We start from the raw sequence: 230,686 nt of genomic DNA on the forward strand, positions 1-230,686 counted from the left end.
GTTGCATAAAAAAGCGACTGATAAACAAACGACAAGCTATTTGGACGATTTTAAACAGGGTTTAAGCTATATTAAAAACCACAGCTTTCTCAAAACTTTTTTCATTTTTTTCGCCTTTTTCTTCGTATTGATGGCACCGGCTGCATTTTTAACACCGCTACAAGTGACACGCAGCTTCGGAGATGATTATTGGCGATTAACAGCCATTGAAATTGCTTTTTCTATCGGTATGATGGCTGGCGGAGCAATTATTGCTTCATGGGGCGGCTTTCGAAACAAAGTATATACAATGACTTTTGCTAGCTTAATTATGGGTGTATGTACGTTCGCTTTGGGTATTGTACCTGTTTTTTGGATCTACTTGGTTATGATGGCTATTTTCGGCGTAGCTATGCCCGTCTTTAATACACCGACAACCGTAATGCTACAAGAGAAGGTAGATCCGGATTACTTGGGACGCATATTCGGAGTCTTTGGTATGATATCGACTTCCATGATGCCAATTGGAATGCTGATATTCGGTCCGCTCGCGGATGTAATTGAGATTGAATGGCTCCTTGTTGGAACAGGGGTGTTAACTGTAATACTGTCCATTATCTTCATTCGAAACAAACGTTTAGTTGAAGCTGGGATGCCTTTAATACAGGAAGCATCACAAGAGTAGAATTTTGCTAGAAGCGAGAACTTGAAACCCTTGTGTAGATAAAAAAAACTCTCCTAAAGTTCGATTGAACTTTATGGAAGGCTTTTCTTAATTAGAAAAAAGGAGACCGATAATGACTTATTCACAGATGTGGAACAACGCAGGAAATGAAGCTGAAATTCTCTATTTGGAACAGCAGATTATGGCCATCAAAAAAGAAATAAAACGAGCAAAAACCGGAGAACAACAGGAGATATTGGATCAAGCGAATCGCAAGCTGGTTGAATTGGAAGCGAAGTTGGATGAGCTAGAGGAGTAGGGGCTAATCGCCCCATCGTTGCATCAATATTTTGACAGCTTGAATATCGGCCTCGCAACCGTGCGAAGCCAATAAGCAAATACGGTCGTTCCGGTCCATGAGGTTCGCTTACTCTGTAGGTATTGATCGTTGATAATATAAGTCCGGGTGGAAGCAGGGCTTTTCAGACCGAACTTTTCCCACTCTGCCGGATCATTTGAACCTCCGAGCTTTTCAAGCATATTTTCTGACGCGATATTTATTTTAGAAGGAATTTGCTCGTAGGCTTCAGTGATTTGAGCATGAAATTCGTCGATTGGATTGCGGCTGGCAAGGCTCTCTAAGTGAATGCCTTCACGAAGGTAAGAAACGTATGCAAGATGGTCAGCCCAGAATTCGTCGATATAAAAAAGCCGTACCCGCTGCTCCGCTGGGCTCAACGGCTGCTCGCCTTTCAAAATTCGCAGTCGCTCCGCGTATAGAATTCGCCTCTGATCCTCCACCATATCCGAATAACAGTTCAGTTCCTTGTGGATATCAAAGTTTTGACCCATAACAATCCGCTGAATACTTGTGATCTTGCTGCTGAGCCCCGTCTCTTCAAGAGCCTCTTCCTGCCTGGGAGCGCGAACTGCATTATGGATGCCGAAGCGAAGCAGTAACTCGTCCTCCAAGCTTACATAAAAAACGGAAGCCCCCGGGTCGCCTTGGCGACCGGAACGCCCGCGCAACTGGTCGTCGATCCGCACGCTTTCGTTCACATGGGTGGCAATTACGTACAACCCGCCCAGCTTGGCGATTACCTCTGCTTGCGCAGGGTCGCCGCCGCCGAGCCGGATGTCGACCCCGCGTCCCGCCATATTTGTAGACACAGTCACTGCACCGATTTCTCCCGCTTTGGCGATGATGTCGGCTTCTTCTGCGTCGTTTTTCGCATTTAGAACATGGCAAGATACGCCCGAAACCGCTAGCGCCTCTGCCAGCATGGCAGACTCCTCGACGCTTGACGTACCAATGAGAATTGGACGTCCCGTCCTATGGACGGATGAGATTTCTTGTACGAGTGCCTTAAGCTTGGCTTCTTTATGGGTATAAATCCGGTGCAGATGGTCGATTCGAATGTTTGGCCGGTTCGGTGGAATTTGCAGCACCTGGAGCGCATAAATATCTTCGAAGTCCATCGCGGAAGCATGAGCGGTAGCCGTCATTCCGCAAATCTGCGGATACAGGCTAATGAAGTGTTGAATGGTGATCGTCCCGAGAATTTTCCCGCCGGCTATGGAGTACTGCCCTTCTTTTGCCGTAAGCGCGGCTTGCAGCCCGTCCGGCAAATACCGGTTCTCCGCCACTCGGCCGGTATATTCTTCGATCAGCTCGATTTTTCCGTCCCGGACGATGTAATCTATGTCTTTCTTTAATAACGATTCCGCATGCAGCGCGCAATTTAAAGAAGTCAGCAAGTGACTGTTATGGCTATCGTATAAATTGCCGCATCCCAGCAGCGATTCCGCTTGCGCAGCGCCTGTTTCATTTAAGTAAACGTTCCGCTGGAACTCGTCGAAATCGTAATGCTCATCTCGTTTGAGCTGCCGAGCTACTTCTGCGAAACGAAAGCCGTCGCTCCTGGAAGAGGGAGAATCACCGCTTATGACTAGCGGCACCCGAGCTTCGTCGAGAAGCAGCGAATCCGCTTCGTCGACGATGACGTAGTGGAAAGGACGATGCACGGTATCGGCTTCGTTTAGTGCAATTGTATCGCGCAAGTAATCGAATCCCGCTTCTTTGGCCGTAACATAGGTTATATCCTTGGCGTATGCTTCCTGTTTCTCGGACAGGCTCATGCCCGCTTGAACCGAGTTTACCGTTAATCCGAGAAAACGATAGATCGGGCCCATCCATTCCGCATCCCGTTTGGCTAAATAATCGTTAAAAGTCAGCACATGAATGCCTTTGCCAGTCAGTGCATTTAGATATGCAGGCATAACAGCAGAAAGTGTTTTTCCTTCACCGGTATGCTGCTCGATCAAGAATCTCTCGTGCAGAGCGATGGCAGCCATGATCTGGACATCGTAAGGATTTAATCCAAGCTTTCTCTTCGCTGCCTCGCATACTAACGCATAAGCAGCGATAAGCAGCTCATCCAAAGGTGTACCTGATTTTGCTTCCTTTTGTAGCCGGAGGGATTCCGCTTGAAGCTGCCCATCGTCCCATGCTTCCAAATTCCGTTTTCTGATGAGCTCCACTTTGTCCTGATAAAGTTTCAGCTTATTCTGGGTATCGCGGTCTTTGAATTTTTGCATCAATTTGACGGCTATATTCATAGAAATCTGATCTCCCCTCGGTAGAAATACGCTTAGTTTTGAACAATATTTGCGCTGATCAGTCGGTTAACAAGTTCCTGGATTCAATCTACCAAAATATTCTATTAAATGCAATTTGGACAAAGGATAGAGACTATTAAAGCGTGGATGCCTCTAGGTACACTACAACTATCATCTTCGACTTCTTGTTTGCAGATTGTTTGCAAAAGAACCCAAAAAGGACTGAACAGGGATCTTACTCATCACCTAGTTCAGTCCACAAACCACTTATCCAAATGCCTCGCAATTCTTACTCTTACTCAGTAGCCTCCTTAACTTTTTCAAGAACTGGTTATACCGATTTGAAATACAATTTCCCCTTTGTTCATCCTTAGTATCGCTATTTAGCAGCTACTGCTTCTTCATAGATGAGGCACCGAAGAGTCTGATCTGGGTAGCGTAACTCTGCAGTATAACTGCTGCCGTCTTCGAGCAACATTTTGACCGCTACCATACCGCGCTTATTATTTACGTCAGTGTCTGTAAGGGAAGCCGTGGCGATTCTCCGGGTTTCTCCTTGTCTGTCTGTAACTATTTTTATAGCCTCGTTAATCCAGGTTGCATCCTTTTGGATAGCGATGGCAGCTTCAGCATTGATTGGGGTTCTTGTGAGTGAAAAATTAGATGCGGTCGTATCTACTACCGTGCGGGTGGAGGGATCAATAATTACGGTATATTGCCAAAATTCCTTACCTTGTCCTCTTAAGGTGTTGGTTTTATAAGGGGTGAATATTACCATCCAGGTCTTTTTCTTTGATAGCATGGATTCTCCTTGGCTTGCTTTTACTTCAAGCTTGGAGACGTCAGCTCCGAATATTTTTCGCACACTTGAAGCGGCCATGGCAATGGCGTCGGTCTGGCTCAAATTCCCTGTGTCTGGAGGGGTTACAATATTCCGCTTGGACAAGGCATATGCCTCCCGGTAGAACCAGTCAATATATTGTAACAGTTCCTCGTCAGTCAATGTCCGATTCGGATACTTGAGCGTGTTTTTTTCCAAGTCAAAATAAAACTCCGCTTGTCCCGATTTTAACGGGAACAGTTGCTTGGGACGAAGGCCGTCATACACATACTGGTCTTCCAATATCAGCCTCCGGTTTATTTCATCCTCGGTCATCTCCCTTCCGATGGTGATAATTTCGTTATTGGGTTTGTCCGCAAAATCATAAATTTGCTGCATTTCTTCTTGGGTCATCAGCTGCTCTAGATCTCTGTTCACAGTAGATACAGGAGCTTCTGCTTCTACTTTTAGTACGGGTGCCTTGCTGCTGTTCAAGGTTAGATTGCCCGAGTCTTGTACTGCAGAAATGCTCTTGGCAGCGGTGGTGTTCACAAATCCTGGGACAATCATTGCGCTCACCGCCAGCACGCTTCCAGAGAACAAGAGTACAGCGAGTGTAGCGGAAATCTTGTTATTCTTCATTTAACTTAACCTCCATTGGGATCGGATGATGATGAATCTTCCTAACCTTAATCCAAAGATGTTATAGAGTAGGAGGGCAGTTGTTATAGAGTTGTAAAAAGAGTCTGATGCTAGTTCCCTCGCCGAGGACAGAGTTTAAGGATAGTCTGGCCTTATGCGCTTCAGCAATTTGCCGACATAAGGATAATCCTAGGCCAGCGCCGCCATATTCACGTGAACGAGCCTGGTCTCCCCGATAGAAAGGTTCAAACACACGTTTAGCCATCTCTGCGGTGATTCCGGTTCCCGTATCACGGATTTCTAGCACGGCTTCTCCATCCAGCTCATAGGCCAGCATGTGGATTTCGCTGCCTTGCTTGGAGGCATGAATCGCATTCTCAACCAGATTTACCAATAATGAAGCTAGTAAATCGGGATCTCCCCAGACATTTGAAATCGTATGTTGGACATGAAATCTTATGCCAGCAACCGTCAATTTTGGGCGCTCCGTCTGTAGGATAGCTTGAAATAGTTCCGAAATATCCACCTGCTGAAGTGCCAACGGCTGATGCCGGAGGACAGACAAATCCAGCAACTTGAAGGCCAGATTCTTGAGACGAAGGGTTTCACTAAGAATATAGCCGCCTGCAGTTTGCTGTTCTTCCTGTCCAATATTGGCCGTGGTCAGAAACTCGGCGAACCCCTGCATGCTGGTCAAAGGCGTGCGCAACTCGTGGGCCAAATTATCCACCATCCTTTGTTTTTCTTCAGCCATGTCTGAGAGTTCGGTAACCCTCTGCTCCACGGCCTCCGCCATCCGGTTGAAGTTCAAGGCCAGTTCGCCAAATTCATCTTTGCTGCGCAGCTGCACCCGTTTCGTATAGTCGCCTTCGGCGATCGTTTTGCTGGTCTCTGACAGGAGCTTTAACGGCTTGCTTAGATGCCGGATTAGAAGATAAAGAAGTAGCAGCAGAATGGGTCCCACGATCCAGTTAATCATTACAAAAAAGCGGTTCAGTTCCTGTTGCTTGTTGAAGAGCTCACTGATATCACGCTGATAGACAAGCAGCAAATGCTGGTAAGGAGCAGGAAGCTGAGTGGAGAGCTGAATAGAGCGTTCGTCTGAGGATACAGGCTGATCGCCTTTTCCTAAATTAGATTTCCCGAATTGTCCTTTTTGGGGAGGGTAAATCATTCGGTCGTTCTCCCATAGCTGTAAATAGATTCCCTGCTTACGGTAGTAATCTCCATAGGACTCAGAGACGCTGGCCAGTAGAATAGGGGTCAATGCCGTTCCCCGTGCTTGAATAGAATTAAGGTTCTCATAAATATTGTTGGCGATTAACAATTGCTCACTGGAGGCTCTCTGCATTTCACTGTCCATGTTTAGCTGCCAGCTTTTTTTCATCACCATAATGACACTTACATCCAGAGCAGCAATAAAGAGAGCGAGTACCGACAGCAGAATCTTATGCCAGAATCTCATGATTAGCTCTGAACTTCCAGGCGGTAGCCTAGCTTGAAAATGGTTTTGATCCGTTCTTCCCAGCCCAACTTTTTACGTAGCTGACGGATGTGGACATCCACGGTGCGGGTGTCGCCCTCAAAATCATAGCCCCATGCCAATTCCAGCAGCTTTTCCCTCGACAATGCAATATTCCGGTTACGAATTAATACCTCAAGCAGCTCGAATTCCCTAACGGTCAAATCAACCGGTGTCTGATCTACTAAAACTTGCCGTTCCAGGTAACGCACCTCAACATTATCGCAAATGAAGCTGGAGGTACCTTTTTCACCCCTGCGCAGGACTACATTGATTCTTGCCAGCAATTCAAGGATTTCAAAGGGTTTAATGATATAATCATCCGCGCCCAGCTCGAAGCCTTTAATGCGGTCAGCCAAAGAATTCTTGGCGGTGATCAAAATCACTGGAACCTGCAAATGTGCAATCCGCTGCATCACCTCAAAACCATCCAATTCCGGAAGCATAACATCCAGCAGAATCAAATCAGTCTTTTCACGCTCCAGAATTTCGAAAACCTCCGGTCCACGGTAAGCCTTGCTATATGTATGTCCAACCAGCTTGAGATTCATTGTAATTAAATCATTAATCGCTCGTTCATCTTCTACTACCAATATATTTGCCATTTCGTATTTCTCCTCCTGGTACCTTGCTCACTAAGTGCCACTTTCGTTATACACTATATACAACTAGAGGAAGGATTGTCCAGAAGGTTGGTAGTTTCATCAAGCGTTAATACCTAATAGGATAGAAAATTATGTGCTGAGCTGTTACCTTAACAGTAGAAACTGTTGTATTGGTCTTCCATCTATCATGAAAATATTTACAAATATAAATTGTTGATTTCGAATACATCTGAGAAACTCCAGTGTGAGGTATACGGGCCACCTCCAGCACCGCCAGCACATACTGGCAGTCGTGACGCACAGGAGTTAGCTCTGTACTCTAATTTATACTTGGCACAGAAAAGGTTAACGTCATATAGCGATATCCTTAGGTTGCTGGATTATATGAACGTCTGGATTTTAGAGCGTTTGCTTCGGAGGCCGGCAGCGAATTGATTGTACGTAAAAAGCTGCCCAAACTTCCCGGGCAGCCTCTCATATTCTTACGCGTACGTCTTCTGAGATCAAGCCGTTTGCGCCTCATGTTTGCGAGCTGTTACAGTGTCTTCTTTTTCCGTGGATCCGTTGTCCTGACGCTTAACTGCTTCCTCGTCTCGTACCCCATTCAATTCATGTTCGTTTTGATGAAATTCCTTGAGTATATTCTGGTAAATATGAGCCTCTTGAAGGTTCAGTCCGTCGCGATTTTCTTTCAAAACCCAGTTCTCTACCGTTTTCTTCAAGATTTCGCTCTTCCGTTCCAGCAGTTCCGTATAACTCAATTTACTTCATCCTTTCCGGTTCGTGGTTTAAAACGCCGGATGGACTTTGTTTACTTGTCATTTCGTGCGTTTAACATCACATCCGACGTAACGTTTACCATTATACAGAAAATCCTGGTCGAACCCAACGCGGACCAACCGTCCTCAGATAGGGTGAGCACTACTCAGAATGGAACGGGAGTCCTCAGCGGACCGTTTCGCAGAAGTGCGGCCGGATACTCCGGTATGCTGATAGTTGCTTCTCTTTCATATAATCGTTTAACCAGATATCAAGCACGCGCTTTTAACTTTAATCTTCCTCAAAAGCAACCGTAATCCCCATACGAAACCCAATCACTCTAACTTACTGCATACCTTTATATATTCGTATATCCGGCCTTCTCCGGCGATAATACCCCCAGGCGGGCAGTTGATTAAAATGGAAAGTAAACCCAAAATTGAAAAGATAAAATATGCCATATGAAAATGTATTAATAGTGAAAATATTAAAAGAAAAGAGGATATAAATATAAAAATAAATGGAATAGAGGGTGATAGAATTTTTGGGGGATTTTACTGGGCTTATTTATTTTGAATGATCCTGCCGATTTCCTATTGTGCATTCTAATGATAATGTGGCACACTATGTATAGATAAAACCAAACGAGGCAAAGAATGCCCCGTCTCCTTTCCTTTTGGAATAGAGGCGGGGTTTTGTATGATTAAAAACATATTTCGTTGCAGAGCGAGGGGATAGGTAATGGGTTTCGAGAGGGAGCATAATGAATGGTTATGTAATCATCTTAAACAAAGGAAGGGAGAGCGGCTCGATGCACTTAAACGCGGTCATGGTTACGGAAACCGCTTGTTTGTCGAGCGGGTGTGGTGGCCTCTAGCCGGACATTTTCACGGATTACACCCAGAATATGAAGTTAAGGACTGGCGCGGCAGATCCTATTTTGTGGATATTTTGTGGGAGATCGGAGCCTCGCGTATTGCATTTGAGATCATGGACTATGGCTCACATGGAACGGAGCGAAGCAAATACCGGATGGACTTGAACCGCGGGCTTTTTCTACAGTCTCAAGACTGCACGGTGCTCTATATCTCGCTGGATGAGCTAAAAGAAAATCCATCCTTCATTCTCTCCGCGCTGCGGAACATTCTCTTTTCTTATTTGTTAGCAGAAAAGTCTGCGAAGACAACCGTTGAGAGAGCCTATTCCAGAATCGAGCGCGATCTGATGCGGGCAGCCATCCGGCACCATCGAGTCCTTCGCCCGGCTGATGCCGCGAGAGAACTGGAATTGCACACGATGACGATCATTAAATACTGCCGTCAGCTGGTGGATAAAGGTAAATTTCGCCCGGTGGCAAGAGGTTCATCTCAGCGGATCATTTACTATGAATATATTGGTACGCTACAAAGTCCAGATTTGGTTTGAAGATGAAGTCCGTCGAGAGAATGTGAATGGAAATTCGAATACAATTTGCCGTCGGTAACGTAAATGGGCAAATGTATGCGAAAAATCGAATACAATGTGCCACCGGTAAGCTGAACGAGCCAAATGTATGCGAAAAACCGAACACAATGTGCCGCTGGCAAGCTGAACGAGCCAAATACACACGAAAAATCGAATACAATGTGCCTCCGACAAGTTGAACGAGCCAAATGTATGCGAAAAACCGGACACAATGTGCCGATGGTAGGTAAACGAGCCAAATGTATGCGAAAAACCGAATACATTGTGCCACTGGCAAGCTGAACGAGCCAAATATATGCGAAAAATCGAATACAATATGCCACCGGCAAGCTGAACGAGCCAAATATATGCGAAAAATCGAATACAATATGCCACCGGCAAGCTGAAGGAGCCAAATGTATGCGAAAAACCGAATACAATGTGCCACCGGCAAGCTAAACGAGCCAAATGTATGCGAAAAATCGCATACATGTGCCACCGAACCATGAACGAGCCAAATATACACGAAAAATCGAATACGATATTTTTCCAGTCGGGTAAATCAGGCCTCTGATTTCCAGGGAATCACAAGAATCCGCGCCGCAGGTTCTTTATTCTATTCTTCTCCTATCGCCACCGGATTCTTCTCATACGAAATCCAATCACTCCAACTACCCGCATACAATTTCACATTCCTATACCCAGCTTTTCCGAGCGCGAGCACATTCGGGCAGGCACTTACACCTGAACCGCAGTACACGATAATCTCTTGCTCAGGATCAATTCCCTCATAATGCTCTTTCAGCACCTCAGTTGATTTCCAGCGTCCTTGCTCATCCAGTACTTCTTTCCAGAACTTATTGATCGCCCCAGGAATATGACCTGCCTTCGGATCAATCGGTTCTTCCAGCCCTTCATAGCGACGGGACTCGCGGGAATCAATCAATAGTGCGCCACCGTCGTTAACTACATTTTGCACATCTTCCATGCTAGCAAGCATCTTCTTCTGAACATCTGCTTCATACTGGCTAGGAATTCTAACCGCTTGATGATCACTTACGGGGAAGGATGCTTTTTTCCAAGCAGAGTAACCTTCATCCATTACAAACACACGTTCATGTCTCAAATATTTAAGCATCCACCACAGACGGGAAGCGTAGGCACCACCCTGATCATCATAAGCAACGACAATACTATCTCTGTTAATGCCAACCTTGCTAAGAACGGTGGTTAGCTTCGAGATTTCTGGTAGGGGGTGGCGCCCCCCGTGTGCGCTTACTGGAGCGGAGAGTTGTTCTTCTAGATGAAAATAGATTGCGCCCGGAATATGATCTTCCGTATAGGCTTTACGCCCAGCTTCCGGATCTGTGAGCAAAAAACGGCAATCGACTATAACCAGTTCAGGTTCGTATAACCGAGCAAGCAGCCAACGGGTAGAAACGATTGGTTCCATAAAGATACCTTCTTTCTATTAATATGTATGGAGTCATTATAGCGGAAAATAAATGAGGACGCACCTTAAGCTTATAGCTTAAACTGCGTCCTCAGGTGATTAGATCAAACGATATCCTGAAGGCAAGCTACCAGTGCGCTGTATGGCGCGAACCTGCGCCGGAGTCAGCCGCTGATTGGCTTGAAATGAGCGATTCGACATCTCCTCTACGGAGAAAGTCATCCAGTTCGCGAATGCTGCGGTTACCACGCAGAATTACGAAATTGTCACGGAAGCGAGAACGATCGAACAACACAAGCGTAGCGTTCGGATTCGTGGAGAAAAAGCGTAAGCTTTCTATTCCAGTAAGGACTGCATCAATATCTGCAATGCCTAGGTTGCCGCGATAGGTTCTGCGGAGCCCACGAAAGTTCTCCTCACTATATACTCTTAATCTGGGATAGATTACGGATGCTGCTTTTATAGTTACCATATTTCATCTCTCCTTGTTGGATTGACTTAGCAGGTAAATCTAATAACTATTTGACCTCAGATGATAAGTTAGGAAAAAGGAGTAACCTGGGCTCTTGCTCCAGATTACTCCTTTCTTGTTGAATGGAAATGTTAGATCAAGCGATATCCCGCAGGCAAAGTGCCGCTGCTGCGGATATTGCGAATCTGTTCGAGAGTTAATCTCTGATTGGTTGAAATAATGGATTCCACATCATTGCCGGATATGAAATCGTCCAAATCACGGATGCTGCGGTTACCACGGAGTACGCGGAAGTTCCCTCTAAACCTAGTTCTTGTGAACAGTACCAGTGTTGCATTGCTGCTGGTAGAGAAGAAACGAAGACTCTCAATACCATCGAGGATGTTGTCCGTATTACGAATGCCTAGGTTGCCAGTATAGATTCTACTGTTACCCCTAAAGTTTTCTTCATCGTAAACAGTTAAGCGTGGGTTAGTCTGTGATACATGAACTTCTTTTTTCATTTGTCATTCCTCCTTTGTAATCTAATCTATGTTCATTTCAATTTTTGGTTTGGCTGATAGTCTAATAGAAAGCCCTTATTTTGCGTAATTCATAATTTCGGGCTTTACACCAACAATATATTAGTGTACTATTCAACTATAACACCGACACATTAAAACAAACTCATCAATAATACAAAAGATGGCAGGGAGGATTACCATGAAGCAGGGAAGTGATGAACGCATGCAGGATTCAATCGTGCTGCAAATGAATGGGGTAAGCAAGATCATTAAAGGGAAATCCATTGTGGATAAGCTAACATTTGATATTCGTAAGGGAGAAATTGTTGGGCTATTGGGACCCAATGGTGCAGGGAAGACAACAACGATCCGGATGATGACGGGTCTTATACGGATGAGTGAAGGCGATGTGATCGTTCAAGGTCACAGTGTTAAGAATGATTTTAATAAAGCTATTGGACATATTGGAGCGATTATTGAAAATCCAGAGTTCTATCCATATATGACAGGGCTTGATAATCTAAAGCAATACCAGAGAATGACTGATAATATTGAGGCTGGCAGAATTGATGAGGTTGTTGAATTGGTAGGACTTCAGGAAGCAATGAATAAGAAAGTGAAGGCCTATTCGCTAGGTATGCGTCAACGTCTTGGGATTGCTCAGGCATTACTGAACCGACCAAAGTTATTGATTCTAGATGAACCTACGAACGGCCTTGACCCAGCGGGAATACGAGAAATGCGTGATTATATGCGTAGGATTGCTGAGGTTGAAGGGATTTCTATTCTAATATCCAGCCACTTACTGACTGAAATTGAACAAATTTGTCACCGGGCCATCGTGATTCAGAACGGCAAATTGGTGACCGTTACAGCGATAGGTGGGGAGCAGGAGACAGTTGCAGATGTGAAACTAACCATTCGTGTAGGCTCAGTAGAATCAGCAATTAACATCTTGGAAGGGCTAGAATACGCAGAGTTATTGTCTATGGATAGTGCTCGTTCTGAGGTGACGATAAATCTGCATGACAGTAAAGTACCGGAACTAGTGTCGACTTTTAGTAATAAAGGGGTAGGTATTTACCGGATTGCAGAGAATAAACAAAGCTTAGAGGAAGATTTCTTGAAATGGACAGGAGGGAACCGAATTGCGTAGCTTTAATAATTTGGTTGTTAATGAATGGCTCAAGCTCTCGAAGAAACGTACGTTTTTTGTACCTTACCTGATATTAATTCTATTATCTTTGCTATTAGGTTACATTGTTCATTCTGCCTCACCTGATATGTTTGGATCAGCTTATGATTTTTCAGCAATGATGCTGCTTTCACAAGGGATTGGGCAAGTGATTACCATTCTCGCAATCATCGGAACAGCGGGTATTGTCTCAAAAGAATATAGTCAGGGCACCATCAAATTCCTTCTAATCCGTGCGAGAAGTCGTACAGCAATACTTGCGTCCAAATATGCTGTTGTGTTGATTTACGCGTTCTCAGTGGCAGTTGTCGGCATGTTGGCGGTTTTTGCATCAGGAGCTTTATGGTTTGGCTTGAGTGGTGGTGAGGCTGGTATTCGTGAAATGTTAACCAGTTTAATGTATAACTCAGTTAGTACGGTTGTATATTCAACACTTGCTTTTATGATCGGGATTTTGACAACATCTACGGGTGTTACAATTGGTGCTACAATGTTTATGCTGATGATAGACAAATTGGTTATTTTTCGTGAATTTTATAAATATGTATTATTCCCCAACCTAAATTTAGCTGCTTATGAAGGTGGAGGAGCACCTATGCCTGGAATGACGCTGACCTTTTCCATAGTAATGCTAGTTTTATACACAGCTGTCTTTCTACTCATAGGCTTCTCCGTCTTTAGACGAAGGGATGTTGCTTAATCATGACAATCGAATTCGATAACAACCTGCCGATTTATATTCAGATCATGAATTACATCAAAGGAGAAATCGTCACAGGTAAGTTAAAACCAGGAGATAAAATTCTCTCGGTACGAGAGCTTGCCAATGAACTGCAGATTAATCCGAATACAGTACAAAGAACCTTTCAGGAACTGGAGCGTGAAGAAATCGTGGAGACCCGGCGTGGAATGGGAAGATACGTCACTAGTAATGAAGGTACTATTTTGACCATCAAAAAAGAAATGGCAAAGGATGTACTGGATCGTTTCATTCGTGGCATGCAGGACCTTGGTTTTCAAGGTGAAGATATTTTAGCGGCAGTTGCAGAGAGTATCCGAAACAAGGATGGAGAATAGGGGGGGGAAGCAAGTTGGAAAATATACTTGAGGTTCATGACGTTACAAAAAAATATAGATCCAAGCACGCCCTCCGCGGAGTATCCTTTAATCTGAGTGCGGGTAAAATCACGGGACTGCTGGGCAGTAACGGCAGCGGTAAAAGTACACTTATGAAAATCATCGCCGGGCTGACACAGCCTACTTCCGGTCGTGTATCCATTATTGGAGGGGCTGTAGGCATAGATAGTAAAGCAGTAGTGTCATTTATGCCCGATAAGCCGCTTACAGAATCCTGGATGAATGTTAAGGATGCTCTGAAGTTCCAAAGTGATTTCTATCCGGATTTTGATCAGACTAAGGCTTCTCGAATGTTGGAGTTTATGAAGCTAAGAGCTCAAGATAAGGTTAAGGATTTGTCCAAAGGGATGAATGAACGTCTACAGCTTACACTTGCTTTATCGCGCCGAGCTAGCCTGTATTTACTGGATGAGCCAATCGGTGGTGTTGATCCAGTAGCAAGAACTAAAATTCTTAACGCGTTAGTAGAGTTTTATGAAGAGGATAGCACCATTCTCATATCAACCCATTTAGTATCGGATATTGAGCGGATCTTTGATGATGTGATTTTTATAAAAGAGGGAGAAATTGTGATGCATACGGCGGTAGAGGATATCCGGCTGCGCCAAGGCAAAAGCATAGATGAATTGTTCAGAGAGGTGTACGCGGAATGCTAAAGTTAGTGAAGTATGATTTTAGACGAGATAGGGATAAGTTTCTTGCTGTTTTTGTAATTACCGTCATTTTGCAGTTTGTGATAGGATTTACAATTAATTCAGATCAGGACATGTTTATGATGAACATCATTACCTATGTCGTAGCAGGAGTAGTGCTTCTTTTTCTTACATTACGTACCTTTAATCAGAACTTGAGTTTATACAATCGGAGACTTGTACCTGTACCAGTTCTGTATATGGCTCTATCACCGGTGCTACTATTTCTAGGGTTGTTGCTCGGATTATTTATAATCGCTTATATTCATTTAGGCGTATATATAATGATGTTTTCAACTTCATTTTTACCGGTTAAATTCTGGGAGGTTTCTTTGTATGCAGTGCTAATAATCTTTTGGACATCCGTCTTCACCATGCTGCTCGTGATGTTCTCCATCACTGTTGCACGGAGTGTGAGAGTGAAAGGGAAAGTATGGATAGGGTTAGTAACTTTTTTTATAGTTCAGTATATAATTTCATTTTTAGAGACTTGGATGTTCGATCATAAGTATATCCCTATGAAAAGTGAATTCCGGTTTGAAGTGACTGATGGTGCAGCTAATTTAAATGAAATTGAAATCCCTCAGTATTTCTTTGGTTTACTTCCAATCTTGTTCGAAGCAACCATTGCAGCATTACTAATATTTGTGATTATCAAACTTATTACGAGAAGAGTAGAGTCCTAACCACAATAGTACGAAGGCAGAGCTAATTAGCTCTGCCTTCGTTTTTATGCAAAAAAAAGACGCCTTTCCATGAGGAGGGCATCTGTTATGTAGAATTCTACAGGCCCTCTACATTTAGAGAGGCTGTCCATATATCGAGTTCTCTATGTAGCTGTTCTTCTTCGTCCTCGTTCAATTTAAGTTTAACTCCATATTGGTATTGGCCGAGTCCGAACATCCAGCCCCAGCGGACGCTGCCCACGAGTTGAAGCTTTTCTTCGTTTAATTGAAGATGAATCACTAGCTTTGTATCGCCCGCCGTGAATCGAAGATTCAGGGGGGTGCGCACTTTGCAGCCAGATCGGCTAAGATCGAGCAACACAGCTTCTGTTAGCTTTCCGGCACCCGGACCGCTACTACTTATTGGAACTTCAATCCAGCATTCAAGCGGCTGGTTCATTACATAGCGAAATGGTTCTTTCCTGCTGGACACATCCATAATTTCCCTCCATATCGTTTATTTGCAATTATATCGAAAGAGATTGTTGAGAACAATCTACTAAAGTGCTATTTTTAATAAGAATAAATTTATTTAATCCTAATGAAGGTGATGAGACTTAACATGTACCAATACCTTAATGAAACGTTCCAAAAACACAATTTTGACCAAGGAAGTCTACAGGACGGGGAACTAAATAACTGTACATTTGAGCAGTGTTCCTTCAAGGGAAGCTCTATGGAAGAGATGACTTCCATCGGCTGCCGATTTATAGATTGCGATTTTACTGGAGCCATGCTCAATGCATCACATCATAAAGGCTCGGCTTTTACTAACTGTAAGTTCACGGGTGCGAATCTGTTCGTATCGAAATTTGAAGATTGTAAAATGGTAGGATCTGATTTCTCAAATGCTTATTTGGACGGGATCACACTTATCGGCGGGGACTGGTCTTACACGAACCTGAGACATACCAATCTTAGCAGACAGGATCTGCGCGGGATTCGATTTACTGAGGCCGATCTCATGGGTTGTAATTTGCAAAAAAGTGATCTTCGAGGGGCTGATCTGAGCCGTGTACAGCTGTCTCAATGCAAGCTTAAGGGGGCTGACCTACGGGATGCTATTGTTGAAGGAATTGATTTGAAAAGTTTGGATCTGCAAGGTGTTCGTATGGATATAGATCAGGCTGTACTGTTAGCACGCTCTTTTGGGGCTAAGGTAGGAAACTAGGAATAGGGGCATCAGCTGTTAATGTTGTAGCGGTTGATGCCCCTTTAGATTTCTATCAAGAAATACATATGCACATTGTATGAAACTTCTTATGTATATTTGCTTGCTTAACGGCTAACGCAGTCTTTTTCTGGGTTTGGCCCACCATTTAATCCAAAGGAAACCTTCGTCATCACGGAAAAATTTAATTCCTACCCAGCGTAAGGGTGTCCATAGTTCTCTAAAGTAATATGAAGGCATAGTCTATTAGACCCTCCTATATAGTCAATTAATACTATATGTTACGCTAGTTTTAATGAAACTTCAAGACAATTTTACTTATAATTACATATTATGAATCTACGAGAAGTAAAATGCTCATGTGAGCAGGACTAATAGCCCTATGTGGGTTGCATGCTTCATTTTATTCTTTTCAGCTGCTTATGTCACATCTGAATTATCCAATACTAACACGCGCTCTTTGGGCGCGTGTTTTGACGTTTATTTTGAATGGAATCTAGCAATGACGCTCTATTAGTAGGGATATGCACAAGCATTTCATTATGCTCAGCATTTAATAAAAGGAGAGGAAGTGATGAAATGACGGAGACTGAGTTTATTGCGAAGATCGCAAATTTTGCTGTGAAGGACATGCAGATCAGCAAGGTTCCGGCATCGCTAACGATAGCTCAAGCGGCGCTGGAATCGGGCTTTGGCAGCAGCGGATTGACTGTTAAGGCCAACAATTTGTTTGGGATTAAAGGTAGCGGACCAGCCGGTAGTATTACTGTGCAAACTACTGAATATGTTAATGGTAAAGCTGTTAAAGTAGAAGCTCTTTTTCGGGCCTATAACAACTGGGGAGAATCTGTTGCGGATCATTCCGCGTTGATTGTGAATGGTGTTTCGTGGAATCGTTATCTTTACAGCAAGGTGCTTGGTGCTAGTGGCAAGGTAGCCGCACAAGAGATTGCTGCCGCTGGTTATGCTACCGACCCAAACTATGCAGCAAAGCTAATCCAAATCATGGATACTTATAATCTGTATAAATATGATGATGAAGCCAAGGAAGGTGATGACGAAATGTCGGCAGAGGATAAACAAAGGCTGGCTAGTCTCGAAACGGAAATAAAGGAATTGCGTGCTCTTATTGTGAGCCTTACGGATAGCAAGGATACGCTAAAAACAGGTATGCAGGAACAAGGCCAGTCGATTACTAAGCTTTCAGATCGTGTGACTTTAATCGAAGGCCGTGCAGTGATGAATGTACCTCCATGGGCTGAAGCGGCAGTAAAAGCAGCGAGTGCTGCAGGGCTGCTGGATACACCGTCAGGTGGCAGTTATGACTTCTATCGCATAATAACAGTGCTGAACCGTGCAGGCTTACTTGTTTCTGGTAGTGGAAAATGAAATAAGGAGGATTAAACACCATGTATAATGATGCTCTCAACAGTGTGCTTGCCTTTGCTTCCGTGCTGGCTGTTTTTGTAATGGCACTTGTACAACTTGTGAAGAATAGCGTGCAACTTCCGCGGAATATTGTACCGGTTGTTGGATTAGCTATTGGCTTGCTGGTTGGAGCAGTGGCCTATCCGTTCACTGATATGAATCTGATCCTACGGCTTTGGGCTGGAGGGCTAGCAGGACTTTCGGCGACGGGGTTATTTGAGCTTGCTTTTAACAAAAGGGAAGGAACCAAAACAGATGATAAATAGACTCGGTCTATCAGGTATATAAAACAATCGTTTTATACAGGTATTGTGACTATGCAATCTATCGAGAACCCTAATATATTATCTTATGTCAATTATAAAGGGGGTGCAACGATGGGAACTTATCTTGATGGAAGAACGTCACAAAATGCCAGCCTCGCCAATTCTATATCTATTCCTATAACCGTTCTAAATACTCCACAGTTGTTTGGACAGATTGGGTTGTTGACTGCTGGAGTGACAACAAATCCGCGTGTGCTGCTTAAAGGAACGATCTCTGTAACGCTTCCTTTAGCTTTAGTAGGAATCACAATTACGATTGTAAGAGGAACCTTGCCAACCGATCCGCTTATATATTCTGCTACTTCAACTTTTGGTCTAAGTATTGTGGCTCCGCAAGTCATAACCTTTTCAGCAGACGATTTCTTACCTGCAATCACACCTCAACTCACGTATACAGCATTTGTTTCTTCTAATCTTCTCGGCACAGTTCGTGTGGGTCCAGAAAGCTTTGACGGTATTTTAGTTTCTGATTAAACATTTTTACACTAACCTCGCGCAGTTGGCGGGGTTTTATTTTTAACTGTTCGCCCAATCTTCTTGGGGGGTTAATACATATCCTGTGATGTATTCTAAAATACGGAGGAGGTCTTCACATGGGTACTCATGTTGGTGGTGCTTTTACTTCTACAAGTGCAATCTTAGTTTTGTTCATCTTGCTGGTAATTATTTCCTGCGCTTGTATGTTCTAAATCCAATTATATTAAAAAGGGCCTGCTACTAGCATTAGTGCTAGTAGTGGGCTTTTTATACTTTGTTACATCGAATCATGCTACAGATGGAACGGTACGAGTAGGTCCAGGAAGCTTCAACGGCATTTTAGTTTCTGACTAAGCTTAGAGCCATTAACCTGGTTGGTTGCCCAGTGGGTTCTTTTTTAACCGTTTGCCCAATCTTTCGGAAGGGTTAATACATATCCTGTGATGTATTCTAAACTATGGAGGAGGTCTTCACATGGGTACTCATGTTGGTGGTGCTTTTACTTCTACAAGTGCAATCTTAGTTTTGTTCATCTTGCTGGTAATTATTTCCTGCGCTTGTATGTTCTAAATCCAATTATATTAAAAAGGGTCTGCTACTAGCATTAGTGCTAGTAGTGGGCTTTTTTTACTTTGTTACATCGATTCGTGTTACAGATAAATAACAGCCAAAAGTAATCCGTAGAATAAAACATGAGTTACAAAAGGTGGGAGATAGAATTCCGATGATGGGATACATCTTAAAGGATATTATCTAGTGGTATTGATAATTTATTTTCCCTTTAGCAAACTTAGTGTGCGAGTTTGCTTATTATTCACAAATAAATGTAATATATAAATTGCATTTTGTAATAAATATATTATAATTTGAAGTACATGGAGGGATTCAATGAAAAACAAGCGAATGAAAATTGCCCGAATTAGGTGCCATATGAAACAAGAAGATTTGGCAAACATTGTTAGGGTGACAAGACAAACAATTGGACTTATTGAAGCTGGTAATTAATAATTATAATCCATCACTAAATATATGCGTTGCAATTTGCCAAGCACTCTGTAAAACTTTAAACGATTTATTTTGGGAGGGAAAATAATGAGAAACAGCAGAGACAATGATGAGCGCATTGTGTCTCAAAGAAGAAAAATTCAAAGTGATGCTTATCAAATATTAGTATATTGTTTGCTGGTATCAATTCTGATTCAACAATTCATAATGAATGCTCCGTTTACGCAATTTGCAGTCGAGGTTTTCTGTTTGATTGGTATTGGAATATATGTAACAATACGGCACTTGTCTGTTGGTGTTGATATTTGGGATTCCCAAAGAAACACATATAAAAAGCTACTCATAAACAGCATTATTTCAGGCGGAATTTGTGTTTCGTTGCTTATAGTTTTGGCGGGAGAAAGAAATGTATGGAGCATTATTTTAATCTTTGTATCTTTTATAATTGTTTATTTTCTTACACACCTAGTGTTACGGAATATAAACAAAAAAAGACAACAGCAAATCGATGATGAATTAGGTAGTGATGATACAGTTGAATGAAATATGCGGATTTTTCATCCTCATCTATCTTGCCACGCTCATATAACCGTAGGTCGTTTTCCATATCCAATTCAATATGAATGAGCTTAAATTTTATCGGAGGGAGTTGAATACGCTGCTGAAAATATGGCACGTCGCAGATCTCCGAAAGGATAAGCACGAGAGCCCATATTTCCCTATGACCGTGATCTTTGAGCCAAGAGGCAATTGCAGAAATTTGGGGTATTCCTAAGGCGGCAGCATTCGCAAGCCACTGTGTGTGTTCTTCTTTCTCATTGTCCGATACTAGTAATTTTGTATTGGTTATTCCATATATAATAATAACTTTTAATGTCTTTACACATAAATTCGGGGCCCTATCTCTAGGGCCCCTTTCATGGGAGAGGAGAAACCGGACGAAGAGCTTATGGGGAAACGTAAGCCTGCTTCGCGGTTGTCTACGACATTTGTGGTGTCGATAATTACATGATGTCCCTGGAAGCCCAGTCTTATACATAAGGAAGACTTATTTATCGGAATAGTCTTGATCTTTCCATTTTTCATATCTAGACAAATTTTTTATTTCATCGCGCAAATGTGTTACGATAGGCGTGGACTTATGCCCTTTTGGGTATAACAAACAGAGACATAGAGCGGGTGATTGACGGTGAGAGTGGTATCGGGAAGTGCAAAAGGAAGACCACTAAAAAGTGTGCCGGGAAGTGGAACAAGACCTACAACCGATAAGGTGAAGGAAGCTGTATTCAGTATGATCGGTCCATATTTTGAAGGTGGAGCGGTACTGGACTTGTTCGCAGGTACAGGTGGTTTGGGTATCGAAGCTTTAAGCAGAGGGATGGAAAGTGCCGTATTTGTAGATATGGATCCCAAGAGTATTGACACCATTCGTGCCAATTTGAAGGCGACTAATCTTGAAGCGAGTGCGCAAGTGTACCGAAATGAAGCAGGAAGAGCACTCAGTGCATTAGAGAAGCGGGGACGTGTTTTTGATTTAGTCTTTCTAGATCCTCCCTACCGATTGAAGCACGGAGATGAGCTGATGCTATCTATGGTAGAAAAAGGAATGCTGCAAGAGGACGCAATCATTGTTCTGGAGCATGAATCAAGTTATGCCTATCCTGAGGATATCCCAGGATTTTATAGGCTGCGTCAGGCCGTATACGGAGAAACGACAATTTCTATTTATCAGTATGAAGCTAATCCTTCTGTGGAAAGCGAGACTGGTGAGGAGGTAGAGAATGAGTCAGCAAATTAGAAAAGAACGTGTTGCCATCTATCCAGGCACCTTTGATCCCGTGACTATGGGACATATGGATATTATTCGGCGCGCATCCAAGCAATTCGACCGTTTAATCGTAACGGTGCTTAATAATTTGAGTAAGAACCCGCTGTTTACTGTAGAAGAGCGGACAGAGCTTTTAAGACAGGCAACAGCTGATATTCCCAATGTGGAAATCGACAGCTTTAGGGATCTATTAGTCAATTATGTTCGTCAAAAAGATGCTCAAGTCATTGTACGTGGTATTCGTACCGTAACTGACTTTGAATATGAACTGCAAAATGCATCCATCAACCATAGTCTGGATCCGGATGCGGAAACGATCTTTATGATGACTAATCCGAAATATTCCTATTTAAGCTCCAGCGTTGTAAAAGAAATTGCCCATTTTGGTGGGAATGTGTCTGACTTCGTGACACCTGAGGTGGAACAGGCGATGAAGCTTAAATTTAATCGAGCCGATGGCGAAAAGCGCTAACGAGATATATCGTTGCGGATAATGCCAGGAGGATGATTAGCAGAAGCGATTGCAAACTAAGCAACTGTGGAAAAGAGCTCCATATGGCAGTTACATTAATGGTTCTGTTTGGTATGGATTGTGAATCAGCGAGCGCAGGCAAAGCAGCTTCACTTATTACTAAAAGTGGTTTCCATAGTAGCAGTGTTAATAAAAAAGCATAAATGCCATGAATCAGGCGAACTGCAGCATAGGGGAGGAATCTGACATTTGCTTGTTTAAGCAACGTCAGCACCTGTAGCTGCGCGCAGAGCCCGCTCCAGCCTAGTGCAGCAGAGAGTAAGGCCAAGCCTAGTACACCTGATGCTCCGGCTCCGATGCTCGAGAGCCCTTTGCTTATAGCGTCGGCTCCTAAATGAATCTCAAGCAAGCTCGCTGGCAGAGCGGCTGGCAATGCAGGAAGTACCGTAGTAATGATATTGATGACCACGGCGAACATAATCATGTAACCGCCCACAACCATCAAATTTTGTACCGCTGTAGCTACTGACTCCCCAAGAAGTCTGCCGAAGCTTCGGCCATCTCTTGATCTGGCTTCAGTGGCTGCAAGTTGGACACGACTATATAAAGAAGGTCGTTTGGTATTCGTGCTTTCTTTTACAGAAGGCTGCGGATTGTCTAGCCGGCCATTTAAAAGAGCGTCTGTATAACTGGCCAAAAGTCCTGAAACCCAGTGGATAGCAAGTAGAAAGTAACCTGCTGTAGGACTATGTAGGAAAGCTACACCAATCACAATGAGCAGGGTTACTGGACTGGCGAAATGCGTAAGTGAAGCAAGACGAGCGGCTTCCTTGTCCGAAATGCTGCCCTGCTTATGAAGCTGCATTACACCTCCAGCCCCGCCGGGGAATCCAGCAGTGATTCCAAGCGCCAAAGTCCAACCACTCGCGCCAGGCAGTCGAAAGACCTTTTTCATCAATGGTTCCAGGAGCACTCCGAAACCATGCACGAAGCCCGAAGCGGTTAGCATCTCAGACAGCATCAAGAAGGGTAGAAGTGCAGGGAATACGAGTGTCCACCAGAGCTTTAACCCTTGGAGAGAAGCCTCGAAAGAGCTTTCTGGTGAGATGATGATGGCAATGGCTAACAGGATTGCGATCACCCCAGATAAAAAAGGGGTGGAGCGACTAGCTAGCCGGCGTATTTTAATATTGTTCATTTCTAGAATCACCTCTTCATAACTTAAGGCATAGCGGATGTGTTATCAATTTATGCAGAGTAGACAACCATCATGCCAAACCACTAGTCGAAGCGGTAATGAAGTTCAAACATTCATATCCTAAATGTGCCGTGGGAAAGAAGGGAAGAGTAGTGAAGCAGTTGAAGCATCGGCCGGGATTCCGTGCCACAGCTTACCTCTTTACGTTTGTAGTTATCGTGTATGTATTTGTATTTATGAACACCCCGTACATTGTATATCAACCGGGTAGTGCCTCTGAAGTTGCCCCTATGATTAAAGTGGAAAATGCTGATCCAGCTGAAGAAGGAACCTTCATGATGACTACAGTATCTGCTAGTTACGCTAATGTGGCGTTGCTTGTCGCCTCTGTTTTTAACTCAAATTCAGAGGTTGTGCGGAAAGAAACACGGTTAGGAGATAAGTCTGAAGATGAGTATGCTGCGGAGCAGGTTTTTTATATGAACAGCTCGCAATCTTACTCCGTTCAGGCGGCCTATCATGCTGCAGGAATTCCCTATGAGGATGTTGTGGATTATTTGTATGTTTTTTCAGTTCCGGTTGCCAGTAATAAAGGACAATTCCAGCCGGGTGACAGAATCATAAGTGTAGAAGGCCAGAAGGTACCCGATCCAGAAGCACTTTCTGCTTTACTTTCAACAAAAAAAATCGGTGATCAGGTCGCTGTTGTTTTACAAAGAAACGGTAAGGAAGTAAAGGAACAAGTGACACTTGTCGAGATCAAAGATAAAGAAGGTACTGCAGTTCGGCCTGGTTTTGGAGTCACTATAGCTGCGGTTCAAAAGGTAAAACCTAAAGAACAAGGCAAAGCGGTCAGCTTTGTGGATACGAATGTTGGCGGACCTTCTGCAGGACTGATGTTCACTATGGAGATTTACAACCGGCTTACGCCTGGTGATTTAACCAAAGGTCATAGGGTTGCAGGAACGGGCACGATCGACGCTGAGGGTGTGGTAGGTGCTATCGGTGGAGTGAAGCATAAGATTGTTGCTGCGGATCGAGAAGGGGCGGAGATTTTTTTCGTTCCTGTTAAGAATTACGACGAAGCCAAAACGAAAGCTGATAAAATCGGCACATCTATGAAGTTGGTACCCGTATCGACACTGGATGAAGCACTGAAGTATATGGAGGAACTACCGGTCAAACCATGACCGGAGGTTCCAAATAATCGCGATACATATCGGTTCTGTGAGGTTCTCGAAAAGCTCCTGCGAAAGCAGACGCGGCTTGAAGGTCTCGTTCAAGTTGTGGATGGGAGCACAGTGACGGCCGCATGACGATGGGTAAGGTTGCTTTTTGTTTCATCTCTTTAAGGAGAGCTCGTCCACTTTCTCTAAAACCAAGGATTCGAATATATCCGGGCCCCTCCGCTAGTACAGAAGGGGTCATTTCTTCCTTTGTATGATTTAGCAAAATATGTAGTAGTAGACGTTGCAGTCGTGTATGCGTATAACGCTTGCTCTTAAGGGCTTGAAGCAAACCCGAGACAGAGAATTGCTCAAGATCGGGCATAAGACGAAGGATTCTATTCTCCAAGCCTTCATTCATGTCTTGGATGGTTCGTAGCTCGGCAGCGGTACGTGTAGAGAGCAGGTGACGGAGGGGACCTCGGAAATGCTCCAATTCCAGAGGACCTCTACCTGCTGCATGCTCTCTTTCTAATATGGACACGCTATATTCCGGCATGTATGCTGCTGGAGAGCCGCCTTCTTGCAGCAGCTTGCGAATAGCAGTGGCGCTTGCGATCGATGAGCCAACTTGCAAAGGATCATGGAATCCGGCTGCCGTTCGCGGAACGGTTAGCGGCTCGATCTTGCTATTTAGCCGCTGCAAGGCGATGAGATAATGCAAGCCAAGGCTGTTATTCGGCTGGCGCAGCAGCTCGCCAGCATCGCCGGGACTCTCCTCTTCATGGAGAGTCCCATCAAAGGCCACCGCCGCCGCTGCGCTGTACGCGGCGGGGAAGCTCGCTCCGAGCGCCATGCGGCGGCGGATCTCGCTCTGAAGTTCGCTGCTTTCCTCTGCCAAATACTTGGCCAGAGGAAGCAGCGAACCCAAAGTGCCGGCTTCGGAGCCGAAGCACAAGCTGTCCACGACTCCGGTCGCTTCCAGCAGTGCAACTGCTCCGAAGGCGAACCATTCTGCCGGCTGTACAGCATAGGCCACCGGCAGCTCAATGACGAGGTCGGCGCCCATTCGTAGCGCCATCTCTGTCCGGGCTTGCTTGCTTACCACCGCCGGCTCGCCGCGCTGAGTAAAGGGACCGCTCATGACGACAATGGCGCGCTCAGCGCCAGATAGTCTTTTGGCTTCGGTGAAGTGATGGACATGTCCGTTATGTAATGGATTGTATTCTGCTATTATTCCAACTGTTGTCACTGCTGCTTCCCTCCGTATGTGACCATTATTTTAAATATAAGAAGGTATAAGATATGCACCTACCCTTTATGTCTTATATTTTACGCTTTAACGCTTATCGTCCTTATGAAGATGCTGTAGTCTTTTATGCTTGTAGAGATTAGTAGGATTAATATTTAGAAACTCAGTTCGCATATGCTGTCATTTTGATTTACACTAATAGTTATATCATAATTCTCTCCAATTCCTGAAACAATATAAAGGGAAAATGGTTGACAAAGGTATATAATACTAGGTATAATAAATTTTGTTTGTTTGGGAGTGATAAGTTATGCAGATTCACTTTCGCAAATTAGCGAATGCCGACGAACCGTTACATATTCACGATGTTGTGGATGTCAGCGAGGTAGTCAAAGGGCGCAAGGATATTCTAGCTGTTGCTCCGCTCTCAGTGGACCTTAAAGCGCTGCCCGCGGGAACCGATTGTGTGAACGTGGTGGGAAAACTGAGTGGAGATGTGGACATGTTATGTTCACGTTGTCTCACGGAGGTCAAAAGTGATTTGAACATTCCTTTTGCTGAGACTTTCAAGTGGCTTAAGCAGCCAGTTCTTCCAGATGATGACGAAGATGAGGAACTCATTTACGTCAAGGATGAGGTTGTGGATCTTATTCCTTATGTGGAAGAAAATTTCGTACTGCACTTACCGGATTCGGTATTGTGCAAGGCAGACTGTCTTGGTCTTTGTCAGAAATGCGGACAGAACTTGAACGAAGGCACCTGCAGTTGCGACAACACAGTGATCGATCCTCGACTCGCTGGGTTGAAAGACTTTTTCAAATGAAACATTACAACAAAACACATTCTGCTCTGAGGAGCAGGCTGACAGAAATATCACAAGGAGGTGGAACACATGGCAGTACCACAACGTAGAACGTCTAAAACACGCCGTGACAAACGTCGCACCCACTTTAAGTTGGTTGTGCCGGGCATGGTGAAATGCGAACAATGCGGAGAGTTGAAATTGGCTCACCACGTATGTAAAGTTTGCGGAACTTACAAAGCAAGAGAAATCATCAAACAATAGTTTCGGAATAAATAGTACTTCACTATCGGTGAAGTACTATTTTTTTTGAAATATAAGAATATATAAGTTTTACGCTATACATTATCCTTATATTTTTTGCATAAACGCTTACCGTCTATTAGGGACGCTGAGGCGTTTATGCTTATCCAAACATAAGCCGCCCAGAAGTCAATGCTTTATTTTTGGTGCGGCATGCTTTATACTACATATTAGTACCTGGTTCTAAATAATGTTTAAGGTTATTTGACCTAATATAACAGCGGCCATTCAAGCGGCCGAATGCTTTCTTTAAAATATAAGAAAGTATAAGTTATGCACCTATACTTGATGTCTTATATTTCTCGCTTAAACGCTTATCGTCCATAAGGACGCCGAAGGCGTTTATGCTTGGCACGTGCCAGGAGGTGAGCCGCAATCGAGCGGATGTCCAAGAAAGAACGTCAGCAACAGCTGCTACATATAATCGCAGGTAATCCTTTTGTAACGGATCGGGAGTTGACTCGTCAGCTAAAAGTTAGCATTCAGACGATTCGGTTAGACCGAATGGAGCTGGGGATACCGGAACTGCGTGAACGAATGAAGCAAATGGCAGAGCACTCCTATGATCAGGTGCGCTCTTTGCCTGCGGATGAAGTCATCGGAGACATTGTGGATTTACAATTGGACAAGAGTGGGATTTCGATATTTGAGATTCGCGAAGACCATGTGTTCTCTAGAAATGGGATCGCTCGTGGTCACTATGTATTTGCTCAAGCGAACTCGCTTGCGGTTGCCGTAATCAACGATGAAATTGCTCTGACCGCTTCAGCCGATATACGTTTTGTACGCACAGTTCAGCTAGGTGAGAAGTGTATTGCAAAAGCACAGGTGCGGTCACTCGCCGGTAGGGGTGGCAAAGCAGAGGTGGACGTATTCACCTATGTCGGAGAAGAACTAGTGTTTCAGGGCCATTTTATAGTGTATCGGTCCGCAAATGATGAACACAGTGAAGGGGGTAACCATAGTGCTGATCGCCATTGATGCCATGGGCGGGGACAACGCTCCTGAATGTAATGTCGAGGGGGCGTTGTCCGCGGCCGCGGAATGGAAAGATACGCAGATTGTGCTTGTTGGTGACGAAGCCAGATTAGAGCCACTACTCAAAGACAAGCCATCTAATCTGACAATACGTCATGCAGGAGACGTCATTGGTTCTGATGAAGAGCCGGTTAAGGCAGTTCGTCGTAAAAAAGACTCATCCATGGTTGTAGCTGGACGAATGGTGCGTGAAGGTGAAGCAGATGCTATGATTTCGTCGGGTAACACGGGTGCGCTAATGACCACAGGACTCCTCGTAGTTGGCCGGATGCAGGGAATTGAACGTCCTGCACTGGCGCCTATGATTCCAACGCTTGACGATGTTGGCGTACTGGCTCTTGATCTTGGTGCTAACATGGATGCGAAGCCTGAACATCTGGTACAATATGCGCTGATGGGCAGCATTTACCGGAGCAAGGTTCATGGTATTGCTAAGCCGCGTGTGGGACTTCTGAATGTAGGGACGGAGCCTGGAAAGGGTAACGAACTGACGAAAGAAGCTTATCCGCTGCTTGAGAACTTGCCAGGCATTCATTTTATCGGTAATGTTGAGGCACGTGACGTACTGACAGGGAATTGCGATGTGCTTGTCTGCGATGGATTTGCCGGTAATATTTTGCTAAAGTCTCTTGAGGGTACGGCGGGTGCTTTGTTCTCTTTGCTCAAGGAGCAATTTAGTCGTTCTCTGAAGACTAAGCTTGGCGCGGCTATGCTGATGCCGGAGCTTAGAGCTTTAAAGGGTAAAATGGATTACAAAGAGCACGGTGGTGCACCACTACTCGGTCTTAGCGGATTGGTAGTTAAGGGCCACGGATCTTCTGACGGAAATGCAGTTAAGAATGCGGTAAGACAAGCGCGGATTGCTCTACAAGCCGATCTTGTGCCAAGTATATCCAAGGAAATTAGCGGGAAGTGAGTGACGACATGAGACAGTTGCGACCGGTTGGAATTATAGGAACTGGGAAATATGTACCTGAGAAAATATTGACAAATAGCGATCTGGAAAAAATAGTGGAGACTAACGATGAGTGGATCGTCAGTCGGACAGGCATCCGCGAGAGACATATTGCTGCGCCTCACGAGGCAACTTCTGATCTAGCGTATGAAGCAGCACTCAAGGCACTTGATTCCGCTGGAATGAAAGCCGAAGATTTGGATCTTATTATTATTGCAACAGTAACACCTGATAGTGCTTTCCCTTCTACAGCCTGTATTTTACAGGATAAACTGGGTGCTAAAGGCGCTGCGGCTTTTGACTTGTCAGCAGCCTGCTCTGGTTTTGTATACAGCTTAGCTACTGCGGTTGGCTTTATTCAGAACGGAATGTACAACAATGCACTTATTATAGGTGCGGATACTTTATCCCGCATCACAGATTATACAGATCGCAATACTTGTGTCTTGTTTGGTGATGGAGCAGGTGCAGTTATCATTGGTGAGGTTCCGGAAGGTCGTGGTTTCCAATCCTTTGATCTGGGTGCTGAAGGCTCTGGAGGGAACTTGCTTAAGCTAGAAGCCGGCGGTTCGCGCTTGCCTGCCTCTCAGCAAACCGTTGAAGATAAGAAGCATTTCATTTATATGAATGGCCGTGAAGTCTTTAAATTTGCTGTTCGTGTAATGGGCTCAGCTACAGAACGTGTGCTTACTAAAGCTGGTCTGGGTAAGGAAGATATCGATTTGTTTGTACCTCACCAAGCGAATATTCGTATCATTCAATCCGCTATGCAACGTCTTGATTTGCCACCAGAGAAATGTGTAATCAATGTTGATAAATATGCCAATACTTCGGCTGCCTCCATTCCACTAGCGCTTGTTGAAGCGGCGGAAGAAGGACGTATGAAAGAAGGCGACACCGTCCTGATGGTTGGATTCGGCGGTGGCTTGACTTGGGGCGCATCTGTATTGATCTGGTAATAAGCTAAGACCGTTATACGGGAAGGAGTTCATACTTATGAGTAAAATTGCATTCGTCTTTCCCGGTCAGGGAGCACAAGCAGTTGGAATGGGCAAGGATGTTTATGATGCTCTTCCAAACAGCCGTGCAGTGTTCGAGAAAGGGGATGAAGTTCTCGGATTTCCACTAAGTAAGCTGATTTTTGAAGGACCGGACAGTGAGTTGAAGCAAACGGTAAACACGCAACCAGCGCTTCTTACAGCAAGCGTAGCCTATCTTGAAGCTCTACGTGAACAAGGTTTGAAGCCGGATTATGTTGCTGGTCATAGCCTTGGTGAATACAGTGCACTAGTAGCTGCGGGTGTGTTGTCATATGAGGATGCTGTAACACTTGTACGCTTGAGAGGCCGTTTCATGGAAGAAGCTGTTCCAGGAGGACAAGGTGCAATGGCTGCAGTGCTTGGCGCAGAACGTGAAGCGCTGGCAGCATTATGCCAAACTATCTCTGAAGAGAATGGTGTTGTAGAACTGGCTAACGTTAACTGTCCAGGTCAGATCGTTGTTTCCGGATCTCAGGAAGGCGTTAATGGTGTTGTGCAGCGTGTTAAAGAAGCTGGTGGCAAGCGGGCAATTCCGCTAGAAGTAAGTGGACCATTTCACTCTTCTATGATGAGAGCTGCTGCAGATCGTTTGGCAGAAGAGTTGAAGAAAGTAACCTTCAACACTCCAAATGTACCTGTCATCGTTAACGTCACTGCATCACCGGTAACAGATCCCGAAGAAATTCGCGAACTGCTTGTTCGTCAGGTGTATTCTCCTGTGCTTTGGCAAGACAGTATTGAATGGTTGATTGCGGATGGTGTTAACACTTTTGTTGAGATTGGTTCTGGCAGTGTTCTGGCAGGTCTGATCCGCAAAATAGATAAAACAGTCAAAGTAATCAACATTAATACACTTGAAAGTGTCCAAACTGTTTTGTAAGAAATGGTTTAACATTTTGACAACAGCATCATGATTGAAAGGGGATTAGACTATGTTCTCAGCATTGCGGGGCCAAACGGCCCTTGTAACTGGCGGCTCACGTGGCATTGGTCGTAGTATCGCGCTTGCTCTTGCAGAACACGGTGTAAAGGTGGCCGTGAACTTTGCAGGAAGTGAAGCGGCGGCACAGGAGACTGTGGCCCGTATTGTCGAGCTTGGCTCGGAGGGTATTGCACTCCGTGGAGATGTCGGCAATAGTGAACAGGCCGAGAGCCTTGTGAAAGAGGTTCTTAATACCTGGGGACGTATTGACATTGTTGTCAATAATGCCGGCATTACTAGGGATAACCTGATTATGCGCATGAAAGAGGAAGAGTTCGATCAAGTGATCGAGACGAATCTGAAAGGTGTGTTTAATTGCCTTAAGGCAGCAACACGTCCGATGATGAAACAGCGCTATGGTCGAATCATTAATATTTCCTCGGTTGTGGGCGTGACAGGGAACCCTGGTCAGGCTAATTACTCTGCAGCTAAGGCTGGTGTCATCGGTTTAACGAAGGCATCGGCTCGTGAGCTTTCTTCGCGGGGCATCACCGTCAACTGTATCGCTCCTGGGTTTATTGATACAGATATGACGCGTGAGCTCTCTGAAGAGGTTCGCAGTGAGCTAGAGAAGGGCATTCCACTAGCTCGCCTTGGGCGTCCGGAAGAAGTAGCTATGACAGTTGTTTTCTTAGCTTCTGAAGGCGCCGCTTATATGACCGGCCAGACACTACACGTGGATGGCGGGATGTATATGTAATTCTCCTTTGAAAATATAAGAAAGTATAAGTTTCACACTATACTTTATCTTTATATTTCTTGCATAAACACTTACCGTCCTTATAAGGACGCCGAAAGCGTTTATGCTTGGGAGAAATTACACTGTTTTAAAGATGAAATGTGAGGGATCAGGAAAGCGTTTTTTGCGGTCTATGGTATTTTGACCTCATATCTCGTATAATACCAAAAGAGGAGGTGAACCGGATGTCCGATGTATTAGAGCGTGTAAAACGCATTGTCATCGACCGCTTAGGTGCCGATGAAGCTGAGGTAACATTAGAAGCGTCTTTCAAAGATGATTTAGGTGCTGATTCTCTTGATGTAGTAGAATTGGTTATGGAATTGGAAGATGAATTCGACATGGAAATCTCTGATGAAGATGCAGAGACGATTACGACCGTGGGTGAAGTTGTGAAGTACATACAATCTCATACCTAGAGTCATATGATTGAGAGTCCCGTTCCAACTTGGGCGGGGCTTCTCCTCATTTATACAGCATTAAAGATGTATTACAGGTTGCCATGTGCAGCTTCATAGGGATTATAACAGAACCGCGGAAGCTTTAATGATGCGGTGATCGCTGTTCATATAGTAATAATTTGCAGTATATAAGTACTGAATATAATGTATACAGCCTATAGATGGGGTGATTGTGTTTGAGTCATAGAGTGGTTGTAACCGGGATGGGCGTAATTACGTCACTGGGGAAAGACTTGGAGACGTTCTGGGATAATCTGATGAGCGGTAAATCAGGTGTATCGATGGTTGAAGCGTTTGATGTCAGTGAATACACTACGCAAATTGCTTCATCAGTTAAAGACTTTGATCCGGAGGCGCTTTTTGGCCGCAAGGAAGCCCGAAAAATGGACCGTTTTGTACAATTTGCAGTGGCTGCTGGTGAAGATGCATTGAGAGACAGTGGACTTAAGATCGGTGAAGATATCGATGCTGAACGGATCGGTGTATCTGTTGGTTCGGGTATCGGTGGTCTTGGTACTTGGGAAGACAATCATAATCTGTTGCTTGAAAAAGGGCCAAAACGGGTTAGCCCGTTCTTTATCCCGATGATGATCGCTAACATGGGTTCTGGGCAGCTGTCCATTAACCTCGGTGCAAAGGGACCAAATACGACTACAGTGACGGCCTGTGCTACAGGAAGTCATTCCATTGGGGAATCATTCCGTCTGATTCAACGTGGAGACGCGGATGCTATGATCTGCGGTGGTTCGGAAGCGACCATTCGTCCAACAGGAATGGCAGGATTCTGTGCAATGAGAGCGATGTCCACTCGTAATGATGAGCCGGAGAAGGCTAGTCGGCCATTTGATGTAGATCGCGATGGTTTCGTTATGGGAGAGGGCGCTGGGATCTTGATTCTGGAATCCCTTGAACATGCTGAGAAACGTGGAGCGAAGATTTATGCTGAGGTAATCGGCTATGGTCTAAGCGCTGATGCTCACCATATGACTGAACCGGATCCAGATGGTGCAGCACGCTGCATGAAGATGGCAATCCGTGATGCTGGTATCTCTCCTGAAGATATTGATTACATCAACGCACATGGTACTTCAACGCCTGTAGGAGATCGATCAGAAACGGCTGCTGTTAAGAAAGCATTAGGTGAACATGCCTATAAAGTAGCTATTAGCTCAACGAAATCCATGACAGGTCATCTTCTAGGTGCAGCTGGTGGAGTAGAAGCTATTATCTGCGGACTCTCTTTGCAAAAAGGCATGATTGCTCCAACGATTAATTTGGACAACCAGGACCCGGAATGTGATTTGGATTATGTACCAAATGTTCCACGTAAAGCGGATCTTGATATTGTAATGTCTAATTCGTTTGGATTCGGGGGACATAACGCAACAGTTATTCTAAAAAAATATAATCAGTAAGGGGACAGCGCGGTGAAAGGAGAACTGAAGCAGTTACAACAGCAACTTCAAATCCAATTTCACGATTCTGTGCTTCTGAAGCAGGCTTTTACCCATGCATCTTATGTGAATGAACACCGTTTCAATCAGCATCAGGACAATGAGCGTCTCGAATTTCTAGGGGATGCTGTACTGGAGCTGACGGTTTCTGAATATTTGTACAATCTGTTGCCAGATCGACCTGAAGGGGAACTGACCAAGCTACGTGCCGCTATCGTATGCGAGCCTTCGCTGGTTAAGTTCGCTGAGAGTTTAGGTTTTGGCCGTTATGTACTGCTGGGAAAAGGGGAAGAACTTACGGGCGGACGTACTCGCCCGGCCCTGCTGGCTGATGTGTTCGAATCCTTCGTGGGAGCGCTTTATCTTGACCAAGGGCTGGAAACTGTACGGTCTTTTCTTGATAATCACGTATTTCCACTTGTGGAGACGGATGGGAAACTGCAAATGCAGATGACTGATTATAAGACGGAACTGCAAGAGCTAATTCAGCAGCACAATATGGGTACGTTGGAATATCGGATCATTGAAGAACGGGGACCCGCGCATGAGCGTGAATTCGTCTCTGAAGTGTTAATGACTAACCGTTCACTTGGTAAAGGGAGCGGCCGCTCGAAGAAGGAAGCAGAGCAGCAGGCTGCAGCAGCTGCACTGTTGCATCTGAAAGAAGATGGTGCCTGAATTTTGCATCATGTGGACAAGCGGAGGAGAGCAGCAAAGGTCTGAATACCGGCGTTTAGGCGGAGCTCAGACCGTTGCTGCTCTTTTTCGAAAGAATAGCCAAGCTTCATTTTGAAGCTATTTTAGGCGAATAAACGCTATGGTATAATGGGTCAGAGGTGATAGGCAAGTATGTTTTTGAAACGGATAGAATTAGCTGGTTTTAAATCATTTGCCGACAAAACAGAAATGGAATTTGTGCGCGGAATAACGGCTGTAGTGGGTCCGAACGGAAGCGGCAAGAGCAATATTTCTGACGGCATACGCTGGGTGCTCGGCGAACAGAGTGCTAAATCACTGCGTGGCGGCAAGATGGAAGATATTATTTTTGCCGGTAGTGACGCGCGTAAAGCTGTGAATTATGGTGAAGTATCACTTACGCTCGATAATGAGGATCACACGCTTCCACTGGATTTCAGCGAAGTTACAGTGACTCGGCGTGTTCACCGTAGTGGTGAAAGTGAATATTTAATTAATAAGCAATCCTGCAGACTGAAGGATATCACAGAGCTGTTCATGGATACCGGTATCGGGCGTGAGGCTTATTCGATTATCGGACAGGGTCGGATTGAAGAGATTCTGAGTACTCGTTCCGAGGATCGGCGAGGCATATTCGAAGAGGCATCGGGTATTGTAAAATATAAATCGCGCAAAAAAGATGCAAGTCGAAAGCTTGACGACACGGAGCAAAACTTGCTTCGTATTCACGATTTGATTAGTGAGCTTGAGGATCAGATTGGTCCCCTTAAGGATCAATCGGAGAAGGCTATTCGCTTTAAAGAGCTTCGAGAACAACTGAAGCATCAGGAAATTTCAGTCTATGTGCATCAGATTGAAGGTATTCATACAGCTTGGCAGGAAGGTAACGCTAAGCTCGAAACTTTAAAGGATGAGCAACTAGAGCTATCTACAGTTGTCTCTGCTCATGATGCGAAGCTGGAAAGCGGACGTGCTGAACTGCGCGCGTTAGAAGAACAGATTGAGAAGCAGCAAGAGCAATTGCTCCGTTATAGTGAGGCTTATGAGAAGAGCGAAGGTTACGGGGAAGTGTTGAAGGAACGCAAGCGTAATCTTGAGAGCAACCGTGAACAGTTAATGCTCACATTAGGTTCTGTAGGTGAGCGTTCTGCGGACCGACAGCGAGAGCTTGGAGATTTAGAAGCTAAGCTCGAAGCGTCCCGGCTTAAGCTTGTTGAGCTTCGGAAACAGATCGAAGCGGAAGAGGCAAGACTCGAAGGTGTCGCTGACGGTATTAGTCAGAGCCAGGAGGAGAAGCTGAAAAGTGCTCTCCTGGAGTTAATGAACCTTATGGCGAATGCACGTAACGAAATTCGTTACGCGGATCAACAGAAGGAGAACCTGGAGCGTCGTATGAGCCGCAGTGAAGAAGAAAGCGGCAAATGGACTGCACGGCATGATGAGCTGTCTGCTAACCAGAAAGGGCTAAAAGACAAGATTGCCCAGCTTGGAAAAGAACTAAGCAATCTTCGTGGTGCTTATATTACTGAAAGTGAACAACTTAGTAAACGTCAGAAGCTGATTGAAGAGACGCAATCAGGTCTGAGAAAGTGGGAACAGAAGCGGGAAGCACAAGTCTCCCGTCACGAGACCATGAAAGAAATGCAGGATGATTTCGATGGCTTTATGCTTGGGGTTAAAGAAGTTCTCAAAGGAGCTCGTAAAGGACAGCTTAACGGTGTGCATGGTGCGGTTGCTGAACTCATCTCCGTTCCGGAGAAGCTGGAAATGGCTGTTGAGACTGCGCTGGGAGCATCGCTGCAACACGTGGTTATGGATAATGAGAGCGTGTCTCGTCAAGCCATATCTTTCCTAAAGCAACGTCAATTGGGACGAGCTACTTTTCTACCACTCGATGTTATCCGGCCACGCCAAATTTCCGGTAGCGACCGAGGAATGGTGGAAGATGCTGAAGGTTTTGTTGGAATTGGTTCCGAACTCGTTGGATACGATGATAAGTATGCAAGTATTGTTGGCAGTTTGCTTGGCAATGTAGTTATTGCTGAGAGCCTGGAGCAGGCCAACCGCATCGCCGCAAGATGCCAGTATCGTTATCGTGTGGTTACGCTAGAGGGTGATGTAGTCAATGCCGGGGGCTCCATGACTGGTGGTAGCCAACATAAGAAGAACAATAGCTTACTTAGTCGTAAACGCCAGCTGGATCAGCTGAGCAGTGAGATCGAAGAGAGCGAGCGTCAAATTGTTAAGCTGAAACAAGGCATAGCCAGACTTCGTGAAGAGCAGGAGAACGCTAGCGTGAAGCTAGAGGACCTGCGCCGTGATGGTGATGAGAAGAGACTGGAAGAGCAACGTGTTTCTGGCGATTTGAAGCAGCTTGAACAAGAGCTTCGGCATGTACAGGAACAAGTGGAGAGCACAGGCGCGGAACGTAGTGGCTTTGAGAGTGAGGTCCGCACGCTTGAAGAAACTCGGAAACAAGCCTCTGCTGAGCTTGAACGTCTCGAGAAGGAAGAGAAGGAAGCTCATGAGGGTATCCGTAATGCCGAATCGGCGCGTAAAGCGAATGAATCGGCTAAGGAAGAGCTTCAAGGCAAGCTGACCAGCATGAAAGTATCAGAAGGCAAGCTCGATCAGGAGATCTTTTCCTTGGAGGAACAATTACGCCGTCTAAGACAAGATGCGGGTTCACAGGATAAAGAGCTACGCCAAAATCGAAACCTGCTACATACGATCGAACAGGATTTGGCTAGTAATGCTTTGGAAACCGTGAAACAGAAAGAAGATTTGAATAGTTATCGTCTGAAGAAGGAAGAGACAGCCGGTACTTTGGATCTAGCTCGGGCGGAACGTTCAGCGTTAACCCGTAAGCTTGAGCTAGAGGAGGGCAAGACCAAGGATCAGCGTCAGGCACTTAGAGTCGTGGAGGACAAGCTGCGTTCTACTGAAGTTTCTGTGGGTCGTCTCGATGTTGAACTTGATAATATTCTTCGTAAGCTGAGTGATGATTACGAGCTAAGCTATGAACTAGCGAAGCAACGTTATCCTGTGCCCGAAGATGTGCCTGCCGCACAAGCGGATGTACAGCGTCTGAAACGCAGTATTTCTGCATTGGGCGAAGTGAACTTAGGTGCGATTGAAGAATATCAGCGTGTTCATGAGCGTTATACCTTCCTCAGTGGACAAAAAGATGACCTGGTCGAAGCCAAAACTACCCTGTATCAAGTTATCCGTGAGATGGAAGATGAAATGTCCAAACGCTTCAAACAGACCTTTGATGCGATCCGTAAACAATTCGGCACGGTATTCTCGAAGCTGTTCGGAGGCGGTCGAGCTGATCTCATGCTGCTGGATCCAGAACATATGCTTGAAACAGGTATAGATATCGTAGCCCAACCACCGGGTAAAAAGCTTCAAAACCTGCAGCTCCTATCTGGTGGGGAACGCGCCTTAACTGCGATGGCCCTCTTGTTTGCCATCCTGCAAGTGAAACCAGTTCCGTTCTGCGTACTGGATGAGGTAGAGGCTGCGCTAGATGAAGCGAATGTCGTGCGTTTTGCACAGTATTTGCGTGAGTTCTCGGAACAAACGCAATTTATCGTCGTTACACACCGCAAAGGAACGATGGAAGAGGCGGATGTGCTCTACGGAGTAACGATGGAAGAAGGCGGAGTATCAAAGCTTGTCTCTGTACGTTTAGAGGATGAGGAAGCAGAGATCGCTTAACGGCTTGCCGAAATGATGAGCTTTTTAAGTATCAGCTTCTAAAGTGAGCTTTGTACGAAGTTGTTCGATGTAGTGATCCTATACAAAACTATTAGGAGGAAACAAATGAGCTTTTTCAGGAAGTTAAAAGAAAGCATTTCCGGCAAAACGGAAAGTGTAACCAAACAATTCCGCGACGGATTAGAGAAAACCCGTAAAGGCTTTGTCGAAAAGGTAGCAGACCTGATTATCCGCCGTAAAAAAATAGATGAAGAGTTCTACGAAGAGCTGGAAGAAATCTTGATTGGTGCGGACGTAGGTGTTAATACAGTAATGACACTTGTCGAGGATCTGCGCGCCGAAGTGAAACAAAAACGAATTGAAGATGCAGCTGAGCTGCAACCCATTTTGTCCCGTAAGCTCATGGAATTGTTGCGCGGCGATGACGATAACAGCCTGAAGGAAAATCCGGATGGCATTACAGTTATCTTGTTCGTTGGGGTAAATGGAGTAGGCAAGACGACTACGATCGGTAAATTAGCACATCGTTACAAACAAGAGGGTAAAAAAGTTCTTTTGGCCGCAGGGGATACGTTCCGTGCCGGAGCGATTGAACAGCTCGAAGTTTGGGGTCAACGTGCTGGCGTAGACGTAATTAAGCAACAAGCTGGCTCTGACCCAGCCGCTGTTATGTTCGATGCTGTTCAAGCGGCTAAGCAGCGGAATGTAGATATCTTGATTTGCGATACGGCAGGCAGACTTCAGAATAAGAGCAATCTGATGGAAGAGCTCAACAAGATTTTCCGCGTTATTCAAAGAGAAATTCCTAGTGCTCCGCATGAAGTACTGATGGTGCTAGATGCGACCACAGGTCAAAATGCGCTTACTCAAGCCAAGCTATTTGGTGAAAAGAGTGGGGTAACAGGGCTCGTCTTGACGAAGCTGGATGGTACAGCTAAAGGCGGAATTGTAGTCGCCATTCGTCAGGAAATGAACTTACCAGTGAAGCTCGTAGGGCTCGGAGAAAAGATGGAAGACTTGCAGCCATTTGATTCTCAGCAGTTCGTGCATGCTCTTTTTGCCGGATTAATTGCTGAGGAAGAGTCAGAAGAATCGGAAGAGTAAGTGTAATCCATCCCTACACATAATCATAAAGAAGTCATATTTACAAGGAATGTCCTCGAAGCTATTTTTAGTTTATGAGGGCATTCCTTTTTTATAAAATGTTTGTTAGTTGTTAATGTAGCGACCTCTAAGGAATTCTTAAAAAGTACAAATGCATCGCGTAGGGTATCCCTTTAAATAACAGCTTTCCCTCACTAATAAGCCTCCAGAAGCGATATTCTATAAATGAGGTACTGATAAATAAATTCCACTGTCCTATAATTGCACCTACAATAAGTCCTGAATTTACGAAATGATCTCCCTGTTCATTCTTTTGCAGTTGCAGAATTAAGGATAGAATGTCTTCGTCATAGTATGTTTCGGGTACATTCGTTAGCTGACCTTTGGACCATACTCGAAGCATATCCTCAGTGTTGCTGATTTCATGCCACTCCTGTTCATACTGTTTTCTCTTCGCGGAGGTAAGGGGTTGCGTATTTTCGGTGTTTTTGATGATAGTTTGCACAGCTTCGTTTGGGAGCTGACCCAAAGACTGGGGAGATAAGCCCATGCTAAATTGTTCAGCAATCCCGGGAAGCTCCTCATAAGCTTCGATTGTATTTATAACATGAATAGGTTGCTTCCTCTCACTAAGAACAGAAAGTGCAAATCGTAAACCTGTCTGATCATGGGAGTTGTCCCCGCACCAAATAGTGATTTTTTTGTCCTCGGGAATTTCTTTTAAGGTCTGAATCATGGCTCCCAGTTTATGCTGGGGATTGAGATGATAACCCTGATCCGGAAATCGTTCCTGAAACCATAACTCACGGGCTTGACACCCTTCATCATTATGTAATTTGCACAGCGGTCCAGCAGAGAACGTCTCATTAAATGAAAGTACTCTTATTAAATGACGACTGCCTACACGACTAAGTGCTACCTTCATCGAACCAGCTTCTGACAAGCCAAATAAAAGATAAATATGATTCCGCCTAGCCTCTTCCTGCTCCATGGTCATAGTATATTTGTGATCCATTTGTTCACTCTCCTAACGCTCCAAATTATACCATATAACTGAAATCACTTTCCCAGACAACTATATAAAAAAACCAACATATGAAAAATTCATAATAGTAATGCTTGTCACTACTCCTGCATACAATTCAATGAAGAAACTACATTTCAGCACCGGCAACCTATATAAGAGAGAAAGGAAGCGATTCCAAAACGAGGAAATATTCAGAGATCACATTTCTCTGTTATATATATTGACATCGGCAATAGATTTTACGTATTATGGGAATACAAAACAATGTTTTCATGGATATTTTCAGAAATTAAAGTATAGGTTGTTAGTAAAGATAACATTTATCGAAAGGAGTCGGGCTCATGTCCAAATTAGATCCTCTGCCAGGTCTGTCTCCGTATCCGCTGCAACATTTTTTCGATGAAATGTATGCAGATAAGAGAAATGTCCGGCCGCATTACAGACATGTGAATCGCATGTTTTCCGGAATGAGCTCCGAAGAGCTGCAGGGTAAGCAGAATTTGATGCAGCGCAGGATGATGGAGGAAGGAATTACTTTTACGCTATACAATCCGGCTCAGGATCATCCCATGGAGCGTACGATTCCCTTCGATATGATTCCACGCATTATTCCTAAGAATGAATGGGAGAGGCTTGAGGCTGGAATTATTCAGCGTATCACGGCTTTGAATCTGTTCATTCATGATATCTACCATGAGCAGTACATCGTAAAGGATGGAATAGTCCCAAGGCGTATGATCATCTCCAACTGTTATTTCCGGCCAGAAATGGCTGGTCTAAGGGTGCCTGGTGGAGCCTACATTACTACCTCGGGAATCGATCTGATCCGCCATCATGATGGGCAATATTATGTGCTTGAGGATAATCTACGAACGCCTTCAGGTTTTTCATATCTTTTTAAAGGCAGAACCCTTATGAATCAGTTGTTTCCTGAATTGTCCTTTGCCAGCTCCATCCGAGATGTTGATCATAGCTTGAATCGGTTCTTATCCGTTCTTCGCAGTCTATCACCCTCACGAAAGTCAGATCCGGTTATAGCACTCCTTACACCTGGGGAATACAATTCTGCTTATTATGAGCATGCTTTTCTAGCACAACAGATGGGTATACATTTGGTTGAAGGACGAGATTTGGTTGCAAAGGATCACAAAATATATTTGAAGGAAATGAACGGACTTCGCCGCGTAGATGTACTATATCGCCGTTTGGATGATGATTTCATCGATCCGTTAGCTTTTCAGCCGGATTCACTTCTAGGGGTGGCGGGTCTGATGAATGCGTATCGGGCAGGGAATGTAGCGATTGCTAATGCCCCGGGGACAGGTGTTGCGGATGATAAAGCGATGTATGTATATGTACCGGATATGATTCGTTATTATCTGAATGAAGAACCGATTCTTGGAAATGTCCCTACCTATTTGCTAGGCAGGCCTGATGAACGTTTATATGTCCTTGAGAACCTATCTGAAATGGTTGTTAAGGAAACCTCTTTATCCGGGGGATATGGAATGTTGATCGGAAGCGAAGCTACGAAAGAAGAACTCGCTGAATTTCGAATGAAGATTATCGCCGACCCGGAACGTTATATTGCGCAGCCGATCATGTCTCTATCTAGAGCACCGGTATTGTCAGGAGGAACAATGGCACCGAGACATATCGACCTTCGAGCTTTTGTATTAATGGGTGCTGACCGTAAGCCACATGTTATACCTGGGGGATTGACACGGGTGGCTATGAAAGAAGGGTCGTTGGTCGTAAACTCCTCGCAAGGTGGTGGCGTAAAAGATACTTGGGTCATGGCTTGATACAACCTAGTGAGGCTTGTTGATGATTAACAAAATGCAGCATCAATTTGTTAAATAAGGGAGTGGCTGGAGATGCTGAATCGAAATGCTGAAGCTTTGTTCTGGATCGGCAGATATATTGAAAGGGCAGAGAATCATGCGCGGCTAATCAATGTTCATTATCATATCCAGCAGGAAGAGGATTTTCATGAAGAAGGACATAAATGGTCAAGGTTAATCGATGCGCTAGGCGTTCGAGGTGAATATATGCAGCAGTTCGAAACCTTTTCCGAGCAGGATGTCCTATCTTTCATCACACTTGATTTAGGCAATTCTAATTCATTATTCTCTTGTGTACATCATGCCAGAAATAATCTGCGAACACTCCGTCAGCAGCTTCCAAGTGAATTATGGGATGTTGTCAACAGCTTCAACCTATGGCTTGGTGAGCGGTCTGTTGCAGATATTATGAGCGGCCCACATCAGTTCTATCAGCAGGTTAAGGAGCGTACAGCCATGTTTCTCGGAGCAGAGCAGTCGGTAATGCTTAGAGGGAATGAGTGGCATTTCATTGAAAGCGGACGGTTTCTAGAGCGGGCAGAGAATACAACTCGTATCTTGCAGGCGGTCATTGCCTCATGCCGATTTAAGGAGCTTGACGCGGTTTATACTCAGTTGCAGGCGGTGCTTAAATCCGTTAGTGGGTACCAGGCGTTTCGCCGTTATTATGCAGATGCTATGTCCCCGGAGAGCATTTTAGATTTCTTGATTGCGAATCCCAAATTTCCGCGTTCCATTCGTTTTTCTTTTCATCAGCTGGAAGAGCATTTAGCAAAGCTTGAACTAGATCCCTCAGAGAAAGGTTCAGGTCATGAGAAGGTTATCCGGCAAGCGGGTAAGCTAAAAGCAGAGCTGGATTATATGGAAAAGGAAGAAATGTCCGGCGAGCTAGTGGAAGATGTGCTTAAATCGCTGGTGATATCCTGTCAAAAACTTGGTAAAACAATGGAGGGCGCCTTTTTTCGGCGAGAAGGAGTGTCTGTATGAAGATTCAAATCAATCATACCACCACATACAGCTATCCAGAGCCGGTTACGGACAGTGTCAATGAGCTCAGACTCACGCCACGCACGAATTATCGCCAATCCTGTTATCACCATGAAGTGGATATTTACCCGCCAGCCAATCTATTAACCTATGAGGATTTCTTCGGGAATCGGGTCCATGCCTATTCGGTTAATAAACCGCATACGGAGATGGTCATCCACACTAAAGCTACTGTAGTTACACTGGATAAAGCTCAGGGGACAGATCTCCCGAGAACATCTCTTGAAGAACAAATTAGATTGTTAAATGACGAGGGATTTCAGAACCGTTATATTGAGTTTATATTGCCGACTCGTTATACCGAGGTGACGCCTGAATTAGTGGAGTTTGCCTCACAGTACCCTTTTAATGAAGCAGAGGATATGTATGAATGGATTCTTAAATTATCGGCGACGATTTATGAACAGTTCACCTATGACCCTGAGGCTACAAGTGTAAATACTACGGTAAAAAAAGCACTGAAGCTTAAACGCGGTGTATGTCAGGATTATGCTCATCTAATGATTGCTGTCTGCCGTAGTGTCGGTCTGCCGTCCAGATATGTAAGTGGATATCATTTTGTTGGTGATTTGCAAGGGAGTAATGCTAATTTTGAGCAAGCCTCACATGCTTGGGTGGAGACTCACATTCCGGGTACAGGTTGGCTTGGTTTCGATCCGACGAATAATGTTGAGGTCAATTGGCGTTACATTAAGTTAGGTCACGGACGGGACTACAAAGATATTGTACCTGTAAAAGGTGTATATCGTGGTGGAGCAGGCACTCTGACCGTGAAAGTGGATGTGCGGAAGCTGGACAATTAGATGTATAGATCTAGATGAAACTCTCAGTTCAAGCTTTTGAACGGGGAGTTTTTTTGTGAAGATGATTCCAGTGTACATGTATTTGGGTAATCTTGATCCATAGTACATCACTAAGAGATCTTAAGGGAGAGATTACATATGAGTCCAAACATAGCTAAGAAACAAAGATTTATTGGAAAAACTGCAATTATAACAGGAGCGGGTTCAGGAATTGGTCGGGCTACCGCTATTAAGCTGGCGAGGGAAGGTGCTAATGTAGCGCTTTTTGATTTGAATCTTGAACGCACCTCATCTTTGGCGGATAAGCTAAACAAGTTTCGCAAAGATTGTGCATTGGCTATAGAGGTAGACACTTCGGATGAAAAAGGGATGGAGGAAGCCGTGCGCAGGACAGTCGAACAATTCGGCGGCTTAGATGTAGTATTCGCTAACGCGGGAATCAATGGTGCGGTGGGACCTATAGAGGAACTGAGCCTGAGTGATTGGGAGCGCACGATGTCGGTGAACTTGACGGGGACCTTTTTGACATTAAAATATACGATCCCTCATCTGAAGGATAAAGGGAAAGGTAGCATTATCATCACTAGCTCCATCAATGGGAATACTAGATTTGCCAGCTTTGGGTGGTCTACGTATAGTACTACCAAAGCTGGACAGGTAGCTTTTGCCAAAATGGCTGCACTTGAGCTAGCTAAGTTTAAAATTCGAGTGAATGTGATCTGCCCCGGGGCGATTGCTACCAATATAGATGAAACCACTGAAATGAACGAAGAAGTAGAAGCGATCGTCATTCCGATTGAATTTCCCGATGGTGCGCAGCCGCTGGCGGATGGGCCGGGTAAACCGGATAATGTTGCCGATCTAGTTTCTTTTTTGGCTTCCGATGAATCCATTCATATTACAGGTGCGCAAATTGTGATTGATGGAGCAGAATCCTTATTGTCCTAATTTAGAGATCGCTTCTCGGTATCGTTCATACCAAACGTTCCATTCAGCTTTTCGTGACTCCAGCGTCGTACCATCCAGAAGATGCTGGATCACGTCCAGACATACATGCCAGCCAGCTAAATCTCGGGGTGTGTGTGGCGTGAGCGTTCGGATCGTTTCATTCAAGACGAGAAGGCAGCCTTCTGAATTAGGATATAGCTCAAAGCGAACGGAATCTTCAGCCCACGTAAATTCAAGAACAGATTCATGTTGCAAGGCGGTAATCGTCATTTCCTCAAAGGTTCCGTCTTGCATATCAAACTTGATTAATCCACCTTCACGTAGGTCTTCAACACGTAATTCAGTGAACCATAAAGCAAGCTTCTCATTCTCTGTCAGAAAGGACCAGATTTTTGATGCGGGATGTTTTAATTGACGTTCGAAACGAGCGACATAATGATCATCAGCTTTTTTGAGGTTAGCTATCATGTTATATTTCTCCTTTGGACTACTGCTGTAGTCCTTTTTTTATTGTTTAGGAAATTATACAATACAAAAAAAATGTGGATAACTCCGAAGAAAGAGGAAGGAGGGGTGAACGTGAAGAAGCAGGAGACATGAAATAAACGAGGAGTCATCCGTCAGATTCTAAAAACCGAGCGGACCTTGTATCCTCCGAAATGCATGTTTTAGTCGAGCCTACGGACAAATGTATGCGAAAAACCGAATACAAATGTGCCGCCAGTAACGTAAATGAGCCAAATGTATGCGAAAAATCGAATACAATGTGCCGACGGTAACATAAACGAGCCAAATGTATGCGAAAAATCGAATACAATGTGCCGACGGTAACGTAAACGAGCCAAATGTATGCGAAAAACCGAATACAATGTGCCGCCGGTAACGTAAATGAGCCAGCGCTGTTATTCGCCCCAGATCACCCGGGAAGGGGCTTGTTATTAGGGAATAAGTGCAATACGGTCCGTCCCTAATATATGTGCTCATTTCATCGAAATAAGCCATTCGGTCCGTAAGCGGAACCTCACTACGAAGGTGTATATGGATACGAGTATGGAATTACGGATGTACTCAGCTTGTAACTCCACCTCCAAGGACGACGTCAGGCGTTTTTCTTGTTGAGTTGAGGCTTATTAGAACGAGTATAACAATTGTTCGCATGAAAAAAAACTATTGTACGGTTTGATTAGGCGTCTGTAATATGTTGCGGACAGGGAGCAGAGAATGATGGTGTAGCAGAATGAATTGAATTTGCGGAATGGGGACTCTTGAGTCCTGAGCGATCTGCGGAGGCGAATATGAGGATGCGCAGACTTTTCGGACTGCATTGCAGCTATTTGAGCTTTTTAGTGCTTATTTTAGCGGTATCGGACTGCATAGCTCTTATTTCCACAATTTCTATTAAAAATAGGGTGTATTTGCGTGAATAGGTGCAACTGAGTCCGATAGTGTAGCAAAATAGCCTGAAATTGCGAAATAAGGGCTCCTTAGTCCGAACGATCTGCGATGACGAGGAAGATTCATAGAACGGAGAAGGATCGCCTTTTATAAGAATGCATTGCGGCAGTTTGATGTAAATCTACAGTTATTTATGCTAAAATAGACGCAATTCTGCTTACCATACTTTTGCTTAGGCGGGATAGATCATAGTAGTGGTATTGGTGAAGGAGGCTGCGTATATGGGGATGATGTCCTGGCTGGTTGAGCAGCGGATTCAGGAATCTATGCGTAATGGGGAATTTGGAGATTTACCTGGGCATGGCAAGCCACTGGAGCTTGAGGATTTATCGGGCGTGCCAGAAGAATTACGCATGTCTTTCAAAATTATGAAGAATTCCGGGCTGGTGCCCGAGGAAGTATCTTTGCGTGCAGAATGTGTTACCCTCGAAGGGCTGCTTGCTGCCTGCCACAATAGCGGAGGCACTGAAACTAGTGAAGGCAAGGCAATCCGGGCAAAATTGTCTTTGAAAAGGCTGCGTCTGCAAGAGCTTCTGCGTGAACGAGGCTTAGATAGTAATCCTGCTTTTATGCAATACAGTGTTCAAATACATGAACAGATAATTAGGGAAGAAGAATAACGCTTATTAGGGTCCTGTTGTATGGACATGAGGATAAATAGTGTGAAATAAAAGCAGCTCTTAGTCCATAAAGAGACGAAAGAGCTGCCTTTTTGCGTGCTTCGTTTCACAAGTGTCATTTTACTTGCTTGAAATATACCCATTCTGGATCACCATCGTCTAAATTCTCAATGATTCCGCTTCTTACAAATCCTAGAGAAAGACACACTTGCTGCATGATCGTATTGGATTCATTGGTGGAAGTAAACAGCTTGGGGGTTGGAGAGTGTTCTTCAATGTAACGAATAAGTGCACCGGCAATGCCAAGACGTCTGAAATTGGGATTCACAATTACGAGCTGAATAAAACAGCATTCGAAAAAAGTGGTATCGTAACAAGCAAAACCGACAGGCTCACTGTTAATCGATGCTACAACACATTGCTCATTTAGAATATATTGTTCGATTTTAGGTTTGCGAATTTCGCTGCCAATGACCATGCTATCGATCTTGCTGAGTATAGATAAATCTGAAATAGTGGCTTTAGTTACGAGCATTTTAGAAAGTCTCCTTTTTTATAATATAAGAAAGTTATACTTGAAATGGTAAGTACAGATTTTCTTGATCTTTGAAGTTTTTTCGCACATGATGAATAGGGTTTAGACCACATCAAAGGAAATCATAACATATTATTACAAACGATGGAGAGATATAATGAAACAGCTTCCAATTATACAGGTGCTTCCAGACCTGAAACACATACTTCGCTCAACACGGGCAGCTGTTCTGATCGCAGAACCCGGTGCGGGCAAAACAACTGGAACGCCTCCGGCATTTCTGGACGAGCCATGGATGGCTGGTAAAAGCATTCTTATGCTTGAGCCTAGAAGACTTGCCGCTAGATCAGCTGCAACTTACATGGCGTCCAATCTTGGAGAAAGTGTTGGACAGACGGTAGGTTATCGGATGCGGAACGACACTAAGGTAGGCAAGAATACACGAATTGTTGTAGTGACTGAAGGTGTCTTAACGAGGATGCTTCAGAGTGATCCATCGCTAGGGGATGTGGGGCTGATTATTTTTGATGAGTTCCATGAGCGTAGTCTACATGCGGATCTGGGACTTGCTCTGGCGCTGGAAGCGCAGGCTGTGCTGCGTGATGATCTTCGGATTCTGATTATGTCAGCAACATTGGATAGTGAACGGGTCTCGGTTATGCTGGGCGATGCGCCAGTGATTGATTGTCCGGGACGAACCTATCCGGTGGAAACTATCTATACCCCAACTACAGGAAATCTTCCGATTGAAAAATCGGCCACAGCCGCAGTGAGACGTGCGCTTGCTGAACAGCCGGGAGATGTACTTGTATTCTTGCCGGGTGAACGGGAGATTCGCAGAACCCAAAATGAGTTGGAACATGGTAAACTGCCTGACGGGGTAGTGCTTCGTCCTTTATACGGACAATTACCACAGGCTTTGCAGGATGCTGCAGTGGCTCCATCCATAAACGGCGAACGTAAAGTCGTACTAGCGACCTCCATTGCGGAGACAAGCTTGACGATAGAAGGTGTGCGAACGGTAATTGATACAGGGTTGCGTCGTACGCAGATTTTTTCTCCGCGTACGGGAATGCCAAGTCTTACGACGGTTCCGGTATCGAAAGCCTCTGCCGATCAGCGGCGTGGACGGGCCGGGCGGACAGCTCCGGGCGTATGCTACAGGCTGTGGAGTCAGGAGGAGCATAATCGCCTTCCGGATGACAATGTGCCGGAGATTATGGAGACGGATCTTGCGCAGCTCGCTTTGGAGCTGGCGCTGTGGGGCGTGCGCGATCCTGCCGCGCTAGCTTGGCTTGACGCGCCGCCCGCTGCGCCCTATGCGCAGGGCACCGCGCTGCTGCGCCAGCTCGGCGCGCTGGACGCCGGCGGCGCCATCACGCAGCACGGCCGCAGCATGGCCGCGCTTGGCGCGCACCCGCGAGCCGCGCATATGCTGCTGCGCGCGGCAGAGCTTGACGCAGCACCGCTCGCCTGCCGGCTGGCGGCGCTGCTGCAAGAGCGGGACCTGTTCAAGGGTCCCGCGGCACTAGATTGCGACCTCACGCTCCGCGTAGAGGCGCTGCTCCGGTTCGAACGCTCCGCCGATACGGGCGGAGCGGACCCTGCGGCTCTGCGCGCGGTGGTGCGCGAGAGCCGCAATTTCCTGGCGCAGCTGCAAGCAGCGCCGGGCGGGACCGTGAACGACATCAGCCTCTGCGGGCTGCTTCTGTCGTTCGCCTATCCTGACCGTATCGGGCAGAAACGCGGTGATGGCGCGTTTCTGCTCTCTGCCGGTCGTGGCGTGGCCATGCGGGAAGGGCAACCGCTGGCCCGATCCGCTTATATTGTGGCTGCGTCTGTTGACGATCGAGCCACACAAGGTGCAATCTTGCTGGCAGCTGAGCTAGAAGAAGGACAACTGCTTAAATATCATATAGATCACATCACAGAGGATTCTGACGTGCATTGGGATAAAGAAAGTGGAAGTGTGAAGAAACGCCGCCGAACGATGCTTGGCGCTCTTGTCTTAAAAGAAACGTCACATGAAAGACCCTCCGCAGAAGAAACAGCGAAAGTACTGCTAAGTGTAATCGCAGAGGATGGGATTGATATCTTACCGTGGGAAAAGGGATCTCTGCAACTTCGTGAGCGGCTAATGTTTATGCACGCCTTACGTTCAGATTGGCCGGATGTCTCTGATGAAGCATTGATTGAGACGCTTGATGAATGGCTATTACCTTACATTCACGGTATGCGTAACTTACGCGACCTTCAGCGAATCCCGTTATCCCGTGCGCTTGAGGGGTTGCTGGACTGGAATCAGCGACAGCTTCTTGAACAGGAAGCGCCGACACATATAACAGTTCCTAGTGGTTCGCGTGTGCCCGTGGACTATGCTAATCCAGCTACTCCCGTACTGGCGGTACGATTACAAGAGATGTTTGGACAGATAGACACCCCTAGAATTGGTGGGGGAAAGGTACCTGTCTTGCTTCATCTTTTGTCACCGGCAAGAAGACCGATGCAGGTGACTTCTGATCTTGCAAGCTTTTGGCGTGGTACTTATTTTGAGGTTAAAAAGGATCTAAAAGGACGTTATCCGAAGCACTATTGGCCAGACGACCCCTTACAAGCAATTCCGACCAATCGAACACGTCCCAAGAAATAATAGGCTCCTTCGTGCACTTGAAATTTTAATTAGATGTTTTGTCTTCAGCTTACAGGGTAATTAACTAGCGAAGACAATTACTAAGGAGGGCTTCAAGTGACTAAAAAAATCGTAGGTATCTTTGATACAGAACAAGAAGCAACCAGAGCAATTGAAGGACTTCACAATCAAGGGTTTAGTAATGATGAAATATCAGTAATCACACGTGATCGCGATGAGCTAAGACATATTTCGGATGATACAGGCACAAAAGCTCCCGAGGGTGTTGCAACAGGTGCAGCTACAGGCGGCGTATTGGGTGGTGTTACCGGACTGCTAGCAGGTATCGGAGCGCTCGCAATTCCGGGGATTGGTCCTATTCTGGCAGCGGGACCTATTGTGGCAACGTTAACAGGTGTAGCCGTGGGTGCAGGTGCAGGTGGCTTAGTTGGTGGCTTGATCGGTCTTGGCATTCCTGAGGATGAGGCAAAAGAGTACGAAGGATACGTTGAAAGTGGCAAGATCCTTGTGCTTGTTGAGGATAATGGACGAGGGTATCAAGCGCATGATGTGTTCCGAGACAATCGCTCACTAAATGCTCAGCGTTACGAAGGCGTCTATAACGAAGACACTCGACTAGGTAATTCGATGGCTAACAGAGCAGACCGAACGGCTGAAGTTTACAACCGCGATAAAATCTAAAATGTTAATCGACCTACTTTTACTATAAACAATCCATTAAAGACTGCACCTCCTAGCGATAAGCTGTGAGGTGCAGTCTTTATTATACATGTGGTATGATATGGATAATAATCCAAATTATTAATAGGCATTTTAGAGATAACGGAAAAGGAACAAAGTAGATACCGGCAGTTATTTCTGATACACATAGCAATGTTTATGCTTTAGGAGCTGTTCTAAAGGAGGGCTTAAATGAAGATATTTGTAGCTGGTGCAGCGGGCGTGATTGGACGGCTATTGCTACCTAAGTTATTAGAAGCGGGGCATGAGGTTGTCGGAATGACCCATAAGGAAGAAAATAGAGCATTTATTGAGAAGTGTGGAGCACAGGCGGTAATCGCGGATGTCTTCGATCGAGAGGCCATATTTGCGTCCATTCACAAAGCACAGCCAGAAGTGGTTATCCATCAGCTAACTTCACTAAGTCAGCGGAATTTCTCAGATAATTCCAGGATAAGAATAGAAGGAACACGAAATATTGTGGATGCATCCCTTGCAGCTGGCGTGGAGCAAATCATTGCACAAAGTATTTCATGGGCTTATGAAGCTGGAGAGGAGCCAGCTACGGAGGAAACTCCTTTAGATCTTAAGGCTTTAGAGCCTCGGAGAAGAACGATTGAGGGATATACTCACTAGAGAAAGCAGTTGCCGAGATCCCCAATCATGTGATCTTGCGGTATGGAATGTTGTACGGCCAAGGAACATGGTATGACACTAATGGCTATATGGCAGAGGAAATTCGTCAAGAACGAATGACAGCGACAGATGCAGTTGTATCATTCCTACATGTGGAGGATGCAGCTAACGCAGCGGTGCTTGCTCTGAACTGGCCTTCAGGCCCTGTGAACATCGTAGACGACGAGCCTGTTAAAGGATTGGATTGGTTATCAGCTTATTTAGATGCCATAGGTGCTCCTGCTCCTAATGTTCAAGAAGGCAGAGAAGGATGGGAACGCGGAGCCTCCAATACGAAAGCTCGAATGGATTACGAATGGAGTCCACTGTATCCGTCATGGAGGTCAGGATTTGCTCGAAGCTTGAATCTCCAGAGTGAATGAATTCAGCTACTGAAAGGAAGTGCAGTATGAGTTTACTTCTTGTGATTTTGTTCTTTATTGGTTTAATCATGATGATTAGCAATCAATATGCGATGATCAAGAAAATGGACGAAATGAATGAGTCACTAAATGAAATTAATAATAAAATTGGTTAGCTAAAGTTGAAAAGGAGTGATGACGTGGGGGTAATAAAAAATTTCTCTCTAGTGGTCGTGAATTTAATCGCGGATCTATGGTTTGGAATCGTACGAAAACCTGAATTTTATGATAATCACACGGTTACTAGAACAAAGAGAGGGTATGTCCTATTTGTAACGTTATCAGGTATTATCGCTGTGGGAACCGCCATTTGGCTATGCTCTAGAATTTATTAAGGAAAAGACTGCCAATAGGCAGTTTTTTTATATTATAAGGTTTCTTCTTATATATTGGACTTCCAGATGCAATTACACTTGCTGTAGTTTAGTAAATAATCATTATAAGTGTTTATTACCAATCATTTACTTTAAGAAGTGATACTATAGAAAATAGAAGGTAAAGTAGCAGCGAGGAGGAATTGTACATGCAATTAATCGGATGGTCTGAGGATGAAATATCTTATGAGTTAAGTAATGATTATTCAATTCATAGGGCTGAATCGGAAGAGTGGGGAGTGTATTGCTCCATTTATTATAATATTCAATATATTGGCTTTTTTAGAGAAGATGGGTTCAATTCTGCCCAAAAGAATGCTTTTTGGATCTATAAAGGGGAGACTAAAATAGGTGGAGTAAGGATGTCACCTAATCGGATCTATCATTTATTTGTTATTCCACCGTTTAACGATACATTTGTGGTGCTTAAACTTCTAAAAAAGCTTTTGATATATTGGTCTGATCGAACGGAGCCTATAAAAACCTTCGAGGTTCTACCGGATCAAGTTCATTTATTTGCGCGGGCAGGATTTTGGCCTGATGAGTTCAGATGTCGCTGGATGCAGCGTCCTACAGATCATTTTGAGGTGGAATGGAACGAAGAATTTAGAATTGAAAGTCCACAGATCGAAGAGGATGGAAAAGGAGCTAAACGCTTTATTCTTGAAGATCAGATCGCCGAATGCAGCTACGCTAGCTTTGCCGGAAGTCTCGAAGCGACTAGAAGAAAGCAATTTTCCTATGAAGATTTTATTCCAAGTGAAGAACCGAATTATACGAATGAATCATTACTTACCGCGTCAACGCTTGTGTATGATAGGAAATCGGGACAGTTAATTGCGAATTGTCTCTTGGGCTTACAAGGAGATTACGCAGCAGTTTATAGTATTGGTGTAATGCCCGGTTATAGAGGCAAAGGGATAGCGACACTGATGTTGAAAAGAGGACTAAGTCTTCTTAAAGATAAGTATCCTTTCCTTAGATTATATGTCATGGAAGGTAATCATGCGGAGTCTGTTTATACCAATCTAGGATTTGTTCCAGGAGTACAAGAGATACAGAGCATGTATATTCCTGGAATGGATTAGCGAACAAATCATAATGGTTACTTAGACACTTGCCTAGAACTTAAAATGTGATTTCTTAATAGAATGTTGTGAAGTCCATGTTTATAGGGAGGTTCACAACAGATGGTAAAGAAAAAAGCTACTCTTAAGAAGAAAACATTATATTCTCAATATGCGCAGAGACATGTACATGAATTTGAAGGTAGTACGAAATTGGCTGAAGAAGGTGCAGATCGACATAACCATCGCTTTGCAGGTGTTACTGGGCAGGCGATTAGAGTAGGTAATAGCCATATTCATGAAATTGATCTTAGTAGAACTGATTTCGTTAACCATTTTCATAATCTTAAAAAGATAAGAACAGGCCCGGCTATTTCAGTAGGAAATGGCAAGCACGTACATTTTGTATCTGGCCAAACTACATTAAATGATGGTCATGTCCATCGATTCAATTTCGCAACATTGATTCAAGCTCCACTTGTTTAATGAATAAATCTGGTATGAAATGAAGCTCTCAAGGAATGAAAGAGCAAATAAAAAAAGGCTGCCGGATGGCAGCCTTTTTCATCTCATCTAGGCATGTGAGGTTATGGGGAACATGAAATGTTTAGGTAGTTCTTTTAAAAGTGGACGCACAAATAACACATCCTCACTCTGGGAAATTAATGCTGACTCTATATGATCTATGGGATAATCAGGTGTGAAATAAAAATGAATAACCTCCGTTTCAGGTGAAATAATGCTATTCAATATCACGCTGATATCTATGTGTGAAGTACTGATAATATCAAAAATACGAAGCTGATGCTCCTCATGTCTAAAGATCACTACGACGTCAGCTTCTTCAATATAGTAAAAAGAATCATGGAAAGGAAGGATAAAATAAAACAGCAGCTGATGTTCATTGTTTACAACGCTGAGTATAGAGGACACCGGAACTTTTTCTTCAGCGAATTTTTTTATCATGCTGAAATCAACGGAGTTATTCATAGATAAGGGCCGAACAGAGTGGGTTTTAGACGTTTGATTTCTAAGATGAGAAGCGTTAATAGAAAAGCTGCTTTCTTGCATACGCTCAAACCCGAATTTAGGATAAAAGTCCAAAGCACTGTCATTTGCAAATAAGTAGATGAAGTCATATTCATGTTCGTACTTCGCGATAATATGATCTATTAATTTCCTGGATAATCCTTGAATGCGATAATCAGGATGTGTCATTACAGTGCCAATTTGAATGGCGTTATACTCTTTTTGATTTATAAGAATCGTCATTTTGTTTATGGACGCATTTGCGATCACATGGTCCCCATCGATATAGGAATAACAAATATATTTGTCACTCCAGCCTCCTTGTTCATACCATGGCGAGAAATCAATCCCGAAGATCGATTTAGCTAAGGCATTAAAGCTTTCTTTATATTTTTCGATATGCTTATAATCACTGATCAATTGGTAATGGATCATAAGTATGCCTCTTTTCCAAAGTGTTTTTCATAGTCACGTTTAATGGTTATATTTTACTACAACGTTCTAAAGTAATGTTTATTATAAAAAAACAATCCCGAAATTATTTGGAGGCTAGAAAATGAGAGAGATAGATTATAGTAATTATTATTGGAAAGACGAGAAAATAAGATTACGATCAATACAAGAAGGGGATTGGGAAGGCTATTATACGAATCGTTTTGATACCCCAGCACGACGACTCTTACAATGTGCAGTTGAACTACCACCCACCATTGCCGAAGCTAAAAATTTTGCGGAGACTTACGCTGAATTCTCATCGAATAGACTAATGTTTACGATCGAAGATTTGCATGGTGAAAATGTTGGAGGCGTAAATCTCAATAGCATTGACGAGAAAAATGGTACGTTCAGCATTGGTGTGCAGGTGGATAAAGATCATCGAGGTAAAGGGTATGGAACGAGAGCTATAACCATCCTCTTAAAATATGCTTTTTTCGAGCGACGGCTAAATAAATTCAATGAATGTGCGCTTGAAGGTAATGAAGGTTCTATAGGGATGTTAAAGAAAGTCGGCTGCGTGCAAGAGGGTGTGCGACGGAAAGTCATTTACACGAACGGACGATATTATGATTTGATATTGTTTGGATTGACGAAGGAAGAATTTATGGAGAAAAACAGAGATGAACAATCATGAGCGCAATCGCTCGATCAAGGGATTTTCGAGTGGTATAGTCCGTTCTACAAAATCCTGAATCCGTAACGCTCCCATTATATGGGGGTTTTTTTGTGGTTTTTATTGTACTAGACATATAAATTGTAAGTTTATAGTCAATTATTTGATTTGTATTTCTAATTGTAGATAAATGGAAAGCGTTTTCGTATTGAATGATATCCGGTATTATAAGAGGGTAACTAAAAATATGAAAGTTCAGTGTAAAATAGCATCTAAGGAAAAGAGGGCTACGTATGAATATTTTAATTATTGAAGACGATCCCAGCATTCAAATGCTGCTAAAATTGAGCTTAGAGGTGGAAGGGTATCAGACGAAAGCTGTAGGAACGGTGACTAAGGCGTGGGATGAACTTGGAACATGGTCTGCCGATTTAATACTGTTAGATCTTATGTTACCTGACCGTTCCGGGTTCGAGCTTCTTCAAATGCTTCAACAACAGTATAAGTCAGTCCCGGTAATCGTGCTCACCGCTAAGAATGAAATGAATGATAAAATCCTTGGCTTTCAGTTGGGAGCAGATGATTATCTAACGAAACCTTTTGAGACAAGGGAACTTATCGAACGCATTAAGGCAGTTATGAGACGAATGAAGATGGTAGCGCCTCCTGAAGTGATCAAGATTGGACCAATTGAAATTGATAAGAATGGACGTACCTGTAAGATAGGGGAACAATGGCTTAAGACAACTAGTAAAGAGTTTGACTTCATGTGGCTCTTATGTGCTCATCCTAAGAAGGTTTTCACTCGCGAAGACTTGCTTGATCAGGTCTGGGGTTACGATTATTATGGGCATACAAGATCCGTGGACATGGTGGTAAACCGTCTTAGGGAGAAAATGAAACCCAACGAGCACCTGATCGCCACTATACATGGGACAGGCTATAAGCTGGAGGTATAGAAGATGGGGCTGCGAAATAAAATGTTTATTCAGCATGCCGTTACGATTGTTATGCTGCTCACAGCGATGTTTTTTATCGTTAATTATACGCTTAACCAAAGTATGATTAAACGGGATACTCAGACGTTAAGTCAGTATTTTGGCTTGCATCGTATTGAGGCATTGAAGATTGTCAGTGATCAGAAAATTAATATAGAACAATTATTTTCAGGTAAGTACGCCCCCTTTATTGCGTCACATTTGGCGTCAAACAGCAATTTTCAAGTACAACTATTCGCACTAGATGAGACGATTGTTGGGAGCAGCAGTGATAAAGAAAACTTACTTAAACGTAACGATATTAAGAAAGCGCTTACTGGGAATGCCGCAACGGTCATAACTGCAGGTGAAGGTACACAATATCTAATCTACTCAGTTCCCTTCTGGTATGAAGGAGAAATTGTGGGTGGATTTCGATATTTATTGGACCTCCATGAGAATTTACAGACATTAAACCAGATGCGCACATGGTTCATCGCTGCAGCTGTAGGATGTTTAATTTTTTCGCTTATGGTCAGCTATTCATTCTCATCTTTGTTGGTAAGGCCTCTACATGCCTTGCAGCAGGCGCTTAAGCTTGTATCAATTGGCGATTTTAGCAGAAAGATACAGGCGAGTAGTCAGGATGAGGTAGGAGAATTAGCCAAGGATTTCAATCATATGTCGGATGCGCTGCAACATCATATCAAAATGTTAAAGTATGAACAGGGAAAGCAGAAAGCTTTCTACGACAACATAACTCATGAATTAAAAACACCATTAACTTCGATTATCGGGTTTTCGGATTTAATTGAGAGAATGAATAAGAAGGATGATATACAGGAATGTAATACCTATATCCGTAAAGAGAGTACTCGGTTGTTAAATATGGTTGAGGATTTGTTACAGACCTCCCTGATTGGTGATGAGGCTTGGCGTATCAAGCTGGAGTGTACTGATTTAGGGGCTGTCATTATGGATAGTCTACGTATCTTAGAGCCGACCCTTCAAAAATCCGCGATTGTTACCACGCTAAAGATCTCATCTTGTGAAGTGAATTTAGATCCCAAGAGAACTCAGCAAGTTCTATTTAACGTGATTGATAACGCCATTAAGCATAGCGAATGCACAAATCTCTATATCGAGTTAACGGAGCATGAGGGCTTTGGGCTGGTTCGTATCATAGATAACGGGAGAGGGATATCGCAACAATTACAAAGTATATTATTTCTTCCCTCGGCAGAGAAACAGGATCGTATTATTTCAAACGAATCACATGGGTTAGGATTACCTCTATGTAAACAGTTTATGGAACTTCAAGGAGGGAGTATCGTCATTACTAGCTCGGAGAAGAAGGGGACAGAGATTCAGCTGAGATTCCCCTTAACATAACAAATGTAAGCGCTGTTACAAAACTGATACAAATTTAAAATTTTTCTGATATATGAGGAGGTTAAAGTAAGTGCCAGAGGATAAGAAAGGGCTTTCATGGTTTCGCCTCATCTTGTTACAAGTCATCATAGGCAGTCTGCTAATCGGCATGTGCGCTTACACTTTTCGAATACCTCTTGATGAAGTGCATGTTGTACCTCGACAGGAGGATCAGCTTGACCGGATTGCTGGTGTTCCGATGCGCGTGGATATTACGTATCCAGGCCTAGGGACGATATCCATTGAGGATCCGAAGGAATTGCTGAAATTGAGATCTACTTTTTCTGGGTTGTTATCATCAGGAATGCAGCGTCCACAACAGTTGGTTCCGAGACTTCTGTTGACGGGAACGATGGCCTATCTGGATCAAGAAGATATTCCTTTTCAAGTGGAAACGAATGCGTTTCACTTCGGTGCGGAGTCAGTTAATTCGCTTAATGTAAGTGCTACTATCCGCAAGCTGCAAAGTACACTCATCGATAAGATGTTAACAACGTCGAGTATTGGATCTGCTGTAGAAAACGAGATTAATGATGTGTTCACGCTACAGCAGGGAGTACTTACGGCTCTCACTCAGGTTGAGAGGAAGGCGTTGATATCTCAGATTCGTGCAGCAGAGCGTATTATCGATTTCAGCCATTTTGATGACTTGCAACGTACACCCGATGCTCACTTTGTCATTCAGCTCACGAATGATTATCGAGTGAAAAAGCACTGGATCCATGTGGATCGCTATAACGGCGCTTACTTCGTGGTCTATGACCTTCTGGATGAGACCAATCAAAGAGTCTATTTCAAACTAAATAATGCCTCATACTGATCTTGAAGGGATGGTTTAGTCTATGGCGAGAAAGAAAAAAAACAGTAAGTCAGTCATTTTATTGTCAGTCATAGTAGTTGTGTTGGTAGCGGGGTTCTTCATGTATAAATCAGGAGTATTTGGCGGTAAAGAAATCAAAAAAATTACCGTATATTCCATTTTTCAAGAGGAAGAGGCTCGTAAAATTCTGGATAAATTCAAAGCTGAAACCGGAATTGACTATGACATCCTACGTTTACCAAGTGGAGAAGCGGTATCCCGTGTACAGAATGAAATGTCGAATCCACAAGCCGACTTTCTGATGGGAGGGCCAGCAGATTCGCACCAAGTACTGAAAGAGGCAGGTTCATTGGAAGCTTACGCTTCTCCGAATGCTTCTGACATCGCTGACAATATGAAAGACAAAGATGGCTTCTGGACAGGGTTTTATCTAAATCCAATCGCTATAGGTATTAATGAAGAACGTTGGAAAGAGAAATATGGTAGTGATCCATACCCTGAAACTTTTAAGGATTTGCTCGATCCTAAATTCAAAGGTGAAATCGGTATGTCTGATCCAGCAACATCGGGTACAGCATATACAGCAGTAGCTTCTTTAGCCCAAGTATGGGGTGATGATGAGATGTTGAACTATATCAAACAGTTGCTTCCTAACCTTAAGGAAAGACCTAAGTCTGGCATTGAGCCAATTCAGAAAGCTGCTAAAGGAGAGTATACAATTGGCGTGACTTTCCTAGGCGATCAATTGAAGATTAAATACCAAGGCAACCCAATTGTTAGTGTTGTTCCAGAAGCAGCAGGTTATGAAGTTGGAGCTTTATCCATTGTTAAGGGTGGACCTAATACAGAGGCTGCGAAGAAGCTTATGGACTATATGCTTACTAATGAACCGGGTGAGTTGTATACGCAATCTGCATACGCAGTATCCGTTAAAGCATCAGTACCGATTCCTAAAGGTGGCATTGATATTAAAAAAACGAAATACAACGATGCTTATGATTTGTTAAAAGCAGCATCGCAGCGTAAAGAGTTGCAAAATGCATTAAAAGATTTGAAATAAAAGAGCCAATAGGGGTATTGCATGGCTGTACCATATATGGTGACTGTAATGCCCCTCAAATTGGATGGCAGAAAGGTGGGAGTCGCCCCCTATGAAAGAAAAAAAAGGCATTGGGGAGTCGATCAACAGGCTCTTTAAAGATCCATCGTCACTCGTACTTGTACTGACTAGCTTTGCATTTCTCATTCTATTTGTTATTTATCCGCTGGTAGTCGTTGTGTTTACATCTGGATTTGATAATTGGGCAACGTTTTTTAGTAAACCCCGTTATGGAAAAGCGCTATTAAATACGGTAGTTAGCTCATCATTATCCGCTTTTACAGCAACAGTGTTTGGATTTATTTATGCGTATGCGATTCACTACAGTAACATCAGAGGAAAGAAGTTCTTTCGATTTATAGCCTTTATTCCATTATTAGCTCCTTCGGTTATGAGTGGTTTAGCATTCCTATTGCTTTTTGGACGTGGGGGAATGATCTCACAATGGTTAAATACCAACTTTAATTTTGAGCTTGATTTGTATGGATTACCGGGGCTGTGGATTGTTCAGACGATATCCTATTTTCCACTTGCCTACATGACTATAACGGGTGTGCTCCGCGCTATATCACCGAATCTGGAGATAGCAGCACAGAATCTTGGAGCTAGAGGATTTAAATTATTCAGGACGATTACGCTGAAACTTGCACTCCCAGGTGTTATTAACGCATTCTTGCTGGTAGCGATTAACTGCTTCGCTGACTTCGGGAATCCAAAGCTAATTGGTGGGAACTATTCACTTTTAGCAGTTGAAATTTACGGAGAAATTATTAATAACGAGGCAGGACTAGCTTCGGTCATGGGGATTATCTTAGTAATTCCTGCACTGATTGTATTCTGGGTTCAGAATAAGATTTTATCTAAAGGCTCCTACTCAACGATAACTGGTAAGCCGGTATCTGGTTTGAAACGGATCACTACATCTAAGAGGACAGATGCATTACTTTTCTCTTTTAACAGTTTAATCTCATTGTTCATTATTTCGATGTTTGCGATCACCATTCTTTTCGCCTTTACGAAAAACTTTGGTCGAGATAATACGTTCACACTGGATCATATTATGAAAGTTGTCTTTAGTTCATCTAGTCCAGCCGTTTTGAACAGCTTAGTGTTATCGCTAATTAGTGCGTTGCTGGCGGTGGCTCTTGCATTAGTGCTCGCCTATATAGTAGTTCGCAAACCTTTTCCAGGTAAAAAATTACTAGATTTCAGCGCGGTTCTTCCAATTGCGCTTCCAGGAACATTCGTTGGTCTTGCACTGATTGTTGCGTTTAGTAAAGGTCCGATTGTTTTGCAGGGATCTGCAGCATTGATTGTCATTGCGATGTTACTTAAACAGATGCCTGTAGGTTATCGGGGCTTGACTGCGTCTTTTAAACAAGTGGATAAATCGATCGAAGAAGCAGCCACCAATCTGGGTGCGAGTAGCCGTAAGACGCTAACAACGATTGTATTTCCAATGTTGCAAAAAACCGTCGTAGCGAACTTTGTCTATGCGTTTATGAAAAATATGAATACTTTGAGTACGATAATCTTCCTAATTACCCCTAAATGGGTTGTTGCAGCAGTATCGATCTTTAACTATGCCGAAACGGGAACCTATTATTGGGCAGCCGCTGTGGCAGTGGGTTTGATGGGTGCAACGCTTGGAACACTGGGAGTGATCAAGCTGATCTTCCGTTCCAAAGTGAAAATATTTGATTTCTAATGATTTTGAAGGGAGTGGGCACGATGGAATCCAACATACTACTAGATTTGAAAAATGTGAATAAAGTGTTCGGCAATAACCATGTCTTGAAAAATATCAACTTAAAGATTGAACGGGGGAAGTTCATCACCTTCCTTGGTCCGAGTGGTTGTGGGAAGACGACTTTATTACGTTCCATCGCGGGTTTCTATACCATCGATGATGGTGAGGTGTGGATTGACGGGAATTTGGTTAATGAATTACCTCCATATAAAAGGGGCACTCCAATGGTGTTCCAGGAATATGCCTTGTTCCCGCATATGACGGTATTTGATAATATTGCTTATGGACTAGATATTAAGAAAAGACCTGAAGCAGAAGTACAGGAACGGGTAATGGCTGTTATGGCCCAGGTCAAATTATCCGGACTTGAAGAACGATATCCCCATGAAATGTCTGGTGGACAACAGCAACGTGTAGCTATGGCTCGTGCCTTAGTGATGAATTCGCCGATTATTCTCCTGGATGAGCCACTAAGTAATCTAGATGCTAAATTACGTGAAGAGGTACGCGTTGAACTGCGAACAATTCAACAGGAACTTGGACTAACCGTAATATATGTAACGCATGATCAATTGGAAGCTTTGTCGATGTCAGATCAGATCGTTGTTTTTAATAAAGGAGCTATTGATCAGTACGGTACGCCGCATGAAATATATTATAAACCTCGTACACAATATGTAGCTGATTTTATTGGTTCTACCAATTTTATTGAGGCAGTAGTCATGCAAAGTAAAGAGGGTACGGCAACAGTTAGCTACGGCTTTGGAGGGGATAACGTTACTATTACTACAGATGAAAAGCTGACAGAGGGTGAGGAAGTTCTTCTGAGTGTCCGCCCCGAATCATTGCGACTAAATCATCCGGACATTAGTGGATTTAACATCATGGGAGTAGTCCAATCCTCGATGTTTCTAGGAGAAAAGGAAAGATATTTCCTTGCAGATCAATGGGGCAAAGAATGGATTGTCGATGCTTATGATATTGGTCAAAAGACTTTCGATGGTCAAGTTCGGATGAGTGCGGCAATAGACAAAATTCATATTATTAAAAAGGTTAGTCCGTAAACTGAAGTAGATGTTCCAAAAAAGGAAAACAGTCGTTTTCCTTTTTTGGCGTATCGTTTTTTTATAGAACGGCGGCTATAGGCTAGTTTAGCGGGAGGAGACGTTCTAATTGAGAACAAAGGTAATTATCCTGTCATTGGTTGCGGTAACAATACTTCTTCTAATATATTTCTATCCTGGCCAGAAAAGCAATCAGCCTCTCAAAGTATATGTAATTTTTCAAGAGGATGAAGCGCGTATTCTGTTGGAGAAATATAAGAAGAAGACGGGACAGTCTTATGAGCTTATTCGCATGTCTGGCGGTGAGGCAAGCTACCATTTGATGTCGATCAATAAGACAGGCATTGATGTTGTTCTCGGTGGGCCTGCTGATCTTCATGAGCAGCTCAAGAACAAAGGGAAATTAATTCGCTATTCATCACATGTTGCTGATGAGATCCCCGACATCTATAAAGATAAAATGGGCTATTGGACAGGTATATACATGGGTGCATTGGCTATTGGTGTAAATGAGCAGGTCTGGAATCAAGATCCTCAGCTTGTAGCTTTACCTCTTCCGGAACGCTACGAAGACTTATTACGTCCCGAGCTCAAGGGGAAAATTGAAATTCCGGACCCAGAAACCTCAGGTACAGGATACACATTGCTAGCCTCTCTTGCACAAGAACGCGGGGAGGAGCAAGCTCTAGCATTGGTGAGTGCTCTTAAGAAGCAGAGTTCATCAACTACATTCTCAGGAATTAGTTCTGCCCAGCGGCTTGCAGTAGGTGAAGTTGCTGCTGTTATCAGCTTTATGGGCGACCAGCTTCGATTTAAGAATTCGGGATATGCTATACAATCTTCTATTCCTCCACAAGCTGGATGGGAGATAGGTGCAGTGTCGATCTTGAAAGGTGGGAACAACGTGACTGCTGCTAAGCAGCTGGTAGATTTTGTACTGTCAACAGATGCTCAGACCGATTATATGAATTCCGCATTTTCCTTTCCTGTGATGCCGAATATTAAGATCCATCCGCTATTGTCTTCTGTTAAGCTGGAAAAATTAATGATTACGTATCGATTCGATATCGCTGCTGCGAACCGAGAGGAATTACTCGCTAAATGGCACGAGGCCAATAAACGCTAAGGTATTGTTCACTCATTATTCAACGGCAATCGAGAACTTTATGGTTAAGTTCTCGATTGCCGTTATTTATTACTCAAGAAAATCAACTTTCATCATATGAAAAATTCACAATAGAAAATCACAAAATAAACAACTCTATCTAGTTACTTTCAATAAAATCATCATCTATCCCTATTAAATTTCTATACAAATCGGAAAAAGTGAACCCACTACCACATTTCAGGTTGTGAAAGTTGGAAAATAGTGCTTATACTAGAGTTATAGAAGGTAAGATTAACCAAAAAAACACAACATGAGGAGGGTTTATATGGCGTTTATGATTGCTCAACGGGCTTTTATCAAGGTGTATCTTATAACAATGGTAGAACAACATCGCGGGTATGGATACCAAATGCTTGAGGATTTACGTCGAGATTTCAAGGCACATGGATATTCCCCTCCACAGAGCGAAATTTATCGCGCGCTGCATGAGCTGGTACAGCAAGGGATTTTATATCGTACTAAACAGCTAAAAGGGAATGACCCGAAGGTGGATTTTCAAGAAATCGTCTTATACCATTTCACAACTGATGGAGAAGAGAAAGCGAAGCTATATAAGAAGCAGGTGAAGACGGATCTTGATCGCTGCTTAGGTATTTTGAACAAGGCGGTTGCGGATAACTTCTAGAACTGGAACTATAGTTATATTTTCAGGATGCTCTCACCCTGTTATAATGGTTACTGCCGGATAATTGCAGTATATACTTGGAGGTAACAAATGATGGATGAACATATGAAACGTCGATTGGACAAACAACGTAAGCTATTCAGCCAACTTGGCATCACTCTAGATGCTCTAACCATACATGAAAAAGAATTCAGTATGAAGCTTCGTGGTTACGATGCGGAGGAAGTGGACACATTTTTAGATAGCGTAATCAAGGATTATGAGCGTTTTTATGCGACAATTGCTGATCTGATGGATAAATGGCAAGAACAGCAGCTGGAGATGCGAGAATTAAAATCAGAAACAAAAGCCACTGAGGTTATTCAGGTCCCAGTACTTAGAGGTATCGACCCAAAAGAATTAGAAGAGGTCATTCTAAAACTGGAGACCAATGTCCGTCAGCTTAAAGAAAAGCTTCCCCAAATTGAAAGCTATTTATAACTCATGAATTTTTGAGTTCAGGAGCTGCGCTTGACATTTATAAATTTACCATTGACGAGTTAGCGGTTCATGATTTATGATATGTTCATAAATGATCATTTATATTTTAGTGGCGTGTTACCGTTAAGGGCATGAGCCAAGGATTGTCTTCATCTCGATGAGACATTTCTTGGCTTTTTTTGTTCCTAATTGACGATAATATGGGAAAGGAGTGATGAGCTTGTCGCGGGAGATCGAGCAATTTCAAGTACAGCGTGTGATTGGGAACAACGTTGTAATGGTTCAGGGAAGCAAGAACGGCAAGGAATATGTCATCATCGGTAAAGGCATTGGTTTTGCTGTGAAAGGTTCAGGTGTGATTGAAGGAAACGATCCTCGTATTGAGAAATTGTTTCGTCTAGAAGACCGCGAATCCTGGAGTCAGTATCAAATATTGCTGGAAGACATAGATCCCAAAGTGATGAGAATAACTGATGAAATAATTGCTGATATCCAAAGTCAATTTCCTGACAAATTAAACGACAAGATTTATTTGGCACTCCCGAGCCACATTCAGTTCACCATTTACCGTCTGCGCAACGGGATGGATATCATTAATCCTTTTTTACAAGAAACTAAGATGTCTTTTCCGAAGGAATTTGATATCGCTTACAAGGCATCAGAGAAGATCAATGCTGAATTTCAGGTGCAAATTCCCGAAGACGAGGTTGGATTTCTAACTTATCATGTGTACTCCGCAGTTAACAATGTATCGGTGGGTCAGTTAGTAAAAGCATCTAATATCGTGAGTGAACTTCTAGACATGATTCAGCAAGAACGGAATATAACTTTTGAGCATGGCAGTATGAATCATATTCGATTAATGATCCACTTACGGTTTTCGCTGGAACGTATTTTGAAAGGATCACTAATAGATAATCCTTTTGTGAAACATATTAAGAAGGAATACAAAGAGGAATACAAGTTATCTCAAAAGCTCGGTAAAGTGATGCAAAAATCTCTTGGTGTAGATATCCCGGAGGAAGAGCTGTGTTTCCTGGCGATGCACTTACACCGATTATTTCAGACTTTAGTGAAACACAACTAACATCTTTAGAGGAGTGGAGCATATGTTTTCCAAATGGAAATCAAAAAAAGAAGAGAAACATACTGGACATACAATCGATATCATGGCACCAATCAGCGGAGAGGCAGTTTCATTAACAGAGGTTCCGGATGAAACCTTTGCTGGTGGTCATATGGGTAGCGGAGTTGCAATCAGACCTTCTGAGGGGATCCTAAAGGCTCCTTTTGATGGCACGGTTGCTCATATCGTGAAATCGAGTCATGCCGTTATTCTGGAACATTCCTCCGGTGTGCAATTGCTGTTACATATCGGAATCGATACTGTCAGTCTTAAGGGCAACGGATTTGTCAGTCATATTGCCTCTGGAGATCAAGTGAAGGCAGGTCAAACCTTAATCGAATTTGATCTGGACGTTATTCGCGCAGCAGGCTGTGACACAATTTCACCTGTAATCGTGACTAGTACAGAGGAAACACCACCTCAAGTGAACGGACATTATGGTCAGGTTACAGCAGGACAGGATCTGATTCTTACCGTGGCTTCAAAGTAATAAGCTAATACAGCATTACTACTATTGAATCGAAAGGATGATATTGTTATGTTGGCTTTTCTACAAAAATTAGGTAAGTCGCTTATGCTTCCAGTTGCTACTATGCCAGCGGCAGCTATTCTTCAAGGGTTTGGATTGCTTGACTATGAAAAAGATTTGCATTTAGGATCAGTAGTCGGAGGGTTCCTGAACCAATATTTTGCTCCATTTCTAAACGCTGGTGCGGGTGCTATCTTCGGAAACCTTGCCTTGATCTTCGCTGTTGGGGTTGCCATTGGATTTGCCAAGGACGCTGTAGCAGCCTTGTCAGCAGTAATTGCATATATGGTACTGACTAAGATACTAGCTGTCGTACCACTTCAATTCTCCTTCATCAATGATGATGTAGTGTTGAATATGGGTGTGCTCGGAGGTATATTTGCCGGTGCTTGGGCAGCATTCCTATATAAGAGATATCACAGTATAAAGATGCCAGATTGGCTCGGGTTCTTTGCTGGTAAACGTTTTGTTCCAATTATTACCGCAGCATCCACGATGGTTCTTGCCGTATTAATTGGGATGATCTGGAGTCCTATACAAGATGTTATTAGTGATTTCGGAAACTGGGTAGTGTCACTTGGCGCAGTTGGAGCGTTCATCTTTGGTACAGCTAACCGCTTGTTGATTCCGATTGGACTTCACCACGTACTTAATACGATTGCTTGGTTCCAAATTGGTGACTTTACGAATGCAGCTGGTGAATTGGTACACGGTGACTTGTATCGCTTCTTCGCTGGAGACAAAACAGCTGGGATGTTTATGACAGGCTTCTTCCCAATCATGATGTTTGCGCTTCCAGGTGCAGCTCTTGCATTTATTCATACAGCTAAACCCGAAAAACGTAAAATGGTTGCTTCCATCTTTATCGGTTCTGCTATCGCTTCCTTCTTAACAGGGATCACAGAACCCCTTGAATTCTCCTTTATGTTCTTGGCACCAGTACTGTACTTAGTGCATGCTTTACTTACTGGTTTCTCTATGGCGTTAATGTACATTCTAGATGTTAAGCTTGGGTTCGGCTTCTCCGCTGGTTTGATTGACTACCTGGTAAACATGAAACTATCCACTAATGCATGGATTCTTATCCCTGTAGGTCTGTGCTTCTTCGTTCTGTACTATGTGTTGTTCCGCTTTATCATCACGAAGTTCAAGCTTAAGACCCCTGGTCGCGAAGATGATGATGATGCGCTTGTAGCACCAACTGGAGGTGACGGAACAGGTTCAGCTGTTTCTTCCAAGGCTGCTCAAATTCTTGAGCACATCGGCGGACCTTCAAACATCGAAAATATCGATGCTTGTATTACACGCCTTCGTCTGATCGTTAAAGACGAAAAAGCCGTTAAAGATTCCGCTCTGAAACAACTCGGTGCTTCCGGTGTGATGAGACTTGGTCAAGGTGCTGTACAAATCGTATTTGGTCCGAAATCGGAGCAATACAAAGAGGAAATCGAGAAGTTACTATAACTTAACGTACTCCGTTTAAATTTATTAGCAAGGGCTAGTCCGCATACTAGCCCTTGTTTTTTTGTATACTTACAGGGATAAAGTGTTGCAATATACACAATACCTAGTATAATACTTGGTATAACCATACAAAGGAGTCGGTACATATGTCAGTCGACGATTATCTGGACCTTCTAAATTATGCCAAAGCAATTAACGATGGACAGTGGCAGGCTGACATCATAGAGAGCTTAAAGAATCTTAACACAGTATCGAAAGAACCTCAGGTTCAAGAAGAAAGTGTGATAGAATTATGGTCACGGTTTGATTCCGTTAACATATTGATCATGAAGTTGTTTGAGAAGCTGCGTAAGAATGAAGAATCAGATGAAGTGTTACATTGGAAAGAACAACTGCTGGAGCTTAAGCTGGAGCGGAGTATTTTGTCCAAGAAGATTCTTAACCGATATATTCGAATTCGATAATTGGAATCAAAACAGATAGGTAAGACCAATAATGAAGACAGTTACCTTATTAATTAGGGGCTGTCTTTTTGTATGTTTTATAATGGATTATGATAATTATGAAGAATTCTGATACAAAAATGTACTGACAGTCGTCTTACTTATAGCTGCAGCTGATAAGGAGGATTTACACGATGGAAATTCCGGAATCTGAAATTTTTAAAACAATATTTTATGAACATTACCCTGTTGTCCGCCGTAAGCTTGCCGCTTTGGTACGTGATGAATCGGCGGCTGATGATTTAGCTCAAGAAGTTTTTCTGAGATTGTACCGTAATCCACCAGATGATCCAGCAGCGCTGGGTGCCTGGCTTCATAGAGTCCTAACTCGTATTGGATATGATTATTTGGACAAAAAAGCAAGGGAGCGGCGACTGCAGAATAAACAAGAGCAGCTTTATGATGCTAGTGAATCTCCCCCTTCAGGTGAAGAAGTCATAATTAGTAAGCTAGATCAGGAAGATGTACACATCTGGCTGAATGAATTGCCTGAAAGAGACAGACAAGCGCTTCTTCTTCGCTACTCGGGGTATAGTTATGTGGAAATCGCGGGAGAGCTTGGAGTAAGACCTCCAGTAGTAGGGACCCTGCTTCACCGAGCGACAGAGAAACTAAGACAGAATGCAACGAAGGCGATACCCCAGACGAAGTAGACTTCTTTTGAGGAGAAGTTACGAAGTAATCTTTAAAATCAGGAGGTACAATAATGAATAACTATTCAGGAAAGCAAGATAAAGATAAGCAAAGTACAGACAAAGCCTGGGCCAAGCTGCAGAGTAAGTTAGAGAATGAGCCTTATAATCCTCAATGGGCAAAATGGAGTCAAAATACGGAAGCCCAAACTGAGGATTCTGTTAACTTAAGTCAGCCAGAAAATCTAGAGAAACTTGAATCAGAGTCAACTCCAACGGTAGTACAGGACATACTTGTAACTACCCATGATAAGAAAGTACAACGTCCGCGTCGACTGCGTATGAACCGTCGTCGGAAACTAGGAGTTGTAGCTGCAAGTGTAGCTGTTTTTGCAGTCATACTCGCGACCCCAATAGGAAACACAGCAATGGCATCCATTTTGAATCAGTTCCGGATGGAACAGGTTACGGTTGTTCATGAGAGTGATCTGCGTAATATTTTCACACAGGTGGCTGAAGACGGTGAACTTAATCGATCAATTAATCAATTCGGTGAGTTTACAAACGCTAGCGGGGCTTACATTGGTGAGTTGCCTGCGGATCAACTGAAGGCTACCCTAGGCTATCCAGCGAAAACCGCTGCTTTAGTGGAAGGGCATAATTCAGTTACGGTGGGTGCTTCACAAGATATCACGCTTAATCTGAAAGTGGACGAAGTGAACAAAGCCCTGAAAAAAATTGGAGCAGAACATCTGCTGCCCGAATCGATTGACGGTAAACCAATTACACTTCATATCCCGGAATTTGTGAATTACAATCTCTCATCTGACGAAACGCACTGGGCAAGTCTGTCGCAGATGAATGCACCTGTACTTAACGTTGATCCTTCTATTAAAGTGGAAGAGGCTTTGGAAGCTGTAATGAATTTCCCACTGCTCCCAGATTACTTGAAGACTAGCTTAATGCAAAGCAGGGTCTTATCCGGAGAAATCCCAATGCCGTTAATCGCTGGTGAAAATACGGAGCAAATAACTGTGGGTGACACTTTAGTTATAGTTGACAATTATGAATACAGCCGCGGTCCTGTATATCAAGCTACATGGATTCAGGATGGACAGCTATTCAATTTGTCAGGTGAGCTCTATTCGAGTAAAGAGAAGCTTATGACCAAGGTTCAGGAGCTGATTGAATCATGAGTACTGCAGCAATTGAAGCCAAGTCCCTAACTAAAGAATATGATAACGGACGCGGTTGTCGAAATGTAAGTATTACTGTAGGGAAAGGGGAAGCCTTTGGCTTCCTCGGCCCTAACGGTGCAGGTAAAAGCACCTTTGTAAAAATGCTTGTAGGTCTTATTCATCCATCAAGTGGCAGTGGAACTCTGTTCGGGCATAAGATTGGTTCGCTAGAAGCTAAATCACTAATCGGTTATTTACCCGAATTGTATCGTTATCAGGAATGGCTAACGGGTGAGGAGGTTGTGAGGCTGCATGCAAGACTATGCGGAATGCAGCGGTCTGTAGCAGATAAGAGAATTCCACAACTTCTTGATGAGGTTGGAATTGGTAAGCGTGGACGTGACCGAGTGAAGCATTACTCTAAGGGAATGCAGCAAAGACTGGGTTTAGCTTGTGCACTTGTTAATGAGCCGGCTATCGTTTTTTTGGATGAGCCCTCATCGGCACTAGATCCAATCGGACGTCAGGAAGTCCGGCGTATATTACAGAATCTAAAAGAAAAAGGGGTTACGATATTTCTAAACTCTCATCTGTTAGAGGATGTTGAAGTACTTTGCGACCGAATGGCGCTACTGAATAACGGAGTTATTCTCCGGCATGGTAAAGTGTCCGAGGTGTTAAACAAGCGTATGAGCTGGCGATTTAAAGTAGGCGGCTATGCGCCTATTTTATTGTCGTGGCTAAAAGATCAGACAGGCTTGCAGATCCGGGTGTCTTCCCATACCGAAGAATCCATAGACAGTAGTAGGGTTTGGTTGGAAGCAGAGCTGGAAAGTGAAGAGCAGGTGGGTTGGCTGAATACACTGATTATAGAACAAGGGATGACCTTATATGAAGTTTCACATCAGCAAGAACGTCTAGAAGAGTGGTTTATGAATGCTGTATCAGGACTAAGCCACAGAGGTGAACACGAATGAGAATTATAATGGGTATGACCTGGAAAGAACTGATGCGCAAAAGAGTAATGGTGCTGACATTAATTATGACCGTGGTCTTTCTTATTGGGTTTTGGTTTATTGCGGGTACGATCGGGCAAAGTTCTATGTCTCACGGATCGAGTTTTCCTAGCGGAGAAGAACTCCTTATTCGTTTTACAAATGGTTTATTTATTTTATCGTTTGGATTTTTCTTCGGAGCATTTGTAATTGCTTTTTTAGCTATTTTTAGTTCGTTTTCCGCCATTTCAGGTGAAGCAGAGCAGGGAGTGATGCAAGCCTTGCTTCCAAGACCAATTCCACGCTGGAAATGGTACGCAGGTCGCTGGCTTGGTTATGTAACACTAGGAATAGGTTATGCACTTATTTTATTTGTTTCTATATTGCTAATTACGCAAGCCCATACCGCAATTCCAAGAGATGGATTAGCGTTATTCAAATCATTTTTGCTCTTTTCTTCCATCGTACCGTTGCTAATAACTGTTTCTATGCTGGGTTCAGGATTCTTCTCAGCCCTTGGAAATGGAGTCTTTATGACGATGCTTTATGGAGCAGGATGGCTAGGAGGAATGATTGACAAGGTAAGTAGTTCTTTATTATCTAAGCCCGAAGCACTTAGCACTCTAAATAATATGACGGGTATAATGTCCTTACTTATGCCTGTAGATGGGTTACAGCGCAGAATGACTGCTGAACTGTTTAGTATTAACGAAATGAACGGGATGTTTAACGCTTCCAATAGTCTATTTGGGTTAGATAACTTCACCTCAGTCCCATCTAATACATTTATCGTCTATGCGATCTTCTATACACTAATCGCTTTCTTAATCGGATTGTATCGTTTTCAACGGAAAGATCTATAGCAGTTTAACAATATTTCGAAGAACTTAAAATGCCCTTTTTGTTGCCGGATTTACGGAACAAAAAGGGCTCTTCAAGTTAGTATAAGTCGGATTAATTTGTAACACCAAGCTCAATCCAGTCCGTAGACCAATTTCCAATTTCACCAAGTATAGGAGCCAACGCGGTTCCTTTTGGAGTAAGGGAGTACTCAATGCGTACTGGCATTTCTGGATATACGGTTCGCTCAATAATACCTTCGATTTCCATTTCTTTTAATCGGTCAGATAACACTTTACCACTTAGATTGGACAGACAGGTTTCTATTTCGCCAAAACGACGTGGACCTGGCATAAGCACGAAAACGATCAGCGCGACCCAACGTTTACTTAGCAAGTCTACCGCTTTTTCAAAGCGAGGACACATGTTGAAATCATTCATAATATCACCTCGACATTCATTATATCATAAACTTACATAAAGTAATTATAAATATTTAAAGATATATTATAACTTGACGAAGTTATATTACAATGATAAACTTACTTACAAATAGTTACTTATATTTTAACTAATATTCGATCCTTAAGTTTAGCTACTGCTAAGCATCGATGGACATTGAGGAAGGTGTACCCATGATTAAACCAGATATTATTTCTATCCTACAAAATAAAATTACTCGAATTCCTTTAGAAAACAGTACAAATATATTAGTTGGACCGATTACTTTACCCGTGAATTTAGACGGAGAGACTGTTACTTTTAAATGGTACAACTGGCTGAACACTACGGATGCAGAGCTTCTTGGTGATAATAGTGAAGCAACAGCCGCTTTGATTTCAAAGTTACCATCCATGAGCCTCGCAGATGGTCAGCAATCCAGTGTTTTAGTATATGGTGATTTCGAAGGCTCAGATGAAGCTTTGATTCGGATGCACAGCATTTGTCATACCGGCGATATTTTTGGCAGCAAACGTTGTGATTGTGGCTTCCAACTGCATCAGTCCATGAAAATGATCGTCGAGCACGGTTCAGGTGCGTTATTCTATCTTGCTAACCATGAAGGTAGAGGCATTGGACTGTTTAGCAAATCTTTAGCGTATCTTTTACAAGAAGAAGGATACGATACAGTTGAGGCTAATTTAGAGCTCGGTTTTTCTGATGATTCAAGAAATTATGAAGAAGCGATTAGCGTTCTACAACATCTACGTCATAAACCAGTCACGTTAATTACGAACAATCCGAAGAAACTGGAAGCTCTCAAGACTGCAGGTATGAATGCTGTGAAAAGAGTACCGCTGTGGGGAGATGTATCTTCTTTTAACGAGAAATACTTACGCACCAAAGTGGCTCGTTCAGGACATTTAGAGGCAGTGAAAGAAGCGAATCCAATTGTAGGAAGACTGGCTAAGTAAAAATTGAGGTAGTGCTTTTGCACTTCTTCAATTATAATGGGTTACTGGAACCCAACTTTAAGCTTAGTGAGGTACAATATGACTGCTATTCAAGTACAAGACTTACGCAAAACATTCAAAGTACAAAAAAACCGCGAAGGTCTCAAAGGGGCCTTCGCTGATTTGTTTAAAAGGGAGTATACGGAAGTAACTGCTGTAAAGGATATTTCCTTTTCCATTCCCGAAGGTGAGATTTGTGGTTATATCGGCGAGAACGGTGCTGGGAAATCAACCACGATCAAAATGCTCACGGGCATTCTCGTACCCACTTCAGGAAATCTTACGGTGGGTGGTTATGTTCCTTATTTGGAGCGCGAAAAATTCGTGAAGAATATCGGTGTGGTGTTCGGGCAACGCAGCCAGCTATGGTGGGACATTGGGGTCATTGAATCCTTCCAGCTGCTGCGCAAGGTATACCGGGTATCTGAACAAGACTTCAAGAAACGGCTGGATGAATTGGTCGAAAGATTGCAGTTGCAAGAACTACTGAATCGTCCTGTTCGTAAGCTCAGTCTCGGTCAGCGGATGCGTTGTGAATTAGTCGCAGCATTACTTCATAACCCTTCGATTGTATTTCTGGACGAGCCAACCATTGGTTTAGATATTGTGGTGAAGTCAGAGATCCGTGAATTCCTTAAAGATATGAACCGTGAGCATGGAACAACCATACTGTTGACTACACATGACCTGCAAGATATTGAAGCCCTTTGCTCGCGGGTGATTATGCTTGATGATGGTCGAATTATTTATGACGGTGGACTAGAAGATCTGAAACAGCGCTGGGGAACCGGACGTGAAGTTCAATTTCAATTCGGAAATGCAACGAAACGGCAATTGCTTGAGCTTTGGACTGAAGGGATGCCGGTTACTTGGTCTGCAGACAACGATCTTGGAGCATCAGTTTGGATACCGCTGGATATTAATGTATCCGATGTTTTGGGACGGGTAGTAGGGAAAGCCGACATTACTGATATCAAAATCATTGAGACGAATACGGACGATATTGTTCGCAGTATTTATCAATCCGGGTCTGCGGATAAACCAGAGAAACAAGCTGCCGCTCTGAAGGATGAAAGAGAGGCTTTACATGTCTGATAAGCTTAATGCTGCAACAGCTATGTCTTCGTCCTCAGGAGGTTCGTCTTCAGGTGGTCCTCCAGAGAATAGTCGTAGATTGCTATTTGGGGCGTACTTAGATTTTATACGAATCCGGTTCCTTACCATGCTTGCTTATCGGATTAACTACTACTCAGGTATTCTTATCTATTCACTGAATATCGGGGTTAACTATTTCACGTGGATGGCCATCTATGGTAATGGGGATTCACTTGGTGGCTTTACCGCAACGCAAATGACGTCTTATGTCGCTGTTTCTTGGATGGCTCGTGCGTTTTATTTTAATAATCTAGATCGTGAGATCTCTACGGATATACGAGACGGAAGTATCGCTATCCAGTTTATAAGGCCTTATAACTATGTCTTAGTCAAAATGATGCAAGGACTCGGAGAGGGAATGTTCCGCTTTCTCTTGTTTATGATTCCGGGTATGGCTATAGCGATGTTGTTGTTCCCGGTTCAATTACCGACAGCACCATCTGCTTGGGCGGGGTTTCTTGTAATGCTCTTTTTCAGCTTTTTGATTAATTCACAGATCAATATTATTACTGGGCTCTCAGCTTTCTTTGTTGAGAATAATGAGGGCATGATGCGTATGAAGCGGGTAATTGTTGATCTGTTCTCTGGTCTGATCGTGCCGATCAGTCTGTTTCCTGACTGGCTATCTTCTATACTTAAGGTGCTGCCGTTTCAGGCGATTACTTACTTGCCGGGTTCTGTATTTACAGGACGGGTGCAAGGGGTTGGGATTTGGAATGTACTGGGGATACAGATCGTTTGGTTCCTGGCCTTACTGATTCCAATTGTCTGGTTATATCATGCGGCGCGGCAGCGTCTCTTCGTGCAGGGAGGTTGAGGAAACGTGTATTACCTTGGATTATTAATTGAATACATTAAGAACTATATGAAGTCCCGGCTCACCTATCGCGCCGATTTTTGGGTAGAGGTCATATCAGATTTGCTCTTTCAGGCTACGAATTTTATCTTTATACTAGTAATCTTCATGCATACGGATAGCCTTGGCGGCTGGAATCAGAACGAAGTAGTGTTCGTTTATGGGTTCTTTATGGTGCCTTTTGGGGTGTTTAGTTGTTTTGTGAATCTATGGGGATTCAGTGAGCGTTACATTGTCAAAGGTGAGATGGACCGTATTTTGACACGTCCGGCGCATAATCTGTTCCAGATCTTTTTGGAAAATGTTGATCCACCAGCACTAATGGGCTCTTTCATAGGTATTATTATTATGGCCATCAGTGGTAGTAATCTGGGTCTTCCCTTTGAATGGTGGACGATACCGGCTCTGATCATTCTTACGTTAAGTGCCGTCGCCATCTATACTGGGATTTATACAACATTGACTTCATTGTCTTTCTATTCGGATGCTCCTACTGGCATTCTTCCGTTAATGTACAACATTCAGACTTATGGCCGTTATCCGGTAACGATTTACAATCGTGCTATTCAGGTACTTCTAACTTGGATTATCCCGTTTGCATTCGTCGGGGTATATCCAGCAGCGCTCTTCCTGCAGCGTGAAGAAATGACGAGCCTGGCGCTGATGACACCTGTTGTAGGTGCGATATTCCTTGGGATTGGTCTGTTAGCTTGGAGTTATGGGGTTAGAAGATATAAGGGCGCGGGATCTTAAGCTAAGCTATTGTCTTGTTAAGTTGGAAAGGCTACCTTCGGGTAGTCTTTTTTTTCACTCCTAATTCATCAATATGCTAAAATCATTAATAACTAGAATGGGGAGGAATCATAGATGAATGTGTTAGATATTTTACCAGCACCCGAAAACTTAAAAAAACTCATGAAAATACTTGCTTCTCTAAATATTGTCCTATGTTCAGAGGAATGGCTTCGCTATCATAGTTTTGATTCTAAATTTGATAAGAATGTTTCTCTAGCATCGATCGATAATGGCTCAGGTGATAATTTGTTTATTATTTTTGCACCTCAAGGAACGATAATTAAAGGTTTTGATCATGAATCCGAAGTAAGTCCATATGCGCGCGACGAACATGAAGTTTGGCCAGGAATCTATGAAGAAGTCCCCACCTCACTATTGTCTATTCTTGAAGAAGAGGCGATAGCTAAGGATGATGTTACTTTTTGTTTTTGGCGTGAAAATAATGACTTGACGTGGAAAAAGGGGAAGGTAGAGATTCCAGCGGGGACAGAAGATGGTTCGGACTTTTTGCTAGGGACTATTTTCCGCACAGCTGAGGATTTTGTGGAATTTGCCGAAGGTTATTTTGAACTCACACTCCCCTTAGAGGTTGTTGCACAAGTTTATGAAGGTGCAGCTATTACAAAAGAGATGATCAAAGCGTTAAATCCTGATGGTGATATTGAGAAAATCCTTCAGGAGTTAGCAGAGCTAGACTCTTAGGTAATTATCGATTTTGAAAACAAAGGGGGATGCGAAATAAATGAAGGGCTGCCGATAGGCAGTCCTTTATTAATTGATCGGAAGTATTTCATAATGAGGAGCGAAAATAGGAAATAAAAACAGAATACTTTCTCTTTATCAAAGTTTTATTTACATATATCATTTTACTAAAGATACAAGTGAGAGGGATAAAACTTTACATAATTCAATCGATCTTAATAACTCTCAAAATAATTTAGTGAGTGTGAGTTAGGTTCCAGAGTAGAGTATTTGGAGTGGAAGTGTTAAAATATTGTTTTTCAAAGAGGGGGCAGTTTGTTATATGTTTGGAATTATGGCTATTTCCGGCCTGTCTTTTCTCCTAGTGGCGATATTTACGCCGTTGTTGATCTGGACACTGCACAGGCTGAGGCTAACGCAGCCAATTCGCTCCGAGTTACCAGCGGATCATCAGGCCAAACGTGGAACACCGCTTATGGCAGGGTTGGTCCTGCTTATCGGGATAGCGATCTCGTTACAGTTTCATCCCGGACCTCTAATGTTACTCTTATGCGTCACGTTTTTGTTGTTCAGCTCAGTCGGATTTCTCGATGATTTCAAAAAGGCTTTTTGGCAAAATCCGTCCGGCATCACCGGTCGCTCAAAGCTAGTGTTACAATTTATTTTTACTGGAACCATTTTGTATGTGTTGTTCCATTCGTTCGGCCTGACGAGCGATATTAGGTTATTTCAAGGGCACTATTTGCAATTACCTTTGTACCTTTATGTCGGAATCATTTTGCTGTTTGTGGTGGGCTCCGCAAATGCCATCAATTTTACGGACGGTCTTGATGGGCTACTGATCAATGTAGCCATTCCGACGTATTTTTTCTTTTTTATGATTTCGGACAAACCTGAAGTGCAGACATTTTCCCTTGTCATGATCGGCTGTCTGCTTGGGCTTTTCCTTTATAATATTTATCCGGCAAGAGCTTTTATGGGCGATACAGGATCGCTGGCGATCGGTGGCTCCCTTTCCATTTTGGCTGTCATTGAGAAGGTCGAGCTTTTGATTCCGATTTTGTTTTTCGTCTATTTTGCGGAGCAGTTGTCGGTCATATTACAAGTTTGGTACTATAAACGAACTAAGCTGCGGCTGTTCCGAATGGCTCCGATTCATTACCATTTCAGCTTAAAATACGGATGGAGCGAAAATAAAATCGTAATGATTTTCGGTTTCATTTCGTGGGTATCCGTACTGATTTGCTGGTTAATTTGGAAATATCTCATGCACTAAATAAATTTTATATTTACAAATCTATAAAAGTAGATATAATAAAATGCATGGAACCTTTAGTGATATTTAAAGCTTTGTCTAACGAGACACGTAGTCAAATTATGATGTGGTTAAAAACTCCGGAGGAATTCTTTGATGAAAAGCCTTATTTACAACAAGGCCTAAGTTTTCGAATTGGTATATGCGTGGGAGATATTCAAGCTAAAGCGGGACTTGCACAGTCTGTTATCTCGAGCTATTTATTGACTATGCAAAAAGCTGGTTTGTTGGAATCTGAGCGAATTGGGAAGTGGACGTACTATCGTCGGAACGAGAAGACAATTCAGGAATTTTCCGAGTATATTAAACAAAAACTATAAACGAGAGGAGGTAAGACTTTTTTTTGATAATTCATATCTACAAATCTATATATGTAAATATAAATGGAGGATTATTTTAAAAATGAAAAAGATTAACCCGTTGCTTATCATTATTCTGGCTTTAGGTGTATTTGGTATTATCACTACGGAAATGGGGATTATAGGTGTTCTACCGCAGATAACTCAAAAATTTAATATATCAACTTCACAGACTGGATGGCTTGTAAGTATATTTGCTTTAGTCGTTGCTATTTCTGGTCCATTTCTAACATTACTGGCTTCTGGTATTAATCGTAAAGTTATTCTATTAACGGCTGTACTTATTTTTGCAATTTCAAATGTTGTGTACGCTTATACAACAATGTTTGAAGTAATGCTGATTTTTCGTATTATCCCTGCTATTTTTCATCCTGTCTTTTTTTCAGTTGCTCTTGTGACCGCTGCTCAACTTGTCCCACCAGAAAAGAGTACTAAAGCAGTTACAAAGGTTTTCGCCGGAATCACAGTCGGGTTTGCTTTTGGTGTGCCTTTGACTTCTTATCTCGCGGACAAAATATCATTAGAAGTTGCTTTCCTGTTTGGTGCTGTTGTAAGTATAATTGCCTTTTTAGGGATACTCGCTTGGCTTCCTTCCATGCCTGTTAAAGAAAAAATGTCTTATGGCAAGCAGCTTGGTATACTACGCAAACCCCTATTATGGTTAAATATTGTGACTGTTATTTTTATTTTTGCAGCTATGTTTTCTGTATATAGTTACTTCGCTGAGTATCTTGGACAAGTAACACATATGAATGGATCATGGATTAGTATCATGTTGATGGCCTTTGGTATAGTCATGATTTTTGGGAATTTTTTATTTGGGGGCCTTTTGCATAAAAGCATTCCAAAGACCGTCATCATGTTTCCTCTGCTATATGCGGTAACTTACCTCTTCGTTTATTATCTAGGATCTTATTTCATTCCGATGGTTATTATCATAATCATTTGGGGGGCAGTGCATTCCGGCGGACTCATTGTCAGTCAAGCATGGTTAACGACCGAGGCAAAAGAAGCTCCCGAATTCGGTAACAGCTTGTTTATTTCATTTTCCAACCTTGGAATTACTATAGGGACTGCTATCGGTGGTTGGTTTATTTCTCGCTCAGGTATACATGAACTCATTTGGATTGGAATTATGTTTTCTCTGCTTGCTTTCTTAATGATCATAGTCAAAATAAAAATCTCTAAATTAAACGTTGCAGATGCTAAGCTGAATGGTTAACGGATATTGAATTTATTAAAATAGCGATAGCCAAGTATCTATTTCTCCGGTACAAAGCTGTCGCTTTTTCTATTATTGAGGACTACAGACTTGTGTTATTAAGCGTTTTGATTTATTTTAATTAGACCCCATGAAGCTATTACATAGGTATAAGAAAGAGGTTTATCCATGAATGAAAAGTATCTATTAAAAATCTGCTTAGCTATCATCCTTCTACTAGGAACAGCTACCGGCTGCACCATTGCCGAGCAGTCTGCTCCAGATCAAGTTCCATCAATAACAACGAGTCCTACCCCTAAATCTGATGCAAACACAAAGAATACAGAAGAGGACAACAGAAGATTATTAGATGCTAAGGTAACACGGGTAGTTGATGGAGACACCATGAAGCTGACTATCGACGGTAAAAAAGAAACTGTTCGTTTGTTACTAGTTGATACTCCTGAATCCGTTAATCCGAACATTCCTGAGCCACAGCCATTTTCGATAGAAGCCTCTAATTATGCCAAAAAGATGCTTACAGATAAAGATGTGCAAATTGAACTAGATGTATCAGAGCGGGATAAATATGGTCGTCTACTCTGTTATCTCTATATCGATGGCAAAATGTTTAATGAGCTACTGCTAGAGCAGGGTTATGCACGTGTGGCATATGTATTTGCACCTAATACGAAATACGTAGATCAATTTAGAGCTATTCAGGATAAAGCAAGAGAGCAAGGAATCGGCATTTGGAGTATTGAAAATTACGCGCAAAATAATGGTTTTCATGTACCCAAAACGAAATAAACATCTAGTAATATCAGCATTTATAGAGCTACCATGAGGTAGTTTCAGATTGTCGAGAAACCCAGGTCATTTTACGACCTTGGGTTTCTTTATAGGTTCTGACATATGTAGAATCGTCTTGCTCACTTTAATTTCTTTCTCCTCGTTCACTTCCTCTCTTGGTTTCAGGGCTTTTTTCCAAGTTCTTTCCGGTCTTCGGCCACAGCAGCGTTGAGTTCATTCACATTTCGAAAATATCCTGAAAAATGTTCGTATATTTAAATCGGGTTCGTCGGTTTAACTAATAGTCGTATGGTCTGGAACCTTGTCGGTTAATCCCAGACCTAAAAACCACCGGTACGCCAAATTGGTTTGGATCTCTCGCTCCAAATCGACAAGGGAAAAATCGATATACTAATCTACTTTACGTAGCAAATGATCGGGGAACCAAATCCTCGATAGAAACAAACTCATATGTTTGTTGTTTTTCCAATAATGACGTGACACGATAGTTCAATAAACAGTGGTAGTCTAAGACTTTATTTCGTCCATGGCTGACACTGTTTCTTTTATTGGGGTCAGTCTATTACTTTATTTTCCTTGAACATCGAACAAATAAGTGAAATATCCGGTACGATCTTAGGGTTTGACTTTAAAAACTTGCTGTCAGAAATTTTTTATGATGAGGCTGGTGAGCTAGCGGGAGAAAATATGAAGTTTCTAGGCACTTTTATCAACGTGGAACCCTCCTGTATTTGTAGGAGGGCTCTTTGCATGTTCTCAGATCAGTCACACGCTAATGATTATCCACTCACTCGCTAAAGATTATTTGGCTTAATGGAGGTATGTTGCTCGGTAATGATTGTAGACGGCACTGCGCGGTCCCCGGTAAGCTCGGGTTACCAAGCGACCACATAGGAGGATATGCTGCATGACTTTTGAGAAGTACGAGGATCGGATCAGAGCGCAGAAGAGAGATGGAGAACAACGCGTTAACCAATACTCACCTTATTGCGATCTCATCTATTATAATTCTTCGATTCACCCGGAGCTGAGCCTCGCGATGAGAATACTGAAGCCGCGAAAGCCCTCCCATATATGTGTAACGACCCATGGCTGGCATATGAGCATTCCTGCCTTTACCTATATGGATACCCCTCATGAGGATGGCGATTATTTAATCATTGAGGTGGATATGCGGGGACGCGCATTCTCTGAAGGCAAGCCGGACTGCAACGGCTGGGAGTTGCTCGATGTGATCGATGCCGTTAATTATGTACGCAAGCATTACACCGAGTGCATCATCGATCCCGAAGTTGTCTATTTCGAAGGGGGGAGTGGCGGCGGAGGAAATGCGTACGCAATTATCGGGAAGTTTCCAGATTTTTTTGCCGCAGCGACAGCGATGTGCGGCATTACCGATTATACGCTGTGGTATGAGCAGGATGAGCTTGGTGAATTTCGCGATGAATTGGATGTGTGGATCGGCTTTCCTCCACAGACGAACGCGGAGGCTTATCAATCGCGAAGCGGCTTGGCGTTGTTGGACAATGTGCTGACCCCCTTGTTCATCGCTCACGGAGAGACGGATATCCGTGTCCCTGCCCAGCATGCACGGATATATATGGAACGTGTTCAGGAGCTTGGGATGCAGGAGCGTGTCAGCTATCTGGAGCTGGAGGGGGTAGGAACGAGGGAGCATTGGGGAAATGCGAAGGAGGAACAGATGCGGCAGATGAGAGAGCTGAGCGAGCAAAATCGCCGGAAGTACAAAGTGCCTATCGAAATATCAGGTTCAGGCGTATTTAAGGTCGCTGGTTATTTGATCACGAAGGAGTTTTCCGTCATTCTGGATTCCCTGGATAAGGTGGCCCAGGTGACCTATGATTTGGAGCAAAATGAATTCAAAGTGACAGGTGAACAAGTTGAAGGTTATACGATTGTTCGCCACATCAGAAATCGTTAAACAAATGGAGGAGCGCAGCATGTCAATCAAGCATTATTCAGAATTAATCCGGGCACATATTACGAAGGACTATAAGGAAATGTTCCGTGAATCAGGAGGCGCCTTCATGTATCCGTTCCTGACACCGGGAAGTAAGCAGTATGCGGATATTCTGTGGGACTGGGATAGCTGGCTTAGCAATGTGGCCCTAAAGCAAATCCTGCTGGAATTGGATGACTCCGTACTGACGGAGGATGCTGCGGAGTATGAGAAGGGCTGTATTCTGAATTACTTATCATGGTGCAGCAAGGAAGGCTGGATTCCGATTGCGGTCCAGCGGACCGATCATGTCGGCGATCTCAAGCCAGCTGATATTTATTCCTCCAATATGCATAAGCCGGTGCTGGCACAGCATGCAGCCCTGCTTGTCAAGCAAGCGGGCGGGGATGCGGAATGGCTGAGGGAGGGGTTGTACCCTCTACAGCGATTCGTGAATAATTACCGCAATCATCACCGGCACAGTACAGGATTGTACCTATGGCAGAATGATCATGCCATAGGAGTGGACAATGATCCATGTACGTATTTCCGTCCTGCACGAAGCTCGGCTTCCATCTACTTGAACTGCTTAATGGTGAAGGAGCTTGAAGCGCTGAGTTATTTATGCGGAGCTCTCTCGCTGAATGAAGCGGCGGCTGATTACGACAAGGATGTGTGGGAGCTTAAGGCGGCGATTGCGGAGCACTGCTGGGATGAGAAGGACGGTTTCTTCTATAATGTCGATGTGCTTTTGCTGCCCAAGGATAACATGAATGGCCTGCACAGTGGGCAACCGCGAGATTGGGACTGCCTAATCCAACGGATCGGCGTATGGTCGGGTTTCATGGCCTTATGGGCAGGGGTAGCCACGCCCGAACAGGCGGAACGGGTCGTTGCCGAAAACTATCGCGATGAGCGCACCTTTCACGCCGCTTATGGGGTCAGGACGCTGTCGAAGCTGGAGAAAATGTATAACGCCCGCGCTTCACGGAACCCGTCCAACTGGCTGGGGCCGATCTGGGGAATCTCCAACTACCTGACCTTCCGCGGGCTGGTTCAATACGGCTTCGAACAGGACGCCAGAGAATTAGCCGAGAAGACCATCACATTATTCGGCAGAGACATCGAGCGCTTTGGCGGGATGCATGAATATTACCAGCCGGATAATGGAGAACCAATTCTGAACAAGGGCTTTCAGAATTGGAACTATCTCGTATTGAACATGATTGCATGGCTGGAAGGAAGGCCATTCATCCATGAATGTTAACGAACAGGAGGCACTTATATGGAGATGAGGGAAAAATCATTCAAGACGGTCGGCGCCAGCATAGGTTCCCGACCACAGCCGAACAAGAAGAACCGGATCGGCAAAATTATCATACGTGACAGGTGGCTGTATTTTATGCTGCTGCCAGGCATTGTTTATTTCGTTCTATTCAAGTATTTGCCGATGTGGGGCGTATTGATCGCCTTTAAGAATTACCAGCCTTTTCTGGGTTTCTGGCAAAGTGATTGGGTAGGGCTCAAGCATTTCACCCGTTTTTTTGGCGAGCCGACCTTCTGGATGCTGTTTAGAAATACGGTTATACTCGCACTTTACAATCTGTTTTTCTTTTTTCCGCTGCCCATCGTCGTTTCCCTAATGCTCAATGAGGTGCGCAAGGAGTCCATGAAACGATTTATCCAAACGATGGTCTATATCCCGCATTTCTTCTCGTGGGTCGTAGTGGTGGGGATCTTCTACATGCTCTTTACGGTTGAGGGCGGGATCGTGAATGAGATGATCGTGAATATAGGCGGAGAACGAGTTAACTTTCTCATTAGCGCCGATTGGTTTCGAACCATGATCATGAGCGAAGTAATCTGGAAAGAAACGGGCTGGGGGACGATTATTTTCTTAGCTGCGCTCGCAGGCGTAGATCCAGGTCTGTATGAGGCGTCCAAAATCGATGGTGCGGGGCGCTGGCGCCAACTGTGGCATATTACGCTTCCTGCCATACGCAGCACGATTATTATTTTGTTTATCCTGCGGCTGGGTCATTTTATGGATACAGGCTTTGAGCAGATTATTCTGATGCTGAACGCGATGAACCGCGAGGTGGGCGAGGTCTTCGACACCTATGTATATTCGGTAGGGATTAACCAGTCTCAATTCAGCTACAGTACGGCTGTTGGATTGTTTAAATCCGTGATTGGGCTAGTGCTGGTGTTGGGTACCAATGCGTTAGCCAAAAAGGCTGGGGAAGAGGGCATTTATTAAGTAGAAAGGGAGGAATTGAAATGAGAGACCGATCATGGGGTGGACGGTTATTTGATGGCTTTAATCTGACTCTGCTGTTTCTAATCGCAGCCGTAACCGTACTGCCATTTCTGTACATCGTGCTTGGCTCGTTCGCATCGCCGGAGCAATTTGCCAAGCAGGGCATGGTATTAATCCCTACAAAGTTTTCAGTGGAGGCCTATACCTACATTTTCTCCACCGACACCATCGTCCGAAGCTTGCTGAACACCATTTACATTACGCTGGCAGGCACCTTCATCAATATTTTATTTACCGCTTTAATGGCCTATCCGCTTTCTCGCAGGGAATTGCTGGGGCGCAGGTCGGTCATGCTGATGGTTATCTTCTCGATGCTGTTCAGCGGAGGTATGATTCCTACCTTTCTGGTCGTCAAGTCGCTGGGCTTGATAGACTCGCTCTGGTCTTTATTACTGCCGGGAGCGATCAGCGCATTCAATCTGATTATATTAAAAAATTTCTTTCAGCAAATGCCGGAAGGTATTGAGGAGTCGGCGAAAATCGACGGCTGCAATGATCTGTTCATTCTGATCAAGATCGTATTGCCCTTATCGCTTCCGGCGATTGCGACCTTTTCCTTGTTTTACGCAGTGGGCCATTGGAACTCGTTTTTTTCCGCGATTCTGTATATCAACGATACAGCCAAATGGCCGATTCAGGTAATTCTCAGACAAGTCGTAATTATGTCCGAAGGCGGGATCGGCGATTCCAGTCAGGTGAGTGATTCCTTCACCATTCCGCCACAGTCGATCAAGATGGCCGTTATTACGGTATCGACGCTGCCAATTTTAATTGTGTATCCGTTTTTGCAGAAGCATTTTGCGAAGGGTGTACTCTTGGGTTCGGTTAAAGGATAGCGCTGAATGTTCACTCTGCTTCATTCTTTCAGAGTGACGGTAAGCGCATAATCTTTTAATATAAAATATAAGGAAGAAAAGGGAGGATCACAATGAAGGGATCTAACGGACAACGACGCAAGGGATTGAGGATCTCAGGGGCATTGCTGATTGTGGCAGGTCTGCTGGCAGGCTGCGGTCAAGGGGCGGAGAATGGGGTGAACAGCTCACCTACGGCAAATCAAGAAACGTCCAAACCAAGCGAGCCGCTAAAGCTGTCGATGATGAATATGTACTATTCTGCTGAGCCGCCGAAAGCGGACAATGAAGCGGTGAAAATGATCGAGCAGTATACAGGAACTGAGCTGGATATTACCTGGGTGCCTAACTCGGCCTACAACGATAAGATCAATGCGACGATTGCCGCCGGCGAACTTCCTCAGATTATGATGATTGCCAGCAATAAAGGACAAGGCATTATTAATGCGGTACAGTCCGGATTATTCTGGGAAGTTGGCCCGTATCTGAAGGATTATCCGAATCTGAGCAAGCTTAATCCGACGGTGCTTAGCAACATTTCAGTTGAAGGCAAGGTATACGGTATTTTCCGCAGCCGGCCTCTGGCGCGTGAAGGGATTATTTTGCGAAAGGATTGGCTTGATGCGGTTGGGCTGGCGGAGCCGAAGACGATTGATGAGTTCTATAATGTGATCAAGGCATTCAGCACAATGGACCCCGACAAGAATGGCAAGGCGGATACGTTCGGCATGTATGAGGGCAGAGGACTCAACGGTTTTCAGACGATTCTGGGCTGGTATGGCGGACCAAATCTGTTCGGAATCGAAAATGACAAGGTCGTTCCCGATTTTTTAACTGAGGAATATATGAAAGCGCTTAAGCTGTACAAAAGATTATATGATGAGAAGCTGATCAACCAGGATTTCGCTGTCGTACCGGGAACAAAACGTCAGGAAGCTATCAATCAAGGCAAAGCAGGCCTAATTATTAGTACCTTGGATGATGTGAATGCAGGATTTAACGACTTGGCCAAGGCTAATCCTAATGCTGTACTTGATGTAGTCAGCCGCATTAATGGACCAAAGGGCGAGCGACTGATGCTGTTTAATGGCGGTTATGTGGGTACCTTTATGTTCCCGAAGACCAGCGTGAAGACAGAGGACGAGCTGAAGCAAATACTGGGCTTTATGGATAAGCTGGCGGATAAGGATATGCAAAATTTATTCGAGTGGGGAATTGAAGGCAAACATTACAAGGTGGAGAACGGTAAACCGGCACGTACAGACGGAAAAGCCTATGAGACCGACATCAATTCAATCTATCAAATACGCTTCGATGATGGCAGCCTGGCGGATGCCGGAGAGAATGCCCCGATCGTGAGCAAGTACAAGCAAATGTTCAAAGACAATGCCGATATAGCTGTAGCGAATCCGGCAGAATCGTTCCAATCGCCTACACTTGCCGAGAAGGGCTCAGAGATTACGAAAATTATTCAGGATGCAAGAGTGAAGTTTATTATGGGCGATATTGACGAGGCAGGCTGGAATGCGGCTTTGGAGCAATGGAAGAAGAGCGGTGGCGACAAGGTTATCGAGGAATACACCGCTCAATACTTGCAACTGAAAAAATAGGCAGCCGCTATTCGTAAAACGTATGCTCGGATATAATAGAGTAGAGGAATTCGTTTTCCCTTGGGGGGAATGGATTCCTCTCTCATTTCGCATCCTTTGGAGGTAAGTCCGATCATGAGAATTCGTCCACCCAAGTTTTTAATAAGGTTGTTTTTGTTCAGCGTGCTTCTGGGAACACTTCCCGTTCTTGTCTTGGGGGTTTTATCCTACCAGAAATCCTCCGAGATTATTCAGGATAAGGTGGCCAAGGGCAATATGTTGAATCTGGAGCAAACCCAGCAGAGGGTGGAGCAGATTCTGAAGACGACGGATAAATCAGCGATCCAATTCATCAGCTCTTCTCTAGTGAATTCATCCTTAAATATGTCTTTGACCCCCAATCAATTTGAAACGGTGAACAGCTTGCTGCAAGGGCTTCACCAGCTTCAAGGCTTTGATCTGGGTATTTCGGATATTCTGCTGGTCAGTCTGAAACGTGGCTGGGCGATCGATAATTCATCCGAGGTGTTTCGTCTAGAAAGTTTTGATCAAGCGGACATGGTAAGTAATTATGCCGCGTCGGCCAAAACTAGCTTCTGGACGCACGCTGGTACTACGGGTGAGGAGGTGCATCTGGTCAAGAAGCTTCCGCTTCATTCCGCTACGCCATCGGGCTTAATCATAGTGAAGTTCAAGAGCAAGGAGATTAACAAGTTGCTAGCTAATAACCAAGAGCTTGGGGACGTTATGATTTTGGATGAGAATGGCTTGGTGCTGGCGCATAGCGATCGTTCGCAAATTGGCAAGGATTTTAGCAGCAGAGCGGAATTGTTTCAGATTCGCAGCGATGCTGCAACGGTGGGGACCTACACCACTTCAGCAAATGGAGATAAGGGTGTCACGTTCCGTAAATCGCCTTATAATGGCTGGGAGTATCTATCCGTTTCCTCCGTGGAGCTGATTACGAAGGATTCGAAAGCCATTGAATGGTATACGATTACTGCTTGTCTGCTTATTCTCGCTGTTATGCTGCTGCTGTCCTGGCTGGGGGTCAGACGGATGTACAGCCCGATTCAAATGATCTACCGCTCTTTGCAGGCCGAGCCGGAGCATGGGAAGTCAGCAGATGCGGATGAGCTGCGCTTCATTGGCCGTCAGGTGAATGAAATGCTGGATACGAAGCATTGGTTAACGTGCATTATCGAAGGCCAGAGACGGCAGGTCGAGGAGCTGTTCATGATCAAGCTGTTTCAAGGCGAAGTTCGGGTACAGGAAATTCAGGAGAAGGTATCCGGATTTGCTTATAAGCGAGAGTGGGGTCCGATCTGCGTGATGGCTGTTCAGGTCGATGCGCTGAAGGAAACCCGCTATAAGGAAGTGGATGAGGATCTGCTTCTGTTCGCTATTAACAATATCGTGGATGAAATTGTGCCCGCCTCGGAGCGTCTGAAGCCGACAGTTATGCACCGGACACAAGTCACATTGCTTGAATGCAGAGGGGAGCATGAGGAGGGCTGGAAGAGGAGAGTGAATGAACTAGCCGCTGAGATTCGGCAGAAGGTAAGTCAGTTTCTGGAGCTTGAGGTCAGTATAGGCATCAGCCGGTTATATCCGGCGCTTGAGGATGCAAGAATGGCGTATCAGGATGCGACAGAGGCTTTGAAGTATACCATCAGGACGGGGTTAGGCTCTGTTATTTATATTGAAGATGTCGAACCGGAAGGCACGATTCTCTCCCTTGTTCAGGGACGAATTGAGCAGGAGCTGCTGGATGCGGTGAAGCTGTCCGATATTGCTCGGGCCGAGCAACTGCTTGAACAGTATTTACAGGAAATATTCCAGGAGAAGGTGAATCACCGCGAGTATTTTGTGCCGTTAACCGCCTTCCTACTTGAATTGGTCCGTATGGCGCAGAACCTTGGCGAACCGCTTGCCTCTCTATACGATGGGGAGAAATCATTAATCGATCAGCTGTACAGGCTAAGGACGATTAAGGAAATTAATCAATGGTTCCGCGAGACGCTTATGTATCCGATGATGGAGCTGTTTGAGCATAAAAGGAAAACGCAATACATGCGGATCTCGGATCAGATGGTCGACATGATTCACCATGAGGCGGAGACGGACCTAACGCTGGATGTATGCGCTGCCCGTTTGAGCTACCATCCGGATTACATCCGGGGCGTATTTCGCAAAGAGACCGGCGTCAATTTCAGTGATTATTTATCAAGCTTTCGCTTACAGAAGGCGAAGGAACTGCTTGTCGATACCGAATTAAAAATTGCAGAGATTGCTGAGCGGCTGCGCTACAATAATTCGCAAAATTTTATCCGGTACTTCCGTAAGCAGGAGGGCATGACTCCAGGACAATATCGTGAACAACATCTCTTAAGGGAGTGAAGACATTGTTGTTGAAAAAATTAGGCTTATCCCTGTTAGCGGTTATGCTGCTGGTCCCTATGGTTCTGATTCCTGTCCCTCAGAAGGCCGAGGCCGCTCCCGCTCCCGCTACTAACCTGGCTGTTATCCGCGAAGGCTCCACGTATTTGCTTGATTTTGAAGCGGGATCGTTAACAAGCGGAACTTATCATGATGGAACTAGCAATGCATTCAAATTCTCCGGCGATTTGAGTCATATTTCGTTAAATGATGGACAGCTGGTGATGGGTTTGTTAACGGGCTCTACTGTAGGGGTGTTCGATTATGGTTTCTCCAGTGTACCCGTAGACAAATATGATAACTTCGAGGTTTCCTTCGATATGACCATGACACACCGGGAGGTGGGCAAGCAGGTCGGCATCCAGTTTCAGAAGAATGCTTGGAACGATGGCTGGGATGCCCAGTTGAAAACACATTTTACGTATGACGGCAAAATGAACTTCTTCGAAGGCGGCACCTCCATAGCCAATACCGATATGGGCAAATATCGCAGCCTCAAGGATTACGGTGTTCCGGGAATGAATCGAGAAGTCATGCCTTGGGAAACGTACCGCGTCAAGCTGGTAGCTGACGGTAACCGGGTACGGGCGTTTATGAACAACCATGCAACGCCTGTAGTCGATGTGCTGCGTACTTCTCCAGTAGGTCAGGGCTTTGTAGGTTTATTCGGCAATGCCAATACGGGCATTAAGCTGGACAACTATTTGTTTAATAAGCTGAAGCCTGAGGAAGAGCGGGATGATTTTGCCTTGGCAGGGGATACGGCAGGTATGTATATCTATATTCCGCCGCTAAATGAAAGCGTTACCAAATTTGTGGTTCGCTATCAGAATTTGACGGATGAAGCGCCCATTCAACAGCTCTCCTACACGGGCGAAAGAGGTCAGTATCTGTATGTAGGCGATTTGACAGCCGGCAAGGAATATAACGTGGAGCTAATCCCGGTTTATACCAGTGACCGGACGAATGTGGATACGGATATGTCCGTATATAAGAGCAAAACAGTTCAAATCGGCCAGCCTCTGCAAACGCAATTGACTATATCTGCTGGGGAAACCTTCCTCGGGGCCACGAAACAAATCGATGTATCCGTCATCGGCGCCGACAGTATCCATTACACGCTGGACGGCTCCGAGCCAACGCTCACGCATGGAACGGAGATCATTGGGGACTACATTTTCAGCGATTCGATTGTCATCGATCATACGCTGACATTCAAAGCGGTAGCGATTCTAGATGGAGAGATCAAGAGAAGCGCTGAGGAAACGTATGTAGCCAGCGTAAATCCGGTGCTGCTGACCGGCTCAGCCGTATTTCATAATATGCAGCAGGTGAATATAAGCTCGGAGCATGCCGATGCAATTATTTACACAAGAGACGGCTCGAGTCCGCTCTATGAAGCGGCTACGGATACAGCAACCAATGGTACGATGGTACGCGCCTCGTCGGCTTCACTTACGGTAACGGAAACGTCTCATGTGCAGGCGATTGCAGTAAGGGATGGGCTTGCCGGAGCAGTCACCTCGACCATCTACACTAAGGTGACGCTGAATAGCGAACTAATTACCTCGTGGAATTTCGTCAGCAGCTCGTTTGTTTACGCTCAAGAGCAGGATGAGGAATATGGAAAAGCTTCGGCCCCATGGACGAATATGCTCGGTTGGGATGTGAATGCGGATAAGGGAGTTTGGGCCAATCATATTGTGACGGATAACGTATTCCGAGATACGGAGGGCGTGCATCTGTTTACAACACCTAACGCGATTCAGGCAACAACCTCCAATCCTAATTTCTATCTGGATTTTCATGATGCGGGACTGCTTAAGGTTCCTGCCGAATACCGGTACTTAAGCGTCTGGATGAAGGTGAACCATACGGCGAATGCCGCCGTCTATTTCGGCACGGATGTAAGTACGGATACGAACAAGCTCAGTGAATACAGGAAGGTGACCTTTCGCAATACAGCCTCAGAAATTCCGTCCTTCCAGCGATATATTATCGATATGGGACAAAATCCGGGCTGGACGGGCAGCATTACAAAGCTGAGGATAGACCCGATGGCCACGTATCCGAGCATGAAGGATGGAATTGAAATCGTAGTGAAGGATATTGAGATGCTGCGCAAACAGGATTTGCCTGCTGAGGTCAGGCTGACGAAGTTCGAAACATCGTCTAAGGAGATCTTATCACCGGGTGATACCTTCGAAATAAAAGCGGTATTGGAGAATATAGGGGAAGACATCGATTCGATGTCCGTGAATTTGTCTGTTCCTGATTTTATTGAGGTTACGCCAGTGGACGATTGGAGTCAGTCCGGCTTGTTATCCGGTCAATCGGCAACTCTGACCTATGAGGCTGAGATAACGGGGACGGGAGCGGGTGGAATATCGCTGACTGTCTCGGGATCGGGTATCCCGACTACAAGAGGATTATCGCGTATATTCAGCGTGAAGGCTTCGCTGCCAGTCAGTGATCAGGCCGATGATGTCATTATCGGAAATGGCAGCCGGCGTCTGGTATTTCCGTCGCCACAAAGCACGGGACTTAACGGCTACGGCTTTGCTTGGCTGGAGGCGCTGCGTAATGGCAGCTGGAGTCGGATGGCTGTTATGCCGTCACTGGGAAGTGTGCAGCAAATAGCAAATGACGGTCAAATCAACGTTCAGGAACTGTATGCAGTGGCACCAGCGGTGGCCAGCCCCTTCGATTTCCAGATTGGATTCACGGATACGCAGGGAGCCGATTGGACAGGACAGCTGAGCATCGAGATGGACGACGGTGGACAATTCGCGCTTGAGCACGCGATGCATGCCGATGCGTCACGCGATATCGCGGCTATAGTCGGACCTACCTTGCTGCTGGGAGAGGCAGGAATTCCATCGCTTGATGAACAGCACAAGGTAATCCAGTCTGCAGACGATGTGGCAGGAGATTATATCCATGAGGCGTTATTTCCCGGGCTGGAATGGCTGGATGCGATGGAGCTCAACAATCGATCGTCCAATACGGATGCGGTTATTGATTCCGTAGACGCTTATCGTTATGTACCTAATCCACGTAAAATTACGGTTCCCTTAATGGCGGTACGCAAGGAAAATTTGTTATTTGGCTTGATGTGGGATGCCCGCCAGAAGTGGGATGGTGTTCATGATCAGCCTTCAGCGTTTTTTGGCCTTCCCAACCGTCTGGAGCGAGGGGAGGATACCGTTTCTACGAAGCTGAGCTTGTTTATACCGTCGATACTTAACGGAATCAATGAGAACGCAACCTTCGCCACTGGTATTCCAGATTTCTATAATCGATTTACTGCCAATTCGAACAATGAAAATCCGGTCCGGCAGCCTTATGTGCTTGGAGCGAATGAAGAAATCACTCTGCAGTCTCGTATCTTTATTAAGGAAAGCACAGAGCTCTCGTCTGTTGTTCAGGATTGGATGAAGGAATATGGCCTCCCTGAGCCGCTTGATTATGCGCATGGAACTATGGAGCAGGAAAGTGAAGCGATCTTGACCAGTTTCGAGAATTTATGGAATCCGTCGGAGAATAAATGGATGAACCGGATCGGTCCGCCTGCTACGCCAACCATTACTTCTGCCTTTGTTATGCCTTATGCCGTCTTAGGACGTTATGGCAGCCAAACCTTCCGTGATCTTGCCGAGACACGTGTGGATTCTGCGATGTTATCGGTGGGAGGTAATTACTCCACTTATGGATATATTCTGCCGTTCTATCTGGAAGGGATTGCGGGTCAAACGATGGAAGCCTTGAAATCACTCAATGTGGATTCTGCCATTAGCTCGGCCCAGAAAGTGAACCCCTCCAATGTGTCTGAGGGCGTGTATTGGGATTATCAAACGTATATCACACGCAAAGGCTTCCCGACCAGCGTTCACATGGGCGAGCTAACCGACGTAACGGCGGGCTCCAATGCGGAAATTCTATTCAGAATGCTCCGGCACGCGCGAATTACGGGAAATGAATCGGCCTTGACCTACGGTCTTCCAGGATTGGATTACATGAATGAAAATTTTGCCCTGCCGCGAGGCTCGCAGTCCTGGGAGCTGAGAAATATGATCCCTGAGCTGGAAACAGCAGCCGTGGCCGTTCGTGCTAATGTAGAAGCCTATGCGATTACGGAGGATCCGGATTATATCGAGCAAGCCCGGATTTGGGCTGGAAGAGGCATGCCATTTATCTATCTGTGGGATGATGGCAGCTACGGAATCGATAAGACGAATGGACTGGGCGGTTCGTTCGGCAGTCATACGTTTATGCGCTACGGCGCAATTGCTGCATTTGGCCAATCGACTTACCGCAGCGATGGAAAGCCGTTGCCGGGAACCTGGTTCGGCCGTCCCGTTCAATGGTCCGGACATGATTTCGGGATCGCTCTGATGGAGCTGTATGAGGCGATGGAGCGTGACGGGCTATGGGACGCCTATTTGCTGGGAGGCGGGACGGATTATCGGACGATCAGCTTGGGCTTGTCTGTCAGCGGCTCCAGACAGACAACCGCTGCCGACAGCCTGTATCCTACTCATTTGTACGATGCGGCAAGCTTGCTGAAGTGGGAAACATCGGATTACCTGTATCCCAATTATCAAGGAGCTGAGCTGCTGGGCGTACTGCTTAGTTCGCAAACGAATCCGATTACGCAAACCGTTCCAATTGGCACTAAGGAGATTCGGATTAGCGCAGCATCCGATATCGAGGTCTTAAGCACCTCGTCAGAATCCATTCAGCTACGAGCCGAGTTCTCGTCTCCCGGGTCTTACACGATCTTCGTACAGGGGATTACGAGTCTTGGAAATGTGCTGCTGAGCAACAATGATGCAGATGCGGTGGTAAGCTCATATGCCGTAAGATCCGGAAGCGGCTTTGCCGAAATTCATCTCCAGATCGGGGATACGGGAGAAACAGATGTCAATCTTAGCTCGGTTGTACTCGCTCCCTAGCTTATGCTATAAAAGCTGTCCTGTCCGCTGTCTAAAGTGACAAGAATGACCCATTAGTGTTCTATTGTTTCCGACTTACTAACTTAATGTAATGGTGCTTGCTTCGGCGAGCACCATTAGACTGCCGAAGGAGGGATTACTGTGATGACAGGACTTCAAATTGTCTATGTAAGATGCGAGTACCGGGATAACCCAATTGGACTGGATACACGTAAGCCGCGATTCAGCTGGCTGCTTAGCTCTGACAGCAGGCATGCGCTTCAGAGCGCTTACCGGATTCAGGCGGCAGACCGCGCTGACTTTAGCGAGACCACACTGCTTATCTGGGATACGCAGAAGCTGGAATCCGATCGTTCGGTTCTCATTGCTTATGAAGGAGAGCCGCTTAAGGCCAGAAGTCGCTATTATTATAGAGTGAAGGTATGGGATCAGGAGGGACATGAATCAGACTGGAGCGAGATCGCTTTCTGGGAGATGGGACTGCTTGGTCTTGATGATTGGACAGCCGATTGGATCACACCTGATGCCAGCGTCATTGATCCTTACGCTGATGCGGTATTTCTTATGCGCAAGGACTTTACTGTACGCGAAGCTGTACGCAACGCCAGATTGTACGTTACAAGCCTTGGATTGTATGAGCTGGAGCTGAACGGCTTGCGTGTTGGCAATGCTGAATATACGCCCGGATGGACCAGCTATAAGTATAGACTGCAGGTGCAGACTTATGATGTAGCTGGGCTGCTGTGTGAGGGTAATGGTAATGCGATCGGCGCATCGCTAGCCAACGGTTGGTATAAAGGCTATCTGGGCTGGAAGCAACAGCGTAATCTATACGGAGACACGAGGGCGCTATTGCTTCAGCTCTACATTGATTACGAGGATGGAACAACTGAGGTTATCCGCACGGATGGCTCGTGGAAGTCAAATACAGGCCCTATACGCCTGTCCGAGTTATACCATGGAGAGACCTATGATGCCCGAATGGAACAGTTCGACTGGAGCTGCCACGGCTTGGATGATACCAAGTGGGCAGCGGTTTCTTTGGTTTCACATACCAAGGATAAGCTAATCATGCAGGAAAGCGAGCTTGTTCGGATAACGCAGAGGATCAAACCGGTTTCGGTATGGAAGACACCCGCCGGCGAGACGGTACTCGATATGGGACAAAATATGGTGGGACGCCTGCACTTCCGTGTAGAAGCGCCGGCAGGAACGCAGATTACCCTTCAGCATGTGGAGGTGCTCGACCAAGCTGGTAATATATATAGCGGCAATTTGCGTACGGCCAAGCAGACGGTGCAATATACCTGTAAAGGCGGCGGAGAGGAAAGCTACGAGCCTCATTTTTCATTCCAAGGCTTTCGTTACGTTAAGTTGGAGGGCTGGCCGGGCGAGCCCAGTCTGGACGCCTTTGCCGGACATGTGATTCATACGGATATGGAGCCAACAGGCACATTCGAATGCTCGCATCCTCTACTAAATCAGTTGCAGTCGAATATTGTCTGGGGACAACGAGGGAATTTCCTTGATGTGCCGACGGATTGCCCCCAGAGGGATGAACGGCTGGGCTGGACGGGCGACGCGCAGGTATTTATCCGTACGGCTGCTTTTAACTTTGGAGTTGCCCCTTTTTTTACGAAGTGGCTGCGGGATCTTAAGGCCGATCAGCGTGAAGATGGTTCCGTTCCGTTCGTCATCCCCCATGTGCTGGGTGAAACGGATTATGGCTCGGCTGCCTGGGGCGATGCGGCAGTGGTTTGTCCGTGGACAGTGTACTTATGTTATGGAGATAAGCAGGTACTGGAGGAGCAATATGACAGCATGAAGGCCTGGGTGGATTATGTGCGAAGCGAAGGAGAAGATCCCTATTTATGGAATAACGGCTTCCATTTCGGCGACTGGCTGGGGCTTGACGCCAAGGAAGGCAGCTATATCGGAGCAACGCCCAAGGATCTGATCGCTACGTGCTTTTTCGCTTATTCCACATCTTTGTTGGTTAAGGCGGCCAAGGTGCTCGGATATTCGGAGGACGCAGAGCGATATGGCCATGTGTATGAGCAGATTGTTGGCGCTTTCGCTAACGAATTTATCACCCCGAGCGGGCGATTGGCTGCCCATACTCAGACCGCATATGTGCTGCCGCTCATCTTTGGACTAGTGGACGCGCCTGTAAAAGAAAGGTTGGCCAGGACGCTTGTCGATTATGTGGAAGAACAGGATGGTCATTTGACAACTGGATTTGTTGGTACGCCTTATTTAAGTCATGCCTTGACGGATCATGGCTATCATGATCTGGCCGTGCGACTGGTACAGCAGGAGGATTATCCTTCCTGGTTGTACGCGATTCATCAGGGAGCAACGACGATATGGGAGCATTGGGATGGGATTAAGCCCGACGGCTCGTTCTGGAGTGACAGAATGAACTCTTACAATCACTATGCATACGGCTCAATTGGCGACTGGCTGTATCGAGCAGTTGCCGGTCTGGATATGGATGAGACAGAGCCGGCCTACAAGCGTATTCTCTTCCGTCCACGACCGGATTCCGGACTTGATTATGCGAAAGCCTCCTACCAGTCGGTATACGGCAAGATTCGCAGCGAATGGTATAAAACAGGTGGAGGCCTTGCAACATATGAATTTGAGGTGCCGCCGAATACTACCGCTACTGCCTTACTTAGAGGATTAAAGCTGGAAGCGGTTCGTGTAAACGGTGAATTGGTATCCGAGGCGGCGGGCGTCATTGAAGCGGGAGAGCAAGAAGAGATGCTGCAACTAAGGCTCGGTTCAGGAAGCTATCGGATCTCTCAATTACACACGAGTGATGCTGAGTGGGACTAACGGTATTGCGGGTCATGGAAGAATCTAATCTGGACCCCATGTCAAGTTCACTAAAAAAAGAGTGGTTTAGTATATTTAAGAGATCAATATGAGATGATTCCTGTATTCAACGAGGGCACTGAAAAAGTTCCTAGTTCATTAAGTGAGCCCGGATGGACACGTACAGTTCTAAGGGGGGAAGGGGATGGAAACATCTCTTACCTACCCGATCCCATTACATTAATAGTTGGTGCTACGGCTGTCTTTCCAACTAGTTCAGCGAAGTCTACTGGCTTAAACCCGAATCTAGATTCATCTTATGCTTATGAAGGAACTAGTAGCAAGAACTCACCTATCAGTGAACAAGAGCAAAGGTCAGACATGAAAAAAGTATTAGTTCCTTATGAGAAATTCGGTTTAATCTATGATGAGACGGATAGCAGTCCCTATAATGGGAAGAAGGTTCGTCAGTTTTTTGATGAAATTGCACAACTTGGGTTCTCTCGTTCCGCTGGTGGAGTAGATTTAGATGCGAGTACAAAAGAAATGCAAAGCATGCCAACCACTTCTGATTCAAAGGATGGGTCGCAGGCTATTGAGAGTTCAACTGTGTTGTCTCGTATAGACAACGGTGAGGTTATTTCATTTGGTCCTTATGAAACGAAGGAAGAGCTTCTAGCTAAGGTAAAGCCTTACTGTGAGCAACAAATCAAGCAAGGAAATATGACGCAGAAGGAAGCAAATGAGATATTGAACAAATACAAGTAAGAATCAAATAGAGTGCTGCCTGAATAAAAGGCAGCACTCTATTTGATTTATTAAATTACTTTGGTTTCTTAGGCGTCACCTTTCTCATGTAACATTAATACGATGAAATATGAACCATGACATTAGCCCGGAAAGGTGTGCGATTATGAACGGAACAATCCTCAATTTCTTTGCTGGCGGGAATACGGCTCACGGCTTTTACAGCCTCTATGAGTCGTCATTGCAAAATTTAACGCGTCTATATGTTTTAAAAGGAGGCCCAGGTACGGGGCAGACCAAACTGATTAGAGAAATTGGAGAGCAGTTGAATCAACAAGGTTATGAGATCTGGTTCATCCACACTGCATCAGATAACGATTCATTCGACGGTGTGATTATTCCCAAATTAAATATAGGAATTGTGGATGGAACAGCTCCGCGAGTAATAAACCCTGAACTGCCTGAAGAGTCCATTGTATTCGTAGATTTGGAGCAGGCCGCTGATCAGTTCCAGTTGTGCCAGCAGAAGTTGGAAATCGATAATTTAGTCGGAGCCATTAAACAAGAACATGAATTGGCTTATGCTGGCTTTGCTGAAGCTCTTCGCATTCATGACGAATGGGAAGCAATTTATATCGCGAAAATGGATTTTCAAGCTGCCGACGAGCTGACACAGGAGTATATTAAGCTTTTGTATGGTGATCAGAAATCTGAAAAATCCAGCCGGGTAGATCATCGTTTTTTAGGTGCGGCGACGCCTAAGGGGGCCGTGGATTTTGTTCCTAATCTAACCTCAGGACTAAAAAGATATCTGGTTAAAGGACGTGCGGGCTCTGGAAAATCTACACTATTGAAGAAAATAGCAGCTGAAGGCATCAAACGTGGTTTCGATGTTGAAATTTACCACTGTGGCTTCGATCCTAATAGCCTTGATATGATTATTGTGCGTGAGCTTGGATTTGCTATTTTTGATAGTACGGCTCCACATGAGTACTACCCAGATCGGGCAACCGACGAGATCGTCGATATGTATTCCCGCTGTATACTACCTGGTACAGATGAAGAATATTCCGAAGCTATAGCCGGCATTAAAGAGCGATATTCGAGCACCATGAAGCAATCCACACAGCATCTTACAGACGCAAAAGTATTCCTAGTTGCATTAAAGCAAATATATACTTCTACCCTGAATTTTGATCGAGTAGACCAGATTAAATCGCAGATTTTAGAGGAAATCAACGAGATTGTTGAAAGTCCACTGGAGGTTTAAACCTACATTTAAGATCGCTCTCTAGAGGGCGGTCTTTTTTTGTGAGAAAAGAAATTGGTATGGTACATACGCACCAATGTGGTTATTTCCACTGGAACTGTATCCAAGTATGCTCTCTCTAGTAACAACGATAAGGGAGAGAAACTTATGAATGATCAAAAAGTAATGTTTAGAACAGGGCTAAAAGATTCTATCGCAATTGTTGCAGGATTTATCCCAGCTTGCTTTACGTTTGGATTGGTCGGTAAGGGGTTAGGTCTAGGAAGTCTGGAAGTATTCTTATTGTCAGCGCTCGTATTTGCGGGGGCTAGTCAATTTATCGGTGTAAAAATGCTTGCCGCAGGAGCAGCCGCTCCAGTGATTTTACTGCTTACTCTGATCATTAACTTAAGATATTTGTTTATCAGCTTATCCTTTGGAGGGCAGTTAAATCGTAACATCAGTGTACTAGCGAGAACTTGGATTGGCTTCAGTTTAACAGAAGAGGTATATGCCGTTAGTATGATCCCTCGAGAAGGAGTAAACCGTAAAACGGAGAATGAAAAAATGAATCAGCCCTTAGGACTTCCTTATCTGCTAGGCCTACAAATCCCTCCCTATGTCGCTAACCTGATAGCAACAGCTTCGGGGATCACCCTTGCCTCCTATATCCCAGCTTTATATTTACCGGCGCTAAACACGTCATTATATGCCTTACTAATTGCACTTGTTGTACCTCAATTGAAAGGTAGCTTACGGAATATGGCTATATGTATATCAGCTGCAGGATCATCTTGGCTACTGAACCCTTTGCTGGGAAACTCTTCGATTCTTATAGCTATGTTGATCGGCATGGCAGTGGGTTCCTTAATTAAAGGGCAAGTGAAAGCGGAGAAGGGGGTATCCGTATGACTATATTAATCATCATAGGTATGGCTGTTATTACATTTTTATTTCGTTTTGTGCCTTTACTGCTTACGAACCATACAAATGGTTCTTCCGAAGTCCAAGCGCTACTGGAGTATTTGCCCATAGCGGTTCTTAGTGCGTTAACGGTACCTGGAATCATTCAGGTAGACCCAGATGTTAATCTTGTGGGTATCGCATCAGGGACTGTCGCTGTTATACTGGTATTAATTAGAAAAATTCCGCTGCTCTTCGTGATTCTAGGCTCTGTTTCCGCAGCAATACTCGTAAAAATGCTAACCCTATATTTTTAAATCAAAAGTCGGAACAGAAGAGGAGGACCTCTTATGAAGCATGATTTGCTGATCACACTCGATAAAGAACGACAGATACCATTTAGCCGTCAAATTTACGAGCAAGTTCGAAATGCTATCCATTCAGGAGCTTTAAGCGGGGGGGACCCCCTGCCTCCGTCTAGAACTTTGGCCAATCAGCTTGGAGTATCCAGAAGCGTGGTCCTTCAATCCTATGAGCTACTACAGGCAGAAGGGTATCTGGAGATGAGAAAAGGGGCGGGAACGTTTATTGCGGAGTTGACGTTGGAGGAGAAAGTTACAAAAGATTATGAGAGCCCTTACAATTTTATAACGAAGGGACCTGATATCCTTACGCTTAATCCTCCTTCTACTAGAGAAGTTGATCATTTGAACCCGGTATTTTGCGATTTTCGACATGGTGTACCTGCTTGGGATGCGTTTCCTATGGATCAATGGCAGAAAGCTCTAATGAATGCTTGCCGCCGCGCTTCACCGGATACTTTAGGCTATGGCCCTGCGGAGGGTTCACTGGGACTACGCCGAGAAATTGCTCGTTTATTACGTTCCACGCGGTCTATGCCCGTTGTTCCAGAACAAATCGTGATTACTTCTGGAGCTACGCAAGCTCTTGATATTTTATCGAGGATTTTCTTATTTAAAGGTGATCAAGTCATTGTTGAAGATCCATCACATAGCGTTGTGCGTGAAATATTTTCTTTTGCTGGGGTAGAGGTCATACCTGTTAAAGTAGATCAAGATGGCATCTGTGTGGAAGAGATCCAGACAAAGAGTGATAACGATAAAGAAGGTAATCTTAAAAAATCGCCAAAGCTAGTCTATGTTACGCCTTCTCACCAGTTCCCTTTTGGGACGACACTGTCCTTGAAACGAAGAGTTCAGCTGTTGGATTGGGCGAAAGCTAATCATGCTTTTATTATTGAAGACGATTATGACAGTGAATATAGGTACGAGGGTCCGAAATTATCCGCGCTTGCTGGTCTTGATGTTGAGGGTCGAGTCATTTATGTAGGCAGCTTTAGTAAAGTATTATTTCCTTCTCTGCGGATAGGTTATGTTGTGTTGCCTCCGGCTTTGCTTCAACCTTTTTTAGCTGTTAAATGGATTACAGATCGCATGTCTTCTGCTTTGGATCAGGAAGCGTTAGCTGAATTTATACAGAATGGTCTCTATGCAAGGCATGTTACACAGATGGGTAAGCTGTATGCCTCTCGTAGAGCCTGTCTCGTAAATAGCTTGAATACTGAATTTGGGAGTCGTGTGCGATATTATGGCGAGGAAGCGGGGCTGCACTTACTGATTGAGCTGGAGTCGGATGCCGAAGAGAATCGTATAGCTGAAGTGGCGCTCCGTTACGGAGTTCGTGTATATCCTGCATCTTCTTATTTTCTGGAGAGTAAACCTAAGGGACCTGTGTTTCTACTTGGCTATTCTAATCTTACTGAGAATCAGATTAAGATGGGTGTGAACAGACTGATGTTAGCCGAAGCAGAAGCGACAGTTAGTAGTAGTCATTTGTAATAGAAATGTTGGAACTTTATCATAAAACTTGTATGTTCCCTCTATAGTTTCAGCCTTCAGACATCCATAATGAAAGGTGAAGTTATTTCTAATTCTGGAGGTTCTTATGAAACGCTACATTATAGGAATTGATCTCGGTGGAACGAATATCAAAGCAGGAATTTACGATTTCGATTTTATAGCTGTAAAAGAAATATCTACAACTACAGAGGCAGCTAAAGGCCCGTTACATGTGCTGGAACGGATTAGAGAAGCTGTACGTTTGATTACGGTTGAAGCGGATATTTCGTTAGATTTAGTAGAAGGTATGGGAATCGGAGTGCCCGGATTACTTGATCCGGTAGCCGGTATTTCTTTTTTCTCGCCGAATTTTCCGGGGTGGGAGCAAGTACATGTTGTTGACGAGATGAAGCAGTTTTATGATTTCCCTATTTTCATTGATAACGATGTAAGGGTTAATCTGTATGGAGAATGGCAGCAAGGTGCAGGCAGAGGTTACAACAATCTAGTTCTGATTACTTTGGGAACGGGTTTAGGATCGGGTATCGTGAACAACGGGAAAGTAATCTACGGCACGTCTTATAGCGCTGGTGAAATTGGGCACATGAATATGTACAGGAACGGACGACCTTGTAAATGTGGGAGCTCGGGCTGCTTGGGACGATATGTCTCCGCGCTTGGCATGGTGAACACTTTTAAAGAAAAGCTGAAGGAAGGCCGAACCAGCATGATTCAGACCTGGACAAATAATCAAGAAGAGCAAATTACCGCGCTAATGATATCTGAAGCCTACGAACTCGGAGACGCTCTCTCTATGGAGGTCATGCAGGAGACAGGGACTATACTTGGCTTTGGATTAGCGAATGTAGTGAATATGCTCAACCCTGATCTAATTATTGTAGGTGGGGGGATGGCAGCAGCGGGCGATAAATTGCTCCAAACTGTAAGAGAAGCTGTAAGTCAGCATGCGTTGAAGCTATCTGGAAGTAAGTGTGAAATTGTTCAAGCTTCGCTGGGAAGTCGGGCCGGAACTATTGGTGCTGCCTCTTATGCATATAGTAAGCTTAAAGAAGCAGAGTAGCTAAAAATAATTGTTAATTTAGTATGAACTGGAACCAGATGGAGCCGCCCGGAATACAACAGTAATAAAATCCGTGGAGGTGCTCATATGTTTGCAATCATGCAATTAATAGGTGGGGTGATCCTGTCTTTGGGATGGATTCCTCAAATTATTCAAATCCTTAAATCAAAATCCGTAGCCGATTTAAATTTGAAGTCGTATTTACTTATGCTGCTCGGGATTAGTCTAATGGAAGCATACGCGATAAGTTTGGCGGTTACGGGAGTAGGTTTAGCTTTTTTGATTACGAATACGATGTCCTTATGTGTTGTGTTGCTGGTTATTATTCTAGTGCTTAAATATCGAGCAAGATCATGATTGAAGTTAAGAAGGAAGGAAACGGAATGACGTAATGTTATCGAAAAGCCGCATCTACGGACTATGCCGCAATATGACAAGAACAAGATTTGTACTGGCTAGGAAATGTTATTGTTTCACCCGATTATAGAGGTAAGGGAGCCGCGGAGTATTTGATTCGTACCATGCTTGCTGCTGCTAAAGAGGACTTACAGCTTCAAGAGTTACATCTAGTTTGTCATAATGTGAATACTAAAGGGATGTTATTATACTCCAGATTAGGGTTTAAGCCGTATGAAATTGTCAAAAGAACAGGTCCTCATGAAACAATCATCGCCGGAATCTTTATGAAAATAGAGCTAACTTAGGTTAGTAAATGCGGAGGTACTTTTGAGCGAAAAATATTTTACATACGAAATAGATGCAGTAACTTTTCAATTGCAAGAGCCTTGTGATTTTGCTTGGTTATCTAAACTTGGCAGGGTGTTCAAAGTGTTCGATCAGCAGGACTCGGGAAATCTTTCTTTTGGTGTGGAGAAGGAGGGTCAGAAGTATTTTGTGAAATTTGCTGGTGCAAAGCCTTTGACTTACGATGGGAACCCCTCGGATGCTGTTGATAATTTGATTAAAGCTATTCCGTTATATAAAGAGCTAGAATCTGAAGTGCTGATCTATCTGGTGTCACATTTTGAAGTTGGAGTGGGATATGCAGCGGTGTTTGAATGGTTTGAAGGTGAATGTTTACATTCGCATTGGCTGTTTGCGGGAGAAGCTAAGTTGAACCATCCGGAATCGCCTTTTTACCGCTATAGGCAACTATCTATTGAAAAACGTTTAGCGTCCTTAGACGTAATCTTTGCATTTCATGAACATGTTGAGTTGCAGGGTTATGTCGCTGTCGATTTTTACGATGGAAGTATTCTTTATAATTTCGTGAACGATGAAACAAGGATTTGTGATATTGATTTTTATAGAGCTAAGCCAACTGTAAATGACCTGGGAGAGAACTTCTGGGGCTCATCGAGATTCAAGTCACCGGAAGAGTTTATCTTGGGTGCACCGATTGATGAAGTTACCAATGTATTCAATATGGGCGCAACAGCATTTGTTCTTTTAGGAGGAGCCTCCGACCGGTCGTTTGCAAAATGGGAAGCCAGCCAAGCGCACTACGATATTGCTTTACGGGCGGTTAACCTGGAGCGTGAGCAGCGGTATCAGAGTGTGGCGGAATTTAAATTAGCTTGGGATAGAGCAGGGATTGTTTGAGGCGGGTGGGAAGTGGGGGAAATTAGTTGCTGGTGAACCTATTCAATTTGGACAAGGAAAAGGAAGTTGATCTAGAGTACGTTGTTATTTTGGTTAGGCACGGTGAAAAATGGATCTTGGCGAGACATCAGGATCGTTCGACGTGGGAGTTTGCCGGAGGACATATAGAAGTTGGCGAGACACCGGAGGAGGCAGCTGCTAGAGAGTTATTTGAGGAAACGGGAGCCAAACAATCTTCTCTTGTCCCTATAGCTGTGTATACGGTTATTATTGATGATGCTCCCGGAAGTTTTGGAAAGCTGTATTTGGCTGATGTGGAACAATTCGCTGAGCTACCACCATATGAGATGGCAGAAATCAAAGGATTTACTGAAATACCAACTGATTTGACTTATCCCTTGATTTATCCAGCTCTAATTTCAAAAGTACAAGATTTCATAAACAGTTCGTCTTCAACTGTAAGATAAGAATGATAGCTCTGCTATTGTCACATGATATGATTTATAAATAGAACAAGCAGGAGGGGTTTCATTGAAAAGAGACATTCAGCATGTTCCCTACGGCTATGAGCCACCGGTTGAACAACGTAAAGGGACATTAGTGTTTTACGATTCTTTTGAACATATATCCGATCAAGAGCTTGAAATCGCGGCAAAAACAGCAGCAGATCGTCGTTTCACAAAGCTGGTGCTCTATCCACTGCATGAGGAAACGGTGAGACGGATGACCAAAGAGCCGGTGAGCGCTTATTACAAGCGTGAAGACCGGCTGCATGAATGGAAAAGGGAGCAAGGACTTAGCTTCATCACGATAGAGAGTTTGGAGGGAAAGCGAAAGAAATATACTCCGCTTGATTCCGCGCTTCGGCATCTTGCAGAAATCTATCCTTCGCCGATTTTTCTGTATCTAACACCTGAGGTGGCGAATCAGTTTGCGTCTTACTCCTCTTTTGAAGAATGGATTGTAAAGATCCGCTTATTGTTGCCATCTGCACCTTCATCACTTCATCCAAGGCTACTAAAATTTCGCCATCGCTGGGATGTTGTTGGAGAAGAGAAAGATTAAGATTTAATGTGTGCTGCTCTGTTTACGTCTGTAATTGTACATTCTCCACTGATAATGGATAAAACATCCGATGCAAAAACCAAGTATCGCAACAGTGGCTGCCACTGCAACTAGCGCTGTGAAAATATAGGCAGCAATCGTCCACCCCGCGATGAAGCTGATCAGACCACCTGTGAGACAGAAGACAGCAATCGTTTGATTGAACTGTTGCTGTGACCAGTCTTCGAGTACATAGTGCGAACGTTCTTTTGTCAGAAACTTAGCAGCCAGTTTAATAATGGGATTATAGCCGAATAAGAGTCCGAGCAATCCGGCAAACAAGGGCAGCGCAAGAATCCAGTGCTGTCCTGTTAGCCATGTCAATATTACAGAAATGACGATAAACGCCTGATTAGTCTTTACTAATGGTCGTGGAATTCCTTTGGGCACGTTTTGCATTTTATTCACACCTTTCTCATTGGAATAATTATAGTATACGCTGGGGTTAAGAGAATGGGAAGTAGATTACTTTGAATTTAAGTAATTTATATGTTGACATATCTCCGAAAAATATGGTTTTATTATGTAGACCAATTGTTATAATGCAAAGGAAGTGTCAGCTTGTCGAACAAGCCGAATACGCGTGAGGCGATTCTGGACACCGCTTCGAAATTATTTTTTTCTCAGGGATATCATGCAACAGGACTAAATCAGATTATTAAAGACAGCGATTCACCGAAGGGATCTCTTTATTATTACTTCCCCCACGGTAAAGAAGAGCTGGCTTTAACATGCATTAACCGGACTAGTCTAACAGTCGCTCAGAAACTGAACTGTCATATGGAGAGCAGCAATAGTGCAGCTGAAGCAATGGAGGATTTTATTCTAGGCATGGCTATGGATGCAGTGGAATCTTCATTTGAGGGGATTGTTCCATTTAGTTTTTGGTTAGCGGCGGAGACCTCTTGTATTAGTGAGGAGCTGCGGACTGCATGTAAATCTGTGTTTATGGACTTGCAGGATGTGATCAAGAAACGCCTTCTTGAAGAAGGTGTGGAGAGCAACACTGCAGCCGATAAGGCTTCAGTAATAGTCTCATTATTTGAAGGAGCGCTTCTTCAGACGCTGACTTTACGGGATGAACAGCCGCTTCTCGCGGCGGCGAAGATTATCCCAGCAATATTTGGTTAGAGATAGACAATAGATAAGAACATCAGGGGGATTAAGAGTGGAATCAACTATGCAAGGAAAGCAACAAAAGGAAGTAAAGAAGTTTAAAACCATTCCGATTCTAGTCTCTTTACTACTTGCAGGATTTATCGGAATGTTCAGTGAAACCGCACTGAATGTAGCTTTAAGTGATCTTATGAATGTCCTTCAAATTACTCCAGCAACAGCACAATGGTTGACGACGGCTTATCTGCTTACACTGGGAATTCTAGTACCAATTTCGGGTATGCTGCTTCAATGGTTCTCGACTAGACAGTTGTTTGTTGCTGCATTATGTTTTTCAATACTTGGAACGTTTTTAGCTGCAGTATCACCTAGTTTTGAGTTCCTATTAACAGCGCGTGTGGTACAAGCAATGGGTACAGCGCTTCTTTTACCACTTATGTTCAATACGATCCTTATTATCATTGCTCCTGAAAAACGGGGTGCCGCGATGGGGATGATAGGGTTGGTTATCATGGTAGCACCTGCGATCGGTCCTACTATTGCCGGTCTTCTAATTGAAAGCCTTAGCTGGCACTGGATCTTCTGGCTGTCACTGCCATTCCTGGTGATCGCTTTGATATTCGGGATCCTCTTCATGCAGAATGTTACGAAGGTTACGAAGCCGAAGATCGACATCCTTTCCATAGTGTTATCATCAATCGGGTTTGGTGGAATCGTGTTTGGTTTCAGTAGCGCCGGTGAAGAAGCTGGTTGGGGAAGTCCAAAAGTAATCATAGCTATCGTAGTAGGTGTGGTATCACTCTTATTGTTCGGTTTGCGCCAAATGAAGATGAAGCAGCCTATGATTAATCTGCGAGCTTTTAAATATCCAATGTTCTCCATTGGTGTGGCTATGGTGTTCATTTGTATGATGGTTATCCTGTCATCCATGTTGATTCTTCCAATGTATCTTCAACAGGGTCAAGGGTATACAGCGTTCAAGGCAGGCTTGCTGCTACTTCCAGGGGGGATTATTAACGGATTGATGTCCCCAATCATGGGTCGACTGTTCGACAAATACGGTCCCAAATGGCTCGTTATTCCAGGCCTGATTATTGCAGCTACAGCTTTATGGTTCTTCTCCAGTATTACTGTAGCTTCTACTGTCGTATTCGTAATCGTACTTCACAGCACGCTTATGATTGGTGTGTCGATGGTATTTATGCCTGCACAAACCAACGGAATTAACCAGTTGCCGTTAGAATTATATCCAGATGGTACAGCGATCATGAATACATTGCAGCAGGTTGCTGGTGCGATCGGTACTGCATTAGCTGTCAGCATTATGTCCGCAGGTTCTAAGAGTTATTTGAAGACTGTGGCCGATCCAGCCGATCCAGCTAATATGTTGCCTGCATTCACGCAAGGTGTACAAAATGCATTTATTTTTGGAATGAGTATGGCGATTGTAGGTCTAATCCTTGCATTCTTCGTGAAAAGAGTAGTCGTTAATCATAAAATGAATACATCAATGCATTAATCATTAAATTTGTAAAATCCCCTTACGGTAGATAGTGGAGAAGGTTCATGTACGTATGAACATACCACTGTTAATCGGAGGGGATTTTTTTAATCATAACAAGAAAGAGGGACCTCTCCCCGGTAGAATACCGAGAAGCGTCCGCCACCTAACTTCTTTTTAAGAAAAATGCTGGGCTATATTAGTCAGATACTCTGCTTCATCTGTATTTTCTTTCATATGAATGAGCATTTTTGCATCTTCTCCAACAATGTACCGGAACTGACTTGTCCCATCTGTGGCGGCTTGATATATTGTTTCCGCAACAATTTCTGGAGGCGAAGCATAGGTAGGTTGTTTTTCCATCTCACCCAATTTACCCAAAAAAGCAGTAGTAAAGGGTTTATAATCCGTTAATGCATCATTAAAAAAGAACTCCATCGATCTTCCACCAAAGTCCGTTTGAATAGCACCTGGTTCAATTAACTTAACTTTAATGTTCTGTGATGCTAATTCATAAGATACGGATTCAGAAAAACCTTCTACGGCGAATTTCGTTGAATGATACAGAGACATTGTAGGAAAGGTTACTTTTCCACCCATAGAAGAGATATTGATTAACAAACCATCTTGATTAGATCTAAAATGTGGCAATATGGCTTTAGTCATACTGATAAGACCAAACACGTTCACTTCAAACTGTCTTCTGATCTGCTCATCTGTAGCTACTTCTATAAGACCCATTGTTCCATAACCAGCATTATTGAGAAGAACGTCAATTTTACCGAACCGCTTAATCGCTTCCGCTAACGCAGGTTGAATTGTGTCTGATTTCTCAACATCAAGCTGTAAAACCAATACATTATCAAGTGTAATAAGTTCACTTTCTTGTTCAGGTGAACGCATCGTGGCTACGACGTTCCATCCTCTTTCAGCAAAATGTTTTGCTGTAGTTCTCCCAATGCCAGACGAAGCACCCGTTATAAAAATTGTTTTCATTAACAATTCCTCCTAAAAGTTTTCTGAGCGTTACATCTTCACTTAGTACGTACAAAACTTACTTCGTAAGCACTAACTGCTCCATGTTTGATAACCCTTCGGCAATGATTTTGAGTTTTGCTTTATATTCTTCAATACCAATTTGGATACAGATGATCTGTGCTGGATGCATTTCATCTTTATAAAGTGAATACTGCTCAAGTAACTGATCTAACTTATGTTGTGAATCCTCCTGTACCTGCTTCAACCAAAGAATCACCTTGTCATACCCAACAAATTCACCAAAGTATAGCCTCATCATAAAATCAGATTTCTTAATACTGTCAGCCTCTAGTGGGGCAAGTAAATATGCGTTAAAACTATCTCTTCCTTTATCCGTGATGTTTAAAAGATTCTTATTAGGCTTACCTTCTTGCTGTACATTTTCCTTAGTTATCAAACCCTCCTTTTCCATGCGTGCAAGTGTGGGATAAATCGTTCCATAACTAGAACTATAGAAATTAGAGAATACATTCTCCAATAACTGTTTGATTTCGTAACCAGTCTTCGATTCTTTCATAAGCATGCCTAAAATAACATCCTGACTGTTCAAAATAGAACCTCCTTGTTGTTTAGAAATATTTGTATATCACGCTTATAATATATCGGTTAGATATATATTGTGTCAATATATATTATTTTGATACAGGTAACTTTATCGAAATCATAAATCACTTGTTCCTTGAGGATTGTTTGGAATGGGTACTATGAACCAATTAGTTTCAGGTTATTCCCGTATGTCTAAATATTAAGTACAATTACATATATGGCAAAAGGGAGGTCATCTATTGAACTGGAAAAAATCAGGCTTGTTAAGTATTGCTATAGCCCTTGGTTCAGTGACAGGATTCAGTACTTTGGGTATAGAGCCAGTATCTGCCGCAACGGCAACGGAATCTGCAGGCGTTTATAATCAATTCCAGCAGTATGTACAGAAGCCGACATCTCTTGCTAGCGCACGTAATTATTTAATTAACCATATCAAAGAAGTGGATACCTGGACAGCGACTCAGATGACACTTCAGCTCGAGAATGCACAGAAGGCACATTTATCTGTATACTCAGAAAAGGTTTTTCCGGACAAGATGCAGAAAGAGATAAACAGTGCTTTTTCCAAAAGCAAAAATCTAACCTATACCTCACTCTTTAATACGATCAAAGATGCCAACGTACGCAATGTGTTAATTGAAGGCCGGGATAAGGGATATAAGCTGGAGACCAGTGAGGGCATGTACTATCCGGTAATGCATTATGAGGGATTTAAGATCTTTAAGCCGTATATTACCAAGGACATCGCAGCTTATATTGACATCATGGCCACCGAATCTAATCAACCGAGTGTATCTGATGCAGCGATTGTAATCAGTTGGACCGAGTTAACGAATAGAGCGCTTGCAATAGAGGATTTTGTGACGAAATATCCTGCTTCTAACCGTTCAACCGCTCTTCAGAAAGAACTTCTCATTGCAACGTCTCGCTTATTATATGGAACAAGTAATACACCTGCATATGACTATGATGAGCAAGTTATCAAACCAGAAGTAAAAAAGGCGTATGAGAATGCACTAAAAAATAGCAAAGTTGATACTAGAATTCTTTCGATTTTAGAAAAGCTACTACAATTACTTAATTCTACGAATAATAAATTCACTCCTGTAATAGAAAAATTTCTAGTTGAAACCGTAAACTCGTAATTATTAGAGTATGTAAAGACAACATCTGAGAAGAGGCTGGATTAATTGAGAATAGGATCAAAAGGAATAAGAATCGCTGTTTTCGCAGTCGTGCTGTTGTTGTGGACAAACAGTATGTTTATGGGTAGTGCTGATGCTGCTTATGTCGGCTCTTCAACAGACTCTGTGCTGCAGCAAATGCAAATGGAGAAGAAGAACCATTTACCGCAAGGTTTTGTCTATCTGGATGAAGTGATTCCAACGGCACAATATGAGATTCGATATTACGGAGATAATAATTTTGTGGGGAAGCGGATTGATGGCTACAAGGCGCCTTTAGCGATATTCTCGCGGACAGCGGCAACAGCTTTGAAGGCTGTAAGTGAGGATTTATTGGACAAAGGGTATATTCTTAAAATTTATGATGCTTATCGTCCGCAGACGGCGGTGAATCATTTTGTAAGATGGTCACAGAATGCCGTAGATACTAAAATGAAACAGCAATATTATCCGCGACTGGATAAACGTAATCTATTTAAACTTGGTTTTATAGCTAAAAAATCAGGCCATTCCAGAGGTAGCACCGTCGATTTAACGATCGTAAATAAAGAAACGGGAGCTGAAGTAGATATGGGAAGCCCTTTTGATTTTTTCGGAGACATCTCCTATTACGATACGTCCTTAATCAACAAGACTCAGAAAGCAAATCGGGCGATACTCAAAGAGGCGATGGTAAAACAGGGATTTAAACCTTACAGCAAAGAATGGTGGCATTTTACGCTGATCAAGGAACCTTTTCCTAAACAATATTTTGACTTCAAGGTGGAATAACCTAGAACTTGAATGTCTATGTAAGAAGCGTTTCACTTTTTTTGTTGAGCTTTACTACCATTAGGATTAGCAGATGCTGGAAACGCACATAATACTAATAGTCAAAAAAAGGGAGGTTTCGAACGGATGAACAAAATCGCGGTTGTTGTAGTGTTAAGTGTACTGTTATTGGTAAATGGATTTGGAGGAACTACCTCTTCTACGGCTTGGGCAGATGCTAGTGAAGTAAAGGTGGTTTTGAATGGTCAGGTTCTGAAATCAGATCAATATTCAGCGTATCCTAACGGTTCTACGGTCATGCTACCCCTTAGAGAGGCATCAAGCGTCTTGAAATATCAAACCACTTATCAAAAAAGTACGGACACCATTACATTAAGCGGAGTCAAACAAAAGATTGAATATAAAGTAGGAAACGACTATATTACCATTAATGATAAAGAGAAAAGAGACTTTAAGGATAATGTTGTGTTTAGGAAGGAACACTTATATGTTCCGCTCTCTTTTTTCACTAGTGCAGGACTGGTAACCTCTTATAATGCTGAAGCTAATCTAGTGGAAGTTTATGCGCCCGAGGTTACAGCAAGTGTGATAGCGGGACTGCTGAGTACTGGGCAATTTCAAGAGTTAGAGAATCGATTCTTTAGTGATGAAATGAAACGTTCGCTTTCCACTACGGGTTTACAGAAATATTGGGCTGATTTTACTGCACGAGCTGGTACTTACCATGGGATAAAGTCTACTGAAAGTATTCAAAAAGAAGATCAAATGTCAATACAATGTCTACTTGGCTTTGCTGTAACGGATGCGTCCCTTGAGTTTGTTCTCAATAAGTCTGGTAAGATTGTTGAATTAAAAGGAAACCTTCCTTCCATTTAATCTTGAGAATAATAAAGATTTAGGTTTAGAACAACAGGCTATGCGTGCGTCCCTTAAGAAGAGATTTCTTCGTGGGACCATGCATAGCCTTTTTTGTGTTTCAATAAACATACTGAGATGAACGTAAATGCAATGTATTTTTATTGTAAAAAAGGGTTTTGTTTGTTGACTTTCACATTCATCGAAGGTAAATTAAAATTTGAAATAATTGTTAAAGCATTTAACTAAATTAGAGAAAAGAGTGGAGTACTGGATGACAAAATCAATTACTCAGAGTAGCCCGACAGAAGAACGGCCATTCTCGCTAAGAGCGATCCTCCCCCCGCTTCTTGCTATTATCGTCGGGATGATTATGGTTATTCTGGATGGAACCGTCGTGAATGTGGCTATACCGAAACTGGTGGACTATTTTTCTTCAGATTTAAAAACGATTCAGTGGGCGATTACAGGTTACACGTTAGCTTTAGCTGCTGTAATACCGCTCGCAGGCTGGATGACAGATCGCTTCGGTTCTAAACAAGTGTTTCTGGTGACGCTCACGTTGTTCATTCTTGGCTCCATGTTATGTTCTGTGGCTCAAACTTCTTCGCAGCTTGTTATTTTTCGTGTGATCCAAGGACTTGGTGGGGGGATGGTAGCTCCTATTGGGATGGCTATGGTGTTTAAGTTAGCTCCAGCAGAACGAAGAGGATCGATTATGGGAATGCTTGGGATCCCCATGCTGCTTGCACCTGCACTTGGCCCGATATTGTCCGGATGGCTTGTTGAATATGTTAGCTGGCATTGGATCTTCCTGATTAACGTGCCGATTGGGATTGTTGGTATTATTCTTGGTATTAAGTATTTGCCCAAGACGGAGAAGATCGGTAAAGGCAACCTCGACATACTTGGCATTATACTGGCACCGATTGCGTTTTCCATGCTAGCTTATGGAGTAAATGAAGGTGGGTCGAATAGTTGGTCATCGACTCCAGCAATCCTTGGATTATCTGTTGGTGGCGTTGCACTGATTCTATTTATAATCGTTGAGCTGCGGCATAAACAGCCTTTGCTGGATCTGCGCGTCTTTCGCTCCTCAGATTTCACCCGCGGCATTATTTTAACATGGGTCATGCAAGCTGCATTGTTTGGTTCCATGCTGTTTGTGCCGCTATACTTACAGCAGATTCGGGCTTATACACCACTAGAGACGGGGCTGATTCTGCTTCCGCAAGCTTTAGCTTGTGTAATCGGCATGCCGCTTGGTGGTAAATTGTTTGATAAGATAGGGGCACGACCGCTGGCTTTTGTGGGTCTGAGCATCATTACAGTTACCCTATTCCTACTGTCTGGGATTACGATGACTACAAGTCTAAATACCATAATGATGTATCTTGCTTTATTAGGATTTGGGATGGGTATAGCGATGATGCCACTCAATACACATGTTCTGAATGCCGCGCCGCGTGAATTGGTGAGCCGGGTCACATCGCTTACAGCAGCGGCACAGCAGGTGGTTGTGGCCTTTGCTGTAGCAGGCTTGACGGGTTATCTGACAAGTCAAATTACTGTGCATATGGGAGCATTGAAAGCAGGAAGTAATCCTTTATCTGCAGCAGTTCTAGGCTTTGATGATGTATTTTTTCTATCTGGTTGTATAGCTGTAGTCGGTGTACTTATGAGTATTATCCTGCGCAAACCGAAGCTTTCCTCGAATGATTCCTCCTCCGAAGAGAGTCAGAAAGCAGATGCAGCAATGATGATGGGACATTAATTTATACGATAATCTTAGATAATAAAAAAAGGCGTCGTTCAGCTTGTATAGCTAACGACGCCTTTTTTGTATGAGAAAATCATCCTATAGATGTTCTGGTTTCTTCTGAGCCCACCTAGGGCTGAATGTAACTTTACCGAGTAGCTCCGATGCTACAATGCCTAGTAGAACAAGAGCTGCACCAGCATATCCTTGTATCGATAGCTTTTCAGCGGCGAACCAATAGCCAAACAACGCGGCGAATACCGGCTCGAGGGAGAAGATCAGTCCGGTGCGTGTAGGTGAAGTATATTTTTGAGCAATGGGTTGTAGGATGAAGCCACAGGCACTACAGAGAATCCCAAGTGCGAGGATCGCAATCCATGCTGGTAAGGTCGAAGGAAGCGAAGGTGTCTCGAATAGCGCAGATAACACTAGAGCAAACCCTCCGGCAAAACCCAACTGTAAGATTCCAATATTCAGTGAATCACATTCTTTTACAGCCTTGCCTGTAAATAAGATCTGTACCGCATAGAACACCGCCGAAAGAATACAGAGGAAGTCTCCTGGCCCAATTTTTAAGGTAGCGTTTAATGTAAGAAGTCCAATGCCAGCTATAGCGAGTACGGAGCCAAAAACCTGCGGAGGTGCAACTCTTTTTTTGAAAAGTATACGATCTATTATCGGTACAAATATGACCGTCAAGGCTACTAAAAATCCAGCGTTGGAGGTTGTCGTGGTCTTCAGTCCGAACGTTATACATGTGAACACGCCGAGGAGTAAGAATCCGAGTAGAGCACCATATTTCAATGTTTTGATGTCAACTTTTCGTAAACGTTTGTGGAAGATCACTGTGGCTAATATAAAAGCAAGTCCGAAGCGGAGTGCAATCAGATTGAATTCGCCTAACGTGCCTAACCCCATTTTCATAAATATGTAGGAGGAACCCCAAAATAATGTTACAACTAACAGCATCAGCTCAGCTTTGAGCGGTTTCATCTCGTCATCCATCCTTCTTCATTTTCAACTCAATTTAGTATAATACGGCTCTATACATAAGGTAACTGAATGTTTATCATAGGATACATGAGTAAAACTTATGTAATTTAAAAAGGTGAGGGATAGAGGTTGAGCATCAATAAGTATGAGATTTTTCTAAAAGTTGTAGAGCTAGGTAGCTTAACAAAAGCAGCAGATGTGCTGGGCTTTACGCAATCTGGAATTAGCCACACGATTAGTAGCTTGGAGATGGAGTTTGGTTTCACGTTATTAATTAGAAATAGATCTGGCGTTAAATTGACGGTAAACGGGGAGCAAGTACTACAGCCTATCCGTGAAATTCTGAAGTGGAATGAAAAATTGAAGCAGGAAGTAGCAGATATACATGGGCTAGAGGTCGGGACCATTACCATCGGTACATTCACGAGTGTATCCGTGCATTGGTTGCCAGGAATGATTAAGCAATTTCGCAGTGAATACCCCTATATCGAAATCAGGTTGATGGAAGGTGGTTACTTAGAGGTTGAGCAATGGATCGAGGCTGGAGTCGTTGACTGTGGTTTTATTTCTCTGCCTACGCGTGAGAAGTTCGAAGTGATTCCCTTAAAAAAGGACCGGATGTTAGGGATCGTATCCAAAGAAAATCCGCTTAGTGCAGAACCTTTTCTCTCCTTATCCCAAATTGCTAAAGAGGATTTCATCATCCCGAAGGCAGGTTCAGATTATGATGTTAGGCGTGTACTGGATAAGGCGGGTATTAAACCGAATATTAAGTTCTCAGCAGGTGATGATTATGCCATTATGGCCATGGTAGAGAAGGGACTTGGAATTAGTATTTTGCCAGAGCTTGTATTAACCCGTCAGAATTATAATGTAACGATGCTTGAATTGGAAGAACGTAGTTTCAGATCACTTGGAATCGCTGTACATTCTATGAAATACGCATCTCCCGCCACTAAAAAGTTCCTAAAGCATGTACAAGCGTGGTTGATGGGGAATCCCTGAACCCTAAGAATACACCGTTTAGAATGAGCAAAACCCCTGATTAATTCAGGGGTTTTATTATGAATGAATATCCAAAATAAGGGTTGACGAGGGACTTTGTTCATGAGAGAATGTACGCGCGTACATTTATTGAATGCGCTTTCGTAGGAGGGATTTCTATCGCCAGCCGTAAAGAGGTTGCCAAGCTTGCCGGAGTCTCAGAAGCTACAGTCTCTCGCGTGTTAAACAACGTAGGCCCGCTCAAGGAAGAAACGAAGGAACGTGTGTTGGCAGCTGCGCTCAAGCTGAGATATACCCCTAGTTCACTCGCGCAGAGCTTTGCTCGTAGAAGAAGTGGGCACCTTGGTGTAGTAATGCCTTATTTGCCAAATGCACGCTTGTTTTCCACTTATTATTTTTCAGAAATATTAAGTGGAATTGGGAGTAAGGCGCGAGAAGAGGGTTATGATCTGTTAATGCTGTTTCGAAATGCCGAAGAGAGAGTGGACTATAACGAATTGTTTAAGATGCGGAAGATTGATGCTTGTATTGTACTCGGTGCCAAAGAGGATCCAGGTGAGCGAGCCTCACTTCGACGTTTGAAGGAGGAAGGTCATCCGTTTTGCCTGATTAATCAGCATTTTGAAGGAGAGGCTTTTCACGAGGTGGATGCTGATCATGTCGAAGGAAGCTGGCAAGCGGTCAGGCACTTACTGGATCAGGGCTTTACGAGGATTGCCTTTCTAAACGGGCCAGCATCTTATTCGAACAGCCGAGATCGTTTAACTGGTTATTTGCGCGCTTTGGAGGATTCTAACCTTCCTTTAGATGAATCACTTCTATTCGAAGGTAACTTCAGTCGTAAAAGCGGTGCTATTGCTGCCAAGAAGATGTTGCCTCTGCTAAATGAGATTGATGCCATTGTAGCGGCCAATGATCGAATGGCCATTGGATTGCAGCAAGGCCTACAGGAACTAGGCATCCCAAGAGATCGCATCCCAGCCATGGTGGGTTATGATGATTCAGAGGCTGCTGAGCTTACTACACCAGCCTTAAGCAGTGTGCGTGTTCCCTTTTATGAGCTAGGAGAAATTGCTGTATCTAAGGTATTAGAATTGCAGGGGAATAGTCGCTCAGAAATATCAACCCCCTCCCAAGTCATCCAGATTAAATTATCGACTGAACTAGTAATACGAGCTTCATCTAAATCTAAGAAATCTGAGGAGGAATAAGATGAAACAGCTTCGCATTGGAATGATCGGTTATAAATTTATGGGTAAGGCGCACAGTAATGCTTACCGCAGTTTACCAATGTTTTTCCCGAAAGCGCTTAAACCTGAGATGTCTGTGATTTGTGGACGGAATGCTGAAGCGCTTGAAGAGGCTGCCACTCAATTAGGATGGTCGGATTGTGTTACGGATTGGAAAGATCTAATCGCTCGTGAGGATGTCGATCTTATTGATATAAATGCCCCTAGTAATGCACATAAGGAGATTGCTCTGGCAGCAGCCAAAGCTGGTAAACATATTTTTTGTGAAAAACCACTCGCACTGACCTTGGCAGATTCCCGTGAAATGCTGCAAGCCGCTGAAGATGCAGGGGTTACACATATGGTTGGTTTTAATTATCGCTTTTCACCGGCGGTTAGACTTGCTAAGAAGCTAGTAGAGAGCGGGCGGCTTGGGAAGATCTATCATTTTCGGGCTTGGTTTCTACAAGACTGGATTATTGATCCGGAGTTCCCGTTAGTGTGGAGATTGCAAAAGGAGATTGCGGGTTCAGGCTCACATGGTGATTTGGGTGCGCATCTCATTGATCTCGCACATTTTTTAGTAGGTGATGTGAAGGAAGTAATCGGTATGAGTGAGACCTTCATTAAAGAACGTCCACTTGCTGCTGAAATGACCGGATTAAGTGCCAAAGGGGATAAGGATGCTCCTAAGGGCAAGGTAACTGTAGATGATGCCACATTGTTTTTAGCCCATTTTGATAACGGTGCCTTAGGTAGTTTTGAAGCTACAAGATTCGCAGCAGGTCATCGCTCTACCAATTCTTTTGAGATCAACGGAAGCCTTGGCAGTGTGAAATTTGATTTCGAGCGAATGAATGAACTCGAGGTTTATTTAACCTCAGATACAGAGGATGTTCAGGGCTTTCGGCGTGTGCTAGCAACGGACCCAGCTCATGAATATGCGGAGGCTTGGTGGCCGCCGGGCCATACGATTGGTTTTGAACATACGTTTATTCACGAAATGCTGGAGCTTTCTAACGCGATTGAAGAAGGACGTCAGCCTGTACCTAATTTCCATGATGGAGTGAAATGCCAAGCTGTGTTAGAAGCGGTAGAACGCTCTATTGAACAGCGCCGATGGGTCGAAATATCTGAGATGTAATCAACAAAAATACGTGTTCAATATTCGATGTCGAGTAAGCTTCTGGGAATACTTCGTGATCAAAAGCGGACTTTTTGAACAACCTCTATTAGAAGGAGTGCTGAAGATGAGAAAAGCGTTGATAGTATGGGGCGGTTGGGATGGCCATGAGCCTGAACAGGTAGCTGATATATTCGCTAAAGTACTGCAAGAGGAACAATTTGAAGTTGTGGTATCGAATACACTTGAGGCTTTTGCCGATGCGGAGAAGCTTCTTGAACTAGATTTGATCGTTCCGGTATGGACGATGGGTACAATCGAACAGAATCTAGTGAATAATGTCTCGGCAGCTGTTCAGAACGGAACGGGCCTTGCGGGTTGCCATGGCGGGATGTGTGATTCTTTCCGAAATAATGTGGATTGGCAGTTTATGACGGGGGGGCAATGGGTAGCTCATCCCGGCAATGATGGTGTGAACTACACCGTAGAGATTTGCCAAAGCTCAAGTCCTCTCGTAGAAGGATTAGAAGACTTCACCGTTTGTTCAGAGCAATATTATCTGCATGTAGATCCAGCTGTAGAAGTACTTGCAACGACTCGTTTTCCAGTTGTTGAAGGCCCACATTCTTTCAACAAAGCCGTGGATATGCCAGTAGCTTGGACCAAACGGTGGGGTCATGGCAGAGTGTATTATAATTCACTCGGACATCATGCCGATATTGTAGCTATGCCACAGGTAAAGGAAATGATGCGCAGAGGACTGCTATGGGCTGCCGAGGGTAAAGTTCGCGCACAATCCCAAATTTCAGCGGTTAGTAGTAGCTATAGCGGAATGGCAGACAGTTAATAATCTCTGGGAGCGATCAACGAATGGATAAAGTCAAAGTAGGAATTATCGGATGCGGTAAAATCAGTAGCATATATATGGAGAACTGTCAGAAGTTCGAGATTCTTGATCTAGTTGCATGTGCGGACTTGGACTTGGAGAGAGCGAAGGAACAAGCCGATAAATACAATATTCCAAGCGTTTACACCACAGAGCAATTACTGAATGATCCGGAGATAGAGATCGTTATCAACCTGACGATTCCAGCTGTTCATGCGGATGTATGCCTGAAAGCTATCGAAGCGGGTAAACATGTGTATGTTGAGAAGCCACTTGCTGTGACGAGAGAAGAAGGACGCCAAGTTCTGTCAGCGGCTCGAGAAAAGGGCGTACTAGTAGGCAGCGCACCGGAAACATTCTTTGGATCGGGCATCCAAACCGTATTGAAACTGATCGAGGAGGGGGTAATTGGCGAACCCGTTGCAGCTACCTCATTTATGATGGGGCGTGGACATGAGCATTGGCATCCAGATCCAGAATTCTACTATGCCGCTGGTGGAGGTCCAATGTTCGATATGGGACCATACTATTTGACAGCATTGGTGCAGTTATTGGGTCCAATTCGTACGGTTAGCGGGATGACTGGTAAAGCGCTAGTCGAACGCACGATTACAAGTGAGAAGAAATCGGGTAATAAAATTCCTGTTCAAATTCCAACTCACGTTGCCGGAACATTAAGATTTGAGAATGGAGCCATAGCAACGCTGATTACAAGTTTTGATATCTTTGGCGGCAGTAACCTGCCGCATATAGAAATCTACGGAACACTTGGAACGATTCAAGTGCCGGATCCTAATAACTTTGGCGGTCCGGTGAAATTCAGGCTCATGGGTCAGAATGAATGGACAGAGCAAACGCTGTTATCTGGATATGATCAGAATACACGCGGAATTGGTCCAGCGGATATGGCATATGCCATTCGGACGGGAAGAAAGCACCGCGCCAGTGGAGAATTGGCTTATCATGTACTAGAAGCGATGTGGGCATTCCATGATTCTTCAGATACTCATTCATTCTACGAAATGAAGAGTACCTGCACCCGTCCTGAAGCTCTTCCGATTGGACTCGCTCCTTATACATTAGATTAGAGAATTCATTCTGAATCTGCAACCTATCACTTCCAATCTCCGTTTGAGAAGATAAAGAGTGAGGGAGTGACAAGGATGCGTAAGTGGCTTGCTGGCTGGATATGGATTTCTGTTATTATACTACTCATAAGTGGATGTTCAGAAGATCAACAATCGAATAAGGAGCCGGCTCCAGCTGCAACAATTACTTCAACTCCAGATATCTTGCCTACTGCGAGCGCTGGAATAGAAGATCCTGAAGCTGAAAAAGTACTTTACTCCAGTGATCCTGAAGCGATTAAAGCTTTCCTATCTGCTCAGAAGATTCCTAACGGAGATATCTATCTACAGGATAATAAGGTTCATATCAATATAGTGGGTTTGAACTCGCAGATTGAGCAGCGGTTTGCTCAGACTTTCGCGGCAGGTACTTATGAACTCCATGATGTTAATTATTCGATGCAAGAGTTATTAGCTGCACAAGAGCTTTTGCATAAACAAGAACTCTACCAGAAGCTTAATCTATACGGTTCCGGTGTGGACACGATTGGTAATAAAGTAACGATTACAATTCCATCTGATGATGCTGAAACGGCCATACTTGAGATAGAAAAATGGATCGCTTCGGATATGTTGACCTACGACATTTCAGAGCTAGGCGAACCACATGTAATAGGTCAAATCGTAGATATCGATACCAAACAGGCGAAGCGGATTCTCATCCTTGAACCTGGCATGGAAGATCCCTCTTACTGGTTCTCATTCAATCAGAAGTCAACAATGTTTAATGAAGCTGGAGAATCGATTAGCTTTAAGGATTTGAAGGTTGGACAGCAGGTTGAGCTATGGAGTACCGGTATGGTGGATGAATCTTTTCCCGCGCTTGCAAGTGTGCGGAGGTTACAACTTACTACTACGGAATAATTCAATAGCCAGCACCGTTTGGGAGAGGCAAACGGTGCTATTTTTCGTGAATAGAGAGAATCGCCTATTTTCGAACCCCTGAAGGGGTAATCCCTTTGTACTGCTTGTACAGCTTGGTAAAATAATTGGGATTGTCGCAGCCGACTCTTCCTGCAATCTCAGTCACTGTAAAATTGGTCTCGAGAAGCAATCGCTCTGCTTCATTTATTCGGCAAAGATTAACATAATCGATGAAGGTTCGACCTGTTAGCTTCTTAAAGGTTTTGCAGAAATGATATGGATTTAGATTTACGGATCTTGCGGCGCTTTCTACGGTCATTTTGTCATCGAAATGATTCTCCATGTACTCTAGAAGTGGCTTAAAACGTTCGCGATTAAAGGAATGCCGCTCATTCGTTCTACCGGATACTTGTTCAGGTAGAAAGGTGCGAGAGAGCAGCACAAAGAGTAAATGCAGTTGATTCTTGATGACCAGTTGAAAAGCAGGTCCCTTCTGCAGTACTTCATCAACGATAGTATCCAGAAGAGAAAAATATGTGGAGCAGGTCGGAACAAGCTCTGCAGGTTTGACCGGCAGCTGATAACGATTCTCTAAATAAGGGATTACAAATTGCTCATGCTGAGGATCCTGCTTCCAATCCTTAAATAAAGAACTATGGAATACGACGAAGATAAAACGAACATGATCATCCCGCAGACTGTACCCAACATGCAAACCTCCAGAGGGAACAAACAATACCTCTCCGGCATGCAGTTCATAGGGCTTGCTGTCTATGTGAAAAATGGCGCTGCCTTCTTGCATAATGATGATTTCGAAATGCTCGTGCCAGTGTAAATACAGGATATTCTGACCAATCTTTGCGTTCTTGCATTCATTAAAAAATAAACGGAATGGATACGTTTTTTCTTCTAATTGAGGATATTCTTTAAGATCATTAGGATAACTCATAATTCACTCAACTCCCACAAGATACGACTATATAAACACAAGATAATAAGAGTTTTAAGCTCAGAAGCAGTATATACTCGGGTTATAGCACTTACTATAAACCAATATTGGAGTGGTCACAAGATGAAGGATACAATGCGAATTGGAACATTAGTAGGCGGCGGCGACGCTGTAAGAGTAATTCCACAAATTGTAGGACATGGATTTGAATCTTTTAGCTTAACCTTCTGGCAAACTACAGGGAAAACAGATCTCGTGGAAACTGGAAAGCGTGTGCAAGAGCTTGCAGCAGAACATGATTTCGTGATCTCATCTGTTGGGATCTTCGGCAATCCTTTGACGAATACTGGTGATAATTCCGATGCAATCGCGAGCTGGGAGCAACTGATTGATCATGCTCATTTGTTCGGAACGGATATGGTATCAGGTTTTACAGGAAGGTTACCAGGGGTATCCATTGATGAATCTATTCTGAAGTTCACCGAGGTGTTTGGAGAGTTGTCCAAAAGAGCAGCGGATCGCGGTTTGCGAATTGCCTTCGAGAACTGTTCCATGGGTGGAGACTGGGGATCAGGTGACTGGAATATTGCTCACAATCCATTAGCTTGGGAGAAGATGTTCAATGCTGTGCCTGCTGATAATATAGGACTCGAATGGGAGCCATGTCATCAGATGGTCCAATTAATTGATCCGATTCCGCAGCTTCGTAAATGGACAGATAAGATCTTCCATGTACATGGTAAGGATGCCACCATCGCTTGGGATATCGTAAAAGAGTATGGTATTCATGGCCCCAATCCTTATGTGTGGCACCGTACTCCGGGCTTTGGAGATACGAACTGGACTGATGTTATTTCTATTTTGCGTCAGGCAGGTTATAAAGGTACGATTGATATTGAAGGCTGGCATGATCCTGTGTATCGGGATGAGCTGGAAATGATGGGACAAGTACATGCTTTAAATTATTTGAAACAATGCAGGGGCGGTAGCTTTGTACCTAATCCGCTGTAACCGTAGAGGGGGAGAATGATGACAGCACAGTACCGTGTAGCGGTTGCAGGTTGCGGAGGAATGGCTAACGCCTGGATTGAATACGCTTTATCACGTTCAGATACTCAGATTGTTGCTCTTGTAGATATACGATTGGAGTCAGCACAAGCGATGGCGGCAAAGCATGAGATTTCTTGTCTGACGTTTACTGACATTAAAGAAGCAATTCAGGCGACTGAAGCTAATCTTGTGTTTGACGTTACAGTTCCAGGAAGCCATTACAGCATTTCTAGCACTGCATTAGAACTCGGATGTAATGTGTTTAGTGAGAAACCACTGGCCGAGACTATGGAAGAGTGCACTAAGATTGTTGAGATCTCTGAAAGAACCGGAAATGCCCATGCTGTGATGCAGAACCGCCGTTATGACCCTCGTATTCGTTCTTTGCGCAACTTAATTGAGTCTGATACCATTGGGAGAGTAGGTTACATCAGTTCTAGCTTTTTCCTCGGCGCTCATTTCGGGGGGTTCCGTGATGTCATGGAAAGCCCTCTACTGCTGGATATGGCGATCCATACCTTTGATCAGGCCCGATTTATTAGTGGAGCCAATCCGATTTCCGTTTACTGTCAGGAGTTTAATCCTCCCGGATCATGGTATAAGGGGAATGCGTCAGCAGTGTGTATCTTTGAGATGTCGGACGGATCTGTATTTACTTATCAGGGGTCTTGGTGTGCAGAAGGTGCCTCTACCTCTTGGGAAGCAGCTTGGCGTCTGAATGGGGAAAAAGGAACTGCGATTTGGGATGGTCATGGCATGCCATATGCAGAGGTAGTCGTAGCAGGAGATCAGAGTGATAAATTTATTCGTGATGTCGAGCGTATAAATGGAGAAGCTGTTGATATGGACAAAACCTTCCATCAAGGATGTTTGGAGGAAATGTTCCTGTCCCTAGCAGAAGAGCGTTCAGCAGAGACGAATTGTAGAGATAATCGGTATAGTATGACAATGGTATTTGGAGCGCTGGAAAGTGCTAAAACAGGTCAGAAAATTGATCTAGTGGAGTTCATGAGTACCTCAGAGTGACGAAAACATTTTGTTAATTTTATCCAAACTTTAATGTTCATGTTATGATAGATAAGAACATTATTCGGGGAGGATATTATGTACAAAGCCATTATTTTTGATCTAGATAATACATTAATAAATTATAGTACTTGTGAAATCGAAGCGATGAAAAGAACCTGTAACGATCATAATCTCTTCGTAGAAGATATTCAGGCGTGGTCTTTATTTTATGGAGAGTTTTCAGGCCATAATTTTCGCCATTGGATGAACTTTGTGGGTGGTGGTGAGGTGAAGACTATAGGAGAGGTATTGAGGTATTCTTTTAGAGACACCCTTAAACAGGAGGAGCTTTTTCATAGCAAACTGTCAGATACTTATTGGGATTATTTTTGTAATTCCTGTTATTTTGAAGAAGGAGCGGAACAGATCTTAACTTCATTTAAAGATAAGTATGCTCTGGGGATTATCACCAATGGGATCAGTGAGGCACAAAGAAAAAGACTGCAAGCCGGTAAGATCTATGAAATATTCAAATCTATAATGATCTCTGATGAGGTAGGCATCCGAAAACCTGATAAAAGGATTTTTGAAATGTCTTTAATAGATCTACAGCTAAGCAATCATGAAGTGCTGTTCGTTGGGGATTCTTTACAAGATGATTACCATGGTGCTGTGAATTCTGACATTGACTTCTGCTATTACAATCGCCAGAATATAGAGGTTCCTAAAGACCTCAAGCCTAACTATATGATTAGTTCTCTTCTGGAGCTTAAAGATGTAGTGGGGTTGTAGCAATGCCAGCAAGGAGAACAAGCAATGGAAATTAGAGCTTATCAAGAATCGGATATTAGTCAGCTTATCTCATTGTTCTATGAGACAGTTCATTTCGTAAACAAACAACATTATTCACAAGAACAGCTTGATGCTTGGGCACCTAAAGAGGAAAAGACCCTCAAACTTGATGCTTGGAGAACTTCTTTACGTCAAAATATTACTTATGTAGCCGAAATTAACGGGTACGTAGTTGGTTTTTCGGATATGACGTTGGAAGGACATTTGGATCGTCTTTATGTCCACAAAGATTTCCAAGGCCAAGGCGTAGCCTCTGCTCTCGTGAACAAGCTTGAAATGAAGGCGAGAGAGCTTGGTCTTCATGAAATGGATACCGAAGCAAGTATTACAGCTAGACCCTTTTTTGAACGACAGGGATACCAGCTTATTATGAAACAAAGTGTAGAACGAAAAGGAGTACTGTTAGTTAATTATCGGATGAGTAAAAAGCTAATTTAATACAAAAAGCAGATTGCTCTAAGGAGCAATCTGCTTTTTTTCAAAAGAAAGCTGTTTAGTCATAAATCAATTTCATTAAAGCCTCCGAGTCAAAACGATCTCCTTGCACTAACCATTGACCGTCCACATCAAACATAGTCAGTATTCCCTCCAAAGGGACACGTTTACTTTCTTTGTCATCCTTATCAAACAAAACAAGATCACAAGTATATTTTAACTCAACAATATTTTTCTTTTGTTCGGAAAGGGTGAACTTTAGATTATCTGGTTTTAAAGAAAGCTTTTGTTTATTAGCGATTTGAAAAGGGATAGTTGTGATTCGGCTTCCTATAGCTTTTTCGGTATAGTATTCAGTAAAGTACGGTTTCATTTCTTCATTTCGGGCTAGAATGGATTCCTCAGAAAATAAATCATCAGAAACCTTAATGGTATATTCAACATTTTTGTACTTCTCAGCGGCTTTAGTGGCATCATCCACTTCTGAACTACAGCCCATAATTAACGTTAGGGATAATAAAATCATACTCAAGATCAATGGTGATTTACGCATTCGAACACCTCCATGTAATTGATTCTGTATTATTATACTTATATTACCATACATTGGTTTCACAGCTTCAAGAAGAAAATGATTCAACTCCCTAAATATGGTATGGTGTAAATATTACTATCAATAACCTAAAGGGATGGGATACACTTGAATTTTTTTCCTATTACATACTCACTGTTGGCAATAGACGCATTATTATCATTATGAGATTCCAGAACCAGTACAGCTGCAGTATTTTCTTAGAGGCATGAACGATACATACATCTTAGAAACGGCATTGGAAAAATACATCTTTCGCGTTTATCGTGCGGATAGACGGAGTAGATCGGAGATTGATTTTGAATTAGAATTGTTGAACGATTTGCACGAAAAAGGTGTAAACGTCTCCATTCCTATTCCTCGAAAAGATGGGATCATATTTAATGAATTTTTGGTGCCTGAGGGTGTGAAGTATGGCGTTATGTTTAGTTTTGCTGTAGGAAATGAAAAGCCTATTCATGCGGTAGAGGACAGCTATTTATTTGGTCAGTCAGTTGCACAAATCCACACAGCTACGGACAACTTTAAGAGTGAACATGTAAGAGGTAAGCTTGATTTTGAACATTTAATTGAGAAACCGCTTCATACGATCAAACTGCATATGAACTATCGACAAGAGGATTATCAATTCCTGTATGACCTGGCCATACAATTAAAAGCGCAGATTGAAGTACATCTGGAAGCAGGGCTCGACTGGGGCATCTGCCATGGCGATTTGCATGGGAATACGAATGTGACTTTCACGGACGAAGGGAAATTAACTCATTATGATTTCGATATTTGTGGTTACGGATGGAGAGCCTATGATATCGCTGAGTTTAGATTGGCAAGAGAGATTCATAGCGGCCATGATAAAGATGAAGTAGAACGGTTATGGGCAGCTTTTTTAAATGGATATAAAAGTTTAAGAGATCTCAGTGACAATGATATTAGTGTTGTACCTATGTTCGTTGCGCTTAGACAGCTTTGGTTATTTGCTTTATGTTTCAGTGAAGGAGAGCTTATTGGTGCAGCTGACTTTGACAATGGATTTATCGACAGTAAAATGGATTATTTCAGAAATTTAGAGGTGATCAAATGAATGATGAATTGGGCAGTAAAGAAGCCATAAAAAGATGGGATAAATACGCAGAACTAATCTCAACTTCGTACGGCGAAAACGGGGATATCCATCGAGAAATTTTTTTGAATCCAGCTTTATTCAGTCTCATGGGTTCTGTTGAAAATAAGAAGGTGCTAGATGCAGGCTGTGGTGAAGGATATTTAAGCAGAATGTTAGCTAAGGCAGGTGCCTCAGTCACTGGCGTTGATTACTCGCAGAACATGATAACGATAGCCAAGAGTAAATCACCAGAGGAATTAAAGATAAACTTCCATCATGGCAATTGTGAAGATCTCAGCTTTCTCCAGAATGAGAGTTATGATCTCATTGTTTCTAACATGGTGATTCATGACTTATCTGATTATGAGATGGCGATTCATGAAATGTATCGGTTGTTAGTTGATGGTGGGACGTTTATATTCTCAATTCTACACCCTTGTTTTGTAACCCCTGGTAGCGGATGGGTGAAGTCGGATACTGGTGAGAAGCTTTATTGGAAAGTAGATAATTATTTTTACGAGGGCACTTATAATCAGAACTTCCCAATAGATCAAGAGGAAAAGTTTCTGATTTTTCATAGGACGTTATCCAGTTATGTAAATACGATTGTACGGACTGGCTTTCAAATTAATGAAATGATCGAGCCGAAGCCATCTGCTGAAATGCTTGAGAAGTATCCGTCTTTTGAGGAGGACTTTCGCTGCAGCGATTTTTTGGTTTTTAAACTGCGTAAGTAGGGGGGAGAAAGATGAACCATAATATTTTCAAAGAAGTTATAGACTCTGAAGAAGAGTTAAGGTCAATGTATGGGTATCCCAGTGAATTGGTTAACAACAAGAGTATAACCTTCATCGATCATCATTGCCGAGATTATATATCCAAATCACCGTTACTTTTTATAGCAACAAGTGATTCAGCTGGCAATTGTGATGTATCTCCGCGTGGGGATGCTGCAGGTTTTGTATATGTGTTAGACGACAAACATTTAATAATTCCTGAGCGACCTGGTAATCGACGGTTTGATTCTTTGCGCAACATCCTTTTAAATTCAAAAGTGGGTTTGATATTTATTATTCCCGGTCTTGAAGAAACCCTAAGAATAAATGGACATGCAAGGATTATCAAAGATCAAGAAATAATGGTTCATATGGAGGCTCAAGGTAAACTACCGAAATTGGGCATTGCCGTTGAAGTGGAAGAGTGTTATATGCATTGTGCTAAAGCTTTTAAAAGATCACATCTATGGGATGATACGTATTGGCCATTGAAAGCAGAGCTGCCTAAACCTTCGGTTATCATAGCAGAACATGCAAAAGAGCTTGGGATTTCTAAAGAGGATGTATCAAAGGGATTAAAGGATAGCTATGAGAATCGGTTATATTAGAAATGAAAGGATTAACTAAGATGAGCAAAGCTTTAAAACTCACTCCAGGGAATAAAGTAGGACTTATCGCTTGTTCTGATGGTGTTAGAGTGGAGAACCTGCCTAAAGTAGAAGAATTAATTAGAATTCTGAACTCGGTTGGTCTAGAGGTAGTAATGTCTAACACCTTGTTTAGAAGAGATGGTTATTTCAGTGGCAATCCTAAGGAAAGAGCAACGGAGTTGAATCGTCTATTTAATAATGATGAAATTCTTGTGATTTTTGATATTTCAGGTGGGGATTCTGCGAACCAGATCTTGGAATATCTTGACTACGATAATATTCGATTGCATCCGAAGCCTTTTTTCGGAATGAGTGACTTGTCCGTTATTTTGAACGCTTTACATACGCAAAGTAATTCAAAATCCTATTACTATCAGTTGATGAATCTCGTATCTTCTGATGGGGCGGAGCAGCAAGCTGCTTTCTATCGAACATTTTTCGAAGGACATAACGATCTTTACGATTTCGACTTTCATTGGGTCCGTGGGAACCAGATGAGTGGGATTGTAATTGGCGGCAATATTCGATGTTTTATGAAGCTGGCAGGAACAAGTTATTTTCCAGACCCTTCGAACAAGATTTTATTCTTAGAGAGTTTAAGTGGCAGAGCTAACAAAATCGTCTCCTTATTTGCTCAGCTTCAGCAAGCTAGAATTTTTGATAAGTGTGCTGGAGTGATTCTCGGGTCGTTTACTGAGCTTGAGAGCTATAATGAATTTTCAATCGTAGAAGCGTACTTGAAGGAAATCAGCGGGATTCCTATCGTGAAGACGGACGAGATCGGGCATGGTAGTGACAGTAAGTGTATTGTTGTGGGTGAGATTATAACTTTATAAGGAAACCTTTGATAATCCATTAGATGTAAAAATAGGGAGCGTTGTCGTGGAAACAAATATAATCGAAGAGAAAAAAGATTACAAACCTTTAGGAGTGTCAGGACTTGGGGGATGGCTAATCCTTGTTCAGATTGGTCTTTATGGGACGATTGTCATTCAGATCATGCAGTTTTTCCAGAATACTTCTATGATGTTTGACACTGAAGTCTGGACTGCTTTAACTTCAAACGAATCAGAGTTTTATCATCCTTTATGGGGAGCTACCGTTGTTTTTGAAATAGTATTTACTCTAGCTATATTGCTTTTCAGTGTATACATACTAATTAATTTCTATGGGAAGAAATCGATATTACCTCGATTATTAATTATTTTTTATGTGCTGGTACCCTTAGTCGGAATCATTGATTACGTACTTCTTATACAAATTCCTCTTATAAGAGAACTTGAAACTGGAAAGTCACTCCGGAATATTATTAGACCTGTGATGACGAGTGCAATTTGGATTGCGTATTTTATTAAATCAGAGCGTGTAAAAAATACCTTTATAAAGTGATTTAGCGATGGTTCATAAAGGAGAGTTATGATGTCTACACACGACTACCCATCTAAAGAAGTATTGAAAAATGCTATACATACTACCTATCTATCTCTCGATCTTGAATTTGAAGGCATTGAGAATGCTCAAAAAGACACTCGTATGGAAGGCGTCGATCGTACTCCTGCAGAAATTCTTGCCTATCAATTGGGATGGTTGAACCTTGTGATGAAATGGGATAAGGATGAAAAAGCAGGATTAACTGTCATTATGCCTTCACCGGAGTATAAATGGAATCAACTTGGCGGATTATATCAATCGTTTTATCATACATATGCTGCCTACTCATTAGACGAGTTAAGATCTTTATTTCAAGAGACAGAACATCAGTGGCAGAGCTGGGTTGATTCTTTAAGTGATGAAGAACTTTTTACGCAAGGCGTGCGGAAATGGACTGGAAACAATCCAAGATGGCCAATGGTCAAATGGATTCATATTAATTCCGTTGCACCGTTCAAGACTTTTCGTTCGAAGATTCGTAAATGGAAAAAGCTTAATGTAACTAAGGAAGTATAAATAAAGCCCCCATCTAAGAGAAATCTCTGAAGCAGGGGCTGTTTTGAGCTGTTCAAGATCAATATGGAGGATATAGGATTAGTGGAAGAGAATGTATAGCAGTGGATGAATAGATTAGTAAAGGACGGATTATTTTTGAAGAAAATATCTATTATTGTAAGTACATTTATATTATTGATTGCATTAAGCTCGATTATATTTGTCGTGGTAAACAACTCTTCCAAATCCATCAGGAGTCCTGAGAACATTGAACTAAAAGAGTTGTCGAACGGTAACAAAATAGAAGTGAACTTCTCGGAGAAAGCCACTGTATTCGTTTTTTTCACCTCATGGTGTCCCTATTGTAATGACGACGCTCCTAAGATTGTCTCATTGTATGAGAAATATAAAAATAGAGTGAACATATACGGAATCAATTTGCTTTATCAAGATGATCTTTCTGAAGTAAAACAATATGTGGAGGATCACAACATTAATTATCCCGTTCTCCTAGATGAAACAGGCGATCTCCATAAACATTTTGGTGAACAAGCTTTTCCTGCGTTGTTTTTTATGAACTCTGATGGCAAGGTTATGGATCAAATTATTGGCTCGACTGATTTTGACGCTATTGAGAGCTCGTTTAAGATTTTCATTAAAAACTATGATTAGTGTGAGATTTATGAAATCAAAGAAACCCATAATCATCACCGCATTTTTTACCTTTTTACTTCTGATGCTGATTGTAGTCTATATGATAAATCCTCAACCTGTTAATGCAATGATGGTAGAATTTTCTAGTATGGAGAAGCAAGGTAAGCATGTTTATGTAGAACCAGATATTTCAGAGGTCACAACAACGATACTTTTGAACGATTTCGAACAATCGAGGGAGAGAGTTTCTGGGTTCTTCGAAGATTTACAAGACAATCCAACCCTTCTTTTTGTTCAATCTCCACACGCTCTTGAGAAGTATGCTCAGAAGAATCGAACGGGCCAGACTTATTATACTTATTGGGGAAATTACATTGTTATTGGTCCAGACGGATTTAACGCGGATGTAATTGCCCATGAATTGATGCATAGTGAGTTAAGAAAGAGGTTGAAGAATAAGGATAAGGTTCCTGTGTGGTTTGATGAAGGTTTGGCTACCTTAGTTGACTATAGATATAACAGCGATAAGTTTATAAGTTTTGACAAGATAAATGAGCTAAGTAGTAGAGATGTCTTTTATGAACCCTCACATGTAAAAGAAAATTATGAGATCGCCCATTCAGAAATTAATAGATGGTTTGGAATCGTTGGAAAGTCAGGTTTAGTGGAGCTTATTGATGGATTAAATAATGGAAAAGAGTTCAAAACAATCTATAAATCAATCGAATCCCAAAGCTAGGAGGTTGAGATGAAGAAATTCATTATTGTAATTCTAGCCATAATTGCTTTATTGCCATTACATGGGGTCTCCGCGGATTGGGCCGGTTCGTTTGTTGTTTATTCAGGTGACATCTACGAAATATCAGACGATGAACTCATTCCGTCTGAAGAAATCGATAAGAAGATAGGGCATGTAACTAAATATTCCGATGAGGAAGGAACGTACAGGGGGAATTTCTCGAATATTTATCCTAAAGGTACGCCCTACTATTCAATTATCAATACCGATCCAAAAGATTACATTGCTATTAAGACCCAAGAGGGTATCTTTGTAAAAGCTTATAATAAAGGCCATTATCCCAATGATGAATTGGTTAAAAAAACGATTTGGATGTATTTATTATTGGGGACATCGGTTATCGTCTTATTAATAATTTGGATAATGAAGCGGAAGAAAGCAGTGTTGTAGCTAGAACGGCGTGGTGAAATGAGATAACTCTGTACTTGTTTTTTTGTTTGTGTAATTATTTTTGCTTTTCTTTGGATTTACGTAGAGAGAAAGGAATAAGCGATAACTATGAGTGCATGGAGAAGAATTGCCCAAGAATTGTTTTATGATCTCAGGTTTCATTTTAATCATAAAGATGATTCTATCTATTCTTTATTGGTATTTCTTCAAGATAGAATTATAGAAGCGCATAGAAATAATGATTTGTCAGAACAGGAGAAAATTTATAATTATGCGGAGTGGTGTTTTAACCAATATAAGCGAAGTCTTTATATGCATAATGCTATTTGTGTTGGCTTTTATGAACATTTAGTTGAAGATGAAAGTACCTTGCAGGCTATTCCATATAAAGTAAAACCATATATTTTTAAAGATATACAGGGATTATTCGAATGGATGTTAAACGAGGATAAAGATCGATATATTAAGCTAGTAGAAGAATACAATAGAGTGAACAATACTGATTTTGATAGCTGAAAAATTCAAGTTAGAAGGTGAATCAAGTGGATGAAGTATCAAATTTAATCGAAAAGTTATCCTGGGGCACACTCGAAGAGGAAAAGAAAGATGCAATTAATAAGCTACAATACATAAAGGATGAAGATTTGCATTTATTAGTACAACCTATATCAAAAGACTATTGGGATGGAGCGGCTGAAACAGTCATACGTTTAGGATATCCACGTGTGAAAAGCATATTGTCGGGTTTACTTGAATGGATACAAGATATAAATTGGCCAGGTGCGGGGGAAATAGCTGTTTTTTTACTTGAAATAGGGGATCCGATGATTCCATATGTAAAAGATGTACTAAATCAACACAGTGATGATGAAGAATGGGTGTACAGGATTTTTAATGATTTAATTGATCATTGGAATACGGTACAAATCCTACAGATACAAGCAGAATTAATTAAGATTTCACAGGAAAAAGCCAATGATCTTTCGGCATTAAGAATCTTATTAACTCACGGTATATACGCAAAAGATGTGGTCTGTGAAATAATCCAGCGCAAAAAAGATGTCCTTGTATTTGAACTCAAGGAACTTCATGATACTCATCCTGAAATTGATTGTGAAGCTCTTTATAAAGAATTCTTCAATCAGCAGCCTAATGTAATTAAACAGTTTCATGAGCACAATAAAGAACGTTTTTATATATGTAATTCGATATCAAAGCGCCAAGAAGTTTTAAGAGAAATAGAAATCTTTACAGCTGAGTTTCTCACTTCATGATGTTATCAAGCTTTACTGAAATAAATTTAAAGGAGACTTATCAGTGAACAACATCAAGGTGCTTCATTATGATGCTTTTTCGCCTTATCCGAACAAAGGGAATCCTGCGGGAGTAGTGTTAGAAGCTGATCATTTAAGCGAAAGTGAAATGCAATCAATAGCTCATAAGGTCGGATTTAACGAAACAGTTTTTGTAGTCCCATCAGATGTAGCTGATTTAAGGCTTAAGTATTTTACGCCAGGCCATGAGATCAATCTTTGTGGACATGCTACAATGGCATCTTTATTTGCTTTAAAAACAAAGGGTATTCTTGGAGAGGCTAGCTCGATAAAGATCGAAACAAACGTGGGTGTGCTACCCATCCAATTCAGTATGGACAACAATAATCACTTACTAATAAAAATGAAGCAAGATCAACCGAAGTTTATTGAATTTAACGGCGATAGAGCGAAGCTTGCACACGCCATAGGCTTAACCCTTGACGAGATAGAAGAGGATCTGCCTATTGTTTATGGCTGTACTGGCGCATGGACTCTATTAGTCCCGATTAAGAGAATAGATAGCTTTAATAAAATGAAACCGATAAACTCGTTGTTTCCGGAGATTTTAACGCAGCTTCCAAAAGCATCTGTACACCCATTTTCACTCCAAACGCTTGATCCGCACGCTTTAATGCATGCCAGACATTTCTCATCTCCTTATTCAGGAACCGTTGAAGATCCAATAACAGGTACAGCATCGGGAGTCATGGGGGCTTATTATTTAAAATATATTGATCCGCATTTGGACTTGATACAATTTGATGTGGAACAGGGATTGGAAATGGGTAGGGACGGCAAGGTGAATGTAGAAGTATATCGAAATGAATCCGGTGAAATGGATGTGTTTATTTCTGGAACTGCGGTATTTGTGGGGGAGGTAGATTTATGGAGATGATAAAATATACTCATCTTGGAGTGTATGGAGTCTTAGTGAAGAACGATAAAGTATTACTAATTAAGAAAGCAAGAGGCCCTCATACGGGGAAGTGGGACTTTCCAGGGGGTTCTGTTGAGTTTGGAGAGGAGCCGTATGAGGCCCTTAAGAGGGAGTTTTGGGAAGAGACCGGAATTACAAGTTTAAAAGGATTGCTACATGATTCCATTTCCTATACGTTAATTTATCCATACAGTGATACCCAGTTAGAAGAATTACACCATATAGGGATCATATATAATGTTTCATTGTTAGATGTGAACTTTGAGCTTAAGACCGATGGAGACGGACAAGACTCTGATGGGGCACAGTGGATAGAAATCAAACAACTAAACAACCTTGCTTTAACCCCTTTTGTGAAGAAAATAATGCTGGGTCATTATTAGAACTTTAATGATCTATGTAATGGAGGCAGCTTCATGATTGAAATTGATTGTTTGGGTGAAATCTGCCCAGTACCAGTAATGATCTTAAAAAAACATCAAAAAGCCATTCAGAAGGGTGAAAAGGTAATGCTAGTTACTGATCATAGCTGCGCGAAAGTTTCTATCACGGATTACTGTCGTGGTTCAAATCTAAAATGTTCCATTCAAGAAGTGATTAATGGAGTATGGGAAATTACGATTGAGGTTTAGGCTCAACACAAAGTATCTATTAAAGTCTTTTCAATATATCGAACTAATTGTTTCGTATCGTTGTCACAGCGCTGATTTTGTTTCTTTATCATGTAGACATCGTTATTGACCTGGAACTGATCAATAGGAATGATTTTGAGTTGTTTACTATACAACTCTTTTTTTATGGACATGTAAGGGAGAAAGGCGAGACCATGTCCTCTAATGGCAGCAAGCTTTACCGCCTCAAGAGAGTCTAGATTAAAGAGTATATTTAATTTAAGCTCGCCCACTGACACGGCATTCAGAGCCCTTTGCACACAATGAAGCTGTGAGGACCAGATTAAAGGATAATTGGGTAGCTCAGTCAATGTGATTTTATCAGGGCAAACGGTCGTATTGCTTGCCACCAACATAACTTGATCTGAGAATACCATATGTGAGCTTAATTCGGATTTTGGAGAGGGACCGGAAATAAACCCGATATCACCTTCTTCAAGAAGTAAACGTTCTTCTACTAAGGACGATGCCCCTTCATTTAAAGTGATATGGCAATTGGGAAAATGTTTTTTCACCTCATACAAGGTACAAGGGAGAGCATAATTACAGACCTCCGGAATCGCATAAATGGACAGCTCGTGTTGTGTTGGCTGTAAATGATTGATTTCTGTGATCATATCATCATACAATTTACAGATTTGCTCCACGTACTTCTCCGCAATAATCCCTGCTTCGGTTAGGCTAGCGCCTTTATTACTTCTCACAAAAAGTTCAGAACCCAGGGTATTCTCCCATGATTTCAACTGCTGACTAAGTGCGGATTGGGTGATATGAGATCTCTGAGCGGCTTTAGATATACTTTTTAATGAAGCAATATCTAAAAATAATTTAAGCGTTTCCATATTCATACTTATTCCTCCTGTTGTCCGCTGTTAGTGCACACTATAGCATACTTGATTACGCTCCATCTGTGCCATTAGTAACACTTATACAGCATAAAGAAAGCAGATAACCACAGATCAAATAAGTATGTTACTATTTTCACATAGTCAATTACATAAAAACGATGGAGGTGTTAGACTATGGGGCAAACCGTAAGTCCCGAAACGAGATCAACCCGAACCAGAGCTCCTAGAAAACCTAAAAAGAGTCAGTTGCCCATCGCGTTGCTGGTCACAGCTCTCATTATTGGGTTTGGTTTTTTCCTAGACCATTCCCACGATAAAATGGTTGTCTACCTGCTTTTCGGTATTTCGTTTGGCGTTATTTTGCAAAGATCACGTTTCTGCTTTACTGCATCACTTAGAGATCCCTGTATTACAGGCAGCACCTCAGTTACAAGAGCGGTTCTGATTGCTTTTTCCCTTGCAACCATCGGATTTACAGCGATTAAGTACCCAGCGTTTCTGGAAGGTAAACCGATTCCTGGGATGGATAATGTGGGTCAGATCAGCTTGGCTTTGATCATTGGTGCTGTATTATTCGGAATTGGCATGGTTATCGCGGGTGGATGCGCTTCGGGTACATTGATGCGTGTAGGTGAAGGATTCACGATGCAGATGCTTTCACTTGTGTTTTTTGTCATTGGTTCACTTTGGGGATCACATGATATGGGTTGGTGGAGAGCTAACGTTATAAAGGATGCACCAACTGTATTTTTGCCAGATGTATTCGGTTGGCTTGGTGCACTGGTTGTTCAGTTCCTGATTATTCTTCTGTTATACATTGCAGCTGTTAAATGGCAAGAGAAAAAGATGGGAAGCGCAGATTAGTTTTAGTTATCACGTGAATATTTTCACTATTGTTATTCCAAAAAAATATAAAGGTGGTTTTTAAAATGGCTGAATTTACACTTGATTGCATGGGAGAAGCTTGTCCGGTTCCGTTAATGAGAACAGAAAAGAAAATGACTGAACTCAATGTAGGTGATGTACTAGTAGTAGCTATTGATCATAGCTGCGCAATGAAGAACGTTCCAGAATGGGCGAGAAAACAGGGACATAATGTGGAAATCGAAGAGGTTGATGATGGAGAATGGGAAGTTGTTATTGAGAAGGTAAAATAAGATCGGTTACTAGGAAAGGACGGTGAAGGAAACGGTGAACGAATTCTGGTTGAAGATATCGTCTAACCGCTTTTACAAGCGCTTGCTCAAAGAACCGTTTACTTATGTAACTGGAGCTGTACTTCTCGCTGTGTTCGCTACAGCACATCTGGCTGTTTTCTCTAAAGGATGGGGAGTAACTAGCGCTTTTGCAGATTGGGGAGCTTGGTTGTATCGATTAGCAGGCGGAAATGTAGATCAATGGGCATATTTTAGTTCGGAAAAAGCACAAAAAACATTATCTTCCGGATTTTTGAATGATGGTGGTTCGATTCGAAATCTAGGGATAATATTAGGTGCTTTAGCAGCGACTTTGTTTGCTTCCGAATTCAAGCTGAAGAAAATTAAGTCCAAAAAGCAGGTTGTAGCAGCGGTACTTGGTGGGTTGCTCATGGGGTACGGAGCTAGACTGGCTAATGGATGTAATATTGGTGCATTGTTTACGGCTATAGCTTCCTTATCGCTTTCAGGATGGATATTTGGATTGTTCCTGCTGGTTGGCGCATTTATAGGCAGTAAATTATTAGCCAAATTCTTTATGTAAAAGTGAAATAGGCTGAGCTTGTAGCGCTGACGAGAGTCAGCCTATTTTATTTAGGCACAGACTCACAGGAGGGACAAAAGGAATGGAAAAGAAGACAGAACAGTATGATGTCGTCATTATCGGTGGCGGGGCTGCTGGTTTAACAGCGGGAATCTATTGTGGACGTGCAAAATTAAAGACTCTACTCTTGGAAAAATCACTGGTAGGTGGTCTTGCCACTTATACTAATGAAATAGAAAATTATCCTGGTTTTCCTGAAGGAACGACCGGTACAGACCTTATGGGATTATTTCATAAACAAGCTAAGAAATTTGGTGTGGATTTTAAAATGACAGATGTAAAATCTGTTTCGGTAGCGGAAGATATTAAGGTAGTGGAGACCTTTCGGGTTCGTTATGAGTGCAAGGTCATTATTATAGCCAGTGGGGGAAAACCAAGAATTACCGGGGCAGCAAATGAAGATATGTTCTTATATGATAAAGGAATTTCTTTCTGTGCAACCTGTGACGCTGCAGCAAATACGGGAAAGACGGTTATGGTTGTTGGCAGTGGTGATGCAGCTATTGAAGAAGGAATGTTTCTGACCAAGTTTGCAGATAAAGTAATCGTTTCTGTTATGCATGATCATGGCAAAATGGACTGTAATGAAATTGCTAAAACGCAAGCACTGGAAAACCCTAAGATGGAATTCATGTGGAATACGGTGGTAAGTTCTTTCGAAGGTGAAGAACGCTTAAATTCTGTCGTCCTGAAAAATTTAAAATCTAATGAACTGCAAAACGTAAAGGTTGATTCATGTTTCTTATTTATTGGATATACGCCGAACACAGAAATTTTATCAGGTGTAGTTGAGTTGAATCGAAATGGATATGTCCTAGTCAATGAAAAAATGGAAACAAATATACCTGGTGTGTTCGCAGCAGGCGATGTATGTGATAAGTTCCTTAAGCAAGTGGCTACAGCTGTCGGTGATGGTGCCATTGCAGGGTATGGTGCAGAGAAGTATATCTCTGAATGTGAGACCTATGAGCATCAAATTCTAAATCAAGGAAAACCATCCGTTGTTTATTTATGGAATGCAACTGATCCTTCTTGCCGGGAGCTATTACCACTCTTTGAGGCGTTTGAACAATCCCATACTGAGATCAGGGTCACAAAGGTAGATGTATATAAGTCACCCGGACTTGCTGCCAAGCTAGGAATAGATTCAGTTCCTTCTATTGTTTATCTAGATGATGGAAAGATCCAAAGAGTAATTACAGATAAGATAAGTGATAACATATTGAATGCTCTAACGAATTGATGGAAAAGCCCTATGCAGATATCTCTGCATAGGGCTTTTTTTAATTATGCTTTTATTAAATTGGACGAGCTATTTCAAGAAAGTGTCAAAGTATCAATAATAGTTGTTTTGTCATATACCTTTGAAAGCGCTTAGATATTAAGATTAATTCATAAGATAGCAAATCAACGGAGGGAGAGTAGAGGAGAACCAAGGCTGCAAAAAGAGAGAAAGCCATGAAAGATGCTTTATTTATAAGAATCTAGGTTTAGGAGGACTTACATATGGCGAACGCAAGCGTCGCACCAGACAAGACATCAAGACCGAATCTCGGCAAGCATCGGACCAGCGGGATAAGACGCTTTTTTAAGCAAATAGATCTACAGCTTATGGTATTGCCAGCACTTGTTTTAGTTTTTATTTTTGCCTATATCCCCATGTACGGTATTCTAATCGCTTTTCAAGATTACAAGTTAGGTAATAGCTTTATTAGCAGTGATTGGGTTGGATTAAAGCACTTTATTTACTTCTTTAATGCTCCTGAATTTGAAGTGGTTATGAAAAATACAATCATAATCAGCTTACTGAAGTTCTGTTTTGGATTTCCTGCACCGATTATTTTGGCGTTAATGCTTAACGAAGTTCGTAAGATGTTCTTTAAACGGGTTATTCAGACCGTTACATACTTGCCTCACTTCTTATCTTGGGTGGTTATCGGCTCGATGGTTACCTCGATGCTATCCGTAGATAATGGCAGTATAAATATGCTGCTTGAGAAATTGAGATTTATCGATGAACCGATTAACTTCCTGTCTATGACCGAATATTTCTGGGGCATTTTAGTTACAACCAATGTGTGGAAGGAAATTGGATTTGCCTCGATCGTTTACTTAGCGGCCATTGCTGGTATTGATCCGCACTTATACGAAGCTGCTTCGATGGATGGTGCGAGTCGCTTTAAACAGATATATTTAATTACGTTGCCTTCCATTATGCCAGTTGTGATCATCTTTATGATTCTGGCGATCGGTAATCTGGTGAATGCAGGATTTGAAGATATTTTGATCCTTGCTTCCAATCCGGCTCTACGAGAGGTATCAGATTCAGTTGATGTATATGTTGTACGTGTCGGTATAGATAACTTCAGGTACTCCTATGCGACTGCTATCGGATTGTTCAAGGCCGTTATCAGTGTGACATTACTTACCTTTGCAAATTTCATTGCCAGAAGAGCGGGAAACAGCTTGTGGTAATGAATTACTCAATATAGGGGGACTGAATTATGAAACGTACTAACATAGGAGACCGATTGTTTATTGGATTCATATATGTATTCTTGACCTTACTGGCATTCTCCGCGTTTTATCCATTTTGGAATTCACTTGTGATTTCTTTTAATGAGGGGATGGATACTTCCAAAGGCGGAATTACTTTCTGGGTCCGTGAGTTCACGCTTGAGAATTATAAGATCGTATTTGAAGATTCTCGTTTAATGGGTGGATTCGTCATTGCAACATTGCGGACGGTAATTGGTACAGTAACAGCGATATTGGCCACTTCGATATTTGCTTATGGGATGTCGAAGCGCGAACTAATGGGTCGCAAATACTACATGATTATGTGTATCATTACAATGTATTTCGGTGGGGGACTCATTCCGTCATACATGCTTATCAGAAGTTTAGGCCTCTTCAACTCATTTTGGGTGTTTATTATTCCTGCACTTGTCAGCGTATGGAATATGATCATATTCCGGACCTTCTTCCAAGGTCTTCCGCAAGGTTTAGAGGAGTCAGCAAAGATTGATGGCTGCGGATACTGGGGAACTTTTCTCCGAATCGTACTTCCCTTGTCAGGGCCAGTCATCGCAACATTATCATTGTTCACAGCAGTCAATCACTGGAATGAGTGGTTCGTAGCGAGTATTTACATTACGAAAGAGGAGTTAATGCCGATTCAGACCATCTTGAGACAGATATTGTTCTCTAATATTGCTTCAGAACAGCTGTCTAATGTAGATGCAAGTTCCATTGCTCATATTAACTCAGCCAAGAAAATAACGTCGAAGTCATTAACGATGGCTACGATCATGGTTGCAACCATTCCGATTGTATGTGTATACCCATTCCTACAAAGATTCTTCGTTAAAGGTGTCTTGGTCGGATCATTGAAAGAGTAGGATGATAGAATGAGATGGGGTTTAGAGCGTATTGCTTTGAACATAGATTACAAATTGAAAGGGGAAAATACATTGAAGACTAAGAGAAAGATGCTTCTCGGAACGTTGTCTACCTTGCTATTGTCGACTGTGGTGGCGGGTTGTAGTGGCAACAATTCAAGCGCTCCAGCTGCAACTGCTGAACCAGTGAAAGAAGGAGGAACAGCGGTTAACACAGCAACTGAAGCTCCAGCGGCTGATTTGTATGAGTTAGGGAAAGAACCGCTTGAAGTATCATTCTACGGAAACTACGGCTGGTATCAAATGCCGAAATGGGGCAAAGATGCTGCTTCTAAATGGATTTTAGATAATTTGAAAATCAATGTCACTGGAATTAGCTCTGGTGGTAATAATGCTCAGAAGCTGCAAACGATGATCGTTGGTAATGAGCTACCGGATATTGTATGGACTGAGAAAGGTGCTGACGTAGAGCGTCTTCGTCAAGCTGATATGCTAGTTCCTTTGGATGAATACATTGATAAATATCCAAACTTTAAAAAGTACTTAACAGCTGGACATTTGGAATTGCTTCGTTCTCCTGATGGTAAAATCTATCAGCTGCCGAATTATTATACAACACAGCCAAACGGTAATGCCGGTTATGCGATCAATAAGAAAATTTACAAAGAACTCGGTTCTCCTAAGCTAGAGACTACGGATGATTTGTATGCTTACTTAAATGCTGTTAAAGCGAAGTTCCCAGATGTTATTCCGTTTGAGACGGGCTTAGCGAAAGATGGTAACGGTATTGACCAGTTGTTCTCCTCTTTTAAAGAGAATAACCTTTCGTATACTAGAATATATGCTGTACCTGATGGCGACAAAATGGCTTCCATTTACAAAGATGAAGGGTTCCGTGAGTCCGTTGTCTTTGGTGCTAAATTAATGCGTGAGAAGCTTATGACACAGGATGCGAATACCCAAACAGAAGACCAAATTAGAGAGAAAGCGATGAACGGCAAGTTTGCTGTGATTGCGACATTCGATCCGATGAAGTTGCTCGCTACTGCTGATGAAGAGATGAAGAAGAAAAATCCGGAAGATGGTTATATGTTTATTAAACCAATCTACAAACCGGGCTTGGATCAAAGTAAAATCACACCGGGAACGTACAATCAGTTAGGATGGAACGTGGCTACAATCACTAAAAACGCTAAAAATCCAGAAGCTGTATTCGCAATGCTTGATTGGATGACAGGTGCAGAAGGTTCTATGGTTCTGAACTGGGGCCCTCCAGGACCAGACGCTTACTGGGATGGCTTTGAAGCAGATGGGCTTACTCCTAAATTTAATAAAGATAAATATCTAAATGAGCCAGAAGCATTGTCTGAAATCAGCGGTAAGGCTGGTGACTTGGTTTGGGTAGGAAACACGGTTTTCTTGGATAATACGAAGAAAATGATGTTGCAAACCCTTCCAGCTGATAAGATCGACTTTAGTAACCGTTGGCAGATGGAAGTAACGTGGGCTTCACAAGGCGACTTTACGGAGTTCCTAAACTGGGATCCGGCTCCAGACAGTGAAGAAGGTATTATCAGACAAAGCGTTAGAGATATCTGGCTAACTGCTAGAGCGAAATCAATGTATGCGAAGACCGATGCAGAAGCATTAGCCATTCTTGACAAAGCACATGATGATTCCATGAAGGTTGGTTATGAGAAATTCCTTGATTATGTTACAAAAGTATGGACAGAAAACAAGAAAGCTTTAGGAAAATAATAATTAGTAATACGAAGGTTTGCTACTAGGCAAGCCTTCGTTTTTACGTTGTATTCTGATGACTCATTGTTTATAGGCTGGTAGACAAATTTATGAATGGTATACTGGGAAAGAGTAATGGTAGAATTTACAGGGACAGATTTATGCATTTCAAAGGGGGACTTGTTGATGTACAACGTATTATTAGTAGACGATGAGATGCTGGATCTAGAAGGTATGAGACAATTTATTCCTTGGAATGAGCTTGGTATGGAAGTTGTAGAGGCAGCAAATAACGCGTTTACCGCGTGCGATATTTTAGATCAGCATGTTATTGATATTATCGTAAGCGATGTGAATATGCCGAATATGTCGGGCCTTGAGCTGGCTCGAATTGCTATAGAGAAAAAAAAGGATATACGCGTGATATTTGTAAGCGGTTACCAAGATTTTAGCTATGTTAAGCAAGCACTGTCACTAAAGGCGTATAGCTACGTCCTTAAGCCAATGGATGATAGTGAACTCATTGCTGCACTTCAGAAAGTAAGGCAGGATTTAGACGATGAACGTAAACGCCGTGATGTTGAAGAAGCCTATCAGCATATGATTCCAATGGCCAAAAATGATTTGTTGATACGCTTATTCGAAGGGGAATGGGAAGGGGAAGAGGGTAGCCAGGCCGGAATGTTGTCGCTTGTGAAGTCATACGGTTTGGATAAGCTGAATTGGCCTGTTCGTGTAGCTGTCTTGGAGCTTGACTACTTCAACTGGCTTCAAGGACAGGATAATCTATCTAAACATCAAATGGCTAAGGACTTCCTTTATGAAGTGAATAGAATAGGTCAGAAGCACGGAATGCCACATTGCTACAAGGTATCGTCCTATCGGATAGCATTATTAATTAACGAGCAGGAAATGGAAAAGTTCACTGAGGATATTTACGCCTCGATTCGTGCGAAGTTTCCAGTCACAATGACTGTAGGTGTAGGCAAACCTACATTTTCTATGGAACAGATTCATATTTCCTATCGACAAGCTATGGAAGCTGTGGACGGAAAAATGTTTATTGGCAAAGGCAATCTTATAATGTATGAGACCGTTAGCAGTGAACCAGGGATGATCGATGCTCGTATGTTAGATACCCGTATGGATACGCTGTTTAAAGCGGTGAAAGAGTATGAGTTAGTTCTTATTTATGATGAGATCGACAAGTTATTCCGCTCTGTAAGTAGTTTAAGATCCAAATTCACTATTCATAATCTGGCAATGTATATCATTTGGAAGCTGGATCAGCAGTTAAAGGATGTTAGTGAGGATTTATTTGAAATTTTAGGTATGGAAATACATAGTTTAGATGTTTTACACCAATTCGATACGATCAGTGATATTCGCTCGTGGCTCGTACTCAAAACGTTTGAGATCTCCGAGTACCTGCGTAGTAAATCAGATTCAGTGAACCATAAATTGATTAGAGAAATCATCCAAACGATGCAGGACAGAATGAGCGATAACTTTACGCTTAAAGATATTGCGCAGCAGTTCTCTTTCTCCCCTAACTATTTGGGCTATCTATTCAAAGAAGAAACAGGGAAAACGTTCAGTGAAGTACTTACACAGCTTCGTATGGATCAAGCAGGCAAGCTTTTAAAAGATCCGACCTGCAAAATCTATGAAATCGCTAGCAAGGTAGGCTATCGGTATCTCCCTTATTTCAGCAGACAGTTCAAAGAGGCTTATGGTATGACACCTATGGAGTATCGTAAGCGCGACAAGTGATGGGGGATGATGTTCTATGAAAATACGAAGAAGACATAAGTATGTGCCGATTGGGTATAAGTTAATGCTGACGTATATGTTTTTTATTATTATCCCTATATCCTTGATAGGGTTCGTCTCTCATTCCATGTATAATGATTCATTACGCGAACATATCAATACGAATATTAAAGGAACGTTATTGCAGATTCGTGACAATATTGATTATAAAATGGACGAAGTTACTCGAATATCAACGCAATTATACAGTGATTTTGATTTTTATCGGAATCTTCGGAGTTATGAGGAAGGCTGGGAAAATTACGATCGGATGTCTAAGAAGGTACTACCGAAGCTTGACGTAGCTATTCAATCTACAGGTGTGAAGATAGGGATGTCGCTATTCTTAAAAAATGAATCGATCCCTGAGATCTATTCGAATTCACTTGAGGGCTATTTGGATAATAGTAGCTTTTATCATCTCTACCACATGAAACGGATTGAAGGTAAGTCCTGGTATTATGATTTTCCAACTGAAAAATACGCTGAAACTATGAAATGGTGGCAGATCGAGAGCGATGTAGAGAATAATCGCATCTCGTTGCTCCGTAGACTAATTGATACATACGAGCCTCTTAAGCCTAAAGAGATAGGATTCCTGCGGATTAATGTAAGGATTCCAGATCTATTTGACAGTGTCAATTATACGAAGATAGGAAAAGGAAGTAATTTAATTATAAAGAACGAATTTGGAAGAACGATGTATCAATCGGGTGAACTACCGGAGAACTATACTAATGAAGCCGAGCTAAATAAGGATTACCTGACGATTAAAGAAACGATTATGGTTGCTAACCAAGCATGGCAATTAATCGCGCTTGTTCCGATTACAATCCTTGAAAAGGATGCAATGAAGGTACGTTTGTTTATTATTTTAATGTGTCTCATATGCTGTGTGGTTTTTAGCTTTGTAGGCATATTTATATCCCGTTATTTTTCGATTCGGATTAATAAGTTCGTATATGTGCTTAATGCCTATCGGGAAGGCGATCTTCACAAGCGTATTAAATATCGAGGGAAGGATGAATTCTCTCAGATAGCAACCGCGCTGAATGATATGGGTGAAAATATTGATATGTTGATTAAAGAGGTATATCTGACTCAGCTCCAGAAGAAGGAAGCGGAGCTTGAAATCTTACAATCGCAAATCAACCCACATTTCCTGTACAATACTTTGTCGTCTATTATTCAATTAGCGAAGTTTGGTCAAAATGAGAAGCTGCAGAAGATGGTACTGGAATTAGCGAAGTTTTATCGTTTAACGCTTAATGAAGGCCGTACGATGATTCCGGTTCCAACTGAAATTGAGCAAGCAAACGCCTATTTAGAAATCCAGAAAATTAAATATGGTGACCGCTTGGAGGTTATGTTTGATTTTGATACAGAGATCTGGCCTTATGAAACCATTAAACTGATTCTACAACCCTTTATAGAGAACGTGCTGAAGCATGCTTGGTGCGGCGATCACATTCATTTACGGATTGTAGGACGTAAGGAAGGCGATAATATTCTCTTCCGTATCATTGACGATGGTATAGGCATCAGACAAGAGCGTATTGATCAAATTTTTGATTCTAAGGGACATACAAATACAGGTTATGGCGTCCGTAATGTGGATCAACGGATTAAACTGCAATATGGACCTGAGTATGGCGTAAGTATTTTTAGTCGTGTGGGAATTGGAACATCGGTTCAGATCCTGATTCCTGCCAAAAAAAGAAAGTAAGCGATATTGCAGTGATGATATAAAGAAGGGGTCATTAAGCTAGCGATAACTAGCTTAATGACCCCTTTGATTATTCAAGTGAAAGTTAGAAACCTTTGTATTGAGGTTCTTCTGACTCTAATTCGGTTACCCGATTTTCAACCTGTGTAACGATTTGTTGTGTTTGCTCAGCTGCATTTGTGAATAAAGTTTTTGCACTTTCGTTTTGTGTTTCAAGTGCAAATTGCTCCAAGCTCGCTTGAGCGCCTTTTAAAGAAGATAAACATGTTTTAACTTGTGAGGCTACTGTCATTAGGTTTCTCTCCTCTGTTTTAAGTTTCTAGCATGACGTTTCCTATTGTCCTCAACCGTTACTTTAGTTATGCAGGAAAAAAATACAAGCTTTACACGTTAACCGATTTCCATAAATAAGTAGCCTAATTCAGGATTGAATGGACCTTTTTTGACAAATAATGAGTATTACTAAACAAGTGTTGATTTAAAAAAGGAGGAAAATTGTGATGCCGGAGTGGTTGGAGGTTGTAGTACGAACACTCTTTGCTGTGGTTGTGCTTTTCTTTTTAACTAAATTACTGGGGAAGAGACAAGTATCGCAGCTTTCGTTCTTCGAGTATATTACGGGGATAACCGTCGGCAGCTTAGCCGCCTATATTTCTTTGGATACGGATAAGTATTGGCATTTAGGACTCATTGCACTGATTGTATGGGTCGCTTGTTCTTTAGGAATTGAATGGCTTCAGATGAAGAGTAAAAAAGCAAGAGACTTCATTGACTTTAAGTCCACCGTTCTTATAAAGGACGGGAAAATACTCGAAGATCATATGAAAAAGGAACGTTTAACAACAGATGAATTATTGGAAGAGCTACGTAAAAAGGATGTATTCAATATATCTGAAGTGGAATTTGCGATTATGGAGTCTGATGGAGCGATTAATATTCTGCTTAAGAAGGAGTATCTCCCTCTATCGGCAAAAGACCTGGGTGTGAAGGTTGCCCCACAGAAAGAGTCACAAGCCGTCATTATGGATGGGAAAGTATTAGATAAACCGTTAGATACCTTAAATCTGACTCGCAGCTGGCTTGATGGAGCGCTAGAGAAAATGGGGCTAACCGTCGAGAATGTATTTCTCGCTCAAGTTGATTCTTACGGTGAGCTAACGGTCGATTTGTATGCCGACAACTTTAAAGTTCCACAGCCACAAGACAAACCACAATTATATGCTTTGCTCAAAAAATGTGAAGCTGATCTGGAAATGTTCAGTTTGTCGACAGAAAATGAAAAAGCTAAAAAAATGTATGAACAATGCTCAGAGCAATTGCAAGCATCTTTGAAAGTGCTAAAGCCTTTAATCCAAAGTTGATGTGCTAACAAACCTCATACCTAAAAGCAAGAAAGAACCGGTTTTTCGCATCGGTTCTTTTTTTCGTATACAGCTAAATGGAGTATGAAGTATAAACCTCGTAAACAATTGGCAAACTAAGCCAGATTCGCAAGTCATAACCCAGGAGGTATACAGCCTATGTCAGGAATTTTAGAAACCATTAAAGATCAACTGGAGGGATGCAGTGATGCGGTGTATCAATCCATTTCTGTTCATGGGCATACCTGTCTTTTGATCTATATACCTTCCATCATCGATTCTAAGACACTTCATGAAAGTATTGCTTTGCCACTAAAAACAGAAGCAGAAGCAAAGCTGGAATGGCCGAATTTTTTAGAACGGTTAGATCAAGGAATTGTTTTTCCTATCCAATATCTCAAGGCATTTGATTTACAGAAGATTGTAGATATGATCGTTGCTGGAAAAGTAGTGCTTTGTATAGAGGATCTTCCTTATGTTTATTATTTTGAAATTACCCAATATCAAAAAAGATCAGTGACCGAATCACAAAACGAACTTGTAGTGATTGGTCCCCAAGAGGCTTTCATTGAAGATATTGAAACGAATCTCTCTTTGATTCGACATAAAATTAAACATCCGGATCTAAAAACCATTCATTATTCGATTGGTAAATATACAAAAACTGATGTGTATGTGGTCTACATTGAAGGACTTTACAAAAAAGAAGTTCTTGAAGAGATAAAGCAGAAACTAAATGAAATAGATATTGACGGGATACTAGGGATTAGTTATATATCAGAATATTTAAGGGATGGTAACCTCACGCCATTTCCGTTATTTCAATATACAGAACGTCCTGATTCGGTGGCAGCTTCTTTAATGGAAGGCCGAATCGGAATCTTACAAGATGGCACGCCTACTGCAATGCTCGCTCCGACATCTTTTTTCACCATGCTGCAATCCTCTGAGGATTATTACCAAAGCTTTTATGCAGCAAGCTGGATTCGTGTTGTTAGATTTCTGTTCTCAATCATATCCATGATTCTTCCATCACTTTATGTAGCGATTACAACCTTTCATCCTCAAATCATTCCACCAAACCTGTTAATTACAATTGCTTCTGCGAGAGAGAACATTCCTTTCTCAGCGCTTACCGAGGCTTTAATTATGGAGCTTACCTTTGAAGCGCTTAGAGAAGCCGGGACTAGAATTCCGAAACCTGTAGGACAGACGGTTTCAATAATTGGGGGTATCGTTATTGGTCAGGCTGCGGTCCAAGCAGGAATTGTATCTGCTCCAATGGTTATTGTTGTTTCTATTACCGGAATTGCCACTTATATCATTCCTCATTATGAGCTAGGTCTGACTTTCCGGCTACTTCGTTTCCCGTTATTGGTAATGGGTGGAACGATGGGGCTGCTAGGGGTATATATTACAGCTTTTTTGATTTACGGACATTTAGCTAATTTAAGGCCATTAGGTGCTCCATATTTGCAACCTGTTGCCCCACTTGTGTTACAGGACTGGAAGGATACATTAGCACGCTTCCCCTCAAACTTTATGAAGAAACGCAGCAGCCTCTATACAGATAGGAATAAAAGGAGACAGAAAGAGAAATGAGAATCCTGAAGATAGGAGTGATTATAATCTTGCTCCTAAATATAACAGGTTGTTGGTCGTCGAAGGTTGAGCTGGATGAACTAACATTTGTATACGGAATGTTTATCGATAAAGGCAAAGAACCAAATACTATTGAAATTACGATTAACTCACCCTTGCCCAATCGTCTCAACGCAGCTGGACAACCTTCAAGTGGCGGTGGAGGAGACGGTAATACTTATTCTACCGTTTCTAAGACTGCAGGAACGATTGCAGATGCCATGCTGTTAATTCAAAAAGACTTAACACGTCAGCTTAGTCTTGCTCAATTAAAAGTAATTGTCTTAGGGAAGACCTATGCTGAACAAGGAATCAGCGAACTACTATTATGGATTGCAAGAGAACCAAGTCTTCCTCAGGGCGCTTTTGTTATGGCTAGTCCGGGAAGTGCAAAGGAGTTGAATACTTTAACACCTATTTACGAGCAACTACCCTCAGGTGTACTAAGGAACTTTGGATCAGAGAGATATTTGTTTTCAACTACGATTAAGGATTGCCTGTATGCAGAGGCATCCGGTGTTGGATTTGCTATCAACAATCTTTCATTTGGTAAAAAAGAAGAAACATCGAAAGATGGAAAGCCGGAATTCTGGGCAGGAATCCAAGGGGCAATGCTGTTTCAAAAAGATAAGATGAAAGGAGTTCTTAAGCTTAATGAGGGAAGGGCATTAGCTTGGGCGGCAGGCAGTCTTAAGCTGGCAGTTTACTCCGTCGATTGGGATGAGGGGAAAAGTGCCGCAAGTGTTGTATTTGTAAGCACAAAATCATCAAAGAAGTTAAATCAAACGGATAAAGGTCCTGTGTTCACAGTGAATTTAAAGGGGAAAGCTAGTGTTATTTATTTAAGGGACCCTAAGAATAGGGATGCAGAGGAACTAGGCCAAATTATCATTGCGAAGCTTAAAGAGAAAGTCTCTGATAATCTTAACGAAGCTATTCGTAATACCCAAAAAGCCGGTGCCGATATTCTGCAACTCGGATTGTTACTGGAATGGAACGATCCAAAGCAATGGAAACAGCTTAGAGAGCGGTGGGATAATTATTATGCTCAAGAGGCTGATATTAAAGTGAAGACAGATTTTAGCATTGTGGATTTTGGAACAGCAAAATAAGACGTTTAGAGGGAGAAGTTATGCAAACATCGAAATGGCAGCTGTTCCGTTTTTTTATTATATTCTTCAGCTCCCAAACCACTATTTTTTTGATTCCGACTATAATTGCTACTTCATCCTATCAAGGCTGGATTGCATTAATAGTGGGGTCTTTATTAGGGTTGATATTATTGTGGTTTACTTTCCGCGTCGGTATGCTGCGACCTAACCAGGCATGGGTAAGCTTTGGAAAAGATATCATAGGTAAATGGCCGCACAAGTTCATGCTTCTTTTGCTCATATGCTGGTGTGTTTATTATGCATCCTATGATATTGAGAACTTTGTACTATTCTTTGGTTCTAATTATTTGAGAGGAACTCCACCTCTGTTTATTCAATGTGTAATTGGGCTAGTGATTATGTATACGGCAAGTTTAGGCTTTACAACCATAGCGTATATGGCGGATGGGCTTTTTATTATTTTTTTCATAACGATGATTATTTTATTTAATTTATTTCTCCCAAATGCGGACTTCAATATGCTGCCAGCCTTCATTCATTATCATGATCCCGGGATTGCCCTGAAGGACTCTATTGTGGTCATGTCATGGTTTGGAGAATGGATTGTCCTCTTGTTTGTTGTGCCCGATCTGAAGCTTGAAGCGAAGATGCTGAAAAGATTAGTCCTTACGGGGATATTTGTCTTAGTAACTGTCTTAATTGGTTGGTCACTGACGATGATGAGTTTTGGTCCACATTTGGGTCAGGAACTGCAATATCCTTTCCTTGAATTGGTGCGTAGCTCCAAACAAGATAATCTGCTAGGTAATTCGGATCCGCTCTTAATTGGAATATGGTCGTCTTCTATGTTCATTCACAGCTCTTTTCTTATCTATGTAGCCTCTAGATGTGTATCCGGCTTGTTTAATACAAAAGCTAGAAAAATGTACATTCCCTTCTTAACAATAGCTTCAATAACGATAGCTTTTTTATATTCACGACACATAGGCAATTATTATAAACACTATAATAGTTATGCTATTGTTGTCATTTGGCTAATCGTTGAGAGCATCCCGATCTATTATGCCATCACGGCTTTCTTTCGATATCGGAATAAAACTGCGAAGTAAATGAAAATAGGAAGGGAAATTTAGGTTCTGCCTTTTTAATAGGCAGGGCCTTTTCTTGTGAATTATATATTGGGTACACTTTCTGTTATGATGAAAGGACTTATTACAATAATTTCCTCAGATTGGATGGTGTATTTACATGAATCTTCAAGAAGTTACTGAACTCATCAAATCTATTAGGACCAATCTAGCTAAAGTCATCGTTGGAAAAGAGGATGGAGTAGACCTGCTACTAACTGCATTACTTGCCAATGGCCATGTTCTGCTGGAAGATGTTCCGGGTACAGGTAAAACCTTGTTAGCCAAAGTCCTTGCAAAATCTTTAGATTGTACATTTAAGCGTATTCAATTTACACCTGACTTGCTGCCTTCTGATTTAAGCGGGATTAATTTTTATAATCAAAAGACAGGTGAATTTCAGTTTAGACCCGGTCCAGTATTTGCGAATATTTTGTTGGCTGATGAAATTAACCGTGCAACACCCAGAACACAATCCAGTCTGCTGGAATGTATGGAGGAGCGGCAGATCACGATCGATGGTGTGACTCATGGCCTAGAAGCACCTTTTCTCGTTATTGCTACTCAGAATCCGATTGATAACCAAGGTACTTTTCCGTTGCCTGAAGCTCAATTAGATAGATTTCTGATGCGGATTACTACAGGGTATCCTTCATTTGACGAAGGGATTCATATTTTGCAGCGTTTCCGTGAGAATAATCCACTTGAAGAGACTTTTGCTGTGGCTGCCGCTCAAGATATACAAGCTGCGCAGCGGTTGGCTGCTTCCGTGAGTATTAGTGATGATTTGCTAGCCTATATCGTTCGGATTACGGAAGCTACTCGCAAATCTGCGGCAGTAAAACTAGGGGCGAGTCCACGTGCAAGTGGAGCATTGCTCAGATCATCTCAAGGATATGCTCTAATCCAAGGCAGATCTTTCGTTACACCAGATGATATTAAAGCCGTAGCTGTTCCGGTGCTTGCCCATCGTCTGCTTCTACATCGTGGATTGGGTTCAAAAGAGGGACAGGCCGCGGAAATTGTGTTACAAGTGCTTCGTGAGGTAGAGGTGCCCACTGAACTAGTTACGTCCTTAAGAGGCGGAAAGGTGGAATGAGCTATGGCTTTGCCTTGGTTCATTTTTATTACAGTAGCTCTCCTGTTCCTTCTTGCCGTTATCTATGAACGGAATGGTCTGAAAGCGCTTAGTTATACTCGGTATTTTTCAACGAAGGTCGCTTATGAAGGGGATCAACTTGAGATGATCGAGGAGATCGTTAACGCGAAACTTCTGCCATTACCATGGCTTCGACTGGAATCTAGTATTGCAAGAGGCTTGGAATTTGGAAGTCAAGATAATCTCGGCATTAGCACGGGTGAAATCTACCAGAATCATGTCAGCTTGTTCTTTCTTAAATCTTACCGTCATATTAAAAGGCGTCATCAAGTAACTTGCGAACGGCGTGGGATATACCGTTTGGAGTCAGTCACCATGACCACTGGAGATCCCTTTGGATTGATCCGGAAAAATAAAACGTATCCTCTCCAATTAGAGTTATTAGTCTATCCTAATTTGCTGAATCTAGACGATCTTCCGCTACCGATACATAGCTGGCTTGGTGAACTTCCAGTGAAAAGATGGATCGTAGAAGATCCTTTCCTGACTGCAGGTATTCGCGAGTATAGCTCAGGAGATTCTATGGGACTTATAAACTGGAAGGCTACAGCGCGCACAGGGACTATGCAGGTACATAAGAAAGACTACACTGCGGATTCCAGGCTCGTCATTTGTTTGAATATAGAGGACAGTGATTCCATGTGGAGAGCGGTAACGGATGTGGTGCGTATCGAGCAAGGGATAAGATATGCTGCCACTATCGCCGAATACGCCATGCGCCATGGAATTGAGACGGGAATTATCTGTAACGGCAGATTGGATAACGGGGGCGAAAGAGATCCTGTTGAAGCAGAGCCTATGTCTGAGCTGGAAGACTTGCTAGAGCTGTTAGCTAAGCTGGAGCTAGACAGAACGCTTCCTATGAGTCGATTGCTAGCCCTGCAGGCCGAGAGTGGAATAAGTGATACAGACTTTCTGATCATTAGCTGTCATAGAGGAGCAGAATTACAAGAGGCTGCTGACCTCCTATTGGTGTTGGGCAATGGTATAGAATGGCTGGATATTCCGGAACAGGGAGGTGAGAGCGCATGAAACTTCCGTTATCTGGTTACGTATGGAATACGGTCAAACTCTGGATATACTCTATCCTGGAACTATTATTAGTTTTACCTGTATGGATTCTGTTTCAGGTTTATGTACTGCCCAAGCAAGTTGAACCTATGTGGCTGACTGCCATACCACTAATATCATTAGTAGGTATTTTGCTACGAAAACAGTGTAGTGTTAGATGGAAGCAACTGCTGGCTGCTCTAATCCTTGGGACGGTGGTTGGGGCTTTGTCAGCAGGAAGTCTGTCTATCGAGAGTCTGCCTTTAGGTGTCGCAGGTTTTATATGCGCTTTTCTCGGAATGACTGCTGACTCTCGAGATCAGTCCAGTAAGAAGTATTGGATAGGTATTGTAATCTATTTTGTTGCGACCATTGTCTTTGGGAGAATTCCCGATTTGGAGGAAAGTGTTACACTACTGACCTGGTGCGGTAGTCTGTGTCTATTGCTCACATTATTTATTTCTAATAGTAGCTATTTACAATATAGTACGCTTTCACAAGAGGGTAAAGCTTTGCCAAAAGGATTACAAAGGAATAACCGTATTTATGTCATTGGAATAGGAATTGTTGCGGCCGTGTTAGCGGCAGGAGTCGGAAAAGCTATAGGGACACTGCTATGGAATATGGTACGCTCGTTCTTCGAATGGATTAGTAATTTATTCTCTGGGTCAAGTGAGCCGCTACCTCCGCCAGTTGAACAGCCTCAAGCGAGTCCGGACCTACCTTTTGTTGGGGATGAAAAGCCTGGTCTACTAGCTGCTATATTAGATGTTGCTTTATATGTTGCTGGAGCTGTGTTATTGGGCGTTGCAGCTTATTATGGACTTCGGTGGTTGTATAGAAATGCCGGTGGGAAATTAAAGAGAGCCATGGATGCCTTGCTATCCATGCTGCGCAGGGAACATACTCCAAAGGACAATACAACTTATCTTGATGAGGAAAAAAGTGTATTTACATGGGAGCAAACGCTTCAAGGTCTAAAGGATTTCTGGAGTACTCGCCTTACGCCAAGACATCGAAAAGACCGCTGGGAGCAGATGAATAGTGAAACGGAGCGTGTTCGTTGGTTATATCGGCGTTGGCTTCATTTGAAGCACGATCATGGTTATGAAGTTAAGAGTTATCTTACGCCGAAGGAAACAGAAGACGATATTTTAAAATGGACTGCTCTTAACAAGGTTAAACATAAGGGCGAAGAACATACGGTTCATACGTCGAATTCATTGATTGAATTATATGAAAAAGTTAGATATGGAGAAGAAAAACCTTCTGCTAATGATGTGGCTGCATTGAAAGATAAATTGAAATTATAGAATAGAATATTCTTCAAATTCATGCAAATAGGAACAAATAGGTTACAAACGCTTCAAAAGTGTTACAACATGGATACAATTGGTTTTGTACTTACCACTATAATAATTCTAGCAAAATATTCGTGGAGGGAAGTAAATGAGAAAGCATAGCAGTACATATGTTGTTTTACTATTAAGTACCTTTGTCATCAGTCAATTGACTGGCCATACCGCTTCAGCGGCACCAGCTAATGCTGTTCGTACCAATCCAGCTGTAGCTGCGGCGACAGTAACACCCCCTAGTAATCTGGGTTCCATTTCATTAGGAGCAAATATCAAAGCTACATTAGAAGATGTCAATATTTGGTCACAATCTGGTGGAAATATTTTAACCTATACCCTGAATTATTCGAATGGGAGCAGTAAAAACGCGAACCTAATGTATTATTTTTCGAGAGTGACGACGCCAGGGGGTTCTGTTATTCCGGGTAACCCACTGAGCGCTGACGCGACTAAGAAGAAGATTGGTGCTAAAGAAAGCTTGCGGGTTACATATTACGTCAACATAGGCAAGACCAATTCGTTAAAAGGGATTAAGATTCCCATGTATGTATGGGATTCCAAAACCAAAGGTTATTTAAAGCATGCAGGAAGTTTTACTGTACCAGCTAATTATTCCCCAACTGCTGTAAATGGAAAAAATGTTAGCACCACAATGAATGACATTCCTGTCATCGCCAAAAGTGAGTCCTTGGAGCTCTATAAATATAATGGGAAAGTTTATGCCAAGGTGGGTATAAGCCTGACCAATAAGGGCAGTAAGGTACTCAGTGATCCGGGTTATGCGGCTTATTTACTCTCTGCAGGTGGCAGTTCGTATGAATTAGCACTTGATCGTTCTCAGATTAGTTACAAGATTCAGCCGCAGGAGAAGAAGACTATCTATTATCTTGCCGAGATTCCTCCTTATATGAAGACGGATAATATGAAGCTGCAATTTACGCAAAAAGATGAAGCACTGAAGCTTGAGATCGCTAAATCCTCGTACAAGCTACCGGCAGCTACAACCCCTAATTTGGTGGTAGGTAAAGGTGTGACCAAGAAAATCACCATTAATAATAATCCGATAGAAACTCAGTTAAACAACGCAAACGTATACGCTGAGAATAATAAAGGGATTTGGACCTTCCAGCTTCGTGTGAAAAATGTAGGGAAGACGGCCGTTACGTTGCCAACGTATGAGCTTGCCGTCAAATCTTCAACAGGGACAACCTTTCCGATCAATGCGAAGGGATTGAGCGGCTTAACCATAAAACCTTTGGAAGAAAAAATCATTCCACTTACCGCACAAATTCCGCTTGAGGTTGAGCAGAGTTCGCTGCAATTGCAAATGATAGAGGCTGTTTCAGCTCCAGCTAATACAGATACGGGCAGTACAGGTGAGGGAACAGGATCTGAAGGGAATAATGTCAGTACGGGTAATACAGCTAAGCTGACAGTACCAATTGCTTACTACACAATTTCCTATACACTTCGGCCAGAGGTTCAAAAGGGCGTGGAGTATAGTGCATCCAATGAATATGGTTCGTTCACTTATAACTTGCTGTCTTTGCAGCGCTTTCCTTGGAAAGATGATGACATCGTTGTTGCTAGAATAAATATTAAGAATTCGCAATCGGTGGCTTTAACACTTCCAGAATTAAAAGGATCTGTGCAAGTAGACAATGACGATGTGTCTTCTTCTACAGAACTGTTTATGGACAAGGAAACCTCGACGATTGCACCAGGAAAAAATGCGGAAATCTATGTATTTGCCAAAATCCCTTACACGCAAGAGTTCGATAAATTAAAAGTGAACCTCTTTACAACGGTAAAAGAAGAGAAGAGCTCGTTCCTGTCGCTTAGCACGAACAGTACGATGAATGCTGTAGCGACTATTGAACGTGGGGGAAGTTATGCAATCACTGGTAAAGGCAAGAACGCTAGTGTTCAAGAGAACAAAACAATTATTTATGAAGGTCTCAATTCTAATATTGTATATACAGAGCTACTGCTTAGCAGTGAGGAAAAAAGACAAAGCAAAATGGCTCGCCTTCAGGGTTACTTTAAAACGGGAGATGGCCAGCTATTCGAAGCTACAGTGAATCAGCCAGATACTTCAGCTACACCTGGTGGTAAGCAATTAATAACGTACTGGGCAAAATTGCCTAAATCCGTTATTCCATCAGACGTAAGCATGTATCTAGGTCCAGGAATTACTGGGAATAAGCTGTCTGAACCTGGTCAGGAACCAACGGGATTCATTAACATTGCTTCATTGAGTCTAAATCCAGTTTCTACTCCACCGGAGAATAACTTGACGAAGGTTGCGCTATATCCGTACACAATGTCTGTTCTGAGTTCGGAAGGGCGATCGATGCAGGGCAGTAACACTATAGATATCGTAATGAATTACAACTTACTTCGTGACAGTACCTATGACATGGGAACCTTCACTCATAAGCTGGTGCTCAAAATGACAGATCCATATGGTCTATCACAGGAACGAAGCTTGAACATCGGTACTGAACTTCTTGAAGGGAATAACAACTCCTATACTGCAACATTTACCAATAATATGTATAAAAACTTGTCAGGTGGCGCCTACAGAATCACACTGTATGATGAGTTCCAAGGAGAACGGATCGAGCTGGCCAGCCAGGCATATAGCATAAAGATTGATAGAACAGTAACTGAGAAGTAGGAATTCATATCTATTAATGTACGAGAAGGAGCAGCTCCAATGTTGCGAGTGGAAAATGTAACGCATTCATTTAAGAATGGTAATGAAACGACGGCAGTCCTTCATCAAATAGATTTTTCTGTGAAAAAGGGGGAGATGGTTGCATTACTGGGGAGCTCGGGTTCCGGTAAGTCAACCATGCTGAACCTGATGGCAGGTCTGATGAAGCCTACGGAAGGCCACATTTACATTGCTGACCAAGATATTGTGAAGATGAGCGAAAACAAGCTATCTGAATTTCGTAGGAAGCATATCGGGTTTATCTTTCAAGCTTATGAACTGATTACTAGCTTGACTGTCCGTGAAAATGTAGAGTTGCCGCTAGTGTTCCAATCCGTCTCACCATCAATACGTAAGCAAAAAGCTCTGGCCTTGCTGGAACAGGTCGGCATTCCGGATAAAGCCGACCTGTTCCCTTCTCAGCTGTCTGGTGGACAGCAGCAGCGGGTCAGTATCGCACGTTCCTTGATCACGGAGCCGTCTGTTATTTTCGCAGATGAACCGACTGGAAACCTGGACTCGAAGACAGAAGAGGAAATTATCAATATCCTGCTTAACCTGAACAAGAAGATGAAGACCACATTCATCGTTGTAACTCACGAGATCCAAGTTGCGGAACAAATGCAACGTATCTTCACGCTTCAGGATGGATATATGATTACTGAGAAACAAACTTCTTCGGATACAGAACTCGAAGGGGGTAAACTCATTGAGGATTAGTGATATTTCACGTTTGGCTTGGGAACAAGTCAAACGACGGAAAGTTGTCACAGGTCTTTGTATGGCTGGTATATCGATTGGTTGTGCTGCTATTATTGTTGCTTTAAGTATAGGAGATTCCGCGCAAAGCTATACGGAGAGGGAAATTAATCGGAATTTCAAAATGGATGAAATTACAGTGACTCCGAACAGCGGTATCCCTTCACAAGGGGGCGGAGAAGGAAAAGGAGCCTCTGCCTCTGATGCAAAGCTCGACCCCGGCAGGCTAACGGCCCAGAAGCTGAAAATTGTTCAAGGCCTGCGGCATGTTACCGCAGCAGCACCTTTTCAAGAGCTTGCCTACCTACAAATGACTACTATCGATAATAAGGTTACCGACGTACAGCTAATTGGAACCGATCTTCGACTACTAACGAAATATGACCATAAATTCAAGCAGGGTGGTCCTTCTGATTCGGTTGGTATGGCAGTACTAAACTATGGAGCAACTGTAGGATTGATTGATGTCGAGACTCGGCAACGTCTTTTTGAACAACTTAATACTGATCCTTACAATAATAAAATAATGGAACAGTACAACAGTTTAAGCATGCTTCCGTCGGATATGTTCAAACAACAGGTTCAATTACAATCGTATGGCCCTGCTTCTGAAACTGGACAGTCCCTAATCAGCTCACCCATTCAAATTGTTGGGATATTGGATAGTGCGGGGAACCCTGATATGGCGATGTACGACAAGAAGATTTACGTCTCGCTAGAGACTGGTGAGCGTCTGGTTGAACAACTGAAACTAATGAATGGAACTGCTGGGCAGAAGGATGTCTACAACTCCGCCATTGTAAAAGTCGACAGTACGGACAACATTGTGCAAGTGGAGAAGCTTATCCAGAAACTTACACTAAATACAAGTACGAATTTGTATCAAAAAGAGGCGATGGCTTCTACATTCAGCATGTTCAAGAAAGCAGCGCTTGGTATTGGTATATTTATTCTAATTATTGCTTCGATCTCGATCATCGTTGCAATGACCATGTCCACCCATCAGCGTCGTCGGCAGATCGGTATTATGAAAGTGTTAGGCGCTAATATGGGGCAGATCCGAAATATGTTCATTACAGAAGCGGCATTGCTCGGGATGCTGGGGGGGCTACTCGGCATAGGCTTTTCGTACTTGATTGTGTTTGGCATAAATAAGCTCATTGGTACCACAGGAGGCATGGGAATGGGTGGTGAACCCTTGGTTATCACTATTCCTCTGATGACCCTTCCAATTGGCATTGCATTTGCAGTGATGACAGGAGTACTATCGGGAATTTATCCGGCGATAAGCGCGTCCAGAACAAATGCGCTCACGGCGATAAAACGGGATTAGCTATTTTTAAGTTGAAAGGAAGCAGAAGTGATGAAGAGGAGAATCAAGTGGATTGTATTGGTATTGATCATTATTGCAGCGGGTTATTTTGTATACAGCAAGATGTATAAAACTGAGGCACAGCTAGAACCTATTGAACCACCACAAGCGATAACTTTTGAAGTGACACAGGAAACCATCACGAACTCCATTCAGGTTAAGGGGAATTCACGATATGAGCAAGAAACACTTGTATATGCACCATATGCTTCTAAAGTAACAAAATGGAAGGTTGAGAACGGTGGGCAAGTAAAGAAGGGGGATTTGCTGTTTACCCTCGATCAGGAAGCCTTAAAGAATGAGATTGCTACATCGGAGGCGACCATCCGAAAGGCACAGCTAGAAGCGGAATTAAATGAATTTGTTAGTCAGCAGGACCAGGAGAATGCAGCTCTCGGAGCAACAGAAGCCGAACGTATAAAAGCCCTCGCAGCCCAAGAAACAGCTCGGTTAGGAGATGAGCTTAACCAAGTAAATGCTGAAATACAGGCTCGTGAATTAAAAGAAAAGAAGGCCAAGATTAAAACGGCCCTCTTCTATGCTCCGGCAACTGGTGTTTTTCTATTTGACAGTGCGAGTGAAATACCGCAAACAGTGACAGATAATCAATACATCGGCAAAATTGTAGATATGAACAAGCTTGAATTCATTGCTCTTGTAGGTGAACAAGATGTCTTCCGTATTAAGACGGGAATGAAAGTTGATGTTAAAATGACAGCTTTAAAAGATTCAAAGCTATCTGGAGAGGTAACTAAGGTATCCAAATTTGCTAAGACGGCTTCAGGTCAAAATACTACTGCTACTTCGGTTCCACAATTTGAAGTGGTAATCTCATTGCAGTCTGATGAGCACTTGATTGGTGGACTTAGCTTGAGCGGAGAAATTGAAACGGTCCGTAAAGCAAATGCCATCGTTGTATCCAGCATCGCTGTAATGCATGAAGGAGATCTCTCCTACGTGATGCTGGATAAAGGTGATGGGCAGTATGAACGAAGAGATATCAAAGTGGGCATGGAGACGGCTGACAAAACAGAGGCCGTCTCAGGGTTAAAGGTTGGAGATGTTGTTGTGCTTCAATAGATTGAAATAGACCTAAGCCTATTTCTCAATCGTGAGTCGCCAAGATTTAATATCTTTATTTAGCTCGGTAAGGTCAGGAACCGGAACTGGCTCGTCGGATAGATTATATTTAGCTTTCAATGCTAAAATCCGATAGACGCTCTCATCAATCCGTGATTCCTGTATCTTACCTTTTTTTACATGGTCCAGAAGCGATTCTAATACCCGTTTCTCATTATCATAGCCGTGAGCGATAAGTAAGATATCACTGCCTGCATTTATAGTATCTAACGCTGCTGTGGTAAGGTCGTAATTCTTCATGATTGCACCCATAGTTAGGTCATCTGTGATTACGAGTCCTTGATATTTCATGTCTCCACGAAGCAGATCACCAATTATTTTACTGGATAAAGATGCTGGTTTATCAGCATCAAGCTTAGGAAACAAAATATGAGCGACCATAACGGCGTCGGTTCCCTCTTTAATCGCCGCTTGAAAAGGGAGCCATTCTAATTCAGCGAGCTCTGCAGCGGTCTTTTTCACAATCGGCAGATCAAGGTGGGAGTCGACGGAAGTATCACCGTGACCAGGGAAATGTTTGACAACCGGAACAACACCTTCGCTCTCAATACCTTTCATTTCGGCGATCCCTAGTGTACTGACTAGTTCAGCGGAGTTGCCGAAAGAGCGATCTCCAATTACAGGATTATCTGGATTGCTATTGATATCAAGGACGGGAGCGAAGTTCATATTAAATCCTGCTGACAATACTTCTCTAGCGAGCAGCTTGCCCATCATTTCGGCAGCATTAGGATCCTTACGGGTACCGACCTTTCCATTAGAGGGGAAGGAAGCGTACTCCTTGGGCATCCGGCTGACTTTTCCACCTTCCTGATCGATACTCATAAATAAGGGGGCAGGGTTGCCGCTGTTGCTCTCTTTCATGGAATTAACAAGGCTGACCATACTCTTCAGATCTTGAATATTGTTCTTATAAAGGATGATTCCACCGACTTTGTCTTCGGCAATCATCCTTTTTGCTTGATCATCCAGAACGGTTCCGTCGATGCCAACAAGGAGCATTTGTCCAATTTTCTCTTCAAGGCTCATACTGGAAACCTGAATAGCAATTGGATCACTCTCTGAGGAGGGAGCTGCTGTGGAACTGGTAACAGGTGAAGATGTGGATTCGGCAGTCGGCGGATTTGTAGCGGCAGCTTGGGAGCTGTTAATGCTATTGGAGCAGCTAGTTAACAGAAGCATAGATACCATAGCAGAAGCCATTAAAAAGCTAGCAGAGGATGTAGGTCTAAGGATGTTGCGTGTAAATTTGGTCATTAGAATAGTCGTCCCTTCGTTGCTTATTTAGATGTCAGAAGGATGAATCCTTGCTGACTTAGATACACGGTGATAAGATGAACTTAAATCTTTACATATTAAAATTGAATTATGAGGTGACGGTCAAATGAAAGATGGATTAGTAAACGCACTTAATGAACAGATGAATTTCGAGTTTTATTCCGCTCATGTTTATCTAGCTATGGCAGCCTATTGTTCCGGTGAAAGTCTCGATGGATTCGCAAACTTTTTCTTAATTCAAGCAGAAGAAGAACGATTCCATGCCATGAAAATCTATAAGTTCCTTAATGATCGCGATAATCGGGCGACACTTGAAGCTCTACCAGAGCCAAAGAACGAATACTCTTCGATGCTGGATGCTTTTGAACATGCATTCGCGCATGAGCAACAAAACACGAAACGCTTCTATCATTTAGCTGACTTGGCGCTGGATGAGCGTGAACATGCAACGATCTATTTCTTGAAATGGTTTATTGACGAGCAAGTAGAAGAGGAAGCGCTCTTTAGCAACATCATTAGTAAACTGAAACGAATTGATAAAGATAGCAACGCCTTCTACATGCTGGATGCTGAATTTGCTGCACGTACTTTTACAGCTCCTGCTGAGTAAGTAAAGTTACTTTAGATCAGAAGCCTGAGAAATCAGGCTTTTTTTATTTAATTGATGAAGGCAGTTTAATAGCTAGCAGCTTATTATCCGTTCGGATGATCAGCATGCCTCCAGTTTTAAGTGAAGGGGCAAAGTTCCGAGATCCTGTCTTCACGGTAAAAATAGGCTTCAACGTCAACATGTCATAAGCGTGAAATAGGCCATCTGATTGTCCGCTATAAACCACATTTCCAAAAAGATCCGTCTGAACTACAGGATTCTCACCATTATTGAGGACTACCGCCTGACCATTTCCAAGTTTGAGTGCGGATAACGTACCTGTATCATAATTGGAATATAACATTCTTTGCTGATGGACTTGGTTTAGAGGATAATCTTTCTCTTTTGCCATAGAAGTCCAGGTTTGAACTGGCTTACCTTCCGCTGAGTAATTCCAGAAATCATATTTCACAAGCTTTTTGCCCTGAAAAATATAGAAGTCATTTCCGTCCAAGAATGCGGTCCCATTTACACCACCAAATGTGAATGCTCCATCTTTATTCTCGGTATCTGTCCATTTATATAAACGTTCTCCTTTAAGTTCACCCGTTTTTACGTTGAATACAGAAACTTTAACATTACGATTCACAGCGTCATCATCCATCATTAACGTATTGGTAATGGAGTAGAGGAGGCAGTCCTTTACTGCTAGTGGCCACCATTGACGGGTATGGTCCCATAGTTTTTTTCCTGTCAGACTGTCATAAGCGGCAAGTGCGGCAGTTGTTAATGCTCCCTGTGAGAGATAACTTCGAATAACAACCCCATCCGTTTCCATAAGTTCCGATAAGCCTGTAAAGTTATTACTCTCCTCCGCAGCCTTCCATTTAATCTTCCCGCTGACCGCATCGACAGCTGCGAATTGACTCTCTTGTGTTACATAAATGGTAGAACCTAACCGTTGTATACTGGTGGCTTTAGGTAGTGATAATGAAGCTGACCACGCTTTTTTACCTGCTTCATTAACGGCATATAGAGAGCCATTCTTAGTCAAACCATAGATGAATCCATTACTGTACGTGAACAACGGGGCTAATGCACTTCCGAATTCCCACATTTTTTTTCCTGTTGTAGCATTCAATGCGACTAGTTTTTCATTCTGCTGCAAGGCAAAGACTTTCCCATTCTCGGCAAGGGCTGTAACGTTCTGCCCAGTGATTCTATCTTCTTTTAAGATGGCAAGCGGTGATGACCATACAGGTACAAGAATAGGTGCTTTGACTTCATTGTAATAGGGATTGCTTGTACTTATAACTGCTTGTTCCGCGGAAATGTCGGATAACGATCCGTTGTAAGCTATTGGGGATGCAATGCATGTAACAGCTAAAACTTTAATCATTGTCTTGTGCAAAGACTGAATCATCGTTTCACGCTCCTCAAAAATAGTGATTACTATAATTAGACATTATAAATGGCAAAAAGTTACTACTTCTGTAGAACAAGCATAAACGCCTACGGCTTTTTTTAAGGACAGTAAGCGTTTAAGCGAGAATTATAATACTTAAAGTTGAACTAAGGCAAACTATGTTACGCTCCGCAAAACAGTTATGACCTAGCAACTCTATTTGACGGAGGGAACTATTACGCCTCTTAGCAACACTGTTTCTCTAGACCCACCCGAATCTCGGAGTGTAGTATAGAACAATACTATTCTTTGGGGGTTCTTTTTTTTGGAAAATTACAACGACATCAAACAAGGTGAAAAAGGAGCATGGCTAAGCATAGTTGCCTACATATTCCTATCCGCCATCAAACTGTTTATTGGTACGGTTGCGGGATCTCAAGCGCTACTTGCAGATGGCCTGAACAACAGTACTGATATTATCGCTTCTATCGCCATACTAATCGGTCTTAAGATCTCCAGGAGACCGCCGGATTCCAATCATAGCTACGGGCATTTCAGAGCAGAGACCGTGGCATCCTTAATTGCTTCATTTATTATGATCGTTGTAGGGCTTCAAGTGCTGTACCAGGGCGTGAACAAATTTATTCAACCCGAACTGGAAAGTCCAGATCTTATAGCAGCCTGGACGGCAGTTTTTTGTGCTGTGATAATGATGGGCGTATATATGTATAACATTAGACTGGCCCGCTCTATTAATAGTAACGCTATGCGAGCAGTAGCACTAGATAATCGATCAGATGCTTTAGTTAGCATAGGTGCTTTTGTCGGAATTGTGGCTTCTGGATTTGGAATTCCATGGCTTGATCCGCTTACAGCGATTATTGTCGGCCTGATTATCTGCAAGACGGCATGGGATATCTTTAGTAAAGCTACACATGACTTAACGGATGGTTTTGATGCGGAAGAGCTTGAACTCATGAAAGAAACCGTTGCTGAAATTGACGGTGTGCAATCCATTAAAGATATTAAAGCTCGCATCCACGGGAATAACGTGCTAGTTGATACAACTGTACTAGTAGATTCCGAGCTTAGTGTGGTGCAGAGCCATGATATTACGGAAGAAATTGAAGAACAATTGAAAGATCGGCACCAAGTTTCAAATGTGCTTGTCCACATAGAACCTGTATTGAAGTAGAAAAGGATATAGATGTGACTTTGCTTGGATGGATATGGGATTTTCCCTGTGATGTTGTTAATAGATCTTTTGTGCGGAAAGGTGGAGAATTAGTTGTATTTATCGATATGTTAATTTCAGGAAATGGAATGGTGATTTCGTGATTGAATGGAAGGATTCTTATGATATCGGTGTTGAGAAAATAGACTGTCAGCACAGACAGTTGCTGGCGAAATTGAATGAATTTTTTGATGCTTGCAGTAAGCAGCAGGGGAAAGAGAAGATCGAAGAAACGCTCAAATTCTTGAAGGAATATACCATCGAGCATTTTAGCAATGAAGAGCAATTGATGGAAGAGATCGATTTTCCTGAATTGGCGGAACATCGTAAGACGCACGCTAATTTTGTAAAAGCCGTTCTTGAATTAGAAGAAACGATTAAAACCAAGGGAGTCTCCGTTCTCTCGACGATTAAGCTTAACCGTACGTTAACCGATTGGCTTCTGAATCACATTAATAAATGCGATAAGCTAATTGGCGAATGTATGGCCACGCGTGATAGAGCAGTATAATTGAAGACCTCCAACGAAGATGCCGACGGGCATTTTCTTTTTTTTTTTTGACGGGGAATGTGTTAAAGAATTGTAGTGCGTTATTTGATCCATTTTCCGAAGACAGCATCGTAATTTATACTGGGTTAACGGTTTGTGTTATGATTTGAGATAAGACGTATAGAGTTAGTATGGTAAAGGGGAGTGGAACGATGAAAACATTACGAATGTTAGCTTCAGGGTTTGCTATGCTGCTTATTCTGGGCCTTGTTAATTTTTACATTGGGTATCACGGTTGGCTGCTTGTCCATGAATGGTTCTCAGGTGCTTCCTCTGTTCTGTTCTGGACATTATTCCTGCTTGTTGCCTTTGCGTATGCCGTTGGAATGATACCTTGGCCTACAATAGTGAAGCCGTTAGCCAGATTCTTTAAGGTGATTGGGTCGTATTATCTAGCTTGCATGGAATTCGCTATTATCATGTTGCCATTAGCTGATCTGTTATATGTGCTGCTGGGCTGGATGGGTGTCGATCGAACGCACTACGTCTCAGAAGCGGGTGGTACATTGCTAATATTACTGGTTGTTTTTCTAGTCTGGGGTTCGATCAACGCTTGGAGTACAGTAATTCGTACCCATCCTATTCCCATTGATAAATCTATCGGAACTAGTACGCCACTTACCATCGCGGTTGCATCCGATCTGCATTTAGGAAATATCGTCGGCAATCGGCATCTCAAAAAAATGGTTGCACAAATGAATGCTATGAAGCCTGATGTGATTTTGCTGGCTGGGGATGTACTTGACGATAGTATTGAGCCTTTTATTCGCAATAGTATGAGTGAACAGCTAAAGCAGCTAAAAGCACGCCATGGTGTCTACGCAGTACTGGGCAATCACGAATATTACGGTGGTTCGATTAAGGAATATACAGATTTAATGAGTAGCATAGGCATTAAAGTCCTACAGGATGAGGTTGAAGAAGTGGCGGGAACTTATATTGTAGGTCGAAAAGATAAGACTGCCGAGACGATGGAAGCCGGAGGTAGATTAAGCGTAAACTCCTTATTGAATGGCCTCGATCTGACGCGTCCTGTGATCATGATGGATCATCAGCCTACCGGATTTGATGTCGCTGCCCAAGAAGGCGTAGATATTCTACTCTCAGGTCATACGCACCGTGGACAGATTGCTCCTAATCACTGGATCACCAAGCGGTTGTTCGAACTGGACTGGGGCTACCTCCGCAAGGATAAAATGCATGTCGTTGTTTCCTCTGGTTATGGGACTTGGGGACCTCCAATCCGTTTAGCTAGCCGTTCGGAGATTATTAAGCTTGAAGTGGTGTTAGAAGGGACTAAACAATACAGTGAAGAAGCCGTGTCTACAAAGACGGTGTTAATCTAAAAGAAATATTTAATGATATGAGGCTGCCCGAATCCGTAGAATTTTTCTGCGAGCTGAGGCAGCTTCTTTTTTTTGACAATTAGTAGAGCTTGTAGTATGGTTTAAAATAGTTAAGCACTTAACTAAATTGGAGTTGAAAAATCTAAGATGGATCATTTACAACCGTTGGTATTGAATCAGCCGCTACATACTCAGGCATTTTTCACTTTAGTTGATACTACTGCAAGCTTAGTTTCTGTCTCTGATAAATATTGGCAGTCGAAAGGATTAAATGGCGCAAGAATTCGTATCCTAGTAGAAATATCTAAACAGGGCGGAACGATTTTACCTTCTACATTGGCTCACAATATTGGGGTTACCAAAGCAAATATTAGTCTGTTGCTGACACCCCTAGAGAAAGATGGTTGGATTACCCGCTCGAACCATACTCAGGATGGTAGAAAAAGCGTTATTTCAATTACGGGTGAAGGACAACGATTACTTTTGGAGCATCTTCCCGGAAATCGTCAAGCGGTCGCTGAACGTATGCAGGGTCTGGATGAACAAGAGCTTCGGCAACTCATCGTTTTATTAGAAAAGCTTAGCCATGGCTAGATATAAATAATGTTGTGGTCTCGAAAACATGGAACAGAAAGGTTGTGGTGTTATGTCAATTATGGTTACTGGGGCTACTGGTCAATTAGGAAGTTTGATTATAGACAATCTTCTTCAGTTTGTGCCGGCAGGTGAGATTATCGCATGTGTTCGTGATCGGGAGAAAGCAAATGATCTTTTGGAAAAAGGGGTTGAGATTCGCTTTGGCGATTATGATCAGCCTGATACTCTAATTCAAGCTTTTACAGGTGTAGCAGAGCTATTATTCATCTCTAGTTCACATCCCGATGATAACGTCAGATTAACTCAACATTCTGAGGTTATTCATGCAGCATCAAAGGCAGGGGTGAAGCATTTGCTGTATACAAGCTTCGCATTTCCACCTAAAGGACAAATTCCAGCTAATCATGTTCACTTACTTACAGAGCAGATGATTCTTAAATCAGGTATTGACTATACATTTCTACGCAACGCTTTGTATATGGATTTTGTAGATGTACTAGGGCTGAAAGAGGCGATCCAAAGTGGTGAGTTAATCACCTATCCTGGGAACTGGCTATTTAATTCGGTGACACGAAAGGATCTCGCTTTAGCTACGGCGGTCGTGCTTACAACTACTGGTCATCTTAATCAGATTTATGAATTAACCGCACCGCGCTCTTGGGACTTCAGCGAACTTGCGGAGGTATTATCCGAGCTGACAGGAAAAAGAATCGTTCATCGGCAGGATTCAAGCATTCAGCACTGGATTTATTCATTCCTCGGGAAGATAGATACAGCTTCTACTTCAAAAGATATGGAGAGACTAATGGGACGGCCTGTTACCTCTTTGAAGGAAAGTATAATCACTTTCCTTCAGGTTTAAATAATGACTCTGACTTATTCAACTATATAGTGGTTCGATCTAAAGTAAGTAAATAATTATATTTACTGGCATGTTTTAATTCATCTAATATAATCCCATAAACAGTATCGCGGTATACTCCAACAGGCAGACCAAACCATATTTTGCGATACTTTTCGACTGCAGCCAGTTCACCTTGGAGTGCTTTTTCTAAGCCTTCTTCATAGGAACTGATCCGTTGATATTGTTCACTACTAATCCCAGTGATATCTTGACCCGTAATTTCTTTGAACATCCCGCGGAACATGGAGTTGTGACCCCGTTCGTCATCTCGTATTGAGGTGATGATGGAGGCTTGCTCGGAATTTGGGGCCAGTTTGATAAGTTCATCATAGAAAAGCTCATCATTTCGTTCACCTTGCACAGCTTCTTTGATTAAATTTAATGCTTGAGGAAGAGAGGTTGCCCAGATAGGTTTGAAATCAGATCTATTCTGAGATAAAGGTGTCCAATACATAGTTCTTACTACCTCCTGATTCGTTCGTTATTATTAGAGTAGTATATGTACAAATGCCCAAAATGGTCTCTTCCGGTTCTTTAGTTGTTCTAACCCTTTAAAGTTGATACTATGGGTTCATCCGTTATTCAGGGAGTGTAAACGATGAAAAAGATTTTAGTGGCAGATGATGATAGTAATATTCGTACATTATTAAAGCATGTATTGACCAGAGAAGGTTATCAAGTCATGGAGGCCAGCGACGGCCGGGACGCGATACATAAACTGAAAGAATGCATTGCGGATTTAGCCGTTGTGGATGTGATGATGCCACATGTGGATGGGTTGGAGCTATGCCAGCATATAAGAGAAACATATGATATACCGATCATTTTGTTAACAGCCCGGCAACAGCTAAGTGATAAAGAACAAGGCTATTCGCGGGGGACAGATGATTATGTAACGAAACCTTTTGAGCCGGAAGAATTGTTGTTTCGGATCAAAGCTTTATTTCGGCGTTATTCCATCGCTTCGGATGATCGGATTCGTTTAAATTCACTAGTTATTGATCGTAAAAATTATGAGATTACTGATGGTGATGAAGTACTACTGTTACCGGTAAAGGAATTTGAACTGCTCGCACAACTGGCACAATATCCAGGAAGACTGTATTCACGCAGTGAGCTGATTGAACTAGTATGGGGAATGGATTATGAAGGTGATGAACGCACGGTGGATGTACATATCAAGCGATTGCGTCAACGGTTTTTAGATTATCAGAATGACTTTGTGATTCGGACTGTACGGGGAATTGGCTATAAATTGGAGATGGTGAGCTCGTGAAGTCTTTGTATGTGAGAATGTGCATTCTCTTTTGCTCGGCCATTGTGGTGAGCAGCCTTCTTGGCTTCTTGGTGTCTAATATTTATTACCAAGCTCAGATTAAATCGCAGAACGATGCGAAGCTTACGGGGATGGCCATTGAAATCCAGCAGTTTGCAGAATCTCACCCGGAATCTATGGAGGATTACCTGCGAAGTGTAGCTGTACTGGGATATAAGATTTATTTAACCGATACAGAAGGTCAATCCCGGTTTTACGGCAAGCCATTTCGGAAAGAGGATTTAGATCCGCAACAATTAGAGAAGGTCCTGAATGGACAAGTGTATCACGGTGTTGCTGAGTTTCCTGACAGCGCATTTATTACAGGTTTTTTTGATAATCAATTACGCAATACGATAGGCGTACCTATTGAAGTCAATAATGAGACTTTTGCGTTATTCATGCGGCCGGATGCAGAGGTTCAGTTCGGTGAACTGCGCGTGTTTTTTGCTGTCATCATCGGTTTTACCGTGTTATTCAGTCTAGGATTCGTCATGATCAGCGTACTGCATGTGGTCAGACCCATTACACGTTTGACAACGGCAACTAAACGGATTTCAAAAGGTAGATATGATATTAAATTAAATACTTGGCGGCGGGATGAGATTGGCCAGTTAGCCTCACACTTTATGATTATGAGTCGTGAGCTGGAACGGACCAATCGTGCACGTCAAGAGTTTGTTGCGAATGTGTCGCATGAAATCGAATCGCCATTAACTTCTATTCAAGGATTTGCCCAAACCCTTAAAGATCCTACATTACCAGAGGATGAACGGATAGAGTACCTCAATATTATTGATCAAGAAAGCCATCGTCTATCGATGCTTAGTAAACAGCTGCTAACGTTATCTTCCCTCGATTATGATCCGAATTCCTTGCAGAAGAAACCTATAGATTTGCGTGCACAGCTTCGGCAGGTTGTACAAATCATGGAGTGGAGATTAACAGAGAAACAATTAGCGGTTCGTTTAAGTCTTGCGGATATTAGCGTACATGGCGATTCCAATCTATTGTATCAGGTGTGGATGAACCTCATTACAAATGCTATCAAATATACACCTGCTGAGGGATCCATCATGATTTCCGCGAAGCTTGACGAAGGGAACTGTGTAGTAACCTTTTCGGATACTGGGGAAGGTATTCCAGCTGAGGAATTACCACTCATCTTTGATCGTTTTTATAAAGTCGACCGGGCACGTACACGAGAAACGCATAGTAGCGGTCTTGGACTAGCGATTACGCAAAAAATTGTAGAGACACATAACGGAACCATAGAAGTATCCAGTACAGTTGGCAAAGGCACGACCTTTACTGTAACTCTTCCGCTTTTGTAACTCGTTATTCATACTCCGTTCATTTTCATCTTCTAAACTGTGACTATACAGATTAGAAGGAGTGGTAATATGTTTCTAGCCTTAAGAGAAATGCGACATTCTAAAGCCAGATACCTGTTAATAATGGTAATCATGTTATTGGTTTCCTTTCTTGTACTTTTCGTAACGGGGCTGGCCAGAGGATTAGCGTATGCTAATATCTCAGCAATAGAGAATATGCCGGCAAACTATTACGTGGTGCAGAAGGATGCGGATCAGACGTTTAGACGTTCTCAGTTAACGGATACGGAGCTTAATAGTGTTCGAGCAGTAGTAGGAGATAATAATGCCTCTTCACTCGCTCTACAGATGAGTACAGTGACTACGAACGATGCGGATACTAAAGCAGACGTAACTTTTTTCGCAGTTGATATGAACGGTTTACTGGCTCCAAAAGTGATTGAAGGTGACAAGATTACGAATGATACGCAGGGAAGTGTCATCGTTGATCGTGACTTGGAACAGTCGGGCATTAAGATTGGTAGCACGATCCAAGATCAGGCAACTGGGAAGGAATTTAAAGTTACAGGATATGTTGAGAATAGCTCATACAGCCATACCCCAGTAGTCTATATTAACAATAAAGATTGGCAGGAAATGAGACAAGGCGTTAATCAAGGTAGTGAGGCTACATCCGGAGCGCCTTTTAATGTAATTGCGCTTAATGCAAACGCAGGGCAAGTGGATAAGATCTCTGCTAGTACGAAAAATGTGGAAGTTATTACGCAAAAAGAAGCGATCTCTAATATTCCGGGTTATTCATCAGAACAAGGTTCACTGCTTATGATGATTGCCTTCCTGTTCGTAATCGCTGGTTTTGTTCTGGCTGTATTCTTCTATGTCATTACAATTCAGAAAACAAGCCAGTTTGGCATTCTGAAAGCCATGGGTACAAAAATGTCTTACTTGGCTTGGAGCGTTGTAGGGCAGGTCATGATATTGGCTATTGCAAGTCTAAGCATTAGCTTGCTGCTAACCTTTGGAATGAATCAGGTACTACCAGACACTATGCCGTTCCAACTGGAACCTTCTACGATTCTATTAACCAGCGGCTTGTTCGTGGGGATGTCTCTTTTAGGATCACTTATTTCTGTCGCTAAAGTGGCAAAAGTAGATGCATTAGAAGCAATTGGGAGGGCTGGAGCATGAGTGCGAAATTATTGATGAAGCAAGTAACCAAGACCTACGGAGACGGCGATACAACGGTATCTGTTCTGAACAATTTGAATCTTATAGTCAACGAAGGGGAATTCGTTGCTGTCCTTGGACCTTCTGGAACAGGGAAGAGTACATTCCTATCAGCAGCGGGTGCGCTTCTTACGCCAACCAGTGGTGAAATTTTTATAGACGGAGAATCTCTTACAGATAAAAGTAAAAGTGAGCTGACTGAGCTACGATTAGAGAAGATAGGCTTTATGTTCCAAAGCGCACAGCTATTGCCTTACTTGAAGGTAGAAGAGCAGCTTCTCTTTGTAGCTAAACAGGGGAAGATGAGTTCTAAAGAAGCTAAGGAACGGGCAGCTGATTTGATGAAGCGTCTGGATATCTGGAAACGTCGAAACCATTATCCTGAGCAACTATCAGGCGGGGAGAAGCAACGTGTAGCTATCGCAAGAGCTTGGATGAATAAACCTGCAATCTTGTTCGCAGATGAACCAACAGCAAGCTTAGATTTCAAACGAGGCAGAGAAGTTGTGCAAATGATTGCTGACGAAGTAAAGAATGAGGGTAAAGCTGCTGTAATGGTCACTCATGATGAACGGATGCTCGAATGGTGTGATCGAGTGCTACATCTGGAAGATGGACATTTGGTTGAACATGAGTTAAGCAAAATTTAGTAAAAAAACGATTCATGCTATTTATGGCATGAATCGTTTTTTTTTTGGTGTGTGAATAATGAACTGTTCTTATTTGTCAGCTATGGTGACTTGGCCTGAGCCATATGTGTCAAACCAGCCTTTAATCGTGTTGAAATCACTGCTGAATGACAGTGCCAGTTCTAAAAGAATTCGGGCATGAGCTGCGTTCAGATTATCTCCGGCAATTATGCCGTCACTTGAAGCATAGTTGGAACCGGAACCCGTACGCGTGGTAGACACGAAGATAACTCCGTTTTCCTTAATAGCTTTCGTACGAGCTTCTCCCATAGCTTTAGATACGCCGCCAGCCCCTGTGCCTGAAGTTACTATACCTTTTGCTCCATCTTGAACAAAACCTGTAATTGCCCCAGAACCGGCATCTTGATAAGCATAAGCAATTTCTACCTTAGGCATATCACTGCTCTTAATCTTCGTTAGATCGAATGGCGTTGCCCATTTGTCAGGGGTCAATAGTGCTCTGGAATTCGCCCGATAAATTCTTATATTATTCTCATCGATATATCCGAGGATTCCTAGTTGTGGAGATTCAAAAGTGTCTGTACGATAGGCATTCGTCTTGGTAACCTCTCTAGCCGTATGAATCTCGTCATTTAGCATGAGCACAGTACCGTAATATTTCGTCTTTCCGCTAGCTGCTAGTTTAATAGCATTAAATAGATTGGCCTGAGCATCACTTCCAATAACAGTCCATGGACGCATAGAGCCAGTTACTACGACAGGTTTGGAGCTACGCACTGTAAGATCAAGGAAATATGCAATTTCCTCCATCGTGTCCGTACCTGTAGTAACAACGATGCCATCTTGGGTTTCTAGTGCTTTATCTACTTTTAAGGAGAGATCATATAGTTGTTGCATGGTATACGAGCCAGAGCCTGCATTCCCAAATTGATAGCTAGTTACATCGGCGAACTTTTTAAGGTTAGGCAGTGCCTTAACCATATCTTCCATTAACAAAGTCCCGGCTTTATAGTTCTGGAAGCTGGTCTCATCCACAGATTTACCGGCAATAGTGCCACCGGTTGCTATGACTTGGACCTTTGGAAGCTTAACCGTTCCTTCAATCGTTTGGGTAACCTCAGCGGCGTAAGTGGTAGAAACGGGAAGCGTTGTTGTAGCAGAGAAGAGTAGAGTGAAAAAGAGTCCTGCGGCAACAGTAGTTTTGGCGAGCATTGATTGTAATCCATTCATAGATGTAACCTCCCATTTGATTATGTATTCTCACGTTCATGTTATTTTATATTACATAAACGTGATTCATGATTGGATTATATCTATGAATATATTATAATGACAAGTTTACTGACATATCAATAAAACGCTTAAATACACTATTAATAAAGGATATCTATTGATTTCTTGTGTATACTATGAATTTTATTATATTATTTTTAAAGTGAAATATAATATTAATGTTATATTTTATTACATAATATTAGAGGTGAATAAATAACAAAATGCCGGACAATCTTTATGAGATTGACCGGCATAGTTATTAGATTTACCTGACTACTTATCTTTTCTAGCGACAAGTAGTTTTTGAATAAAGACATGGGTAGCCATGGAGGAGGAGCTTTCTTTATGGCGAATGATGGAGAATTGTCTTTCAAGATGATGATGTCGGATGGGAAGCTCACAGATTTCACCACTTGCTAATTCTTTGCGCACAATCCATCTGGAGAGCATCGCGATTCCCAAACCGGAGGCAACGGCTTCCTTAACTCCTTGACTACTGTTGAAGACATAGGATCTTTTGACAGAAATCTCTTCTTCTTGAATGAAATGATCACTGAAAGCACGCGTTCCAGAGCCAAGCTCTCGCAGAACCCAAACCTGATTTTGTAGCATCCCTTGCTCCACAGAGACTATTTTTGACAAAGGGTGGTTGGCGGGGGAAGCGATAATCATCTCGTCCTTCATATAAGGTGTGACGATCAGATCATTCTCATGGGCTTCTCCTTCGATAAACCCAATATCCAATTCATTGGCTCTTACCCCACCAATAATTTCTTCAGTATTACCGATCGTCACCTGAAGCTTGACTTGTGGGTATTGATTTGCAAATTCCGCAAGTCTTGAGGGTAATATATACTCTCCAATCGTAAAGCTCGCACCAATATGTATACTGCCAGTAACCTCATCCTGTAGCATTTGTATTTCCTGATGAGCTTCTTCGAAGTGGGCCAATATTTGTTTGGCGTGATTATAAAGTATTGTACCTGCTTCGGTTAATTTTACTTGTTTCGGAGATCGGTGTAGAAGCTTTGCGCCTAGTTCATTCTCAAGATTCCGGATATGTAGACTGACACCGGGTTGAGATAGATTCAGTAATTCTCCTGCTTTAGAGAAATGACTTTGCTCAGCAACTGTAACGAAAACCCGTAATGTATCCACAATCATAGAATTCCCTCTCTAAAAGTCCCGAATGTATTTAAAGTTCCTTATCAAGCACGAACTGAGCTTTCTTCTGCGAAAATCCAATACGTGTATAGAAAAGTACCGCATCCTCTCTAGTTTGGTTGGTGCGCACTCTTAATTTGTTCACTCCAATTTGTGCTGCCCAGCGTTCACAGGTTTCAACAAGTTGTTTGCCGATCCCTTCTCCGCGATACTGCCCATCGACCACCAAACCACAAATTTCAACAAAGGGTGGAGATTCAATTAACATTCGCACATTGGCGTGAATCCATCCGATTAATTGGTTATCCGACTCTGCTACATAAATAGCATGATCTTTACGATTTCTGATATCTTGAAGTCTATCTGCTAGCTGTTCAATATTTAAAGGATATCCGAGCTCACTGGATAGTTTTGCAATATCTTGTGTGTCGCTAAATGAAGCTGTCCTAATATGTATGATCATCCGCCACCTTAAAAAAATGTTGTTTCATGCTGTTTTTTTATTATAGTTCATCTCATTCAGAGGAACATCTCTATGTGAATTACTTCGTACTATTTCGATAAGTGGATGGGGATAGACCCATCGTCTTTTTGAAATGTTTAGAGAAATGAGCCAATTCCATGCCGACTTGTTCCGCAATATCTGAAATGCTGTAATCTGTGTAAGAAAGCTGTCTTTTAGCGTGCTCCATACGTTTCAATTGAACATAGGCCATTGGAGTCACCCCCATGAATCTTTTGAAATAAGGTATAAAATAGTTCGGGTGCAGGTGGACAAGCTCTGCTAGTTCATCAATCTCTATGGGCTTATTTAGACAATTATCGATGTAATGGAGCACATGAGCCAGCTTACCATGGTCTCCGGTGTGTATGAATTGCGTCATAAAGTCTGTATGACTACTGTCGCTCGATTCAAGACAAGTGGCAATGAGATTAAGCAAACAAGCCTGTGTGCGAAGGATAGATAAGACATCATCCTTTTGAAATTGTTCGATCATCTCCACGAAAATTGCCCTTATTGAATCTGGATTAGGCGAATCACAGATGTATAATTTTTTCTCCGCATGGAATAAGGGCCATTCTCCAATGTCAGCATCAAAGTGGCAGTAATAACGGATATATGGATCATCGATAGAAGTTTCGGTAGTTTGTGTGCTCCCCGCAGGCATGATCATTATCTGACCTGGCTTCGGATAGTAGGTAATCCCGTTTATAATTACTTTCCCCTCACCCCCATCAATAAAATAAAGCCGATTAAAAGCGGGGGTTTCCAGCGTGCGGTTCCATCCGGGATATCTATTACTAAGTTGGGCATGGGTCACAGTAACCTTGAGATTCTGCAGGAGACGTCCTGATAAGTTCCCTGAATTGTTCATCATTTAACTCCTTTAAAGCTTTTGTATCCTCATTATAACGGTTTCATTTAACTAAAACATCTTACTCAAATACAAATAGTTCTTAATTTCGATCATGTTCATGTCCTTAAATAAAGTATATCCTCTAACCATAACCATTAATAAGGAAGTGATCAGAGATGGGTACAGTTCGTTATGGGATTATTGGTATTGGAAATATGGGAACCGCACATGCGCAAAGTCTGCTGAGTGAGATTAAGGGGGCTGAGCTTACAGCCGTATGTGATATAAGAGAAGAACGTTTGAAATGGGCTGAAGAGCAGTTACCTGAGAATGTTAGGAAATATTCTACGCCGAAGAAATTATTCGAGTCACGTATCATGGATGCGGTATTAATCTGTACTCCGCATTATGATCACCCTACACTTGCAATCGAAGCTTTTCAGCATGGTTATCATGTACTAGTGGAGAAGCCTGCAGGTGTTTATACGAAAGCTGTTCAACAGATGAACGATGCTGCAGCACAGTCTGACCGCAAATTTGGAATCATGTACAATCAGCGTACAAATCCTTTGTATCAGAAGCTGAGAGATCTTATTCAGTCTGGTGAGTTAGGTGAGATCCGCCGGACGAATTGGATTATTACCGACTGGTATAGATCGCAGAACTACTATAATTCTGGTGGCTGGCGGGCGACATGGGCGGGTGAAGGTGGCGGGGTATTGCTTAATCAAGATCCTCATCAGCTAGATTTATGGCAATGGACGACAGGCATGATGCCGAAGCGGATAAGAGCATTTTGCCACTTTGGAAAATATCGCAACATTGAGGTTGAAGATGATGTAACCGCTTATGTGGAATACGAGAATGGCGCTACAGGTCTGTTTATTACTACAACTGGAGAGGCACCGGGAACTAATCGTTTTGAAATCAATGGCGATAATGGAAAAATCGTAGTGGAAGACGGGAAGCTAACCTTTTGGCGTTTGCGTACACCGGAGCCGCAGTTCAACGCAGAGTTTACGGGAGGTTTCGGTAGTCCGGAATGTTGGAAATGTGAGATACCTGTACAAGATGGCGGAGGGGAGCAGCATAAAGGAATTCTACGGAACTTTACGAATGCCATTTTGCATGATGAGGCATTACTTGCTCCCGGGGAGGAAGGGATTAAGGGGCTAACCCTTTCAAATGCCATGTATTTATCGGCTTGGACGGACAATTGGGTGGAGCTTCCGATGGATTCGGATTTATTCTACGATAAGCTGATGGAAAAAGTGAAAAACTCGACTTTCCAAAAGGAAACCTCAGAATCTAAAACATTGAATGTTAAAGGAACTCATTAAATCGAAAGAGAGAGGTTGAATCCTATGAAACGTTCGATGATTGCGGCTCAAATGTACACGTTACGTGATTATACTCAAACTACGGAGGATTTAAGAACAACTTTTCAAAAGGTATCGGCAATGGGTTATGAGAGCATTCAGATTTCATCCATTGGACCGATTAATCCGATTCTCGTTAAAGAATATGCGGATGAAGCGGGGCTGGCTATATGTGCGACCCATGTGTCCTGGGATCGATTAGTGAATGATCTTGATGCGCTTGCCGCAGAGCATAAGCTGTGGAATTGCAAATATATTGGACTTGGAAGTTTACCAGAAGAATTTCGTACGGGACTTGAAAGCTACCGGAAATTTGCGAAATTGATATCTGAAATTGCAATAATATTAAAAGAACAACACGGTTTGCAATTTGTTTATCATAATCATGATTTTGAATTTGAACGCTTTGAAGGTACTACTGGAATGGAAGTACTGCTCAATGAGACTGATCCATCAGTTGGTTTCATACTTGATTTATATTGGGTGCAGGCAGGTGGCGCGAGTCCGGAAGAATGGATACGTAAAGTTGAAGGCAAAATGCAGGTTGTGCATTTAAAGGATATGGCGATAGTTGATAGGAAACAGGTTTTTGCTGAAATAGGCGAAGGAAACATGAACTATGCGGAGATCATTACTACTTGTCGTGAGACGGGTGTTGAATGGTACGTAGTGGAGCAGGATGTTTGTAGACGTGATCCTTTTGAGAGCTTAGAGATGAGTCTGCGCTATCTCATTAGCTTATTATAGAATCGATAAGAAACCATTAGGAGGATTCTGATGAATAGAATAGATGGGATGACCTATGCACCCACATATGAAGCTAAACCTGTAGTGAAGCCAGGTGAATTCATCATCGCAGCTATTGCACTCGATCACGGTCATATTTACGGGATGTGTAATGGGCTGGTTGAGGCTGGTGCAGAGCTGAAATGGGTATATGATCCGGATGAAGAGAAAGTTAGAGCATTCATAGCCAAATATCCTGGAGTTAGGGCTGCTGAGTCTATGGATGAAATAATGGAAGATCCAGAGGTTCGCTTAGTTGCAGCGGCAGCTATTCCTTCAGAACGAGGCCCATTAGGAAATAAGGTTATGGCTCATGGGAAGGATTATTTTACGGATAAAACCCCTTTTACAACACTTGAACAACTGGATGATGCTAGAGCTATGGTCGCAGCAACCAATCAGAAGTATATGGTTTACTATAGTGAGCGTCTTCATGTTGAAAGCGCAATCTATGCGGGACAGTTGATCCGTCAGGGGGCTATTGGTCGTGTTCTTCAAGTCATTGGATTAGGGCCGCATCGTTTAAATGCATCTAGCCGTCCAGAATGGTTTTTTGAGCGGGAGAAATATGGCGGAATTCTATGCGATATTGGCAGCCACCAAATTGAACAATTTTTGTATTATACAGATTGTCAGGATGCTTCAGTTGTTCACAGTAAGGTAGCTAATTATAATCATTCGTTTTACCCGGAATTAGAGGACTTCGGTGATGCGACGCTTGTTGGGGACAATGGGGCAACCCAATACTTCCGTGTAGATTGGTTTACGCCAGACGGACTCGGAACCTGGGGAGATGGACGTACAATGATCATGGGAACTGAAGGGTACATTGAACTGCGCAAATACAGCGATATCGGGCGTTCAAATACACCGGATCATGTGTACTGGGTGAACGGGGAAGGGGAGCATTACGAGCATGTAGCTGGAAAGGTTGGATTTCCGTTCTTTGGTGAACTTATCCTCGATTGTCTGAACCGGACGGAGCTGTCCATGACTCAAGCACATGTCTTCAAAGCTGCTGAACTATGTTTGAAGGCTCAAGCCCAAGCGATGAATCTAACTCCTAATCAACTAAAATAGCGAATGGAATAATGAATGGAGGTGGTAAAGATGAACAAACTTGGAGTAGCGATTATTGGCTGCGGGGCGATATTTCCTCTCCATGCTAAAGCAATATCAGCAATAAAAGATGTAAATCTACTTCTAGTTGTAGATATTGATGCTGATAAAGCTACACGAGCGGGAATAGAATATGCCTGCGATGCCACTGATGATTATAGAGAAATATTAAATGATAATCGTATTGATGTTGTTCATCTCTGTACACCTCATCATCTTCATGCAGAAATGGCTGAAGAGCTATTACGTGCGGGGAAGCATGTGTTAACTGAAAAGCCAATCGCCGTTGACCTTCCTTCAGCCATGCTCATGCTGGAAGCAGCGCAAGAGAGCTCCGGCCAGCTTGGTGTGGTGTTCCAGAATCGTTATAATGATGCTTCCGTTTATATTAAGAAGACTATAGATTCTGGTGATTTAGGGAAACTGCTTTGTATGAAAGGTGTCGTAACCTGGCATCGAAACGAAAGTTACTACAAAGATAGCAATTGGAGAGGACGATGGTCCACGGAAGGTGGAGGTGTTCTAATTAATCAGACCATTCATACCTTGGATTTACTACAGTGGTATGGGGGTGAGATTAAATCCGTGAAAGGCAGTATTACCACGGATGTGCTTGATGGCGTCATTGAAGTAGAAGATACTGCCCATGCTTGTATCGACTTTGCCAATAATGTTCGCGGGCTGTTTTATGGTACGAATACCTATCTTGAGAACTCTCCGGTGGAGTTGGAGTTAGTTTTTGAAGAGGGGACGCTTAACCTCCGTCGAGAGCACTTATATCTTTGGAAAGATGGGAAGGAAACCTTGGTTTGTGAGCCTATTTTCAGTCCTGCGGAAGGCAAATCGTATTGGGGGACTGGGCATAAGAGACTAATTGAGGACTTCTATGACCATATTTTCAGTGGATCAAAGTTTTGGCTGGATGGTCCTGAGGGGATAAAGGCGCTGGAACTGGTGAAGCGTATTTATAGCTCATCGCAGAGGAACAAATAAGTCATAAATATAGCTAAGGCTGTTCCATATGTAGATTTATCTACGAATGAGGCAGCTTTTTCGTGTTTAGGGACTTCCCGCATTTGGTTAAACACTAAGAAGACTACGACTTGCAGAGGAAGATGGATTTGATTAATTCTCCTTAGTGGAATAATCTAAAGTAAGTATAGGTTATTAACAGCAAGATATCTGGAGGGTGCATACAATATGGAGAAAATACTACTGAACATTAGAACGAACACCAAGCTAATTTCCATTGTGCAGACCATTGTTTTTATCTTTGTCATATTATACGTACTGATGTTTCTTTCTGGTGGATTATTCACCACCTTTTTTATTATGCTCATTGCTTGTTTTGTTAGTGTAATTGCTGCTTTACTCATGCTAATTCGAAAAAGCATCTTATGGGCAATTGTTGATCTTGCTGCTGCGGGCAGTATGTTCATTTATTTTATTTATAATGCTTAACTGTTATTAATCCTTGCAAGAAGCGGGTTTATGGCTATAGCATAAGTTCCTTAACCTGGAGGACTTATTTCTCTCTTTTTTGCAAGCTTTTAAATAATTTATTTTTTTCATATAATAGTAGATATTAAATTTATAAATAATTGTAATACACTCGGATAAGGGTATAATTGAGACAGAAAAGGTGTGACGCCTAAGAAGGAGCGCCCACATCCTTTCTGCAAAATTCAGGGGATAAGGATGGTAATAATGGGCAAAAGTGCAACTGAAACAGACGTCATTTTAATTGGTGCTGGAATCATGAGTGCGACTTTAGGAACACTTTTAAAAGAATTAGTGCCGGATTGGAAGATTAAAGTGTTTGAAAAGCTCGAAAATGCAGGTGAGGAAAGCTCTAATGAATGGAATAATGCAGGAACTGGACATGCGGCGCTCTGCGAGCTTAACTACACTGTCGAAAAATCCGACGGAACTGTAGATATAAGTAAAGCCATCCAAATTAATGAACAGTTTCAACTTTCAATGCAATTTTGGTCTTATTTGGTAAATCGTAAGTTGATACATAATCCTCAGGATTTTATCATGTCCTTACCCCATATGAGTTTGGTACTAGGGGAGAAGAATGTAGCTTTTTTGAAGAGAAGATTTGAAGCGCTGTCAAAAAATCCTTTGTTCCAAGGAATGGAATTTTCCGATGACTCTAGCAAATTAATGGAATGGATACCGCTTATTATACAAAATCGTCCATCGAATGAACCTATAGCAGCAACAAAAATCGACTCAGGCACAGATGTTAACTTTGGTGCTTTAACGCGTATGTTATTTGATCACTTAAAGAGTAAGAATGTAGATCTCCATTATAAACATAGTGTGGATGGAATCAAACGTACTAGCGATGGGTCGTGGGACTTGAGAGTGAAGAACGACAACGGTACTATTGAACACCACACTGCAAAATTTGTCTTTGTTGGTGGCGGGGGAGGAAGCTTGCATATCCTGCAAAAATCCGGTATTCCTGAAGGGAAACATATTGGCGGATTCCCGGTAAGTGGAATATTTATGGTGTGTAATAAACCAGAAGTTATAGCCCAACATCATGCAAAAGTATACGGTAAAGCTAAGGTTGGAGCGCCTCCAATGTCTGTTCCGCATCTGGACACTAGATTTATTGACAACAAAAAATCGTTGTTATTTGGACCGTTTGCTGGCTTCTCACCAAAATTTTTAAAAACCGGTTCAATGTTTGATTTGATCACTTCCGTAAAACCGGATAATCTCCTAACGATGCTGTCGGCAGGTGCAAAGAACATGTCTTTGACCAAATACCTGATCGAGCAAGTGTTGTTATCGAAAGAAAAACGCATGGAGGAATTACGAGAGTTTATCCCGAATGCCAAAATAGAGGATTGGGATCTAGTCGTAGCAGGCCAACGCGTACAGGTAATCAAAGATACAGAGGATGGCAAAGGTATCCTTCAATTCGGTACAGAGGTAATTAGCGCCGCAGATGGTTCGATTGCAGCATTGCTTGGGGCTTCCCCAGGTGCTTCTACGGCTGTTCACGTGATGCTTGAAGTACTTAATAAATGTTTCCCTCAGCATATAAAAGAGTGGGAACCGAAAATTAAAGAAATGATTCCTTCTTATGGCCTGTCACTACTGGAAAATCCAGAGCTTTTGCATGAAGTGCACACATTAACGGCAACTACATTGGGTCTAGGTGGAAAAGAGCGAGTGCATAGTTAAGCAATGATCAATCGCTCGAAAGTATGATAATTGACAGAGATTTTCTTCAAGAAAGCCTATGGATTTCATTCATAGGTTTTTTGTTTAGGGAATTCCAAAAGAAAGAAGGGGGATGTACATGAAACGAGGCATCGTTTTTAAGATTCCTAATGAATACGGGAAAATACTTGGAGATCTGTTAAAGCCATTTAATACCGAAACATTCAATTGGTATATAGGTGGCGAGGAGTCTTATTTTATTCAAAACGATACATTAGGAGAGGTCATGTTCCATGAAGAAATTTATGGAATGGACGGCAACGTCCTGAAAGATCTGTTGGAGAATAACGAATACTATATCATCTTTGCGAACTTCAAGGCTTTTCTACGAGAGAAGGATGTAATTGATGTTCAGACCTATGAGGAGTTCTTAAATAGTGATTGCCAGCTTGTACTTTTAGTCGTCGACAGTGAATATGCTACAGTTTATTGCAAAGACCAAGGAAAGCTTGAAGCGCTTTGCCATAACGCAATTTCAAATGGATATGAAGATGTTCAGTACATTACGAATGAGAATGACTTCAGAACAAGATTATCAGTATGGTAGAAGGAAACCGTAAGGTTGATTTGACGAACAAATCATTCATTTGTTACAATGACCCCATCAATTAGGAAAAGGATGAGGACGATGGTTCGTCGTTTGAAACGGTTTAAGAATGTCGCTACTGTATCAAGCTTCTAAGTATAAATGCTATAAATTACTTAGAAGCGAGGGAAAAGAATGAAACAACAGTTGTTTAACCACTGGTCAGAAACGAAGTATTTAAAGGATATTGTCACCAACCCAATGATTGAGGTAGGGGATTACTCGTACTACTCTGGTTATTACGATAGTCATCATTTTGAAGACGGGTGCGTCAGATATCTTTGGGGAGACGAACCGTCAAGAAAGTTATTTAACCCGATCGAAGATTTTGGGTGGCATTTAGATAAATTGATTATAGGAAATTATGTTTGTATTGCAAGTGGTGTAATTATTTTAATGGGTGGAAATCACAATCATCATCCTGAATGGATTACCGTGTATCCTTTTGTGGACCAAATTGAAACCTCTTACGAACCTAAAGGTGATACGATCATAGAAAGTGATGCTTGGATTGGGATGAATGCAATGATTATGCCAGGTGTGAAAATAGGTGAAGGTGCTATTGTTGCGGCAGGCTCGGTTGTTGTAAAAGACGTTCCACCATATACAATAGTAGGTGGTAATCCTGCTAAAGAGATTAGAAAACGATTTACAGATCGTGAAATCGAAAAGTTAAAGGAAATGCGTTGGTTTGATTGGAAACGTGAGAAAATTGAACAAGCTACGCCTATCTTTTCAAGTTCATCGATTGATCAATTATATGAGTTTTATCTAAGGGAAATAAAATCATAACACAATCACAACAGGTTGCCGCAATTATTCGGCAGCCTGTTCTTTTATCAGTTAAGGTAGTTTAACAATAATTGTTCTTTACCAGATTAATCCTAATTAGTATGATAATATGAATGGGCTCATCTAATCTCCTGGGAGGAAAGTGTGCTAGATATATGAAATATATTGAATTTGGTCTAGGCAATACATGGTTTATTAGAACCGAAACGGAGTTAGAGGATGGAAGTGGAAACTATGGATAAAATATTAAATGAAATAGCCAATTTGATAAGCAGTGAGGAAAAAAGAGTTACTATTGGGATTTCGGGTCATGGTGCATCTGGAAAGACAACATTTGCCCATAATCTTTTAAAGCTTCTGGGTCATGAGAAAGTGAATTATATGAATACTGATCCCTATATTATCGGCTCTCATCTTAGAAAATACACTGTAATCGACTATGAATATAACAATGAACGTCATCGTAATAAAATGACAGCATGTCATCCTTCAGCTCATAATATATCTGCTCTAGAGAGAGACATCCGAATGATGCGAGATGGTTTGGATTTTTATACAATAGACACCAATTATTTAAAGAGTACAATGATAGCTTCACAAAACAGAGTGAATATTGTAGAGGGCATGAGCGTTGCTTTTGCAGACCCGAATTTGTTTGATCTGAAGGTTTACTTATATACGGATGGAGACACTGAATTGATGAGAAGGAGTATACGTGATGTCTCTGAAAGAGGAACGGACATCAAATATTTAAGAAAATCTCATGAAGACCGTAGAATTCAATATGAGTTATTTATGCATCCTTTTCATCGAAACTTTGATATTATTATAAAAAATTCCAATGAAAGTTATATTCTTGAAAATGAATTCAGGAGGGAATTATGAATCTTGCAAATAAAGTAACAATCGCCAGAATATTATTAATCCCCATCTTTATAGTGCTTTTCTCAAAATATCCTGATTGGCCAGAGGGGATTTATTATGCAGCTATTGTTTTTTTACTCGCTTCAGCCACTGACAAACTAGATGGGTATATTGCTAGGAAGTATAATCAGGTTACGAACCTTGGAAAGTTACTTGATCCATTAGCGGATAAGTTGCTCATTTCTGCTGCGTTGATTCTACTGGTAAGTCAGCAGATGTTATACACATGGGTTGCTTTAGTTATTGTAGCGAGGGAAGTGATCATTACAGGGATTAGACTTGTCGCTGTCTCTCAGAAAATAGTGTTGCAAGCTGATCGATACGGAAAAATTAAAATGGTATCGCAAGTTGTAGCAATTACTGCAGTTATGTTTACAAACCATCCATTCACCCTTTTTACGAATATACCTATCGATCAAATCCTAATCTATATTTCACTAGTCATAACTATCTATTCAGGATTTAACTACATAAGAAATAACTATCGTTTTTTAAAATTAGAAGCATGAGCTCGATAAAAAGGTTGCTGAATAACAAATAGATAAAGGCGAATTCTCACTCCATTTCGAGTAAGAATTCGCCTTTATTTTATGTTTATCCTTGTGTTTTTCACTTTAATAACGTCAATATATTTATGAGATTTACTGCAAATAAACCCATAACCCTTGCATGTGTATGCCAAGTCTAAGCTCAAATCTGAACTATTGACACAAAAGTGTATTACACGTATAGTACATAAATAAGATGTATGAACCACTTAGTACACACACTTAGTATATGGAGTTGGTTGTATGACAGAAGAACAAAAATCAGGTGTCAGCTTTAATATTCGAGAACCGGTATATATTCAAGTTGTCCGTTACTTTAAAGAACAGATTGCTACAGGGCAAATCGGAGCAGGAGACAAGATTCCTTCACGGCGTGAACTGGCATCAGTAATGAAGATTAATGCGAACACGGCACAGAAGGCATATAAGGAAATGGAGGAACAGGGTTTGATCGTAACAGAAGGAAATTCCCCAAGTCGAATTACACAGGATCAGCAAATACTAAGCTCGATTCGTGCTGAATTAATCGAAAGTGCAGTGGATATATTCATCGGTTCCATTCGGAATATTCAAATTCCAGTTGAAGAACTGGTAGACATCATTAAGACAAAATATACATCAGAGCGATCTCCAGAGGGTGGTGACACAAGATGATCCAAGTGAATCAGATGGTGAAGAATTATGGATTCAAGAAGGTACTAAATGGCGTTAGCTTCACTGCTGCCAAAGGAGAGATCACCTGCCTGATCGGAATCAATGGTGCCGGAAAGTCAACGGTGCTGAAGTCCATCATGGGACTGACACCATACAAAGGTGAAGTCTTAATCGATAATGCATCACTAACACCTGCGATGTATGAGAAAATGACTTTTATTCCAGATTCGTTAACGATGCCCTCCAATATGCGAACTGCTGATTGCTTCAGCTTTATGGCTGACTTTTATCGGAATTGGAACGCTGAACGTGCAGAGGAATTGCTTAAGTTCTTCCAACTGAGCTCTTCGGATCGCGTATCCTCATTGTCGAAGGGGATGGCTGCGAAGTTAAATTTGTTGCTCGGACTTGCCTTGGATTGTGATTACATCCTAATGGACGAACCGTTCTCGGGGATTGATATGTTCAGCCGCGAGCAAATTACTGATGTGTTCACGAGTGAATTGATCGAGGATCGTGGTGTGATTATTACAACTCATGAAATTAACGATATTGAGCATTTAATTGATAAAGTGGTCTTGCTACAGCATGGGAAGGTAGAACGTGAATTCTACTGTGAAGAAGTTCGCGAGCAGGAAGGTAAGTCCATTACGGACGTAATGAGAGAGGTGTACATGAAATGAGAGCTTTTGTGAAGCTATTGAATTTTGAAATGAACCGATTTGCCAAAATATATTTTGGACTCCTGGTGCTGACAGTCGCCTTGCAACTTGTAGCAGTCACCCTCGGTGCTAATCATTGGCTGGATTCTGCGAATGAGGCAATGAGAGTGAATCAATGGACCCTTGAGCAATATCACAATGTGACTGGATATATTCAGCTAAACAGTATGATGTATGCTCGCTATAATGCACTTCTATATTTCGGACCCCTATTTTTGAGCATCACAGTGTTGCTAATATATAGCTGCTTCATCTGGTACCGTGACTGGAGAGGTAAAAATACGGTAGTATATCGCCTGCTCACGTTGCCCTCTAGTCGGGCAAATTTGTATTTTGCCAAGCTGGTTACGATCTTGCTATTCGCATTTGGACTTGTCGCCCTGCAAATTATCCTTGTTCCACTTGAGCGTTTGATAGCACAGTCGATTCTTCCTGCTGAATTATATCGGAACATCTCGGTATTTGATTTTTTGAAGTATCCTACTGTGCTTAAAGTTCTGGTTCCGCCCTACTTTTCTGAGTTTGTACTATACTATGGACTGGGCATTATTGGCTTGATCGTCTTGTTCACAGTGATTCTAATCGAGCGGAGCTACAGACTGAAAGGGATTGGCTTTATCTTACTATATTTAGCGGTTCTGGCTGGACTAGCCTCAATACCATTTCTTATGGGTTATAGCAGTTACGATAGCTACTTCTATCCAGGTGAAATCATAGGCGCTTGTCTCGGATTAATAGTGATCATTGTTGGAGGTTCGCTTTGGTACAGCTTGTATCTATTGCGTAAGAAAATATCGGTATAATTGAAGGGGTATGGAGGTTAAGGAATGAGAAAATATATGGTTACCGCCATTCTTGTAGTGTTCGCGGTTGTTACAATCGGGACGTATTATGTACAAGCTTCACAAGAGACACCACCTAATTATAAGCTGACGACGGTTCAAGGGGATGCTTCCCTCGTTGAAGGTATAGCTGTATACGGAAACTACATGATTAAGGATAGTACTTTTGGCATCAAACGAGCTTATATCACGACAAATGGTACAGATTATCCAGATGAAAAGTCTGCGATTAGCCAAAGTTTAAATCGAAGACCAATGAAAACGCAATTGGATCAGTGGATTGAAGAGCATCGTCAGTTCATGCGCGGTAAGACAAACACATCTGGTTTCTATGAGAATGAGGAAATGCTTGCTTATGTTAATGCGACAGTAGATACGAAGCGATCAAATGATTCATCAGCGAAGAGAAATGCAAAGCTTAGTATTTCTGTACTCAACAAGCAGAAGAACAATACGCTTGAAATCACATCCGATATCAATGTAGATCATGATATTTCAGATATGTATGTACAAAATGTACAGCTTATTGATCAGCAGCTTGTTGCTATGGTGTTTATGAATCACAGTGCCTCAGGTTTTGTATCTGAACCGCAGATCATCCGTGTTAATCTAACCACAAAAGAGATTAAGAATGAGCCGCTCGCGTTACCAGGCGTTAAATCTGTAGCAGCAGATGGGGATACTCAATACGCATGGCTAGCCAATCAAAATCTGGAGCACACGGATCAATGGATTTTAAGGATTAGCAGAAATAATCATAGAAAAGCATATCAAGTGGATGTCAAGACAGGGCAAATCTCGCCGCTCACGTTCCAAGGGCATGAAATGTTATTGAATAATATTATGAATGCCTATGGACAGAAAATTTATTTCCTCCAAAAAGCTGTATCGAGTAAGGAAAATATAGGATTCGCTGTTATTTCTTACGATCTCGTGAGTAAAGAATATGAGACTACTCTGAAGAATACACATATAGATTTAAGTGAAAACATTACCTATGCTTTTAAACAAGACCATCTCTATATTATGGGTTATAAGAATTTCAAAGGTAATCGTCTATATGTATTCAATTTGACAAGCGGTAACCTTGAGTACGAAGGAAAAGTAATATCAACAGAGGCCGCAAATCAGGCAGAAGATGAAGCTAACATGGATTTGAATTTTATCGATCTCGGTCAGTTCTAGAATTATTTTTAGAATAGAAAATTAGATATAAAGAGACATAAAGAGATATAAAAAGGTGACAAAGGCCGGGCTAATGACTTTTAATAGTCAATTAGCTCGGCCTTTTAGTCGTGAAATATAAAACAGTCATTAAACACTATTTTTCGATTAAAATATATTGTAAAACGATAAACTATATGTTAGATTCAATTTTGAAAATAACTTTGTGAGGTGTGTTTTATGAAACTTGGATCAACGCTTTTTTTAAGGATAGCTGTTGTTCTTATTGGACTTCCAGTTCTTGCCTTGTGTATAATTTTTGTGCCTGCGATTTCGAATTATGCAGCAGAATTATACCCTGATCAAACCTATATTAAATATCTCTTGTACATTGATTTGTATGCATCGGCGATACCTTTTTACTTTGCATTGTATCAAGCGATCAAATTGTTAGGGTATATTGACAACAACAACGCTTTCTCAGAATTATCTGTAAAGGTATTAAAAAATATCAGGAACTGTGCAATTGCAATCAGTGGAATTTATGTAGTGGGATTGCCACTTTTCTATCTCGTCGCGGAGAGAGATGATGCCCCAGGGTTCATTGTCATTGGGGTGGTTGTGATTTTTGCTTCCATGGTGATTGCAGTGTTTGCTGCGGTGCTCCAAAAGCTTTTGAAGGAAGCTATTGATATAAAATCAGAAAATGACTTAACGGTCTGAGGAGAAAACAATGGCGATTATTATTAATATTGACGTGATGCTGGCTAAAAGAAAAATGAGCGTGACCGAGCTTTCGGAGCGGGTTGGAATAACAATGGCTAACCTGTCTATATTGAAAAATGGAAAGGCGAAAGCGGTTCGATTATCAACATTAGAGGCGATCTGCAAAGCTTTAGATTGTCAGCCTGGTGATATTTTAGAATACAAAAGTGACGAGGAGACTTAAGAAATAAATGAATAGTAGAGGCAGGGCTCTTTTCTCAATCTTTATGAGGAGGGGGCCTTTTTGATGTGCAATAATTGGAGGTGAAAAATAATAGGGGGATATATTAATGATAAAAAATAATTGTAATACAATCAAAATATATTGAATAACAATAAATTATGTGATAAATTGAATCCAGATTATTAACTTTGTGAGGTGCAGTTTATGAAACGAGAAACACTCTTTTTAAAGATAGTTGTAATTCTTATTGGACTTCCGGTTCTTGCTTTGTGTATTTTTTGGTTACCTACGATACCTAACAAGGCAGCTGGAGATTATCGGGTGTATTTGGTTTATCCCGTTCTTATAGGGGTGTATGTAACGGTGATAGCCTATTTCGTAGCTTTATATCAGGCGTTAAGACTTCTAAGCTACATTGACAAAAACAAAGCGTTCTCAGAACTATCCATTAAGGCTTTAAAAAATATAATTTACTGTGCAATCATCATCAGTATCTTATATGCGGCGGGTATGCCACTTATTTATGAAATGGCACAGGAAGCCGATGCACCAGGTCTAATCGTACTCGGACTTGTCATGACTTGTGCTCCAATTGTGATTGCGGTCTTTGCTGCTGTTCTTCAAAAGCTCTTGAAAAATGCCATAGAAATAAAATCAGAAAATGACTTAACAGTCTGAGGTGAAAATAATGGCGATTATAGTGAATATTGACGTGATGTTAGCTAAAAGAAAAATGAGCGTTACAGAGCTTACAGAAAGGGTTGGAATAACAATGGCCAATCTTTCTATATTGAAAAATGGAAAAGCAAAAGCGATTCGACTATCAACATTTGATGCGATTTGTAAAGCTTTAGAATGTCAGCCTGGAGATATTTTAGAATACCTAATGGACGAAGATGCTTAAATCGTAATGAGTAATCGACTCCGCAGATTGAAAAGAACAGCATTGCCTGGAAAGGAGAGAGCATCATTGAAATCAACAACGCAGCTTCTGCATTTTGGCTATCATCAGGCGATGAGTTGCATATTTCCTATTGCGATCTTTGGGACTTTAGCTCTCTCTAACGTAATAGATCTGCCTTACATTTACCGATATGATGCCATTCTTATTATATTGCTTACCGTTCAATACCTTATGTACCGTACTGGATTAGAGACGCTAGATGAAATTAAAGTCATCTGTGTATTTCACATTATTGGTTTGCTGCTGGAAATTTATAAGATAAGAATGGGGTCATGGTCATACCCTGAACCCGGGCTAACCAAGGTGTTTGGAGTGCCACTGTATAGCGGGTTTATGTACGCGAGCGTCGCGAGCTATATGTGTCAAATTTGGCGTAGACTGAAAATGGATATGACGGGCTGGCCGGGACTTGCTGCTGCTGGATCGCTCGGAGCAGCTATCTATCTGAACTTTTTCACGCATCACTTCATTCCTGATTTTCGCTGGTGGCTAAAGGGGCTTGTACTCATTGTTTTTTGGAAAACTTGGATCATTTATCGGGTACGAAACACTACTTATCGGATGCCCTTGACACTGGCTTTTTTCTTAGTAGGTTTTTTTATCTGGTTAGCTGAGAATATCGCTACATTCTTTAATGCTTGGAAATATCCTGATCAGAATCAGGTATGGCATGTGGTTAGTGTCAGTAAGATCAGTTCATGGTTCCTTCTGGTCATTATTAGTGTCATTATAGTTGCTCAGCTTAAACATGTTAAAGCTAACCGTAACGCGAAAGAGTAGAGTATTGTCTTCAAAGGAAATAGTAGTACATGGAGTAAGAACAAATTAGTGATGAGGGGGAGATGATATGGAATATACAGATTTAAAAAAAATGCAGGATGTGCTTTTCTTTGGTCTAATAGAGCCGGAGGTAAATCAACTAAGGTTATCTTTTTGTAAAAGCAAAACTAGTGATATAGTTGAGCCTCTTATGGATGGTGAGAAAAGCTCTCCCATAATACAAGTTGATTTTCACTCCTATATTGCATATTCGATTAAAAATGAATTCTTTACTTCTGGGGATGATTACGAGGAATTTGACGGAAAAACATTTAGGATTTATAAGAAATCAAGGTATCTTGATTTTATTTCTAATGGAATATTTGCATCAAAGGATTTTCCAAAACCATATAAGCACTATGGGATCTGTTGTATTGACCATGTCGTTGATATTATTTCAACATCGGAACCAGTTGTAAGGGGAATTATATAGATCTGAATTTCTTTCCAGAGTATAGAAGATAGCAGCTGATTGCGCATGCTTGTCTTTTTTAACGATTAGAGTTATTATGGATTTTCAAAGTCGTTAATGGAGGTGCTAAATGAAATATTCCCAAGCGACAGACTATGCGCTTCATGCAATGCTTTATCTGGTGACGGCGGCGTCCGATAAGCCTGTAGGCGTTCAATTACTTGCTGAGAAGCTGGGTGTTTCGCAAACCTATCTGTCCAAAATGATGACCAAGCTAGTCAAGGCTGGATTGATTCAATCTGCACCCGGTGCAAACGGTGGGTATCGTCTCAGACGGAAGTCCGAAGAGATCTCTTTTCTGGATATTATCCATGCGATCGAAGGGACTGCATCTTTGTTCGAATGTAGCCTGGATCATGGTAGCGAGTGCCTGATTCAACAGGTTGTGATTGACGCTGAAAGACAGATGGAGCAGTACTTGGAGAACAAGAAAATTGCAGATTTGGCAAAAACAATGAAGACGGAGTAAAGATCCGTTCTTTTTTGAAATGATTAAAGATAATATAAGTCCGTAATGGCTTTAATATAAAGGAGAATGAGATATGACGGAATTCTGGGAATCAAGCTTTATAGAAAAACAAACGATGTGGGGATTTGAACCTACAGACTCTGCGATCGCCACTAAGGACTTTTTCGTTGAGAGGAATGTTAAAGACATATTGGTACCAGGGATTGGATATGGCAGAAATGCAAAGGTTTTTATAGAGAGTGGGATAAATGTAACGGGTATTGAGATTTCTCAAACAGCAATTGATTTGGCGAGGCAAAATGGAATTGATATTAGCATTTTTCATGGTTCAGTGAATGACATGCCTTATGATAATAACCTCTATGAGGGAATATTTTGCCATGGTCTTATTCATCTATTGAATCATCATGAGAGAGAAAAGTTTATTCAAGATTGCTACAACCAGTTAAAGCCAGGTGGTTATATGATTTTTACAACAGTTTCGAAAAAAGCTCCTATGTTTGGAAAAGGTACTCTATTGGATAAAAATTACTACGAGACAGATTATGGCGTAAAAATATTTTTTTATGATGCTGAATCCATTACACAAGAGTTTGAAACCTATGGACTAGTTGAGTTCTCTGAAATTGACGAGCCGCACAAGGACATGATCAATAAACCGTCGATAAACTTTTTAATGGTAAAATGTAAGAAAGAACTATAGAAAAATTTCGACATATCGAAGATAATATATTTCAAAAGAAGGCAGGTGTTATGTTGATGAGCAATATTATTGATTATTACTCTAGCTTTGATGAGTGGGGCAGGCTGGATAGAGAACCCTTAGAGTTCATTATTAATCTCCATTATATCAAGAAATATATGCCATCAGCTGGGAAGGTGCTGGATAATGGCGCAGGACCCGGTAAATACGCGATGGAACTGGCTAAGCTCGGATATACAGTAACCCTTTCAGATATCACACCTAAATTAGTTGAAGTAGCAATGGAAAAGGCAGCTGAACTAGAATTAACTGAGCAATTTGACGGGTTTCATAACTTAAATGCTATTGATTTAGAAGGAATACCTAATGAGAATTATGATGTTTCATTGATGCTCGGTCCATTGTATCATTTGCAGAAGGAAGAGGAACGAATTTTAGCAGTAAAAGAGTTGCATCGCGTGACCAAGCAAGATGGCTTAGTATTCGTGGCTTTTCAAAGTCGAATGAGAATGACCATTAATTCGTTACAATCCCCGCAGCAGTGGAAACCGAACGATAATATGAACACCATCAATGAATTCTATGAGAGCGGAATCTTTAATCATAGTGACAAGGGCCGATTTACAGGTGCTTATTATTTTAACATTGATGAGATCCAGCCTTTCATGGAAAGGAATGGATTTGAGTCGATAGATTTAATTGGTTCATCAAGTATTGCAGCCATGTTATCTGCAGAGCAGCAACAGTATTGGACTCACCAAGAGGGGGAAGAGAGCTTGATTAACTTTCTCATATCTAAAGCAAATGATCCCTCAATCTTGGGCATCTCATCACATTTGTTATACATCGGTAAAAGAAAATAAAAAAGAGCGCCAGTTTCTTAACTGGCGCTCTTAATTTTATAAATGACAGACTACTTTACAAATGTAGTGTGTAGCGGTTCGCTTTGCTCAACACGCGGATCATTTCGATTTCCTCCGAAGACAGTGGGGCTGACTTAGCAGCCGTTACATTATTCTTCAACTGCTCCATACTACTCGCTCCAGGGATAATAACCGCTACAGACGGATGACCGAGCGGATAATGAAGCGCCGTTTGTGCTAGGGGGCGAGAGTGACTCGTTGCGTGCACAAGCTGATCATGCAACTTCAGAATCTCCTCACTACTGTAATCTAAGTACTTCTTCTCTGCCTTGCTGCGGCCATTCTCCGAAAGGATGCCACCCGCCAAAGGACCCCGGGCAATTAGACTGATCCCATGCTCGGCCAGCAGAGGGAGAATGTCTTCCTCAGGACGTCGATCTAAAATACTGTATTGGCTCATTACACTGATTATGTTTGATTTTTTTACATATTCTCTAATGACATTAGGTCGAATAGAAGAGATCCCATAATATCGGATTAGACCCTCTTGCTTAAGTTCTTCAAAGGCTTCAATAGTTTCATCTATCGGATCATCGATTGTTCCGCCATGCAGCTGATACAGATCGATATAATCCGTTTGGAGGCGTCTTAGGCTGTCTTTGACTGCGGATTTAATATAGGATTTTGATGGATCCCAGCTCCAGCCTTCTTGACCTGGAATTCTGCGGTTACCCACTTTTGTACTCAATATCACCTCACCGCGGCGGTGGCGAATCGCCTTACCAATGATCTCTTCATTACGACCCTCATCATACAGATCGGCTGTATCTAAAAAGTTAATGCCTTGATCGAGCGCTTCATGGACGATGGAAATGGCTTTTGCCTCATCCGTACCTAAGGACATGCATCCGAGTCCTACTTCACTTACATATAAATCGGACTGACCCAAACGATTTTTATTCATAGGTTGTTCCTTTCTAATTCCGTTGTTTGTTATATTATAACGCCTTAAAGCATCGAATTCGAATGTAAATGAATGATTTCCTTTGACATTATAACCTAGAAGCATTATCGTCATAGCATATGTTATTTACTAGATGATGATGGATAGGGAGAGACTTGAACATATGGAACAAGCAATGTTTGCAGGTGGTTGCTTTTGGTGCATGGTTACACCGTTCGAGGAGTTACCAGGTATCCAAGGGATTGTATCGGGATATGCTGGAGGATTAACCGAGAACCCAACTTACGAAGAAGTCAAAACAGGAACAACAGGACATTACGAGGTGGTACAAATTACGTTTGATCCATCGCTTTTTTCATACGAGAAGCTGCTTGAATTATATTGGCCTCAGATTGATCCCACGGATGATGGTGGACAATTTCAGGATCGAGGAACACAATACCGGACAGCCATCTTTTACTATAACGAAGAACAACGTTTAGCAGCCCTTGCCTCGAAGGAGCAGGTTGCTGTGAGTGGCAGATTCTCAGGACCCGTTGTGACGGAAATCCTTCCAGCGCCAACCTTTTATCGAGCGGAAGAATATCATCAGGACTATCATCACAAGAATCCCAAGCATTATAAAGAGGATCGTGAGCAATCCGGACGGGATACCTTTATCGCTAAACACTGGTAATTGCAGAAACGGAATTTCTAAAGTAAAAGAGCATCCTAAGTCGTTCATGGCTTACAGGTGCTCTTTTTGCATCATATACAAATTTTATATATTTTAAATTCTACATACTTTCTACACATTTATAGACTAAACTACTCTAAATCAAGCGAGAAATTTAAAATGGAGGGTTTAGGATGAAAAAAATCATACCCATAGTTGCTGTAACCTTGCTACTGAGTGCAGTGTTAGCTGGCTGTCAATCGGGCAATAATGCCCCATCTGGATCAGATAAGCAAGCTTCTATATCGTCAGTGGATCAACCGTGGATCGCAACAAAAAACACAACTCGTATAAACACTTCTGACCCTATTGAGGCAGCAGTTATCGTTTCACAAACCCTATGGACTGCACAGACGAAGAACAACAGACCTTCAAGTGTAGTATTAACGGATGTAAGCAATTGGCAGATTGCCGCGGTTAGTGCGGATTTGATCCATCATCCGAATAATGGCCCTATTCTTTTTACAACTAAAGAGGGTGTCCCTGAGGCAACGTTAGCAGAGCTTAAGCGATTGAATCCTTTAGGCGCAGAAGGTAATAATGGTGTACAAGTAGTGCTCGTCGGACCCATGGCTTCCAATGTCGAAGAACAATTAAAGACACTGGATCTGAAAGTAGACCGAATTGAAGGGGACGAGCCGGCAGCTGTAGCACAAGCCATTGATACATATTATGCAAAAGCTTCCAGTGAACTTCCAAAGGCAGTCATTGTAGGTTCTATGGATAGTCCTGAGTACACACTGCCTGCAGTGAATTGGATCGCCCATATGCCAGAGCCGCTTCTCTATGTAACAAAAGATGAAATTCCAGACCCTACGGTTAATGCTTTGAAAGAGCGTGGAGGTTCGGCTACAATTTATATCTTAGGACCTGAAAAAGTTGTATCTACAGCAGTAGAAAAGCAATTACAGGAATTCGGCACAGTAACCCGTATAGCTGGAAAAGACATTTATGAGAATGCTATTGCTTTTGCTACTTTTAAGGACGCCAGCAACGGTTTCGGCTGGGGCATAACGACACCTGGACATAACTTGTCTTTGTTGACTACCGATTCAACGATGCTGGCAATCGCCGCCGCACCTTTTTCGCATTTAGGGAAACATGCACCGCTTATCTTTACGGAAAAAGACGGGTTGCCAGATTCCGTGATGGAATATATGATGACCCTTCAACCTAAATTTCAAGATTCACCAGCAGAAGGCCCCTATAATCATGCTTGGTTAACTGGGGACATCAACGTAATAAAAGAAAGTGCCCAAAGCGAAATCGATGATATGCTAGAAATCTCACCGGCGGCAGGAGGCAATCCACATTCCGGTCACTAGGCCACGAAGAGGGTGAACAACTTGAATAAGCTTCAGGTACTGATCGTTGACGATGAATGGAACATGCGGAATTTAATTCGGATTTATTTAACAAGAGAAGGAATAACGACTAGAGAAGCGTCAACGGGGCATGAGGCACTCACTTTGCTGAAACAACAGAACTTTGATCTAATCCTGCTGGATGTGATGATGCCAGATATGGATGGCTGGCAGGTCTGTAAAGCCGTTAGAGAGGTAAGCTCTGTCCCCGTTCTAATGCTAACAGCTCGCTCGGAAACTAAGGACAAGGTTCGTGGCCTCGGCATAGGAGCGGATGACTATCTCACCAAACCGTTCGAGCCAGAGGAATTAGTGGCAAGAATTTATTCTTTGGTACGGCGTTCAATGCTTACATCGACCCAACAACCTCTGAAAAAAGTTCTGAGCTACCCTGAGCTAGCGATTTACCCGGATGCTCGTGAGGTACATATTCTGGATACAGCCGTTGAGTTTACACTCAAGGAATTTGATCTGCTAACGGCCTTGGCGCAAAATGCGCACCGTGTCTTTACGAGAGAAGAACTAGTAGAGCGTTTATGGGGCAATGATTATGAGGGTGAAAACCGTGTCATCGACACACATATTAAGAATATTCGCGAGAAATTACATAAGGCGGGTCTGTCTTATAATCCTGTTCAAACGGTATGGGGATTAGGCTATAAATTTGAGATCCCAGGTAATCATCTATGAAGAATAATATTATCGGACTGAAGCTCGGGTCAGTTATTATGTCTGTTTTTTTAGTTGTTTTGCTTATTCTTGGGATAACGATAGACCGAATGTTTACCAGTTTTTATTACAACGAGATGCAAAAAGAAACTGAGGAACTAACCTTGCATTTTATCGGAATGGCTGAATCGCCGGATAGTTCAAACGAGCAGATGATGAGTACTTTTGCAGAGTTTTCGGACGTGAGTATATTTAATATTTCAAAAGACGGTAGTGTCATTCTCCATTCGGGTGTTCATGACCGCGCAGATCGTTCATTCATAAATGCTTCGGATATTAGTCGGATATTTGCCGGAAAAAGTGTGAATTTTGAGTATACAGATCCTACTGGACACAGATATTTCATCACTGGAAAACCAATTTCAAATGGTCAAACCATCCAGTCTGCACTATATGTAATGTCCTCTACAGAGAACATGAAGCAATCCTTGGCTTCTATCCGTAACCTACTGTTGCTCGCAGGAATTGGGGCCTTTATATTGGCACTAGGAATTACGGGAATAATTAGTTTGTTGTTATCCAGGCCGCTGATCAAGATGCAGAAGGCGACTAGAAAAATTGCTGCCGGTGAATTGGAAACGAGACTTTCCATACGTAGTAACGATGAAATCGGATTTTTGGCAGGAGCTATTAACGACCTTGCTATAGATCTGCAAAGATACAGGGATACGCGTCAGGAATTTTTAGCCAACATCTCTCATGAACTGCGGACACCCATCACCTATTTGAAAGGGTATACCAAGGTCGTAAAGGATGGACTCTATGAGAACGAAGGGGAACGGGATCTGTATTTGGATATTATTCACGAGGAAGCGCATCGGCTTGAGCATCTGGTAGAAGATTTATTTGAACTGGCAAAGATGGAAGAAGGCAAGATCTCACTTACGCTGGACTGGATAGATCTTAAGCACATGGCAGAACAAGCGGTACGCAGAGTGGAATTGAAAGCCAAAGAAAAGGGACTTCAGCTGAAGATTATGTATCATGGAGTTTCGTATAGGGTTCGTGGAGATGAAAAGCGTATGGAACAGATTATGATGAATCTTCTGGAGAATGCGATCCGTTATACGGATGAAGGTGAGATTACTGTCCATGTAGATGAGGATGTCGACGGAGATACCGTTTTATTTATTGTAGAGGATACCGGAATAGGTATTCCTGAGGAAGAACTACCCTATGTCTTTGAACGCTTCTACAGAGTTGAGAAATCACGATCCAGGCAATATGGTGGTACAGGTCTTGGACTATCAATTGTTAAAAAGCTTGTAGAATTACACGGCGGTAAGATTCGAATTACAAGTCAGCCTGGAGTTGGAACCCGATGCGAGGTGCGGCTGCCTAGATTAACAAAATCCCAAAAATAATAGCCAAAAGAGACTTTGCGTATGTACGCGAAGTCTCTTTTTACTTGATGTCAACTAACGCTATTTTGCTGGCTCAAGCTCTTCAAGTGCCCACTCGCAAAATTGTATAGAGCTCTCCATATCGAGCACTCGTTTCCGAATGAGTAAATAGCGTCCAAAAGTCGTTGCTTTTAATTCACGAGTCTCACCTCGTTCATCACGTAAGACTTCGTTAGCTTTCAGCAAGACCTTGTATCGTTCTAGCTCACTTTCACAAAATTCCGCTCGTTTTTGTAGAAGTTCTTTTGCCTCCTCGGGTTTGGAGAGCCATAGACTATACAGCTTAAAATGTAGCTCGTCCCGTAGAACTGGAGGCTCCGCTGGAGTCTCCACCCATTTCCGCAATTGCTCAAGTCCTGCTTCCGTAATGGAGTATTCCTTTTTATCCGGCTTGTCCGACTGTTCAATGAGCTGATATGAAATGTAACCTTGCTGCTCCATGCTCATTAGAAGAGGGTAGATTTGACTATGTCCTGCTCGCCATAACGGTTTGATATTCTGTGTTAATTCATATCCAGACAACGAGTTAGCACTAAGTAAAGTAAGAAGTCCATAAGACAGTGTATTCATTACTCTGAAGCCCTCCAGTTATTATATATCCGTTATTATTGTGATTTTTAGGCATATGTCATCATTGACATATATTCAATATGATTATAACATTATTTAAGTTAAATTATATATGTAAAAGTAGACATATAAAAAAGATAAGGAGGGGTAGCGTGGACGTTAAACAAGAAAGTAAAATTCATTTTTGGCCTATAATGATTGCCATATTCTTCGGTAACTTCGTCTCTGTCTTAAGTACAACGACCATCAACATAGCTGTTCCTCTTTTAATGAATCATTTCCATTCGAACCTGAACACTATGCAATGGATGGTTACAGGTTTTATGCTAGCAACGGGAGTAACTGCACCACTTGCCGGATATCTGGGAGGCAGATTCAGCTATAAGCGACTGTATCTATTCGCTTTGATGGGATTCACCATGTTCTCCTTACTCTGTGCAGTAGCTTGGAATCCAACCTCTCTGATTGTATTTCGAATGCTTCAGGGCTCTTGCAGCGGGCTGATTATGGCCTGTACGATGACGATTATATTCCAAGTGATTCCAGCTGAACGCAGACCTTTCGCCGTGAGCCTATGGTCCCTATCCGCGATGGTAGCCCCAGCCATAGGTCCGACATTTAGCGGATGGTTACTTCAGTATGCTAGCTGGCACTGGTTATTTTTAATTAACATTCCCATTGGGATCATTGCTATTATTCTAACTGTAACGTTAATTCCATACTATCGAATGAATGTTCCGAAATCATTTGATATTCCTGGCTTCCTAACTGTTGTACTGGGCAGCTTATCTTTATTAACCGCATTTAGCCAAGGCAATAGCTGGGGATGGAGCTCATGGAAGACCCTATCCTTAATACTTGTGGGGATCGTACTTTTAGTTTTCTTCGTCTTGCACGAGCTGAAGGCGGAAGTACCACTGCTGAATCTGCGGGTCTTTCGAAATCGGCGCTTTACTGCCATGCTTAGTATCTATAGTTTGGTGACGATAGCAATGTATGCTGGAACTTACTTAACTCCATTGTTCTTACAAACGGTAGAAGGAGCAACAACACTTAAAACGGGGCTTATCTTATTGCCATCTTCGATTCTTCTGGCTTTACTTAGTCCAATCGTGGGTAAGATGTATCCAAAGTTTGGGCCTGTGAAGTTAATTTCTGCTGGTATTTTATTTATTTTCATCGGTTTATTCATGATGAGCCGGCTGCATACAAATGTTTCTTACAGCTTCATTATGTGGGCAATGGTTGTTCGGAATTTAGGTATTGGATTAGCTAACGTTCCGAGTAGCACAGCGTCTATGGAGGAAATTCCAGTCGAATGGTCAGGTCATGCCACATCGATCAACAACTGGGTTCGGAATGTGTTAAGCTCACTTGGGATTGCGGTGTTCACTTCTATTTTGTCCACAAGATCCTTACTGCACTCTAAAGAATTGATCAGTTCAGGTGCAGGTAATGCAGATTCGATAAGATTATTATCGTTCACTATGGGTGTCAATGATGTATTCGTAGTCGGCTCTATCATCGTGTTGTTTGGATTACCACTTATGTTTTTATTGCGCAAGAAGCGTAGTGTGATTTCTGTTCAAAGTGCGGGATAACCTTCGCATCACATTAGAAAAGCAGACCAAGGGCTTAGCCTTGATCTGCTTTTTTTATATGTTAAGTTAGTGCATCATGTCGCCCATTCCACCCATGCTGTCCACAATTTCCGGATTGATCATCCCGAATATCATCGCGATATGTGCTACAACCAAGAATCCACTGATGAGTATAAAATGGAGCTTCATTTTCTGTTCATCTGTTCGTTTACGAGCGATCAGACCAAGATCTAACAAAGCTAGCGGTAATAAGAAAAGCACTCCGCTCAAATAGAAGCCTACGGCTACCACGTCAACCCATGTGTGCCACTCACCATTCACTGACAAAGGGATGAATGCGGTAGGAAACAAGTAGAGGAATACCCCTGTGAAGTACAACCCGGCCAGAATGCTACAGATTTTGTTAAAGGTCCGTAAAGAGCCTTTTAGATTTTTGGTGAACAAAATAATAAACTCTGTAACGGTGATCGTCTCAGCAAAAATCACAGGGATCGCCATAAATAAAATCAAGTTCCAAGGCTGATTATCCGCTAGCAAAGACATATAATGGGTCATGTTCATAAAATACTCCTCCGATATATAAAAATAACTTTCGTACTGATCGTATTCGAGAAGTATGTGGAAAGTATGTAGAAACGAAGGTATTATAAATACATCCATTAATATCAATTGAGGGGAGCAAGACAGCAGTGGGAAGAGGACTACAAAGTGTTTTATTTGATTTGGATGGTACATTAACGGACCCTAAAGAAGGCATAACAAAAAGCGTAGAATACGCATTGAACAAATTTGATATTCAGATCGAGCATTTGGATAAACTTCTTCCTTACATAGGCCCACCTCTTTATGATTCATTTATCGAGCTGCATCAGTTCTCAGAGGAACAAGCGCAACAAGCAGTTGTATTCTACCGTGAGCGTTACAGCACCGTTGGAATGCTTGAGAATATGGTGATTGAAGGTATACCGCAACTACTGGAAGACCTCAAGAATAAAGGATTTTCATTGTATGTAGCTACCTCCAAGCCTACTGTTTTTGCAGAACAAATTCTTGAGCATTATAAACTAGATCATTATTTTGAGCATATCGGTGGTAGTAATCTAGATGGCACCCGTTCTAAAAAGAAAGATGTGATACAGTACGTACTCGATCAGAATGCTATTCTTCCGGAGGAAGCTGTGATGATTGGGGACCGAGAGCATGATATTATCGGTGCTATAGGTTGTGGAGTAGAATCTATTGGTGTGACGTTTGGTTACGGACCTAAAGAAGAACTGGAGAATGCTGGGGCAGATCATATCGCTTATCGAGTAGAAGAAATTGCGGATATCATCCAACATATATCATTAAGAGAGCGGTGTGCGAAATGATCCAACCTCGTAATTCAATCTTGGAGGGCAATACAGTCAAGCTGGTTCCAATGGATGACAGCCATGTAGAAGGGCTAGCGAGAGTATTAAGAAATCCAAACATCTGGGAATTTACTTGGCGAAAAATAACGTCGGACGAGCAGGTACAGGATTTAATCACAACCGCATTCGCAAATCAAAACAATGAATCGCAAATTCCCTTCGTCATCATTGAAAAAGCTACTGGACAAATCGTCGGTACCACTCGAATCATGCATCCGGATTTGGTTCATCGCAATGCTGAAATCGGATGTACGTGGATCTCACCTGAATATTGGAGAACGAGTGTGAATACCCAGGCTAAGTCATTACTGCTTCACTATTGTTTTGAAGAGCTAAAGTTGATTCGTGTAGAGTTTACAGTGGTGAAGACTAACTTGAGGTCACAAAGAGCGGTAGAACGATTAGGGGCTGTAAAAGAAGGGGTTCTACGCCAGCATAGAATTAGATCTGATGGTTCGATTCATGATAATGTTGTCTTTAGTATTTTGGATAAAGAATGGCCATCGGTAAAAGAGAATCTGCACTATTTATTAAATGAGAAGTACTCATAATTGTATAAAAGAAGCCAAGAGTCCCTCTCTTATCGAGAAGGACTCTTGCTCTATAGATCAGCCACTTGGCTGCTTATGGTTATTGTTTAGGACTTACAAGAATTTTCACTTGATTTTTTTCCTTCAAAAGCGCCTCGAACCCATGTTCAATCACTTCGTTCAATTTGATTCTTTTAGTCACCAGTTTGTCTGCAGGGAAGTAACCTTGTTCCATGAGACTAATTACTGCTGGGAATACATCACGGTATCCGATGATACCAGTTAAATTACGTTCTTTAAGTACGATGTTGTTTGGAGTAATCGTAGCATCTTTTTCAAAAATACTAACGATCATGATTTGACCACTTAATTTAGTGGAATTGATAGCTTGTGTTAGAACGGGAGGGACACCTGTGACTTCAAAAGCAACATCCACGCCGTCATCGGTACGTTTTTGAATTTCTTCAACCACATCATATTGTTTAGGATCGATTACAATACCACCAAGTTCCTCAGCTTTGCTCTTACGTTCTTCAGAGAGTTCAACAACATAAATTTCAGCTGCACCGGAAGCTTTCAAAGCTTCAATCACAAGCAAACCGATAGGACCAGCGCCAAATACTACAGCCTTATCTCCGACCTTCAATTGACTGGAACGAACAGCATGCAGAGCAACTGCAGAAGGTTCTACTAGAGCGCCTTGCTCATAGGACAAGCTGTCAGGAATTTTGTGCACCATATGTTGGTCTGCTGCAACGTATTCTGAGAATCCACCGCCGCCTCCAGCCAAACCTAGGAAGCCCATTTTTTCACAAAGATTGTATTTGCCTTGTCGACAAGCTACACATTCACCACATGCAAAAACTGGTTCAACGACAACTCGATCACCAACATTAAACTTGCTAACGCCTTGACCTACTTCAACGATTTGTCCAGAGAATTCATGTCCCATTACGACTGGCGCTTTTTCACCAGTAAGGGGATGATCTGTACCTTGGGGAATGAAAATAGGACCGGCTACATATTCGTGAAGATCGGTGCCACAAATCCCGCACCATTCTATTTTGATTTTCACTTTTCCTTCAAGTGCTGCTGGTTCTTCAATCGTTTCTAACCGTAGATCTTTGACGTTATGCCATCTTAATGCTTGCATATCATTCATCTCCTAGATTAATTAATTGATAATAAATAGTGTTTTTCTCCTAGAAAAGAGGAAACGTTTCCGAGAACAAATATGTCACATAATTTTCATATTGTCAAATTTAAATACTAAAATATTAATATCGAAAATTAGTGAAAAATTTCACCTAAACTTAGCAATAGCAGGCATATATAGACTGTGTCATACTTGCTATCAGTGCTTTTATAAGTACATATATGTTATAATAAATACATTGGAAACACGGCTTGAATGAGACGGATAGTTTTAATAATAGCTATGATTACGGAAACGATTCCGAAAATGAGGGGACTATCAACTTGGCTAATAAAAACAAAGTAACCATAGAGGATGTAGCGAAACGAGCGGGAGTAGGTATTGCTACTGTTTCAAGAGCGATTAATAATTCGGAGGGAATTAGTTCCAAGACTAAGGCATTAGTACTACAAGTGATTGAGGAGATGGGTTTTACACCTAATACCTCTGCACAAAGTCTGAAAATTCGCCAAACGAAGCAAATCGCTCTGGCCGTTCCCGACATTCGAAATGCCATTATTCCAGATATCGCCTGGTCCGTGGAGCAAGCAGCTAAACAGGACGGCTATCGAGTCATTCAGATTAATACTTCCGGAAATCCGCGGACAGAGCTCGAAACGATTCGCGAGATCAAGAAATTACATGTTGATGGACTCATTATCATGCCTCTTGCTTATCCCAAGACTATGGTAGAGCTAATTAATAAATCGAGTGTTCCTGTCTCCATCATTAACTACGGGAAACGCATTACAGAGAATGTGAAAGCGGATGTCGTAAGCCTGTCGCGTTTTGAGGGCCAGCTAATCATGGAACATCTAAGCAATATTGGCCGAACTAGAATTGCTTACGCAGGAGCTCAGAAGGATCTCATTGAAGATCGTTATCTTGCCTATCAGCAGGCGTTAAATCAAGTGGATATTTCTTTGGTTTATTTTGGAGAGGATTTCTCCTTGCAAACGGGGGTACAAGCTGCAGATTATTTCTATAGCCTGACCCATATGCCAGATGCAATATATGCTGTAAATGACATGGTTGCTATAGGGATTGTAAACCGATTTAAAGAGTTAGGCGTTCGTGTTCCTGAGGATGTGGCAGTGGTAGGGGTGGATAATAACGCATGGACAACCATTACAAGTCCGCAGATTAGTTCGGTCTCGATCATGGGCAATGAAGTCGCCCGATTGGCTACTCAGCTTCTGTTGCAACGCATTCAGGATAATATTACGGGCGACTACCAAAGAGTACAGCTTGATCCGCGTTTAATTGTGCGAGAGTCTAGTGTTTCGGTTAAGCGTAGTACGACAGGTTGAAAATCCTCTAAATCCTGTTAGACTTAATACTAAGTAAGTTGATGGGGGAATATGAAATGAGGAGATTATTATGGCTAATATATATAAAAGCGTAACAGATTTGATTGGTAATACACCGTTATTGGAAATTTCGAAATATAGTAAATCTCAGAACGTTGAAGCAAAAATCCTTGCCAAGTTAGAGTCTTTTAATCCTGGAGGTAGCGTCAAGGATCGTATAGGTTATGCGATGATCAAAGATGCTGAGGATAAAGGCTTAATTCACAAAGATTCTGTAATTATTGAGCCAACAAGTGGCAATACCGGCATTGGCCTTGCAATGGCTGCTACTAGCCTTGGCTACTCGTTGATTATTGTACTTCCGGATACATTCAGTATTGAACGCCGTAAGGTGATGGCTGCACTAGGTGCTAAGCTTGTATTAACACCTGGAGCTGAAGGAATGAGCGGTGCTCTGAAAAAGGCGGAGGAATTGGCAGCAGAAATTCCAAATGCATTCATTCCACAACAGTTCAGCAACCCAGCTAACCCTGAAATTCACAGAACGACAACTGCAGAGGAAATTTGGCGGGATACTGATGGAAATGTAGATATTTTTATTGCGGGTGTTGGTTCTGGAGGCACCATATCAGGGGTTGGGGAAGCTTTGAAGGCTAAGAACCCTTTGGTACAGATCGTCGCTATCGAACCGTTTGATTCACCGGTATTATCTGGTGGCCGGCCTAGTGCGCATGGAATTCAGGGGATTGGGGCTAACTTCATTCCGGAGATTTACAATAAAGAGGTTGTTGATGAGATTTTTCAGGTGAAGAATAAAGACGCATTTAATGTAGCGCGTGAAATTGCCAAGACCGAGGGATTACTTGTAGGGATCTCGTCTGGCGCCGCGGTATATACAGCTACACAAATTGCTAAACGTCCAGAAAATAAAGGGAAGACGATTGTGGTGATTTTGCCGGATACTGGTGAACGTTATTTAACAACTACTCTGTTTGACTTTAACGATAGATTGGTTTGACCTAAGATAATACAGAAGAAGTGGCTAGAATTAACGAATTGAATCAAACCCATCGGATGAGTGCAGATCCGGAGTATTTAAATTTCTAGCACTGAGGTTAATACAAACAAGGAGGCTCAGCGGAATGCTGAGTCTTTTTGTGTATTTAGTAATTAAAGAGTGATCAATTCAGCCCCTTATTTTACCAATGGCTATGGTACAATATAGCATAAATCGTAGTAGTTCTAAAAAAGGAGTATGAAACGTGTGAATGTGTTCAAAAAAGTTAGAAATAATTATGTGATTTGGCATGCAAATCGTATTCAGTTACTGGATTTTCCTTCAAGTCCTGTCGTTAGAAAGAAAGTGGTTTTCTCAGGTAGAGTTCAAAACGTAGGATTCCGCTTGGAAATATATACGATTGCTGAAAGAATGAAATTAACGGGTAGGGTACAAAATTTAAACGACGGAAGTGTAGAGGTAGAAGTACAAGGAGAAGAGCAGCGAATCTCTTTTCTAGTCCATTGCATGAAATCATTGAAACGGGCATCTGTAAAGAAAGTAACTATGAGTGATCTGCCTCTTAATGAGAGTGAGAAAGATTTTACGATAGTAAAATAAGTACATATGGATTAGTAGAATTAAGAAGTGGATTGTTTTTTTGGATTAGGAAGATAGAGGAAAAAATATGAATAGATTAATTAATTGGGACTATAGTTTCTCAGTTCATTCTTCGCTGTGTAATACACAGAATAGAATAAAATGGAACTATTGCTTAAGCCATGCGTAACCGATAAATAAAAGAGATTATGATAGAGCAGGAGGTACATATGAACTACAGAATTTTCAGGAAAATGCTTCTTACCACACTTGCCACCCTGATGTTAAGTGTTTTGCTTCTTCCGGTTTTAACTTCAGCCAAGACAGCTGTACCTAAGCATACTGGGTCATTTTATGTGAATGATTTTGCGAATGTGATCGACGAGAAAGCTGAGAATTACATGGTGAATTATGGAATTCGATTACATCAGGATACGGGCGCTCAAGTCGTATTGGTGACAGTCAATACTACAAATGGAGTTTCGATGGAAGAGTATGCAACCTCGCTATTCAATAGCTGGGGCGTAGGCTCTGCGGATAAGAATAACGGGCTTTTGCTACTGCTTTCTATAAAAGATGATGACTACTGGGCGGTACAAGGTAAGGGTATTGAGGACACGTTGCCTAACAGTAAGATTAAAGATATTCTCTCTCAATATCTTGAGCCGGATTTTGCAGCTAAAACTTATAGTAACGGTGCACGTAAAACTTATGGCGCTTTTATTCAAGCCATGGGTGGGACCTGGGTGGAAAATATCGGCACCAAAAACTATGTATCCGATAATGCCGGTGTACTCAAAAAAGTAACAAAGGATTATTTGAACGAATCTAGCAACAGATATAAAACTACAACTGGCAGCGGGATTTATGTGGTTACTGTAAAGAACGCAGGAGATAAAACACTTCAGGATTATACCTACATGAAGTTTGCCTCCGTTGCTGCTGGCCCTAAGGATGTTATGCTCGTGCTAGACATAGGTGGAGACAACTATCATGTTCTGCAAGGGAAGGACATCGACAAGGTTCTAACTAATGATGCAATCAGCAATATTTTGGATACTGTACTTGAGCCCCAATTTGTGAAAAAAGATTACGGAACGGGAGCTACGGCAACTTCTAATGCTTTGTACAGCTTCTTATTAGCTAGAGCGGATCAATCCGTTGGAGCGACGGGAAATAGTGGAGGCACTACAGCCGCCAATTCTTCCTCAACAACCACTTCAGCAAAGGAGACTAGTGTTAGTGTAGGTAAAGGTCTTCTAATTTACTTATTGATATTTGCTCCGCTCATACTGTTCGGATATGGTCTTTCACGACGCAATAAATATATTGAAATGTATGGCTTGCCATTTAATCCGTATAGCCCAAGAAATATTCGTCGGTATGGGAATTGGTACGGTCAAGCGGATTACGGTTATGGTAGACGTTGGCACAGACGTTATAATAATCACCATCATAATCACCACCATCATCATAGAAACACACCATCCAATAACTCACAGTCAAGCTTCTGGGGAAACAGTGGTGGAGGCGGATCTACTAGAGGTGGCGGAGCAGGACGATATTCCTCAAGCAACGAGAATCGTGGGGGCGGAGGCTCGAGTAGTGGCGGAGGTGCAGGTAGACATTCTTCTAGCTCTTCCAGCTCTTCCAGCAGCAACTACTCTAACAATGATAGTGGCTCTTCCGGTGGAGGAGGTTATTCCGGCGGTGGTGGCTCATCAGGTGGTGGAGGTAGCGCCAGCAGTGGTGGCGGAGCGGGTAGACACTAAAAAGGTTGAAGATGAGCAGGTTTCCGGGTTATCCGAAACCTGCTTGTTTTGTTTTAGAGGTTACTTATTTGTTTTAGGTTGTTACTTAATAGTAACTTTTCATAAAATTTATCGTCTATGATAAAGTTAGACATTTATTTTCAAATTCCGAAATAGTCAGGGAGGAAAAAGAAGTGAGCACTTCATCATTACCTCAACGTTCCACCGTACGCAAAAAGAAGCCAACAAAAAAACGTAAGAAACGGAGCTTTTTCCGAACACTATCCAAAGTGTTTTTATTCTGCTTAATTTTGTTGATTGCTGGGGGCGGTTGGTTTTACTTTGCACCTTCGGCTAAAAATCTGCGCTATTCAATTGCTGATACACTGATTACAACACAGCACCGCTACATGGCTAAATATATTATTGGTGAGGACGGATTAAAGAACAGAGTGACTGAATATAGCGCCCAATTTGAAGAGATGGGGGTCGAAAAGGACACACATACCATCACTCCTGAACCTGAAGTAAAAGAGAAACCACTGGTCGAGATAGAAAATGTCTCAGGTACTGGATATTCAGGATATGTCATGATCGTTAATGATCCTACTAAAGTCCGTTTGGGAATTCCGGATAAAATAGGGTCAGGTGAGAAAGTAACTAGTATGGTGAAGCGCACAGGTGCTATCGCTGGAGTTAACGGTGGTGGATTCGCTGACCCCAACTGGAAAGGTAACGGATTTAAACCTATCGGTATTGTGATCTCACAAGGTAAGTTATATTACAACGGTCTCGGTGGCAAGAAATCCACGCAAATCGTAGGTCTTGATAAACAAGGGAAGATGGTTGCTGGAAATTATTCTTTAGACGAGATTAGTAAAATGGGTGTTCAGGAGGCAGTAACTTTTAGCCCTCGTTTAATCGTCAATGGAAAAGGATTGATTAAGAACGCGGCTGAAGGTTGGGGAATTGCACCAAGAACAGCGATGGGCCAGCGAGCTGACGGAGCGATTATATTTGTTGTTATTGATGGAAGACAACCTACTTATAGTATTGGGGCAAATCTATACGATGTGCAGCAAATCCTTCTTAAGCATGGAGCAGTGATTGCTGCCAATTTGGATGGGGGTTCTTCTACCGTACTGGTAAAAGACAACGAGATTATGAACAAGCCATCTTCTCAATATGGGGAACGATATTTACCTACGGCTTTTCTTGTGTTTGAGCACCCTGAGCAAGTCGATATGCCGAATATTTGGAAGGGACTTGACCCCTCCAAAATTGATGCTGCTAAGAAGCGTACACGCTAAAGCACTCTTAATACGTAAATAAGATAAGGATTATCTTGGATTGCCATATGAAAATATGCTACGATATCACCTAGCATGAAACAGAATACAGAACTAACAGGTCTGGAACAGGGGGAATAGGAGTGACGTTGCAACAACTCCGCTACGCTATCGAAATTGCAAATAGTGGCTCCATGAATGAGGCGGCGAAGAAGCTCTTTGTTTCTCAACCGAGCCTGTCCAATGCCATTAAAGAGTTAGAAAGTGAACTGGGGATTACGATTTTTGAGCGGACCAACCGTGGAATCAGTATTTCCGTTGAGGGAATGGAATTCCTGGGTTATGCCCGCCAAATTATTGAACAGACGGAGCTTATGGAGAATCGTTATACGGGGAAAAAGCGTAGTCCGATCTATTTTTCCATCTCTACGCAGCACTACGCCTTTGTGGTTGACGCCTTTGTAAATCTCATGAAGCACAATGATGTCTCAGAATACAACTTTAGCTTGAGAGAGACGCAAACCTACGAGATTATCGAAGATGTACGTACCTTGCGCAGTGATTTAGGAATTCTTTATATTAACGAGAGTAACTATAAGCATATGAATAAACTGTTTAGTGATGGCAATCTGAAATTCACACCACTTTTTAATACCGATCCGCATCTTTATGTTCGAACCGGACACCCGCTGGCTCATAAGGACGTCATTACACAGGATGATATTGTACCGTTCCCTTATATCACTTTTGAACAGGGTGAGAACAATTCACTGCACTTCTCAGAGGAAATGTTAAGCTTTTCACAAATTGAGAAGAATATTAAGGTGAATGACCGAGCGACACTGACCAATTTATTAATGGGTACGGATTGCTATACGGTAGGCACAGGAATTCTGGCGTCTGATCTAAATGGTGATGGACTGAAGACGATTCCTTTTGAGAGCAATGAAGTATTTACGGTTGGCTGGATAGCGCATAAAGATCGCAGACCGAGTGTAATGGCATCTAAGTATATCGAGATTTTGAATGACCTGGTTTCAGGAAGTTATTTTGATCTAAATCATTTTTTACTATAGCAGTAGGAGGATCGGTATGATTAGACCCGTAATTGGCACCCAGAGAAATGCTCCACCCTTTCGCTACGATATCGTTGGCAGCTTCTTACGAACGGATGAGATAAAAGCAGCCCGCCTCCAATATGACAATGGTGAAATCACGGGCAGTCAGCTTCATGAAATTGAGAATATTGAAATCGCCAAACTACTGGAACTGCAAAAAGAAGTGGGTTTATTGGCGGTCACAGACGGGGAATTTCGCCGTTCCTGGTGGCATCTCGATTTCTTTGTAGGGATTAAAGGAACTGAGAAGATTAACTTAAATCAAGGAAGAGCGGAAGCGGTTCAGCGCGCGGAATCTTTTCGAATCGTGGACCGGATTGCCTTTGAGGATCATCCAATGATCGACCAATTTATCGCTTTGAAACAAATGGCCGGAGACCGAATTCCGAAAATGACGATCCCTTCACCCGCTTTATTTCACTTTGTGGAGGACTTTAACGGGAATGAAGTTTACCCGGATCAAGAAACCCTATTCCAAGATATTATTGCTGTTTACCGAACTGCAATCCAAGCGTTCTATGATGCAGGCTGCCGTTACCTCCAATTAGACGATACAACTTGGGGAACGCTATGTAGTGGTAGACATCGGGCGCATTTACGAAGCAGAGGTACAGATCCAGATCAGTTGGCTAAGGATTATGTTAGGCTGATTAACGAGAGCATTGCCAATCGTCCAGATGATATGACGATCGCGCTTCACGTATGCCGAGGTAATTTCCGTTCCACATGGTTCGCAGCTGGTGGTTATGAGCCTGTGGCCGAAGAGCTTTTTTCGAATAGTAAAGTGGATGCTTTTTTCTTGGAGTATGATAATGAGCGGGCGGGCGATTTTGAACCCTTACGTTTTATTAAAGATCAATTTGTGGTATTAGGACTAGTAACTACGAAACATGGTGGTCTTGAGAGCAAGGAGCAGCTCAAAGCGCGTATTGAAGAAGCGGCACAATATGTTGATATTGAGAAGCTTTGCTTAAGTACTCAATGTGGATTTGCTTCAACCGAGGAAGGGAATATCCTAACCGAAGAAGAGCAGTGGGATAAAATACGTCTCGTAATTGAAACAGCCCAAGAGGTTTGGGTATAAATAAAATAAGTTTTTAGAAGGCTCCTGTTTGATTCAGGGGCCTTTTTTATGCGTGTATTGTGACAGCTTAGAGGATTAACCTACCAGCGCACTTTACTAGAGCTATTAATCAAGGGTATAATAAGTAACAATTGTTTTTAATTCATGTTGAAAGAGAGCGGGAACAATATGGGTCGTAAGTGGAATAATATTAAGGAAAAGAAAGCCTCCAAAGACGCTAACACAAGTCGCGTCTATGCAAAGTTTGGTGTTGAGATTTATGTAGCAGCCAAGAAAGGTGAACCCGATCCAGAAGCAAACCGGGCCTTGAAGGTTGTATTAGAACGTGCAAAAACTTACAATGTACCAAAAGCCATTATTGACCGCGCTATGGATAAAGCCAAAGGCAGCGGTGATGAGGATTATGAAGAGCTTCGTTACGAAGGATTTGGACCTAATGGTTCGATGATCATCGTCGATGCACTTACGAATAACGTTAACCGTACAGCGCCTTTGATCCGTTCTACATTTAGTAAGAATGGCGGGAATATGGGTGTCAGCGGATCTGTAGCCTACATGTTTGACTCAACCGCTGTTATCGGTGTGGAAGGTAAAACTGCAGATGAAGTGATTGAGATGATGTTTGATGCAGAACTAGATGTACGTGATGTACTGGAAGAGGATGAAGCGGTTATCGTGTATGCTGAACCTGATCAGTTCCATGCCGTACAAGAAGTGTTCAGGAATGCAGGAATCACTGAATTTACGGTTGCTGAGCTGAACATGCTTCCACAGAACTATGTAACACTTCCTGAAGATGCACAAGCTCAATTCGAAAAATTGATTGATGCCTTAGAAGATTTAGAAGATGTTCAACAAGTGTATCATAACGTAGATTCTGAGGACTAAGAATAACATATAACAAGGCGATGGAGTTCGCCACAACCGTCTCTTCAGACTAATGACTCCTACCAGAGTAAGCTTCACTGGTAGGAGTCTGTTTTGTTGCCAGAGACTAATTTATACTGACTTTGGGAGTTGCTGTTATGAATCAATGGTCTGCACGATGGCATGAATTCGCGAAGAAAAGAAGTCATTTTGCACTTTGGAGTACATTTATCAAATGGATTGTACTCGGAAGTGTGGTTGGACTCTTATCGGGAACTGCCTCGGCTTTCTTTCTGAAAAGCTTAGACTATGTAACAGATGTACGTTTAGAGCATCCATGGCTACTTTATTTGCTGCCTCTTGGGGGAGTATTTATTAGTTTCTTATATATACGTTACGGAAAAAACAGCGCTAAAGGAAATAACCTTATTATAGAACAAATTCAGGATGGTACAGAGACCATTCCATTACGCATGGCACCCTTAGTATTGTTAGGAACACTGGTCACTCACTTGTTTGGTGGATCTGCCGGACGGGAGGGAACAGCTGTACAAATGGGAGGAAGCCTCGCGGAGTGGTTTGGGAAATTAATCAAAATCAGCCCGTTAGATCGCAAAATACTGTTAATGTGCGGGATTAGCGGAGGCTTTGGTTCTATTTTCGGAACACCGCTGGCTGGAACCTTATTTGGTCTAGAGGTAGTAACCATTGGACTTATTAGCCAACAGGCATTACTTCCATGTTTTGTGGCTAGCTTTGTTGGTGATCTGGTCACCACTCGATTGTGGGGCGTTCATCATACTCACTATGTCGTGAATGAATTTCCAACCTTAAGTTTAATGATTATTCTAAAAGTGGTATTGGCCTCTGTAATTTTTGGTCTCGTGAGTATGCTTTTCAGTGAACTGACTCATTTTCTAAAAAAAACCTTCACCGCCATGATAAGCAATCCTATGATAAAAGGTGCAGTGGGTGGTTTGATTATCATAGCGTTAGTATTCCTTGTAGGGTCCCGTGATTACTTAGGCCTCGGAATTCCATTAATCAAGGATTCTTTTGAGGGAGATGTCTCTCCTTTCGCTTTTTTATGGAAGCTGATCTTTACCGCCTTTACCTTAGGGACAGGATTTCAGGGTGGTGAGGTTACTCCGCTATTTGCGATTGGAGCCACATTAGGCAATGCTTTGGCTGGCATTTTACATGTATATGGACCGTTTCTGGCTGCTCTCGGATTCATTGCTGTCTTCTGTGGAGCTACCAGTACGCCTATCGCTTGCTTTTTAATGGGGATTGAGCTATTTGGTTCAGAGGGTGCTGTATACATGTTCATCGCTTGTGTGGTGAGTTATTTATTCTCCGGACATAGTAGTATTTATACTTCACAGCTTATTGGTGTATCGAAGAGCCAGTTCATTTCAATTCCTCAAGGGACTAGGATCGGTACGGTCAAACGCGCCAACAAAAAATAACAGCACCTCACGGATGGTGGTTGACAAGTGCGGGTACACGATTTAAAATGTAGCCAAACGAAGGGATGGTTTAAAATGATTCATGTAGAAACTGTAAAGTTATATACCAGAGGCTGCTCCGAACAAACGGATACAAACGATGAAACGTTGTCCGGAGCTTAATCGAAAAGCGAATCGCTTTTTATATCATCGAAAGATAGCTAGGTCATTTTAGTGTGATTCTTCATGCTTATTTGATTACGCCATCTTCCGATGTTAATGATTAAGAGGCTGTAGACAATTTTCGTCTACAGCCTTTTGTGTTATATTGCTCAGTTTCTACACTGACATTTATATGTTTGTGCCGTTCATTCGTGTACTGACAAGCAGAAGGCTTGCACCTAAGGGTGCAGTGTCTTCTGCTTTTTTTGCGTTCTTAATTAATTTTAGAAAAGAGGAATAGGAAATGAGTTTACTTGAGGTTTCTAATTTATCACATGCTTTTGGCGATAAGGTTCTATACAAGAATGTTTCTATGGAATTGTACAAGGGTGAGCATGTCGGTGTGGTTGGCCAGAATGGAACGGGGAAAAGTACGTTTATTAGCATTTTGACAGGCGAAGTGATCCCGGATGATGGAATGATAAAGTGGCAGCCCAATATTACAATCGGTCATCTCGATCAATATGCTGTCATGGATGGAAACCGTACGGTTCATAATTATTTAAGACAGGCTTTCTCAGAATTATATGAACTAGAACGAAAAATAAATGAGCTCTATGAAGAGTGCGCTGTTACTGGCAACGAAACGTTATTACAAAAGGCAGCAGACTACCAGGAACGATTAGAAGCGTTAGACTATTATTCGATGGAGAGCAACATCAGTAAGATGGTTACCGGTCTAGGGATCAACGCGATTGGAATCGACCGTCCCATCAAGCAGTTAAGCGGGGGGCAACGGACGAAAGTCATTCTGGCCAAGCTTTTACTTGAACAACCTGATGTGTTATTACTCGATGAACCAACCAATTATCTGGATAAGGAACATGTTAACTGGCTCGCTGAGTATCTGATTGCATTCAATCAAGCGTTCATTGTAGTGTCTCACAACTATGCCTTTCTCGATAAAATATCCACTAGTATTTGCGATATTGAGGGCGAAACGATTAAAAAATACCACGGGAAATACTCGGATTTTGTGAAGCAGAAGGAACATTTACGAGAGAGTCATATCCGGCAATATCATGCACAGCAGAAAAAAATCGAAACCACTGAGCAATTCATTCGAAAAAACGGTGCAGGTGTTAATTCCAAAATTGCCCGTGGTCGCCAGAAACAGCTGGATAGAATGGAACGAATCGCTGCTCCGACATTTGTCTCCAAAGCGTCTATTCGCTTTAAGGAGCTTCCGTGCATGTCACAAGTAGCCCTTAAAGTGGATCACTTAGTCGTAGGTTACGATAAGCCTTTGTTGCCTAAATTGAAGTTCTCCATTCGCGGTGGACAAAAGCTCGTGATTACGGGGTTCAACGGAATCGGGAAATCAACTTTACTAAAGACGTTTGTTGGAGAGATCCAAGGGATTACCGGTAGGTTTCAGTTCGCAGAACAAGTTAAAGTGGGTTATTTCGAGCAAGATTTAACTTGGGAAGACGATACAATGACACCTATTCAGGTGATTTCAACTTATGATCCCAAACTGACTGTAAAGGAAATACGTCGCTATCTAGCGCAGTGTGTTGTTAAAGATAATCTTGTAACACAGTCATTACGAACACTCAGCGGCGGGGAGCAATCTAAAGTTAAGCTGTGCTTATTACTGCTTTCAGAATATAACTTTCTAATTATGGATGAGCCGACCAATCACTTAGATGCTGAAACGAAAGATGCTTTACAGAAAGCTCTAATCCAATTTGGTGGAACTGTGATTCTTGTTTCTCATGAAGAACAATTTTATAAGGGATGGGTTGATCGTGTGCTCAACATAGGAGATGAGACCAGAAATAAAGGAGTTAAGTACTAATGCAAACCATGAATGATCATTGGAAAAGAAAAATAACCCTATTTCTAACGGCTCAAACCATATCTTTATTTGGATCTTCGCTTATTCAATATGCGATTATTTGGTATATCACTCTAACAACTACCTCAGGGGTGATGATGACGATATCAACCGTCTGTGGATTTCTCCCGCAGATGGCCATCTCGCTGTTTGCTGGGGTATGGATCGACCGCTATAGTCGTAAAAAAATGATCATGCTAGCAGATGGTATGATTGCGATCGCTACACTTCTTCTCGCTGTGATGTTTTTGATGGGTTATAACAATATTTGGTTGCTATATTTAATTTTGCTGATCCGAGCAGCAGGTACGGGCATACAGGTTCCTGCTGTGAACGCACTTATACCTCAAATTGTTCCAAAAGATCAGCTTATGAAGGTAAACGGAGTAAACAGCAGTATTTCATCCTTGATGATGTTTCTGGCTCCAGCTGCAGGTGGCGTGATCCTGTCGATTAGTACCATTGAAACTGCCTTTTTTATCGATGTGATGACTGCAATTATTGGGATCGGTATGATGTGTATAATCGTTATTCCAGCTCACGCTAAAGTGGAGGATGGTCAGAAATCGAATGTACAAGACATTAAGGAAGGATTTAAGTATCTAAAGGATCATGCTTTTATTAAGCAATTACTAATCTATTTATTTGTCGTAATGATACTGATTAGTCCAGCCGCCTTCTTAACCCCTCTAATGGTGAGTCGATCCTTTGGTCCAGAAGTATGGAGATTGACCGCAAGTGAGATGACTTTCAGTGCTGGGGCGTTAGTTGGAGGGGTTCTAATCGCATCATGGGGCGGCTTTAAGTCTCGTATGCATACCAACATTTTAGCATGTGCTTTCTACGGTTTGCTGATGGTTGGACTTGGCGTCGCTCCTATGTTTGCAGTGTACCTATTGTTTAACTTGTTGATTGGCATAACGATGCCTTGCTTTAACGCTCCTCTGACAGTGTTGTTGCAGCAGAATGTGGATCCGGATATGCAAGGTAGGGTATTTAGTCTTGTTCAAGTAACGAATTCATGTGCTTTGCCACTCGGGATGGTGCTGTTTGGTCCATTAGCTGATAGTATCCAAGTGGAGACAATTCTTTTACTCGCTGGTATTACAGTGATTATGTGCGCCTTGTATGCAGTGATTAAACTTCTTGCCTTAGCAAAGGACTACGATTAACATGAAGTTATTCCAAAAAAATACAATCATAGTCCAGGGGATCTTAGTTCGGTAAATTGTGGAGGGGGTTAGGTATGTATATCCATACATCTTCTTTAACACAGTTCCAAGGATTAGAGCCAATTGACTCATCACTCGAGCTATTCCTTAATCAGCATTTAGATCGTTATGATAAGTTGGAGCCTCACATCCATGCTTTTGTATCGGAAGAGAAAAGAACAGATAGAATCATGAGTGAAGTAGCGCTGCTAAGACAAACCTATCATGAGCTCCCAAAACCATCATTATACGGAGTTCCAGTAGGAGTTAAGGATCTAATTCATATAGACGGCTTGCCCACTCGTGCCGGCTCAAATCTTCCTCCACAGGAATTAACACGTTCAGAAGGTAGTTTTATTAAAAAGCTGCGGCAAAAAGGAGTATGGTTCACAGGCAAAACGGTGACCGAAGAGTTCGCATATGCCGGGCATCTCCCAACTCGTAATCCTCATCATTTGGATCATACACCAGGCGGCTCTAGTGCAGGGTCTGCAGCGGCAGTTGCCACGGGTATGTGTCCATTTGCGATAGGCACACAAAGTTTGCGTTCTGTTATGGCACCTGCTTCTTTCTGTGGTGTTGTTGGATTTAAGCCAAGCTATGGACGTATCCCCTTGGATGGTGTTCAGTTGATGTCCCCTTCATTTGATACGATGGGATTTTTCACACAGGATATGGTTAGCATGGAGCGGATCTCTTCAGAACTCATCTCGGAATGGAGGCCTTTCGAAACTAACCGTAAACCCGTGCTTGGTATTCCAGAAGGGGTATTCATGACTTTATTGGAAGAGGACGCTAAACATACTTTTTGGAGCCAGATTAAGAAGTTGGAAGAGGCGGGCTTCATCATAAAAACGGTTAAGATGCCATGGGAAGATAGTTTCATCTATGGGGATGCAATGTTGAGATTAGTACAAGGGGAAATGGCTCAAGTGCATACCGTACGATTTGAAAAATATAAAGATTACTATGGTTCGGCGATGCGTGCTGGTATTGAATCAGGTCAAACCATCAAAGAGGAAGAACTGGAGCGATATCGTAGAGGACAAATCAAATTGAGATATGATCTACTGGATGTTCAAAAGAAAGAAGGGATTGATATTTGGGTCTCGCCCGCTCAAGCAGGAACTGCTCCATTGTGGGGAACACGGACAGGATGGGCTGGAATGACGGCCATATGGTCATACGCAGGAGCGCCAACTGTGAGCATTCCTTCAGCCACTATTCATAACATGCCTTTAGGATTTCAATGTATTGGGGCTTACGGGCAGGATGAAAAGCTTATATATTGGAGTAGACTTGTATCACTAGCACTGGGGTGAGCCTATTTGGGCTACAGATGGGGCATGTTCGAGGTTAGATAACAGAGTGGGTCTTCAATACAATTGAAGATCTACTTTTTTTTGTATAAAGTGAGAGTTTTTCTGTTAGGGATCGTCTATAGAGTATCGTGCTTCAAGGAGGCTTAAGGGTGAAGGGACATGTACCGAAAGTTGAAAAAGAGGAAGAAAGGCAATGGATCCTAAACGTTCTGGATGGTCATAAGGAAGACTATTCGTATCTTGTGAATCGATATAAGAATAAAATCTATGGCCTTTTGAGAGGAATGGGGGCCGATCACCAAGACGCACAAGACATCACTCAGGATACTTTTATAAAAGCTTATCGTAAGCTAGCCTCACATGATTTGGATAAAAACTTTGCGGCTTGGCTGTATACGATCGCGACTAATTTACTGAAGGATTTGTGGAAAAAAACTCGTCCTATAGCGAGCTTACCAGACGATCTTGCTGAACTATCTCTTTCAGATAATCCAGAAGAAGAATTCATTCGATCGGAGCATCGCACAGAGCTGCATCAGTTAATGCAGAAGCTACCGCCTAATTATCGTACGACTTTGCTGCTTCGTTATACCAATGATTTAAGCTATGAAGAAATGTGTACGCTCTTAGAGGTCCCTTTAAGTAAGATCCAAAATGACCTTTATCGTGCAAAACAACGATTGAAACATATCATGACACACCAGGAGGTGAAGAGCGATGAAGTGCTTAAGTCCATTTGAGATCGAGCAATACATCCTAAGTACACCCACCTCCCGACCATTTGAAAATGTTGATCATATCGCTGCTTGTGCCCAATGCAATTTAATCTATCATACACTATTAGAAGAACAAGAGGAGTGGTCGCAAGCGTTGTTTGAAGAGAAGCTGCCAGATTCTTTTACTGCTCAAGTTATGGCTTCAATAGAATTCGTAGAACTAGAGAAAGTAACGGTACCTGACAGGAAGCGAAAGAATCCGAAGATACTTAAGTCACTAAGAATAGTCATGGGAGCGGCTTTGTTACTTGTTGTTCTGAGTGCCGTGATTTTATATTCTGTGCCCACATTGGCAGAGACTTTACGTTCTCTTTTTGTAAAAGATAATGTGGACATTGGCCTTTTGCGAGCGCAAGAATTTGGATTGGTAGAACATCCTAATATTAAGGTGAAGGATAAAGGCTATACGATAAAAATAGATGAAGCGGTGGCAGATCCTACACGGGTAATTATTGCTTTACAGTTGTTCGGACCGGATGGAAAGCATGATAAAAAGCGGTTGGTCCTTAATGAAGGGAATAGTATTGCGATTAAGGATGATCAAGGGAAGATCGTAGGGAATTTATCTGATATAGGATTTACCAATGACTTTTACTATTTGATCGTTAATTTCTCTGAACCTCTGCAAACTGATCGAATTACGGTCCAAGGTCATGTTACTGAATTGGGGAGTGAACGAATAAACATTCCTATTGTTCAAGGGGATTGGAATTTCAATTTTTCGATGGATATGACAGAAGCTAATAAGCAAACGACCTCTATGCCACTAACGGGTAGCTACACCTCCCCGGACGGTTTAACTGTGACCTTGAAAAAATTAACTCATATGGTGCAAGGTGTTCATTTTGAGTTCGATACTCAATTGAGTGAAGAGGCGTTGACTCGTTCTCCCGGCGAACTATGGAAGCAACAGGGCTTGAAATTCCACTTTGAGGATACAGCAGGAGAAGAGATTCACAGTGTTAATGCTAGAAAGTTTCCTAATAGGGATAGCGTTATGTCCTACTCTAATGTTCCAGGGGAAACAAAGGGACTTATGCATTGGAGCTATATGTTTAAATATTTACCGCAGGATACGCCTTATACTTTCGTATTGGATGGATATTTTATCCCAGAGAAGGATGGTTCTAGTGTGCAATTTGAGCCAGCCAAGTTGAAAGAACATCCGATTCCCTTTGCTTTTGACGGGGATGAGTTGATGTTAAATGATTTTACTGTGGAGTCGTCTCCCGATAACAATGTATCAGCGAAGGAAGGTGTATTACATTTTAGAGGAAGATTGAGGAATGAGTTTATAAATAGTGAATGGATATTTAAGACACTAGATGGCAAGGAGTACAAACTCACTGAACAAGGAGCTCTTACTACTAAAGGGGTAGGGTGGAAAGATGGTTATATTGAATTTATCGAGTCTCAGTCAAATAATCAAAAGAAATATTTCCAATTCCGTGCTGAAGGCCTTAAACAGATTCCCAAGCAGCTTCAATTAATACGCACGATAGTCAACCGATTGTACACCAATGTAGATTGGTCCGTTCCTATCATGGAAGCTAGCGAAAAGCAGTAAAATCAATCATTTACTTTCCGGATTGTACAAGCAGATAGGAGCTCTGTCGCATCTCATATACTATCACAATCGAAAAGAGGTGGTAGTTTATGACTGCTGCAGAGAAGAGAAGAATTCAAAGAGCTTTGAATGCTTTGCGTAAGCAAAGAGTGGTTCTGAAAGAAAGCCTTAAAAGAATTGAAGCATTGCTTTGCAGATTGCCTATTGGCAGTCGCGAAAGATTTGAATTGTTAGCAGTAAGAGATTCAATCGTAGAAGCGCTCCGACTCAATGCTATTGCTATACGAAATTTAAAAGACGTTACTTGTGCTTGTTAATTCGTTGAACTTCTGAACCTTCTGATCCTTGTATCAACGATCAAAGTAAAGCTTTTTCCTGTCACATTAGGAGGATACTGTTTTTCTTTCTTATTGATCTGACGGGTAACGATAGCTCAATAAACACGATAAGGCAGCCGGTCAGTCAATGTGATCGGCTGCCTTTATTCAGCAAACGGGCAGGATAGTTGAAGTTCAAACGCGGGAAAACGTATAATAAATAGGGTTTAACCCCTAAGATGACTCTTAGTTTTTTTATATGACTTAATACAACAATATTTACAAATTCATGATACGATATTGCTAAATCAGGAAATAGATGCTCCATATGTAAGATAGAATTAATTATTGATGGAACTGTTGAAGATGATTCATAACAAAATGATTGATGATCAACCAAGGACGTTTACTGAAACTATTATGATTCTGTAGAATGGGGGCCACTATATGTCATTAGTTAATGAAAAAGAAGAGTGTTTACTTATCGAGACATTAAAATCACATATACCAAATGTAGAGGAATTACTGAATCCAGCAGTTGAGGAATCGGAAATAAATCTTTTTGAGAGCATGATGAACTGCAAATTTCCAGAAGATTTTAGAAAGTTATACATGAATTCTAATGGAGAAGGAGAGCAGATTTTTGGCGTTATGGCTGGTCTTGGTTGGATGAACATTGAATCGATAGTAAGCAACTGGAAGTCCCTTTTGGAATCAGCATACGATATTATATCCAGCAAACCAGATTTAATAAAAGATGGGAACTACAGAGAAGGCTGGATTCCTTTTGCCGAAGATGGTGGAGGCTCATATTTGGCAATTGATTTAGACCCCGGAGAAAAGGGCGTTTATGGGCAAATTATAACGATAGATCACAATTCTAGTTTTTCATATGTTATTGCGGAAAGTTTGGGACATTTCTTTGAATTTATCGATTCGAGCCTCAGAAATAGTAGTATTGGTATTAGTGAAGAAGATGATGTAATCATATTATCCCGTGAAAGTGGAAGTTTGTTGGATGATATTTTGGCTTTGACTAAAATGGATATCGAAGAGAACAGCCTTATCCCTGTAAGCGGATTTTGGGAAGAGTATTTTAAAGACGATGTTGAGAGTGGTTTTGTATCTTCAAAAACATTGAAAAAAAAGAGAATGGTATTTATTAGAGCTGATCAAGCTCAAAAATACGGAGCATTATCTTTGGATATTTTAACCCATATGGTTAATCTTAAAGAACTTATTATACATGCGGATGAAATTACTAATTTCGATGTACTTAAACGGTTACCTTCTTTAGCAGAACTTGTGATAGGATCAGAAGCCTTTAAAGAGTCTGATTTGGAGTACTTAGTTTCTTTAGATGGGCTAAGGCAGCTAACATTAATAGGACTTCCATTAAAAGATATACATAAACTGAAAGATATAAAGAAATTAAAGAGTTTGAGATTATGTAGAATGAACTCAATTGATAGGGAATTAATAGGAACTATAAAAAAATTGAAGGAACTAAGTTTAGAAGAAATGGAGGTTGGCGACCTGCTTTATATTTCAAACCTTAGTAAGTTAATAAAACTAGAGCTCAAACAAGTGACTATACCACATTTATCATTCTTAAAAGGTTTAAAGAATCTAACGTTTTTTGAGACGGATAGCTTTGCAATAGATGAATCACATATAGAGGTTATAGGAGAATTGAAGAAATTAAAGCAATTCACTTATCCGGTTGGAGATTTAACAATACTCAAAAATTGTATGAGTCTAAAGCAGATTGGAGTAGATGCATCAAGACTTAAAGGGTTGGAGGAAATTTCAGACTGTAATATAGTCGATATAACTATATTTCATGCAACATCGAAAGAGAACGCAAAGTCCGTAGTCGCGGAGTTTAATAAATACTTTAAACTTCAGTCATATGGATGGCAGGTAACATGGAAAGATTAATGAAACTTGCCTACACTGAGCTTTATCATAATAGGGCGAAATTTTTATAAAAGAAAGGAGCCTAGCCATATTGGTTAGTCTCCTTTCTTTTTGCTGTTAGACCAACTTGACAGAGGTCTATATTTCGATTGGTAGAAAAATGATAAGGGCTTGGTAATACTTCATTTAATAAAAGCCTCACTGATACCTAATAAAATACTATAAAGGAAATGGAAGATGGGACAGAGGGGCCTTTTTTGCGAAACAAGAAATAATATACATGGGTCTGTGAAGTTTACAATACTAATCTAATCATTGAACGTCTAGCATTAAGTATAATGGAACGACGCATTAGGCAGATAAGGCGTACTACGGGTTGTTTATATTTTTTCGAAATGGAGAGTTTATGAAAAAGACTATTGTTTTTGTATTATCAATACTTATATTATTCTCAGGATTCGCAACACAAAGTTATGCGTCGTTGTCAGATACGCAATCTGCGGCAATACAGGCGTTGTTGGATGATGCCCGTCGTATATCAGGTGTGCCGGGAATGTCAATCTCAATACTTGCTGATGATGAAGTGTTCTACTTTTCTTCCGGGTATGCAGACCGTGAAAGTGGGTTGTCTGCAAGTGAAAATACACTATATGAGTTGGCCTCGGTCAGAAAAGCTTTTACCGGCATGGGTATTCTGCTGTTGGAGGAGCAAGGGCTGCTGTCAATGACTGACACTGTCCAAAAATATTTACCTTGGTTTACGTTAAAGTATCAAGGCAAACCTGTTGATATGCAAGGCCTTACACTCAATAACTTTCTTCACCATACTAGCGGCCTAACAAATGTTAGGCATTCTCAAAATATTCCACAAGGCAATACACCAGATTTGCTGCAAAAGACTGTGGAAATGCTGGTAGATGCTGAGTTGGCGTTCCCTCCCGGTGAACAGTATAGCTATGGAACCGTTAATTATGACGTATTGGGTTTGGTTATTGAGATTGTGTCGGGACAAAGCTATGAAGACTTTATGAGGGAACAGGTATTTCAGCCGTTAGGTCTTCACCAGACGTATGTTTATAAAGAAGATGCTCAAGCCACCGGACAGTTGGCGCAGGGCTACCGTTCTTCCTTTTTTATGACAACTCCATATAACGCGCCGGATTATTCCGGGAATAAACCCGCAGGCTACATCATTTCTTGTACAAAAGATATGGCGCGTTGGATGGGCATACAGATGGGTATTGTGCAGGACATACCCGAAATATTCCATACGGTTATCGAAAAATCACATCAGGGTGATATGTCTGTTCCGGCTGTCAACGAAATGTATTATGCGGCGGGCTGGACGGTAAACGCCAACCAAACGATTATAGAGCACCCCGGGGGAAATCCCAATTTTGGAACCGAAGTGATCATACTGCCAAATGAACGAACAGCCGTCTGCTTGCTGACCAACGGCGCAAATATCAATAGAAGCATTGTACTAAAAGTTAAAGATATATTAGACGGCAATCTAACGCAGTCATATGAAATAAGCGGCACACAGCTTTTGGACATCATTTTATCGTCTACCACAATTATTCTTTGCCTATTGGCTGTTCTGTTCTTTATCTTAGGATTACGCAGAAGGAAAACGAATGAGCGGCAGCCAATTACAAAAAAGCGAATAATCGTAACAGCTATTTTGCTGATTGCTACGATTGCCCTGTGTATAATGTGCTGTGTATTAGATTGGTCAACGATACTTATTTGGCAAACATATAGTGTTCTTACAGCTTTGATTTCGTCGGCATTATTAACAGCAAGCATTACATGGTTTGTATACACTCACCGATATAATGCCTCGCTCCGAAAATAAGCATTTTGTTCGTTCGCTTATTGGTAAAATGCGTATAGCGTATTTTGTTTGGTACAGCGGAAAGTAGAGTTACGAAATAGTGAGAAAGAATTGATTTAACGCCAGATTCACCTCAATATAACCATTTAAAGTTCAAGCAGAGATACCACTTGAACTTTTCTTTTGTTGAATTCTTTGAACAATCCTTGGTGATTCTCAATCTACATACTGGCAGTAAAGCTCAATGTTACTATACATCGGATTTGTTGGGTTTCCGTTCATTACCGGAATCTCGTTATCCGAGTACATCCGGCGTCGAAGATTGACATTGGCGGCTTTTGAATTGCAGATAACCGATACAAGGGTGATCGATTTAGCCATGAAATATGGATACCGAACGCCGGAAGCGTTCGCAAGGGTGTTCAAGAATCTCCATGGGATCATGCCGATATCTGTGCGCGATAAAGGCGTTTCCTTACGCCGCTTCATAATAATCTGTTGAGATGCTCTGCAAGTTGGCCAAATAAATAACCATTGTGTAACCCACCCACTGTCAAACTGAGGCGATGATGACTGAGTAGAGCGCAAGACGCGGATCTCCGAGAAAATTGATGCGTTCAAAGCTAAGAGCAACTACAAGTTGATTAATTAAACCGAAGTCGGAAGGTGAGTACATAAAATTCCAGAGAAAACCGATAACCAATACGCTGAACAACGCAGGAATGAAGAACGCAGCCCGTAGCAGATTTTTTGTTTTTAATTTTTTATTGAGAAATACCGATAATGGAATGGCAACAACCTTTAGCTTATAGGATGTACAAGAGACAAATCGCCTTGCCCCTTGTAATTTATACGACCTATTTAGATTTCTCCAGCAGCTCAACTGCTTTCTTGTCTACCGCTTCTAGCACTTGACGAGGCGTTTTAGTACCTGCTATGATTTCTTGAATATCTTTCCTAGATCTGAGAAAGCAGGGCCAGCAACGCCCCAATTATTAACAAGGTACATGACATTGCCGCCTTGAAAGTTTCTTGAAGTAACCCCTTTCAAAAAAAGAGGAACCTCCTTTATTATCGACCCGTTGAATTACAAGCGATAGCGGATACATGAAGGATGTAATCTCAAATCTCATACATTAAAAGAGACAGTATTGAGGAGTATTCGTATGGAGCATAAATTAACCTTAATTAATGTTTTTGCCGGCATAAATTCAGAGGAAGCAGTCTTTGAAGAGCTTCCTGCAGAATGCATAAGCGATAAAATATTCAAATTATGTGCATCTCCTGGGCTGGCTCTAGGGCTTGCGAAAGGAGATACAATAAAACTCCATCCCAATGGAGAGTTTGAATTAATAAAACATGGTGGGAATTTCTGCATTCAAATTTACAAAGAGGAGCTTGTTAAAGGAAAGATAGAGACAGCTGAATCTATAGTCAAACGAGAGCTTTCCGGTTCTTTAGATGGATTTCATAATGGCTCGCTTGCCTTCACCGCGCCCATCAGGAATGGATTTCATGCCACCAATAAGGTTTTCAATGTAATTAGAGATTTATTAGAATCGGAGTACTATTACTCTAATATTTACGAATATCCATATAACTTTGACGATGAAGAGTTAGTTAGCTGGGCTAGAGATCTGGATTAATCGCTTCAAAATATCAGTTCTCCGGCATCATACACTATCTCTGGCCACATTTTTCAATATGATCTCCAATCCTGATCCTGAGTCAAAAAAATAACGTGTAATCATAATATACCCAAAAGCTCAAGAGTTGCAGGAGGCAGATATGGTAGATGAAAGGCATCTTGTTTATTTCAAAGAACTCCTGGAAGGAAATGCTGAAATTTCTTTTAAGGCATACCTTTCAAATAATGAAGATTCTTTGCGCAAGCAATTTTCTCCGGCGAGATTTGCAAGACTGAAGTTCAAGTCAATTGATGAAATAATAAAGATTCTTGACGAAGAGAATGTATCCTACAGCATTAATGATCATGCCGTAAGAAACGAAAAATATTTAGCAACCTTTCATCTGGATGCCTTGAATGAACAAGGTAGGCTTAAGGAAGGATTCAAAGACACCCTATTCAAAGGAACTGTTCACAACTTTAAAGCCAAGGGGGAAGAAGCAGTCTTAACCCTCTATAAATACATCGAATACCCTAAAAAAATCAATAACAAAAAAAATATAGAAAAACTCCAAGACATCGAATGTTTCGCCGAATTGGAATTATCCTTAGGGGATGAAAGTCTTGGCTTATTTTTACTAAAGGCTCTAGCCTCTATTG

233 protein-coding genes, 4 pseudogenes and 1 riboswitch (2 of these 238 cut by a window edge) are annotated in these 230,686 nt (G+C 42.3%); of the genes and pseudogenes, 201 read left to right on the forward strand and 36 right to left on the reverse strand.

What is annotated here, in order from left to right; genetic code table 11:
• Nucleotides 1-664, forward strand: partial view of an MFS transporter gene (locus PAENI_RS03770; RefSeq protein ID WP_223178906.1) — the 3' portion only. Its footprint begins 587 nt before the window's first position; only the last 664 of its 1,251 coding nucleotides appear in the window; its start codon lies off the left edge, out of view; it ends in the stop codon at nt 662-664.
• 112 nt (nt 665-776) lie between these two features.
• Nucleotides 777-962 carry a hypothetical protein gene (locus tag PAENI_RS03775; protein ID WP_149644291.1) on the forward strand — a complete coding sequence of 62 codons (186 nt, stop codon included), beginning with the start codon at nt 777-779 and terminating at the stop codon, nt 960-962.
• Between the two features lie 23 nt (nt 963-985).
• Here PAENI_RS03775 and PAENI_RS03780 read toward each other — a convergent pair whose 3' ends face one another.
• The 5 genes from PAENI_RS03780 to PAENI_RS03800 form a co-directional block, all read right to left on the reverse strand.
• Entirely contained in the window at nt 986-3,262 is a 2,277-nt protein-coding gene (locus PAENI_RS03780; protein WP_149644292.1) for a preprotein translocase subunit SecA, read from the reverse strand.
• 379 nt (nt 3,263-3,641) lie between these two features.
• Nucleotides 3,642-4,724 carry a hypothetical protein gene (locus PAENI_RS03785; protein ID WP_149644293.1) on the reverse strand — a complete coding sequence of 361 codons (1,083 nt, stop codon included), beginning with the start codon at nt 4,722-4,724 and terminating at the stop codon, nt 3,642-3,644.
• 61 nt (nt 4,725-4,785) lie between these two features.
• The gene (locus tag PAENI_RS03790; protein ID WP_149644294.1) at nt 4,786-6,189 is read right to left on the reverse strand and encodes a sensor histidine kinase; all 1,404 of its coding nucleotides are present in this window, start codon (nt 6,187-6,189) and stop codon (nt 4,786-4,788) included.
• Between the two features lie 2 nt (nt 6,190-6,191).
• Nucleotides 6,192-6,851, reverse strand: a complete 660-nt coding sequence (locus tag PAENI_RS03795) for a response regulator transcription factor (protein ID WP_149644295.1) — start codon at nt 6,849-6,851, stop codon at nt 6,192-6,194.
• 503 nt (nt 6,852-7,354) lie between these two features.
• Nucleotides 7,355-7,612, reverse strand: a complete 258-nt coding sequence (locus tag PAENI_RS03800; RefSeq protein WP_042187657.1) for a hypothetical protein — start codon at nt 7,610-7,612, stop codon at nt 7,355-7,357.
• A gap of 739 nt (nt 7,613-8,351) precedes the next feature.
• On the opposite strand from PAENI_RS03800, the gene PAENI_RS03805 reads away from it, so the two are divergent.
• Both PAENI_RS03805 and PAENI_RS03810 read left to right on the forward strand, forming a co-directional pair.
• Nucleotides 8,352-9,035 carry a hypothetical protein gene (locus PAENI_RS03805; protein WP_076282792.1) on the forward strand — a complete coding sequence of 228 codons (684 nt, stop codon included), beginning with the start codon at nt 8,352-8,354 and terminating at the stop codon, nt 9,033-9,035.
• A 26-nt stretch (nt 9,036-9,061) separates the two neighbouring features.
• Entirely contained in the window at nt 9,062-9,253 is a 192-nt protein-coding gene (locus tag PAENI_RS03810; protein ID WP_149644296.1) for a hypothetical protein, read from the forward strand.
• Between the two features lie 416 nt (nt 9,254-9,669).
• Here PAENI_RS03810 and PAENI_RS03815 read toward each other — a convergent pair whose 3' ends face one another.
• The 3 genes from PAENI_RS03815 to PAENI_RS03825 all read right to left on the reverse strand — a co-directional run bounded on the left by PAENI_RS03815 (nt 9,670) and on the right by PAENI_RS03825 (nt 11,481).
• Entirely contained in the window at nt 9,670-10,506 is an 837-nt protein-coding gene (locus tag PAENI_RS03815) for a sulfurtransferase (protein WP_149644297.1), read from the reverse strand.
• A 127-nt stretch (nt 10,507-10,633) separates the two neighbouring features.
• Nucleotides 10,634-10,978, reverse strand: a complete 345-nt coding sequence (locus PAENI_RS03820; RefSeq protein WP_316502755.1) for a hypothetical protein — start codon at nt 10,976-10,978, stop codon at nt 10,634-10,636.
• Between the two features lie 131 nt (nt 10,979-11,109).
• On the reverse strand, nt 11,110-11,481 hold the full coding sequence (locus PAENI_RS03825) for a hypothetical protein (RefSeq protein ID WP_149644298.1): 372 nt from the start codon (nt 11,479-11,481) through the stop codon (nt 11,110-11,112).
• A 199-nt stretch (nt 11,482-11,680) separates the two neighbouring features.
• Between PAENI_RS03825 and PAENI_RS03830 the strand changes: the two genes are divergently transcribed.
• From PAENI_RS03830 to PAENI_RS03850, 5 genes are read left to right on the forward strand one after another with little or no spacing between them, the layout of a single operon-like run.
• On the forward strand, nt 11,681-12,637 hold the full coding sequence (locus PAENI_RS03830) for an ABC transporter ATP-binding protein (RefSeq protein WP_262495490.1): 957 nt from the start codon (nt 11,681-11,683) through the stop codon (nt 12,635-12,637).
• Nucleotides 12,630-13,376, forward strand: a complete 747-nt coding sequence (locus tag PAENI_RS03835; protein ID WP_149644299.1) for an ABC transporter permease — start codon at nt 12,630-12,632, stop codon at nt 13,374-13,376. Before PAENI_RS03830 ends, PAENI_RS03835 begins: the two co-directional genes overlap by 8 nt.
• A gap of 2 nt (nt 13,377-13,378) precedes the next feature.
• On the forward strand, nt 13,379-13,753 hold the full coding sequence (locus tag PAENI_RS03840) for a GntR family transcriptional regulator (RefSeq protein WP_042187671.1): 375 nt from the start codon (nt 13,379-13,381) through the stop codon (nt 13,751-13,753).
• A gap of 14 nt (nt 13,754-13,767) precedes the next feature.
• Nucleotides 13,768-14,469: an ABC transporter ATP-binding protein gene (locus PAENI_RS03845; RefSeq protein WP_149644300.1), complete on the forward strand. Its 702-nt coding sequence runs from the start codon at nt 13,768-13,770 to the stop codon at nt 14,467-14,469.
• A complete protein-coding gene (locus PAENI_RS03850) occupies nt 14,463-15,191 on the forward strand; it encodes a hypothetical protein (RefSeq protein WP_149644301.1) in 729 nt (242 codons plus the stop codon). Before PAENI_RS03845 ends, PAENI_RS03850 begins: the two co-directional genes overlap by 7 nt.
• Before the next feature lie 97 nt (nt 15,192-15,288).
• Here PAENI_RS03850 and PAENI_RS03855 read toward each other — a convergent pair whose 3' ends face one another.
• Entirely contained in the window at nt 15,289-15,669 is a 381-nt protein-coding gene (locus PAENI_RS03855) for a PilZ domain-containing protein (RefSeq protein WP_042187677.1), read from the reverse strand.
• A 123-nt stretch (nt 15,670-15,792) separates the two neighbouring features.
• On the opposite strand from PAENI_RS03855, the gene PAENI_RS03860 reads away from it, so the two are divergent.
• The 10 genes and pseudogenes from PAENI_RS03860 to coaD all read left to right on the forward strand — a co-directional run bounded on the left by PAENI_RS03860 (nt 15,793) and on the right by coaD (nt 21,937).
• Nucleotides 15,793-16,401, forward strand: coding sequence for a pentapeptide repeat-containing protein (locus tag PAENI_RS03860; RefSeq protein ID WP_076298872.1), 609 nt, complete (start codon nt 15,793-15,795; stop codon nt 16,399-16,401).
• Nucleotides 16,402-16,980: 579 nt separating this feature from the next.
• Complete coding sequence (locus PAENI_RS03865) at nt 16,981-17,790, forward strand: glycoside hydrolase family 73 protein (RefSeq protein WP_149644302.1); 810 nt, start codon at nt 16,981-16,983, stop codon at nt 17,788-17,790.
• Between the two features lie 20 nt (nt 17,791-17,810).
• Nucleotides 17,811-18,095 carry a holin gene (locus PAENI_RS03870; protein ID WP_149644303.1) on the forward strand — a complete coding sequence of 95 codons (285 nt, stop codon included), beginning with the start codon at nt 17,811-17,813 and terminating at the stop codon, nt 18,093-18,095.
• 111 nt (nt 18,096-18,206) lie between these two features.
• The gene (locus PAENI_RS03875) at nt 18,207-18,629 is read left to right on the forward strand and encodes a hypothetical protein (protein ID WP_149644304.1); all 423 of its coding nucleotides are present in this window, start codon (nt 18,207-18,209) and stop codon (nt 18,627-18,629) included.
• A 119-nt stretch (nt 18,630-18,748) separates the two neighbouring features.
• Nucleotides 18,749-18,844, forward strand: coding sequence for a sporulation protein YjcZ (yjcZ, locus tag PAENI_RS03880; protein ID WP_149644305.1), 96 nt, complete (start codon nt 18,749-18,751; stop codon nt 18,842-18,844).
• Between the two features lie 262 nt (nt 18,845-19,106).
• Nucleotides 19,107-19,202: a sporulation protein YjcZ gene (gene yjcZ / locus PAENI_RS03885; RefSeq protein ID WP_149644305.1), complete on the forward strand. Its 96-nt coding sequence runs from the start codon at nt 19,107-19,109 to the stop codon at nt 19,200-19,202.
• A 318-nt stretch (nt 19,203-19,520) separates the two neighbouring features.
• Nucleotides 19,521-19,725, forward strand: a pseudogene (locus PAENI_RS03890) (helix-turn-helix transcriptional regulator).
• A complete protein-coding gene (locus tag PAENI_RS03895) occupies nt 19,725-20,180 on the forward strand; it encodes a DUF6773 family protein (protein ID WP_149644306.1) in 456 nt (151 codons plus the stop codon). The pseudogene PAENI_RS03890 and the gene PAENI_RS03895 overlap by 1 nt, the downstream one beginning before the upstream one ends.
• Before the next feature lie 646 nt (nt 20,181-20,826).
• Nucleotides 20,827-21,435 carry a 16S rRNA (guanine(966)-N(2))-methyltransferase RsmD gene (rsmD, locus tag PAENI_RS03900; protein WP_060624086.1) on the forward strand — a complete coding sequence of 203 codons (609 nt, stop codon included), beginning with the start codon at nt 20,827-20,829 and terminating at the stop codon, nt 21,433-21,435.
• Nucleotides 21,419-21,937 (forward strand): pantetheine-phosphate adenylyltransferase, encoded by a 519-nt coding sequence (coaD, locus tag PAENI_RS03905; protein ID WP_076282781.1) that lies wholly within the window; start codon nt 21,419-21,421, stop codon nt 21,935-21,937. The genes rsmD and coaD overlap by 17 nt, the downstream gene beginning before the upstream one ends.
• Here coaD and PAENI_RS03910 read toward each other — a convergent pair.
• Nucleotides 21,909-23,135 carry a nucleoside recognition domain-containing protein gene (locus tag PAENI_RS03910; RefSeq protein ID WP_149644307.1) on the reverse strand — a complete coding sequence of 409 codons (1,227 nt, stop codon included), beginning with the start codon at nt 23,133-23,135 and terminating at the stop codon, nt 21,909-21,911. The two genes, coaD and PAENI_RS03910, sit on opposite strands and share 29 nt — an antisense overlap.
• 152 nt (nt 23,136-23,287) lie before the next feature.
• Here PAENI_RS03910 and PAENI_RS03915 point away from each other — a divergent pair, with 152 nt between their 5' ends.
• Nucleotides 23,288-24,325, forward strand: coding sequence for a SepM family pheromone-processing serine protease (locus tag PAENI_RS03915; RefSeq protein ID WP_076298877.1), 1,038 nt, complete (start codon nt 23,288-23,290; stop codon nt 24,323-24,325).
• Here PAENI_RS03915 and PAENI_RS03920 read toward each other — a convergent pair.
• Nucleotides 24,315-25,553 carry a nucleotidyltransferase gene (locus PAENI_RS03920; RefSeq protein WP_149644308.1) on the reverse strand — a complete coding sequence of 413 codons (1,239 nt, stop codon included), beginning with the start codon at nt 25,551-25,553 and terminating at the stop codon, nt 24,315-24,317. The two genes, PAENI_RS03915 and PAENI_RS03920, sit on opposite strands and share 11 nt — an antisense overlap.
• Before the next feature lie 310 nt (nt 25,554-25,863).
• Between PAENI_RS03920 and PAENI_RS03925 the strand changes: the two genes are divergently transcribed.
• The 12 genes from PAENI_RS03925 (at nt 25,864) to ftsY (ending at nt 38,850) form a co-directional block, all read left to right on the forward strand.
• Nucleotides 25,864-26,376 (forward strand): YceD family protein, encoded by a 513-nt coding sequence (locus tag PAENI_RS03925; RefSeq protein ID WP_042187699.1) that lies wholly within the window; start codon nt 25,864-25,866, stop codon nt 26,374-26,376.
• 69 nt (nt 26,377-26,445) lie between these two features.
• The gene (rpmF, locus tag PAENI_RS03930; RefSeq protein ID WP_019911234.1) at nt 26,446-26,619 is read left to right on the forward strand and encodes a 50S ribosomal protein L32; all 174 of its coding nucleotides are present in this window, start codon (nt 26,446-26,448) and stop codon (nt 26,617-26,619) included.
• 423 nt (nt 26,620-27,042) lie between these two features.
• A complete protein-coding gene (gene fapR, locus PAENI_RS03935; protein WP_042127208.1) occupies nt 27,043-27,639 on the forward strand; it encodes a transcription factor FapR in 597 nt (198 codons plus the stop codon).
• Nucleotides 27,623-28,612 carry a phosphate acyltransferase PlsX gene (plsX, locus tag PAENI_RS03940; protein ID WP_042187701.1) on the forward strand — a complete coding sequence of 330 codons (990 nt, stop codon included), beginning with the start codon at nt 27,623-27,625 and terminating at the stop codon, nt 28,610-28,612. The genes fapR and plsX overlap by 17 nt, the downstream gene beginning before the upstream one ends.
• An 8-nt stretch (nt 28,613-28,620) precedes the next feature.
• Complete coding sequence (locus PAENI_RS03945; protein ID WP_139328492.1) at nt 28,621-29,610, forward strand: beta-ketoacyl-ACP synthase III; 990 nt, start codon at nt 28,621-28,623, stop codon at nt 29,608-29,610.
• Nucleotides 29,611-29,647: 37 nt separating this feature from the next.
• Nucleotides 29,648-30,571, forward strand: coding sequence for an ACP S-malonyltransferase (gene fabD / locus PAENI_RS03950; RefSeq protein ID WP_149644309.1), 924 nt, complete (start codon nt 29,648-29,650; stop codon nt 30,569-30,571).
• A gap of 52 nt (nt 30,572-30,623) precedes the next feature.
• Entirely contained in the window at nt 30,624-31,373 is a 750-nt protein-coding gene (gene fabG, locus PAENI_RS03955) for a 3-oxoacyl-[acyl-carrier-protein] reductase (RefSeq protein WP_149644310.1), read from the forward strand.
• Nucleotides 31,374-31,597: 224 nt separating this feature from the next.
• Nucleotides 31,598-31,831 carry an acyl carrier protein gene (locus tag PAENI_RS03960; protein ID WP_036686493.1) on the forward strand — a complete coding sequence of 78 codons (234 nt, stop codon included), beginning with the start codon at nt 31,598-31,600 and terminating at the stop codon, nt 31,829-31,831.
• A gap of 218 nt (nt 31,832-32,049) precedes the next feature.
• Nucleotides 32,050-33,288 carry a beta-ketoacyl-ACP synthase II gene (fabF, locus tag PAENI_RS03965; protein WP_076282776.1) on the forward strand — a complete coding sequence of 413 codons (1,239 nt, stop codon included), beginning with the start codon at nt 32,050-32,052 and terminating at the stop codon, nt 33,286-33,288.
• Between the two features lie 12 nt (nt 33,289-33,300).
• On the forward strand, nt 33,301-34,005 hold the full coding sequence (gene rnc, locus PAENI_RS03970; RefSeq protein WP_042127220.1) for a ribonuclease III: 705 nt from the start codon (nt 33,301-33,303) through the stop codon (nt 34,003-34,005).
• 171 nt (nt 34,006-34,176) lie between these two features.
• A complete protein-coding gene (smc, locus tag PAENI_RS03975) occupies nt 34,177-37,746 on the forward strand; it encodes a chromosome segregation protein SMC (protein ID WP_149644311.1) in 3,570 nt (1,189 codons plus the stop codon).
• A gap of 105 nt (nt 37,747-37,851) precedes the next feature.
• A complete protein-coding gene (ftsY, locus tag PAENI_RS03980) occupies nt 37,852-38,850 on the forward strand; it encodes a signal recognition particle-docking protein FtsY (RefSeq protein ID WP_042187710.1) in 999 nt (332 codons plus the stop codon).
• A 127-nt stretch (nt 38,851-38,977) separates the two neighbouring features.
• On the opposite strand, the gene PAENI_RS03985 is transcribed toward ftsY, so the two are convergent.
• Nucleotides 38,978-39,865 (reverse strand): DUF1835 domain-containing protein, encoded by an 888-nt coding sequence (locus tag PAENI_RS03985; protein ID WP_149644312.1) that lies wholly within the window; start codon nt 39,863-39,865, stop codon nt 38,978-38,980.
• A 353-nt stretch (nt 39,866-40,218) separates the two neighbouring features.
• On the opposite strand from PAENI_RS03985, the gene PAENI_RS03990 reads away from it, so the two are divergent.
• The 4 genes from PAENI_RS03990 to PAENI_RS04005 all read left to right on the forward strand — a co-directional run bounded on the left by PAENI_RS03990 (nt 40,219) and on the right by PAENI_RS04005 (nt 44,519).
• Nucleotides 40,219-41,682 (forward strand): circularly permuted type 2 ATP-grasp protein, encoded by a 1,464-nt coding sequence (locus tag PAENI_RS03990; RefSeq protein ID WP_042127226.1) that lies wholly within the window; start codon nt 40,219-40,221, stop codon nt 41,680-41,682.
• A 72-nt stretch (nt 41,683-41,754) separates the two neighbouring features.
• Nucleotides 41,755-42,708, forward strand: a complete 954-nt coding sequence (locus tag PAENI_RS03995; protein ID WP_076282772.1) for an alpha-E domain-containing protein — start codon at nt 41,755-41,757, stop codon at nt 42,706-42,708.
• A complete protein-coding gene (locus PAENI_RS04000) occupies nt 42,705-43,571 on the forward strand; it encodes a transglutaminase family protein (RefSeq protein ID WP_149644313.1) in 867 nt (288 codons plus the stop codon). Before PAENI_RS03995 ends, PAENI_RS04000 begins: the two co-directional genes overlap by 4 nt.
• A gap of 138 nt (nt 43,572-43,709) precedes the next feature.
• Nucleotides 43,710-44,519 carry an SDR family oxidoreductase gene (locus PAENI_RS04005; RefSeq protein ID WP_042187718.1) on the forward strand — a complete coding sequence of 270 codons (810 nt, stop codon included), beginning with the start codon at nt 43,710-43,712 and terminating at the stop codon, nt 44,517-44,519.
• Here the strand turns inward: PAENI_RS04005 and PAENI_RS04010 are convergent.
• A complete protein-coding gene (locus PAENI_RS04010) occupies nt 44,508-44,987 on the reverse strand; it encodes an SRPBCC family protein (protein WP_149644314.1) in 480 nt (159 codons plus the stop codon). The genes PAENI_RS04005 and PAENI_RS04010 overlap by 12 nt on opposite strands.
• A 1,208-nt stretch (nt 44,988-46,195) precedes the next feature.
• Between PAENI_RS04010 and PAENI_RS04015 the strand changes: the two genes are divergently transcribed.
• The gene (locus PAENI_RS04015; RefSeq protein WP_076298881.1) at nt 46,196-46,594 is read left to right on the forward strand and encodes a DnaJ family domain-containing protein; all 399 of its coding nucleotides are present in this window, start codon (nt 46,196-46,198) and stop codon (nt 46,592-46,594) included.
• Nucleotides 46,595-46,709: 115 nt separating this feature from the next.
• Here PAENI_RS04015 and PAENI_RS04020 read toward each other — a convergent pair whose 3' ends face one another.
• Nucleotides 46,710-47,129 carry a GNAT family N-acetyltransferase gene (locus PAENI_RS04020; RefSeq protein WP_076298882.1) on the reverse strand — a complete coding sequence of 140 codons (420 nt, stop codon included), beginning with the start codon at nt 47,127-47,129 and terminating at the stop codon, nt 46,710-46,712.
• Nucleotides 47,130-47,286: 157 nt separating this feature from the next.
• Between PAENI_RS04020 and hrpB the strand changes: the two genes are divergently transcribed.
• The 6 genes and pseudogenes from hrpB to PAENI_RS04050 all read left to right on the forward strand — a co-directional run bounded on the left by hrpB (nt 47,287) and on the right by PAENI_RS04050 (nt 53,523).
• Nucleotides 47,287-49,779 (forward strand): ATP-dependent helicase HrpB, encoded by a 2,493-nt coding sequence (hrpB, locus tag PAENI_RS04025; protein WP_149644315.1) that lies wholly within the window; start codon nt 47,287-47,289, stop codon nt 49,777-49,779.
• 96 nt (nt 49,780-49,875) lie between these two features.
• Nucleotides 49,876-50,460 (forward strand): general stress protein, encoded by a 585-nt coding sequence (locus tag PAENI_RS04030; protein ID WP_042187728.1) that lies wholly within the window; start codon nt 49,876-49,878, stop codon nt 50,458-50,460.
• 231 nt (nt 50,461-50,691) lie between these two features.
• Nucleotides 50,692-51,557: pseudogene (locus tag PAENI_RS04035) on the forward strand (NAD-dependent epimerase/dehydratase family protein).
• Nucleotides 51,558-51,583: 26 nt separating this feature from the next.
• Nucleotides 51,584-51,712 carry a hypothetical protein gene (locus tag PAENI_RS32485; protein WP_262495491.1) on the forward strand — a complete coding sequence of 43 codons (129 nt, stop codon included), beginning with the start codon at nt 51,584-51,586 and terminating at the stop codon, nt 51,710-51,712.
• A gap of 407 nt (nt 51,713-52,119) precedes the next feature.
• On the forward strand, nt 52,120-53,058 hold the full coding sequence (locus PAENI_RS04045) for a GNAT family N-acetyltransferase (RefSeq protein ID WP_149644317.1): 939 nt from the start codon (nt 52,120-52,122) through the stop codon (nt 53,056-53,058).
• Nucleotides 53,059-53,160: 102 nt separating this feature from the next.
• Nucleotides 53,161-53,523 carry a YmaF family protein gene (locus tag PAENI_RS04050; RefSeq protein ID WP_060624061.1) on the forward strand — a complete coding sequence of 121 codons (363 nt, stop codon included), beginning with the start codon at nt 53,161-53,163 and terminating at the stop codon, nt 53,521-53,523.
• A gap of 87 nt (nt 53,524-53,610) precedes the next feature.
• Here the strand turns inward: PAENI_RS04050 and PAENI_RS04055 are convergent, their stop codons facing one another.
• Nucleotides 53,611-54,501: a GNAT family N-acetyltransferase gene (locus tag PAENI_RS04055; protein WP_149644318.1), complete on the reverse strand. Its 891-nt coding sequence runs from the start codon at nt 54,499-54,501 to the stop codon at nt 53,611-53,613.
• A gap of 121 nt (nt 54,502-54,622) precedes the next feature.
• Here PAENI_RS04055 and PAENI_RS04060 point away from each other — a divergent pair, with 121 nt between their 5' ends.
• From PAENI_RS04060 to PAENI_RS04145, 18 genes are all read left to right on the forward strand, one after another.
• Nucleotides 54,623-55,198 (forward strand): GNAT family N-acetyltransferase, encoded by a 576-nt coding sequence (locus tag PAENI_RS04060; protein WP_076298888.1) that lies wholly within the window; start codon nt 54,623-54,625, stop codon nt 55,196-55,198.
• 272 nt (nt 55,199-55,470) lie between these two features.
• Nucleotides 55,471-56,136: a response regulator transcription factor gene (locus tag PAENI_RS04065; protein ID WP_076286423.1), complete on the forward strand. Its 666-nt coding sequence runs from the start codon at nt 55,471-55,473 to the stop codon at nt 56,134-56,136.
• A 3-nt stretch (nt 56,137-56,139) separates the two neighbouring features.
• Nucleotides 56,140-57,546, forward strand: coding sequence for a sensor histidine kinase (locus PAENI_RS04070; protein WP_149644319.1), 1,407 nt, complete (start codon nt 56,140-56,142; stop codon nt 57,544-57,546).
• 70 nt (nt 57,547-57,616) lie between these two features.
• A complete protein-coding gene (locus tag PAENI_RS04075; protein ID WP_149644320.1) occupies nt 57,617-58,405 on the forward strand; it encodes a DUF3919 family protein in 789 nt (262 codons plus the stop codon).
• Between the two features lie 22 nt (nt 58,406-58,427).
• Complete coding sequence (locus PAENI_RS04080; protein ID WP_149644321.1) at nt 58,428-59,465, forward strand: ABC transporter substrate-binding protein; 1,038 nt, start codon at nt 58,428-58,430, stop codon at nt 59,463-59,465.
• Between the two features lie 91 nt (nt 59,466-59,556).
• A complete protein-coding gene (locus tag PAENI_RS04085) occupies nt 59,557-61,212 on the forward strand; it encodes an ABC transporter permease (RefSeq protein WP_076286420.1) in 1,656 nt (551 codons plus the stop codon).
• A gap of 23 nt (nt 61,213-61,235) precedes the next feature.
• Nucleotides 61,236-62,318, forward strand: coding sequence for an ABC transporter ATP-binding protein (locus tag PAENI_RS04090; protein WP_042187748.1), 1,083 nt, complete (start codon nt 61,236-61,238; stop codon nt 62,316-62,318).
• A gap of 109 nt (nt 62,319-62,427) precedes the next feature.
• Nucleotides 62,428-63,444, forward strand: coding sequence for an extracellular solute-binding protein (locus PAENI_RS04095; RefSeq protein ID WP_149644322.1), 1,017 nt, complete (start codon nt 62,428-62,430; stop codon nt 63,442-63,444).
• A gap of 307 nt (nt 63,445-63,751) precedes the next feature.
• On the forward strand, nt 63,752-64,111 hold the full coding sequence (locus PAENI_RS04100) for a replication termination protein (RefSeq protein WP_042187753.1): 360 nt from the start codon (nt 63,752-63,754) through the stop codon (nt 64,109-64,111).
• A 93-nt stretch (nt 64,112-64,204) separates the two neighbouring features.
• On the forward strand, nt 64,205-64,591 hold the full coding sequence (locus tag PAENI_RS04105) for a DivIVA domain-containing protein (RefSeq protein ID WP_042187755.1): 387 nt from the start codon (nt 64,205-64,207) through the stop codon (nt 64,589-64,591).
• Between the two features lie 214 nt (nt 64,592-64,805).
• Nucleotides 64,806-65,678 carry a PRD domain-containing protein gene (locus PAENI_RS04110; protein WP_149644323.1) on the forward strand — a complete coding sequence of 291 codons (873 nt, stop codon included), beginning with the start codon at nt 64,806-64,808 and terminating at the stop codon, nt 65,676-65,678.
• Between the two features lie 22 nt (nt 65,679-65,700).
• Nucleotides 65,701-66,207, forward strand: coding sequence for a PTS sugar transporter subunit IIA (locus PAENI_RS04115; RefSeq protein WP_149644324.1), 507 nt, complete (start codon nt 65,701-65,703; stop codon nt 66,205-66,207).
• 48 nt (nt 66,208-66,255) lie between these two features.
• Entirely contained in the window at nt 66,256-67,710 is a 1,455-nt protein-coding gene (gene nagE / locus PAENI_RS04120) for an N-acetylglucosamine-specific PTS transporter subunit IIBC (protein ID WP_149644325.1), read from the forward strand.
• Between the two features lie 146 nt (nt 67,711-67,856).
• Nucleotides 67,857-68,174 (forward strand): hypothetical protein, encoded by a 318-nt coding sequence (locus PAENI_RS04125; protein ID WP_149644326.1) that lies wholly within the window; start codon nt 67,857-67,859, stop codon nt 68,172-68,174.
• Nucleotides 68,175-68,347: 173 nt separating this feature from the next.
• Nucleotides 68,348-68,866 carry a sigma-70 family RNA polymerase sigma factor gene (locus PAENI_RS04130; protein WP_076286416.1) on the forward strand — a complete coding sequence of 173 codons (519 nt, stop codon included), beginning with the start codon at nt 68,348-68,350 and terminating at the stop codon, nt 68,864-68,866.
• A gap of 53 nt (nt 68,867-68,919) precedes the next feature.
• The gene (locus PAENI_RS04135) at nt 68,920-70,041 is read left to right on the forward strand and encodes a hypothetical protein (protein ID WP_149644327.1); all 1,122 of its coding nucleotides are present in this window, start codon (nt 68,920-68,922) and stop codon (nt 70,039-70,041) included.
• Nucleotides 70,038-71,000: an ABC transporter ATP-binding protein gene (locus PAENI_RS04140; RefSeq protein ID WP_149644328.1), complete on the forward strand. Its 963-nt coding sequence runs from the start codon at nt 70,038-70,040 to the stop codon at nt 70,998-71,000. The genes PAENI_RS04135 and PAENI_RS04140 overlap by 4 nt, the downstream gene beginning before the upstream one ends.
• Complete coding sequence (locus PAENI_RS04145) at nt 70,997-71,881, forward strand: ABC transporter permease subunit (RefSeq protein WP_076298894.1); 885 nt, start codon at nt 70,997-70,999, stop codon at nt 71,879-71,881. Before PAENI_RS04140 ends, PAENI_RS04145 begins: the two co-directional genes overlap by 4 nt.
• A gap of 91 nt (nt 71,882-71,972) precedes the next feature.
• Here PAENI_RS04145 and catR read toward each other — a convergent pair whose 3' ends face one another.
• Nucleotides 71,973-72,299, reverse strand: a complete 327-nt coding sequence (catR, locus tag PAENI_RS04150) for a catDE operon transcriptional regulator CatR (protein WP_076286412.1) — start codon at nt 72,297-72,299, stop codon at nt 71,973-71,975.
• Nucleotides 72,300-72,493: 194 nt separating this feature from the next.
• On the opposite strand from catR, the gene PAENI_RS04155 reads away from it, so the two are divergent.
• The 9 genes from PAENI_RS04155 (at nt 72,494) to PAENI_RS04195 (ending at nt 80,505) form a co-directional block, all read left to right on the forward strand.
• Nucleotides 72,494-73,273: a GTP cyclohydrolase II gene (locus PAENI_RS04155; protein WP_076286411.1), complete on the forward strand. Its 780-nt coding sequence runs from the start codon at nt 72,494-72,496 to the stop codon at nt 73,271-73,273.
• 78 nt (nt 73,274-73,351) lie between these two features.
• The gene (locus PAENI_RS04160) at nt 73,352-74,407 is read left to right on the forward strand and encodes an ABC transporter ATP-binding protein (RefSeq protein ID WP_042187774.1); all 1,056 of its coding nucleotides are present in this window, start codon (nt 73,352-73,354) and stop codon (nt 74,405-74,407) included.
• Nucleotides 74,408-74,534: 127 nt separating this feature from the next.
• Nucleotides 74,535-75,284 (forward strand): ABC transporter permease, encoded by a 750-nt coding sequence (locus PAENI_RS04165; protein WP_042193809.1) that lies wholly within the window; start codon nt 74,535-74,537, stop codon nt 75,282-75,284.
• Nucleotides 75,285-75,332: 48 nt separating this feature from the next.
• Nucleotides 75,333-76,076, forward strand: coding sequence for an ABC transporter permease (locus PAENI_RS04170; RefSeq protein ID WP_179085851.1), 744 nt, complete (start codon nt 75,333-75,335; stop codon nt 76,074-76,076).
• A 114-nt stretch (nt 76,077-76,190) separates the two neighbouring features.
• Nucleotides 76,191-76,820, forward strand: a complete 630-nt coding sequence (locus PAENI_RS04175) for a hypothetical protein (RefSeq protein ID WP_149644329.1) — start codon at nt 76,191-76,193, stop codon at nt 76,818-76,820.
• A gap of 322 nt (nt 76,821-77,142) precedes the next feature.
• The gene (gene mraY, locus PAENI_RS04180; RefSeq protein WP_149644330.1) at nt 77,143-78,096 is read left to right on the forward strand and encodes a phospho-N-acetylmuramoyl-pentapeptide-transferase; all 954 of its coding nucleotides are present in this window, start codon (nt 77,143-77,145) and stop codon (nt 78,094-78,096) included.
• 47 nt (nt 78,097-78,143) lie between these two features.
• Complete coding sequence (locus PAENI_RS32170) at nt 78,144-78,455, forward strand: ArsR/SmtB family transcription factor (RefSeq protein ID WP_149644331.1); 312 nt, start codon at nt 78,144-78,146, stop codon at nt 78,453-78,455.
• 82 nt (nt 78,456-78,537) lie between these two features.
• Nucleotides 78,538-79,716 carry an MFS transporter gene (locus PAENI_RS04190; RefSeq protein ID WP_149644332.1) on the forward strand — a complete coding sequence of 393 codons (1,179 nt, stop codon included), beginning with the start codon at nt 78,538-78,540 and terminating at the stop codon, nt 79,714-79,716.
• 168 nt (nt 79,717-79,884) lie between these two features.
• Complete coding sequence (locus tag PAENI_RS04195) at nt 79,885-80,505, forward strand: thermonuclease family protein (protein WP_149644333.1); 621 nt, start codon at nt 79,885-79,887, stop codon at nt 80,503-80,505.
• Nucleotides 80,506-80,731: 226 nt separating this feature from the next.
• Here the strand turns inward: PAENI_RS04195 and PAENI_RS32490 are convergent.
• Nucleotides 80,732-81,001 (reverse strand): annotated as a pseudogene (locus tag PAENI_RS32490) (transposase); the annotation flags it as partial.
• Nucleotides 81,002-81,415: 414 nt separating this feature from the next.
• Here PAENI_RS32490 and PAENI_RS04205 point away from each other — a divergent pair.
• From PAENI_RS04205 to PAENI_RS04295, 19 genes are all read left to right on the forward strand, one after another.
• A complete protein-coding gene (locus PAENI_RS04205) occupies nt 81,416-82,450 on the forward strand; it encodes an alpha/beta hydrolase family protein (RefSeq protein WP_149644334.1) in 1,035 nt (344 codons plus the stop codon).
• Nucleotides 82,401-83,735, forward strand: coding sequence for an MGH1-like glycoside hydrolase domain-containing protein (locus PAENI_RS04210; RefSeq protein WP_223178898.1), 1,335 nt, complete (start codon nt 82,401-82,403; stop codon nt 83,733-83,735). The genes PAENI_RS04205 and PAENI_RS04210 overlap by 50 nt, the downstream gene beginning before the upstream one ends.
• 18 nt (nt 83,736-83,753) lie before the next feature.
• The gene (locus PAENI_RS04215; RefSeq protein WP_410477449.1) at nt 83,754-84,728 is read left to right on the forward strand and encodes an ABC transporter permease; all 975 of its coding nucleotides are present in this window, start codon (nt 83,754-83,756) and stop codon (nt 84,726-84,728) included.
• A gap of 20 nt (nt 84,729-84,748) precedes the next feature.
• The gene (locus tag PAENI_RS04220; protein ID WP_149644335.1) at nt 84,749-85,624 is read left to right on the forward strand and encodes a carbohydrate ABC transporter permease; all 876 of its coding nucleotides are present in this window, start codon (nt 84,749-84,751) and stop codon (nt 85,622-85,624) included.
• Nucleotides 85,625-85,716: 92 nt separating this feature from the next.
• A complete protein-coding gene (locus PAENI_RS04225) occupies nt 85,717-87,252 on the forward strand; it encodes an extracellular solute-binding protein (protein WP_149644336.1) in 1,536 nt (511 codons plus the stop codon).
• A gap of 114 nt (nt 87,253-87,366) precedes the next feature.
• Nucleotides 87,367-89,631: a helix-turn-helix domain-containing protein gene (locus PAENI_RS04230; protein ID WP_188114467.1), complete on the forward strand. Its 2,265-nt coding sequence runs from the start codon at nt 87,367-87,369 to the stop codon at nt 89,629-89,631.
• 8 nt (nt 89,632-89,639) lie between these two features.
• Nucleotides 89,640-94,625: an FN3 associated domain-containing protein gene (locus PAENI_RS04235; protein ID WP_223178899.1), complete on the forward strand. Its 4,986-nt coding sequence runs from the start codon at nt 89,640-89,642 to the stop codon at nt 94,623-94,625.
• A gap of 144 nt (nt 94,626-94,769) precedes the next feature.
• Nucleotides 94,770-97,466, forward strand: a complete 2,697-nt coding sequence (locus tag PAENI_RS04240; protein WP_149644584.1) for an alpha-L-rhamnosidase — start codon at nt 94,770-94,772, stop codon at nt 97,464-97,466.
• 93 nt (nt 97,467-97,559) lie between these two features.
• Entirely contained in the window at nt 97,560-98,213 is a 654-nt protein-coding gene (locus tag PAENI_RS04245; protein ID WP_149644339.1) for a hypothetical protein, read from the forward strand.
• 145 nt (nt 98,214-98,358) lie between these two features.
• Nucleotides 98,359-99,462: a PRK06851 family protein gene (locus tag PAENI_RS04250; protein ID WP_149644340.1), complete on the forward strand. Its 1,104-nt coding sequence runs from the start codon at nt 98,359-98,361 to the stop codon at nt 99,460-99,462.
• Between the two features lie 147 nt (nt 99,463-99,609).
• On the forward strand, nt 99,610-100,353 hold the full coding sequence (locus PAENI_RS04255) for an AzlC family ABC transporter permease (protein WP_149644341.1): 744 nt from the start codon (nt 99,610-99,612) through the stop codon (nt 100,351-100,353).
• Entirely contained in the window at nt 100,350-100,661 is a 312-nt protein-coding gene (locus tag PAENI_RS04260) for an AzlD domain-containing protein (RefSeq protein WP_149644342.1), read from the forward strand. The genes PAENI_RS04255 and PAENI_RS04260 overlap by 4 nt, the downstream gene beginning before the upstream one ends.
• Nucleotides 100,662-100,694: 33 nt before the next feature.
• Complete coding sequence (gene pdxR, locus PAENI_RS04265) at nt 100,695-102,203, forward strand: MocR-like pyridoxine biosynthesis transcription factor PdxR (protein WP_149644343.1); 1,509 nt, start codon at nt 100,695-100,697, stop codon at nt 102,201-102,203.
• Nucleotides 102,204-102,309: 106 nt separating this feature from the next.
• On the forward strand, nt 102,310-103,284 hold the full coding sequence (locus PAENI_RS04270) for an ROK family protein (RefSeq protein WP_149644344.1): 975 nt from the start codon (nt 102,310-102,312) through the stop codon (nt 103,282-103,284).
• A gap of 87 nt (nt 103,285-103,371) precedes the next feature.
• Entirely contained in the window at nt 103,372-103,641 is a 270-nt protein-coding gene (locus PAENI_RS04275) for a PQ-loop domain-containing transporter (protein ID WP_076286400.1), read from the forward strand.
• 89 nt (nt 103,642-103,730) lie between these two features.
• Nucleotides 103,731-103,988, forward strand: a complete 258-nt coding sequence (locus tag PAENI_RS04280; protein WP_149644345.1) for a GNAT family N-acetyltransferase — start codon at nt 103,731-103,733, stop codon at nt 103,986-103,988.
• 22 nt (nt 103,989-104,010) lie between these two features.
• Entirely contained in the window at nt 104,011-104,886 is an 876-nt protein-coding gene (locus PAENI_RS04285; RefSeq protein WP_149644346.1) for a serine/threonine protein kinase, read from the forward strand.
• Between the two features lie 32 nt (nt 104,887-104,918).
• Complete coding sequence (locus PAENI_RS04290; RefSeq protein ID WP_262495513.1) at nt 104,919-105,353, forward strand: NUDIX hydrolase; 435 nt, start codon at nt 104,919-104,921, stop codon at nt 105,351-105,353.
• A gap of 64 nt (nt 105,354-105,417) precedes the next feature.
• The gene (locus tag PAENI_RS04295) at nt 105,418-105,951 is read left to right on the forward strand and encodes a hypothetical protein (protein WP_149644348.1); all 534 of its coding nucleotides are present in this window, start codon (nt 105,418-105,420) and stop codon (nt 105,949-105,951) included.
• A 3-nt stretch (nt 105,952-105,954) separates the two neighbouring features.
• Here the strand turns inward: PAENI_RS04295 and PAENI_RS04300 are convergent, their stop codons facing one another.
• Nucleotides 105,955-106,389, reverse strand: a complete 435-nt coding sequence (locus PAENI_RS04300; RefSeq protein ID WP_149644349.1) for a DUF4395 domain-containing protein — start codon at nt 106,387-106,389, stop codon at nt 105,955-105,957.
• Between the two features lie 162 nt (nt 106,390-106,551).
• Here PAENI_RS04300 and PAENI_RS04305 point away from each other — a divergent pair, with 162 nt between their 5' ends.
• The gene (locus PAENI_RS04305) at nt 106,552-107,121 is read left to right on the forward strand and encodes a TetR/AcrR family transcriptional regulator (RefSeq protein WP_149644350.1); all 570 of its coding nucleotides are present in this window, start codon (nt 106,552-106,554) and stop codon (nt 107,119-107,121) included.
• Nucleotides 107,122-107,170: 49 nt separating this feature from the next.
• Nucleotides 107,171-108,625 (forward strand): DHA2 family efflux MFS transporter permease subunit, encoded by a 1,455-nt coding sequence (locus tag PAENI_RS04310; protein WP_149644585.1) that lies wholly within the window; start codon nt 107,171-107,173, stop codon nt 108,623-108,625.
• Nucleotides 108,626-108,784: 159 nt separating this feature from the next.
• On the opposite strand, the gene PAENI_RS04315 is transcribed toward PAENI_RS04310, so the two are convergent.
• Nucleotides 108,785-109,603: an SDR family oxidoreductase gene (locus PAENI_RS04315; protein ID WP_149644351.1), complete on the reverse strand. Its 819-nt coding sequence runs from the start codon at nt 109,601-109,603 to the stop codon at nt 108,785-108,787.
• 58 nt (nt 109,604-109,661) lie between these two features.
• Complete coding sequence (locus tag PAENI_RS04320; RefSeq protein WP_149644352.1) at nt 109,662-110,195, reverse strand: PadR family transcriptional regulator; 534 nt, start codon at nt 110,193-110,195, stop codon at nt 109,662-109,664.
• Nucleotides 110,196-110,430: 235 nt separating this feature from the next.
• Between PAENI_RS04320 and PAENI_RS04325 the strand changes: the two genes are divergently transcribed.
• The 4 genes from PAENI_RS04325 (at nt 110,431) to PAENI_RS04340 (ending at nt 114,775) form a co-directional block, all read left to right on the forward strand.
• The gene (locus PAENI_RS04325) at nt 110,431-111,336 is read left to right on the forward strand and encodes a hypothetical protein (RefSeq protein ID WP_149644353.1); all 906 of its coding nucleotides are present in this window, start codon (nt 110,431-110,433) and stop codon (nt 111,334-111,336) included.
• Nucleotides 111,337-111,381: 45 nt separating this feature from the next.
• Nucleotides 111,382-112,146 carry a M15 family metallopeptidase gene (locus tag PAENI_RS04330; RefSeq protein WP_223178900.1) on the forward strand — a complete coding sequence of 255 codons (765 nt, stop codon included), beginning with the start codon at nt 111,382-111,384 and terminating at the stop codon, nt 112,144-112,146.
• Nucleotides 112,147-112,272: 126 nt separating this feature from the next.
• The gene (locus PAENI_RS04335; protein WP_149644354.1) at nt 112,273-113,022 is read left to right on the forward strand and encodes a stalk domain-containing protein; all 750 of its coding nucleotides are present in this window, start codon (nt 112,273-112,275) and stop codon (nt 113,020-113,022) included.
• Nucleotides 113,023-113,275: 253 nt separating this feature from the next.
• Nucleotides 113,276-114,775, forward strand: a complete 1,500-nt coding sequence (locus PAENI_RS04340; protein ID WP_149644355.1) for a DHA2 family efflux MFS transporter permease subunit — start codon at nt 113,276-113,278, stop codon at nt 114,773-114,775.
• 84 nt (nt 114,776-114,859) lie between these two features.
• On the opposite strand, the gene PAENI_RS04345 is transcribed toward PAENI_RS04340, so the two are convergent.
• Complete coding sequence (locus tag PAENI_RS04345) at nt 114,860-115,753, reverse strand: DMT family transporter (RefSeq protein ID WP_042187811.1); 894 nt, start codon at nt 115,751-115,753, stop codon at nt 114,860-114,862.
• A gap of 129 nt (nt 115,754-115,882) precedes the next feature.
• On the opposite strand from PAENI_RS04345, the gene PAENI_RS04350 reads away from it, so the two are divergent.
• The 6 genes from PAENI_RS04350 to PAENI_RS04375 all read left to right on the forward strand — a co-directional run bounded on the left by PAENI_RS04350 (nt 115,883) and on the right by PAENI_RS04375 (nt 121,987).
• Nucleotides 115,883-116,758: a LysR family transcriptional regulator gene (locus tag PAENI_RS04350; RefSeq protein WP_060624019.1), complete on the forward strand. Its 876-nt coding sequence runs from the start codon at nt 115,883-115,885 to the stop codon at nt 116,756-116,758.
• Nucleotides 116,759-116,868: 110 nt separating this feature from the next.
• Nucleotides 116,869-117,969, forward strand: a complete 1,101-nt coding sequence (locus PAENI_RS04355) for a LacI family DNA-binding transcriptional regulator (protein ID WP_188114468.1) — start codon at nt 116,869-116,871, stop codon at nt 117,967-117,969.
• A 1-nt stretch (nt 117,970) separates the two neighbouring features.
• On the forward strand, nt 117,971-119,131 hold the full coding sequence (locus tag PAENI_RS04360; protein ID WP_149644356.1) for a Gfo/Idh/MocA family protein: 1,161 nt from the start codon (nt 117,971-117,973) through the stop codon (nt 119,129-119,131).
• Nucleotides 119,132-119,237: 106 nt separating this feature from the next.
• Entirely contained in the window at nt 119,238-119,957 is a 720-nt protein-coding gene (locus tag PAENI_RS04365) for a ThuA domain-containing protein (RefSeq protein ID WP_149644357.1), read from the forward strand.
• A 23-nt stretch (nt 119,958-119,980) separates the two neighbouring features.
• Nucleotides 119,981-121,084 (forward strand): Gfo/Idh/MocA family protein, encoded by a 1,104-nt coding sequence (locus tag PAENI_RS04370; RefSeq protein ID WP_149644358.1) that lies wholly within the window; start codon nt 119,981-119,983, stop codon nt 121,082-121,084.
• Between the two features lie 75 nt (nt 121,085-121,159).
• On the forward strand, nt 121,160-121,987 hold the full coding sequence (locus PAENI_RS04375) for a hypothetical protein (RefSeq protein WP_149644359.1): 828 nt from the start codon (nt 121,160-121,162) through the stop codon (nt 121,985-121,987).
• A gap of 64 nt (nt 121,988-122,051) precedes the next feature.
• Here PAENI_RS04375 and PAENI_RS04380 read toward each other — a convergent pair whose 3' ends face one another.
• Nucleotides 122,052-122,936 carry a helix-turn-helix transcriptional regulator gene (locus PAENI_RS04380; RefSeq protein ID WP_149644360.1) on the reverse strand — a complete coding sequence of 295 codons (885 nt, stop codon included), beginning with the start codon at nt 122,934-122,936 and terminating at the stop codon, nt 122,052-122,054.
• Nucleotides 122,937-123,059: 123 nt separating this feature from the next.
• Between PAENI_RS04380 and PAENI_RS04385 the strand changes: the two genes are divergently transcribed.
• The 4 genes from PAENI_RS04385 to PAENI_RS04400 all read left to right on the forward strand — a co-directional run bounded on the left by PAENI_RS04385 (nt 123,060) and on the right by PAENI_RS04400 (nt 126,284).
• Nucleotides 123,060-123,947: a sugar phosphate isomerase/epimerase family protein gene (locus PAENI_RS04385; RefSeq protein ID WP_149644361.1), complete on the forward strand. Its 888-nt coding sequence runs from the start codon at nt 123,060-123,062 to the stop codon at nt 123,945-123,947.
• A gap of 18 nt (nt 123,948-123,965) precedes the next feature.
• Complete coding sequence (locus tag PAENI_RS04390; protein WP_149644588.1) at nt 123,966-125,012, forward strand: Gfo/Idh/MocA family protein; 1,047 nt, start codon at nt 123,966-123,968, stop codon at nt 125,010-125,012.
• 78 nt (nt 125,013-125,090) lie between these two features.
• On the forward strand, nt 125,091-125,786 hold the full coding sequence (locus PAENI_RS04395) for an HAD family hydrolase (protein ID WP_149644362.1): 696 nt from the start codon (nt 125,091-125,093) through the stop codon (nt 125,784-125,786).
• Nucleotides 125,787-125,810: 24 nt separating this feature from the next.
• Entirely contained in the window at nt 125,811-126,284 is a 474-nt protein-coding gene (locus PAENI_RS04400; protein WP_149644363.1) for a GNAT family N-acetyltransferase, read from the forward strand.
• Nucleotides 126,285-126,339: 55 nt separating this feature from the next.
• Here the strand turns inward: PAENI_RS04400 and PAENI_RS04405 are convergent, their stop codons facing one another.
• On the reverse strand, nt 126,340-126,834 hold the full coding sequence (locus tag PAENI_RS04405; protein ID WP_149644364.1) for a hypothetical protein: 495 nt from the start codon (nt 126,832-126,834) through the stop codon (nt 126,340-126,342).
• Nucleotides 126,835-127,081: 247 nt separating this feature from the next.
• On the opposite strand from PAENI_RS04405, the gene PAENI_RS04410 reads away from it, so the two are divergent.
• The 14 genes from PAENI_RS04410 (at nt 127,082) to PAENI_RS04475 (ending at nt 136,055) form a co-directional block, all read left to right on the forward strand.
• Nucleotides 127,082-127,954, forward strand: coding sequence for a phosphotransferase (locus tag PAENI_RS04410; protein ID WP_262495492.1), 873 nt, complete (start codon nt 127,082-127,084; stop codon nt 127,952-127,954).
• The gene (locus tag PAENI_RS04415; protein WP_149644365.1) at nt 127,951-128,712 is read left to right on the forward strand and encodes a class I SAM-dependent methyltransferase; all 762 of its coding nucleotides are present in this window, start codon (nt 127,951-127,953) and stop codon (nt 128,710-128,712) included. The genes PAENI_RS04410 and PAENI_RS04415 overlap by 4 nt, the downstream gene beginning before the upstream one ends.
• 11 nt (nt 128,713-128,723) lie before the next feature.
• A complete protein-coding gene (locus PAENI_RS04420) occupies nt 128,724-129,359 on the forward strand; it encodes a pyridoxamine 5'-phosphate oxidase family protein (protein ID WP_149644366.1) in 636 nt (211 codons plus the stop codon).
• Between the two features lie 20 nt (nt 129,360-129,379).
• Entirely contained in the window at nt 129,380-130,237 is an 858-nt protein-coding gene (locus PAENI_RS04425; RefSeq protein WP_149644367.1) for a S66 family peptidase, read from the forward strand.
• 46 nt (nt 130,238-130,283) lie between these two features.
• Entirely contained in the window at nt 130,284-130,790 is a 507-nt protein-coding gene (locus PAENI_RS04430; RefSeq protein WP_188114469.1) for a DUF2569 domain-containing protein, read from the forward strand.
• A gap of 30 nt (nt 130,791-130,820) precedes the next feature.
• The gene (locus tag PAENI_RS04435) at nt 130,821-131,348 is read left to right on the forward strand and encodes a ClbS/DfsB family four-helix bundle protein (protein ID WP_149644369.1); all 528 of its coding nucleotides are present in this window, start codon (nt 130,821-130,823) and stop codon (nt 131,346-131,348) included.
• Nucleotides 131,349-131,453: 105 nt separating this feature from the next.
• A complete protein-coding gene (locus PAENI_RS04440) occupies nt 131,454-131,999 on the forward strand; it encodes a TlpA family protein disulfide reductase (protein WP_149644370.1) in 546 nt (181 codons plus the stop codon).
• Between the two features lie 10 nt (nt 132,000-132,009).
• Nucleotides 132,010-132,720 (forward strand): hypothetical protein, encoded by a 711-nt coding sequence (locus PAENI_RS04445; RefSeq protein ID WP_149644371.1) that lies wholly within the window; start codon nt 132,010-132,012, stop codon nt 132,718-132,720.
• 9 nt (nt 132,721-132,729) lie between these two features.
• Nucleotides 132,730-133,170: a hypothetical protein gene (locus tag PAENI_RS31745; RefSeq protein WP_188114471.1), complete on the forward strand. Its 441-nt coding sequence runs from the start codon at nt 132,730-132,732 to the stop codon at nt 133,168-133,170.
• A 108-nt stretch (nt 133,171-133,278) separates the two neighbouring features.
• Nucleotides 133,279-133,686: a DUF7674 family protein gene (locus PAENI_RS04455; protein WP_149644372.1), complete on the forward strand. Its 408-nt coding sequence runs from the start codon at nt 133,279-133,281 to the stop codon at nt 133,684-133,686.
• Between the two features lie 26 nt (nt 133,687-133,712).
• Nucleotides 133,713-134,444, forward strand: coding sequence for a DUF5071 domain-containing protein (locus tag PAENI_RS04460; protein ID WP_188114472.1), 732 nt, complete (start codon nt 133,713-133,715; stop codon nt 134,442-134,444).
• Nucleotides 134,445-134,487: 43 nt separating this feature from the next.
• The gene (locus tag PAENI_RS04465) at nt 134,488-135,381 is read left to right on the forward strand and encodes a PhzF family phenazine biosynthesis isomerase (protein WP_149644374.1); all 894 of its coding nucleotides are present in this window, start codon (nt 134,488-134,490) and stop codon (nt 135,379-135,381) included.
• Nucleotides 135,372-135,806 carry an NUDIX hydrolase gene (locus tag PAENI_RS04470; RefSeq protein WP_262495493.1) on the forward strand — a complete coding sequence of 145 codons (435 nt, stop codon included), beginning with the start codon at nt 135,372-135,374 and terminating at the stop codon, nt 135,804-135,806. Before PAENI_RS04465 ends, PAENI_RS04470 begins: the two co-directional genes overlap by 10 nt.
• A gap of 33 nt (nt 135,807-135,839) precedes the next feature.
• Complete coding sequence (locus PAENI_RS04475; RefSeq protein WP_149644375.1) at nt 135,840-136,055, forward strand: sulfurtransferase TusA family protein; 216 nt, start codon at nt 135,840-135,842, stop codon at nt 136,053-136,055.
• Nucleotides 136,056-136,057: 2 nt separating this feature from the next.
• On the opposite strand, the gene PAENI_RS04480 is transcribed toward PAENI_RS04475, so the two are convergent.
• Nucleotides 136,058-136,942, reverse strand: a complete 885-nt coding sequence (locus PAENI_RS04480; protein WP_149644376.1) for a LysR family transcriptional regulator — start codon at nt 136,940-136,942, stop codon at nt 136,058-136,060.
• A gap of 174 nt (nt 136,943-137,116) precedes the next feature.
• Here PAENI_RS04480 and PAENI_RS04485 point away from each other — a divergent pair, with 174 nt between their 5' ends.
• The 9 genes from PAENI_RS04485 to PAENI_RS04525 all read left to right on the forward strand — a co-directional run bounded on the left by PAENI_RS04485 (nt 137,117) and on the right by PAENI_RS04525 (nt 147,421).
• The gene (locus PAENI_RS04485; protein WP_042187846.1) at nt 137,117-137,806 is read left to right on the forward strand and encodes a YeeE/YedE thiosulfate transporter family protein; all 690 of its coding nucleotides are present in this window, start codon (nt 137,117-137,119) and stop codon (nt 137,804-137,806) included.
• A gap of 65 nt (nt 137,807-137,871) precedes the next feature.
• Nucleotides 137,872-138,099 (forward strand): sulfurtransferase TusA family protein, encoded by a 228-nt coding sequence (locus PAENI_RS04490; protein ID WP_036678256.1) that lies wholly within the window; start codon nt 137,872-137,874, stop codon nt 138,097-138,099.
• Between the two features lie 22 nt (nt 138,100-138,121).
• Complete coding sequence (locus PAENI_RS04495) at nt 138,122-138,682, forward strand: YeeE/YedE thiosulfate transporter family protein (RefSeq protein ID WP_262495494.1); 561 nt, start codon at nt 138,122-138,124, stop codon at nt 138,680-138,682.
• Nucleotides 138,683-138,764: 82 nt separating this feature from the next.
• Complete coding sequence (locus PAENI_RS04500) at nt 138,765-139,985, forward strand: FAD-dependent oxidoreductase (RefSeq protein ID WP_149644377.1); 1,221 nt, start codon at nt 138,765-138,767, stop codon at nt 139,983-139,985.
• 263 nt (nt 139,986-140,248) lie between these two features.
• Nucleotides 140,249-141,217 (forward strand): ABC transporter permease, encoded by a 969-nt coding sequence (locus PAENI_RS04505; protein WP_042127372.1) that lies wholly within the window; start codon nt 140,249-140,251, stop codon nt 141,215-141,217.
• A 29-nt stretch (nt 141,218-141,246) separates the two neighbouring features.
• A complete protein-coding gene (locus PAENI_RS04510; RefSeq protein WP_042127373.1) occupies nt 141,247-142,143 on the forward strand; it encodes a carbohydrate ABC transporter permease in 897 nt (298 codons plus the stop codon).
• A 72-nt stretch (nt 142,144-142,215) separates the two neighbouring features.
• Nucleotides 142,216-143,901, forward strand: a complete 1,686-nt coding sequence (locus PAENI_RS04515) for an extracellular solute-binding protein (protein WP_143759369.1) — start codon at nt 142,216-142,218, stop codon at nt 143,899-143,901.
• A gap of 168 nt (nt 143,902-144,069) precedes the next feature.
• Nucleotides 144,070-145,656, forward strand: a complete 1,587-nt coding sequence (locus tag PAENI_RS04520; RefSeq protein ID WP_042187852.1) for a response regulator transcription factor — start codon at nt 144,070-144,072, stop codon at nt 145,654-145,656.
• Between the two features lie 16 nt (nt 145,657-145,672).
• On the forward strand, nt 145,673-147,421 hold the full coding sequence (locus PAENI_RS04525) for a sensor histidine kinase (protein ID WP_149644378.1): 1,749 nt from the start codon (nt 145,673-145,675) through the stop codon (nt 147,419-147,421).
• A gap of 85 nt (nt 147,422-147,506) precedes the next feature.
• On the opposite strand, the gene PAENI_RS04530 is transcribed toward PAENI_RS04525, so the two are convergent.
• A complete protein-coding gene (locus tag PAENI_RS04530; protein ID WP_036678243.1) occupies nt 147,507-147,713 on the reverse strand; it encodes a DUF1657 domain-containing protein in 207 nt (68 codons plus the stop codon).
• Between the two features lie 208 nt (nt 147,714-147,921).
• On the opposite strand from PAENI_RS04530, the gene PAENI_RS04535 reads away from it, so the two are divergent.
• The 11 genes from PAENI_RS04535 to PAENI_RS04585 all read left to right on the forward strand — a co-directional run bounded on the left by PAENI_RS04535 (nt 147,922) and on the right by PAENI_RS04585 (nt 162,156).
• The gene (locus PAENI_RS04535; protein WP_076298929.1) at nt 147,922-148,782 is read left to right on the forward strand and encodes a DUF421 domain-containing protein; all 861 of its coding nucleotides are present in this window, start codon (nt 147,922-147,924) and stop codon (nt 148,780-148,782) included.
• 159 nt (nt 148,783-148,941) lie between these two features.
• Nucleotides 148,942-150,384, forward strand: a complete 1,443-nt coding sequence (locus PAENI_RS04540; protein ID WP_149644379.1) for a spore germination protein — start codon at nt 148,942-148,944, stop codon at nt 150,382-150,384.
• The gene (locus PAENI_RS04545) at nt 150,381-151,535 is read left to right on the forward strand and encodes a Ger(x)C family spore germination protein (protein ID WP_149644380.1); all 1,155 of its coding nucleotides are present in this window, start codon (nt 150,381-150,383) and stop codon (nt 151,533-151,535) included. Before PAENI_RS04540 ends, PAENI_RS04545 begins: the two co-directional genes overlap by 4 nt.
• Before the next feature lie 20 nt (nt 151,536-151,555).
• Nucleotides 151,556-152,644: a GerAB/ArcD/ProY family transporter gene (locus tag PAENI_RS04550; protein WP_149644381.1), complete on the forward strand. Its 1,089-nt coding sequence runs from the start codon at nt 151,556-151,558 to the stop codon at nt 152,642-152,644.
• 139 nt (nt 152,645-152,783) lie between these two features.
• Nucleotides 152,784-153,761 carry an AAA family ATPase gene (locus tag PAENI_RS04555; RefSeq protein ID WP_149644382.1) on the forward strand — a complete coding sequence of 326 codons (978 nt, stop codon included), beginning with the start codon at nt 152,784-152,786 and terminating at the stop codon, nt 153,759-153,761.
• A gap of 3 nt (nt 153,762-153,764) precedes the next feature.
• Nucleotides 153,765-154,853 carry a DUF58 domain-containing protein gene (locus PAENI_RS04560; RefSeq protein ID WP_149644383.1) on the forward strand — a complete coding sequence of 363 codons (1,089 nt, stop codon included), beginning with the start codon at nt 153,765-153,767 and terminating at the stop codon, nt 154,851-154,853.
• Nucleotides 154,850-156,184: a hypothetical protein gene (locus tag PAENI_RS04565; protein WP_149644384.1), complete on the forward strand. Its 1,335-nt coding sequence runs from the start codon at nt 154,850-154,852 to the stop codon at nt 156,182-156,184. The genes PAENI_RS04560 and PAENI_RS04565 overlap by 4 nt, the downstream gene beginning before the upstream one ends.
• Before the next feature lie 136 nt (nt 156,185-156,320).
• Nucleotides 156,321-158,906 carry a hypothetical protein gene (locus tag PAENI_RS04570; protein ID WP_149644385.1) on the forward strand — a complete coding sequence of 862 codons (2,586 nt, stop codon included), beginning with the start codon at nt 156,321-156,323 and terminating at the stop codon, nt 158,904-158,906.
• 39 nt (nt 158,907-158,945) lie between these two features.
• On the forward strand, nt 158,946-159,665 hold the full coding sequence (locus PAENI_RS04575) for an ABC transporter ATP-binding protein (protein WP_149644386.1): 720 nt from the start codon (nt 158,946-158,948) through the stop codon (nt 159,663-159,665).
• Nucleotides 159,655-161,037, forward strand: a complete 1,383-nt coding sequence (locus PAENI_RS04580; RefSeq protein WP_188114473.1) for an ABC transporter permease — start codon at nt 159,655-159,657, stop codon at nt 161,035-161,037. The genes PAENI_RS04575 and PAENI_RS04580 overlap by 11 nt, the downstream gene beginning before the upstream one ends.
• Nucleotides 161,038-161,067: 30 nt before the next feature.
• Nucleotides 161,068-162,156, forward strand: a complete 1,089-nt coding sequence (locus tag PAENI_RS04585; RefSeq protein ID WP_149644387.1) for an efflux RND transporter periplasmic adaptor subunit — start codon at nt 161,068-161,070, stop codon at nt 162,154-162,156.
• Between the two features lie 18 nt (nt 162,157-162,174).
• On the opposite strand, the gene nagZ is transcribed toward PAENI_RS04585, so the two are convergent.
• Nucleotides 162,175-163,245, reverse strand: a complete 1,071-nt coding sequence (gene nagZ / locus PAENI_RS04590) for a beta-N-acetylhexosaminidase (protein WP_262495495.1) — start codon at nt 163,243-163,245, stop codon at nt 162,175-162,177.
• 49 nt (nt 163,246-163,294) lie between these two features.
• On the opposite strand from nagZ, the gene PAENI_RS32495 reads away from it, so the two are divergent.
• Both PAENI_RS32495 and PAENI_RS04595 read left to right on the forward strand, forming a co-directional pair.
• Nucleotides 163,295-163,504, forward strand: coding sequence for a hypothetical protein (locus tag PAENI_RS32495; protein WP_262495496.1), 210 nt, complete (start codon nt 163,295-163,297; stop codon nt 163,502-163,504).
• 96 nt (nt 163,505-163,600) lie between these two features.
• Nucleotides 163,601-164,104 carry a ferritin gene (locus PAENI_RS04595; protein WP_042127399.1) on the forward strand — a complete coding sequence of 168 codons (504 nt, stop codon included), beginning with the start codon at nt 163,601-163,603 and terminating at the stop codon, nt 164,102-164,104.
• 43 nt (nt 164,105-164,147) lie between these two features.
• Here the strand turns inward: PAENI_RS04595 and PAENI_RS04600 are convergent, their stop codons facing one another.
• Nucleotides 164,148-165,506 carry an outer membrane protein assembly factor BamB family protein gene (locus tag PAENI_RS04600; protein ID WP_149644389.1) on the reverse strand — a complete coding sequence of 453 codons (1,359 nt, stop codon included), beginning with the start codon at nt 165,504-165,506 and terminating at the stop codon, nt 164,148-164,150.
• A gap of 307 nt (nt 165,507-165,813) precedes the next feature.
• Between PAENI_RS04600 and PAENI_RS04605 the strand changes: the two genes are divergently transcribed.
• The 5 genes from PAENI_RS04605 (at nt 165,814) to PAENI_RS04625 (ending at nt 170,077) form a co-directional block, all read left to right on the forward strand.
• A complete protein-coding gene (locus PAENI_RS04605) occupies nt 165,814-166,683 on the forward strand; it encodes a cation diffusion facilitator family transporter (RefSeq protein WP_149644390.1) in 870 nt (289 codons plus the stop codon).
• Nucleotides 166,684-166,822: 139 nt separating this feature from the next.
• Nucleotides 166,823-167,233 (forward strand): bacteriohemerythrin, encoded by a 411-nt coding sequence (locus PAENI_RS04610; RefSeq protein WP_081382799.1) that lies wholly within the window; start codon nt 166,823-166,825, stop codon nt 167,231-167,233.
• A gap of 191 nt (nt 167,234-167,424) precedes the next feature.
• Nucleotides 167,425-168,618, forward strand: a complete 1,194-nt coding sequence (locus PAENI_RS04615; RefSeq protein ID WP_149644391.1) for a metallophosphoesterase — start codon at nt 167,425-167,427, stop codon at nt 168,616-168,618.
• A 147-nt stretch (nt 168,619-168,765) separates the two neighbouring features.
• Nucleotides 168,766-169,212 carry a MarR family winged helix-turn-helix transcriptional regulator gene (locus PAENI_RS04620; RefSeq protein WP_149644392.1) on the forward strand — a complete coding sequence of 149 codons (447 nt, stop codon included), beginning with the start codon at nt 168,766-168,768 and terminating at the stop codon, nt 169,210-169,212.
• A 52-nt stretch (nt 169,213-169,264) separates the two neighbouring features.
• Complete coding sequence (locus PAENI_RS04625) at nt 169,265-170,077, forward strand: SDR family oxidoreductase (protein WP_149644393.1); 813 nt, start codon at nt 169,265-169,267, stop codon at nt 170,075-170,077.
• A gap of 22 nt (nt 170,078-170,099) precedes the next feature.
• On the opposite strand, the gene PAENI_RS04630 is transcribed toward PAENI_RS04625, so the two are convergent.
• Complete coding sequence (locus PAENI_RS04630; protein WP_042187885.1) at nt 170,100-170,573, reverse strand: ferritin family protein; 474 nt, start codon at nt 170,571-170,573, stop codon at nt 170,100-170,102.
• Nucleotides 170,574-170,717: 144 nt separating this feature from the next.
• Here PAENI_RS04630 and PAENI_RS04635 point away from each other — a divergent pair, with 144 nt between their 5' ends.
• The 4 genes from PAENI_RS04635 to PAENI_RS04650 all read left to right on the forward strand — a co-directional run bounded on the left by PAENI_RS04635 (nt 170,718) and on the right by PAENI_RS04650 (nt 174,645).
• Nucleotides 170,718-171,395: a response regulator transcription factor gene (locus PAENI_RS04635; RefSeq protein WP_149644394.1), complete on the forward strand. Its 678-nt coding sequence runs from the start codon at nt 170,718-170,720 to the stop codon at nt 171,393-171,395.
• On the forward strand, nt 171,392-172,768 hold the full coding sequence (locus tag PAENI_RS04640) for a sensor histidine kinase (RefSeq protein ID WP_149644395.1): 1,377 nt from the start codon (nt 171,392-171,394) through the stop codon (nt 172,766-172,768). The genes PAENI_RS04635 and PAENI_RS04640 overlap by 4 nt, the downstream gene beginning before the upstream one ends.
• Before the next feature lie 90 nt (nt 172,769-172,858).
• Nucleotides 172,859-173,956, forward strand: coding sequence for an ABC transporter permease (locus tag PAENI_RS04645; RefSeq protein WP_262495497.1), 1,098 nt, complete (start codon nt 172,859-172,861; stop codon nt 173,954-173,956).
• The gene (locus PAENI_RS04650; protein WP_042187892.1) at nt 173,953-174,645 is read left to right on the forward strand and encodes an ABC transporter ATP-binding protein; all 693 of its coding nucleotides are present in this window, start codon (nt 173,953-173,955) and stop codon (nt 174,643-174,645) included. Before PAENI_RS04645 ends, PAENI_RS04650 begins: the two co-directional genes overlap by 4 nt.
• Nucleotides 174,646-174,714: 69 nt before the next feature.
• Here PAENI_RS04650 and PAENI_RS04655 read toward each other — a convergent pair whose 3' ends face one another.
• The 4 genes from PAENI_RS04655 to PAENI_RS04670 all read right to left on the reverse strand — a co-directional run bounded on the left by PAENI_RS04655 (nt 174,715) and on the right by PAENI_RS04670 (nt 178,460).
• Complete coding sequence (locus PAENI_RS04655) at nt 174,715-175,875, reverse strand: asparaginase (protein WP_149644397.1); 1,161 nt, start codon at nt 175,873-175,875, stop codon at nt 174,715-174,717.
• Between the two features lie 318 nt (nt 175,876-176,193).
• Nucleotides 176,194-177,084, reverse strand: a complete 891-nt coding sequence (locus tag PAENI_RS04660; RefSeq protein WP_149644398.1) for a LysR family transcriptional regulator — start codon at nt 177,082-177,084, stop codon at nt 176,194-176,196.
• A 31-nt stretch (nt 177,085-177,115) separates the two neighbouring features.
• The gene (locus PAENI_RS04665; protein ID WP_149644399.1) at nt 177,116-177,547 is read right to left on the reverse strand and encodes a GNAT family N-acetyltransferase; all 432 of its coding nucleotides are present in this window, start codon (nt 177,545-177,547) and stop codon (nt 177,116-177,118) included.
• Between the two features lie 79 nt (nt 177,548-177,626).
• Nucleotides 177,627-178,460, reverse strand: a complete 834-nt coding sequence (locus PAENI_RS04670) for a helix-turn-helix transcriptional regulator (RefSeq protein WP_149644591.1) — start codon at nt 178,458-178,460, stop codon at nt 177,627-177,629.
• Nucleotides 178,461-178,618: 158 nt separating this feature from the next.
• Here PAENI_RS04670 and PAENI_RS04675 point away from each other — a divergent pair, with 158 nt between their 5' ends.
• The 24 genes from PAENI_RS04675 (at nt 178,619) to PAENI_RS04790 (ending at nt 196,440) form a co-directional block, all read left to right on the forward strand.
• Nucleotides 178,619-179,782, forward strand: coding sequence for a Gfo/Idh/MocA family protein (locus PAENI_RS04675; protein ID WP_149644400.1), 1,164 nt, complete (start codon nt 178,619-178,621; stop codon nt 179,780-179,782).
• Nucleotides 179,783-179,806: 24 nt separating this feature from the next.
• Nucleotides 179,807-180,568, forward strand: a complete 762-nt coding sequence (locus PAENI_RS04680; RefSeq protein WP_149644401.1) for a sugar phosphate isomerase/epimerase family protein — start codon at nt 179,807-179,809, stop codon at nt 180,566-180,568.
• 30 nt (nt 180,569-180,598) lie between these two features.
• Complete coding sequence (locus PAENI_RS04685) at nt 180,599-181,687, forward strand: Gfo/Idh/MocA family protein (protein ID WP_149644402.1); 1,089 nt, start codon at nt 180,599-180,601, stop codon at nt 181,685-181,687.
• A 30-nt stretch (nt 181,688-181,717) separates the two neighbouring features.
• A complete protein-coding gene (locus tag PAENI_RS04690; RefSeq protein WP_149644403.1) occupies nt 181,718-182,719 on the forward strand; it encodes a Gfo/Idh/MocA family protein in 1,002 nt (333 codons plus the stop codon).
• Nucleotides 182,720-182,926: 207 nt separating this feature from the next.
• Nucleotides 182,927-183,187, forward strand: coding sequence for a hypothetical protein (locus tag PAENI_RS04695; RefSeq protein ID WP_149644404.1), 261 nt, complete (start codon nt 182,927-182,929; stop codon nt 183,185-183,187).
• A 246-nt stretch (nt 183,188-183,433) separates the two neighbouring features.
• Nucleotides 183,434-184,930 carry a malate:quinone oxidoreductase gene (locus PAENI_RS04700; protein ID WP_149644405.1) on the forward strand — a complete coding sequence of 499 codons (1,497 nt, stop codon included), beginning with the start codon at nt 183,434-183,436 and terminating at the stop codon, nt 184,928-184,930.
• A 118-nt stretch (nt 184,931-185,048) separates the two neighbouring features.
• Complete coding sequence (locus tag PAENI_RS04705) at nt 185,049-185,516, forward strand: DUF2691 family protein (RefSeq protein WP_149644406.1); 468 nt, start codon at nt 185,049-185,051, stop codon at nt 185,514-185,516.
• Between the two features lie 174 nt (nt 185,517-185,690).
• Nucleotides 185,691-186,347 carry a CatB-related O-acetyltransferase gene (locus tag PAENI_RS04710; RefSeq protein ID WP_149644407.1) on the forward strand — a complete coding sequence of 219 codons (657 nt, stop codon included), beginning with the start codon at nt 185,691-185,693 and terminating at the stop codon, nt 186,345-186,347.
• Between the two features lie 155 nt (nt 186,348-186,502).
• Nucleotides 186,503-186,589 (forward strand): DUF3977 family protein, encoded by an 87-nt coding sequence (locus PAENI_RS04715; RefSeq protein ID WP_149644592.1) that lies wholly within the window; start codon nt 186,503-186,505, stop codon nt 186,587-186,589.
• Nucleotides 186,582-187,232 carry a uridine kinase family protein gene (locus PAENI_RS04720; protein WP_149644593.1) on the forward strand — a complete coding sequence of 217 codons (651 nt, stop codon included), beginning with the start codon at nt 186,582-186,584 and terminating at the stop codon, nt 187,230-187,232. Before PAENI_RS04715 ends, PAENI_RS04720 begins: the two co-directional genes overlap by 8 nt.
• Complete coding sequence (gene pgsA / locus PAENI_RS04725; RefSeq protein WP_149644408.1) at nt 187,229-187,780, forward strand: CDP-diacylglycerol--glycerol-3-phosphate 3-phosphatidyltransferase; 552 nt, start codon at nt 187,229-187,231, stop codon at nt 187,778-187,780. The genes PAENI_RS04720 and pgsA overlap by 4 nt, the downstream gene beginning before the upstream one ends.
• A gap of 282 nt (nt 187,781-188,062) precedes the next feature.
• Entirely contained in the window at nt 188,063-188,473 is a 411-nt protein-coding gene (locus PAENI_RS04730) for a GntR family transcriptional regulator (RefSeq protein ID WP_042187923.1), read from the forward strand.
• On the forward strand, nt 188,470-189,156 hold the full coding sequence (locus tag PAENI_RS04735; protein WP_149644409.1) for an ATP-binding cassette domain-containing protein: 687 nt from the start codon (nt 188,470-188,472) through the stop codon (nt 189,154-189,156). Before PAENI_RS04730 ends, PAENI_RS04735 begins: the two co-directional genes overlap by 4 nt.
• Nucleotides 189,153-189,998: a hypothetical protein gene (locus PAENI_RS04740; RefSeq protein ID WP_149644410.1), complete on the forward strand. Its 846-nt coding sequence runs from the start codon at nt 189,153-189,155 to the stop codon at nt 189,996-189,998. The genes PAENI_RS04735 and PAENI_RS04740 overlap by 4 nt, the downstream gene beginning before the upstream one ends.
• A gap of 24 nt (nt 189,999-190,022) precedes the next feature.
• The gene (locus PAENI_RS04745; protein WP_149644411.1) at nt 190,023-191,222 is read left to right on the forward strand and encodes a hypothetical protein; all 1,200 of its coding nucleotides are present in this window, start codon (nt 190,023-190,025) and stop codon (nt 191,220-191,222) included.
• 219 nt (nt 191,223-191,441) lie between these two features.
• Complete coding sequence (locus PAENI_RS04750) at nt 191,442-191,924, forward strand: DUF2975 domain-containing protein (RefSeq protein ID WP_076298949.1); 483 nt, start codon at nt 191,442-191,444, stop codon at nt 191,922-191,924.
• A 10-nt stretch (nt 191,925-191,934) separates the two neighbouring features.
• Complete coding sequence (locus PAENI_RS04755) at nt 191,935-192,150, forward strand: helix-turn-helix domain-containing protein (RefSeq protein WP_042127458.1); 216 nt, start codon at nt 191,935-191,937, stop codon at nt 192,148-192,150.
• A 204-nt stretch (nt 192,151-192,354) separates the two neighbouring features.
• Nucleotides 192,355-192,828 (forward strand): DUF2975 domain-containing protein, encoded by a 474-nt coding sequence (locus tag PAENI_RS04760; protein ID WP_149644412.1) that lies wholly within the window; start codon nt 192,355-192,357, stop codon nt 192,826-192,828.
• Nucleotides 192,829-192,838: 10 nt separating this feature from the next.
• Nucleotides 192,839-193,054, forward strand: a complete 216-nt coding sequence (locus tag PAENI_RS04765) for a helix-turn-helix domain-containing protein (protein WP_042187934.1) — start codon at nt 192,839-192,841, stop codon at nt 193,052-193,054.
• A 66-nt stretch (nt 193,055-193,120) separates the two neighbouring features.
• Nucleotides 193,121-193,894: a DUF817 domain-containing protein gene (locus PAENI_RS04770; RefSeq protein WP_262495498.1), complete on the forward strand. Its 774-nt coding sequence runs from the start codon at nt 193,121-193,123 to the stop codon at nt 193,892-193,894.
• Between the two features lie 67 nt (nt 193,895-193,961).
• The gene (locus PAENI_RS04775) at nt 193,962-194,366 is read left to right on the forward strand and encodes a hypothetical protein (RefSeq protein ID WP_149644413.1); all 405 of its coding nucleotides are present in this window, start codon (nt 193,962-193,964) and stop codon (nt 194,364-194,366) included.
• Nucleotides 194,367-194,475: 109 nt separating this feature from the next.
• Complete coding sequence (locus PAENI_RS04780; protein WP_042127470.1) at nt 194,476-194,874, forward strand: RrF2 family transcriptional regulator; 399 nt, start codon at nt 194,476-194,478, stop codon at nt 194,872-194,874.
• A gap of 73 nt (nt 194,875-194,947) precedes the next feature.
• On the forward strand, nt 194,948-195,577 hold the full coding sequence (locus tag PAENI_RS04785) for a class I SAM-dependent methyltransferase (RefSeq protein WP_149644414.1): 630 nt from the start codon (nt 194,948-194,950) through the stop codon (nt 195,575-195,577).
• A gap of 56 nt (nt 195,578-195,633) precedes the next feature.
• Nucleotides 195,634-196,440, forward strand: coding sequence for a class I SAM-dependent methyltransferase (locus tag PAENI_RS04790; protein WP_149644594.1), 807 nt, complete (start codon nt 195,634-195,636; stop codon nt 196,438-196,440).
• Between the two features lie 55 nt (nt 196,441-196,495).
• Here the strand turns inward: PAENI_RS04790 and PAENI_RS04795 are convergent, their stop codons facing one another.
• The gene (locus PAENI_RS04795) at nt 196,496-197,404 is read right to left on the reverse strand and encodes an aldo/keto reductase (RefSeq protein ID WP_149644415.1); all 909 of its coding nucleotides are present in this window, start codon (nt 197,402-197,404) and stop codon (nt 196,496-196,498) included.
• A gap of 163 nt (nt 197,405-197,567) precedes the next feature.
• Here PAENI_RS04795 and msrA point away from each other — a divergent pair, with 163 nt between their 5' ends.
• The 4 genes from msrA to PAENI_RS04815 all read left to right on the forward strand — a co-directional run bounded on the left by msrA (nt 197,568) and on the right by PAENI_RS04815 (nt 201,576).
• Complete coding sequence (gene msrA / locus PAENI_RS04800) at nt 197,568-198,080, forward strand: peptide-methionine (S)-S-oxide reductase MsrA (protein ID WP_149644416.1); 513 nt, start codon at nt 197,568-197,570, stop codon at nt 198,078-198,080.
• 173 nt (nt 198,081-198,253) lie between these two features.
• Nucleotides 198,254-199,444, forward strand: coding sequence for a cell wall-binding repeat-containing protein (locus PAENI_RS04805; RefSeq protein ID WP_149644417.1), 1,191 nt, complete (start codon nt 198,254-198,256; stop codon nt 199,442-199,444).
• A gap of 21 nt (nt 199,445-199,465) precedes the next feature.
• On the forward strand, nt 199,466-200,173 hold the full coding sequence (locus PAENI_RS04810) for a response regulator transcription factor (protein WP_179086671.1): 708 nt from the start codon (nt 199,466-199,468) through the stop codon (nt 200,171-200,173).
• Complete coding sequence (locus tag PAENI_RS04815) at nt 200,170-201,576, forward strand: sensor histidine kinase (RefSeq protein ID WP_149644418.1); 1,407 nt, start codon at nt 200,170-200,172, stop codon at nt 201,574-201,576. The genes PAENI_RS04810 and PAENI_RS04815 overlap by 4 nt, the downstream gene beginning before the upstream one ends.
• 60 nt (nt 201,577-201,636) lie before the next feature.
• Here PAENI_RS04815 and PAENI_RS04820 read toward each other — a convergent pair whose 3' ends face one another.
• Complete coding sequence (locus tag PAENI_RS04820) at nt 201,637-202,185, reverse strand: PadR family transcriptional regulator (protein ID WP_149644419.1); 549 nt, start codon at nt 202,183-202,185, stop codon at nt 201,637-201,639.
• Between the two features lie 152 nt (nt 202,186-202,337).
• On the opposite strand from PAENI_RS04820, the gene PAENI_RS04825 reads away from it, so the two are divergent.
• On the forward strand, nt 202,338-203,786 hold the full coding sequence (locus PAENI_RS04825) for an MDR family MFS transporter (protein ID WP_262495499.1): 1,449 nt from the start codon (nt 202,338-202,340) through the stop codon (nt 203,784-203,786).
• 66 nt (nt 203,787-203,852) lie between these two features.
• Here the strand turns inward: PAENI_RS04825 and PAENI_RS04830 are convergent, their stop codons facing one another.
• The gene (locus PAENI_RS04830) at nt 203,853-204,347 is read right to left on the reverse strand and encodes a DUF6803 family protein (RefSeq protein ID WP_149644420.1); all 495 of its coding nucleotides are present in this window, start codon (nt 204,345-204,347) and stop codon (nt 203,853-203,855) included.
• Between the two features lie 128 nt (nt 204,348-204,475).
• On the opposite strand from PAENI_RS04830, the gene PAENI_RS04835 reads away from it, so the two are divergent.
• Together PAENI_RS04835 and PAENI_RS04840 are read left to right on the forward strand one after the other, a co-directional pair.
• A complete protein-coding gene (locus PAENI_RS04835; protein WP_223178901.1) occupies nt 204,476-205,156 on the forward strand; it encodes an HAD family hydrolase in 681 nt (226 codons plus the stop codon).
• A 20-nt stretch (nt 205,157-205,176) separates the two neighbouring features.
• Nucleotides 205,177-205,749: a GNAT family N-acetyltransferase gene (locus PAENI_RS04840; protein ID WP_262495500.1), complete on the forward strand. Its 573-nt coding sequence runs from the start codon at nt 205,177-205,179 to the stop codon at nt 205,747-205,749.
• A 79-nt stretch (nt 205,750-205,828) separates the two neighbouring features.
• Here the strand turns inward: PAENI_RS04840 and PAENI_RS04845 are convergent, their stop codons facing one another.
• Nucleotides 205,829-206,881, reverse strand: a complete 1,053-nt coding sequence (locus PAENI_RS04845) for a 2,3-butanediol dehydrogenase (RefSeq protein WP_149644423.1) — start codon at nt 206,879-206,881, stop codon at nt 205,829-205,831.
• 326 nt (nt 206,882-207,207) lie between these two features.
• On the opposite strand from PAENI_RS04845, the gene PAENI_RS04850 reads away from it, so the two are divergent.
• From PAENI_RS04850 to PAENI_RS04950, 20 genes and pseudogenes are all read left to right on the forward strand, one after another.
• A complete protein-coding gene (locus PAENI_RS04850; RefSeq protein WP_149644424.1) occupies nt 207,208-208,233 on the forward strand; it encodes a LacI family DNA-binding transcriptional regulator in 1,026 nt (341 codons plus the stop codon).
• 70 nt (nt 208,234-208,303) lie between these two features.
• Entirely contained in the window at nt 208,304-209,251 is a 948-nt protein-coding gene (gene cysK, locus PAENI_RS04855) for a cysteine synthase A (protein WP_149644425.1), read from the forward strand.
• A 237-nt stretch (nt 209,252-209,488) separates the two neighbouring features.
• A complete protein-coding gene (locus PAENI_RS04860; protein ID WP_262495501.1) occupies nt 209,489-209,851 on the forward strand; it encodes an acylphosphatase in 363 nt (120 codons plus the stop codon).
• A gap of 209 nt (nt 209,852-210,060) precedes the next feature.
• Nucleotides 210,061-211,602, forward strand: a complete 1,542-nt coding sequence (locus PAENI_RS04865) for a TPM domain-containing protein (RefSeq protein WP_188114474.1) — start codon at nt 210,061-210,063, stop codon at nt 211,600-211,602.
• Nucleotides 211,603-211,775: 173 nt separating this feature from the next.
• The gene (locus PAENI_RS04870; protein WP_149644427.1) at nt 211,776-212,891 is read left to right on the forward strand and encodes a phosphodiester glycosidase family protein; all 1,116 of its coding nucleotides are present in this window, start codon (nt 211,776-211,778) and stop codon (nt 212,889-212,891) included.
• Between the two features lie 122 nt (nt 212,892-213,013).
• Nucleotides 213,014-213,946, forward strand: coding sequence for a LysR family transcriptional regulator (locus PAENI_RS04875; RefSeq protein ID WP_042187960.1), 933 nt, complete (start codon nt 213,014-213,016; stop codon nt 213,944-213,946).
• A 16-nt stretch (nt 213,947-213,962) separates the two neighbouring features.
• Nucleotides 213,963-215,072 carry a 5-methyltetrahydropteroyltriglutamate--homocysteine S-methyltransferase gene (locus PAENI_RS04880; protein ID WP_149644428.1) on the forward strand — a complete coding sequence of 370 codons (1,110 nt, stop codon included), beginning with the start codon at nt 213,963-213,965 and terminating at the stop codon, nt 215,070-215,072.
• Between the two features lie 168 nt (nt 215,073-215,240).
• Nucleotides 215,241-215,960 carry a YebC/PmpR family DNA-binding transcriptional regulator gene (locus PAENI_RS04885; RefSeq protein WP_149644429.1) on the forward strand — a complete coding sequence of 240 codons (720 nt, stop codon included), beginning with the start codon at nt 215,241-215,243 and terminating at the stop codon, nt 215,958-215,960.
• Between the two features lie 7 nt (nt 215,961-215,967).
• Nucleotides 215,968-216,029, forward strand: a riboswitch (Fluoride riboswitch).
• A 68-nt stretch (nt 216,030-216,097) separates the two neighbouring features.
• The gene (locus PAENI_RS04890; RefSeq protein WP_149644430.1) at nt 216,098-217,408 is read left to right on the forward strand and encodes a voltage-gated chloride channel family protein; all 1,311 of its coding nucleotides are present in this window, start codon (nt 216,098-216,100) and stop codon (nt 217,406-217,408) included.
• A 445-nt stretch (nt 217,409-217,853) separates the two neighbouring features.
• The gene (locus tag PAENI_RS04895) at nt 217,854-219,410 is read left to right on the forward strand and encodes an ABC-F family ATP-binding cassette domain-containing protein (RefSeq protein WP_149644431.1); all 1,557 of its coding nucleotides are present in this window, start codon (nt 217,854-217,856) and stop codon (nt 219,408-219,410) included.
• Between the two features lie 8 nt (nt 219,411-219,418).
• Nucleotides 219,419-220,621 carry an MFS transporter gene (locus tag PAENI_RS04900; protein WP_410477454.1) on the forward strand — a complete coding sequence of 401 codons (1,203 nt, stop codon included), beginning with the start codon at nt 219,419-219,421 and terminating at the stop codon, nt 220,619-220,621.
• 74 nt (nt 220,622-220,695) lie between these two features.
• Nucleotides 220,696-221,982, forward strand: coding sequence for an amidase (locus PAENI_RS04905; RefSeq protein ID WP_149644433.1), 1,287 nt, complete (start codon nt 220,696-220,698; stop codon nt 221,980-221,982).
• A gap of 149 nt (nt 221,983-222,131) precedes the next feature.
• Nucleotides 222,132-222,722: an RNA polymerase sigma factor gene (locus tag PAENI_RS04910; protein ID WP_188114475.1), complete on the forward strand. Its 591-nt coding sequence runs from the start codon at nt 222,132-222,134 to the stop codon at nt 222,720-222,722.
• Nucleotides 222,700-224,325 (forward strand): DUF4179 domain-containing protein, encoded by a 1,626-nt coding sequence (locus tag PAENI_RS04915; protein WP_149644435.1) that lies wholly within the window; start codon nt 222,700-222,702, stop codon nt 224,323-224,325. Before PAENI_RS04910 ends, PAENI_RS04915 begins: the two co-directional genes overlap by 23 nt.
• Before the next feature lie 89 nt (nt 224,326-224,414).
• Nucleotides 224,415-224,642, forward strand: a complete 228-nt coding sequence (locus tag PAENI_RS04920; protein ID WP_042187971.1) for a hypothetical protein — start codon at nt 224,415-224,417, stop codon at nt 224,640-224,642.
• 447 nt (nt 224,643-225,089) lie between these two features.
• Nucleotides 225,090-226,583: an SMI1/KNR4 family protein gene (locus PAENI_RS04925; RefSeq protein WP_149644436.1), complete on the forward strand. Its 1,494-nt coding sequence runs from the start codon at nt 225,090-225,092 to the stop codon at nt 226,581-226,583.
• 385 nt (nt 226,584-226,968) lie between these two features.
• Nucleotides 226,969-228,420 (forward strand): serine hydrolase domain-containing protein, encoded by a 1,452-nt coding sequence (locus PAENI_RS04930; RefSeq protein ID WP_149644437.1) that lies wholly within the window; start codon nt 226,969-226,971, stop codon nt 228,418-228,420.
• A gap of 250 nt (nt 228,421-228,670) precedes the next feature.
• A pseudogene (locus tag PAENI_RS04935) lies at nt 228,671-228,886 on the forward strand (helix-turn-helix domain-containing protein); the annotation flags it as partial.
• A gap of 679 nt (nt 228,887-229,565) precedes the next feature.
• Nucleotides 229,566-230,045 carry a DUF4265 domain-containing protein gene (locus tag PAENI_RS04945; RefSeq protein ID WP_149644439.1) on the forward strand — a complete coding sequence of 160 codons (480 nt, stop codon included), beginning with the start codon at nt 229,566-229,568 and terminating at the stop codon, nt 230,043-230,045.
• A gap of 142 nt (nt 230,046-230,187) precedes the next feature.
• Nucleotides 230,188-230,686, forward strand: the 5' portion of a protein-coding gene (locus PAENI_RS04950) for a hypothetical protein (RefSeq protein WP_149644440.1). 122 nt of this gene lie beyond the right edge of the window; the window shows 499 of its 621 coding nt (coding positions 1-499); its start codon is at nt 230,188-230,190; its stop codon lies beyond the right edge, outside the window.

Origin of the sequence: Paenibacillus sp. B2(2019), assembly GCF_008370385.1 — a bacterium.
GTDB lineage: Bacteria > Bacillota > Bacilli > Paenibacillales > Paenibacillaceae > Paenibacillus_AQ.

What these genes read in the sequence shown, in the direction of transcription:
- PAENI_RS03775 (WP_149644291.1), top strand. Translation starts at nt 777, where the DNA reads ATGACTTATTCACAGATGTGGAACAACGCAGGAAATGAAGCTGAAATT.
- PAENI_RS03780 (WP_149644292.1), bottom strand. Translation starts at nt 3,262, where the DNA reads ATGAATATAGCCGTCAAATTGATGCAAAAATTCAAAGACCGCGATACC.
- PAENI_RS03785 (WP_149644293.1), bottom strand. Translation starts at nt 4,724, where the DNA reads ATGAAGAATAACAAGATTTCCGCTACACTCGCTGTACTCTTGTTCTCT.
- PAENI_RS03790 (WP_149644294.1), bottom strand. Translation starts at nt 6,189, where the DNA reads ATGAGATTCTGGCATAAGATTCTGCTGTCGGTACTCGCTCTCTTTATT.
- PAENI_RS03795 (WP_149644295.1), bottom strand. Translation starts at nt 6,851, where the DNA reads ATGGCAAATATATTGGTAGTAGAAGATGAACGAGCGATTAATGATTTA.
- PAENI_RS03805 (WP_076282792.1), top strand. Translation starts at nt 8,352, where the DNA reads ATGGGTTTCGAGAGGGAGCATAATGAATGGTTATGTAATCATCTTAAA.
- PAENI_RS03810 (WP_149644296.1), top strand. Translation starts at nt 9,062, where the DNA reads ATGGAAATTCGAATACAATTTGCCGTCGGTAACGTAAATGGGCAAATG.
- PAENI_RS03815 (WP_149644297.1), bottom strand. Translation starts at nt 10,506, where the DNA reads ATGGAACCAATCGTTTCTACCCGTTGGCTGCTTGCTCGGTTATACGAA.
- PAENI_RS03820 (WP_316502755.1), bottom strand. Translation starts at nt 10,978, where the DNA reads ATGGTAACTATAAAAGCAGCATCCGTAATCTATCCCAGATTAAGAGTA.
- PAENI_RS03825 (WP_149644298.1), bottom strand. Translation starts at nt 11,481, where the DNA reads ATGAAAAAAGAAGTTCATGTATCACAGACTAACCCACGCTTAACTGTT.
- PAENI_RS03830 (WP_262495490.1), top strand. Translation starts at nt 11,681, where the DNA reads ATGAAGCAGGGAAGTGATGAACGCATGCAGGATTCAATCGTGCTGCAA.
- PAENI_RS03840 (WP_042187671.1), top strand. Translation starts at nt 13,379, where the DNA reads ATGACAATCGAATTCGATAACAACCTGCCGATTTATATTCAGATCATG.
- PAENI_RS03850 (WP_149644301.1), top strand. Translation starts at nt 14,463, where the DNA reads ATGCTAAAGTTAGTGAAGTATGATTTTAGACGAGATAGGGATAAGTTT.
- PAENI_RS03855 (WP_042187677.1), bottom strand. Translation starts at nt 15,669, where the DNA reads ATGGATGTGTCCAGCAGGAAAGAACCATTTCGCTATGTAATGAACCAG.
- PAENI_RS03860 (WP_076298872.1), top strand. Translation starts at nt 15,793, where the DNA reads ATGTACCAATACCTTAATGAAACGTTCCAAAAACACAATTTTGACCAA.
- PAENI_RS03865 (WP_149644302.1), top strand. Translation starts at nt 16,981, where the DNA reads ATGACGGAGACTGAGTTTATTGCGAAGATCGCAAATTTTGCTGTGAAG.
- PAENI_RS03870 (WP_149644303.1), top strand. Translation starts at nt 17,811, where the DNA reads ATGTATAATGATGCTCTCAACAGTGTGCTTGCCTTTGCTTCCGTGCTG.
- PAENI_RS03875 (WP_149644304.1), top strand. Translation starts at nt 18,207, where the DNA reads ATGGGAACTTATCTTGATGGAAGAACGTCACAAAATGCCAGCCTCGCC.
- yjcZ (WP_149644305.1), top strand. Translation starts at nt 18,749, where the DNA reads ATGGGTACTCATGTTGGTGGTGCTTTTACTTCTACAAGTGCAATCTTA.
- yjcZ (WP_149644305.1), top strand. Translation starts at nt 19,107, where the DNA reads ATGGGTACTCATGTTGGTGGTGCTTTTACTTCTACAAGTGCAATCTTA.
- PAENI_RS03895 (WP_149644306.1), top strand. Translation starts at nt 19,725, where the DNA reads ATGAGAAACAGCAGAGACAATGATGAGCGCATTGTGTCTCAAAGAAGA.
- coaD (WP_076282781.1), top strand. Translation starts at nt 21,419, where the DNA reads ATGAGTCAGCAAATTAGAAAAGAACGTGTTGCCATCTATCCAGGCACC.
- PAENI_RS03910 (WP_149644307.1), bottom strand. Translation starts at nt 23,135, where the DNA reads ATGAACAATATTAAAATACGCCGGCTAGCTAGTCGCTCCACCCCTTTT.
- PAENI_RS03925 (WP_042187699.1), top strand. Translation starts at nt 25,864, where the DNA reads ATGCAGATTCACTTTCGCAAATTAGCGAATGCCGACGAACCGTTACAT.
- rpmF (WP_019911234.1), top strand. Translation starts at nt 26,446, where the DNA reads ATGGCAGTACCACAACGTAGAACGTCTAAAACACGCCGTGACAAACGT.
- fapR (WP_042127208.1), top strand. Translation starts at nt 27,043, where the DNA reads ATGTCCAAGAAAGAACGTCAGCAACAGCTGCTACATATAATCGCAGGT.
- PAENI_RS03945 (WP_139328492.1), top strand. Translation starts at nt 28,621, where the DNA reads ATGAGACAGTTGCGACCGGTTGGAATTATAGGAACTGGGAAATATGTA.
- fabD (WP_149644309.1), top strand. Translation starts at nt 29,648, where the DNA reads ATGAGTAAAATTGCATTCGTCTTTCCCGGTCAGGGAGCACAAGCAGTT.
- fabG (WP_149644310.1), top strand. Translation starts at nt 30,624, where the DNA reads ATGTTCTCAGCATTGCGGGGCCAAACGGCCCTTGTAACTGGCGGCTCA.
- PAENI_RS03960 (WP_036686493.1), top strand. Translation starts at nt 31,598, where the DNA reads ATGTCCGATGTATTAGAGCGTGTAAAACGCATTGTCATCGACCGCTTA.
- smc (WP_149644311.1), top strand. Translation starts at nt 34,177, where the DNA reads ATGTTTTTGAAACGGATAGAATTAGCTGGTTTTAAATCATTTGCCGAC.
- ftsY (WP_042187710.1), top strand. Translation starts at nt 37,852, where the DNA reads ATGAGCTTTTTCAGGAAGTTAAAAGAAAGCATTTCCGGCAAAACGGAA.
- PAENI_RS03985 (WP_149644312.1), bottom strand. Translation starts at nt 39,865, where the DNA reads ATGGATCACAAATATACTATGACCATGGAGCAGGAAGAGGCTAGGCGG.
- PAENI_RS03990 (WP_042127226.1), top strand. Translation starts at nt 40,219, where the DNA reads ATGTCCAAATTAGATCCTCTGCCAGGTCTGTCTCCGTATCCGCTGCAA.
- PAENI_RS03995 (WP_076282772.1), top strand. Translation starts at nt 41,755, where the DNA reads ATGCTGAATCGAAATGCTGAAGCTTTGTTCTGGATCGGCAGATATATT.
- PAENI_RS04000 (WP_149644313.1), top strand. Translation starts at nt 42,705, where the DNA reads ATGAAGATTCAAATCAATCATACCACCACATACAGCTATCCAGAGCCG.
- PAENI_RS04005 (WP_042187718.1), top strand. Translation starts at nt 43,710, where the DNA reads ATGAGTCCAAACATAGCTAAGAAACAAAGATTTATTGGAAAAACTGCA.
- PAENI_RS04010 (WP_149644314.1), bottom strand. Translation starts at nt 44,987, where the DNA reads ATGATAGCTAACCTCAAAAAAGCTGATGATCATTATGTCGCTCGTTTC.
- PAENI_RS04015 (WP_076298881.1), top strand. Translation starts at nt 46,196, where the DNA reads ATGGGGATGATGTCCTGGCTGGTTGAGCAGCGGATTCAGGAATCTATG.
- PAENI_RS04020 (WP_076298882.1), bottom strand. Translation starts at nt 47,129, where the DNA reads ATGCTCGTAACTAAAGCCACTATTTCAGATTTATCTATACTCAGCAAG.
- hrpB (WP_149644315.1), top strand. Translation starts at nt 47,287, where the DNA reads ATGAAACAGCTTCCAATTATACAGGTGCTTCCAGACCTGAAACACATA.
- PAENI_RS32485 (WP_262495491.1), top strand. Translation starts at nt 51,584, where the DNA reads ATGAGTTTACTTCTTGTGATTTTGTTCTTTATTGGTTTAATCATGATG.
- PAENI_RS04045 (WP_149644317.1), top strand. Translation starts at nt 52,120, where the DNA reads ATGCAATTAATCGGATGGTCTGAGGATGAAATATCTTATGAGTTAAGT.
- PAENI_RS04050 (WP_060624061.1), top strand. Translation starts at nt 53,161, where the DNA reads ATGGTAAAGAAAAAAGCTACTCTTAAGAAGAAAACATTATATTCTCAA.
- PAENI_RS04055 (WP_149644318.1), bottom strand. Translation starts at nt 54,501, where the DNA reads ATGATCCATTACCAATTGATCAGTGATTATAAGCATATCGAAAAATAT.
- PAENI_RS04060 (WP_076298888.1), top strand. Translation starts at nt 54,623, where the DNA reads ATGAGAGAGATAGATTATAGTAATTATTATTGGAAAGACGAGAAAATA.
- PAENI_RS04065 (WP_076286423.1), top strand. Translation starts at nt 55,471, where the DNA reads ATGAATATTTTAATTATTGAAGACGATCCCAGCATTCAAATGCTGCTA.
- PAENI_RS04070 (WP_149644319.1), top strand. Translation starts at nt 56,140, where the DNA reads ATGGGGCTGCGAAATAAAATGTTTATTCAGCATGCCGTTACGATTGTT.
- PAENI_RS04080 (WP_149644321.1), top strand. Translation starts at nt 58,428, where the DNA reads ATGGCGAGAAAGAAAAAAAACAGTAAGTCAGTCATTTTATTGTCAGTC.
- PAENI_RS04085 (WP_076286420.1), top strand. Translation starts at nt 59,557, where the DNA reads ATGAAAGAAAAAAAAGGCATTGGGGAGTCGATCAACAGGCTCTTTAAA.
- PAENI_RS04090 (WP_042187748.1), top strand. Translation starts at nt 61,236, where the DNA reads ATGGAATCCAACATACTACTAGATTTGAAAAATGTGAATAAAGTGTTC.
- PAENI_RS04100 (WP_042187753.1), top strand. Translation starts at nt 63,752, where the DNA reads ATGGCGTTTATGATTGCTCAACGGGCTTTTATCAAGGTGTATCTTATA.
- PAENI_RS04105 (WP_042187755.1), top strand. Translation starts at nt 64,205, where the DNA reads ATGGATGAACATATGAAACGTCGATTGGACAAACAACGTAAGCTATTC.
- PAENI_RS04110 (WP_149644323.1), top strand. Translation starts at nt 64,806, where the DNA reads ATGAGCTTGTCGCGGGAGATCGAGCAATTTCAAGTACAGCGTGTGATT.
- PAENI_RS04115 (WP_149644324.1), top strand. Translation starts at nt 65,701, where the DNA reads ATGTTTTCCAAATGGAAATCAAAAAAAGAAGAGAAACATACTGGACAT.
- nagE (WP_149644325.1), top strand. Translation starts at nt 66,256, where the DNA reads ATGTTGGCTTTTCTACAAAAATTAGGTAAGTCGCTTATGCTTCCAGTT.
- PAENI_RS04125 (WP_149644326.1), top strand. Translation starts at nt 67,857, where the DNA reads ATGTCAGTCGACGATTATCTGGACCTTCTAAATTATGCCAAAGCAATT.
- PAENI_RS04130 (WP_076286416.1), top strand. Translation starts at nt 68,348, where the DNA reads ATGGAAATTCCGGAATCTGAAATTTTTAAAACAATATTTTATGAACAT.
- PAENI_RS04135 (WP_149644327.1), top strand. Translation starts at nt 68,920, where the DNA reads ATGAATAACTATTCAGGAAAGCAAGATAAAGATAAGCAAAGTACAGAC.
- PAENI_RS04140 (WP_149644328.1), top strand. Translation starts at nt 70,038, where the DNA reads ATGAGTACTGCAGCAATTGAAGCCAAGTCCCTAACTAAAGAATATGAT.
- PAENI_RS04145 (WP_076298894.1), top strand. Translation starts at nt 70,997, where the DNA reads ATGAGAATTATAATGGGTATGACCTGGAAAGAACTGATGCGCAAAAGA.
- catR (WP_076286412.1), bottom strand. Translation starts at nt 72,299, where the DNA reads ATGAATGATTTCAACATGTGTCCTCGCTTTGAAAAAGCGGTAGACTTG.
- PAENI_RS04155 (WP_076286411.1), top strand. Translation starts at nt 72,494, where the DNA reads ATGATTAAACCAGATATTATTTCTATCCTACAAAATAAAATTACTCGA.
- PAENI_RS04160 (WP_042187774.1), top strand. Translation starts at nt 73,352, where the DNA reads ATGACTGCTATTCAAGTACAAGACTTACGCAAAACATTCAAAGTACAA.
- PAENI_RS04165 (WP_042193809.1), top strand. Translation starts at nt 74,535, where the DNA reads ATGCTTGCTTATCGGATTAACTACTACTCAGGTATTCTTATCTATTCA.
- PAENI_RS04170 (WP_179085851.1), top strand. Translation starts at nt 75,333, where the DNA reads ATGAAGTCCCGGCTCACCTATCGCGCCGATTTTTGGGTAGAGGTCATA.
- PAENI_RS04175 (WP_149644329.1), top strand. Translation starts at nt 76,191, where the DNA reads ATGAATGTGTTAGATATTTTACCAGCACCCGAAAACTTAAAAAAACTC.
- mraY (WP_149644330.1), top strand. Translation starts at nt 77,143, where the DNA reads ATGTTTGGAATTATGGCTATTTCCGGCCTGTCTTTTCTCCTAGTGGCG.
- PAENI_RS32170 (WP_149644331.1), top strand. Translation starts at nt 78,144, where the DNA reads ATGGAACCTTTAGTGATATTTAAAGCTTTGTCTAACGAGACACGTAGT.
- PAENI_RS04190 (WP_149644332.1), top strand. Translation starts at nt 78,538, where the DNA reads ATGAAAAAGATTAACCCGTTGCTTATCATTATTCTGGCTTTAGGTGTA.
- PAENI_RS04195 (WP_149644333.1), top strand. Translation starts at nt 79,885, where the DNA reads ATGAATGAAAAGTATCTATTAAAAATCTGCTTAGCTATCATCCTTCTA.
- PAENI_RS04205 (WP_149644334.1), top strand. Translation starts at nt 81,416, where the DNA reads ATGACTTTTGAGAAGTACGAGGATCGGATCAGAGCGCAGAAGAGAGAT.
- PAENI_RS04215 (WP_410477449.1), top strand. Translation starts at nt 83,754, where the DNA reads ATGGAGATGAGGGAAAAATCATTCAAGACGGTCGGCGCCAGCATAGGT.
- PAENI_RS04220 (WP_149644335.1), top strand. Translation starts at nt 84,749, where the DNA reads ATGAGAGACCGATCATGGGGTGGACGGTTATTTGATGGCTTTAATCTG.
- PAENI_RS04225 (WP_149644336.1), top strand. Translation starts at nt 85,717, where the DNA reads ATGAAGGGATCTAACGGACAACGACGCAAGGGATTGAGGATCTCAGGG.
- PAENI_RS04230 (WP_188114467.1), top strand. Translation starts at nt 87,367, where the DNA reads ATGAGAATTCGTCCACCCAAGTTTTTAATAAGGTTGTTTTTGTTCAGC.
- PAENI_RS04240 (WP_149644584.1), top strand. Translation starts at nt 94,770, where the DNA reads ATGACAGGACTTCAAATTGTCTATGTAAGATGCGAGTACCGGGATAAC.
- PAENI_RS04245 (WP_149644339.1), top strand. Translation starts at nt 97,560, where the DNA reads ATGATTCCTGTATTCAACGAGGGCACTGAAAAAGTTCCTAGTTCATTA.
- PAENI_RS04250 (WP_149644340.1), top strand. Translation starts at nt 98,359, where the DNA reads ATGAACGGAACAATCCTCAATTTCTTTGCTGGCGGGAATACGGCTCAC.
- PAENI_RS04255 (WP_149644341.1), top strand. Translation starts at nt 99,610, where the DNA reads ATGAATGATCAAAAAGTAATGTTTAGAACAGGGCTAAAAGATTCTATC.
- PAENI_RS04260 (WP_149644342.1), top strand. Translation starts at nt 100,350, where the DNA reads ATGACTATATTAATCATCATAGGTATGGCTGTTATTACATTTTTATTT.
- pdxR (WP_149644343.1), top strand. Translation starts at nt 100,695, where the DNA reads ATGAAGCATGATTTGCTGATCACACTCGATAAAGAACGACAGATACCA.
- PAENI_RS04270 (WP_149644344.1), top strand. Translation starts at nt 102,310, where the DNA reads ATGAAACGCTACATTATAGGAATTGATCTCGGTGGAACGAATATCAAA.
- PAENI_RS04275 (WP_076286400.1), top strand. Translation starts at nt 103,372, where the DNA reads ATGTTTGCAATCATGCAATTAATAGGTGGGGTGATCCTGTCTTTGGGA.
- PAENI_RS04300 (WP_149644349.1), bottom strand. Translation starts at nt 106,389, where the DNA reads ATGCAAAACGTGCCCAAAGGAATTCCACGACCATTAGTAAAGACTAAT.
- PAENI_RS04310 (WP_149644585.1), top strand. Translation starts at nt 107,171, where the DNA reads ATGCAAGGAAAGCAACAAAAGGAAGTAAAGAAGTTTAAAACCATTCCG.
- PAENI_RS04315 (WP_149644351.1), bottom strand. Translation starts at nt 109,603, where the DNA reads ATGAAAACAATTTTTATAACGGGTGCTTCGTCTGGCATTGGGAGAACT.
- PAENI_RS04335 (WP_149644354.1), top strand. Translation starts at nt 112,273, where the DNA reads ATGAACAAAATCGCGGTTGTTGTAGTGTTAAGTGTACTGTTATTGGTA.
- PAENI_RS04340 (WP_149644355.1), top strand. Translation starts at nt 113,276, where the DNA reads ATGACAAAATCAATTACTCAGAGTAGCCCGACAGAAGAACGGCCATTC.
- PAENI_RS04345 (WP_042187811.1), bottom strand. Translation starts at nt 115,753, where the DNA reads ATGAAACCGCTCAAAGCTGAGCTGATGCTGTTAGTTGTAACATTATTT.
- PAENI_RS04355 (WP_188114468.1), top strand. Translation starts at nt 116,869, where the DNA reads ATGTACGCGCGTACATTTATTGAATGCGCTTTCGTAGGAGGGATTTCT.
- PAENI_RS04360 (WP_149644356.1), top strand. Translation starts at nt 117,971, where the DNA reads ATGAAACAGCTTCGCATTGGAATGATCGGTTATAAATTTATGGGTAAG.
- PAENI_RS04365 (WP_149644357.1), top strand. Translation starts at nt 119,238, where the DNA reads ATGAGAAAAGCGTTGATAGTATGGGGCGGTTGGGATGGCCATGAGCCT.
- PAENI_RS04370 (WP_149644358.1), top strand. Translation starts at nt 119,981, where the DNA reads ATGGATAAAGTCAAAGTAGGAATTATCGGATGCGGTAAAATCAGTAGC.
- PAENI_RS04375 (WP_149644359.1), top strand. Translation starts at nt 121,160, where the DNA reads ATGCGTAAGTGGCTTGCTGGCTGGATATGGATTTCTGTTATTATACTA.
- PAENI_RS04380 (WP_149644360.1), bottom strand. Translation starts at nt 122,936, where the DNA reads ATGAGTTATCCTAATGATCTTAAAGAATATCCTCAATTAGAAGAAAAA.
- PAENI_RS04385 (WP_149644361.1), top strand. Translation starts at nt 123,060, where the DNA reads ATGAAGGATACAATGCGAATTGGAACATTAGTAGGCGGCGGCGACGCT.
- PAENI_RS04390 (WP_149644588.1), top strand. Translation starts at nt 123,966, where the DNA reads ATGACAGCACAGTACCGTGTAGCGGTTGCAGGTTGCGGAGGAATGGCT.
- PAENI_RS04395 (WP_149644362.1), top strand. Translation starts at nt 125,091, where the DNA reads ATGTACAAAGCCATTATTTTTGATCTAGATAATACATTAATAAATTAT.
- PAENI_RS04400 (WP_149644363.1), top strand. Translation starts at nt 125,811, where the DNA reads ATGGAAATTAGAGCTTATCAAGAATCGGATATTAGTCAGCTTATCTCA.
- PAENI_RS04405 (WP_149644364.1), bottom strand. Translation starts at nt 126,834, where the DNA reads ATGCGTAAATCACCATTGATCTTGAGTATGATTTTATTATCCCTAACG.
- PAENI_RS04410 (WP_262495492.1), top strand. Translation starts at nt 127,082, where the DNA reads ATGAACGATACATACATCTTAGAAACGGCATTGGAAAAATACATCTTT.
- PAENI_RS04415 (WP_149644365.1), top strand. Translation starts at nt 127,951, where the DNA reads ATGAATGATGAATTGGGCAGTAAAGAAGCCATAAAAAGATGGGATAAA.
- PAENI_RS04420 (WP_149644366.1), top strand. Translation starts at nt 128,724, where the DNA reads ATGAACCATAATATTTTCAAAGAAGTTATAGACTCTGAAGAAGAGTTA.
- PAENI_RS04425 (WP_149644367.1), top strand. Translation starts at nt 129,380, where the DNA reads ATGAGCAAAGCTTTAAAACTCACTCCAGGGAATAAAGTAGGACTTATC.
- PAENI_RS04435 (WP_149644369.1), top strand. Translation starts at nt 130,821, where the DNA reads ATGTCTACACACGACTACCCATCTAAAGAAGTATTGAAAAATGCTATA.
- PAENI_RS04440 (WP_149644370.1), top strand. Translation starts at nt 131,454, where the DNA reads ATGAATAGATTAGTAAAGGACGGATTATTTTTGAAGAAAATATCTATT.
- PAENI_RS04445 (WP_149644371.1), top strand. Translation starts at nt 132,010, where the DNA reads ATGAAATCAAAGAAACCCATAATCATCACCGCATTTTTTACCTTTTTA.
- PAENI_RS31745 (WP_188114471.1), top strand. Translation starts at nt 132,730, where the DNA reads ATGAAGAAATTCATTATTGTAATTCTAGCCATAATTGCTTTATTGCCA.
- PAENI_RS04455 (WP_149644372.1), top strand. Translation starts at nt 133,279, where the DNA reads ATGAGTGCATGGAGAAGAATTGCCCAAGAATTGTTTTATGATCTCAGG.
- PAENI_RS04470 (WP_262495493.1), top strand. Translation starts at nt 135,372, where the DNA reads ATGGAGATGATAAAATATACTCATCTTGGAGTGTATGGAGTCTTAGTG.
- PAENI_RS04475 (WP_149644375.1), top strand. Translation starts at nt 135,840, where the DNA reads ATGATTGAAATTGATTGTTTGGGTGAAATCTGCCCAGTACCAGTAATG.
- PAENI_RS04480 (WP_149644376.1), bottom strand. Translation starts at nt 136,942, where the DNA reads ATGAATATGGAAACGCTTAAATTATTTTTAGATATTGCTTCATTAAAA.
- PAENI_RS04485 (WP_042187846.1), top strand. Translation starts at nt 137,117, where the DNA reads ATGGGGCAAACCGTAAGTCCCGAAACGAGATCAACCCGAACCAGAGCT.
- PAENI_RS04490 (WP_036678256.1), top strand. Translation starts at nt 137,872, where the DNA reads ATGGCTGAATTTACACTTGATTGCATGGGAGAAGCTTGTCCGGTTCCG.
- PAENI_RS04500 (WP_149644377.1), top strand. Translation starts at nt 138,765, where the DNA reads ATGGAAAAGAAGACAGAACAGTATGATGTCGTCATTATCGGTGGCGGG.
- PAENI_RS04505 (WP_042127372.1), top strand. Translation starts at nt 140,249, where the DNA reads ATGGCGAACGCAAGCGTCGCACCAGACAAGACATCAAGACCGAATCTC.
- PAENI_RS04510 (WP_042127373.1), top strand. Translation starts at nt 141,247, where the DNA reads ATGAAACGTACTAACATAGGAGACCGATTGTTTATTGGATTCATATAT.
- PAENI_RS04520 (WP_042187852.1), top strand. Translation starts at nt 144,070, where the DNA reads ATGTACAACGTATTATTAGTAGACGATGAGATGCTGGATCTAGAAGGT.
- PAENI_RS04525 (WP_149644378.1), top strand. Translation starts at nt 145,673, where the DNA reads ATGAAAATACGAAGAAGACATAAGTATGTGCCGATTGGGTATAAGTTA.
- PAENI_RS04530 (WP_036678243.1), bottom strand. Translation starts at nt 147,713, where the DNA reads ATGACAGTAGCCTCACAAGTTAAAACATGTTTATCTTCTTTAAAAGGC.
- PAENI_RS04535 (WP_076298929.1), top strand. Translation starts at nt 147,922, where the DNA reads ATGCCGGAGTGGTTGGAGGTTGTAGTACGAACACTCTTTGCTGTGGTT.
- PAENI_RS04540 (WP_149644379.1), top strand. Translation starts at nt 148,942, where the DNA reads ATGTCAGGAATTTTAGAAACCATTAAAGATCAACTGGAGGGATGCAGT.
- PAENI_RS04545 (WP_149644380.1), top strand. Translation starts at nt 150,381, where the DNA reads ATGAGAATCCTGAAGATAGGAGTGATTATAATCTTGCTCCTAAATATA.
- PAENI_RS04550 (WP_149644381.1), top strand. Translation starts at nt 151,556, where the DNA reads ATGCAAACATCGAAATGGCAGCTGTTCCGTTTTTTTATTATATTCTTC.
- PAENI_RS04555 (WP_149644382.1), top strand. Translation starts at nt 152,784, where the DNA reads ATGAATCTTCAAGAAGTTACTGAACTCATCAAATCTATTAGGACCAAT.
- PAENI_RS04560 (WP_149644383.1), top strand. Translation starts at nt 153,765, where the DNA reads ATGGCTTTGCCTTGGTTCATTTTTATTACAGTAGCTCTCCTGTTCCTT.
- PAENI_RS04565 (WP_149644384.1), top strand. Translation starts at nt 154,850, where the DNA reads ATGAAACTTCCGTTATCTGGTTACGTATGGAATACGGTCAAACTCTGG.
- PAENI_RS04570 (WP_149644385.1), top strand. Translation starts at nt 156,321, where the DNA reads ATGAGAAAGCATAGCAGTACATATGTTGTTTTACTATTAAGTACCTTT.
- PAENI_RS04575 (WP_149644386.1), top strand. Translation starts at nt 158,946, where the DNA reads ATGTTGCGAGTGGAAAATGTAACGCATTCATTTAAGAATGGTAATGAA.
- PAENI_RS04585 (WP_149644387.1), top strand. Translation starts at nt 161,068, where the DNA reads ATGAAGAGGAGAATCAAGTGGATTGTATTGGTATTGATCATTATTGCA.
- nagZ (WP_262495495.1), bottom strand. Translation starts at nt 163,245, where the DNA reads ATGAGCCTTGAAGAGAAAATTGGACAAATGCTCCTTGTTGGCATCGAC.
- PAENI_RS04595 (WP_042127399.1), top strand. Translation starts at nt 163,601, where the DNA reads ATGAAAGATGGATTAGTAAACGCACTTAATGAACAGATGAATTTCGAG.
- PAENI_RS04600 (WP_149644389.1), bottom strand. Translation starts at nt 165,506, where the DNA reads ATGATTCAGTCTTTGCACAAGACAATGATTAAAGTTTTAGCTGTTACA.
- PAENI_RS04615 (WP_149644391.1), top strand. Translation starts at nt 167,425, where the DNA reads ATGAAAACATTACGAATGTTAGCTTCAGGGTTTGCTATGCTGCTTATT.
- PAENI_RS04620 (WP_149644392.1), top strand. Translation starts at nt 168,766, where the DNA reads ATGGATCATTTACAACCGTTGGTATTGAATCAGCCGCTACATACTCAG.
- PAENI_RS04625 (WP_149644393.1), top strand. Translation starts at nt 169,265, where the DNA reads ATGTCAATTATGGTTACTGGGGCTACTGGTCAATTAGGAAGTTTGATT.
- PAENI_RS04630 (WP_042187885.1), bottom strand. Translation starts at nt 170,573, where the DNA reads ATGTATTGGACACCTTTATCTCAGAATAGATCTGATTTCAAACCTATC.
- PAENI_RS04635 (WP_149644394.1), top strand. Translation starts at nt 170,718, where the DNA reads ATGAAAAAGATTTTAGTGGCAGATGATGATAGTAATATTCGTACATTA.
- PAENI_RS04645 (WP_262495497.1), top strand. Translation starts at nt 172,859, where the DNA reads ATGCGACATTCTAAAGCCAGATACCTGTTAATAATGGTAATCATGTTA.
- PAENI_RS04650 (WP_042187892.1), top strand. Translation starts at nt 173,953, where the DNA reads ATGAGTGCGAAATTATTGATGAAGCAAGTAACCAAGACCTACGGAGAC.
- PAENI_RS04655 (WP_149644397.1), bottom strand. Translation starts at nt 175,875, where the DNA reads ATGAATGGATTACAATCAATGCTCGCCAAAACTACTGTTGCCGCAGGA.
- PAENI_RS04660 (WP_149644398.1), bottom strand. Translation starts at nt 177,084, where the DNA reads ATGATTGTGGATACATTACGGGTTTTCGTTACAGTTGCTGAGCAAAGT.
- PAENI_RS04665 (WP_149644399.1), bottom strand. Translation starts at nt 177,547, where the DNA reads ATGATCATACATATTAGGACAGCTTCATTTAGCGACACACAAGATATT.
- PAENI_RS04670 (WP_149644591.1), bottom strand. Translation starts at nt 178,460, where the DNA reads ATGAACAATTCAGGGAACTTATCAGGACGTCTCCTGCAGAATCTCAAG.
- PAENI_RS04675 (WP_149644400.1), top strand. Translation starts at nt 178,619, where the DNA reads ATGGGTACAGTTCGTTATGGGATTATTGGTATTGGAAATATGGGAACC.
- PAENI_RS04680 (WP_149644401.1), top strand. Translation starts at nt 179,807, where the DNA reads ATGAAACGTTCGATGATTGCGGCTCAAATGTACACGTTACGTGATTAT.
- PAENI_RS04685 (WP_149644402.1), top strand. Translation starts at nt 180,599, where the DNA reads ATGAATAGAATAGATGGGATGACCTATGCACCCACATATGAAGCTAAA.
- PAENI_RS04690 (WP_149644403.1), top strand. Translation starts at nt 181,718, where the DNA reads ATGAACAAACTTGGAGTAGCGATTATTGGCTGCGGGGCGATATTTCCT.
- PAENI_RS04695 (WP_149644404.1), top strand. Translation starts at nt 182,927, where the DNA reads ATGGAGAAAATACTACTGAACATTAGAACGAACACCAAGCTAATTTCC.
- PAENI_RS04700 (WP_149644405.1), top strand. Translation starts at nt 183,434, where the DNA reads ATGGGCAAAAGTGCAACTGAAACAGACGTCATTTTAATTGGTGCTGGA.
- PAENI_RS04705 (WP_149644406.1), top strand. Translation starts at nt 185,049, where the DNA reads ATGAAACGAGGCATCGTTTTTAAGATTCCTAATGAATACGGGAAAATA.
- PAENI_RS04710 (WP_149644407.1), top strand. Translation starts at nt 185,691, where the DNA reads ATGAAACAACAGTTGTTTAACCACTGGTCAGAAACGAAGTATTTAAAG.
- PAENI_RS04715 (WP_149644592.1), top strand. Translation starts at nt 186,503, where the DNA reads ATGAAATATATTGAATTTGGTCTAGGCAATACATGGTTTATTAGAACC.
- PAENI_RS04720 (WP_149644593.1), top strand. Translation starts at nt 186,582, where the DNA reads ATGGATAAAATATTAAATGAAATAGCCAATTTGATAAGCAGTGAGGAA.
- pgsA (WP_149644408.1), top strand. Translation starts at nt 187,229, where the DNA reads ATGAATCTTGCAAATAAAGTAACAATCGCCAGAATATTATTAATCCCC.
- PAENI_RS04730 (WP_042187923.1), top strand. Translation starts at nt 188,063, where the DNA reads ATGACAGAAGAACAAAAATCAGGTGTCAGCTTTAATATTCGAGAACCG.
- PAENI_RS04735 (WP_149644409.1), top strand. Translation starts at nt 188,470, where the DNA reads ATGATCCAAGTGAATCAGATGGTGAAGAATTATGGATTCAAGAAGGTA.
- PAENI_RS04740 (WP_149644410.1), top strand. Translation starts at nt 189,153, where the DNA reads ATGAGAGCTTTTGTGAAGCTATTGAATTTTGAAATGAACCGATTTGCC.
- PAENI_RS04745 (WP_149644411.1), top strand. Translation starts at nt 190,023, where the DNA reads ATGAGAAAATATATGGTTACCGCCATTCTTGTAGTGTTCGCGGTTGTT.
- PAENI_RS04750 (WP_076298949.1), top strand. Translation starts at nt 191,442, where the DNA reads ATGAAACTTGGATCAACGCTTTTTTTAAGGATAGCTGTTGTTCTTATT.
- PAENI_RS04755 (WP_042127458.1), top strand. Translation starts at nt 191,935, where the DNA reads ATGGCGATTATTATTAATATTGACGTGATGCTGGCTAAAAGAAAAATG.
- PAENI_RS04760 (WP_149644412.1), top strand. Translation starts at nt 192,355, where the DNA reads ATGAAACGAGAAACACTCTTTTTAAAGATAGTTGTAATTCTTATTGGA.
- PAENI_RS04765 (WP_042187934.1), top strand. Translation starts at nt 192,839, where the DNA reads ATGGCGATTATAGTGAATATTGACGTGATGTTAGCTAAAAGAAAAATG.
- PAENI_RS04775 (WP_149644413.1), top strand. Translation starts at nt 193,962, where the DNA reads ATGGAATATACAGATTTAAAAAAAATGCAGGATGTGCTTTTCTTTGGT.
- PAENI_RS04780 (WP_042127470.1), top strand. Translation starts at nt 194,476, where the DNA reads ATGAAATATTCCCAAGCGACAGACTATGCGCTTCATGCAATGCTTTAT.
- PAENI_RS04785 (WP_149644414.1), top strand. Translation starts at nt 194,948, where the DNA reads ATGACGGAATTCTGGGAATCAAGCTTTATAGAAAAACAAACGATGTGG.
- PAENI_RS04790 (WP_149644594.1), top strand. Translation starts at nt 195,634, where the DNA reads ATGAGCAATATTATTGATTATTACTCTAGCTTTGATGAGTGGGGCAGG.
- PAENI_RS04795 (WP_149644415.1), bottom strand. Translation starts at nt 197,404, where the DNA reads ATGAATAAAAATCGTTTGGGTCAGTCCGATTTATATGTAAGTGAAGTA.
- msrA (WP_149644416.1), top strand. Translation starts at nt 197,568, where the DNA reads ATGGAACAAGCAATGTTTGCAGGTGGTTGCTTTTGGTGCATGGTTACA.
- PAENI_RS04805 (WP_149644417.1), top strand. Translation starts at nt 198,254, where the DNA reads ATGAAAAAAATCATACCCATAGTTGCTGTAACCTTGCTACTGAGTGCA.
- PAENI_RS04815 (WP_149644418.1), top strand. Translation starts at nt 200,170, where the DNA reads ATGAAGAATAATATTATCGGACTGAAGCTCGGGTCAGTTATTATGTCT.
- PAENI_RS04820 (WP_149644419.1), bottom strand. Translation starts at nt 202,185, where the DNA reads ATGAATACACTGTCTTATGGACTTCTTACTTTACTTAGTGCTAACTCG.
- PAENI_RS04830 (WP_149644420.1), bottom strand. Translation starts at nt 204,347, where the DNA reads ATGAACATGACCCATTATATGTCTTTGCTAGCGGATAATCAGCCTTGG.
- PAENI_RS04845 (WP_149644423.1), bottom strand. Translation starts at nt 206,881, where the DNA reads ATGCAAGCATTAAGATGGCATAACGTCAAAGATCTACGGTTAGAAACG.
- cysK (WP_149644425.1), top strand. Translation starts at nt 208,304, where the DNA reads ATGGCTAATATATATAAAAGCGTAACAGATTTGATTGGTAATACACCG.
- PAENI_RS04860 (WP_262495501.1), top strand. Translation starts at nt 209,489, where the DNA reads ATGAAACGTGTGAATGTGTTCAAAAAAGTTAGAAATAATTATGTGATT.
- PAENI_RS04865 (WP_188114474.1), top strand. Translation starts at nt 210,061, where the DNA reads ATGAACTACAGAATTTTCAGGAAAATGCTTCTTACCACACTTGCCACC.
- PAENI_RS04880 (WP_149644428.1), top strand. Translation starts at nt 213,963, where the DNA reads ATGATTAGACCCGTAATTGGCACCCAGAGAAATGCTCCACCCTTTCGC.
- PAENI_RS04885 (WP_149644429.1), top strand. Translation starts at nt 215,241, where the DNA reads ATGGGTCGTAAGTGGAATAATATTAAGGAAAAGAAAGCCTCCAAAGAC.
- PAENI_RS04890 (WP_149644430.1), top strand. Translation starts at nt 216,098, where the DNA reads ATGAATCAATGGTCTGCACGATGGCATGAATTCGCGAAGAAAAGAAGT.
- PAENI_RS04895 (WP_149644431.1), top strand. Translation starts at nt 217,854, where the DNA reads ATGAGTTTACTTGAGGTTTCTAATTTATCACATGCTTTTGGCGATAAG.
- PAENI_RS04900 (WP_410477454.1), top strand. Translation starts at nt 219,419, where the DNA reads ATGAATGATCATTGGAAAAGAAAAATAACCCTATTTCTAACGGCTCAA.
- PAENI_RS04905 (WP_149644433.1), top strand. Translation starts at nt 220,696, where the DNA reads ATGTATATCCATACATCTTCTTTAACACAGTTCCAAGGATTAGAGCCA.
- PAENI_RS04915 (WP_149644435.1), top strand. Translation starts at nt 222,700, where the DNA reads ATGAAGTGCTTAAGTCCATTTGAGATCGAGCAATACATCCTAAGTACA.
- PAENI_RS04920 (WP_042187971.1), top strand. Translation starts at nt 224,415, where the DNA reads ATGACTGCTGCAGAGAAGAGAAGAATTCAAAGAGCTTTGAATGCTTTG.
- PAENI_RS04925 (WP_149644436.1), top strand. Translation starts at nt 225,090, where the DNA reads ATGTCATTAGTTAATGAAAAAGAAGAGTGTTTACTTATCGAGACATTA.
- PAENI_RS04930 (WP_149644437.1), top strand. Translation starts at nt 226,969, where the DNA reads ATGAAAAAGACTATTGTTTTTGTATTATCAATACTTATATTATTCTCA.
- PAENI_RS04945 (WP_149644439.1), top strand. Translation starts at nt 229,566, where the DNA reads ATGGAGCATAAATTAACCTTAATTAATGTTTTTGCCGGCATAAATTCA.